Annotated in this window: 224 protein-coding genes, 1 tRNA gene, 1 other RNA gene, 3 pseudogenes and 5 riboswitches (1 of these 234 only partly in view); of the genes and pseudogenes, 152 read left to right on the top strand and 77 right to left on the bottom strand. The window is 42.2% G+C overall.

Annotation, left to right across the window (positions count from 1 at the left end):
- The 3 genes in view from tpiA to eno are tightly spaced (at most 30 nt apart) and all read left to right on the top strand, a layout consistent with a single transcriptional unit that may run on beyond the window.
- A protein-coding gene (gene tpiA, locus NYE65_RS11010; protein ID WP_340860937.1) for a triose-phosphate isomerase crosses the window boundary here: on the top strand, positions 1 to 186 show its end. 576 nt of this gene lie to the left of the window's left edge; the window shows 186 of its 762 coding nt (coding positions 577-762); the start codon falls outside the window, past its left edge; it ends in the stop codon at positions 184 to 186.
- Complete coding sequence (gene gpmI, locus NYE65_RS11005; RefSeq protein WP_034309990.1) at positions 179 to 1,714, top strand: 2,3-bisphosphoglycerate-independent phosphoglycerate mutase; 1,536 nt, start codon at positions 179 to 181, stop codon at positions 1,712 to 1,714. The genes tpiA and gpmI overlap by 8 nt, the downstream gene beginning before the upstream one ends.
- A gap of 30 nt (positions 1,715 to 1,744) precedes the next feature.
- Positions 1,745 to 3,040, top strand: coding sequence for a phosphopyruvate hydratase (gene eno, locus NYE65_RS11000; protein WP_034309992.1), 1,296 nt, complete (start codon positions 1,745 to 1,747; stop codon positions 3,038 to 3,040).
- A gap of 167 nt (positions 3,041 to 3,207) precedes the next feature.
- Here the strand turns inward: eno and NYE65_RS10995 are convergent, their stop codons facing one another.
- Positions 3,208 to 4,044, bottom strand: coding sequence for a M15 family metallopeptidase (locus tag NYE65_RS10995; RefSeq protein WP_340860936.1), 837 nt, complete (start codon positions 4,042 to 4,044; stop codon positions 3,208 to 3,210).
- A gap of 55 nt (positions 4,045 to 4,099) precedes the next feature.
- Positions 4,100 to 4,642 carry a hypothetical protein gene (locus NYE65_RS10990; RefSeq protein ID WP_340860935.1) on the bottom strand — a complete coding sequence of 181 codons (543 nt, stop codon included), beginning with the start codon at positions 4,640 to 4,642 and terminating at the stop codon, positions 4,100 to 4,102.
- A 176-nt stretch (positions 4,643 to 4,818) separates the two neighbouring features.
- Between NYE65_RS10990 and secG the strand changes: the two genes are divergently transcribed.
- From secG to NYE65_RS10955, 7 genes are all read left to right on the top strand, one after another.
- Positions 4,819 to 5,052: a preprotein translocase subunit SecG gene (secG, locus tag NYE65_RS10985; RefSeq protein WP_034309999.1), complete on the top strand. Its 234-nt coding sequence runs from the start codon at positions 4,819 to 4,821 to the stop codon at positions 5,050 to 5,052.
- Between the two features lie 141 nt (positions 5,053 to 5,193).
- On the top strand, positions 5,194 to 5,940 hold the full coding sequence (locus NYE65_RS10980; RefSeq protein ID WP_034310002.1) for an alpha/beta hydrolase: 747 nt from the start codon (positions 5,194 to 5,196) through the stop codon (positions 5,938 to 5,940).
- A 30-nt stretch (positions 5,941 to 5,970) separates the two neighbouring features.
- Positions 5,971 to 8,328 carry a ribonuclease R gene (rnr, locus tag NYE65_RS10975; protein ID WP_340860934.1) on the top strand — a complete coding sequence of 786 codons (2,358 nt, stop codon included), beginning with the start codon at positions 5,971 to 5,973 and terminating at the stop codon, positions 8,326 to 8,328.
- 68 nt (positions 8,329 to 8,396) lie between these two features.
- Positions 8,397 to 8,864, top strand: coding sequence for an SsrA-binding protein SmpB (smpB, locus tag NYE65_RS10970; protein WP_034310006.1), 468 nt, complete (start codon positions 8,397 to 8,399; stop codon positions 8,862 to 8,864).
- A 123-nt stretch (positions 8,865 to 8,987) separates the two neighbouring features.
- Positions 8,988 to 9,349: a transfer-messenger RNA gene (gene ssrA / locus NYE65_RS10965) on the top strand.
- A gap of 201 nt (positions 9,350 to 9,550) precedes the next feature.
- Positions 9,551 to 9,838 carry a nuclease-related domain-containing protein gene (locus NYE65_RS10960; RefSeq protein WP_340860933.1) on the top strand — a complete coding sequence of 96 codons (288 nt, stop codon included), beginning with the start codon at positions 9,551 to 9,553 and terminating at the stop codon, positions 9,836 to 9,838.
- On the top strand, positions 9,835 to 10,527 hold the full coding sequence (locus tag NYE65_RS10955; RefSeq protein WP_340860932.1) for a nuclease-related domain-containing protein: 693 nt from the start codon (positions 9,835 to 9,837) through the stop codon (positions 10,525 to 10,527). The genes NYE65_RS10960 and NYE65_RS10955 overlap by 4 nt, the downstream gene beginning before the upstream one ends.
- Positions 10,528 to 10,743: 216 nt before the next feature.
- On the opposite strand, the gene NYE65_RS10950 is transcribed toward NYE65_RS10955, so the two are convergent.
- The gene (locus NYE65_RS10950) at positions 10,744 to 11,220 is read right to left on the bottom strand and encodes a DUF1641 domain-containing protein (RefSeq protein WP_034310010.1); all 477 of its coding nucleotides are present in this window, start codon (positions 11,218 to 11,220) and stop codon (positions 10,744 to 10,746) included.
- Between the two features lie 18 nt (positions 11,221 to 11,238).
- Positions 11,239 to 14,178, bottom strand: a complete 2,940-nt coding sequence (gene fdhF / locus NYE65_RS10945; RefSeq protein WP_340860931.1) for a formate dehydrogenase subunit alpha — start codon at positions 14,176 to 14,178, stop codon at positions 11,239 to 11,241.
- Between the two features lie 334 nt (positions 14,179 to 14,512).
- Between fdhF and NYE65_RS10940 the strand changes: the two genes are divergently transcribed.
- From NYE65_RS10940 to NYE65_RS10860, 17 genes are all read left to right on the top strand, one after another.
- Positions 14,513 to 14,875: a DUF2294 domain-containing protein gene (locus tag NYE65_RS10940; protein WP_048688083.1), complete on the top strand. Its 363-nt coding sequence runs from the start codon at positions 14,513 to 14,515 to the stop codon at positions 14,873 to 14,875.
- 54 nt (positions 14,876 to 14,929) lie between these two features.
- Positions 14,930 to 15,727: a formate dehydrogenase accessory sulfurtransferase FdhD gene (fdhD, locus tag NYE65_RS10935; RefSeq protein ID WP_340860930.1), complete on the top strand. Its 798-nt coding sequence runs from the start codon at positions 14,930 to 14,932 to the stop codon at positions 15,725 to 15,727.
- A 146-nt stretch (positions 15,728 to 15,873) separates the two neighbouring features.
- Complete coding sequence (locus tag NYE65_RS10930; protein ID WP_328177735.1) at positions 15,874 to 16,746, top strand: LysR family transcriptional regulator; 873 nt, start codon at positions 15,874 to 15,876, stop codon at positions 16,744 to 16,746.
- A 153-nt stretch (positions 16,747 to 16,899) separates the two neighbouring features.
- Complete coding sequence (locus tag NYE65_RS10925) at positions 16,900 to 17,826, top strand: AEC family transporter (RefSeq protein WP_034310023.1); 927 nt, start codon at positions 16,900 to 16,902, stop codon at positions 17,824 to 17,826.
- A gap of 159 nt (positions 17,827 to 17,985) precedes the next feature.
- The gene (locus NYE65_RS10920) at positions 17,986 to 19,008 is read left to right on the top strand and encodes a tripartite tricarboxylate transporter substrate binding protein (RefSeq protein WP_340860929.1); all 1,023 of its coding nucleotides are present in this window, start codon (positions 17,986 to 17,988) and stop codon (positions 19,006 to 19,008) included.
- A 57-nt stretch (positions 19,009 to 19,065) separates the two neighbouring features.
- Positions 19,066 to 19,521 carry a tripartite tricarboxylate transporter TctB family protein gene (locus tag NYE65_RS10915; RefSeq protein WP_054398749.1) on the top strand — a complete coding sequence of 152 codons (456 nt, stop codon included), beginning with the start codon at positions 19,066 to 19,068 and terminating at the stop codon, positions 19,519 to 19,521.
- A gap of 18 nt (positions 19,522 to 19,539) precedes the next feature.
- Positions 19,540 to 21,066, top strand: coding sequence for a tripartite tricarboxylate transporter permease (locus NYE65_RS10910; RefSeq protein ID WP_063574719.1), 1,527 nt, complete (start codon positions 19,540 to 19,542; stop codon positions 21,064 to 21,066).
- A gap of 79 nt (positions 21,067 to 21,145) precedes the next feature.
- Positions 21,146 to 22,738 carry a sensor histidine kinase gene (locus tag NYE65_RS10905; protein WP_340860928.1) on the top strand — a complete coding sequence of 531 codons (1,593 nt, stop codon included), beginning with the start codon at positions 21,146 to 21,148 and terminating at the stop codon, positions 22,736 to 22,738.
- Positions 22,735 to 23,442, top strand: coding sequence for a response regulator (locus NYE65_RS10900; RefSeq protein WP_084737336.1), 708 nt, complete (start codon positions 22,735 to 22,737; stop codon positions 23,440 to 23,442). The genes NYE65_RS10905 and NYE65_RS10900 overlap by 4 nt, the downstream gene beginning before the upstream one ends.
- A 283-nt stretch (positions 23,443 to 23,725) precedes the next feature.
- A complete protein-coding gene (locus tag NYE65_RS10895; RefSeq protein WP_328177740.1) occupies positions 23,726 to 24,778 on the top strand; it encodes a fatty acid desaturase in 1,053 nt (350 codons plus the stop codon).
- Positions 24,779 to 24,872: 94 nt separating this feature from the next.
- Complete coding sequence (locus NYE65_RS10890) at positions 24,873 to 25,994, top strand: sensor histidine kinase (protein WP_340860927.1); 1,122 nt, start codon at positions 24,873 to 24,875, stop codon at positions 25,992 to 25,994.
- Positions 25,995 to 26,006: 12 nt separating this feature from the next.
- Positions 26,007 to 26,615: a response regulator transcription factor gene (locus NYE65_RS10885; protein ID WP_053536795.1), complete on the top strand. Its 609-nt coding sequence runs from the start codon at positions 26,007 to 26,009 to the stop codon at positions 26,613 to 26,615.
- A gap of 102 nt (positions 26,616 to 26,717) precedes the next feature.
- Positions 26,718 to 27,239: a peptide-methionine (S)-S-oxide reductase MsrA gene (msrA, locus tag NYE65_RS10880; protein WP_340860926.1), complete on the top strand. Its 522-nt coding sequence runs from the start codon at positions 26,718 to 26,720 to the stop codon at positions 27,237 to 27,239.
- 158 nt (positions 27,240 to 27,397) lie between these two features.
- Positions 27,398 to 28,093 (top strand): response regulator transcription factor, encoded by a 696-nt coding sequence (locus NYE65_RS10875; RefSeq protein ID WP_098185595.1) that lies wholly within the window; start codon positions 27,398 to 27,400, stop codon positions 28,091 to 28,093.
- Positions 28,090 to 29,445: a sensor histidine kinase gene (locus tag NYE65_RS10870; protein ID WP_328177742.1), complete on the top strand. Its 1,356-nt coding sequence runs from the start codon at positions 28,090 to 28,092 to the stop codon at positions 29,443 to 29,445. Before NYE65_RS10875 ends, NYE65_RS10870 begins: the two co-directional genes overlap by 4 nt.
- A 64-nt stretch (positions 29,446 to 29,509) precedes the next feature.
- Positions 29,510 to 30,058, top strand: coding sequence for a PepSY domain-containing protein (locus NYE65_RS10865; protein WP_328177743.1), 549 nt, complete (start codon positions 29,510 to 29,512; stop codon positions 30,056 to 30,058).
- Positions 30,059 to 30,298: 240 nt separating this feature from the next.
- Positions 30,299 to 30,781 carry a tetratricopeptide repeat protein gene (locus NYE65_RS10860; protein WP_340860925.1) on the top strand — a complete coding sequence of 161 codons (483 nt, stop codon included), beginning with the start codon at positions 30,299 to 30,301 and terminating at the stop codon, positions 30,779 to 30,781.
- Positions 30,782 to 31,007: 226 nt separating this feature from the next.
- Here NYE65_RS10860 and shc read toward each other — a convergent pair whose 3' ends face one another.
- The 7 genes from shc to NYE65_RS10825 form a co-directional block, all read right to left on the bottom strand.
- Positions 31,008 to 32,903 (bottom strand): squalene--hopene cyclase, encoded by a 1,896-nt coding sequence (gene shc / locus NYE65_RS10855; protein WP_340860924.1) that lies wholly within the window; start codon positions 32,901 to 32,903, stop codon positions 31,008 to 31,010.
- 287 nt (positions 32,904 to 33,190) lie between these two features.
- Positions 33,191 to 34,732 carry a helix-turn-helix domain-containing protein gene (locus NYE65_RS10850; RefSeq protein ID WP_340860923.1) on the bottom strand — a complete coding sequence of 514 codons (1,542 nt, stop codon included), beginning with the start codon at positions 34,730 to 34,732 and terminating at the stop codon, positions 33,191 to 33,193.
- A 413-nt stretch (positions 34,733 to 35,145) separates the two neighbouring features.
- Positions 35,146 to 35,829 (bottom strand): response regulator transcription factor, encoded by a 684-nt coding sequence (locus NYE65_RS10845; protein ID WP_328109643.1) that lies wholly within the window; start codon positions 35,827 to 35,829, stop codon positions 35,146 to 35,148.
- Between the two features lie 178 nt (positions 35,830 to 36,007).
- Complete coding sequence (locus NYE65_RS10840) at positions 36,008 to 38,332, bottom strand: L-type lectin-domain containing protein (RefSeq protein ID WP_340860922.1); 2,325 nt, start codon at positions 38,330 to 38,332, stop codon at positions 36,008 to 36,010.
- Positions 38,319 to 39,344, bottom strand: coding sequence for a DUF916 and DUF3324 domain-containing protein (locus NYE65_RS10835; protein WP_328177749.1), 1,026 nt, complete (start codon positions 39,342 to 39,344; stop codon positions 38,319 to 38,321). The genes NYE65_RS10840 and NYE65_RS10835 overlap by 14 nt, the downstream gene beginning before the upstream one ends.
- 95 nt (positions 39,345 to 39,439) lie before the next feature.
- Positions 39,440 to 40,135: a WxL domain-containing protein gene (locus NYE65_RS10830; protein ID WP_098185526.1), complete on the bottom strand. Its 696-nt coding sequence runs from the start codon at positions 40,133 to 40,135 to the stop codon at positions 39,440 to 39,442.
- A 28-nt stretch (positions 40,136 to 40,163) separates the two neighbouring features.
- Entirely contained in the window at positions 40,164 to 40,853 is a 690-nt protein-coding gene (locus tag NYE65_RS10825; RefSeq protein ID WP_328177751.1) for a WxL domain-containing protein, read from the bottom strand.
- 1,293 nt (positions 40,854 to 42,146) lie between these two features.
- Here NYE65_RS10825 and NYE65_RS10820 point away from each other — a divergent pair.
- Entirely contained in the window at positions 42,147 to 42,710 is a 564-nt protein-coding gene (locus tag NYE65_RS10820) for an HD-GYP domain-containing protein (RefSeq protein WP_340860921.1), read from the top strand.
- 894 nt (positions 42,711 to 43,604) lie between these two features.
- Here the strand turns inward: NYE65_RS10820 and NYE65_RS10815 are convergent.
- Positions 43,605 to 43,874 carry a DUF1450 domain-containing protein gene (locus NYE65_RS10815; RefSeq protein WP_048688275.1) on the bottom strand — a complete coding sequence of 90 codons (270 nt, stop codon included), beginning with the start codon at positions 43,872 to 43,874 and terminating at the stop codon, positions 43,605 to 43,607.
- 337 nt (positions 43,875 to 44,211) lie between these two features.
- Between NYE65_RS10815 and NYE65_RS10810 the strand changes: the two genes are divergently transcribed.
- The 5 genes from NYE65_RS10810 to NYE65_RS10790 all read left to right on the top strand — a co-directional run bounded on the left by NYE65_RS10810 (position 44,212) and on the right by NYE65_RS10790 (position 51,057).
- Positions 44,212 to 45,162, top strand: a complete 951-nt coding sequence (locus tag NYE65_RS10810; RefSeq protein WP_340860920.1) for an ABC transporter permease — start codon at positions 44,212 to 44,214, stop codon at positions 45,160 to 45,162.
- Positions 45,155 to 46,102 (top strand): iron chelate uptake ABC transporter family permease subunit, encoded by a 948-nt coding sequence (locus NYE65_RS10805; protein ID WP_340860919.1) that lies wholly within the window; start codon positions 45,155 to 45,157, stop codon positions 46,100 to 46,102. The genes NYE65_RS10810 and NYE65_RS10805 overlap by 8 nt, the downstream gene beginning before the upstream one ends.
- On the top strand, positions 46,096 to 46,854 hold the full coding sequence (locus tag NYE65_RS10800; protein ID WP_034310071.1) for an iron ABC transporter ATP-binding protein: 759 nt from the start codon (positions 46,096 to 46,098) through the stop codon (positions 46,852 to 46,854). Before NYE65_RS10805 ends, NYE65_RS10800 begins: the two co-directional genes overlap by 7 nt.
- A gap of 212 nt (positions 46,855 to 47,066) precedes the next feature.
- Positions 47,067 to 48,011 (top strand): siderophore ABC transporter substrate-binding protein, encoded by a 945-nt coding sequence (locus NYE65_RS10795; RefSeq protein WP_412762734.1) that lies wholly within the window; start codon positions 47,067 to 47,069, stop codon positions 48,009 to 48,011.
- Positions 48,012 to 49,089: 1,078 nt separating this feature from the next.
- Positions 49,090 to 51,057 (top strand): LTA synthase family protein, encoded by a 1,968-nt coding sequence (locus NYE65_RS10790; protein WP_328177757.1) that lies wholly within the window; start codon positions 49,090 to 49,092, stop codon positions 51,055 to 51,057.
- Between the two features lie 54 nt (positions 51,058 to 51,111).
- Here the strand turns inward: NYE65_RS10790 and NYE65_RS10785 are convergent, their stop codons facing one another.
- Together NYE65_RS10785 and NYE65_RS10780 are read right to left on the bottom strand one after the other, a co-directional pair.
- Complete coding sequence (locus NYE65_RS10785; RefSeq protein ID WP_340860918.1) at positions 51,112 to 51,732, bottom strand: RraA family protein; 621 nt, start codon at positions 51,730 to 51,732, stop codon at positions 51,112 to 51,114.
- A gap of 392 nt (positions 51,733 to 52,124) precedes the next feature.
- Positions 52,125 to 52,304 carry a hypothetical protein gene (locus tag NYE65_RS10780; RefSeq protein ID WP_034310080.1) on the bottom strand — a complete coding sequence of 60 codons (180 nt, stop codon included), beginning with the start codon at positions 52,302 to 52,304 and terminating at the stop codon, positions 52,125 to 52,127.
- A gap of 118 nt (positions 52,305 to 52,422) precedes the next feature.
- On the opposite strand from NYE65_RS10780, the gene NYE65_RS10775 reads away from it, so the two are divergent.
- From NYE65_RS10775 to NYE65_RS10745, 7 genes are all read left to right on the top strand, one after another.
- Positions 52,423 to 52,752 (top strand): DUF948 domain-containing protein, encoded by a 330-nt coding sequence (locus NYE65_RS10775; RefSeq protein ID WP_063574734.1) that lies wholly within the window; start codon positions 52,423 to 52,425, stop codon positions 52,750 to 52,752.
- Positions 52,753 to 52,792: 40 nt separating this feature from the next.
- Positions 52,793 to 52,891: riboswitch (guanidine-I (ykkC/yxkD leader) on the top strand.
- 48 nt (positions 52,892 to 52,939) lie between these two features.
- Positions 52,940 to 53,260: a quaternary ammonium compound efflux SMR transporter SugE gene (gene sugE, locus NYE65_RS10770; RefSeq protein WP_034310082.1), complete on the top strand. Its 321-nt coding sequence runs from the start codon at positions 52,940 to 52,942 to the stop codon at positions 53,258 to 53,260.
- A 54-nt stretch (positions 53,261 to 53,314) separates the two neighbouring features.
- Entirely contained in the window at positions 53,315 to 53,848 is a 534-nt protein-coding gene (locus tag NYE65_RS10765) for a YhcN/YlaJ family sporulation lipoprotein (protein WP_340860917.1), read from the top strand.
- Positions 53,849 to 53,993: 145 nt separating this feature from the next.
- Positions 53,994 to 55,502, top strand: a complete 1,509-nt coding sequence (locus tag NYE65_RS10760; RefSeq protein WP_328134506.1) for a spore germination protein — start codon at positions 53,994 to 53,996, stop codon at positions 55,500 to 55,502.
- Positions 55,503 to 55,526: 24 nt separating this feature from the next.
- On the top strand, positions 55,527 to 56,627 hold the full coding sequence (locus NYE65_RS10755; RefSeq protein ID WP_340860916.1) for a GerAB/ArcD/ProY family transporter: 1,101 nt from the start codon (positions 55,527 to 55,529) through the stop codon (positions 56,625 to 56,627).
- Positions 56,624 to 57,706: a Ger(x)C family spore germination protein gene (locus tag NYE65_RS10750; RefSeq protein WP_340860915.1), complete on the top strand. Its 1,083-nt coding sequence runs from the start codon at positions 56,624 to 56,626 to the stop codon at positions 57,704 to 57,706. Before NYE65_RS10755 ends, NYE65_RS10750 begins: the two co-directional genes overlap by 4 nt.
- A gap of 84 nt (positions 57,707 to 57,790) precedes the next feature.
- The gene (locus NYE65_RS10745) at positions 57,791 to 59,470 is read left to right on the top strand and encodes a glycoside hydrolase family 13 protein (protein ID WP_340860914.1); all 1,680 of its coding nucleotides are present in this window, start codon (positions 57,791 to 57,793) and stop codon (positions 59,468 to 59,470) included.
- A 49-nt stretch (positions 59,471 to 59,519) separates the two neighbouring features.
- On the opposite strand, the gene NYE65_RS10740 is transcribed toward NYE65_RS10745, so the two are convergent.
- Positions 59,520 to 60,971 carry an amino acid permease gene (locus NYE65_RS10740; RefSeq protein WP_048688168.1) on the bottom strand — a complete coding sequence of 484 codons (1,452 nt, stop codon included), beginning with the start codon at positions 60,969 to 60,971 and terminating at the stop codon, positions 59,520 to 59,522.
- 97 nt (positions 60,972 to 61,068) lie between these two features.
- A riboswitch (Lysine riboswitch) is annotated at positions 61,069 to 61,254 on the bottom strand.
- 257 nt (positions 61,255 to 61,511) lie between these two features.
- Positions 61,512 to 62,474, bottom strand: coding sequence for a LacI family DNA-binding transcriptional regulator (locus NYE65_RS10735; RefSeq protein ID WP_063574740.1), 963 nt, complete (start codon positions 62,472 to 62,474; stop codon positions 61,512 to 61,514).
- Positions 62,475 to 63,102: 628 nt separating this feature from the next.
- Here NYE65_RS10735 and NYE65_RS10730 point away from each other — a divergent pair.
- The 5 genes from NYE65_RS10730 (at position 63,103) to NYE65_RS10710 (ending at position 67,925) form a co-directional block, all read left to right on the top strand.
- Positions 63,103 to 64,026: a metal ABC transporter solute-binding protein, Zn/Mn family gene (locus tag NYE65_RS10730; RefSeq protein ID WP_253350095.1), complete on the top strand. Its 924-nt coding sequence runs from the start codon at positions 63,103 to 63,105 to the stop codon at positions 64,024 to 64,026.
- 12 nt (positions 64,027 to 64,038) lie between these two features.
- Positions 64,039 to 64,794: a metal ABC transporter ATP-binding protein gene (locus NYE65_RS10725; RefSeq protein WP_034310095.1), complete on the top strand. Its 756-nt coding sequence runs from the start codon at positions 64,039 to 64,041 to the stop codon at positions 64,792 to 64,794.
- 10 nt (positions 64,795 to 64,804) lie between these two features.
- Complete coding sequence (locus NYE65_RS10720) at positions 64,805 to 65,728, top strand: metal ABC transporter permease (RefSeq protein WP_340860913.1); 924 nt, start codon at positions 64,805 to 64,807, stop codon at positions 65,726 to 65,728.
- On the top strand, positions 65,725 to 66,606 hold the full coding sequence (locus tag NYE65_RS10715) for a metal ABC transporter permease (protein ID WP_106027060.1): 882 nt from the start codon (positions 65,725 to 65,727) through the stop codon (positions 66,604 to 66,606). Before NYE65_RS10720 ends, NYE65_RS10715 begins: the two co-directional genes overlap by 4 nt.
- A 146-nt stretch (positions 66,607 to 66,752) precedes the next feature.
- The gene (locus NYE65_RS10710) at positions 66,753 to 67,925 is read left to right on the top strand and encodes an FtsW/RodA/SpoVE family cell cycle protein (protein ID WP_034310104.1); all 1,173 of its coding nucleotides are present in this window, start codon (positions 66,753 to 66,755) and stop codon (positions 67,923 to 67,925) included.
- An 82-nt stretch (positions 67,926 to 68,007) separates the two neighbouring features.
- Here NYE65_RS10710 and NYE65_RS10705 read toward each other — a convergent pair whose 3' ends face one another.
- A complete protein-coding gene (locus tag NYE65_RS10705) occupies positions 68,008 to 68,343 on the bottom strand; it encodes a spore coat protein (RefSeq protein WP_063574745.1) in 336 nt (111 codons plus the stop codon).
- A gap of 13 nt (positions 68,344 to 68,356) precedes the next feature.
- On the bottom strand, positions 68,357 to 68,635 hold the full coding sequence (locus NYE65_RS10700; protein ID WP_034310108.1) for a hypothetical protein: 279 nt from the start codon (positions 68,633 to 68,635) through the stop codon (positions 68,357 to 68,359).
- 148 nt (positions 68,636 to 68,783) lie between these two features.
- On the opposite strand from NYE65_RS10700, the gene NYE65_RS10695 reads away from it, so the two are divergent.
- Positions 68,784 to 69,701, top strand: coding sequence for a proline dehydrogenase (locus NYE65_RS10695; RefSeq protein ID WP_328177766.1), 918 nt, complete (start codon positions 68,784 to 68,786; stop codon positions 69,699 to 69,701).
- 49 nt (positions 69,702 to 69,750) lie between these two features.
- On the opposite strand, the gene NYE65_RS10690 is transcribed toward NYE65_RS10695, so the two are convergent.
- Positions 69,751 to 69,885, bottom strand: a complete 135-nt coding sequence (locus NYE65_RS10690) for a YuzL family protein (RefSeq protein ID WP_072273724.1) — start codon at positions 69,883 to 69,885, stop codon at positions 69,751 to 69,753.
- 206 nt (positions 69,886 to 70,091) lie between these two features.
- Here NYE65_RS10690 and NYE65_RS10685 point away from each other — a divergent pair, with 206 nt between their 5' ends.
- The 21 genes from NYE65_RS10685 (at position 70,092) to NYE65_RS10585 (ending at position 93,530) form a co-directional block, all read left to right on the top strand.
- Positions 70,092 to 72,476 (top strand): 3-hydroxyacyl-CoA dehydrogenase/enoyl-CoA hydratase family protein, encoded by a 2,385-nt coding sequence (locus tag NYE65_RS10685; RefSeq protein WP_340860912.1) that lies wholly within the window; start codon positions 70,092 to 70,094, stop codon positions 72,474 to 72,476.
- A 71-nt stretch (positions 72,477 to 72,547) separates the two neighbouring features.
- Positions 72,548 to 73,726 (top strand): acetyl-CoA C-acetyltransferase, encoded by a 1,179-nt coding sequence (locus NYE65_RS10680; RefSeq protein WP_048688201.1) that lies wholly within the window; start codon positions 72,548 to 72,550, stop codon positions 73,724 to 73,726.
- 69 nt (positions 73,727 to 73,795) lie between these two features.
- Complete coding sequence (locus NYE65_RS10675; protein WP_063589759.1) at positions 73,796 to 75,583, top strand: acyl-CoA dehydrogenase family protein; 1,788 nt, start codon at positions 73,796 to 73,798, stop codon at positions 75,581 to 75,583.
- 141 nt (positions 75,584 to 75,724) lie between these two features.
- The gene (locus NYE65_RS10670; protein WP_034310119.1) at positions 75,725 to 76,081 is read left to right on the top strand and encodes an arsenate reductase family protein; all 357 of its coding nucleotides are present in this window, start codon (positions 75,725 to 75,727) and stop codon (positions 76,079 to 76,081) included.
- A 95-nt stretch (positions 76,082 to 76,176) separates the two neighbouring features.
- Positions 76,177 to 76,560, top strand: coding sequence for a glycine cleavage system protein GcvH (gene gcvH / locus NYE65_RS10665; RefSeq protein WP_034310122.1), 384 nt, complete (start codon positions 76,177 to 76,179; stop codon positions 76,558 to 76,560).
- A gap of 88 nt (positions 76,561 to 76,648) precedes the next feature.
- The gene (locus tag NYE65_RS10660) at positions 76,649 to 77,014 is read left to right on the top strand and encodes a toprim domain-containing protein (RefSeq protein WP_328177768.1); all 366 of its coding nucleotides are present in this window, start codon (positions 76,649 to 76,651) and stop codon (positions 77,012 to 77,014) included.
- A 3-nt stretch (positions 77,015 to 77,017) separates the two neighbouring features.
- The gene (locus tag NYE65_RS10655; RefSeq protein WP_053537408.1) at positions 77,018 to 77,326 is read left to right on the top strand and encodes a thioredoxin family protein; all 309 of its coding nucleotides are present in this window, start codon (positions 77,018 to 77,020) and stop codon (positions 77,324 to 77,326) included.
- Between the two features lie 145 nt (positions 77,327 to 77,471).
- A riboswitch (SAM riboswitch) is annotated at positions 77,472 to 77,579 on the top strand.
- A 100-nt stretch (positions 77,580 to 77,679) separates the two neighbouring features.
- Positions 77,680 to 78,990, top strand: coding sequence for an O-acetylhomoserine aminocarboxypropyltransferase/cysteine synthase family protein (locus tag NYE65_RS10650; RefSeq protein WP_340860911.1), 1,311 nt, complete (start codon positions 77,680 to 77,682; stop codon positions 78,988 to 78,990).
- A 117-nt stretch (positions 78,991 to 79,107) separates the two neighbouring features.
- A riboswitch (SAM riboswitch) is annotated at positions 79,108 to 79,220 on the top strand.
- 153 nt (positions 79,221 to 79,373) lie between these two features.
- Positions 79,374 to 80,408, top strand: coding sequence for a methionine ABC transporter ATP-binding protein (locus NYE65_RS10645; protein WP_048688213.1), 1,035 nt, complete (start codon positions 79,374 to 79,376; stop codon positions 80,406 to 80,408).
- A complete protein-coding gene (locus NYE65_RS10640; protein WP_340860910.1) occupies positions 80,401 to 81,069 on the top strand; it encodes a methionine ABC transporter permease in 669 nt (222 codons plus the stop codon). Before NYE65_RS10645 ends, NYE65_RS10640 begins: the two co-directional genes overlap by 8 nt.
- 15 nt (positions 81,070 to 81,084) lie before the next feature.
- The gene (locus tag NYE65_RS10635; protein WP_034310133.1) at positions 81,085 to 81,921 is read left to right on the top strand and encodes a MetQ/NlpA family ABC transporter substrate-binding protein; all 837 of its coding nucleotides are present in this window, start codon (positions 81,085 to 81,087) and stop codon (positions 81,919 to 81,921) included.
- 1,405 nt (positions 81,922 to 83,326) lie between these two features.
- Entirely contained in the window at positions 83,327 to 84,112 is a 786-nt protein-coding gene (sufC, locus tag NYE65_RS10630) for a Fe-S cluster assembly ATPase SufC (RefSeq protein ID WP_034310141.1), read from the top strand.
- 15 nt (positions 84,113 to 84,127) lie between these two features.
- Positions 84,128 to 85,429, top strand: a complete 1,302-nt coding sequence (gene sufD, locus NYE65_RS10625; RefSeq protein WP_034310144.1) for a Fe-S cluster assembly protein SufD — start codon at positions 84,128 to 84,130, stop codon at positions 85,427 to 85,429.
- Positions 85,429 to 86,658, top strand: a complete 1,230-nt coding sequence (locus NYE65_RS10620) for a cysteine desulfurase (protein ID WP_048688225.1) — start codon at positions 85,429 to 85,431, stop codon at positions 86,656 to 86,658. The genes sufD and NYE65_RS10620 overlap by 1 nt, the downstream gene beginning before the upstream one ends.
- Positions 86,648 to 87,076: a Fe-S cluster assembly sulfur transfer protein SufU gene (gene sufU, locus NYE65_RS10615; RefSeq protein WP_034310148.1), complete on the top strand. Its 429-nt coding sequence runs from the start codon at positions 86,648 to 86,650 to the stop codon at positions 87,074 to 87,076. Before NYE65_RS10620 ends, sufU begins: the two co-directional genes overlap by 11 nt.
- A 55-nt stretch (positions 87,077 to 87,131) precedes the next feature.
- Complete coding sequence (gene sufB / locus NYE65_RS10610) at positions 87,132 to 88,529, top strand: Fe-S cluster assembly protein SufB (RefSeq protein WP_034310152.1); 1,398 nt, start codon at positions 87,132 to 87,134, stop codon at positions 88,527 to 88,529.
- Positions 88,530 to 88,727: 198 nt separating this feature from the next.
- A complete protein-coding gene (locus NYE65_RS10605) occupies positions 88,728 to 89,576 on the top strand; it encodes a DUF72 domain-containing protein (RefSeq protein ID WP_340860909.1) in 849 nt (282 codons plus the stop codon).
- A gap of 84 nt (positions 89,577 to 89,660) precedes the next feature.
- On the top strand, positions 89,661 to 90,488 hold the full coding sequence (locus tag NYE65_RS10600) for a sulfite exporter TauE/SafE family protein (RefSeq protein ID WP_262870122.1): 828 nt from the start codon (positions 89,661 to 89,663) through the stop codon (positions 90,486 to 90,488).
- A 16-nt stretch (positions 90,489 to 90,504) separates the two neighbouring features.
- Positions 90,505 to 91,890, top strand: a complete 1,386-nt coding sequence (locus tag NYE65_RS10595) for a bifunctional metallophosphatase/5'-nucleotidase (RefSeq protein ID WP_340860908.1) — start codon at positions 90,505 to 90,507, stop codon at positions 91,888 to 91,890.
- Positions 91,891 to 91,952: 62 nt separating this feature from the next.
- Positions 91,953 to 92,255: a YunC family protein gene (locus tag NYE65_RS10590; protein ID WP_034310161.1), complete on the top strand. Its 303-nt coding sequence runs from the start codon at positions 91,953 to 91,955 to the stop codon at positions 92,253 to 92,255.
- 177 nt (positions 92,256 to 92,432) lie between these two features.
- Complete coding sequence (locus tag NYE65_RS10585) at positions 92,433 to 93,530, top strand: HD-GYP domain-containing protein (protein WP_340860907.1); 1,098 nt, start codon at positions 92,433 to 92,435, stop codon at positions 93,528 to 93,530.
- Positions 93,531 to 93,552: 22 nt separating this feature from the next.
- Here NYE65_RS10585 and yunB read toward each other — a convergent pair whose 3' ends face one another.
- Both yunB and NYE65_RS10575 read right to left on the bottom strand, forming a co-directional pair.
- Positions 93,553 to 94,302, bottom strand: coding sequence for a sporulation protein YunB (gene yunB / locus NYE65_RS10580; RefSeq protein ID WP_340860906.1), 750 nt, complete (start codon positions 94,300 to 94,302; stop codon positions 93,553 to 93,555).
- An 86-nt stretch (positions 94,303 to 94,388) separates the two neighbouring features.
- On the bottom strand, positions 94,389 to 95,375 hold the full coding sequence (locus tag NYE65_RS10575) for a M23 family metallopeptidase (RefSeq protein WP_412762733.1): 987 nt from the start codon (positions 95,373 to 95,375) through the stop codon (positions 94,389 to 94,391).
- Positions 95,376 to 95,562: 187 nt separating this feature from the next.
- On the opposite strand from NYE65_RS10575, the gene lipA reads away from it, so the two are divergent.
- Positions 95,563 to 96,477 (top strand): lipoyl synthase, encoded by a 915-nt coding sequence (gene lipA, locus NYE65_RS10570; protein ID WP_034310172.1) that lies wholly within the window; start codon positions 95,563 to 95,565, stop codon positions 96,475 to 96,477.
- A gap of 39 nt (positions 96,478 to 96,516) precedes the next feature.
- Here lipA and NYE65_RS10565 read toward each other — a convergent pair whose 3' ends face one another.
- A complete protein-coding gene (locus NYE65_RS10565; protein WP_262870125.1) occupies positions 96,517 to 97,179 on the bottom strand; it encodes a YhcN/YlaJ family sporulation lipoprotein in 663 nt (220 codons plus the stop codon).
- Between the two features lie 113 nt (positions 97,180 to 97,292).
- Here NYE65_RS10565 and NYE65_RS10560 point away from each other — a divergent pair, with 113 nt between their 5' ends.
- Positions 97,293 to 97,568, top strand: a complete 276-nt coding sequence (locus NYE65_RS10560) for a YutD family protein (protein WP_034310177.1) — start codon at positions 97,293 to 97,295, stop codon at positions 97,566 to 97,568.
- A gap of 30 nt (positions 97,569 to 97,598) precedes the next feature.
- Here the strand turns inward: NYE65_RS10560 and NYE65_RS10555 are convergent, their stop codons facing one another.
- Positions 97,599 to 97,886, bottom strand: coding sequence for a cytosolic protein (locus NYE65_RS10555; protein ID WP_170946935.1), 288 nt, complete (start codon positions 97,884 to 97,886; stop codon positions 97,599 to 97,601).
- Between the two features lie 70 nt (positions 97,887 to 97,956).
- Positions 97,957 to 98,223 (bottom strand): DUF3055 domain-containing protein, encoded by a 267-nt coding sequence (locus NYE65_RS10550; RefSeq protein WP_034310182.1) that lies wholly within the window; start codon positions 98,221 to 98,223, stop codon positions 97,957 to 97,959.
- Between the two features lie 345 nt (positions 98,224 to 98,568).
- Between NYE65_RS10550 and NYE65_RS10545 the strand changes: the two genes are divergently transcribed.
- The gene (locus NYE65_RS10545; protein WP_048688255.1) at positions 98,569 to 99,006 is read left to right on the top strand and encodes a DUF86 domain-containing protein; all 438 of its coding nucleotides are present in this window, start codon (positions 98,569 to 98,571) and stop codon (positions 99,004 to 99,006) included.
- A 24-nt stretch (positions 99,007 to 99,030) separates the two neighbouring features.
- Positions 99,031 to 99,798, top strand: a complete 768-nt coding sequence (locus tag NYE65_RS10540) for a TIGR01457 family HAD-type hydrolase (protein ID WP_340860905.1) — start codon at positions 99,031 to 99,033, stop codon at positions 99,796 to 99,798.
- A gap of 61 nt (positions 99,799 to 99,859) precedes the next feature.
- Here NYE65_RS10540 and NYE65_RS10535 read toward each other — a convergent pair whose 3' ends face one another.
- Positions 99,860 to 100,357 (bottom strand): phosphatidylglycerophosphatase A family protein, encoded by a 498-nt coding sequence (locus NYE65_RS10535; protein WP_034311650.1) that lies wholly within the window; start codon positions 100,355 to 100,357, stop codon positions 99,860 to 99,862.
- Positions 100,358 to 100,563: 206 nt separating this feature from the next.
- Between NYE65_RS10535 and yutH the strand changes: the two genes are divergently transcribed.
- From yutH to thrB, 5 genes are all read left to right on the top strand, one after another.
- Positions 100,564 to 101,565, top strand: coding sequence for a spore coat putative kinase YutH (yutH, locus tag NYE65_RS10530; RefSeq protein WP_340860904.1), 1,002 nt, complete (start codon positions 100,564 to 100,566; stop codon positions 101,563 to 101,565).
- A gap of 105 nt (positions 101,566 to 101,670) precedes the next feature.
- Entirely contained in the window at positions 101,671 to 102,585 is a 915-nt protein-coding gene (locus NYE65_RS10525) for a L,D-transpeptidase family protein (RefSeq protein WP_340860903.1), read from the top strand.
- A gap of 192 nt (positions 102,586 to 102,777) precedes the next feature.
- On the top strand, positions 102,778 to 104,076 hold the full coding sequence (locus NYE65_RS10520) for a homoserine dehydrogenase (RefSeq protein ID WP_034310194.1): 1,299 nt from the start codon (positions 102,778 to 102,780) through the stop codon (positions 104,074 to 104,076).
- The gene (gene thrC / locus NYE65_RS10515) at positions 104,073 to 105,134 is read left to right on the top strand and encodes a threonine synthase (RefSeq protein WP_053536744.1); all 1,062 of its coding nucleotides are present in this window, start codon (positions 104,073 to 104,075) and stop codon (positions 105,132 to 105,134) included. The genes NYE65_RS10520 and thrC overlap by 4 nt, the downstream gene beginning before the upstream one ends.
- On the top strand, positions 105,131 to 106,075 hold the full coding sequence (gene thrB, locus NYE65_RS10510; protein ID WP_340860902.1) for a homoserine kinase: 945 nt from the start codon (positions 105,131 to 105,133) through the stop codon (positions 106,073 to 106,075). Before thrC ends, thrB begins: the two co-directional genes overlap by 4 nt.
- Positions 106,076 to 106,266: 191 nt before the next feature.
- Here the strand turns inward: thrB and NYE65_RS10505 are convergent, their stop codons facing one another.
- Positions 106,267 to 106,503, bottom strand: a complete 237-nt coding sequence (locus tag NYE65_RS10505; protein ID WP_034310199.1) for a NifU family protein — start codon at positions 106,501 to 106,503, stop codon at positions 106,267 to 106,269.
- Positions 106,504 to 106,667: 164 nt separating this feature from the next.
- On the opposite strand from NYE65_RS10505, the gene NYE65_RS10500 reads away from it, so the two are divergent.
- On the top strand, positions 106,668 to 106,997 hold the full coding sequence (locus tag NYE65_RS10500) for a YuzD family protein (RefSeq protein ID WP_340860901.1): 330 nt from the start codon (positions 106,668 to 106,670) through the stop codon (positions 106,995 to 106,997).
- Positions 106,998 to 107,068: 71 nt separating this feature from the next.
- On the opposite strand, the gene NYE65_RS10495 is transcribed toward NYE65_RS10500, so the two are convergent.
- Complete coding sequence (locus NYE65_RS10495; protein ID WP_048687320.1) at positions 107,069 to 108,136, bottom strand: NAD(P)/FAD-dependent oxidoreductase; 1,068 nt, start codon at positions 108,134 to 108,136, stop codon at positions 107,069 to 107,071.
- Between the two features lie 288 nt (positions 108,137 to 108,424).
- Here NYE65_RS10495 and NYE65_RS10490 point away from each other — a divergent pair, with 288 nt between their 5' ends.
- Entirely contained in the window at positions 108,425 to 108,661 is a 237-nt protein-coding gene (locus tag NYE65_RS10490; protein WP_034310204.1) for a YuzB family protein, read from the top strand.
- Positions 108,662 to 108,709: 48 nt separating this feature from the next.
- Here the strand turns inward: NYE65_RS10490 and NYE65_RS10485 are convergent, their stop codons facing one another.
- Entirely contained in the window at positions 108,710 to 108,946 is a 237-nt protein-coding gene (locus NYE65_RS10485; RefSeq protein ID WP_340860900.1) for a DUF2225 domain-containing protein, read from the bottom strand.
- 115 nt (positions 108,947 to 109,061) lie between these two features.
- A complete protein-coding gene (locus NYE65_RS10480) occupies positions 109,062 to 109,367 on the bottom strand; it encodes a DUF2225 domain-containing protein (protein WP_340860899.1) in 306 nt (101 codons plus the stop codon).
- Positions 109,368 to 109,617: 250 nt separating this feature from the next.
- Between NYE65_RS10480 and NYE65_RS10475 the strand changes: the two genes are divergently transcribed.
- On the top strand, positions 109,618 to 109,980 hold the full coding sequence (locus NYE65_RS10475) for a HesB/IscA family protein (protein WP_268591429.1): 363 nt from the start codon (positions 109,618 to 109,620) through the stop codon (positions 109,978 to 109,980).
- A gap of 72 nt (positions 109,981 to 110,052) precedes the next feature.
- On the opposite strand, the gene NYE65_RS10470 is transcribed toward NYE65_RS10475, so the two are convergent.
- Positions 110,053 to 110,631, bottom strand: coding sequence for an NAD(P)H-binding protein (locus tag NYE65_RS10470; RefSeq protein WP_340860898.1), 579 nt, complete (start codon positions 110,629 to 110,631; stop codon positions 110,053 to 110,055).
- Between the two features lie 201 nt (positions 110,632 to 110,832).
- The gene (locus NYE65_RS10465) at positions 110,833 to 111,825 is read right to left on the bottom strand and encodes an NAD(P)/FAD-dependent oxidoreductase (RefSeq protein ID WP_328177778.1); all 993 of its coding nucleotides are present in this window, start codon (positions 111,823 to 111,825) and stop codon (positions 110,833 to 110,835) included.
- 474 nt (positions 111,826 to 112,299) lie between these two features.
- Here NYE65_RS10465 and NYE65_RS10460 point away from each other — a divergent pair, with 474 nt between their 5' ends.
- The 4 genes from NYE65_RS10460 to NYE65_RS10445 all read left to right on the top strand — a co-directional run bounded on the left by NYE65_RS10460 (position 112,300) and on the right by NYE65_RS10445 (position 115,667).
- Complete coding sequence (locus NYE65_RS10460) at positions 112,300 to 113,514, top strand: NAD(P)/FAD-dependent oxidoreductase (protein WP_098864800.1); 1,215 nt, start codon at positions 112,300 to 112,302, stop codon at positions 113,512 to 113,514.
- A gap of 200 nt (positions 113,515 to 113,714) precedes the next feature.
- On the top strand, positions 113,715 to 114,194 hold the full coding sequence (locus NYE65_RS10455) for an NUDIX domain-containing protein (protein ID WP_264639761.1): 480 nt from the start codon (positions 113,715 to 113,717) through the stop codon (positions 114,192 to 114,194).
- Between the two features lie 107 nt (positions 114,195 to 114,301).
- On the top strand, positions 114,302 to 114,619 hold the full coding sequence (locus NYE65_RS10450; RefSeq protein ID WP_034310217.1) for a YuiB family protein: 318 nt from the start codon (positions 114,302 to 114,304) through the stop codon (positions 114,617 to 114,619).
- A 355-nt stretch (positions 114,620 to 114,974) separates the two neighbouring features.
- Positions 114,975 to 115,667 (top strand): 3D domain-containing protein, encoded by a 693-nt coding sequence (locus NYE65_RS10445; RefSeq protein WP_340860897.1) that lies wholly within the window; start codon positions 114,975 to 114,977, stop codon positions 115,665 to 115,667.
- Positions 115,668 to 115,727: 60 nt separating this feature from the next.
- Here NYE65_RS10445 and NYE65_RS10440 read toward each other — a convergent pair whose 3' ends face one another.
- Together NYE65_RS10440 and NYE65_RS10435 are read right to left on the bottom strand one after the other, a co-directional pair.
- Positions 115,728 to 116,516: a cobalamin-binding protein gene (locus NYE65_RS10440; protein WP_340860896.1), complete on the bottom strand. Its 789-nt coding sequence runs from the start codon at positions 116,514 to 116,516 to the stop codon at positions 115,728 to 115,730.
- A gap of 9 nt (positions 116,517 to 116,525) precedes the next feature.
- Positions 116,526 to 117,008 (bottom strand): divergent PAP2 family protein, encoded by a 483-nt coding sequence (locus NYE65_RS10435; protein WP_034310222.1) that lies wholly within the window; start codon positions 117,006 to 117,008, stop codon positions 116,526 to 116,528.
- Positions 117,009 to 117,276: 268 nt separating this feature from the next.
- Between NYE65_RS10435 and NYE65_RS10430 the strand changes: the two genes are divergently transcribed.
- Complete coding sequence (locus NYE65_RS10430; protein WP_328177780.1) at positions 117,277 to 118,782, top strand: leucyl aminopeptidase; 1,506 nt, start codon at positions 117,277 to 117,279, stop codon at positions 118,780 to 118,782.
- A 63-nt stretch (positions 118,783 to 118,845) separates the two neighbouring features.
- Here the strand turns inward: NYE65_RS10430 and NYE65_RS10425 are convergent, their stop codons facing one another.
- Positions 118,846 to 119,217 (bottom strand): hypothetical protein, encoded by a 372-nt coding sequence (locus NYE65_RS10425; RefSeq protein WP_063574765.1) that lies wholly within the window; start codon positions 119,215 to 119,217, stop codon positions 118,846 to 118,848.
- A gap of 254 nt (positions 119,218 to 119,471) precedes the next feature.
- On the opposite strand from NYE65_RS10425, the gene NYE65_RS10420 reads away from it, so the two are divergent.
- The 6 genes from NYE65_RS10420 (at position 119,472) to NYE65_RS10395 (ending at position 124,358) form a co-directional block, all read left to right on the top strand.
- Positions 119,472 to 120,221 carry a GTP cyclohydrolase II gene (locus NYE65_RS10420; protein ID WP_057278041.1) on the top strand — a complete coding sequence of 250 codons (750 nt, stop codon included), beginning with the start codon at positions 119,472 to 119,474 and terminating at the stop codon, positions 120,219 to 120,221.
- A 14-nt stretch (positions 120,222 to 120,235) separates the two neighbouring features.
- Complete coding sequence (ribD, locus tag NYE65_RS10415; protein WP_098864796.1) at positions 120,236 to 121,330, top strand: bifunctional diaminohydroxyphosphoribosylaminopyrimidine deaminase/5-amino-6-(5-phosphoribosylamino)uracil reductase RibD; 1,095 nt, start codon at positions 120,236 to 120,238, stop codon at positions 121,328 to 121,330.
- A 23-nt stretch (positions 121,331 to 121,353) separates the two neighbouring features.
- The gene (locus NYE65_RS10410; RefSeq protein ID WP_340860895.1) at positions 121,354 to 122,451 is read left to right on the top strand and encodes an FAD-dependent monooxygenase; all 1,098 of its coding nucleotides are present in this window, start codon (positions 121,354 to 121,356) and stop codon (positions 122,449 to 122,451) included.
- Positions 122,452 to 122,466: 15 nt separating this feature from the next.
- Complete coding sequence (locus NYE65_RS10405; RefSeq protein WP_034310235.1) at positions 122,467 to 123,030, top strand: 5' nucleotidase, NT5C type; 564 nt, start codon at positions 122,467 to 122,469, stop codon at positions 123,028 to 123,030.
- A gap of 115 nt (positions 123,031 to 123,145) precedes the next feature.
- Positions 123,146 to 123,544 (top strand): hotdog fold thioesterase, encoded by a 399-nt coding sequence (locus tag NYE65_RS10400; RefSeq protein WP_034310237.1) that lies wholly within the window; start codon positions 123,146 to 123,148, stop codon positions 123,542 to 123,544.
- Positions 123,545 to 123,638: 94 nt separating this feature from the next.
- Positions 123,639 to 124,358: an MOSC domain-containing protein gene (locus tag NYE65_RS10395; protein ID WP_340860894.1), complete on the top strand. Its 720-nt coding sequence runs from the start codon at positions 123,639 to 123,641 to the stop codon at positions 124,356 to 124,358.
- A 53-nt stretch (positions 124,359 to 124,411) separates the two neighbouring features.
- Here NYE65_RS10395 and mnhG read toward each other — a convergent pair whose 3' ends face one another.
- From mnhG to NYE65_RS10360, 7 genes are read right to left on the bottom strand one after another with little or no spacing between them, the layout of a single operon-like run.
- Positions 124,412 to 124,750, bottom strand: coding sequence for a monovalent cation/H(+) antiporter subunit G (gene mnhG, locus NYE65_RS10390; RefSeq protein WP_340860893.1), 339 nt, complete (start codon positions 124,748 to 124,750; stop codon positions 124,412 to 124,414).
- Positions 124,734 to 125,006 carry a Na(+)/H(+) antiporter subunit F1 gene (locus tag NYE65_RS10385; protein WP_370023645.1) on the bottom strand — a complete coding sequence of 91 codons (273 nt, stop codon included), beginning with the start codon at positions 125,004 to 125,006 and terminating at the stop codon, positions 124,734 to 124,736. Before NYE65_RS10385 ends, mnhG begins: the two co-directional genes overlap by 17 nt.
- Positions 125,007 to 125,017: 11 nt before the next feature.
- The gene (locus NYE65_RS10380; RefSeq protein ID WP_057278036.1) at positions 125,018 to 125,494 is read right to left on the bottom strand and encodes a Na+/H+ antiporter subunit E; all 477 of its coding nucleotides are present in this window, start codon (positions 125,492 to 125,494) and stop codon (positions 125,018 to 125,020) included.
- A gap of 6 nt (positions 125,495 to 125,500) precedes the next feature.
- Positions 125,501 to 126,982 (bottom strand): Na+/H+ antiporter subunit D, encoded by a 1,482-nt coding sequence (locus tag NYE65_RS10375; RefSeq protein WP_340860892.1) that lies wholly within the window; start codon positions 126,980 to 126,982, stop codon positions 125,501 to 125,503.
- Positions 126,975 to 127,316, bottom strand: coding sequence for a Na(+)/H(+) antiporter subunit C (locus tag NYE65_RS10370; protein WP_054398868.1), 342 nt, complete (start codon positions 127,314 to 127,316; stop codon positions 126,975 to 126,977). Before NYE65_RS10370 ends, NYE65_RS10375 begins: the two co-directional genes overlap by 8 nt.
- Positions 127,316 to 127,738, bottom strand: coding sequence for a Na(+)/H(+) antiporter subunit B (locus NYE65_RS10365; protein WP_340860891.1), 423 nt, complete (start codon positions 127,736 to 127,738; stop codon positions 127,316 to 127,318). Before NYE65_RS10365 ends, NYE65_RS10370 begins: the two co-directional genes overlap by 1 nt.
- On the bottom strand, positions 127,735 to 130,140 hold the full coding sequence (locus NYE65_RS10360) for a Na+/H+ antiporter subunit A (RefSeq protein ID WP_340860890.1): 2,406 nt from the start codon (positions 130,138 to 130,140) through the stop codon (positions 127,735 to 127,737). The genes NYE65_RS10365 and NYE65_RS10360 overlap by 4 nt, the downstream gene beginning before the upstream one ends.
- Positions 130,141 to 130,484: 344 nt before the next feature.
- Here NYE65_RS10360 and NYE65_RS27225 point away from each other — a divergent pair.
- Positions 130,485 to 131,041: pseudogene (locus tag NYE65_RS27225) on the top strand (DUF5366 family protein).
- A 483-nt stretch (positions 131,042 to 131,524) separates the two neighbouring features.
- On the opposite strand, the gene NYE65_RS10345 reads toward NYE65_RS27225, so the two are convergent.
- Complete coding sequence (locus NYE65_RS10345) at positions 131,525 to 133,417, bottom strand: transglycosylase domain-containing protein (protein ID WP_340860887.1); 1,893 nt, start codon at positions 133,415 to 133,417, stop codon at positions 131,525 to 131,527.
- 258 nt (positions 133,418 to 133,675) lie between these two features.
- Here NYE65_RS10345 and kapD point away from each other — a divergent pair, with 258 nt between their 5' ends.
- Positions 133,676 to 134,299 carry a 3'-5' exonuclease KapD gene (kapD, locus tag NYE65_RS10340; RefSeq protein ID WP_249598349.1) on the top strand — a complete coding sequence of 208 codons (624 nt, stop codon included), beginning with the start codon at positions 133,676 to 133,678 and terminating at the stop codon, positions 134,297 to 134,299.
- A gap of 37 nt (positions 134,300 to 134,336) precedes the next feature.
- Here kapD and NYE65_RS10335 read toward each other — a convergent pair whose 3' ends face one another.
- A complete protein-coding gene (locus NYE65_RS10335) occupies positions 134,337 to 134,723 on the bottom strand; it encodes a kinase-associated lipoprotein B (RefSeq protein ID WP_340860886.1) in 387 nt (128 codons plus the stop codon).
- 178 nt (positions 134,724 to 134,901) lie between these two features.
- On the opposite strand from NYE65_RS10335, the gene NYE65_RS10330 reads away from it, so the two are divergent.
- The 4 genes from NYE65_RS10330 to NYE65_RS10315 all read left to right on the top strand — a co-directional run bounded on the left by NYE65_RS10330 (position 134,902) and on the right by NYE65_RS10315 (position 137,149).
- A complete protein-coding gene (locus tag NYE65_RS10330) occupies positions 134,902 to 135,492 on the top strand; it encodes a peptidylprolyl isomerase (protein WP_034310270.1) in 591 nt (196 codons plus the stop codon).
- Positions 135,493 to 135,625: 133 nt separating this feature from the next.
- Complete coding sequence (locus tag NYE65_RS10325) at positions 135,626 to 135,850, top strand: hypothetical protein (RefSeq protein WP_034310272.1); 225 nt, start codon at positions 135,626 to 135,628, stop codon at positions 135,848 to 135,850.
- Positions 135,851 to 136,017: 167 nt separating this feature from the next.
- On the top strand, positions 136,018 to 136,494 hold the full coding sequence (locus NYE65_RS10320) for a GNAT family N-acetyltransferase (RefSeq protein WP_328177791.1): 477 nt from the start codon (positions 136,018 to 136,020) through the stop codon (positions 136,492 to 136,494).
- Between the two features lie 40 nt (positions 136,495 to 136,534).
- The gene (locus tag NYE65_RS10315; protein WP_264639752.1) at positions 136,535 to 137,149 is read left to right on the top strand and encodes a PH domain-containing protein; all 615 of its coding nucleotides are present in this window, start codon (positions 136,535 to 136,537) and stop codon (positions 137,147 to 137,149) included.
- Between the two features lie 40 nt (positions 137,150 to 137,189).
- Here the strand turns inward: NYE65_RS10315 and NYE65_RS10310 are convergent, their stop codons facing one another.
- Positions 137,190 to 138,047 carry a manganese catalase family protein gene (locus NYE65_RS10310; RefSeq protein ID WP_340860885.1) on the bottom strand — a complete coding sequence of 286 codons (858 nt, stop codon included), beginning with the start codon at positions 138,045 to 138,047 and terminating at the stop codon, positions 137,190 to 137,192.
- Between the two features lie 143 nt (positions 138,048 to 138,190).
- On the opposite strand from NYE65_RS10310, the gene NYE65_RS10305 reads away from it, so the two are divergent.
- Positions 138,191 to 138,946, top strand: a complete 756-nt coding sequence (locus NYE65_RS10305) for a TraR/DksA C4-type zinc finger protein (protein ID WP_095679249.1) — start codon at positions 138,191 to 138,193, stop codon at positions 138,944 to 138,946.
- A 37-nt stretch (positions 138,947 to 138,983) separates the two neighbouring features.
- On the opposite strand, the gene NYE65_RS10300 is transcribed toward NYE65_RS10305, so the two are convergent.
- Positions 138,984 to 140,168, bottom strand: coding sequence for a MalY/PatB family protein (locus tag NYE65_RS10300; RefSeq protein ID WP_340862122.1), 1,185 nt, complete (start codon positions 140,166 to 140,168; stop codon positions 138,984 to 138,986).
- Between the two features lie 94 nt (positions 140,169 to 140,262).
- Here NYE65_RS10300 and NYE65_RS10295 point away from each other — a divergent pair, with 94 nt between their 5' ends.
- Positions 140,263 to 140,523: a DUF1871 family protein gene (locus tag NYE65_RS10295; RefSeq protein ID WP_048882924.1), complete on the top strand. Its 261-nt coding sequence runs from the start codon at positions 140,263 to 140,265 to the stop codon at positions 140,521 to 140,523.
- Positions 140,524 to 140,781: 258 nt separating this feature from the next.
- On the opposite strand, the gene NYE65_RS10290 is transcribed toward NYE65_RS10295, so the two are convergent.
- Complete coding sequence (locus NYE65_RS10290) at positions 140,782 to 141,624, bottom strand: alpha/beta fold hydrolase (protein WP_106027088.1); 843 nt, start codon at positions 141,622 to 141,624, stop codon at positions 140,782 to 140,784.
- A 304-nt stretch (positions 141,625 to 141,928) separates the two neighbouring features.
- On the opposite strand from NYE65_RS10290, the gene NYE65_RS10285 reads away from it, so the two are divergent.
- Together NYE65_RS10285 and NYE65_RS10280 are read left to right on the top strand one after the other, a co-directional pair.
- Positions 141,929 to 142,429, top strand: coding sequence for an Lrp/AsnC family transcriptional regulator (locus tag NYE65_RS10285; protein ID WP_034310292.1), 501 nt, complete (start codon positions 141,929 to 141,931; stop codon positions 142,427 to 142,429).
- Positions 142,426 to 143,595 carry an aminotransferase gene (locus tag NYE65_RS10280; RefSeq protein WP_034310296.1) on the top strand — a complete coding sequence of 390 codons (1,170 nt, stop codon included), beginning with the start codon at positions 142,426 to 142,428 and terminating at the stop codon, positions 143,593 to 143,595. Before NYE65_RS10285 ends, NYE65_RS10280 begins: the two co-directional genes overlap by 4 nt.
- Before the next feature lie 158 nt (positions 143,596 to 143,753).
- Here NYE65_RS10280 and NYE65_RS10275 read toward each other — a convergent pair whose 3' ends face one another.
- Both NYE65_RS10275 and NYE65_RS10270 read right to left on the bottom strand, forming a co-directional pair.
- Entirely contained in the window at positions 143,754 to 144,107 is a 354-nt protein-coding gene (locus NYE65_RS10275) for a helix-turn-helix domain-containing protein (protein ID WP_057278025.1), read from the bottom strand.
- Positions 144,108 to 144,247: 140 nt separating this feature from the next.
- Positions 144,248 to 145,591, bottom strand: coding sequence for a sodium-dependent transporter (locus NYE65_RS10270; RefSeq protein ID WP_328177795.1), 1,344 nt, complete (start codon positions 145,589 to 145,591; stop codon positions 144,248 to 144,250).
- 340 nt (positions 145,592 to 145,931) lie between these two features.
- Between NYE65_RS10270 and yugI the strand changes: the two genes are divergently transcribed.
- Complete coding sequence (gene yugI, locus NYE65_RS10265) at positions 145,932 to 146,336, top strand: S1 domain-containing post-transcriptional regulator GSP13 (protein WP_034310304.1); 405 nt, start codon at positions 145,932 to 145,934, stop codon at positions 146,334 to 146,336.
- 137 nt (positions 146,337 to 146,473) lie between these two features.
- On the opposite strand, the gene NYE65_RS10260 is transcribed toward yugI, so the two are convergent.
- Positions 146,474 to 146,707, bottom strand: coding sequence for a DUF378 domain-containing protein (locus NYE65_RS10260; RefSeq protein WP_034310308.1), 234 nt, complete (start codon positions 146,705 to 146,707; stop codon positions 146,474 to 146,476).
- A gap of 204 nt (positions 146,708 to 146,911) precedes the next feature.
- Here NYE65_RS10260 and NYE65_RS10255 point away from each other — a divergent pair, with 204 nt between their 5' ends.
- The 3 genes and pseudogenes from NYE65_RS10255 to NYE65_RS10245 all read left to right on the top strand — a co-directional run.
- Positions 146,912 to 148,075 (top strand): iron-containing alcohol dehydrogenase, encoded by a 1,164-nt coding sequence (locus NYE65_RS10255; RefSeq protein ID WP_340860884.1) that lies wholly within the window; start codon positions 146,912 to 146,914, stop codon positions 148,073 to 148,075.
- A gap of 147 nt (positions 148,076 to 148,222) precedes the next feature.
- Positions 148,223 to 149,569, top strand: coding sequence for a glucose-6-phosphate isomerase (locus NYE65_RS10250; protein ID WP_063595867.1), 1,347 nt, complete (start codon positions 148,223 to 148,225; stop codon positions 149,567 to 149,569).
- 238 nt (positions 149,570 to 149,807) lie between these two features.
- Positions 149,808 to 150,200 (top strand): annotated as a pseudogene (locus NYE65_RS10245) (cytochrome c biogenesis CcdA family protein); the annotation flags it as partial.
- Positions 150,201 to 150,550: 350 nt separating this feature from the next.
- Here the strand turns inward: NYE65_RS10245 and NYE65_RS10240 are convergent.
- Positions 150,551 to 151,831 carry a M20 family metallopeptidase gene (locus tag NYE65_RS10240; protein WP_340860883.1) on the bottom strand — a complete coding sequence of 427 codons (1,281 nt, stop codon included), beginning with the start codon at positions 151,829 to 151,831 and terminating at the stop codon, positions 150,551 to 150,553.
- A gap of 415 nt (positions 151,832 to 152,246) precedes the next feature.
- Here NYE65_RS10240 and NYE65_RS10235 point away from each other — a divergent pair, with 415 nt between their 5' ends.
- Positions 152,247 to 152,651 (top strand): YugN-like family protein, encoded by a 405-nt coding sequence (locus tag NYE65_RS10235; RefSeq protein WP_098185576.1) that lies wholly within the window; start codon positions 152,247 to 152,249, stop codon positions 152,649 to 152,651.
- Here NYE65_RS10235 and NYE65_RS10230 read toward each other — a convergent pair.
- Both NYE65_RS10230 and NYE65_RS10225 read right to left on the bottom strand, forming a co-directional pair.
- Positions 152,648 to 153,640 carry a potassium channel family protein gene (locus NYE65_RS10230; protein ID WP_328177798.1) on the bottom strand — a complete coding sequence of 331 codons (993 nt, stop codon included), beginning with the start codon at positions 153,638 to 153,640 and terminating at the stop codon, positions 152,648 to 152,650. The genes NYE65_RS10235 and NYE65_RS10230 overlap by 4 nt on opposite strands.
- A gap of 242 nt (positions 153,641 to 153,882) precedes the next feature.
- On the bottom strand, positions 153,883 to 155,169 hold the full coding sequence (locus NYE65_RS10225; protein WP_230135028.1) for a glycosyl hydrolase family 18 protein: 1,287 nt from the start codon (positions 155,167 to 155,169) through the stop codon (positions 153,883 to 153,885).
- A 166-nt stretch (positions 155,170 to 155,335) separates the two neighbouring features.
- On the opposite strand from NYE65_RS10225, the gene NYE65_RS10220 reads away from it, so the two are divergent.
- A complete protein-coding gene (locus NYE65_RS10220; protein ID WP_034310322.1) occupies positions 155,336 to 155,545 on the top strand; it encodes an alpha/beta-type small acid-soluble spore protein in 210 nt (69 codons plus the stop codon).
- Between the two features lie 60 nt (positions 155,546 to 155,605).
- Here the strand turns inward: NYE65_RS10220 and NYE65_RS10215 are convergent, their stop codons facing one another.
- Positions 155,606 to 156,349, bottom strand: coding sequence for a glycerophosphodiester phosphodiesterase (locus tag NYE65_RS10215; RefSeq protein ID WP_340860882.1), 744 nt, complete (start codon positions 156,347 to 156,349; stop codon positions 155,606 to 155,608).
- Between the two features lie 153 nt (positions 156,350 to 156,502).
- Between NYE65_RS10215 and NYE65_RS10210 the strand changes: the two genes are divergently transcribed.
- The 4 genes from NYE65_RS10210 (at position 156,503) to NYE65_RS10195 (ending at position 160,795) form a co-directional block, all read left to right on the top strand.
- The gene (locus NYE65_RS10210; RefSeq protein WP_057278017.1) at positions 156,503 to 157,330 is read left to right on the top strand and encodes an undecaprenyl-diphosphate phosphatase; all 828 of its coding nucleotides are present in this window, start codon (positions 156,503 to 156,505) and stop codon (positions 157,328 to 157,330) included.
- Positions 157,331 to 157,704: 374 nt separating this feature from the next.
- Complete coding sequence (locus tag NYE65_RS10205; RefSeq protein WP_063574788.1) at positions 157,705 to 159,027, top strand: APC family permease; 1,323 nt, start codon at positions 157,705 to 157,707, stop codon at positions 159,025 to 159,027.
- Between the two features lie 145 nt (positions 159,028 to 159,172).
- Positions 159,173 to 160,366, top strand: coding sequence for an MFS transporter (locus NYE65_RS10200; RefSeq protein WP_340860881.1), 1,194 nt, complete (start codon positions 159,173 to 159,175; stop codon positions 160,364 to 160,366).
- A gap of 99 nt (positions 160,367 to 160,465) precedes the next feature.
- Positions 160,466 to 160,795 carry a hypothetical protein gene (locus tag NYE65_RS10195; protein ID WP_034310337.1) on the top strand — a complete coding sequence of 110 codons (330 nt, stop codon included), beginning with the start codon at positions 160,466 to 160,468 and terminating at the stop codon, positions 160,793 to 160,795.
- A 108-nt stretch (positions 160,796 to 160,903) separates the two neighbouring features.
- Here the strand turns inward: NYE65_RS10195 and NYE65_RS10190 are convergent, their stop codons facing one another.
- Positions 160,904 to 161,047 carry a hypothetical protein gene (locus NYE65_RS10190; protein WP_174878688.1) on the bottom strand — a complete coding sequence of 48 codons (144 nt, stop codon included), beginning with the start codon at positions 161,045 to 161,047 and terminating at the stop codon, positions 160,904 to 160,906.
- A 145-nt stretch (positions 161,048 to 161,192) separates the two neighbouring features.
- On the opposite strand from NYE65_RS10190, the gene NYE65_RS10185 reads away from it, so the two are divergent.
- The 3 genes from NYE65_RS10185 (at position 161,193) to NYE65_RS10175 (ending at position 165,307) form a co-directional block, all read left to right on the top strand.
- The gene (locus NYE65_RS10185; protein WP_340860880.1) at positions 161,193 to 162,056 is read left to right on the top strand and encodes an STAS domain-containing protein; all 864 of its coding nucleotides are present in this window, start codon (positions 161,193 to 161,195) and stop codon (positions 162,054 to 162,056) included.
- Between the two features lie 180 nt (positions 162,057 to 162,236).
- Complete coding sequence (locus NYE65_RS10180; RefSeq protein ID WP_340860879.1) at positions 162,237 to 162,674, top strand: hypothetical protein; 438 nt, start codon at positions 162,237 to 162,239, stop codon at positions 162,672 to 162,674.
- Between the two features lie 263 nt (positions 162,675 to 162,937).
- Entirely contained in the window at positions 162,938 to 165,307 is a 2,370-nt protein-coding gene (locus NYE65_RS10175; RefSeq protein ID WP_340860878.1) for a penicillin acylase family protein, read from the top strand.
- A gap of 51 nt (positions 165,308 to 165,358) precedes the next feature.
- Here NYE65_RS10175 and NYE65_RS10170 read toward each other — a convergent pair whose 3' ends face one another.
- Entirely contained in the window at positions 165,359 to 165,577 is a 219-nt protein-coding gene (locus NYE65_RS10170; RefSeq protein WP_048678007.1) for a hypothetical protein, read from the bottom strand.
- A complete protein-coding gene (locus tag NYE65_RS10165; RefSeq protein ID WP_048678006.1) occupies positions 165,570 to 166,193 on the bottom strand; it encodes a sigma-70 family RNA polymerase sigma factor in 624 nt (207 codons plus the stop codon). The genes NYE65_RS10170 and NYE65_RS10165 overlap by 8 nt, the downstream gene beginning before the upstream one ends.
- Positions 166,194 to 166,349: 156 nt before the next feature.
- Between NYE65_RS10165 and NYE65_RS10160 the strand changes: the two genes are divergently transcribed.
- The 4 genes from NYE65_RS10160 to NYE65_RS10145 all read left to right on the top strand — a co-directional run bounded on the left by NYE65_RS10160 (position 166,350) and on the right by NYE65_RS10145 (position 172,376).
- The gene (locus NYE65_RS10160) at positions 166,350 to 166,514 is read left to right on the top strand and encodes a YvrJ family protein (RefSeq protein ID WP_081088496.1); all 165 of its coding nucleotides are present in this window, start codon (positions 166,350 to 166,352) and stop codon (positions 166,512 to 166,514) included.
- A 401-nt stretch (positions 166,515 to 166,915) separates the two neighbouring features.
- Complete coding sequence (locus NYE65_RS10155; RefSeq protein WP_412102270.1) at positions 166,916 to 167,743, top strand: GNAT family N-acetyltransferase; 828 nt, start codon at positions 166,916 to 166,918, stop codon at positions 167,741 to 167,743.
- 41 nt (positions 167,744 to 167,784) lie between these two features.
- Positions 167,785 to 168,243, top strand: coding sequence for a DinB family protein (locus NYE65_RS10150; protein WP_328177342.1), 459 nt, complete (start codon positions 167,785 to 167,787; stop codon positions 168,241 to 168,243).
- A 314-nt stretch (positions 168,244 to 168,557) separates the two neighbouring features.
- Positions 168,558 to 172,376, top strand: a complete 3,819-nt coding sequence (locus NYE65_RS10145) for a bifunctional 2',3'-cyclic-nucleotide 2'-phosphodiesterase/3'-nucleotidase (RefSeq protein ID WP_340860877.1) — start codon at positions 168,558 to 168,560, stop codon at positions 172,374 to 172,376.
- Positions 172,377 to 172,556: 180 nt separating this feature from the next.
- On the opposite strand, the gene NYE65_RS10140 is transcribed toward NYE65_RS10145, so the two are convergent.
- Positions 172,557 to 172,769 carry a TspO/MBR family protein gene (locus NYE65_RS10140; protein ID WP_340860876.1) on the bottom strand — a complete coding sequence of 71 codons (213 nt, stop codon included), beginning with the start codon at positions 172,767 to 172,769 and terminating at the stop codon, positions 172,557 to 172,559.
- A 190-nt stretch (positions 172,770 to 172,959) separates the two neighbouring features.
- Here NYE65_RS10140 and NYE65_RS10135 point away from each other — a divergent pair, with 190 nt between their 5' ends.
- Positions 172,960 to 173,823, top strand: coding sequence for a DUF4349 domain-containing protein (locus NYE65_RS10135; RefSeq protein ID WP_340860875.1), 864 nt, complete (start codon positions 172,960 to 172,962; stop codon positions 173,821 to 173,823).
- 46 nt (positions 173,824 to 173,869) lie between these two features.
- Here the strand turns inward: NYE65_RS10135 and NYE65_RS10130 are convergent, their stop codons facing one another.
- The 3 genes from NYE65_RS10130 to NYE65_RS10120 all read right to left on the bottom strand — a co-directional run bounded on the left by NYE65_RS10130 (position 173,870) and on the right by NYE65_RS10120 (position 177,492).
- Positions 173,870 to 175,237: an amino acid permease gene (locus NYE65_RS10130; RefSeq protein WP_340860874.1), complete on the bottom strand. Its 1,368-nt coding sequence runs from the start codon at positions 175,235 to 175,237 to the stop codon at positions 173,870 to 173,872.
- Positions 175,238 to 175,861: 624 nt separating this feature from the next.
- The gene (locus tag NYE65_RS10125; RefSeq protein WP_034310369.1) at positions 175,862 to 176,209 is read right to left on the bottom strand and encodes a phage holin family protein; all 348 of its coding nucleotides are present in this window, start codon (positions 176,207 to 176,209) and stop codon (positions 175,862 to 175,864) included.
- Positions 176,210 to 176,601: 392 nt separating this feature from the next.
- On the bottom strand, positions 176,602 to 177,492 hold the full coding sequence (locus tag NYE65_RS10120) for a TetR/AcrR family transcriptional regulator (protein WP_057278002.1): 891 nt from the start codon (positions 177,490 to 177,492) through the stop codon (positions 176,602 to 176,604).
- A gap of 618 nt (positions 177,493 to 178,110) precedes the next feature.
- Between NYE65_RS10120 and katA the strand changes: the two genes are divergently transcribed.
- The 3 genes from katA to NYE65_RS10105 all read left to right on the top strand — a co-directional run bounded on the left by katA (position 178,111) and on the right by NYE65_RS10105 (position 182,550).
- Positions 178,111 to 179,565, top strand: a complete 1,455-nt coding sequence (gene katA / locus NYE65_RS10115; RefSeq protein ID WP_034310374.1) for a catalase KatA — start codon at positions 178,111 to 178,113, stop codon at positions 179,563 to 179,565.
- Between the two features lie 198 nt (positions 179,566 to 179,763).
- Positions 179,764 to 181,266, top strand: coding sequence for a glycosyltransferase (locus NYE65_RS10110; protein WP_340860873.1), 1,503 nt, complete (start codon positions 179,764 to 179,766; stop codon positions 181,264 to 181,266).
- A 90-nt stretch (positions 181,267 to 181,356) separates the two neighbouring features.
- Positions 181,357 to 182,550 (top strand): M14 family metallopeptidase, encoded by a 1,194-nt coding sequence (locus NYE65_RS10105; protein WP_340860872.1) that lies wholly within the window; start codon positions 181,357 to 181,359, stop codon positions 182,548 to 182,550.
- 440 nt (positions 182,551 to 182,990) lie between these two features.
- Here NYE65_RS10105 and NYE65_RS10100 read toward each other — a convergent pair whose 3' ends face one another.
- A complete protein-coding gene (locus NYE65_RS10100) occupies positions 182,991 to 183,317 on the bottom strand; it encodes a hypothetical protein (protein ID WP_340860871.1) in 327 nt (108 codons plus the stop codon).
- Between the two features lie 276 nt (positions 183,318 to 183,593).
- Here NYE65_RS10100 and purT point away from each other — a divergent pair, with 276 nt between their 5' ends.
- The 10 genes from purT to rpsN all read left to right on the top strand — a co-directional run bounded on the left by purT (position 183,594) and on the right by rpsN (position 191,991).
- Positions 183,594 to 184,754 carry a phosphoribosylglycinamide formyltransferase 2 gene (purT, locus tag NYE65_RS10095; RefSeq protein ID WP_340860870.1) on the top strand — a complete coding sequence of 387 codons (1,161 nt, stop codon included), beginning with the start codon at positions 183,594 to 183,596 and terminating at the stop codon, positions 184,752 to 184,754.
- Between the two features lie 731 nt (positions 184,755 to 185,485).
- Entirely contained in the window at positions 185,486 to 186,853 is a 1,368-nt protein-coding gene (locus NYE65_RS10090) for an alkaline phosphatase (protein WP_328177354.1), read from the top strand.
- A gap of 20 nt (positions 186,854 to 186,873) precedes the next feature.
- Positions 186,874 to 187,521 carry a DUF4352 domain-containing protein gene (locus NYE65_RS10085; RefSeq protein WP_328177355.1) on the top strand — a complete coding sequence of 216 codons (648 nt, stop codon included), beginning with the start codon at positions 186,874 to 186,876 and terminating at the stop codon, positions 187,519 to 187,521.
- Between the two features lie 103 nt (positions 187,522 to 187,624).
- Entirely contained in the window at positions 187,625 to 187,777 is a 153-nt protein-coding gene (locus NYE65_RS10080; protein WP_072272311.1) for a YpzG family protein, read from the top strand.
- 194 nt (positions 187,778 to 187,971) lie between these two features.
- Positions 187,972 to 188,352: a nucleotide excision repair endonuclease gene (locus tag NYE65_RS10075; protein WP_170946990.1), complete on the top strand. Its 381-nt coding sequence runs from the start codon at positions 187,972 to 187,974 to the stop codon at positions 188,350 to 188,352.
- A gap of 156 nt (positions 188,353 to 188,508) precedes the next feature.
- Positions 188,509 to 188,679 carry a hypothetical protein gene (locus tag NYE65_RS10070; RefSeq protein WP_156500230.1) on the top strand — a complete coding sequence of 57 codons (171 nt, stop codon included), beginning with the start codon at positions 188,509 to 188,511 and terminating at the stop codon, positions 188,677 to 188,679.
- Between the two features lie 407 nt (positions 188,680 to 189,086).
- Positions 189,087 to 190,274, top strand: a complete 1,188-nt coding sequence (locus NYE65_RS10065; protein ID WP_328177382.1) for a GTP-binding protein — start codon at positions 189,087 to 189,089, stop codon at positions 190,272 to 190,274.
- A 21-nt stretch (positions 190,275 to 190,295) separates the two neighbouring features.
- Positions 190,296 to 190,445 carry a 50S ribosomal protein L33 gene (gene rpmG, locus NYE65_RS10060; protein ID WP_034310390.1) on the top strand — a complete coding sequence of 50 codons (150 nt, stop codon included), beginning with the start codon at positions 190,296 to 190,298 and terminating at the stop codon, positions 190,443 to 190,445.
- 66 nt (positions 190,446 to 190,511) lie between these two features.
- Complete coding sequence (locus NYE65_RS10055) at positions 190,512 to 191,681, top strand: NAD(P)-binding domain-containing protein (protein WP_340860861.1); 1,170 nt, start codon at positions 190,512 to 190,514, stop codon at positions 191,679 to 191,681.
- Positions 191,682 to 191,721: 40 nt separating this feature from the next.
- On the top strand, positions 191,722 to 191,991 hold the full coding sequence (rpsN, locus tag NYE65_RS10050) for a 30S ribosomal protein S14 (RefSeq protein ID WP_034310392.1): 270 nt from the start codon (positions 191,722 to 191,724) through the stop codon (positions 191,989 to 191,991).
- Positions 191,992 to 192,303: 312 nt separating this feature from the next.
- On the opposite strand, the gene NYE65_RS10045 is transcribed toward rpsN, so the two are convergent.
- Together NYE65_RS10045 and NYE65_RS10040 are read right to left on the bottom strand one after the other, a co-directional pair.
- Positions 192,304 to 193,947: an alkaline phosphatase gene (locus tag NYE65_RS10045; RefSeq protein ID WP_340862121.1), complete on the bottom strand. Its 1,644-nt coding sequence runs from the start codon at positions 193,945 to 193,947 to the stop codon at positions 192,304 to 192,306.
- A 177-nt stretch (positions 193,948 to 194,124) separates the two neighbouring features.
- Positions 194,125 to 194,529, bottom strand: coding sequence for a VOC family protein (locus NYE65_RS10040; protein ID WP_054398933.1), 405 nt, complete (start codon positions 194,527 to 194,529; stop codon positions 194,125 to 194,127).
- A 305-nt stretch (positions 194,530 to 194,834) separates the two neighbouring features.
- Here NYE65_RS10040 and NYE65_RS10035 point away from each other — a divergent pair, with 305 nt between their 5' ends.
- The 3 genes from NYE65_RS10035 to NYE65_RS10025 all read left to right on the top strand — a co-directional run bounded on the left by NYE65_RS10035 (position 194,835) and on the right by NYE65_RS10025 (position 197,369).
- Positions 194,835 to 195,104 carry a DUF1292 domain-containing protein gene (locus tag NYE65_RS10035; RefSeq protein ID WP_034310405.1) on the top strand — a complete coding sequence of 90 codons (270 nt, stop codon included), beginning with the start codon at positions 194,835 to 194,837 and terminating at the stop codon, positions 195,102 to 195,104.
- Between the two features lie 223 nt (positions 195,105 to 195,327).
- Positions 195,328 to 195,756 carry a cell wall hydrolase gene (locus NYE65_RS10030; RefSeq protein ID WP_034310408.1) on the top strand — a complete coding sequence of 143 codons (429 nt, stop codon included), beginning with the start codon at positions 195,328 to 195,330 and terminating at the stop codon, positions 195,754 to 195,756.
- Positions 195,757 to 195,902: 146 nt separating this feature from the next.
- Complete coding sequence (locus tag NYE65_RS10025; RefSeq protein ID WP_340860856.1) at positions 195,903 to 197,369, top strand: PAS domain-containing sensor histidine kinase; 1,467 nt, start codon at positions 195,903 to 195,905, stop codon at positions 197,367 to 197,369.
- Between the two features lie 37 nt (positions 197,370 to 197,406).
- On the opposite strand, the gene NYE65_RS10020 is transcribed toward NYE65_RS10025, so the two are convergent.
- Positions 197,407 to 198,399, bottom strand: coding sequence for an NADPH:quinone oxidoreductase family protein (locus NYE65_RS10020; RefSeq protein ID WP_057277991.1), 993 nt, complete (start codon positions 198,397 to 198,399; stop codon positions 197,407 to 197,409).
- A 162-nt stretch (positions 198,400 to 198,561) separates the two neighbouring features.
- On the opposite strand from NYE65_RS10020, the gene NYE65_RS10015 reads away from it, so the two are divergent.
- A complete protein-coding gene (locus NYE65_RS10015; protein ID WP_340860854.1) occupies positions 198,562 to 199,002 on the top strand; it encodes a peptidylprolyl isomerase in 441 nt (146 codons plus the stop codon).
- A gap of 77 nt (positions 199,003 to 199,079) precedes the next feature.
- Here the strand turns inward: NYE65_RS10015 and NYE65_RS10010 are convergent, their stop codons facing one another.
- Together NYE65_RS10010 and NYE65_RS10005 are read right to left on the bottom strand one after the other, a co-directional pair.
- On the bottom strand, positions 199,080 to 200,018 hold the full coding sequence (locus NYE65_RS10010) for an oxidoreductase (protein ID WP_328177359.1): 939 nt from the start codon (positions 200,016 to 200,018) through the stop codon (positions 199,080 to 199,082).
- A 107-nt stretch (positions 200,019 to 200,125) separates the two neighbouring features.
- Positions 200,126 to 200,896 carry a sulfite exporter TauE/SafE family protein gene (locus tag NYE65_RS10005; RefSeq protein WP_328109600.1) on the bottom strand — a complete coding sequence of 257 codons (771 nt, stop codon included), beginning with the start codon at positions 200,894 to 200,896 and terminating at the stop codon, positions 200,126 to 200,128.
- A 214-nt stretch (positions 200,897 to 201,110) separates the two neighbouring features.
- Between NYE65_RS10005 and NYE65_RS10000 the strand changes: the two genes are divergently transcribed.
- Positions 201,111 to 201,893 (top strand): TrmB family transcriptional regulator, encoded by a 783-nt coding sequence (locus NYE65_RS10000; protein ID WP_034310422.1) that lies wholly within the window; start codon positions 201,111 to 201,113, stop codon positions 201,891 to 201,893.
- Between the two features lie 65 nt (positions 201,894 to 201,958).
- On the opposite strand, the gene NYE65_RS09995 is transcribed toward NYE65_RS10000, so the two are convergent.
- A complete protein-coding gene (locus NYE65_RS09995; protein WP_052137361.1) occupies positions 201,959 to 202,312 on the bottom strand; it encodes a hypothetical protein in 354 nt (117 codons plus the stop codon).
- A gap of 164 nt (positions 202,313 to 202,476) precedes the next feature.
- Here NYE65_RS09995 and nagZ point away from each other — a divergent pair, with 164 nt between their 5' ends.
- Positions 202,477 to 203,712, top strand: a complete 1,236-nt coding sequence (gene nagZ / locus NYE65_RS09990) for a beta-N-acetylhexosaminidase (RefSeq protein ID WP_340860850.1) — start codon at positions 202,477 to 202,479, stop codon at positions 203,710 to 203,712.
- A gap of 90 nt (positions 203,713 to 203,802) precedes the next feature.
- Positions 203,803 to 203,991 carry a hypothetical protein gene (locus tag NYE65_RS09985; protein ID WP_034310424.1) on the top strand — a complete coding sequence of 63 codons (189 nt, stop codon included), beginning with the start codon at positions 203,803 to 203,805 and terminating at the stop codon, positions 203,989 to 203,991.
- 148 nt (positions 203,992 to 204,139) lie between these two features.
- Here the strand turns inward: NYE65_RS09985 and NYE65_RS09980 are convergent, their stop codons facing one another.
- Both NYE65_RS09980 and NYE65_RS09975 read right to left on the bottom strand, forming a co-directional pair.
- Entirely contained in the window at positions 204,140 to 204,541 is a 402-nt protein-coding gene (locus NYE65_RS09980) for an SET domain-containing protein (protein WP_034310428.1), read from the bottom strand.
- A 283-nt stretch (positions 204,542 to 204,824) separates the two neighbouring features.
- Positions 204,825 to 206,450 carry a M4 family metallopeptidase gene (locus NYE65_RS09975; RefSeq protein WP_328177361.1) on the bottom strand — a complete coding sequence of 542 codons (1,626 nt, stop codon included), beginning with the start codon at positions 206,448 to 206,450 and terminating at the stop codon, positions 204,825 to 204,827.
- A 442-nt stretch (positions 206,451 to 206,892) separates the two neighbouring features.
- Between NYE65_RS09975 and NYE65_RS09970 the strand changes: the two genes are divergently transcribed.
- From NYE65_RS09970 to NYE65_RS09960, 3 genes are all read left to right on the top strand, one after another.
- Positions 206,893 to 208,374: an amino acid permease gene (locus tag NYE65_RS09970; RefSeq protein WP_230134420.1), complete on the top strand. Its 1,482-nt coding sequence runs from the start codon at positions 206,893 to 206,895 to the stop codon at positions 208,372 to 208,374.
- A 242-nt stretch (positions 208,375 to 208,616) separates the two neighbouring features.
- Positions 208,617 to 209,717 carry a CaiB/BaiF CoA transferase family protein gene (locus NYE65_RS09965; protein WP_340860845.1) on the top strand — a complete coding sequence of 367 codons (1,101 nt, stop codon included), beginning with the start codon at positions 208,617 to 208,619 and terminating at the stop codon, positions 209,715 to 209,717.
- 263 nt (positions 209,718 to 209,980) lie between these two features.
- Positions 209,981 to 210,505, top strand: a complete 525-nt coding sequence (locus tag NYE65_RS09960; RefSeq protein ID WP_034310431.1) for a membrane protein — start codon at positions 209,981 to 209,983, stop codon at positions 210,503 to 210,505.
- Between the two features lie 142 nt (positions 210,506 to 210,647).
- Here NYE65_RS09960 and NYE65_RS09955 read toward each other — a convergent pair whose 3' ends face one another.
- Positions 210,648 to 211,751 carry a 5-methyltetrahydropteroyltriglutamate--homocysteine S-methyltransferase gene (locus NYE65_RS09955; RefSeq protein ID WP_340860843.1) on the bottom strand — a complete coding sequence of 368 codons (1,104 nt, stop codon included), beginning with the start codon at positions 211,749 to 211,751 and terminating at the stop codon, positions 210,648 to 210,650.
- 81 nt (positions 211,752 to 211,832) lie between these two features.
- Positions 211,833 to 211,934, bottom strand: a riboswitch (SAM riboswitch).
- A gap of 156 nt (positions 211,935 to 212,090) precedes the next feature.
- Here NYE65_RS09955 and NYE65_RS09950 point away from each other — a divergent pair.
- From NYE65_RS09950 to NYE65_RS09915, 8 genes are all read left to right on the top strand, one after another.
- A complete protein-coding gene (locus tag NYE65_RS09950) occupies positions 212,091 to 212,510 on the top strand; it encodes a hypothetical protein (protein ID WP_328177364.1) in 420 nt (139 codons plus the stop codon).
- A 172-nt stretch (positions 212,511 to 212,682) separates the two neighbouring features.
- A complete protein-coding gene (locus NYE65_RS09945) occupies positions 212,683 to 213,225 on the top strand; it encodes a glycerol-3-phosphate responsive antiterminator (protein ID WP_048683275.1) in 543 nt (180 codons plus the stop codon).
- A 225-nt stretch (positions 213,226 to 213,450) separates the two neighbouring features.
- Positions 213,451 to 214,275, top strand: a complete 825-nt coding sequence (locus NYE65_RS09940; protein WP_034310441.1) for an MIP/aquaporin family protein — start codon at positions 213,451 to 213,453, stop codon at positions 214,273 to 214,275.
- Positions 214,276 to 214,296: 21 nt separating this feature from the next.
- Complete coding sequence (gene glpK, locus NYE65_RS09935; protein ID WP_268591487.1) at positions 214,297 to 215,787, top strand: glycerol kinase GlpK; 1,491 nt, start codon at positions 214,297 to 214,299, stop codon at positions 215,785 to 215,787.
- Between the two features lie 189 nt (positions 215,788 to 215,976).
- A complete protein-coding gene (locus NYE65_RS09930; RefSeq protein WP_340860836.1) occupies positions 215,977 to 216,189 on the top strand; it encodes a hypothetical protein in 213 nt (70 codons plus the stop codon).
- 28 nt (positions 216,190 to 216,217) lie between these two features.
- Positions 216,218 to 217,870: a glycerol-3-phosphate dehydrogenase/oxidase gene (locus tag NYE65_RS09925; RefSeq protein WP_340860834.1), complete on the top strand. Its 1,653-nt coding sequence runs from the start codon at positions 216,218 to 216,220 to the stop codon at positions 217,868 to 217,870.
- Between the two features lie 204 nt (positions 217,871 to 218,074).
- Entirely contained in the window at positions 218,075 to 219,529 is a 1,455-nt protein-coding gene (locus NYE65_RS09920) for an alanine/glycine:cation symporter family protein (protein WP_340860832.1), read from the top strand.
- Positions 219,530 to 219,635: 106 nt separating this feature from the next.
- Positions 219,636 to 219,806, top strand: coding sequence for a sugar diacid recognition domain-containing protein (locus NYE65_RS09915; protein WP_340860830.1), 171 nt, complete (start codon positions 219,636 to 219,638; stop codon positions 219,804 to 219,806).
- Between the two features lie 179 nt (positions 219,807 to 219,985).
- Here NYE65_RS09915 and NYE65_RS09910 read toward each other — a convergent pair whose 3' ends face one another.
- The 4 genes from NYE65_RS09910 to NYE65_RS09895 all read right to left on the bottom strand — a co-directional run bounded on the left by NYE65_RS09910 (position 219,986) and on the right by NYE65_RS09895 (position 225,489).
- Positions 219,986 to 221,206, bottom strand: a complete 1,221-nt coding sequence (locus NYE65_RS09910) for a PucR family transcriptional regulator (protein WP_278089182.1) — start codon at positions 221,204 to 221,206, stop codon at positions 219,986 to 219,988.
- A gap of 130 nt (positions 221,207 to 221,336) precedes the next feature.
- A complete protein-coding gene (gene putP, locus NYE65_RS09905) occupies positions 221,337 to 222,806 on the bottom strand; it encodes a sodium/proline symporter PutP (RefSeq protein ID WP_096339239.1) in 1,470 nt (489 codons plus the stop codon).
- Positions 222,807 to 222,972: 166 nt separating this feature from the next.
- On the bottom strand, positions 222,973 to 224,514 hold the full coding sequence (gene pruA, locus NYE65_RS09900; RefSeq protein WP_101223545.1) for an L-glutamate gamma-semialdehyde dehydrogenase: 1,542 nt from the start codon (positions 224,512 to 224,514) through the stop codon (positions 222,973 to 222,975).
- A gap of 57 nt (positions 224,515 to 224,571) precedes the next feature.
- On the bottom strand, positions 224,572 to 225,489 hold the full coding sequence (locus tag NYE65_RS09895; RefSeq protein WP_034310470.1) for a proline dehydrogenase family protein: 918 nt from the start codon (positions 225,487 to 225,489) through the stop codon (positions 224,572 to 224,574).
- A gap of 387 nt (positions 225,490 to 225,876) precedes the next feature.
- On the opposite strand from NYE65_RS09895, the gene NYE65_RS09890 reads away from it, so the two are divergent.
- Entirely contained in the window at positions 225,877 to 226,041 is a 165-nt protein-coding gene (locus tag NYE65_RS09890; protein ID WP_340860821.1) for a hypothetical protein, read from the top strand.
- A gap of 320 nt (positions 226,042 to 226,361) precedes the next feature.
- Here the strand turns inward: NYE65_RS09890 and NYE65_RS09885 are convergent, their stop codons facing one another.
- A complete protein-coding gene (locus NYE65_RS09885) occupies positions 226,362 to 226,592 on the bottom strand; it encodes a helix-turn-helix domain-containing protein (protein ID WP_053536661.1) in 231 nt (76 codons plus the stop codon).
- Positions 226,593 to 226,828: 236 nt separating this feature from the next.
- On the opposite strand from NYE65_RS09885, the pseudogene NYE65_RS09880 reads away from it, so the two are divergent.
- Together NYE65_RS09880 and NYE65_RS09875 are read left to right on the top strand one after the other, a co-directional pair.
- A pseudogene (locus NYE65_RS09880) lies at positions 226,829 to 227,224 on the top strand (VOC family protein).
- A gap of 320 nt (positions 227,225 to 227,544) precedes the next feature.
- The gene (locus NYE65_RS09875) at positions 227,545 to 228,738 is read left to right on the top strand and encodes an aminotransferase-like domain-containing protein (RefSeq protein WP_340860818.1); all 1,194 of its coding nucleotides are present in this window, start codon (positions 227,545 to 227,547) and stop codon (positions 228,736 to 228,738) included.
- A gap of 262 nt (positions 228,739 to 229,000) precedes the next feature.
- Here the strand turns inward: NYE65_RS09875 and NYE65_RS09870 are convergent.
- Both NYE65_RS09870 and NYE65_RS09865 read right to left on the bottom strand, forming a co-directional pair.
- Positions 229,001 to 229,073 (bottom strand) — tRNA-Ala (locus tag NYE65_RS09870).
- A 267-nt stretch (positions 229,074 to 229,340) separates the two neighbouring features.
- Positions 229,341 to 230,357: a YncE family protein gene (locus NYE65_RS09865; protein ID WP_340860816.1), complete on the bottom strand. Its 1,017-nt coding sequence runs from the start codon at positions 230,355 to 230,357 to the stop codon at positions 229,341 to 229,343.
- Positions 230,358 to 230,686: the final 329 nt, after the last annotated feature.

Genomic DNA, 230,686 nt, shown 5'->3' with positions numbered 1-230,686 from the left:
GTTATTGCCGACAAATTTTCAAATGAAGCAGCTGCAGCCATCCGCATTCAGTACGGTGGCAGTGTAAAACCTGAGAATATTAAAGAGTACATGGCACAACCTGATATAGACGGTGCATTGGTTGGCGGTGCTAGCTTGAAATCCGATTCATTTTTACAATTGCTGGAGGCTGGTCACTATGAGTAAGTCGCCTGTGGCACTTATCATATTAGACGGTTTTGGCTGCCGTAACGAAGAAAAGGGTAATGCTGTTTTTCATGCGAAAAAACCGAACTTTGACCGATATTGGGAACAGTATCCGCACTCCCATTTAACTGCAAGCGGGGAAGCGGTCGGCTTGCCTGCCGGTCAAATGGGGAACTCGGAAGTGGGCCATTTGAATATCGGGGCAGGACGGATCGTTTATCAAAGCCTGACCCGTGTGAACCTGGCAATACGTGAAGGTGAGTTTGCACAAAACCCAACTTTGGTCGATGCCATGAGCCATACCAAGAAAAAAGGCACGGACCTTCATCTTTTTGGTCTTCTTTCAGATGGCGGCGTGCATAGTCATATCGATCATATGTATGCCCTTTTGAAATTGGCCGCTAAAGAAGGAGTTAAAAATGTATATGTACATGCATTTTTAGATGGCCGTGATGTCGGACCGAAAACGGCACAGGGTTATATTAAGGAAGCGGAAGCGAAAATGAAGGAAATCGGTGTTGGTCAGTTTGCGACCATTTCCGGAAGATATTATTCGATGGACCGTGATAAGCGCTGGGAACGTGTGGAGAAATCCTACCGTTCGATGGTGTATGGTGATGGACCTGCTTACTCTTCTGCGATGGAATGTGTCGAGGATTCGTACGAACATGGAATTTTCGACGAGTTCGTGATACCTTCAGTCATAACGGCGGAAGACGGTAAACCGGTGGCAACGATTAAAGATGATGATGCCGTAATCTTTTATAACTTCCGTCCAGACCGGGCGATCCAGATTTCCAATACGTTCACGAATGAGGATTTCCGCTCATTTGACCGCGGTCCTGGACATCCGAAGCATCTCCATTTTGTCTGCTTGACACATTTTTCAGAAACAGTTGACGGATATGTTGCATTTAATCCGACAAATCTTGATAATACATTAGGGGAAGTACTTTCCCAAAACCAGCTTACCCAGCTTCGTATCGCCGAAACTGAAAAATATCCGCATGTGACGTTTTTCATGAGCGGCGGACGTGAAGAGAAGTTTCCTGGTGAAGAGAGGATTTTAATTAATTCTCCGAAAGTCGCTACATATGATTTACAACCGGAAATGAGTGCTTATGAAGTGACGGATGCATTGGTGGAACAAATTGAGGCTGACCGTTTTGATGCCATTCTCTTGAATTTTGCCAACCCGGATATGGTCGGTCATTCAGGGATGCTTGAGCCTACCATTAAAGCGATTGAAACAGTGGATGAATGCCTAGGCAGGATTGTCGATTTAATCGTCTCAAAAGGCGGTACAGCGATCATCACCGCTGACCATGGGAATGCTGATGAAGTGGTAACGCTTGAAGGCAACCCGATGACAGCCCATACTACGAATCCCGTTCCTGTCATTATCACTAAAAATCAGGTAACATTAAGAACAGGTGGTATCTTAGGCGATTTAGCTCCAACGATGCTTGATTTGCTTGGAGTCGAAAAACCTGTTGAAATGACAGGGGAATCCCTATTATCTAAATAAAATTGTGAATAGGAAAAGGAGAGATTTATAATGCCGTACATCGAACATGTATATGCACGCGAAGTGCTAGATTCACGTGGTAACCCAACAATAGAAGTAGAAATCCAAACAGAGTCCGGATACTTCGGACGTGCAATCGTACCATCAGGTGCTTCAACAGGAGAACACGAAGCGGTTGAGCTTCGTGACGGGGATAAATCTCGCTACCTGGGTAAAGGGGTACAAAAAGCAGTCGATAATGTAAATGATATCATTGCTGAAGCTGTCATCGGTTTGGATGTAACGAACCAAGCAGGCCTTGACCTTACTATGATTGAATTGGATGGCACTGAAAACAAAGGTAACTTGGGAGCAAATGCAATCCTTGGCGTATCAATGGCTGCTGCCCATGCCGCTGCGGAATTTTCTGGATTACCATTGTATCGTTACCTTGGTGGGTTCAATGCGAAACAACTTCCGACTCCAATGATGAACATCATTAACGGCGGATCACATGCCGATAACAATGTTGACTTCCAGGAATTCATGATCCTTCCTGTAGGAGCTCCTAGCTTCAAAGAAGCAGTTCGTATGGGTGCAGAAGTATTCCATGCCTTGAAATCTGTCCTTTCAGCCAAAGGCTTGAATACAGCAGTCGGCGATGAAGGCGGCTTTGCGCCAAACCTTGGTTCAAACCGTGAAGCGCTTCAAGTCATCATCGAGGCAATTGAAAAAGCTGGCTACAAAGCAGGCGAAGATATCTACCTTGGCATGGACGTGGCTTCATCTGAATTCTATAACAAAGAAACAGGCAAATATGATCTTGCAGGCGAAGGCCGCAATGGTGTTACATCCGAAGAAATGGTTGCTTTCTATGAAGAGCTAGTGAATGAATTCCCTATTATCTCCATCGAAGACGGCCTGGATGAAAATGACTGGGATGGCCACAAGCTTCTAACTGAACGCATCGGTTCTAAAGTTCAGCTTGTTGGTGACGATCTTTTCGTAACGAACACGAAAAAATTGGCTGAAGGCATCGAAAAAGGCATCGGTAACTCCATCCTGATCAAAGTGAACCAAATTGGTACACTGACCGAAACGTTTGATGCAATCGAAATGGCTAAACGCGCAGGCTACACTGCAGTCGTTTCCCACCGTTCAGGTGAAACGGAAGATGCAACGATCGCTGACATCGCCGTTGCAACAAACGCAGGACAAATCAAAACCGGTTCCATGTCCCGTACGGACCGTATCGCTAAATACAACCAACTTCTTCGCATCGAAGACCAGCTTGGTGACTTGGCTGTATATGGCGGCTTGAAATCTTTCTATAACTTGAAGAAGTAATCTTTGCTAGAAGATGGATTACAGAAATTTTCCCTCCTATTCAATGTGGCCATCCACATTGAATAGGAGGTTTTTTATGTCCATAAATCAGTGACTGCTTCCAGCTTGAAGGGATTTAATCAAACGTTTGATTAATAAAAAAAGGTGCCGCATCAAGGCACCTTTTTTCATTTATCCGATACAGCTTCCACTGGTACGGCATTATAGTATTCTTCTAATGTAATCTTCGCTTCAAAGATTTCAGTTGCGGCATCGACACCAACATAGCGGATATGCCATGGTTCGTATTTATAACCCGTGATGTTTTCCTTGCCTTCAGGGTAACGGATGATAAATCCGTATTCATGTGCATGTTCAGCAAGCCAGGCCGCTTCATTCGTATCACCGAAGCAGTCTTGGGCAGCGCATGCCCCATCGTGGGTCGTGACATCGATCGCCAGGCCTGTTTCATGCTCGCTTGTCCCGGGCATTGCACTGTAGGTTTTCGCCTTTTCTTCCCCGTCCTTAGCCACATAGTTATTGAAGACCGTGATTTGTGTTTGGTGTGAGCGGTAAGCGGAAACGCCGGCAAAGTGCATATTGTCTTTTTCGGCAGCTTGGAACATTAATTCAAGAGCCTTTCCCGCTTCTTCGCGCATCATTCTTTTTTCGATTTTATCTTCAAAGATGAAATCCACATTTGGGTAGATAAGGTCAGCAGGTTTGTAATCTTCAGGCAGGCTGTATTGTTTATTGACAAGTACAGGTATGCTTTCCGGATGGGCCAACGTCTGAAGGCCAGCCTGTGCGGGTGCAGCCGCTTCATCAATCTCCACCTGGCGCTGGGCCGATTCTTTTGAATCATTATAATTATTCTTGTCGGTCTCAGTCTCCTTCTCAGTCTCCTGGGAGCTCGGTAGTTCTTCTTTTTGCTCTTTTTCATGCTCGCTGGTCAGGTCGGATGAACAGCCAGCCATCAGAATGAAAGATGATAGAGCGGTTGCTGCAAATATAGGTTTTAACATATGAAAGGCCCCTTGCTTTTAATATAAGATTTCCAATAAAAGTAGTTTTGAAAAATTATCGTGATAAGTAATCCCTTGTTAATTCACTTTGATATTTATCAAGAAATAAGCCAATCCAGACGACCATCAGTAAAAATGGATAATCGTTACGGATTGCGGTTTCCACGACGGGATCAGACCAAAAGCTCGAAAGGAAACCGGATGACATCCTGATTGTCTCGAATGTGACAAGGGCGTGAAGCGATAACCAAAGAATCGTAAGGGTATTGGTCCCGAACCCAATGACCGCCGCTATGACGCTCAGCAAGGCGGCTGCTGCCCCGATCAGGAGGACATGGAAGCTTGATTGGAAAAAGTCGATACCGCTATTGGAAAGTCCATTATAAATAATAGCAGTAAAATAAACGGTTGTCGTGATATATGCAGCAAATAATAAGTATCGATTTCCGTGATACTTTGCCAGCAGCAATAGAAGCGGTGATAGAACGATTAATAGGACGCTGATGAAATTGCTTCCGCCTGCCCATAAAGAATAGCCGGCAACCGCCGAGAATAGGATGGTCAGGAGATCAAGAATCCGTAGTATGGACTTAAACATGTTGACACCTCTTTCTCTATTTATGCAAATTATCTCAAACTTTGATTCAAAAAGAAATAAATGACTATGGGTTTTTAGGAATTCTTACCATCATAGTATAACAAAGATTGTGGATATTTATTGGGTGTGGTAAAGTTAAAGTAATTGTTTATTGGTTCTTCAGGAGGTGTAATTGCATGCATGCATTTCTCATAACGCTTTTAGTGATTGTCAGTATCGCCCTCATTGTGACGGTATTACTTCAATCAGGTAAGAGTGCAGGTTTATCAGGTGCGATTGCCGGCGGTGCTGAGCAGTTATTCGGAAAGCAAAAGGCACGCGGTTTGGACCTGGTTTTACATCGTGCGACAATAGTATTGGCGATTCTATTCTTTGCTTTAACTTTACTTGTTGCATACTTTGATGTGTAATGGATCAAAAATGAGTCTAGCTAAATAGCTAGGCTTTTTTCTTTGCACAATAGTTGCATGAATAGATATAGTGATTTTAGTACTTAATTATAGGATAGGGATTTTTTAAAATTCTATTTACTGATAAAGGAGTTTAAGGTCATGAAAATCAAGCTGCAGCAGCCCTTTACTTTTGAAGGCGGAAAAAGGGCTGTCTTACTTTTACATGGGTTCACGGGGAATTCAGCGGATGTACGGATGCTGGGCCGTTACTTGGAGAAACAGGGATACACCTGCCATGCCCCGCACTATGAAGGGCATGGCGTTCCCCCAGAGGAGCTGGTGAAAACAGGTCCGGAAGATTGGTGGAAAGATGTCATGATGGGCTATGATTTCCTGAAAAGCAAAGGCCATGAAGAAATTGCTGTTGCCGGACTCTCATTAGGAGGCGTATTTTCTCTTAAATTAGGTTACACTGTACCTATAAAGGGTATCGTAACAATGTGTGCGCCTATGTATATCAAAAGTGAAGAAATGATGTTTAAAGGAGTATTGGAGTACGCCAGAGAATTTAAGAAGTATGAAGGAAAAACTCAAGAGCAAATAGAGCTTGAAATGGACCTCCTTGCCGATAAACCGATGAATACATTGAAAGCCCTTCAGGAATTGATAACGGATGTACGGGAGCACGTCGATCTTATTTACGCTCCGACATTTGTCGTGCAGGGCCGGCATGATGATGTTATCAATCCAAAAAGTGCCGATATTATTATTGATTCCATAGAATCACCGGTCAAAAAAATCAAGTGGTATGAAGAATCCGGTCATGTCATAACCCTTGATAAAGAAAAAGACGAGCTGCATGAAGATGTATTGGAATTTTTAGAAAGCCTGGATTGGTCCGAATAACAAAAATATACCCTGAATAGGAGGGTTTTCATGGAAGATAACATTCAAGAACATATTAATAAGCTTCTGACATACATGACGGATGAAGCATATAAGCCGCTAACGGTACAAGAACTGGAAGAGGCATTGAAAATCGAAGACTCGGCAGATTTCAAGAATTTCGTTAAGGCTTTAGTAAAAATGGAAGAAAAGGGATTGGTGGTCAGAACGAGGAGCAATCGTTACGGCCTGCCGCAAAAAATGAATTTGTTCCGCGGTAAATTAACGGGGCACGCAAAGGGGTTTGCCTTTGTCACACCTGAAGACAACCCGGGAATGGATGATATTTTCATTCCGCCAAATGAAACGGGCACAGCGATGCATGGAGATGTCGTCATGGTACGGGTATCTTCGGAAACATCGGGCTCAAGGCAAGAAGGCACGGTCATCAGAATACTTGAACGCGGAATTACACAAGTGGTCGGTACATACTCCGAAAGTAAAAGTTTTGGTTTCGTCATCCCTGATGATAAAAAGATCGCAAACGATATCTTCATTCCACAGCATGCTTCACATGGAGCGGTAGAGGGACATAAGGTTGTCGTCAAGCTTACTTCTTATCCTGAGGGACGCATAAGTGCCGAAGGTGAAGTCATTGAGATTCTTGGCCATAAAAATGATCCTGGTGTGGATATTCTTTCCGTGATCCATAAGTATGGTTTGCCGATGGAGTTCCCGGATGACGTCATGGAGCAGGCCAATGCCGTTTCCGATACCATTCAAGAAAGTGAAATTGGCAACCGCAGGGACTTGCGTAATGATGTTTTGGTCACGATTGATGGAGCGGATGCAAAGGATCTGGATGATGCCGTCACTGTTTCCAAGCTTGAGAATGGCAATTACAAGCTGGGCGTTCATATTGCTGATGTCAGTCATTACGTGAAGGAAGGTTCTCCAATCGATAGGGAAGCCCTGGAAAGAGGGACGAGCGTGTATTTGGTGGACAGGGTCATCCCGATGATCCCGCATCGTTTATCGAATGGCATTTGTTCCTTGAACCCACAAGTCGATCGTTTTACACTCTCATGTGAAATGGAAATCACGCCGGATGGCAAAGTCGTCAACCATGATATTTTTGAAAGTGTCATTAAGACGACGGAACGTATGACATATGGCAATGTGAACAAAATCCTTGTCGATAAAGATGAAGAACAGCTTGAACGCTATGAAGCGTTGGTGCCGATGTTCCAGGACATGGAGAAGCTAGCGGCCATCCTTCGCAAGAACCGGATGAACCGCGGTGCGATCGACTTTGATTTCAATGAAGCAAGAGTCATCGTTGATGAAGAGGGCCATCCGACCGATGTGGTTTTACGTGAAAGGTCGGTTGCGGAAAAGCTGATTGAAGAGTTCATGCTTGCAGCTAATGAAACCGTTGCTGAGCATTTCCACCGTCTTGACCTACCGTTCATTTACCGTATTCATGAAGATCCAAAGCCGGAAAAACTGCAGCGTTTCTTCGAATTCATTACGAACTTCGGATACATTGTAAGGGGATCGGCCAATGACGTCCATCCTAAGGCGTTACAGGAAATCATTGAGGCGGTTGCCGGTAAGCCGGAAGAAACGGTCATATCCACCGTCATGCTTCGTTCCATGCAACAGGCGAAATATGATCCGGAGAGCTTAGGCCACTTTGGTTTATCTGCTGAGTTTTATACACATTTCACATCGCCGATTCGCCGTTACCCGGATTTGATCGTGCACAGGTTGATCAGGACCTACTTGGTGGAAGGTAAAATGGATGAAGCTACGAAGGAGAAATGGAATGCCAATTTACCTGAGATTGCCGATCATACATCGAAACGCGAACGTCGCTCAGTCGATGCCGAGCGGGAAACGGATGATCTGAAAAAAGCGGAATATATGCTGGATAAGATCGGCGAGGAATATACCGGGATCATTGGTTCAGTCACCAATTTCGGAATGTTCGTCGAGCTGCCGAACACGATTGAAGGACTTGTCCATGTCAGCTTCATGACGGATGATTATTACCGCTTCGATGAGCGTCAGCTTGCAATGATCGGGGAACGTACCGGTAATGTGTTCCGGATTGGCGATGAGATCGACGTACGTGTTTCCAACGTCAATAAAGAGGAACGCGCCATCGACTTTGAAATTATCGGCATGAAGGTAAGCCGTCCGCGTCCATCCGGCGAGAAGAAAATATTTAAAGCCAATTCAGGTGAACGCAAACGCGGCCGAGGCGGTAATGGGGGACGTAAGGAAGGAAAAGGCGGCGACCGTAATGGAGATTCGACTTCTTCTGGAAGAAAATCGAAAAAGAAGAAAAAATTCTTTGAAAATGCGCCAGCTGCCAAGCGCAAGAGAAAACCTAAAAAGAGATAAAGATTCAGGCGGGGGGATGATCATTACATCCTCTCGCCGCGATTGGATGTAAAAAAGGGGAGAGTTAGATGCCAAAAGGCTCAGGTAAACAACTAGCACAAAATAAAAAAGCGTATCATGATTTCTTTATTGAACAAACGTTTGAAGCAGGAATCGTTTTAAAAGGGACCGAAATCAAAGCAATCCGTGCGGCCCGAGTGAATTTGAAGGATGCCTTCGCTAAAATAGAAAATGGTGAAGTTTATCTTCATAATATGCATGTCAGCCCTTATGAGCAGGGAAACCAGTTTAACCATGATCCGTTACGGACACGGAAGCTTCTTTTGCATAAGAAAGAAATCAGTAAACTGATCGGGGAAACAAAGGTAACAGGTTACACCATCGTCCCGTTGAAAATGTATTTAAAGAATGGCTTTGCCAAAGTTTTAATCGGACTTGGAAAAGGGAAGAAACAATATGACAAGCGTGATGACCTGAAGAAGAAGGAAGCGAAGCGTGATATTGAACGTGCTTTCCGTGATCGACAGAAGATGTAAAACTGCCAAGACCTTACAATTGATTTTTTGAACCAATCTGTTATAATTAATCCTGTACCGATGACAATTGAATATCAGCCAACTTGCTGACTATTCTTCTCTCGTACGCTCCATTTCTATCATGGGGACGTTACGGATTCGACAGGGATAGTTCGAGCTTAAGTTGCGAGTCGAGGGGATCGGCCTCGTTAAAACGTCAACGCCTATAACTGGCAAACAAAACAACAACCTAGCTTTCGCTGCTTAATAACAGTCGATAGCTGTTCCTCCCTCCATGGCCCACGTGGTAGGGTAAGGGACTCACTCTAAGTGGGATACGCCGGAATCCACCGTCTGAGGATGAAGGAAGAGACCAATCAGACTAGCTGCTCTGCCGCCTGTCGATAGGCTAATGAGTTCGCGAAATGCGAATATATCGACTACACTCGTAGAAGCTTAAGTGCCGTTATGTCTGGACGTGGGTTCGACTCCCACCGTCTCCACCAATACATATATTGGTGGTTTTTTATTTGGTTTTTTTTCGTCGTTTTTGTCGAAAAATCGATAAATCGAATAATTCGCAGATATATCAGGATTTTTCGTTGATATATCTCCAATTTCGAAGATATATTCCCGATTTCGCAGATAAACTGTACAATTTCCATCATTTGCTGTAGAATCCTTTTGAAGAAAATAGGATTGGAGCGATGAAATTGATTGTAAAAAAGCGAAAAGTTCCTCTTCCCGTCCGCAAATTACGTGCATTAGCGTGCAGGCTTCCTCCGAATCACCCTAAATTTCCCTTAATCATGAACGATCTCAAAAAAAGGGAAGCGGGCTATAAAGGGGAATGTTCCATTGATTTTCCATTAAGCTTTCTTGAACCGAAAAGCTATTTCATCTTCCACGATTTAAGGCTTCAGGATCAATCCCGATTTTTTCAGCTGGATACCTTATTAATCTCCAAGAAATATATGCGCTTATCATTGAAGTGAAGAACATTGCAGGGTCGATCTATTTTGATCCGCATTTCAATCAGCTCATTCGAACGAAAGAAGGAAAAGAAACGGCCTTTCCAGATCCCGTCATACAAGTCAGCCGCCAGGAATCACAATTGACCAATTGGTTCTTGAAAAACGGTTTTCCCTCACTGCCCATCCTTTCATTGATTGTCATCAGTAATCCCCAAACCATCATCCGTACAGCCCTTGAAAACCATGAACTCCACTATAAAGTTATCCATCGTGATGCACTTCCCGATAAAATTAATCAAATGGAGCATTCCATAACAGAATCCAGTTTTAGTGAGAAAGATTTGAAGAAAGCAATTCGCGTAATGAATAAACACCACATCGATGCGGACTTTTCCATTCTGGAACGATACAATCTTACCGAAAAGGACCTAATTAAAGGAGTGATTTGTGAGAATTGTAAGGGCAATAAATTATTTAGAAGGCATGGTACATGGCTTTGCAATCAATGCCAACTCTCCAGTAAAAAAGCACATATCCCGGCTTTACGAGATTATTTTTATCTATTAGGCTCGACCATAACGAATCGGCAGTTGAGGAACTTTTTAAACATTTCCTCTTCATCCAGTGCAACGAGGATCTTGAAATCATTGAATCTGACAAGCAGTGGTGCGAATAAGGGAAGGGTGTACAGACTGAATTTTGATGAATGACTTTAACTCATTTCTTTATATTCACATCAACATTTTGAAAATTTTTACTGAGCCTAGATGTAATTGTTTTGCCCTTAATTTTTTCTTCTTGGTTCATTACACTTCCACTCCAATGCTAATCTTATCCACCGCTGCACTTTCAGCAGTTACAGCAACTAAGAGCCCTATGATAGAAAAAGACTCAAAAGAAGCTTCTCTTGAGTCTTTGTTCCGTTTCTATTCTTTTAATTCCTTGCCCATTCCCTTGAGGAAGTGGACGCCAAAGCCGATCGCCCTGTTTATGTCTGGATCATTCAATGTTTTCATTAATTCCAGAACGCCGATCTTCTTATCTGCCTGAAGGAATTTGTTTCCTTCATCGATTCCTGCAAGTGCACTGTTCAGCAGTTTCGTGGATTGTGCGGCATCTGCGTTCATCAAGGCTCCTGTTGCACCCATAAGGGTATTGATCAGGTTTGTTACAGGTTGCCTTGTGATTTGTTGAAGTGCGATTTTCGCAATTTGTTCTTTTCCTTGAAGCATGGAGGTCGCGGCTTCGAATACTCCCGAGTCATTCAGTTCATTGACGATTTTAAACATATTGTTCAAGGCATCTTCATTATCGGTGATCAGCGTTTTCAGTTCCTCCAGTTTTTGTAGCTTTATCTCTTCCTCAGTAATGGGATTATGGATTTCCGTTATAGGAGCTGCCATGATCTTCACCCTCCTTGTTTAATTATCCGTTAAGTGAACATACCCTGGACGGGCCCACTTACGTTCAACCTCGACACCATTTTGAGGATGACGTTTTTTGTTCCGTGGATTGGTACCCGGTAATGGAACGTCTCCGCTTACGCTTAATACTTCCATGCGGACCATCGTCTGTTTGTAAGCAGGCGTGCTTGTGCGTCGATCATAGATGGGACCGGTCAGGAAGTTAATGGCAGAGTCTTTATCGACGGAGTTCATCGGTAAAAATAGCTCATTATTTTTAACGCGGTCTGTGATCAATGCTTTTAACTTAACGGCCCCGAATGGAGACACCAAGCGAACGAGTCCGCCATCACTGACTTTACGTTCTTTGGCAAGTTCTGGTGAAACCTCGACGAAAATATCAGGTACTTTCGATTGGATTCCATTGGACTTGTTCGTCATATTGCCTTCATGGAAATGCTCCAGCATGCGTCCATTATTGATATGAAGGTCATATTCTTCCGGGAATTTATGAGGTTCCACCCAGTCAGCCAGTGCAAAGCGCGCTTTTTTATCAGGGAAGTTGAAGCCATCTACATAAAGAAGTGGCGTGCTTGAACCATCATGGCTCCCCCAGAGGAAGCTGTTCCATCCTTCCAGCACTTCGTAATTCGCTTGGCTGAATATCGGTGACAGGCTTGCCATTTCGTCATAGATTTCACTAGGGTGAGAGTAATTCCAATTCGCACCTAAGCGGTTGGCGATTTCTTGGGTGATTTCCCAGTCCGCCTTAGAATCCCCCATAGTGGGAAGGGCTTTATATAATCGCTGTACACGGCGCTCCGTATTGGTGAACGTTCCGTCTTTTTCAAGAGATGGAGCTCCGGGCAATACCACATCGGCATATTGGGCTGTCCTTGAAAGGAAAATATCCTGGACAACAAAGAAGTCCAATCCTGATAATACTTTATCAACATGGTTGGCATCCGCGTCAACAAGTGCCATATCTTCACCTACAAGATACATCGCCTTCATGTCGCCTTTTTCTATCGCTTTAAGCATTTCAATATTGTTCAAGCCTGGTTGGCCAGCGATTTTCACTCCATAAGCTTTTTCGAATTTAGCACGTGCCACGTCATCGGTAACATGCTGATATCCCGGAAGCCATGTTGGAAGGGTACCCATATCGCAAGCGCCCTGTACATTGTTGTGGCCGCGAAGCGGATAGGCTCCCGCTCCTGGACGACGGTAGTTACCCGTAGCCAATAGCAGGTTGGAAATTGCCGCCGAAGTATCGGAGGCACCGGTGTTTTGTGTTACGCCCATACCCCAAAGAATGCATGTACCGTCTGCATCGCGAATGGCCTCAGCTATTTGGATCAATGTTTCTTTAGAAATACCTGTATGTGTTTCAGCATATTCCAGGGTATATTTCTCAAGTACTTCTTTATAATCGTCGAAGAAGTTAACATTTTCATTGATGAATTCTTGATCATGCCAGCCTTGATCGATCATATATTTTGTAACCGCCATCAACCAGACTTGATCCGTTCCTTGTTTTGGGCTGATATGGATGTCGGAACGTTCGGCCATTTCGTTTTTGCGGATGTCAGCTACAATCAGCTTTTGTCCGTGAAGCTTGTGTGCCCGTTTAACGCGTGTCGCCAGTACGGGATGTCCTTCTGCCGGGTTGGCCCCAACGATGATGACAAGTCCTGCTGCGGCGATATCCTTGATCGTACCAGCATCTCCGCCCATGCCGACTGTACGGAACAGTCCGTCTGTTGCCGGGGATTGACAGTAACGCGAGCAGTTGTCGACGTTATTCGTTTCGAACATTTGCCGTGCCAGTTTTTGAATGACATAGTTTTCTTCGTTCGTGATCTTGGATGAGGAAATGAAGCCTACTGAATTTCCGCCGTATTGCTGTTTGATCGAACCCAGTCTGGACGCAACCAAATCAAGTGCTTCATCCCAGCTTGATTCAACGAATCTTCCATTTTTCCGAATCAGGGGCTTTGTCAAACGTTCTTCCGAATTTACGAAGTCCCAACCGAATTTCCCTTTGACACATGTGGATATCGCATTGACGGGTGCTTCATGAGTAGGTTGGACTTTAAGGATTTTACGGCCTTTTGTCCAGACTTCGAATGTGCATCCTACCCCACAGAACGTACAGACCGTTTTTGTTTTCTTCGTCCGTGTCTCTCGCATTGCCGCTTCAATCTCCGAAATGGCAAAAATCCCGCTGTATCCAGGTTCCACTTCTTTGACAAGGTCGATCATCGGTTCCAGCATATCGTTTTTCAAGCCTGACATGAAACCAGCTTCGCCAAGCATCGATTTTTCCATTAATGCATTACATGGACAAATCGTTACACACTGTCCGCAGCCTACACAAGATGAGTTATTGATTTCCGTTCCTTCATCCCATATTACCCGAGGGCGTTCTGCTTCCCAGTCGATGGACAGCGTCTCGTTGACCTGAAGGTTTTGGCACACTTCAACACATTGCCCGCATGCGATGCATTGATTGGCATCATAGCGGTAAAATGGATGGGACATATCGACGGCACCCAATTCCACTTTCGGTGTATAAGGATATTTTTGGTGTTCAATTTCCATTAATTCTGCCGTGTTATGTAGTTTGCAATCTCCGTTATTATTATCACATACAGTACAGTATAAAGAATGGTTTTCCAGTATCCGGTCCATGGCCTCGGTTTGGGCTTCTTTTGCCTTGCTTGAGTCCAAGGCTATATCCATGCCACTCACTGCTTTTGTCGAACATGACCGGACGAGTTTCCCATTAACTTCGACGATGCATGTGTCGCATGTTTGGATCGGGTCCACCTCAGGAACATAACAAATCTGTGGATGGGCCATCTCATTTTGGTTGATGACCTCCAGTATTGTCGCACCTTCATTAGCGGTATAAGCCTTCCCGTTGATTGTGATGGTGATGTTTGAATCGCTCATTATATTTCCCCCTTTTATAGCCAAAAAGACGCAAAAAAACCACCATGATTACACCTCCGTCTCTGAACGGAAATGTAGGTCATGGTGGAATAGTTTAATAGCAAAGCTTGCCAATATACCAATCCATACCATAATGGATAATTTTAAAAAAGATAGGACACAACAGTACACTATTATGCTCCCAACTTTCATCATTGATATTATACCTTTTATCATGAAAAGAAACAATCCTGGAAAGAGGGTATCATTCCCAAATTCCTTTCGTTTTTCTTCGCGTTGATTTATGATAAGAAAATTGAGAACTTAATTTTTCTTGAAATGGAGTGACGCAACGGTGTCAAAAGTTATCCATGAATTCAATGATATGATTCGTAAGCTGCGCAAGGAACTATTCGGTAAAGGACCAGAACGCATACACACGGTTTTCGTGGAAAATATGGCCGTTTCTACGTTATATGGAAATTTGACTCCTACGGAAATGTTCATATCAAGATCTGAGGAAGGAAGGGATATGGTCCATTCTGCACGAACCAAAATGGTTCAGGATGTATATTCGGAGAGTCCTCCTGATGGAATGGAAGATCTGGTTGGAGCTAAACTGCTCCATTTGTTTTCAGACATCAAAATCAAGGAGAACATAGCGATTTCCGTATTCGTATTTGATAAGAATATAGCGGACAAACTCAACGGGCATTGACCATGTTCCTTACATTTGGTCAATTGGCTCCTAGATAGTAAAAGGAGTGGGAACATGAAAGCGATTGAAATCAAGAGGGACATCATCCGGATAACCAAAGGTAACATCGAGCGGACGGAAGATGCGATCGTAACGGAGCATCCCGTTACTGTCAAAATAAATCGCCAGGAATTCGTCACGATGGTTTGTACACCTGAATACATCGAGGATATGGTGATTGGTTATTTGGCTTCGGAAGGAATCATCAAAAAATATGATGAGATAAAAGAAGTCTGGGTTCAGGAAAAAGAAGGCTTTGTTCATGTGAAGACGGATAAAGTGAACCCCTACTTCCAGGACTTTCAAAATAAGCGGTATATTACATCATGCTGCGGAATGAGCAGACAAGGTTTCGTCTTTGTAAATGATGCATTGACTGCCAAGAAAATGGATGATGTTTCGGTGAAACTGACTTCTGATGCCTGCTTCCGCTTGATGAAGGATTTACAAAATTCTGCTGTCACTTTCCAGAATACGGGCGGAGTCCACAATGCTGCTTTATGTGATGCCAATGGGCTCGTATTAAGCAGGATGGACATCGGACGGCATAACGCCTTGGACAAAATATACGGCCATTGCTTGAAAAATGGCATTTCGATGGAAGGGAAGGCTATCGTGTTCAGCGGCCGGATTTCATCGGAAATTCTTTTGAAAGTGGCGAAAATCGGCTGTGAACTGATACTCTCGAAGTCCGCTCCAACTGAATTGGCTTTGGAGTTGGCTGAAGGATTGGGAATCACGACGGTCGGGTTCATTCGCAATGATTCGCTGAATATCTACACATGTCCTGAAAGGATTCTATTGAATGAATGAGCATCCTTCGCTGGAAGGATGCTTATCGGAAAGTCCTGCCGGTTTGGCCTGGGCTTTTTTGTATTTGTAAAAGGATATATCCAACAGGCCTTTTATGGTACAGTTTTTATAAAACATTCAAGGGAATTCGTATCGGGGGAAGGGTTATGAACGAAAGGGATTGGCATATTTTAAAGGTGTTGCATGAACACAGGAATATTACTAAAACGGCGCAAAGTTTATATATCTCGCAACCTTCTTTAACGAAACGGATTCAACAAATAGAGAAGGAATTCAATCTGAAGATTGTGGAGCGGGGAACTAGGGGAGTGCAGTTCACCCCTCAAGGTGAATATTTGGCCATCTGTGCAGAGGAGATGCTGATCAGGCTCCGGCAGATAAAAGAGACAGCATTCAATATGGGTCAGGAGATCAGTGGAACATTACGGCTGGGTGTTTCCAACTATATTACGCTGCATAAGCTGCCAGGCCTGCTGAAAATTTTTCGTGAGCGATTTCCTAAAGTGGATTTCCATGTGACAACCGGCTGGAGTAAAGAAGTGCTGAACCTCATTTATAAGGAAGAAGTGCATGTCGGAATTGTTCGGGGGGATTATCAATGGTCAGGATCAAGGCATCATCTTTTTGAGGAAACGATTTGCATTGCTTCCAAGGAGGAAATTGAAGTCCGGAACCTGCCTTTCCTGCCGAGGATCGATTATGGGACAGATGCCCTTTTGAAAACAATGATCGATAATTGGTGGAGAGACAATTTTTCCGGACCTCCTTTGGTGGGGATGGAAGTGGACAAAGGGGATACATGCAAGGAAATGGTCAAGAATGGCCTGGGATATGGCATCCTCCCCAGTGTTTTATTGGAGAAAGACCAAAACCTCCGTCAAATGGACCTTAAGGACAAGCAAGGTAATCCCCTTATCAGGAATACATGGATGTTATATCATGAAAAGTCGCTGGAATTAAAACTGGTCAAAGAGTTTGTCGAATTTGTCAAAGGCGTCGATTTCATGAGGGATATTTAACTGAAGCGCAGAAACCTCTGTGCTTTTTTATCATTCCTTTTTTGAATGGATAACGATAATTTATTGGTATTTTAATTATGGCCATCCCGGCATTATGATAGATGGGAGATGTAAATCATCAGGAATTTGCCTTAGGAATGGAGAGGAAGTCAAGTGAGTGTCCTGTTTCTGATCGTATTGAATGTGATTGTACCGGTTTTTTTCCTTATAGGGGCGGGGGCCATTCTGCATCGTAAATTCAAGTTGGATATGAATACGCTGTCTAAATTGAATCACTTCCTGCTCATGCCCGCCATTAGCTTTGTCAATATCTATCAAAGCAAATTGGGCGGGGGGATGATCGTCCAGATATTCAGCTTCCTTGCTCTTCAAGCAGTAAGCCTCATCATCGTGAGTACAGTGGTAGCGAAACTAGCCAGGTTTGATCAAAGTCTTTCGGCCACGTTTAAAAATAGTGTAGTCCTGAATAACTCGGCCAATTTCGGGTTACCTGTCAGTCAGATGGTGTTTAATGGAAACCCCCTTGGCCTGTCGATCCAAGTCATCGTGATCATTTTTCAAAACCTGTTGACCTATACCTATGGATTGATGAATTCCGTTTCCGTCCATACAAAAAGTGCAAAGGGTGCCATTCGCGAGTTCTTGAAGAACCCCGTCATTTATGCTTTATTGCTTGGTTTAATATTACATTCAGTTTCTTTTGAAATCCCTCTGTTCTTATGGACCCCGATTGATAATATCGCGAGTGCCTTCATAGCCATTGCATTGATAACATTAGGGGCACAGAGTGCCTATTTGAAAATAACGCATTTCCCGCTTCCGCTTATCCTTAGCTTGGCGGGGCGCTTAATACTCTCACCATCCATCGCCTTCCTGATCATTCTCATGCTGGGCTTGGAAGGGACTGTCGCCCAAGGGTTGTTTATCGCAAGTTCATTTCCCACATCCAGAAACAGCGCATTATTCGCTTTGGAATATGACAACCATCCGGAGTATGCGGCACAGGCGGTTTTGATGTCGACTTTATTCAGCAGCATAACGGTAACGATGGTCGTGTATCTATCAAAAATATTATTCTAGCAGGACTGCTCTTTGTGGGTGGGCCTTTTCCCCATGTCTCCCGATAAAACTTTATGAACAATATAAATGTTTTGGAATTTATGCATTTTAGTTGGGCAATCATTTAAAGCGAAGATATTTTTGTAGAATTAAGAAAACGCTTTCAAAAGGGGGATTACTATGTTTTCTCGTAAAAAGATTTCAGCGGTACTATTGGCAGGTTCGTTAGCTTTAAGTTTAGGTGCATGCAGCAGTTCGGGGACATCAGGAGAAAAGAAAGAAGATACAGGTTATCCGAAAAAAGCGATAACGGTCGTTGCTCCTTCGGGTGCAGGCGGGGGATGGGATTTAACGGCCCGTTCATTTACAAAGGTCTTGGGTGAGACGAAATTGGTGAACCAGCCATTGACCGTCGAAAACAAACCCGGCAGTGGGGGCGCTGTCTTCATGGCGGACTATGCAACACAGCAAGCGGATAATAATGACATGCTGTTCGTTAATTCACCGCCTGTCATCATCAATAACCTTAAAAAAGAAGGCAACAGTCCTTATGGATATAAAAATACGACACCTTTGGCGCAGCTGACAAAGGATTATGGGGCGATAGTGGTAAAGGCGGATTCTGAATTCAAGGATTTGAAATCAGTGCTGGAAGCGGTGAAGAAAGATCCGCGTAAGCTGACCTTTGCAGGGGGATCTGCACCGGGATCCATGGATCATTTGATTTCCATTCTTCCAGCCTATGAATATGGCTTGAATCCAACCGAACTTAAATACGTTTCTTACGACGGTGGCGGGGAAGCGATTACGGCATTGCTTGGCGGAAATGCGGATGTGATCGGAACGGATGCATCCAGTGTCAGGGAATTTTTAAAAGCAGGAAAGATTAGAGTGTTGGCTGTAACCTCGAATGAACGTTTAGGTGGGGATCTTAAAGACATACCGACGGCAAAGGAACAAGGGGTCGATGCTGAATTCACGATTTGGAGAGGCGTTTTTGGACCTCAGAATATGTCTGGTGAAGCGAAAACCTTTTGGGACGGAACCATTGAGAAGCTAGTTGAAACTTCTGAATGGAAAAAAGAAGTGGAAGTGCAGGGATGGGAACAAGAATATAAAAATAGTGAAGAATTCAGCAAGTTTTTAGTAGAACAGGAGAAACAGGTGCAACAATTATTGAAAGCTTTAGGCATGGAAAAATAATCGGGAAGAAGGGGGTGCTTTCACCTTCTTCTTATTTTCTGAAATGGGGGGATTGTGATGGATGTTAAATTTGATCGCTTTGCTTCTGCAGCCTTTCTGGCTGTCGGAGTGCTGTTTATGATAGGAAGCAGGAAACTGGCCAGTTCTTCATATGGAAGTTCGGTAGGACCGGACATTTTCCCTTTTGTATTGGGGCTCGTTCTTTCTCTTTTAAGTATTCGCCTGTTCTATGAGGCATTTCGGGGCAAGGGGCAGGAATCACGTAAAGACAAGCTGCAATATAAGCCTTTTATCATCATTTTGCTCTCCACCTTGATTTATATTTTGACGTTGGAAACGATAGGATATGTCATAACGACCTTTCTGTTTTTGTTTGTTTGCTTTCAAACGATGGAACGGAATAAGTGGGTGACATCGCTCATCATTTCCGCAGGTTTTTCCGGAATCATCTATTATTTATTCGTGAATGTGTTAAAGGGAACGCTTCCGGGTTGGCCAATCTGGTTTTCATAAAAGGAAGGGGGATGTGAAGTGGGCACTTTTGATTATTTAATGCACGGATTTGAAACGGCATTAACTTGGTATAACATACTATTTGCATTTGTCGGAGTATTGATCGGTACGGCGGTCGGCGTTTTGCCGGGGATCGGGCCGATGAGCGGTGTGGCTCTTTTAATTCCGGTAACCGCTTCGATTACAGGTGGACTTCCTCCAGAGCAAGCGGCAACAAGCGCCATCATTTTACTTGCAGGTGTTTATTATGGAGCGATGTATGGAGGATCGACAACTTCAATCCTATTGAATACACCTGGCGAATCTTCTTCTGTCGTCACCACATTGGATGGCTATCAAATGGCCAAGAAGGGAAGAGCCGGGAGTGCTTTATCCATTTCGGCGATCGGTTCCTTCGTCGGAGGGATCGTCACCCTTATCGCCATGATTGCCTTGGCTCAGCCATTATCGACGATTGCCATTAAATTCGGTCCTGCGGAGTATTTTTCACTCATGCTTCTAGGGTTGGCGGCAGTCAGCGGCCTTGCCGGAAAATCCGTAACCAAGGCACTGATCATGACGGTTTGCGGTTTGTTGATCGGGACGATAGGCATTGATAATGTATCCGGGATCGCCCGTTTTACATTCGACTTTCCTTGGCTGTATCAAGGGATCGAATTCCTGACGATCGCTGTTGGTCTATTCGCCCTTGGGGAAGTATTCAAGACAATCTTGGAAAAGGACGAGGATGATGGGGAAATTGCAAAGATCAATAATTTGCTTCCTTCCAAAGAAGAATTCAAGGAATCTGCGGGGCCGATTGCGAGGGGATCGCTCTTAGGTTTCTTTGTAGGAATCTTGCCGGGGGCAGGGGCCACTCTTGCTTCCTTCTTCTCATACCTTATGGAAAAACGGATTTCAAAAAAACCTGGGAGATTCGGTACAGGGGCGATCGCTGGTGTGGCTGGCCCTGAAACGGCCAATAATGCGGCTTCTGGCGGAGCGATGATACCATTATTGACGCTGGGAATTCCGGGTTCCGGTACAACGGCGATTTTAATGGGTGCGCTCATGATGTACAATGTTCAGCCAGGTCCATTATTATTCGAGGACCATCCCCAGGTGGCTTGGGGACTTATTGCAAGCATGTTCATCGGGAATCTGATGCTCCTCATCCTTAATCTCCCGCTCGTTAAGGTTTTTGCGAAAATCATTGAGACGCCAAAGAAATATTTGATTCCGATCATTATCGCAATTTCCATTTTTGGTGTTTATGCGGTACAAGTATCGACTTATGATTTATTGCTATTACTAGGGTGCGGTGTCCTGGGATACTTCTTAAGTAAAAATGATTATCCAATCGCCCCGTTGGTATTAGGCCTGGTTTTAGGGCCGATGATAGAAAACAATATGCGCAGGGCACTGACGATATCCGATGGGGATTACAGTTTGTTTTTCACTCGGCCGCTTTCGCTGACCTTCCTGATCGTAACGGCATTATGGCTGCTCATTCCGGTTTTACTTAAGAAGAGAGGGAAGGATGTTGTCATCAATATTGAAGGTTAATCGATATTTTCTGAATGTTGTGAAATAACCCCTTTTTTAAAGGGGTTATTTTTTATATGATGTAAGTAGAGGTGATTGAATGCGTTTACACACCAAGTTGATGCTGGGCATCTGTACGTTAATCATCTTAATGGGTGGAATCTTTGAAGTTATTTTCATAAATATCCTGGATAATAACCTAAAGCAGGAAACAGGGGAAAAAGCATTGTCGGTTGCCCAGACCATTTCTTTGCTACCTGAAATTAAACAAGCTTTTCGAACGGATCATCCTTCTGTAATCATCCAGCCCATCGCGGAAAGAATTCGCAGGCAGATCGATGCGGAATTCATAGTGATAGGAGATGAAAATGAAACACGGCTGTCCCATCCAAATCCCGACCTGATCGGAAAGAAAATGGTTGGGGGAGATAACGCTGAGGTTTGGGATGGGAAATCCATCATCACGGAGTCCACTGGCACATTGGGACCTTCCATAAGGGGGAAATCCCCGATAATCGCCAATGAAAAGGTCATTGGTGTCGTCTCCGTTGGCTACCTACAGGATGATATTGAAAAAGAAGTGTCCAGTATACAAAGAAAGATCGTCTTGATCATCTCTTTTATATTAGTCGGCGGTTTGTTGGTGGCCTTTTTCATTTCATTCAATATAAAAAAGGCGATATTGGGTCTGGAGCCGAAAGAGATCGCCTGGATGTTTCAAGAGAAGCATGCCATTTTGGAATCGATTCATGAAGGCATCATTGCCATTGATGTTCATGGGAAAATCACCATCGTCAATGAAACGGCGCATAAAATCCTTCATATTCCTAAAGACGTCATGCTTCGCGGAAGAAAAATCGAAGAAGTCATAACGCATACACATTTGCTTGATGTAGTCAGCACGGCACGGGCCGAATATGACCAGGAATTCATGATTGACGGTGAAGTTTTTTTGGCAAGCCGGATCCCCATTTTGAATGGACAGGGGAAAATCATCGGTGCCGTTGCAAGTTTGAGAAATAAATCGGAGCTATCCAATCTCCTACAAGAACTGTCACATGTAAAGGCGTATGCAGAAGGGCTGAGGGCCCAGACACATGAATATTCCAATCGGCTTTATACACTGCTGGGCTTGATTCAACTCGGTTCATATAAAGAAGCAATGGATTTCATATCGAAGGAAGTCGATGTCACCCAGGGCTTCCTTCACTTCCTGATGAAGGAAGTGCCCGATCCGATCATTGCGGGGTTCATCTTAGGGAAGGTAAGTTTATCCAGCGAGCTGAAAATTGATTTTACCATCGATAGAGAAAGCAGTTTTAAAGATATTCCGTCCGAAATGGATCGGGATTTATTAGTGACGATCATCGGCAATCTCATCAATAATGCCTTCGAAGCTGTACGGGAAAACGAAAGGAAGGAAAAAAGGGTATCATTGTTCGTCACGGACTTGGGTAAAGAGTTGATCATAGAGGTTGAAGATAATGGAAAAGGGATGAGCTCAAATGTTACCGAACTGATTTTCCGGAACGGTTTTACGACGAAAAGCCATCAAACCAATGCGGGTATAGGTTTGAGCCTTGTTCAGGAAGCAATTGATGGTTTAGGGGGATATATCACTTTTTCAACGAAAGAAGGGGAATATACGATCTTTACCGTAGCTATACCAAAAAACAGAGGGGGGATTAAATGATGGCCCATCGCGCTATAGAAGTTCTGATCGTCGAAGATGACCTGCGGATTGCCGAGATACAAAAGCTATTCATCGAAAAGCTTGAGGGGTTTCAAACGATCGGGATCGCATCTAGCTATGACGAGGCTAAAAGCTTCATTGAAATCATGCAGCCGGATCTATTGCTGCTCGATATGTATTTTCCGGATATGAATGGGCTCGATATCCTGAAAGAAATCAAGCAGCAAAGCAAACAAATGGATGTCATCATGATAACGGCGGCTAAAGAAATCGAAAAAGTCCAGGAAGCCATCAAGATCGGCATATTTGATTATATAATCAAGCCTGTCGCATTTGAACGTTTCAAGCAGTCCTTACGCCGGTATCAAGAGTATCACATTAAACTGTCTGAATTGGAAAAGGGCAATTTTCCCGTAACGCAGCAACAGGTGGACAAGCTTTTGCGAAAGGAAATGAAAGAAAAAGAGAGGGAACGAACTTCACTGCCAAAAGGAATTGATCGGATGACTTTGGAGAAGGTGATGGTTGTGTTGGGGAAATCCTCCCCGGGGTTAACTGCGGAAATAGTGGCGAAGGAAATCGGGGTGAGCAGGACAACGGCAAGGCGGTATCTGGAGCACTTGATGTCAGAGGAAAAAATTGATGCCGATTTAACATATGGCACGGTAGGACGACCTGAACGGGTTTATGCCATCAAGATATAATGGGTTCGCCAAAGGCGGATCTTTTTTTATTTGATCGAATAAATGCAGGCGATTTCTTGGTATAGAATTGATGGGAAATTTACGTTTTTTTGCAGTTTAAAAATGATGAATGAGGAAAAAATACGTGTAAAAAGTTTTGATGCAGACATGTATATGACAAGTGTCATGGCAAGGATTTGACGTTTATGACTATAGAAAATCGGTTATTAATCCTATACTTAAAGCAGAGATACCGGCGAATTAATACATTCAAACACTCCATATATTTTAAGAGGAGGAAAACATGAGTAACCATAATCAAAAACAATTGAGAAAAGATATTGCCCCTTTTGAAAAATCCAATACTAAATCAAGCGTGAAACAGCTCATAAATACATTTCCGCCATTTTTCCTGTTATGGTTTTTAGCTTATCAAAGCTTAACTATCTCATACTGGCTGACACTTGCATTGGCCGTTCTTGCTTCTGGATTCGTAGTCAGGATTTTCATCATTTTCCATGATTGCTGCCATCAATCGTTTTTCAAAAGCAGGAAAGCGAATAGCGTCCTGGGTACAATCAGTGGGATCGTTACATTATTTCCGTATGAGCAATGGAAGCATAGCCACTCCATACATCATGCAACAAGCAGTAATTTAAACAAACGCGGTACAGGGGATATTTGGATCATGACCGTTGATGAATATATCGCCGCTTCATTCTGGGGGCGTCTTGCTTACCGTTTATATAGAAATCCGATCGTCATGTTTGGATTGGGTCCATTTTATCTATTTCTTGTATCGAACCGTCTGAATAAAAAGGGCGCTAAAAAGAAAGAACGGATGAATACGTATTTGACAAATGCTGCAATCGTGGCAATTTATGGTCTTTTATGCTTGGCTATCGGATGGCAGGCATTCCTGATGATTCAGGTACCGATGCTTTTTGTAACGGGATCACTGGGTATCTGGCTGTTTTATGTACAGCATCAGTTCGAAGATTCTTATTTCGAAGAGGAATCTGAATGGGATTACGTGAAGGCTGCCATTGATGGAAGTTCGTATTATAAACTTCCAAAGGTCTTGCAATGGGTAACCGGTAATATCGGTTTCCACCACGTGCACCACCTTAGTCCAAGAGTGCCAAACTATAACTTGGAAAAAGTCCATGATTCCACCCTGCCATTGCAGCAGGCAACGACAATCACCCTTAGTTCAAGTTTAAAATCGCTTCGCTTCCGCCTTTATGATGGAGAAAACAAGACGTTTGTAAGTTTTAAAGAGATTAAGGAACGTCTAGATGAAACAAAATCCAAGATGGAAATCAATACTAAACGTCCAAGTCTTCAAGAAAAATAAATAGTTCATCAAAAAACCATTCGATTTCCATTGGATGGTTTTTTGATGAAACTCCTTAGTATATACTAGGGTAAAAAGAAATAGAGGCGGCGCCATGCAAAGTTGGTATCATATCTTTCCGAAAAACACAGGGCTGAGCCCTTATGTCTGGATCATTTTTTGTATCCTTCCCTTTTATTTCATCTTCAAATCCTCTTCGATGTTGGAGATAGTCTTTGGAATCGTCATGATCATTTTGTTTTTCATATCATATGGTCTCTCATTCGTTTCGAAGGGATGGCCCGTATACGTATGGACGGCGATACAAATAATCATTTCCATATCGATGACCATATTTTTCAGCTACATTTACTTTTCACTCTTTTTGGCATTCTTTATTGGGAATGTTCAAAATAAGGTTGGCTTTTTCGTATTATATTCAATCCAGCTATTGGCTACCATCGTGTCTGTCAATATTGGCTTCATCATGAAAGACCCTACCTTCTTTTCGCAATTTCCCTTTATGCTCATTTGTGTGGTAGGCGTGATCCTTCTCCCTTTCAACACGTATAATCGGAACAAACGGGGTATGCTGGAAGAACAATTGGAGGACGCCCATAAACGAATATCAGAGCTTGGCAAAATGGAAGAACGTCAGCGGATTGCCCGTGACCTACATGATACACTTGGACAAAAGCTGTCTTTGATTGGCTTGAAAAGTGACCTTGCAGGGAAATTGATCGATTTGAATCCGGAGACGGCCAAGAAGGAAATCAAGGATATCCGGCAAACGGCGAGGACGGCACTCAAGGAAGTTCGTGAAATGGTGTCGGAAATGCGTGGGGCGAAGCTAAGCGATGAAATCATCCGGGTCAAGCAAATATTGAAAGCGGCAGAGATAGAATTCAATTTGGAAGGCACCACGGAATTGCGAGATACCCCATTGCTTGTTGAAACGGTTTTGAGCATGTGCTTGAAGGAAGCTGTGACCAATATCGTCAAGCATAGCGGTGCCGACTGCTGTAATATCGTCATCGAGGAATTACAAACAGGAGTGACGATCACAGTACAGGATAATGGAGTGGGACTTTCACATCGATCAGAGTATATTAAAGGAAATGGACTTCAAGGAATGAAAGAAAGGCTCGAATTCGTTAATGGCAGCCTGGATATTCAATCAACAGAGGGAACGACACTTTATATAAGGGTCCCGAATGCTATAAAAAATAATGGATAGGTGGGATTAACCTTGATTCGAATCGTAATTGCCGAAGATCAGCGGATGCTGCTTGGCGCTTTAGGTTCCATCCTTGATTTGGAAAGTGACATGGAAGTTGTCGGAAAAGCGAGCAATGGGGAAGAAGCAATGAATCTCGTCAATCAATTAAAGCCGGATATCTGCATAACCGATATTGAAATGCCAGTTAAGACCGGGCTCGATGTAGCGGAGGAGATCAAGGATCAGGGCCACCAATGTAAAGTCATCATTTTGACCACCTTTGCACGTCCTGGGTATTTTGAAAGAGCCAGAAAGGCCGAGGTAGGCGGATATCTTCTCAAGGATAGCCCAAGCGAGGAACTGGCGAACTCGATTCGTGTCATCATGGATGGGCGGCGGATTTATGCTCCCGAGCTGGTGGATATGGCTTTCGAAGAAGAAAACCCTTTGACTGAACGAGAGAGCCAAGTGCTCAAATTGATCGCAGATGGTAAGACCACAAAGGAAATCGCAAGCCAGCTTTATCTGACCAATGGAACGGTCCGTAATTATATATCGGTCATCCTTGATAAATTGGATGTGAGCAACCGCGTTGAAGCGATTGTAAAATTCAAGGAAAAGGGCTGGTCAAAAGATTGATCAAAGGTAAATCCCTGGCTGCTTTGCAAATCAAAAAAGCACTGTGTCAGGATTGAATTATGGTATATTAATTTCTATTACATAAGGAAAGGGGTGACCATTATGCAAAAGGCTACATTTGCTGGAGGCTGTTTCTGGTGCATGGTGACACCATTTGAAGAACAACCGGGGATTGGGGGAATCGTATCCGGTTATACGGGAGGACATGTTGAAAACCCGACTTACGAGGAAGTGAAGACGGGAACTACGGGGCATTATGAAGTCGTGGAAATCACTTTCGATCCTCAGTTATTTCCTTATGAAAGATTGCTGGAACTATATTGGCAGCAAATCGATCCAACCGACGATGGCGGTCAATTCCATGACAGAGGAAGCCAGTATCGGACGGCCATCTTCTATCATGATGAAGCTCAAGAAAAAATGGCCCTTGAAGTGAAAGAAAAGGTAGCGGCCAGCGGGAAGTTCCAGAAACCAATCGTAACGGAAATCCTTCCGGCCCAAACCTTTTACCCTGCCGAAGAGTACCATCAGGGCTATCATAAAAAAAACAAAGATGATTATAAAGCGGACCGTGCGAAATCGGGACGCGATGAATTCATTGGCCAGCATTGGAACGGTGAATGAAATGGATCGGGTGTGTTTTCACATCCGGTTCTTTTTATTGTCTTTTTAAAGGTACAAAAATTAAATTCATCATTTCAGCGGATTTTTATGCGGAGGGGTCAATTTCTCATGATATTTTCATATTTCTTCAGTACACTAAGGGGTAGGTGGTGATGATCATGAATAAGAGAATTTTAATAATAGAAGATGAAGAAAAAATAGCAAGGGTCCTTCAGCTGGAACTTAATCATGAGGGTTATCAAACAGAATCGGCTTTTACGGGAAAGGCAGGTCTGGAAAGGGCGGAAGCCGAAGAGTGGGATTTAATCTTATTGGATGTGATGCTCCCCGAGTTGAATGGCATAGAGGTACTTAGACGTTACCGGAAAAAGAATGGATCGACACCGGTCATCCTTTTGACCGCAAGGGATGCTGTGCCAGACAAGGTGAATGGCCTGGACCATGGCGCGAATGATTATGTAACGAAGCCGTTTGAAATTGAAGAGCTGCTGGCACGGATCCGTGCTTGTTTTCGTACCAATGTAAGGGTGAGCCTATCAGAAGGGGAAGTGGATGAACTGAAGATCCACGATCTGAAGCTGAACCTTGGGACTAGGGACATTCACAGGCAAGGCAACAGGATTGAGCTGACATCACGCGAGTTCGATTTGCTGGTTTATCTTTTGCAAAATAAAAATCAAGTACTTTCAAGGGAGCAAATCCTGACACATGTATGGGGATATGACTTCGCAGGGGATACGAATGTGGTTGATGTGTATATCCGTTATTTGCGCAAAAAGATAGATTATCCCTTTGAGCTGCAGCTCATCCATACTTACCGCGGGGTAGGTTACAGCCTGAAGGAGCCAGTATGAAGATTCGGACGAAAATCCAATCGTATTCCAGTCTTTTTTTAAGCGTCATGCTCATATTGTTGAGTATCATCGTTTTAATCGCCTTCCTTTGGATATCGTTAGAGAGGGAACGGGATCTGCTTGAAGATCAAGCTTCATTAATCGAAGAAAATATCCTGACGAAAGATTTGATTTCCGGTGACTCCGATTTAATGGAGCCATATATCCCGGACGATGGAATGGTGCGGATATTCGACACGGATGGAAGGCTGGTTAAATCATTTACGGATGAAGAGGACCTCAAGGGGCTTGCGGTTAAATCCATTAACGAGAAAGGATATGATTTTGCCAAAGCTGACGGTGAATATGTATTGACCTACCGTTATCCTTATCCTGATGAGGGGAAGAGACTGGGGGTGATCGAGGTCACACAGCCGCAGGATACCCTCCTTGATAATTTATCGACGCTTGCCCTCGTTTTGGGCGGTGCATCCCTTTTTGTCATTCTGTTATCGATTCTTGCCGGTAAGTGGCTGGCCAACCTGATCCTCAAACCGATATCGGTCATGAGCGGAACGATGAAGGATATTGAGAAAAGCGGGGAATTCAAACGAATACCGCTATCGGATCAATCGAAGGACGAGCTGCAGGTGATGGGAGCGGCATTCAACAGGATGATGGAAAGACTGGAGCGGAATTATAACCAACAGCAGCAATTCCTTTCAGATGCTTCACATGAATTGAAAACCCCGATTACGGTCATCGAAAGCTACTCTTCTCTATTGAAACGCTGGGGAATGAAGGATCAGGCGATTCAGGAAGAGGCAGTGGAGGCAATCCATCATGAAGCCGTCCGGATGAAAAAACTGACGGAACATCTTCTGCAGTCAGCTTCCCAAACGGAGCCTTCAGAAGATGTGGAAGGGAAAATAGAACTCATTTCGTTTTGTGAAGGGATTGCCCAAACATTCAGAAGGACGGGAAATCGTGAAATAACGATAGAGTCAGAGTTTAAGGAAATCTATGCAATGACCATTTCCAGTAAGCTTGAACAGGTGATAGTCATCCTATTGGACAATGCAATGAAATATAGTGAATCAAGTATACAGATCATGATAAAACGGCAGGATAATGAAATTGTCATCGGTGTGAAAGATCACGGCGGAGGGATATCACCAGAACATCTCCCACATGTATTTGACCGTTTTTATCGCGTTGATTCATCAAGGGCAAGGAAAACGGGAGGAAATGGGCTCGGGCTATCCATCGCCCGGACGCTTGTCGAGTCATTCGACGGTAAATTGGAGATTCAAAGCGAGGTGGGGGAGGGAACGGTGGTGACTCTTACTCTTTCTCATCAAATTCTAATCTAACGCTCATGTTCATTTCATGAAGGGTGCTTATTATAAAGGTAACAACTTAAAGGAGGAATCATTCATGAAAAAACAGTGGAGTACGATTAAAGAAGGTATCATTCAAAGGAAAAAGGTAATCATGACAGTGTCCATAGCGTCCGTATTGCTTTTCGGCGGTGCTGCTGGAACGGCGGTATATGCAGTCAATAAGGGGAACCTTTCCGAGGATGAGGCTATCAAAATGATTTCAGAAAAACTAGGCGGGGAAGTTACTCAATTTGAAAAGGATTGGGACCAGCCGATGACCTATGAAATGACCGTAAAAACGAAAGAAGGCTATCAAGACGTTGACGTTGATGCTGAAAAAGGAGAGATTCTTTCTCAGGAGATGGAAGACGGTGACGATGAGGATATGAGCACACAACAAGCCGTGGAAACTGCAAAGGTCAGCAGAGATCAAGCTGAAAAGATTGCCTTGAAAGCGGTGGATGGTCAAGTAACGGATATGGAGCTGGATTCAGAGAAGGGCACCCTTGTGTACGAGCTGGAAATAAAACAAGGACTAAAGGAATATGATGTAGTGGTGGATGCCACCACGGGAAAAGTATTGAAAAACCAATTGGATGATTAATCATATGTCATGTCGACAGTAATCCATGATATATGGAGATTGAAATGTATGAAAGGATTTGCCGGGAGGCAGATCCTTTTTTATTTGCCAGGGGAAGTGAAGCTTCCAAATCCTTAACAACATATTAGTTCCTGGCTGCAGCATTGTTGGGAGATGGGCTGTTTATACATATAAGAAGGAATTGAAAAGAAGAATCGCGAATAGGGGCATTAAGGAATCATATACAATGGAGGAAAGACAATGGGAAATTTGGAAAGGGCCCTGCACTTAAGGGAAAAGAAAGAATTCGAAAAATCCAATCGTATATTGATGGATCTGGCAAAGCAAAATCCCGGTGATGCAGTCATACAGTATCAGTGTGCCTGGAGTTTGGATATTCTCGGACTTGAGGTAAAGGCGGTGCCCTATTATGAAGCGGCACTCGAATTAGGTTTGCCGGAGGAGGATGCAAAAGGGGCCTACCTCGGGTTGGGGAGCACATATCGCACCATAGGGGAATATGAAAAATCAAGACGGACGTTGGAATCCGGACTGGCGAAGTTTCCTGGGGAGAAGGCTTTATTGGTATTCAGGGCCATGACATTTTATAATTTGGGCCAACATGATCTTGCGATGGAATCTCTTTTGAAGATCATTGCCGAAACCTCGAGGGATCAAGAAATACAATCTTATGCTAAGGCGATAGAATTTTATAGTGATAAACTGGATAAAGTTTTCACATAAAATCGTGCTCATCCCCAAACTATCCACAAACCTGTATAAAACCAGTCATTTTTACATAGCCGAAATGAATGAATCAACAAATTTGAGGGGGAAATTCTTGCTTTTGCCACTTTTACGGATAAATGAATGTGGATAACCTCGGATTGTGGATAACTTTCCGGTGTTATTCACTACTTTTCCACAGGTAATCCACATATTCACCTTTAATATGAAAAAACACTGGCGATTAAGTCTCCAGGAATTTTTTATTGTAATGACTTAAGGCTAAAAGGGGATAAATATAGCGATAGCTATGATAATGGATATACAAAAAATCCGCCATGCCCTGGCCTGCAGGATAGTCATTGGTCCAGCTTTCTTGTTGACCTGCACGGATGAGGTAGGCAATGCCTTTTTCAATCTCGGCTGTCGGCTTTTCTGATGCAGATATCAACGCATCCACAGCCCAGGCTGTATGTGTCAGTGTGCTTGTTCCGAGGGGGATATATCGTTGCTTGATATCACTGTAACAAGATTCACCCCAGCCGCCATCTTCATTTTGAATTTTCTTCAACCAAGTTAAGGCTTTTTGGATGGATGGATGTCCAGTGGCTTGCCCTGCTGCCTTCATGCCGGTCAGTGCAGACCATGTGCCATATAGATAGCAGATGCCCCAGCGCCCATACCAGGAGCCATCACGCTTCTGGTCTTCCAATAGCCAATCCACCGCTCTTTTACTGACTTCTTCCGGCTTTTTCATATTTGTATAGTTCCCCAGGAATTCCAGCGTCCTTCCTGTCAGATCAGCGGTGGAAGGGTCTGTCAGGAGATATTTCGAACCCTCTATAGGAAGAAGCTGCAGCCATTTATGGTCGTTATTCCGTTCGAAGGCTGGAAATCCACCATCATCATTTTGCATGGAAATCGTGAAGGCGACACCGCGCTGCCAGCTGTCCCGATTATCCGGTTTCGCTTGCAATTGCTTTGCCAGCGCCCGGAGTGAGGCGGTCGTATCATCGACATCCGGATTCATGGTATTCAAATCCGAGAACCCCCAGCCGCCAGGAATTGCATCAGGATTATGGATCAGCCAATCTCCATACATATAATGCTGGCGTGACAGTAAGTACTGATTGGCGGCCTTGACCGTTTTGTCTTTGAAAGGCATTCCCGCTTCTTGAAGGGCGTAGCTTATTAAGGAGGTATTCCAAACATGGGGCGTCGTGAACTGGATATGTGTGTGTCCCTCAATGGAGCAGGCCATCCCCTTCAGACCGGCAATGGCCTTTAGAATCACTGGATCTCTTTTCGAATATCCAATTGAAAGGAGGGCAAAGATCATGAAAAAGGTAGAGCCAAAATAATTGTACAGTGTCCCGTCTGGTTCCAGCCTATCAAGCATGAACCTTTTCGTTGAATCCAAGGCCAAGGAATGCAAATAATCCGGATAACCAATCAAGGTTTTGACGCCTGTTTGAAGTTTGGAGAAGAAGGAACGATATTCTTCGGTACGGTATTCTTCCCACACTTGCTCTTCGGAACTGTCCTCCCTTGTTTGGAATAAATCTTTTAAACTTGGCGTATCCGGGGTCGTGATCTGAAACTTTTTATGGCCCAGCAATAGCAATGGAATCATATTGACCCGCCCATAAACGGAAAGGTCATAAATGCTGACGAAAAAGGTCGGAGGCAGTAAGACCACTTCGAGTGGAATGGGGAATAGGCGCGGCCATTGATATTGTCCGGTGACAGTAAGCATCATTTTCGTTAACATTTTGGCCTGTTTGATGCCGCCCTTGGATAGAATGAATTGTTTGGCTTTCCTCATATGTGGATGATTCTTATTGCGGAGTCCGCTAAAAAGAAGGCCATAGTAAGCCTCGATCGTAACCGTAACATTGCCGTCCTTCTCATCTTGGAATAGTTTCCATGACCCGTTTTCCGTTTGCTTGCTTTCGATTCTTTTTACTAAAGCCTCTATAAGAGGAGTATCTTCCATCTCTAGAATTTTCAATAATATGATCATATAGGCATCTGCTGTTATCCCGGTGTCAAACGGATAATTCCACGAACCATCAGCGGATTGGTCTTGTTTCAAGCGATGAACAAGGCGATTGATTTCCGATTGTACATGTTGGTTCAATGACTTTCCTCCTCTAAAAACACATTTCCGTTTATATGTATATTCAAAACTTGTCGTTGCATTCAAGAAATCAGGTCAGGCGCATCGTCCCACAAGAATAAAGGAGGGGGGAACTAAAAACGCTTTGGCAATGAAAGCTGCCAAAGCGTCATTTGGATCCTATCAGTAGTTCGGTTTGATTCAAAGAAGGTATGCTTTTAAATCACCTAACCCGAATTATGCGAGGAATTCGGGTTAGGTATATTGCTACCAGATATACTGATTTTCTTCTACTCGAGTTCTTATGTTCATAAACAAGGACATTCATCAATACCATATGGATAGATCAATTCCGGTTCTATACCTAAATTTCCATAAAAATGCTGTTCTATAAAATGTTTAATATTTATTAATTCTGAAGGGGTGGGAAAGGACGATACTTGAATGGTAGGGATGTGCTCAATTAGCATATGTGTATGATCACCAATATCGGTAGAAATGAGCAGATCAAACTCCTCATATTTGAAGAGCAAATCAATACTGGATGGATCCAATGTTGAGATAGCCACTTTATTACCAAAGTGATATTTTAATACTTCCCTAATATAATCTTTTTCGTTATAAGTTCTGCACATTAATGCAACCTGTATTGTATGTTGATTCCATTTTCTCAAGACAACAGACTGTAGAAGTGAAAATATCTCTAAAACATCAAGTTTCTTAATCGTTAAAGGCACTGAAGAAAAACTTTCAATTGCCAGTTCCTCAATTACCTGGAAAATCGGATTTGTTTCAAAATATGGAAGGAACTGCAACATTGAATTTCCTGAACTTTCCGTTTCAAATTCAGTTTCAACTTGTATCCTTTTTAATGTTTGGGATAAATGAAATAAAAAAATATCATCTTGTGATAGATTAAAACCAACATATTTAGAAAGACATTTTAAAAATTTAACCAAGGGAAAACCTTTTTTACTCCTCATTCTTTTTTTAATATAATTAATGTACTGTGATCTATTTAATGGTCGTTCCTCACTCATGATATAAATAGAAAAGAAGAGAATTTCCTGTAGTTGAATATCTCTTGTCGGGCATTTGGCCATATATTTTACCAATTCTTTCGAGAGCTCAAAATATTTACTACCTTCGTAAGTATTTATTAGATTTTTAGGAAATGAGATATAATGCCCCATGGAGACACGAAAATTTGATATAAATAAAATCATTGTTAATCGCTGTAAGGCACCTGTTCTGCAAGACATTGAATATTTTGAAAACAGCTGTAATAAATCTGTTTGAAATTTTATCGTATCGATTGAATCATCTTTAATGGTATTGGCTTCAACTGACATAAAGTCCAAATATTGCATGATGAATCTTCTAATCTTTTTTTCATCCCCTATGACTTTAAAGGGGCTTGCAGTTAATGTAACACCTGCCTCACTTACAACCTCTTGTAATTTTTCAAGGTGACGGTATGCAGTGGAACGACTAATATAAACCGCTTGGGATATCTGGGGAATATCAACACCATCGTTCAAAAGAATTAACTTTAATGTGTGTAAATAGGAATTCTTTTCTCTTATTTGTGTTAATAAACTTTCTAATGTACCATTTTCAGGTTTAATTAGACGAACTCCAAGGTTTTCATTTTTTTTCAAAATCCATCCGTCAGGGAAAATAGACTCCAGGATTTCTAAATCACGCCAAATAGTACTTCTTGAATACTCTGTTTTCTCGGATAATTCAGCTATACTAATCCATTTGTTACTATTAAGTAAATGAAAGATCAAGTCTGAATAACGTTTATAAAATCGATTCATATTACCACCTATTTCGTAATCGATCATAGTCTATTCCTAAACCTAAGACTACAAAAGGATTCTCATTTTATTTTCCCTGTTTAAGGAATTTACATTATTAACTTAGAATATTTACATCGATCTCTATTGATAGTAACTAAGTCCCGTTTTTTTAATAATACCTTTTCTCCTTGGTGAATATTCAGAAAATTATAAAAAAATGTCCCGCTTTTGGCTCACACCCCGTTATTTAAGGTATTATTCTTTCTGACTAAAAAACTTAGAATAATCCCCAACTTTTAAGAAGATGGTGATCATGACTGAATGTGTAGCAAAAAGCACTTACATAAAGTAAGTGCTCAAATAGTCTTTTCTTTTTTTGTGGCCTGCTAAAGAGTAGGCAGGTGATTGTTACATTATTTCAACCATTAACTTTCGTAGTTAAAAGTCCTGATCTATTATTAAATTTTGACCCAGTTATTTTTAATCGCATGGATAACTGCTTCAGTACGGTCATTTACTTTTACTTTTTGGAGTATTCTGCTGACATGACTTCTTACAGTCTTTTCACTAATGAAAAGTGCTTCACCGATCTGGGAATTGCTTTTTCCATCTGTAAGCAATTGAAGGACTTCACATTCGCGATTCGTTAACAGGTGGAGAGGGCGACAAAGCTTAAGAGATTGCTCAAAAGCTTCATCTTCTCTTAAGTGTTTTTCAGCTAATTTTCGATATTCATTTAGGATATTGTTGATTACCTTTGGATGCAAATAAGAACCGCCCTCCGCAACAAGATGAACAGCATCAATAAGTTCACTTGCGCTCATCTCTTTAAGCAGATAACCTATTGCACCGCTTTGAAGTGCTTCGGTTACATAATGTTCATCTTCACTTATGGATAAGATCATTACTTTTGTATTGGGGTTATTTTCGATTAGCTTGCGTGTTGCTTCGAGTCCATTCATTAGTGGCATACTGATATCGATTATGAAAACGTCTGGCTTATATTCTTTTTCAATAGAAGCTACTTCGATACCATCTACACCTTCGGCAATAACTTGAAAAGATTTTTCAATTTCAAGGATTCGTTTAAACCCTTCTCGGAAAAGTTGATGATCATCTATAATCGCAATTGTGGTAGTCATTTAGGCAGCTCCTCCTACCCTTCTAATTTTCTATATTATTAAAACGTTTATTAAAACTATTCGTAACAATGAAATGAAGCAAGTATACGGATTGTCCTACGTATTAATTGGATGGAACCTATTCAGTTCATATCATTTCTTCAAGTTACGATTTAACCGAATAATTCCCTCTATATTATTATGGGGCATCAATTAGATTCCAATTAATTTTCCCGGTATAATTACCTATATAAACAAAAGGATCAATTTTTAGCAGTATACCCTTATCCGATTCCCAGTTAATCGATATATTTTGTTCATCCTGTGTAATCATTTCATAAACATTCGTCTCAGCTCCAAGCGCCATTGTTGTTTCAATTCCATCCTCATTAACAAACTTTAATGCATCCCTCAAAAAATGCCCTTGACTATCAGAGAATTCCTCCATTAATGTTGCTGTGAGACGCCATGAACTTCCCAATCCACGGGTATCTTTCACAAGAATCTCCCAATCATCATTTCTTTTTGAATAGGTTGGTTGATTTGGTACTTTCATATTTTCAAAACTAACATTTTCAGTTACACTCATGAAACTTAATTTTCCCGTTACATTGACGTTCACTACTTCAATATTTGATTTTCGACCCGTATCATCTACAGCATAAACTGAAACTTGATGCATGCCTAAAGACAATTGATCTGCCGGAATGCTGTATTGATAGTTAATGTCCTCACCTTTGTTAGTAGAATTTGATACATTAGAAGCAAATTTTACAGGGGTATTACTGTCCACTGCATAATATAAATCAACTAGATTACTATCAAGGTCGTTCCAACTGCCACTCATCGTATACTCAGTGCCAAAATCAACAGGAATTTCCCGATTAGCATCCGTTAACGTAATAGCTGGAGGACTTTCAACAATGATTTTCAACTTAGCGGAAACTGAATAAGCGCCTTTACCATCTCTTGCTGTGACTTGAAGATTATTTTCTCCTAATTTTAACTGATCCGATGTTATAAGATAGCTCCAATCTACCGGTTCAGTAGAACCTCCATTGTCTAGCACTTCGGTTTTTAGCAACTCGCCATTTAAGTCATAATACAAGGTATTTGTGGAATCATCAGAATCTTTCCAAGTTCCTTTTGCTTGATAATCTTCACCAACAGCTAAATGAATGGGGCCTTTTTCATTTATGGTCACTTCAGGTACATTGTTAGCTTGTATGACATAATCTACTGGATTCGTATTCGTTATATAGTTACTCCCCTCAAACTTAACTGTCTCAGTAACTGGCGTATTTACCTTTACTTGATTGACTTTCACTTTAAAGGAAATGGTCACATCGTTCCGATTGGTATTCATATTAGGAATACTAGCTGCTAAAGATTGTCCCGTCCAAAAACCATCTTCCAATTCTCCTGAGCCGTCCCCTGATGATATTGCCATTGAGCCAGGAACATAGGAAACATGATCATTTAAAAAAGTCTTTACTATAATATCGGTCCAATCCTGTTTGCCGGAAAGATACTTCGCGTTTATCGTATAGGTTAGTTCCTCACCATTATTGGCCAGGGCACCATTGTCAACAACAGCACCATCTTTTCTCGTAATTGTTTCTTTCACTTCTGCATTTACTAGCCCTGGTACTTCTTCAAATGCAACACGATTGTTCTGATATCTAGATCCTGTTGAACCAGTAAAACCCCAATAGACTTGATCTGCACCAAAAATATCTTGTACATTTATTGGGATACTAACAGACGATAGACCTTCTAATTGATACGTAAGTGTTGAAGTTGTTGCATTCCAATTAATGGTGAATTTACGCCAGGTATCATTCGATAAATTGCCAGGATATTGAGCACCATTATTTGGACCATCAATGTTATTATGTTTCATCGTTCTTCTATACTGAAAACTTGTGTAGTAATCGATATAAGTTTCAGCTTGACCTGGGTAGCTCCAAGCAACATGGGCCCCTTTGGTTGTATTTGTATCAAAATAACCATCGTTCACATTATTGTTTATAAAGGTATCAAACTCAACAGCAAAGCTTTTTTGAATGCCATCCGTTTTGGATGACCCATGTGTCTGTCCAGCATAAACTCCAAGACCCGAACCACTGTGAGGTGATATGGCATTTGTGCCTCTTGAGTCATTATGCATAACAAAGGCCATACCATCTGCTGCGTTAGCTCCGCGATTCCCGAAATAGATATACATTGACGCTTTAAAATCTTTTGTTAAGTCCATTTTATTAGCTTCAGTCGACCAGATACCACCCTTTTGATTAGCGGTATCAGGGGTTACTTGAACGATATTACCTCCTATAACGGAACTATTTGAACCGGTAGCGGGAGTAACGAATATACCAGTCAAATCAATTTTAAATGGAGGATTTCCGTTATTTGCTGCTTTAACATGTGCAGGGGCCAACCAACCGGGACTTGGTAGAATTAACCCCATTACTAACATCACGGAAAGGGCAGCACGAGGAAATTTCCTGTTACTCTTCTTCATTGTCTTCCCCTCTTTTTTTCTTTTTCAGCAAGATAATGATAATGATGATTAATGATAAAATAAACACAGCTAGTCCTATGAAAAGGAACGTATAATCTTTTTCTACTTCAATTGATGTTTTATTTATCGCTTTTGCATCTGCACCTTTAATTTCAAACATTTTATCAAATTTCCATGTTTGATTACCGTCTGTAATTGTTAAATATAGATGGTATTTACCTGGTTCCAGCTTTTGATTATCCCAGGTAATAGGAAAGTCAAAATTAGAATTCGGTGCCATGGATAACTTACTTTTCTTCGTTGAGTGGAGCTTCTCTTTTTTTCCTTCCCTCGTAATACGTGCATTTACATCCAAGTTATTTATTATGACAGCTTCGGTATTTTGTAAATTCGCAGTAACAACCGTACGATAGTTCATCAACCCTGCTTGAACTTCATTTAACTTTAGTTTCGGCTTCACAACTTCATCCGTTCCGGTTAATTTCACGCCAATCACATACGAAAATTCATTTTTGATTTGAACTTTATTATTTTTTTTCTTTTTTTCCTCTTTATTTACTTCGTGAACATAGAATCCACCCAGAATAATTCCATCAAATGACTCTTTGGGCATTTGAATAGTAAAGGGCACTTTCTTTGTTTCTTTTCCTTTTATTACAATTTCTTGCTTTGGAGATATCAAATCAGAAAAAGCATATTTTAATGAGCTGTCTTTTTTGTGTCCATGTTTGCTATAGTCGATCACTCCATTTTGATTGGTAATAGCTGAATTGGGTTCGATCATTATCTTTTTTTCTTCACTAGAAGTGTTTTTAACGGTTAAAGATATTGTTTGTTTTGAACCTGGAGACATCTTCAAGTCAAAATAGGTAAGCTTTTTATTAATTTGGTTTTTGGGGATATTGGCTTTTACTGAATACTCCATAGTACCAGCAAAGGCCACTTCATTAGTGGAAACAAACCCCAATCCAGTCAATAATATTAAAACCATAATGGATAACATATTTTTCATTTTTTCTATCCCTCACATCTCTAATTTCATGATGTTATTTTTCAAAAAAAACTTGGCTAAAATAATTAATTAAGCCAAGTTTCTTTAATTTGAATTTATTTCGGTGCGTCAGATAATTCCCATGTCATAGTAGCCGTATAGTTTTGAGCATCAGCGGATCCCGCCAAAACATTTAATTGTACGTTACTATTATCGCCTTCGGTACCTGAAAAAACATCTAGCCATGTTCCGCGACCTGCATCTACTTCAGCTAACATAAGTACTTTGGAATCTGAATTATCAAAAACAACATCATTAGCAGTTGGTGGTGTGGAAACATTACTGGTTTGTGATTTCACTTGTCCATTTTTGAATGATAAAATAGCTCCTCTTAAGACTTCTCCAGAATCGCTTTTAAATTCTGAAGCCTTTGCCGTCAAAGACCATCCTTCCCCCGTTCCGCGTTTATCTGAAACTTGTACAAAGGGATCCTTATTTTTAGCATGATAAGTCGTGTTTCCGCTCATGATTTTTTGTGTTCCAAATTGGATATTTGAGACATGGTCCAGAGTTAAAGCCCCAGCATTTCCAGTACCACCATTGCCTGGATCTTCCGGATCAATTGGACTTGGTGGATTAGGATTGTCCGGATTTGTAGGATCTACTGGATTAGTCGGTCCCTCATCTGCAATAAAGCCAATATAATTATTAGAAGTTGCATCATTTATGACAGCCGCCTCTGCTGAACTTGTTGAAAGAAGTGTTCCGGCCAAAATAATGCTGCCTACTGCTGATAGACTAAATGCTTTCATTTTTCTAATCTCCTATTTCGTTTATTTATTATTGTGGAGCGTCCACTAGACTCCAAGTTAAAGTCGATACATAATCCCCTGCTAAGTTTCCTGATGGAACAGAAATTTTAATTCTGCTTGGATCAAATTTATCTACCCAAGTCCCTAATCCTGTGTTCATATCAGCTCTCATAAGGATTTGGGGATTAGTTGTTCCACTATCCGTACCTAATTGTACTTCCCTTAGTTCAGGTGGTGGAGAAACATTTCCTGGATTCGTCTCAGCAGCGCCGATTGGTAATGTAACAATTGCACCTTTTAAAATTTTAGTGCCATCTGTTTGATCCATAAATGGTGAAGTTGCAACTTGCAAAGCCCAACCAACACCTGTACCACGCTTATCGGTTACTTGTGCGTTAGGATCTATGGATGTAGTTGTATATTCTACGGCACCACTCGCTAATTGGTGGGTATCAAATTCTAAAGGTGAAACATTATCAATCGTTAATGAACCTTCGTTACCTGTTTCACCACCTGGTTCACTTGGGAAAATTGGATCGGTTGGTCCTGTAGTTTCGTCTCCTGGTGTTATCATAATATGACCATGAGAAGTTGCTCCAAGGCCATCTGTACTTCCTGTCACTGCATTGGGATCGATTGCTGCCAATGTAGGTGTTGCGAATAACAGTAATGCTGCTGAGGACATTAGTCCTTTAATTAAGGCTTTTTTGATACTCATTTTGTATTTCCCCTTTTAAATTTTAATGTATGTTGAACATGACCACGCCTTTGAGTTGGATGAAAAACCCAGTGCTTCGATAAAACACTGTTACCAATTCTACTAATAACTCCTCGTTTTCCCGTTGTTTTTCCCTCCTTGCAGTTATTTATGTTCAATGAGGAAATGAGTAGTCTGTAGGATAAAAGGAATGTCATGTGTTAATTACATTTTATAAAATAAATCGTTAGATCTAATTTCAAAAATGGGTTGTGAGACTTCGTATAAGAAATTAGACCTACTGATATTTACTTTGAATGACTTAGGACTGTTGTGATTTTTCGGGTTATATAAATTTAACGCTAGAAGGCTAAAGAGGGAATAAGAAGTATAATTCACTTATTTAAATGAAATTTAGAATGATCATGATAAGAATGAAATTATTGTTTCAAAAAAGTTATATTTCAAGAGGAGGAAACACTATTAGAAGTTACGAAAAGGGGATTTGACATTAATAAATAGTTTCGAAAAACGGCATATACTCTAGTCTAAATAAATTTATTGGGCTGTTTTTGTAAACGGAAATTTGTTGAAGTTGTTTTTGATGAGTTTTCGCTTGTTTTTGAAAGAGTTAAATGGATGCCTTATGAGAATGTTGAACAGGACTATAAAACGAAGGTTTTGAGATCATACTTGTCTGGTCAGGAGCAACACGAAAGATTTGCAGAAGATACAGCTGAAGGGGGGGAGGGGGAGACACTTTTCCAATTAGCATAAGACTAATCGGAAAAAAGTACATAAGAGGACAATTGCTTTGGGACAAACTATCTTTAAAAATATATCTAATATGAAGTAGTATGCTCCAATAAAGAAATACTATAGGTATTTTCATGTCTTATACTTATTTCCACATACCCTCGACCCCTTATTTTTTTAGGTAAGTTTGACCGATTATTTTCGGCGGAACTTACCTATTTCTTTTAGAGGTTTTTAACTATGTGGGATGATGGGCAAATAGAAACTTAACCAAAACTTCTCTACAGTTAAGATCATATATGTAAATTCTTTTTTGGGGTCTTGCCATAAAAACAGATGGATTTTTGGATTAGGTAATTCAATTATACTTCCTTTACAAAAAAATACGTCCCAATTTTAATTTGTTTGGTTTCAACAAAGATATATTGTCTGAATTTTGAAGGGGTACTCTTTAAGAAGTGATAAATTTAATTGATGTATTATTTACTAACATTTAATAAATAATACTCAATTATTCTATCTACTTCATATTTAGATTATTAATAAGGAGAGTACGGAATGATAGAAACTACACAAGAATTAATATGTAATTTATATAAGCACTGTAAAGTGACAACTTGCCATTCTTTTAGGGTGGGGAATGACTTATGTGGTTTCGGACGTTATTTGGGAATTGAAAATCAAGAATTTCTTTTTATTTTAGGAGCTCTTCATGATATTGGTAAATTAGAAATTCCTCAACAATTATTAAATAAAAAAGAAAGACTAACAGAACTCGAATATGATGAGATTATGCACCATACAGTTTACGGAGCACAAATAGTACAAAGCATCCCCCAATTCCCATCAGAGTTTTCAGATGTAATCTTATTTCATCATGAAAATTTTGATGGTTCTGGATATTACGGAAAGAAAGGAAAAAATATACCTCTTCTTTCTAGGATTATCAGAATTATTGATTCTTACGATACGATGTTATATGGACGTATTTATCAAAATCCAAAAGACCAATACCAAATAATTCAAGAGATTAAATCTCTTAGTGACATTCATTACGATAAAGACTTGGCACTATCCTATACAAATTTCCATGAAACGAAGGCTTGCCAACTCCTACTATGATATTCCAATCAGCATATCAATGGTAAGGGAAGGAAATCTATTAATTAGAAGTAATCTCAATTGAAAGAAGTGTCAGCATGCGTGAAATTCAAAAAATATTAAAGAATCAATAAATCAGAATATATAAGAAAAAATTACTTAAAGACAATGGAGCCCTTCAGATGGAATGGCTTCAATTTAGAGGGGGGGAAGAAGTTAAGGTAAAACATAGGGAGCAAACAAAATTCCGGAATCTTTGGTCCGGGTGTTTCGAACAGGTTGCGAGGTCATTAAGGAAAGTTCCTTCCGTACGAATTGAAATCAGGAACAAGGGAGGAATTACCTTCACGGTCAATTAAAGTGGTGAAGTAGAAGGGGCATACGAACATACCTGATTAAAGAAAGGATTTCCTGATGAATCAGCTTCTCGTGTGTTTATTGATTACACTAGGGAATTTCACTATCTTAGCAAATATAATTTGATACTCATATTAACAAGCGAAATTAATTATTCTTTTCATTCCCTAGAGAGTAACTGAATGAAAAGCGCTTTACCCCTCCAATAGCAATACTTTCCCTTTATATATAGAACTAGTTTAAAAATGGGAAGGCTGATAGCGATGGAGCATACATATACGGTGAAATGGAAGGTATGGATTGTGGATTTTATAAGAATTTCGGGGGAGCATTTCATAGGATTGGTGAGATAGGTTAATTATTAAACAAAAGCAGAAGTATGATTAGAATTGACTTCGCTTTTGCAGCAATTGAAGTAGGTGAACAGGAAGTAACGACTAGATTAATATTCCATGGTAAAATTCGCAATCCTTTTAATAGATGTTCATCACCTGTATTCTATATAATTACAGGTGGAAAGTCATAATGATACAGATTAAGCTATTTGCTTAACCCGTATCATTTCAATTCATCATATAACTTATTTAAAAGATCCTGTGAATCTTCGCCACTCATTATCTGGCCGTTCACTTTCGCATAGGGGGTTTTCTTACAAAGTTTACACTCACTCAAACATTCATATTCCTTATATTGAATCCTTGGATTCTCTAAGAACTTACCATAATCGGCAATTGTTTGTTCATTAAGGAAGCGGTCAAGATTATTTTGGCAAAATTCAATCTGGATTTTCGCCTTTTTTGAGAACACTTTGGATAACAAGTTTTTCATCATATCGCTTCTTTCATTATAAGAGTAAATATTTGTTATTTTGATTTTATCACTTCCTGAAACGAAATGCATGGTTGGTTCATCCGAATTCATTACAATTGGACTATCGTGAGAATATCAAGTAATTCCCTTGTATATATTGACACATGTCCAAGAAATGATAGAATAAGAATGGATGATAATGAATCTCATTATCACAAATGGAAGATCCTTGTAACTATTGCAACTTAATGAGTCCCACTTCGATAGGTGACTTAATGATAGTCTTTATTCAAATATATTTAATTAAAAATATTATCGCTGTATTAAAGTGGGATAGGAAGAGTAGGAAATGTAGATGAAGATAAGATATTTAGTCATGGCGTTAATTGTTCTATCGTTTACGTCATTATTCATTGGTGTAAAGGATATTACCCCCCTGGATTTATTGAATCTAAGTGATGATAAAGTGCAAATCATGCTGCAAAGCCGTTTCCCTAGAATGGTGACCATAGTCATTGCCGGTATTGTGATGAGTATAAGCGGTCTAATCATGCAGCAATTGAGCCGCAATAAATTTGTGTCCCCGACGACTGCCGGTACCATGGACTCTGCAAGGCTGGGACTTCTTCTTTCCATTATCATTTTTCCATCGGCAGCACTTATTGAGAAAATGGCATTCGCTTTCATATTCGCTTTGGCAGGTACATTCTTGTTCATGAAAATTCTTGATCAAGTTAAATATAAGGATACGATCTTCATTCCATTGGTTGGTTTGATGTTTGGTAATATCGTAGGATCGATCTCGACTTTCTTTGCCTATAAATATGATTTGATTCAAAGCCTCAACACATGGATGAATGGTGATTTCTCGATGATCATGTCGGGAAGGTACGAACTTATATATCTGAGTATCCCGCTAGTCATTCTCGCATACTTCTTTGCCAATAAATTCACTGTGGCAGGGATGGGAGAGGAGTTTGCTATCAATCTAGGACTCAATTATAAGTTTATAGTCAATTTTGGATTGATCATCGTGGCATTATCCTCCACTGTCGTTTTGTTAACGGTGGGAACGATTCCTTTCATAGGATTGATCGTACCAAATATTGTATCCCTTTACCTTGGTGACAATTTGAAAAAGAGTCTTTCTCATACAGCCTTGCTAGGGGCAGTCTTCCTATTGGTCTGCGATATTCTGGGCAGGATCCTTATATATCCATTTGAAATCCCGATCGGACTCGTGGTTGGTGTGATAGGAAGCGCCGTATTTATCTATCTGATACTGAGGAGAAAGGCATATGAATAATAAGAGTAGGATCATTGTATTGGCTGTTCTTGCAGCTGCTTTAACGGCAGGTTATATCTTTTGGGACCTTGGCCCGAATTGGGATTATGCACTTCCGAGAAGGGTCATAAAAATCATCGCCATCATCGTGGTAGGTTGTGCAATTGCTTTTTCAACAGTGATTTTCCAGACGGTCACGAATAATAAAATCCTGACGCCAAGCATTTTAGGGTTGGACTCCATGTATATGCTGATTCAAACGGGAGTGATTTTCATCTTCGGTTCAACGCATATCATGATCATGAATAAAAATCTCAATTTCCTGATTACACTTGCGGCCATGCTCATTTTTGCAAGCCTGCTGTTCAAGTTCATGTTCAAGAAAAACCGCAATATTTACTTCCTATTGCTGATCGGTATCATCTTCGGAACCTTATTCGGCAGCATGTCTTCATTCATGCAGGTATTGATTGACCCGAATGAATTCCAAATCATTCAAAATAAAATGTTCGCCAGCTTCAATAATGTCAACACGGACCTGTTAACCTTAGCTATTGTCCTCATGATTGCGGCAATGATATATTTCATGAGATTTTTGAAGTATTTAGATGTCATGTCCCTAGGGAGGGACCAAGCCATAAACTTGGGTGTGGATTATGATTTTGTCACGAAGCGGGTGTTAATCGTCGTTACGGTTTTAATTTCCATTTCGACTGCCTTGATCGGTCCGATCACGTTCCTCGGATTGCTTGTTGCAAATGTGGCTTATCAATTCATTAAGTCCTATCAGCATAAACATATCCTCCCGGGTGCAATGCTGATCAGTGTGATTGCCTTGGTCGGCGGCCAATTCATTGTAGAGAGGATCTTTACGTTTTCCACGACCTTAAGTGTCATCATCAACTTTGTCGGCGGTGTCTATTTCATCTATCTTCTATTAAAGGAGAATAAATCATGGTAGAAGTGAAAAATTTATTCAAAAAATATAATAATAAAACGGTTGTCGAGGATGTTTCCATTGAAATAATGAAAGGGAAAATCACATCCTTCATCGGTCCCAATGGAGCGGGTAAAAGTACCGTCCTTTCGATGATCAGCCGTCTCATTACCCGGGATTCAGGAGAAGTCCTTATCGAGGGTAAGGATATGGGGAAATTCAATAGCAATGAACTTGCGAAAAAGATTGCCATCTTAAAGCAGGCTAACCACATCAATATCCGTTTAACGATTCGTGAACTCGTAGCCTTTGGCCGTTTTCCTTATTCACAAGGAAAGCTGACGAAAGAGGATTGGAAATACGTCGATGAAGCGATTGAATATATGGAACTTGCTGACATGCAGGATAAGTTTCTTGACCAGCTTAGCGGCGGGCAGCAACAGCGGGCCTTCATTGCCATGGTCATTGCTCAGAACACGGAGTATGTGCTTCTTGATGAACCCCTGAACAATCTTGATATGAAGCATTCCGTCCAAATCATGAAGGTATTGAGGAGATTGGCCGATGAATTGGGGAAAACAGTCATCATCGTCATTCATGACATTAATTTTGCATCCTGTTATTCCGACTATATCGTCGCATTGAAGGATGGCAAGGTTGTTCATAATGGACCTACCGAACAGGTCATCAATTCCAACGTATTAAAGGAAATTTATGATATGGATATTGAAATCCAAAGTATCAATGACAATAAGATCTGTGTGTACTTCACATAAGGCAATTCCAAAATTGGTTTAAATTACTTCAGTATTCATAGCCGTCCAGAAGCCACCCCGTACGCTTCTTAGGCAGTTAAGAGTTGGCGGGCGCCCATGACTTTAACCGCCTCCTGTTCATCTGGCAGGAAAAGTGTTGAAGGTGAACTCTGTGATGGTGAGGATTCAATATGTAATTTTAAATAAAAAAATTTTTCGAGGTGACCATAATGATTAAGAAATTATCCTTACTGCTTTTGGTTGCAATGCTGGCTGTAGTGGCTGTAGCTTGTGGATCGGATAAGGAAAAGGAAGAATCAAGCACGAAAAAAGAAAGTGCTAAAAGCGAAGAAATTACGGTTAAGCACCAACTAGGCGAAACGAAAGTGAAAACAAACCCTGAAAAAGTCGTTGTATTCGATATGGGTACTCTTGATACTCTTGATAAATTAGGCGTGGAAGTAGCAGCCGTCCCTCATGATGGACTTCCGGAATACCTTTCTAAATATGAAGGTACAACTGAAAATGCCGGTGGATTAAAAGAGCCTGACTTCGAAAAAATCAACGAAATTGCTCCAGACCTCATCCTTATTTCTGGCCGTCAATCTGAAGCATATAAGGAATTAAGCAAAATTGCCCCTACTGTTTTTGTAGGTGTGGATACAACAAAGTATATGGAATCGTTTGAAGAAAACGTTACACTTTTGGGTAAAATCTTCGATAAAAAAGACGAAGCAGCTAAAGAATTGGCAAGTGTTGAAGAAAACATTAACGCTTTGAAAGAAAAAGCCCCGACTGACAAAACTGGTTTAATCGTTCTTTCCAGCGGCGGAAAAGTAAGTGCTTACGGACCTGATTCAAGATTTGGAATCATCCATGATGTATTCGGAGTACCTGCAGTGGATGATAAATTGGAAGTATCGACACATGGTCAAAGTATTTCTTTCGAATACATTGCTGAAAAAAATCCTGACTACCTATTCGTTGTAGATAGGGATGCGGTTGCAGGTGATGGAGCTGCAGCAAAAGAAACGATTGAAAATGACATTGTAAAAAATACAAAGGCATTTAAAGAAGGTAACATCATTTATCTAGACCCTAACTACTGGTACTTATCAGGCGGCGGTTTAGAATCTGTTGACGCCATGGTTAAAGAAGTTTCAGAAGGCATTAAGTAATTTAAATATGATTAAAGATAATCCTGTCCTCGATCGAGGGGCAGGATTTTTTATTTTTTATAATAAAGCTGGATGAAATAAATATACTAACAAAGAGGAAGAAAGGAATTCCTGTAAAACACAGGTAAGCTTATAATAAGGCGCCTACAACCCAATCAAGGGGGAATGGAAAGGACAAGGTCTATAATCCCGCCTGTTGCCATCGCGATGGCTTATATGGGCTGCAATCGTAAGAATATGACCCTCCAGCCAAAATGGAAAATTCAGTTTCTTCCTATTATATTGTCTTTTGCATCCTTTCCGGTACCAGGAGGGATTTGAAATCGTAATTTATGTAAATTTGGGAAATTTCATCTATTATGGATGATAAAAATAATATGATCTCCACTTCAAATTATCGGGGAGAATTCGGTGGATTAATATTTTTCAGGAAAAATTATTTGAAAAAAGCTGAATAAAAAAGCCGGAGGGGAATGATGTCGATACTTCGTGCAATCCATTTGTTACTTTATGGGATTTAAGGGTGGCAGGACGCAATATTGAACGGGTCAAACTTTTACAGGCTCGGGGTATCAAAAGTGTGGATGAGAAAAGCATCCACGTATCCGGCAATCCATTTCAACTGTCGAATTATCGGGAAAAAAATCCTGGGATATAACCATAGCTTTCAATAATTGAAGGTTTATATCTTTACATATTTTGTAATGTGCTGGTTTTTTTATAAAGAGTCGTTTATAATGGTAAAAGCCTGAAGGACGTTAAAATATTTAGTGACTGCCATCCGCAGTCACACCAAAAAATTACGGTAATATTTATTGGATTAAGACATGTAATTCCTATATATTTGTTATAGGTCCGCTGAACATTCGAGACGGGCGGAACTCTGTTATTTTTTCAAAGGCTTGTTCATAAGCTAAAGAAGTGTTCTGGATAAGAGTTATGGATGTGACAAAAGGTGGTTTTCACAATCTTGACTATCCAAGTGAAAGAATGCTATTATAAGGTTTCCGTTTTTCCGTCTTTTGTAAGTTTGTAAGAATTTATATAAATAAACCACTAGATTAATAGAGGTGAAAGCATGAATAATTTTCTCAAAAAAAGCCGGCATTTATTTGCAGATAACATACTAGGCTTTTTCTTTATTGCAGTAGTTATGTTTCAGATTAAAACTTATATTGGATATCGAGTTGAATTTAACTTAGGTATTGAAAATGGCCTGCAACAGTTTTTGCTATTCATAAACCCGATCAGTTCAGCCATTTTATTCTTTGGCTTGGCACTATTGGCTAGAGGCAAAAAATCGTTTAAATGGATTATCAGGTTGAACCTATTGATGTCCTTATGGTTATTCTTCAATATTGTATACTACCGGTCATTTACCGATTTCATTACATTGCCAACCTTGACGCAAGTGCAAAACGCCGGGGATTTGGGACCGAGTATTTTAGAATTATTCAAAGGCCATGATGTATTGTATTTCCTTGATACGGTTCTTTTGATCGTGTTGTACAGATTCAAAGACTTTAAAGTGGAAGACTTCAAAGTCAAACGCCGTACAGTTGGAATGGTTTACCTAGCGGGACTGGCGATTTTCGCCATCAATTTGGGACTTGCTGAAAAGGATCGCCCGCAATTGTTATCAAGAACATTCGACAGGAACTATATCGTCAAATACTTGGGCATGTTCAACTATACGGTTTATGATGCCGTTCAGAATACTAAAACATACGCCCAGCGTGCGACTGCAAACAGCACGGATATCGCCGAAGTCGTCAACTATACGAAGGCAACAAGCGCTGAACCGAACCCTGAGTACTTTGGTGCAGCCAAAGGCAAGAATGTCATCTACCTGCATTTGGAATCAATGCAGAATTTCCTTATCGATTATAAGTTGAATGGGGAAGAAGTAACTCCATTTTTGAACTCACTTGCACATGATAAATCAGATTTCATGCACTTTGATAATTTCTTCCATCAAGTAGGCCAAGGGAAAACGGCGGATGCCGAATTCATGCTTGAAAATTCCCTGTTCGGCTTACCGCAGGGGGCAGCATTCACAAACCGTTCCCAAAATACGTATCAAGCAGCGCCAGCTATTTTAGGAGAACAAGGATACACATCCGCTGTGTTCCATGGTAATTACAAATCTTTCTGGAACCGGGATAATATGTATAAGTCTCTAGGTTTTAATCAGTTCTTCGATGCAAACCATTATAATATGGAAAATAAAGAGGAAGTACTGAGTTATGGATTAATGGATAAGCCGTTCTTTAAGGAATCGATTCCAATGTTAGAAACGCTTAAACAGCCTTTCTATACAAAATTCATAACGGTATCTCATCATTTCCCATATGCAATGGACCAGGAAAAAGCAACAATCGGTAAGCATACGACAGGCGATGCTTCCGTTGATAGTTACTTCCAAACTGCACGCTATGCCGATGAGGCGCTTAAAGAGTTTTTCGATTATCTGAAGGAATCCGGTCTATATGATAACTCGGTAATCGTTATGTATGGTGATCATTATGGTATTTCCGAAAACCATAAAGAAGCCATGTCAAAAGTGCTTGGCAAGGATGTTGGCGCATTTGAGAATGCCCAATTGCAACGTGTACCATTATTGATTCATGTTCCAGGTGTTGAAGGCGGGGAAATGCACCAATACGGTGGACAGATTGACCTTCTCCCGACTTTATTGCATCTGTTAGGAATTGAATCTAAAGATTATGTACAATTCGGTTCCGATTTATTGTCAAAAGATCATAATGAAGTGGTACCTTTCAGGAATGGTGATTTTGTAACACCGGATGTCACTTCCATTAAAGGGAAATACTACGATACTAAAACGGGAGAATTGGTCGAGGAAAATGATGCCATCCTCAATTATAAAACGAGAGCTGAAACGATGCTCAATTTATCCGACCAAGTAGTGAACGGCGACTTACTCCGTTTCTATACTCCAAACGGCTTTAAACCGATTGATCCAGCTGATTATGATTACACATATGATGAAGAAGGTTCTAAGGAAGAAAAGTCCGATAAATAAGGCTAATGAAAGAACAGGCAGGAAGCCATCGCTTCCTGCCTGTTTTTTTATGCGTCATCCTTTATTGGTCATCATGGCAATATACTTTCTGATTTCATCAGGCTTCCCTGCGTATTTTTCGGCACGCTGTTCGTCTTTCATGATTTTATCCTTTGTTTTGACCAGGATTTCTTCACCCTTATCTTTGGGCACGACCACGACTCCATCTATGTCCCCTATGATGATGTCCCCTGGATATACGGTGACACCTCCACATGATATGGGCACATTGGTTTCGCCTACCCCTGTCTTGCCGCTAGAGGCAACCGTCGTCCCTTTGCTGAATACAGGGAAATTCAATTCTTTAATGGCTTCAAGGTCGCGAATGACCCCATCGACTACGAGGCCGCCTATTTCCATGGTCTGCATCATGCCGACAACAAAGTCTCCTGCTATTGCACGGTATGTATCACCCTTGCTGTCAACGACAATTATATCCCCAGGCTTGGCTTCACCGATCGCTTTTAACACGGCAGAATTATCACCGACGGGAATCTGTACGGTCAAAGCTCGTCCGGCCATACGAAATTCTTCCTTTAAGGGTTTTATTGCCGAATCAAGATTACTTAACCCTTCCATTGCATCTGAAATCGCCGTGGTGGGCAAATTCCTGAACTGTTGAATAAGATTATCCATGACTATGATTCCTCCTTAAGAGTAAATGAATATAGCTTAATTATACACAAATTTCGTAATTTTCTAATAGTTTTCAGCTTGATAAAATGGTAAGTGTAGTGTAATTAACATCTGAAGGGGGAGGGAAGCTCAGCTGTCACAAGGGGGTTAAAGGCAAATTCCGTTTTAATCAATCGATTGATTAAACTTTGAAGAGATTGATATCCAGGATAGGAACAGTCCTAGCGATATTAATGGTCGGGCCTCCATGGCAGTTTGATCCGTACAGAAGAACATTCTTCAGAAGCAAGGGTAGAATGTTGGTGCATATCCTCGGTTTTTTTCTGATCTGGATGGGGGTGTCAGCGAAGAAATCCATAATACAGCCAGTGTGCAGGGGATACTTGTAATCTTCAAAGCAGGAGCAGAATCAAGACAGATGTTGCCAATGTAAGCCAAAGGGGGCTGAAAACTTCTGGATGAATGATTAAAAAAATGATTCCTGCAATCGTGGCAGCCTGCTGTATGGTCATATGTCTAATGAAGTGGATTCCAGCTTTAAAACAGGCTTTAAGAAGAGGCATTTGATTCATTTTCATTCCTCCTTTTACTTTCAATAATATGACCAGGCATAAAAGAAAATACATGGGGATTCGTTTTCTGCTCAATTATTACGGGTATAGTAAAGGTAAAATAAAAGGAGGAATCTAGGTGATCATTGTATATATTAGTCTTGCCCTCTTTATAGGATCGATTATTTATTTAGCGTTTTTTGCTTTTAAAACATTTAAGGATTCCAAACCGACAATTGAAAATGTGACTCAAACCGTTACACGCATCCAGGCCAAAACGGACCAGATTAAATCGGAAACGGACCAACTCGCCATGACACAGCAGGAAATCACTGAAGATGTTGAATATAAAAAAGAGGCTGTCCAATATACGGTTGAGGCGGCTAAAGAAATACCTGAACCCTTTAAGAATATTTGGTTTTCAATAAAGGGTGACAAGTGGAAGCTTAGAAACAGAAGCGATGCATAAGTGTTTGACCGATCTGAAATGTACATGATATAGTATGGAAATACTATGTTTCTAGGGTTCCTCGGTTGAATGTTACCGGAATGGTCCAAGAGAAACGCGCAGGAATCTGCGTACACGGAGGGAAAAAAGCCCGGGAGGTTATGAAAGATGACCTCCCGGGCTTTTTCTGTAATTGGAGGGGAAAAGGATGGCTTGGATTCAATTGGTGATTGCAGGATTATTTGAAGTGGTATGGGCGACAAGTCTAAAGTATACCGAGGGTTTTACGAAATTATTACCTTCTATCATAACGATTGCTGGCATGGTTATTAGTTTTTATTTTTTGTCATCGGCGATAAAAACTCTGCCTATGGGAACAGCGTATGCAATCTGGACGGGAATAGGGGCTCTTGGGGCTGTTCTGGTAGGCATCATCGTTTTTAACGAGCCTAAGGATGCGATGCGATTGGTATTCGCCGGTTTTATTTTGGTTGGAATTATCGGCTTGAAGGTCACCTCTTCTGAATAATCTGCCCACTCCTCGCAAATAGTAATGTTAAATGATATTTGAGGAGTGAAGAATATGAACTATAAAGCGATAGTATCAAGTGCAATGATGGCTCTAGTGATTACAGGTTGTGGAACGAATGATAACGAAGACGCCAGTGAAAACCTTGGCCTGAATCGTACTCATCAGGATAATTTGGATAATCCGATGAATGTAAGCGACACAAGGCAAAATGTCAATAATGACAATAATGAAAATAATGATAATGGCGTAAACGGTATGAGGGTCTCCGAGGATATCTCAAAACGAGTCGAAGCTTTAAAGGAAGTAAGTAACGCAAATGTCATCGTGACTGAAAATAATGCCTATGTAGGTGCAGTATTAAAAGACGGCGGGGAAAAGGATATCTCGAATGACCTTAAAGAAAGGGTTGCTGATACAGTAAGGGGAGCGGATCCATCTGTAGACCAAGTTTATGTGTCGGCAAATCCGGACTTTGTTCAAAGAATGGATAGGTATGCGAATGATATCGAGAATGGAAAACCCGTAGAAGGATTTGCTGAAGAGTTCCGTGAACTTGTAACACGGATCTTTCCAAGTCCAAGATAATTGGGAAATTGAGAAGTAAAGACTTATCCGGTGGATTCCGGATAGGTCTTTTCCTATTTTTAAGATATCTGTGGAACATGACTAACTTTAAATAGGGTGGTTACAATAATCGAATGAACGAAAAACTTGTATGGGGGGTGGGGTGGTGAGGTTATTTAAGGGCAAGAGGGAAATGGATTCAGGATCATTTCAGGTTACTTCCAAGGATTTTCAGGAACTCCTTAAAAAGTTTAAAGCATCTGATGATTTCCTTACCTTCCAATTCCCGAATGATGATGGCTATATCATCTCCTACTTCAATTCACTGGTCAGTGTACAACAGCTCCATGAACAAGTATTGGCGGTCATGTCGAATCAGCCAAAGAAGGTCCTTAAGCAACTAAAAGGCGATATTCCGATGGAAGATATGAAATTGACGGCTGATTTAAAAGACATTCAAAGATTGGTTTTGGCAGGATCGATCATGATTCAATACAAGCAAGATGATGAAATGTGTTTGCTCATTCCGTGTGTTCACAGTGTGAAAAGGCAAATTTCCACACCTGAGTCAGAGTATACGGTCGTTGGATCCAAGGAGGCGTTTGTTGAATCGCTTGATTCGAATTTGAATCTGATCCGTAACCGGTTGCCCACTCCTGAATTGCAGTCCAAGGAATTTAGGGTCGGGAGCATTTCGCAAACAAGGATAGCGGTACTCTACATAGATGGGGTGGTAAATCAACAGATCATCAAGACGGTCATACAGAGAATAGAAGATATAGAATATGATACAATCGTCGATATTTCGTTCGTAAGCCAGATGATCACGGATAATCGGAATTCTATGTTCCCGCAATTGATTGATACGGAGCGGCCTGATCATCTGGCCAGTGTATTATCGGAAGGGAAAATAGGGATCATGCTGGATGGATCTCCTCATGCATTGGTTGGTCCCAATACCATCATTTCATTCTTCTCGTCATTTGAAGATTATTTTCAAATTTGGAATCTCGGCACTTCATTCCGTTTGATTCGGCTTTTCGCCGTTCTGTTTTCCGTTTTGTCATCACCTTTGTATGTGGCCGTTTTAACCTATCATTATCAAGTGATCCCAACGGATTTGCTGCCAATCTTAATATCATCAAGGGGAGTGATCCCTTTTCCGCCGATCTTGGAAGCGATCGTGCTGGAAGGGACGATCGAATTGCTGAGGGAAGCGGCGGTCAGGCTGCCTGCCAAGGTTGGCTCCACCATCGGTATTGTTGGCGGTATAGTCATCGGTACAGCCGCTGTGGAAGCGGGATTTGTCAGTAATGTCTTGTTGATGCTTGTCGCTTTGGCTGCCTTGGCTTCATTTACGGTGCCGATTTACCAAATCAGCAATACGATTCGCCTTATCCGCTTTCCCTTTCTAATTGCTGCCCAGTTATACGGACTGTTTGGAATAGCTTTATGCAGTGCATTCATTTTAAGTCATTTATTGAAATTGACTTCGCTTGGCAGTCCTTATTTAGACCCGCTGTACCCGTTAAGAATTCATGACTTTAAAGATAGTCTGATTCGCCTCCCTTTTTCAAAGCAGAAAAAACGCCCGCAGTTTCTGCGGACGGAAAATCCACTAAGGATAAGGAAAGAGGCGGAAAAACGAAACCCCCGTAATGATATCGATGAATAAGGAAGTAGAAAGCGGTGAGAAGGAATGGAAGTCAAACCAAATGAAACAAAACAAATATCTCCATTTTTTGTTTTTTTCCTCATGCCCGGCATGCAGATTGGAGTAGGGATATTGGGGTTTGAACGGATCATAGCGAAAGAGGCTGGCCAAGACGCATGGATATCGGTCCTGATATCAGGATTGATCATAAATGTTCTGCTTTGGATGTGTTTCAAGCTTTTGGGCAGGGGCCCCCAAACTCTTGATTTGGTTGCCATCCACAAGGATTTGTTTGGTAAATGGGTGGGGAATGCTTTCAATATTTTATTCATCTTCTACTTTATCATGATTTCCATCATTCTTATCAGGACTTATTTAGAAGTCATTCAGGTTTGGATGTTCCCTGGTGTCAATGTCCTAATGCTGATAACCATCATTCTTATTCTCGTGTATAACTTTGTGGAGGGAGGTTTCAGGGTCATTACCGGTTTTTGCATAATCGGCCTTATAATCGCATCGCCATTATTCCTTTTGAATTATTTCCCTTTGAAGTACGCCCACTTTGAAAATTTGGGTCCTTTTCTTGATCATTCCCTTTTGGAAATCATGAAGGCCTGTAAGAAAATGACCCTGAATTACCTTGGTTTTGAATTAATCCTCATTTATTATCCTTTCATTAAAAATCGTGAAAAATCTAAAAAGTGGGCCCACTTAGGGGCGTTGTTCACTATGGTGATATATGTAGTATCCATCCTTGTTTCATTAGCCTACTATCATCAAGATCAGCTGAAAGATGTAATTTGGGCAACTTTGACGTTATGGAAAATTGTAGACCTTCCATTCATTGAAAGGTTCGAATACATAGGGATTTCCGTTTGGCTGTTCATGGTGCTGCCGAATGTTTGCCTAGGGGTTTGGGCAGCAAGCAGGACAGCGAAAAGAGTGTTCGGATTTAGACAAAAAAAGATGATGGTTCTCATCCTGATCATCATCTTGGTTTTCTGCATTTTTTTGGATAACCGCTATAGGATCGATAAGTTTAACACGGTCAGTTCGCAAATTGGTTTTTATATCGTTTATTTGTATCTTCCTCTCTTATTCATATGGCAGTCGATCGTCTATAAAGTCAGGGGGCATAAATCATGACAATCAAACTTCTCTTGATAACATTAGCAAGCTTTTTGATGGCGGCTTGCGGCGTGGAAAAGCAAATATTAGAAGATATATTAATTGCTGAAGTCGTAGGTTATGATGATGCCGGAGACAAGAAAATCAAGGGTACGGTCGTTGTCAGCGTTCCCCAGCCTGGGGAGGAAGCAGATCTGGGAAAAGAAGTATATGAAGCGGACTCCCATGATATAAAGGCGGCCCGCCAGCAGGAAAATGCAAAAACACCATACCCGATTGTCGGCGGGAGACTGACAGTCACTCTATATGGTGAGGAATTGGCAAGTAAGGGATTGAATGATTATGTCGATACATATAGGCGTAACCCAATGGTGGGAAGGGATTTGTATTTAGCGGTCGTTCATGGCAAAGCGGAGGATGTAGTTAAAATGGAGCCGAAGTTGATTAAAACTCCAGGGGTTCAAGTGAAGGAACTGATCGAACAGAATATAAGGACCAATTTGCCTGATGTAGACCTTCACAGGTATTTATATGCGTGTCATGGTAACGGGATCGATCCGGTCTTGCCCTTATTGGAAACTACAGGAGATCAAATACGGGTAAGGGGAATCGCCTTGTTTAAAAAGGATCGTTATATTGGTAAATATATACCTTATGAAGAAGGCTTCTTATATAAGGTCCTTAGTGAAAATTTTAAGCTGGGGAGTTATGAAATTAAATGGAAGGAAAATGACTTTACCGATATCAATAACGTGGAGTCACGTGTCCATTATCATATTTCGAATGCAAATCAAGACCCTAAGGTCAGGATTGAAGTGAAAATGAAAGCGAGTCTGCTAGAGGTCCAAGGCTATGACTTGGGCAAAGAGGTCGACCTGAATAAAATAGAGGCCAGGGCCGAGCGGGTCATTGGTAAAAAATTAAATGAGATGGTAACCATGTTTCAGGAGAACCATATAGATCCGCTTGCACTCGGTGATCATGCTAAAAGTAAAACAAGAAATTTTGATCAAAAGCATTGGGAGGAGACATATCCCGATATTCCAATCGAGGTCGATCTGGATATTGAAATGATTCAAACGGGAATAGCTGAATAAAAGTAGAATATTCTGGAGTTTCCCCCTTTATAATAGGGTATTGGTGTAAGGATTGTGTCAATGCGGCTAAAAAGGGGGAAAAGCATGGACAAAGCATGGTGGAAAGAGGCAGTTGTGTATCAAGTGTATCCAAGGAGTTTTATGGATAGTGATGGCGATGGTATTGGTGATATAAACGGGATTTTGATGAAGCTCGATTATTTACAAGAGCTGGGTGTGAACGTGATATGGCTATCCCCAGTTTATCAATCTCCCAATGATGACAATGGGTACGATATCAGTGATTATAAAGCAATCATGACTGAATTCGGGACCATGGCTGATTTCGATAGGTTGTTGAAGGCCGTTCATGAACGTGGAATGAAGATCATGATGGACCTGGTGGTCAATCATTCTTCAGATGAACATCCGTGGTTCGAGGAATCCCGATCCTCAAAAGATAATCCGAAACGCGATTATTATATTTGGAAACCTGGCAGGAATGGAAATGAGCCAAATAATTGGGAGTCGATTTTTAAAGGTTCAGCATGGGAATATGATGAAAGAACCGATGAATATTATTTACATTTATTCAGCAGGAAACAACCGGATTTAAACTGGGAGAACCCTAAGGTACGTGAAGAAGTCTACAGCATCATGACTTGGTGGCTGGATAAGGGTGTCGATGGCTTCCGGATGGATGTCATCAATTTCCTTTCAAAAGATCAAAGTTACTCAGATGGAGCCGTTCATCATGAGAAACAGTATGGTGATGGAAGCCCCTTTTTCCTGAATGGCCCGCGCATACATGAGTTTTTGCAGGAAATCAATCAACGGGCCCTTTCTGGACATGACGTGATTACGGTTGGGGAGATGCCAGGCGTCACGCCGGAGGAAGCGCAATTGTTCACAGGTAAAGATCGTGGTGAGCTACATATGGTCTTTCAATTCGAACATATGGATTTGGGGAGGGGGCCAGAAGGGAAATGGAGTAACGATAAATGGAAGCTAACCGATTTAAAGCGAATCCTCTCCAAGTGGCAGACTGGTTTGGAGAGGGATGGCTGGAACAGTTTATACTGGAACAACCATGATCAGCCCCGGGTTGTCTCGAGGTTTGGTAATGATGGAAAGTATCGTATTGAAAGCGCAAAGATGCTTGCCGCTTGTCTTCATATGCTGCAAGGTACACCTTATATATATCAAGGGGAAGAGCTGGGCATGACCAATGTTGCATTTGAAAGCATCGATGAATACCGGGATATCGAAACATTGAATTCATATGACGAACTCGTCCATTCACATGGCTGGTCAAAAGAGCGGATGATGTCAGCCATCCACGCCCGCAGCCGGGATAATGCGAGGACACCGATTCAGTGGAATGACTCCCGGAACGCAGGATTCACGAACGGGACCCCTTGGATTAAGGTTAATCCCAATTTTCCCGAGATTAATGCAGAAAAGGCTTATAATGATCCGAATTCCATTTTTCATTTTTATAAAAAGCTTATCCAACTGCGCAAGGAACATGATATCGTCGTTTATGGCCGTTTTGAACTGCTGTTGCCGGATGATGAACGAATATTTGCCTACACGAGATCGTTTGAGGAAGAGAAGTTATTGGTGCTATGCAACTTTAAAGAAGAGCAGGCCTCTTATACTTTGCCTGAAGAGCTGCATGCATATTCTGCCATAAAGCTGATCGGCAATTATGGTCAGGAGGAAGAAGGAATCTCCAGCAAACCCCTGCAACCATATGAATGCCGTGTTTATCATTTGAAATGAAAAAAGGACCTGTCCTTCTCCGGTTAGGGAAGAACAGGTCCTTTGCGTATTATTTTGATTTAAGGTCACATTCCTCTAGCGGAATGATTTTCGTTTTATGCTTAATTTTATAGCCGAACCATAGGACGAAAAATAGAATCAAGCCAATGTAGGAAACGAACATTGAATTCCAGTCGATCCCATCACTGCTGAAAGCCTGATAGCCTTGTCCGATGATAATGATAATACAAAGGACAAGCGCGAATATAGGTCCGAATGGGAAGCCTTTTGCCCGGAATGGTAAAGCATTCATATCAAGGCCTTGAGCTGCATAAGCTTTGCGGAATCGATAATGGGCAATTGCAATCCCTACCCAGGTGACGAATCCTGCCATGCCTGAAGCATTCAATAACCAGATATAAACGACGCCGTCCCCGAAAAATGAAGCTAAGAATGCAACACAGCCAACTAAGGAAGTCACGATAAGTGCATTCACGGGCACTCCTCTTTTATCTAACTTACCTAGGAATTTCGGTGCTTTCCCATCACGTGCCAAGTCCCATAACATACGGGTTGAAGCATACATGCCAGAGTTACCGGCAGAGAGTACGGATGATAAAATGATCGCGTTCATGATGGATGCAGCAAATGCAAGGCCGGCCCGTTCAAATACAAGCGTGAATGGACTTACGGCAACATCTTGACTCAATAAACGTGAATCCGTAAACGGAATGATCATTCCAATAACGAAAATTGCAAGGATATAGAACAAGAGGATGCGCCAGAAAACGGATCTGATCGCTTTAGGGATATTTTTTTCTGGATCTTCACTTTCACCAGCAGTCACTCCAAGCAATTCCGTTCCTTGGAATGAAAAGCCGGCAGCCATGAATACGCCTAGAATCGTGAAGAACCCTCCATTAAAGGGACCTTCGCCCATTGTGAAATTGGAAAAACCGATTGGGTCATTCCCACCCATGATTCCGAGAATGATCAGAACACCCGTGATCAAGAAAATGACGACTGTCACGACCTTGATCATGGCAAACCAGAATTCTGTTTCCCCGAAACCTTTAACGGACATGTAATTGATAAGAAACATAGTGATTAACGCAATGGCACTCCAGATAAATGAAGGGCTATCCGGGAACCAGAACTTCATAATTAAGACAACGGCTGCCAATTCGGCGGCAATGGTGATTGCCCAGTTATACCAGTAGTTCCAACCAATCGCAAAACCGAAAGACGGATCGACGAATTTGGATGCATAGACCCGGAATGAACCGGCCACTGGCATGAACGCCGCCATTTCTGCAAGACTTGTCATTAAGTAATAAACCATGATGCCGATGACCGCGTATGCCACCAAGGCACCGCCTGGACCGGCTGAATGAATGGCCCCGCCACTAGCTAAAAATAAACCTGTTCCAATCGTTCCACCTAATGAAATCATCATTAAATGACGCGCTTTCAGGCTCCTTTTCAGTTCAGTAGGGCTTGATGGTGATTGTGAATTTGACAATTGATGTTACACTCCTTTTTATTGGAAGGGAACGAAAAATAAAAAAAACAGCAGTCGAAAAAGATCGACGGCTGTTTATAATAAACCCGTTTATCCTTCCGAAGATAGCTCCCCACGCTTTTTTGAAAAAACGTGACAGTGGTGTTCCTGTTCGGTAACACCGCCAGCGAGAATATACATGGAATATACCCTAACTTCGGCAACTTATCCTTTCAAACGGAGTCTTTAATTTTCCAGAATCTCGTCCGTTTTACTTTTATAAGCTGCAGCCTCTAACTCATCGGTAAATGAGGAAGTATTCAATTTTCTAAAATCGTTGGCGTCAGCTTGTAGGTGACGTCGTACGACTGTACTCATGAAATTCATGCAATCGCTAATAGATTGCTAGTAATTGAGTAAACTTTACTATATCAAAATTATAAAATAACTTCTGGGATATCGCAATGATTATTTTATGTGGTTATTTTTTCCTAGTTAATGAATGATGGCAGTAAGGAAGAATCAAGTGACGATGTACCAAAATATAGCACATCCTGATAACTAAACGGTTTTCCTTTTTATTAGGGCGTAGTCCAGTTTTACATGTTTGACCTCTTCAGGATTCTCAAAGAGATCCACTGCCATTTTCCCGATCCATTCCAGCGGTAAGGAAATGGTCGTGATGTCGAGCATTTCGCCAAGGCTATCATTATTGAAGCCGAGAATGGCCACATCTTCCGGTACCCTTATACCCAATTTCTTAGCGGTAAGAATGAAGCCCGCCGCCGTGTCATCATTCGTGATGATGATGGCTTCAGGTTTATCCATCATCGAATTCCATTCCTGAAACAATTGTTCACCGTCCTTAATGTGATAACTGCCTTCAAACAGCCATTCTTTATTGTTAATCAGTTGATGTTTACTCATGATATCGTTAAAGGCCTTTGTACGATGGGAACTGTTTCTGCTCTTTTTACGGCCGAGGCTGTATCCGATTTTCTTATATCCTTTAGCAATCACGTACTCAAGGGCACAGGAGAAAGCTGCATAATGATCAATGCTGATGGATGAGAATTCAGCCTGGGCGGTATCTTCACATAAAATAATCGGTCCGTATTTTTGATAATCCAAGAGGATTTTCATTTCCGAAATCCTTGAACAAACGATAATGCCATCGAGCTGCTTCATTTGCAGCATATTAAAAGCCTGGATCTCTTTCTCCCTGTCATAATTTGTTTGAAAGATGACGATATGACAGCCAATTGCATTTGCCTGTTTTGTGATTCCGTTAACGATTGCCCCGTAATATGGGTGATTGTTGAAGGGGATGATGACGCCGATAAGGTTGGTTTTCCCTTTTGAAAGATGGATGGCGTTGATGTTTCTCGTATAATTCAAACGATTGATCGCTTCTAGGACGCTCTTTCTTTTATCGGGGCTTACATAAGGATGATCATTCAATACACGAGACACTGTAGAGACAGATACACCAGCACATTGAGCTATTTCTTTAATATTTGTCATGGTATCACCGTTTTTCTTTTTTTATATTGTACAGTATGAAACCCATTTCAGGGCAAGGGAACAGTGGGGACTGCTGAAGATTTCTTCAAATAGGGTCTTGTTATGGTATTGGTTTCATCCTTTAAGATTGGTCTAAGTCTTAGAGGAGGAGGAAATCATGATGTTCCAAACTTTAATCACCCTGTTTTTGCTTTGCGGAATCGAATTGGGATTTGCGTACTTGGCCATTTCCTTGAAACAGGAGAAATGAGTGGCAATGCCCGTCAAGAAGTCCGCGGCTTTATGCGTGGAAACTGCGTTTACTCGTGAATTTCACGTCGTCCAGAAATAGCTCCCCCTAGTTATGTTCACCAGTAAAACTCCACAATATAAATATAATTTCATCATACGGAATGACTGACTGTCAGAGCTGCCTAGTGGAGCCTCCTGACAGTTTTTGCTGTGTGTAAAAGTCATTCGCCTTTTTGAAATGTTTAAAAATAGTTGCACTTTTTTTGTATATTTGTGTATAGTATAAAATAAGTTGTGTAGAGGAAACTTTTTAGCGTTTACGACAATGAAAAAAATTTACACTTAATTTTGCTCATGGCAAACTATTTTAGAAAGATGAAAAAGGGAGGGAATATGGATGGGTTTTCTTAAATCTATTGGAGGCGTGCTTGCTGCATTGCTGGTTTTAACGGGGTGCGGCAATGATACGGCCGAAAGCGATAATGGCAATGGCAAGCTGGATGTCGTTACAACAACGGGAATGATTGGGGATTTGGTTGAGAATATCGGCGGTAAACATGTCGAGGTCACAAGTTTAATGGGACCGGGAGTCGACCCCCATCTATATAAAGCGACGCAGGGTGATGTGAAGACATTGGATTCGGCTGATATGATTTTTTATAACGGATTGCATCTTGAAGGGAAAATGACGGATATATTTGAAATGATGAGCAAGGATAAACCGACGATTGCCGTAACGGAAGACTTCAAGGAGAACCAACTTCGCAAAGTGGGTGCAACGGAGCATGATCCCCACGTATGGTTTGATGTAAAGCTTTGGATCGTTGCGGCGGAGGCAGTTAAGAAAGAATTGATTGCCAAGGACCCGGACCATGAAGCGGAGTATCGTGAAAATTATGAGGAGTACGTTCTGCAATTGGAGGAACTTGATAAATATGTCCATGAGGAAATCAATAAAGTGCCAGAAGACCAACGGGTGCTCGTTACGGCACATGATGCTTTTGGGTACTACGGGCAGTCATATGGCCTGGACGTAAGAGGGCTCCAAGGGATCAATACATTATCGGAATATGGATCGAAAGATGTGACGGATATGCGGAACTATCTTGTGGAGAACAAAATAAAAGCGATTTTCATAGAGTCAAGCGTACCGAGGAAGGCCATCGAGGCTGTCATTCAAGGAGCAGGTAAGCAGGGCCACAAAGTGGAAATCGGCGGTGAATTGTTCTCGGATGCCATGGGTGAAAGAGGGACGGAAGAAGGAACGTATATCGGAATGGTCCGTCATAACACGGACACCATCGTCCGTGCTTTGAAATAGGGGGGAGAAACTATGAATCAAGCAGCTTTGAAGGTCGAGAATTTAACGATTGCTTATCATAAGAAGCCGGTTGTCGAAGATGTCTCATTTGAGGTGCCGGAGGGGAATTTAATCGGAATCATAGGCCCAAATGGAGCAGGGAAGTCCACTTTGATAAAGGGGATACTCGAATTGATCCCGAAAATATCGGGGCACATCACGATCAAGGGCTCTACTTATAAATCGATGAGGAAGAGTATCGGCTATGTACCACAGCGGGAGTCAGTGGATTGGGATTTTCCGACCAACGCACTTGATGTCGTGATGATGGGCAGATATGGTCATCTCGGATGGCTGAGGCGACCAGGGAAGTCCGAAAGGCAGAAGGGGATGGAGTGCCTGGAGAAGGTGGGGATGGCTGAATACGCAAACCGCCAGATCAGCCAGCTATCAGGCGGACAGCAGCAACGGATATTCCTGGCCCGTGCATTGGCACAGGAAGCGGATATTTATTTTATGGATGAACCGTTCGTAGGGGTGGATGCCGCAACAGAGAAAGCGATCATACAATTGTTGATGGAATTGAAGGAAAAAGGCAAAACCGTTCTGGTTGTGCACCATGACCTATCCACCGTGAAGGAATATTTCGACTGGACGATGTTATTGAATAAGAAGGTGATGAAAATAGGTCCGACAGAAGAAGTGTTCATTCCCGAATACCTACAGGCAACATATGGAGGCCGCCTAGCGATACTATCAGACACAAAGTCCGGCCTTTTATTAAAATGAGGTGTACACGATGAATATAATGGACATTATCACCGATCCAAATACAAGGTGGATATTGCTTGGCACGATGTTCCTCGGATTAAGCAGCGGGGTCATCGGCAGCTTTGCCTACCTCAGAAAGCAGTCTTTGCTTGGCGACACGCTCGCACATGCAGCGTTACCCGGTATCTGTGTCGCCTTCATGTTAACTGGAGTGAAATCCACTTCCTACTTTTTGATAGGTGCCGCCCTGGCTGGCTTAGTCGCTGTCTTCTTGATCAGTGTGCTTACGAGATACAGTAAGATCAAGCAGGATGCGGCCTTGGGAATCGTCTTATCTTCTTTCTTTGGTTTCGGAATTGTGATGCTTACGCAAATCCAGCAGAGCGAGTATGGAAACCAGAGTGGATTGGATACCTTTTTATTCGGACAGACGGCGTCAATGGTCATGTCCGATGTATATATGATGATGACGGTTTCCTTCATTCTCATTTTCACTTGTACCGTATTTTTTAAAGAATTCAAATTACTGTCCTTTGATTCCGGGTTTGCTAAGGGGATGGGATTGCCGGTGGTTTTTCTGGATTATTTCATCATGATGCTGATCGTGGCGGCTGTAGTGATCGGTATCCAGGCTGTAGGCGTCGTATTGATGGCATCTTTACTGATAACGCCTGCGGTATCCGCAAGATATTGGACGGAGCGCCTGCATATCATGGTCATCCTGTCTGGTATATTCGGAATGTTGAGCGGTGTGTCTGGAACGTTGATCAGTACATCTGTCAATGATTTGCCGACAGGACCGTTAATTGTCTTATCCGCGACGGTATGGTTTTTCTTTTCCATGCTTTTTGCACCTAAACGCGGAGTGCTTTCATCTATATGGAGAAGGGTTTCGACGAAAAAGAAATATTCTCTCGAACAGGATAGAAGGAAAGGGAGCCACTCATCATGAATGATTTTTGGATTATCTTAGTCGGAGCATTAGTGGCGGGTTCTTGCAGTGTATTAGGGTGTTTTTTGATAGTCAGGAAAATGACGTTGATTGGGGATGCAATCAGTCATTCCGTTTTGCCGGGAATCGTATTGGCATTTTTAATAACCGGAACCCGTGATTCGGTTCCAATGCTGATCGGGGCTGCTGCGCTAGGCTTGCTTACCGTGTTCTTGATCCAGCTTTTCCAATCGTCGGGCGTTCAATCCGACGCTGCTATCGGGATTGTATTTACTTCCCTTTTTGCAACGGGGATCGTACTTGTGAGCTTGTACACGCAACAAATAGATTTTGACCTGGAACATGTCCTTTATGGGGAAATAGCCTATACTCCGTGGAACACGATGACAATCGGGGGAATCGAGGCTGGACCAAAAGCTGTTTGGATAGTCGGCAGTTGTTTTATCCTGAACCTCATACTGATTTTCCTTTTCTTCAAACAGTTTAAACTCGTTTCATTTGATCCAGCACTTGCTGCCGCGATGGGAATTCCTGTACTGTTCTTTCATTACTTATTGATGAGCCTCATTTCACTGACAACTGTTGCTTCTTTTGATAGTGTAGGTTCCATTTTAGTAGTTGGAATGCTCATCATACCTGCGGCAACGGCCTATCTGCTGTCAGACCGTTTAAGCCGCATGATATTGGTCAGTATCGGGGTCGGGGGGCTAAGTTCCGTCATCGGCTACTATTCAGCCACCATTTTGGATGCCTCGATATCAGGTTGCATGGTGGGGTCGGCCGCCATATTATTCGGATTGGCCTTTCTCTTCTCCCCAGGCAATGGATTGGTCAGCCTATTGCTGAAACGGAGAAAATCAAAGGAATCACACGCATAGCTCCCATGCCTGCAGGCTTCATGGAAATAACTCCATGAAGCCTGTAAACTATTCTTCTATATAGTTGTGATTTTATTTGTTTAAAGTATAATGAATAAGTGTATTTATAGATGTATCGCAGGAGCCTTTTTAAGGGAGAGTTTAGTATGGAAGAACAAAATAAATTTTCATCTCGAATAGATTTTTCTTTGGTCACAATATTGCTGTTATTATGCGTTGGAAGCTGCCTGGCAATCTATAGTGCCCAAACGACTGGACAGTACGCTGAAAACTTCTTAATAAAACAAATTTTTTGGTATATAGTGGGGATAGGAATCGTATTAGGGTTCATCACACTGGATTCAGACCAGTTGAAGAAAATCTCTTGGTACGCTTATGGCTTCGGATTATTTTTACTTTTTTTGCTGATCATTATGCCGGAAAGCATCGTTCCTGTCCGGAATGGTGCGAAAAGTTGGTTCATCATTCCGGGAATCGGTTCGATTCAGCCATCGGAATTCATGAAGGTTTTCCTGATCCTGGCTTTAGCGAATGTCATATCGAACCATCATCTCAAAAACACGCTGAAAACGATTCAAACGGATATCTGGCTGCTTATTAAAATCGGTCTTGTGACCGGTGCCCCTTTATTGTTAATCATGCAACAGCCTGATTTGGGCACCTCGCTTGTCATCATGTCAATCATGCTCGGAATGATTTTCATATCAGGGGTATCATGGAAGATCCTGCTGCCGATCGTTTCGGGAGGAGTTGTCGTCGCTTCCACGGTCCTGTACTTTGTACTTTGGAAGCCGGAAATCCTGGAAAAATACCTAGGGGTAAAATCTTATCAATTCGGCCGTATCTATTCTTGGCTGGATCCATATAATTATGCCAGCTCCGAAGGGTATCACTTAACCAAATCCTTACTGGCCATAGGCTCCGGCCAGACCACAGGAAAGGGAATCGGTTCAAGGGAAGTGTATTTGCCCGAGAGTCATTCGGATTTCATTTTCAGCATCATCGGAGAAGAATTCGGCTTCATCGGATCAAGCATCATCATTTCCTTGTTTTTCCTATTGATTTACCACATAACAAAAACTGGAATGGACACGAAAAATAACTTCTATACATATATCTGTGTTGGCGTTATAAGCATGTTGACGTTCCACGTGTTTCAAAATATCGGCATGACTGTAGGCCTTTTGCCGATTACGGGGATTCCGCTTCCATTTGTCAGTTATGGAGGAAGCTCGCTCATGGGGAACATGATGGCGATGGGCTTAATATTCAGTATTCGGTATCACTATAAGAAGTATATGTTTTCCACGGATATCTAATAATAAAGCTGGCCCCCGATGGGCCGGCTTTATTTGTAGCAAAAAAACAAAAGGAGCAGAATCACCCCCCCTGAATGTTTGTTTATTGAATGTTCGTTCCAGATGGAAATTGATTTTTATAACCGGAAAATTGTTGATGCGATTGGCTTAAGCTGGAAGCTTGCGCCTTTTCTAAACTATACCAGCCTTTTTCGAACATAAGGTTATAGAGTTCACGCTGCATCTCCTGATTTTCTTTGGAAATGGAGAAAATGTCTTGGAATAATGCTTGATTGCTCATTTCATGCAGGGCAACGGAAAGGGAGTTACAAAAGTACTTTTCAGTTGTGAGCATATCATTTATAAAATCCCTGTCATTCATTTGCGGTGTTTTTGCCACGGGAGATTCAGGGTTTTGGACTTTGTTTTCATTGGGCATCAAGAACCCTCCTTTATTGATATTGTTGTTGACTCTGATTTTGGTCCGGGTTCAAATGTTTCAAAATGGTATCGTAATGGCGTTGATGCATGAGTCCGCACCGATTTAACGCATCAATGATTTGCGGGTCCTTACATTGTGTGGCAAAAAAATGTGCTTTTTTAACCGCATTCAGATTCCATGCAAGCATATCGGTTAAGTATAAGCTATCTTTCACCGAAACCATCTCCGGCGGCTGTTTCATAAAGCCGGTCGACTGCTGTTGGCTATTAAACGAATTTTGCTGTTCCATCATTCTACCTCCTTATGTGTTCTTTAATCGGGCTTAATTTTCCCTTCATGAAATTTTTTATTCTTGATTCTAAATATCTGAAAAATGAATTAAATGGTAAAATAATCTTGTGCATCTATTTTCCAAAATGATTTGGAGGGGAATGCAGATGGAAAGGATTTTGAAAAATCTATTCCTTTTTTTATCAAAGAATAAAGCTATGACACAGGCAGCGAAAAAATACGGGCTGCGGTTTGGTGCATCTCGCTTTGTGGCAGGAGAATCCTTGGATATGGCATGTGATGTGATTGCTGAACTTAACCGGAAGGGGCTTGCTGTCACCATTGATTATTTGGGTGAATTCATTGAAGATGAACAAGAAGCAGGGAAGATGGCAGAAGAGTGCATCGAAGCCATCCGGATGATTGGCACAAATGAACTGGATTCACAGTTATCCCTGAAGCTGACATCGATGGGCTTAGATGTGTCCGAACAAGTTGTAATGAATAACATGCGGAGAATCTTGGATGAAGCTAGAGCCCATCGAGTTTTCGTGACGCTTGATATGGAAGATTTTCCGCGCTGTCAGCCGACTTTGGATGTATTCAAAACCCTTAAGTCTGAATATAATGAATTGGGGACTGTCATTCAAGCTTATCTGTATCGTACTGAGAGGGATATTGAAGAGCTGGATGCATACCATCCGAATTTAAGACTTGTTAAAGGGGCTTATAAAGAACCAAGGGACGTGGCTTTTCCTGAAAAAAAAGATGTCGATGAGAATTTCAAGAAAATCATCAAGAAGCATATGCAAAATGGAAATTACACAGCCGTTGCCACACATGATGATAGTATCATTGATTATACGAGGGACCTAGTCAAAGATCAGGGAATACCCCGGGATTCATTTGAATTTCAAATGTTATATGGCATCCGCACTGAAAAGCAGCTTGAACTTGCTAAAGAAGGATATAAGGTAAGGGTGTATGTTCCTTATGGTACGGATTGGTATGGATATTTCATGCGCCGCCTTGCGGAGAGGCCGGCCAATATTGCTTTCGTTTTAAAAGGCCTATTCAAGAAATAGGAAGCGAGAGCCGCCCTGGAAAAGGGACGGCTGCTCAAATCAAGAAGGATTATCTTTTGAACTGATTGTTCTGGCTGTTCACTTTATTGATTCCATGTTGACGTTCAGCGCCAGGGCCGGCATTGCCTTTAACACTTGCTGCACTCACGGCTGCTTTAGAAGGATTATCTTTACGCTTCATTATATAAGTCACCTCCTGCCCGGTTATTTTTTACTGAACGGAGGAGAAATAACCGAAAGAATGCGGAGAAAAAAATATTTTTTCCTGTTTAATCATTGCGGAATTTCCAAATATATTCTATATTAGTAATAAGAAAAAATATTCAAAATTTTTTTGAATTAAAAATGAATGAGCATTCATTCAATAAATTGTGTAAGGGGGATATAAACTTGGTTCGACAAATACGAAAGGCTGCTGTTCTAGGGTCAGGAGTTATGGGATCAGGGATTGCTGCACACCTTGCTAACATCGGCATTCCGACTTTATTATTGGATATTGTACCTCGTGAACTCACTGAGGATGAAAAGAAAAAGGGACTGACATTAGATAATAAACAAGTGCGTAATCGCATCAGCCAAACGGCGATTACGAAACTTTTAAAACAGAAACCAGCTCCGCTTTCGGCTAAGAGAAACATCGCGTTGATCGAGGCTGGAAATCTGGAAGATGATATAAGTCGTTTAAAGGATGTCGATTGGATCATCGAAGTGGTCGTTGAGAAGCTTGAGGTTAAGCAAAGCGTATTCGCCCAGGTTGATCAGCATCGTAAACCAGGAAGCATCGTTTCATCGAATACATCCGGAATTTCAATCGAAGCGATGGCAGAAGGACGTTCGGAGGACTTTCAAAAGCACTTCCTGGGAACTCACTTCTTCAATCCGCCGCGTTATCTTAAATTGTTGGAAATCATTCCTACTAAGGAAACTTCTCCAGAAGTGCTCGAATATATGAAACGATTTGGCGAAGATGTTCTTGGAAAAGGTGTTGTCGAAGCCAAGGATACCCCCAACTTCATCGCAAACCGCATTGGAACTTATGGTTTATTGGTCACTTTGCGGGAAATGCAAAAAGGCGGATACAGTGTCGGTGAGGTCGATTCGGTTACAGGTCCGTTGATTGGAAGGGCAACTAGCGCCACTTTCCGGACACTTGACGTCGTTGGATTGGATACCTTTGCACATGTTGCCAGAAACGTTTATGACCAGGTGGACGGAGAAGAAAAAGAAGTTTTCAAGATACCTGATTTCATGAATGAAATGCTTAAGAATGGGTGGCTTGGAAGCAAGTCAGGACAAGGATTCTTCTTGAAAAAAGGCAAGGAAATCCTTGAACTGAATCCCGAAACCCTTGAATATGCTGCACGAAAAAGATTAAAAACGCCTTCCATCGAAATGGCTAAACAGGCCAAGGGCTTGGAAAATAAAATGAAAGCGCTTATTTATAGTGAAGACCGTGCCGGCCAATTGCTATGGAATGTCCTGAATCCGGCGCTTGTGTATTCTGCCCAGCTGCTTGGGGATATCGCGGATGACATCGTGGCGATCGATCAAGCGATGAAATGGGGATTTGGATGGTCCACAGGCCCATTTGAAACCTGGGATGCGATAGGTGTAGAAAAATCGGCAGCCAGAATGGAAGCGGAAGGCATCGCCGTTCCGCAATGGGTGAAGGATATGCTCGCTAAAGGCATCACGTCATTCTATAAAGAAGAAAATGGCATAGTTCACTATTATGATAATGGTGAATATAAAGAGCTTGTCGAAAATCCTAAAGTGATCAATCTTAAAGCGATCAAGAAGCAAAAAGGCGTAATTAAGAAAAACAGTGGCGCAAGCTTGATCGATATCGGCGATGGAGTGGCTCTGCTTGAATTCACTTCGCCGAATAATGCAATCGGTCTGGATATCATACAAATGATCAATGCCGCGGTTGACGAAGCGGAAGCGAATTTTAAAGGCCTGGTCATCGGAAACCAAGGAAAGAATTTCTGTGTCGGTGCTAATATTGCAATGATGCTGATGGAAGCGCAGGATGACAATATTTTTGAACTCGATATGGTCATCAGCCAATTCCAACAGGCGATGCTTAAAATTAAGTACAGTGCAGTTCCTGTAGTGGTTGCCCCGTTTAATATGACACTTGGCGGGGGTGCTGAAGTGTCCCTTCCGGCAGCGCGCATCCAGGCAACGACTGAAACGTATATGGGACTGGTGGAACCTGGTGTCGGCTTGATCCCAGGCGGCGGCGGGACTAAAGAACTTTATGTGAAGACGTTGAGGAATATGCCGAAGGGCGTTGACTTCGACTTACAGAAAGTGGCCAACCAAGTATTTGAAACGGTCGCCATGGCAAAAGTTTCGACCTCCGCCGAGGAAGCGAGAGGGAATAATTTCCTTAATTCAGCTGATGGAATAAGCGTGAATGCAGATCATCAGCTATATGATGCGAAACAGGCGGTACTTTCTATGCATGAACAAGGCTATACCGCTCCAGCCCGCACAAAGATCCCTGTCGTAGGTGAAACTGGATATGCCGCACTGCTATTAGGGGCGGAATCCATGCGCCTTTCAGGATTTTTATCTGAACATGACCTTGTCATAGCCAAAGAGCTGGCATACGTCCTGGCAGGGGGGAAACTCCCATTTGGCACGGAAGTAGAGGAACAGTATATCTTGAATCTGGAAAAACAGGCATTCCTAAAACTGATTTCGACTCCGAAATCCCAGGCAAGGATGCAGCACATGCTCGTTAAAGGTAAACCACTCCGTAATTGATGAATAGATGAAGATATGGCCAAAACGAGATCAATAGATCGATAGCTTAAAAATGAGTAAGGGGGATCCTCATGAAAGAAGCGGTAATAGTAGCTGGAGCAAGGACTCCGGTAGGAAGAGCGAAAAAAGGTTCTCTTGCTAGTGTACGCCCTGATGATTTAGGGGCTCTTGTCGTAAAGGAAACGTTAAAGCGTGCAGGGAATTATGAAGGAACGATAGATGACCTGATTATCGGTTGTGCAATGCCTGAAGCGGAACAAGGCTTGAACATGGCGCGTAACATTGGAGCATTGGCAGGATTGCCTTATACAGTACCGGCCATAACGATTAATCGTTACTGTTCAAGCGGGCTGCAAAGTATCGCATATGGAGCGGAAAGGATCATGCTCGGCCAAAGTGATACAGTCATTGCGGGCGGAGCGGAATCCATGAGCCTTTTGCCAATGATGGGCCATGTAACACGTCCGAACGCGAGACTAGCGGAAACGGCACCGGAATATTATATGGGGATGGGTCACACTGCTGAAGCCGTTGCCAAAAAATACGGCATTTCCCGTGACGATCAAGATGCATTTTCTGTTAGAAGTCATCAGAAGGCGGCTAAGGCCATTGCAGAAGGAAAGTTTTCCGATGAAATCGTACCGGTTGACGTTACCCTTCGTTCAGTGGGGCCAGATCTTAAGTTAAAGGAAAAATCATTTACTTTTACACAGGATGAGGGCGTTCGTCCAGGAACGACTGCTGAAGTGCTGAAAAAATTAAGACCTGCATTCTCCGTTACGGGATCCGTAACAGCAGGGAATTCATCACAGACGAGTGATGGTGCAGCCGCGGTCATGGTCATGGACGGGGAAAAGGCTTCTTCCTTGGGGATGAAACCGATGGGTAAGTTCCGTTCCTTTGCTGTAGCAGGAGTACCGCCTGAAATTATGGGCATCGGACCGATTGCAGCCATACCTAAAGCTTTGAAGCTAGCCGGTCTTGAATTATCGGATATTGGTTTATTTGAATTGAATGAAGCCTTTGCTTCCCAATCCATTCAAATCATTCGTGAGCTTGGATTGAATGAAGAGATTGTCAATGTAAATGGCGGAGCCATCGCCTTAGGCCATCCACTAGGATGTTCGGGAGCAAAATTGACATTAAGCCTGCTTCATGAAATGAAGCGCAGAAACCAACAGTTCGGAGTCGTGACAATGTGTATCGGCGGCGGGATGGGTGCTGCCGGAGTGTTTGAATTAATGGCGTAATCCGACCCCTTCCGGAAGCTGTCATGCTTCCGGCGGGTTTACTATCTTAAACACATAGGAGGAAATAACATGTCCAATCAAACTACAGATAACCTCATTAAAGGCGGGGCCTTTTTAATAGAAGATATTACGTATGATCAAGTGTTTACACCGGAAGATTATTCTGATGAGCATAAAATGATTGCCAAAACTTCCGAGGAATTCGTAGTGAATGAAATTCTGCCGCAGGTTGAACATTTAGAAAACCATGAGTTTGACCGTTCCGTTAAATTATTGAAGCATGCAGGTGAAATCGGTTTACTTGGTGCTGATGTTCCTGAGGAATACAGCGGATTGGGTCTCGATAAAATCAGTTCGGCATTGATTACGGAAAAAATGGCACTTGCAGGCGGTTTCGGAATTACGCATGGTGCACATGTAGGTATCGGCTCTTTGCCAATCGTATTATTCGGGAATGAAGACCAAAAGAAAAAATACCTTCCTTTACTAGCAACGGGTGAGAAGATTGCTGCGTATGCCTTAACGGAACCAAGCTCAGGTTCAGATGCCTTGGGAGCAAAAACGACAGCGAAATTGAATGCAGAAGGAACACACTATATTTTAAATGGTGAAAAACAATGGATTACAAATGCAGGTTTTGCAGATGTCTTCTGTGTATACGCCAAAATCGACGGCGAACAATTCTCCGCTTTCATTGTTGAGCGTGATTATAAAGGCGTATCAACTGGGGCTGAGGAGAAGAAAATGGGCATTAAAAGCTCATCTACACGTACTTTAATCCTCGAAGATGTTCATGTACCAGTCGAAAACCTTTTGGGTGTAGCCGGAAAAGGTCATGTCATAGCTTTCAATATCCTGAATATCGGCCGCTATAAATTAGGTGTCGGTGCTGTCGGCGGATCCAAACGTGCCCTTGAGATTACAGCTGCTTATACGAATCAACGTCAACAGTTCAAAACGAAAATTTCCGATTTTAACTTGACGAAAGAAAAACTTGCAACAATGGCAGCTAAAATTTATGCAGCAGAAAGTTCTGTATATCGTACGGTTGGCCTTTATGATCAAAGACAAAGCAAATTGACGGATGAGCAAGTGAAAGATGGGAAATCAATGGCGGCTGCAATCGCTGAGTATGCCATTGAATGTTCATTGAATAAATTCTTTGCTTCCGAAGTTTTGGATTACGTTACGGACGAAGGCGTACAGCTTCATGGCGGTTATGGTTTCATGCAGGAGTATGAAATTGAAAAAGCATATCGCGATTCCCGTATTAACCGAATCTTTGAAGGTACAAATGAAATCAATAGATTGCTTGTCCCGGGAACATTCCTGAAGAAAGCACTTAAAGGGGAATTGCCGCTACTTCAAAAAGCTCAAGGCCTGCAAGAGGAATTAATGATGATGATGCCGGAAGAACCTGGCGATGAGCCACTGGCACAAGAAAAAATGCTTGTTAGGAACGCTAAGAAAATCGGTATTCTGGCAGCTGGGCTTGCGGCACAGAAATATGGCAAAAATCTTGATCAAGAACAAGAAATCCTCTCCAACATTGCTGATATCGCATCCCTTGCCTATGCAGCTGAATCCGTGGTATTGCGTACGGAAAAAGCAATTGCAGCTACAGGTCTTGAGAAGAACAAACAAAAAGTGCTTTACACTGAAATCTTCGTTCAGGAAGCTTTCAATGAAATAGAACAGCATGCAAAGGAAACGTTAATTGCAGTGGAAACAGGCGATACTCTTCGCATCATGCTTTCGTCGCTCCGTAAGCTGACAAGACACACTCCGATCAATGTCATTGCGAAAAAACGCGAAGCATCCGTCAAAGTAATCGAAACGGAAAAATATGCTCTTTAAGCAATGAATCAGAATCCGTAAAGGGAATGCCCGTAAAGGCATTCCCTTTATTTCCTTTGATGAAATCGCATTGGAAATTCAAAAGACATTTCGTTGTATTGCGTGGTAAAAACGGGTATTCTATTGATAGGTGGTGAAATGATGGGCTTAACATTATATTGGTACCCAAAATGCGGTACATGCCGTAATGCGAAGAAGTGGCTGGATAATCATGAACTGCAATATGAAGCGATCCATATAGCGGATAATCCCCCTTCGCGAACTGAAATAGAACAACTATATAAAAACAGCAATTTGGAGTTGAAGAAGTTTTTCAATACTAGCGGTCAAAAATATCGGGAGCTGGGCTTAAAGGATAAGCTGAAAGAAGCTTCTGAAGCAGAGATGCTTGATATATTGTCCACAGATGGCATGCTTCTGAAAAGGCCGATTGTTACGGATGGCACCAAAGTGACGGTAGGATTCAAAGAAGAGCAATTCGAACAGGTTTGGAACTGAAATTTCACAAAATATTTGGTTAATTCCTTACTTAAACAAACAATCTACCTTATAATGGAATAGATAAAATAAGATGTACATATGGAGGGTTAATTATGACAACAACACCAAAAGAACTTCGTTACACTAAAGAACATGAATGGGTCAAAACGGAAGATGGAACAGTGCGCATTGGAATTACGGCATTCGCACAGTCCGAGCTAGGGGACATCGTATTCGTTGAGCTTCCGGAAATCGGCGATGAATTGAAAGCGAACGAACCATTTGGAAGCGTTGAATCCGTTAAGACCGTTTCTGAACTTTATGCACCTATCAGTGGCAAGGTTGTTGAAGTGAACGAAGATTTAAGTGACAACCCTGAATATGTAAATGAGTCTCCTTATGAAAAGGCATGGATGGTCGTGCTTGAACCATCTAATAGCAGTGATATTGAAAACTTGATGAGCGCTGAAGAGTATGAGAGTTTAATCAACGGTTAAAAAAGAAAGGAGAGGGGGGACTGAAAAGGCCTGCTCTCTTTTTCATTTGGGTGAGTTGCGCACATAATTCGTGAGATGGAGTGATGGCATGGAGTGGGGCGAATTCGATAAAGTGATCATTGTAGAAGGCAGTTCCGATAAAAGAAAAGTTGCCTCCGTTTTAAATGAAGATGTGGAAATAAGATGTACGAATGGGACCATATCATTAACTAAGCTGGATGAATTAGTGGATGAATTGTTGGGCCGTGATGTTTATCTCCTTTTTGACGCAGATGAATCAGGAGAAAAGCTGCGGAAGCAGTTCCGAAGGGAAATGCCGGAAGCGAACCACCTGTATATTAATAAAATGTACAAAGAAGTGGAGAGCTCACCCGAACATCATATCGCAACTGTGCTCCTATCTGCCAATATGAATGTGAAAATGAAATTTTTAAGTCAAAGGGTGAACGACTAATTGATGCAGGAATGGAAAGAAGAAGAGTGTAAGCTTGCTGTTGAAAATGGGGAAACCTTTTGCTTATATTTATATACACCTTTATGCGGAACCTGCCAGGTGGCCTCCAAGATGCTGACGATATCCTTGGAGCTTTTTCCCGAATTGAAGGCAGGCAAAATGAATATGAACTATATCCAAGCAATTGCCGAATCATATGAAATCGAAAGTGTTCCTTGCTTATTGCTTTTCAAAGAAGGGCAGCTGCACAAGAAAATATATGCCTTTCAATCCGTTCCTTATTTGTACGGATTGCTTAAGGAAATCAGTTAGGAAACCAATCAGAACCGCGGTTGGTTTTCTTTGTTGCTGACATTTGAATGAGAGTAGGAAATAAACAAAGAATATTCTAACAATTCATTGACTGATTTAATCTAAAATGGTATATTTTGAATTAAGTAATGGCAGAATTTAATAGTTCTTATCAAGAGTGGCGGAGGGACTGGCCCGACGAAGCCCGGCAACCGGTATAAATTTTTATATACGGTGCTAATTCCAGCAGAGTGTTGGCTCTGGTAGATGAGGTGTGTTCTTGAAACCTCTTCTTATAGAAGTGGTTTTTTTGTTTATAAAAAGCCAGATTTCATATAAATCCAACTAAATCCATAGAAAAAAGGTGAAATTATATGTCAGAGAAAAAGTTGCGTTTCGAAACATTGAGTGTTCATGGCGGTCTGCAAGCTGATGAAACAGGTGCCCGTGCCGTTCCTATCTACCAAAGCAATGCATACTTGTTCAAGGACACCGACCATGCAGCGAATTTATTTGGCCTAAAGGAAAATGGCTATATATATACACGGCTTCATAATCCCACGGTCAGTGTTTTTGAGGAAAGAATGGCCTTATTGGAAGGCGGTATCGGCGGATTGGCAACGGCAAGCGGAATGGCCGCCATCTCACTTTCAATCCTGAATATCGCTGCTGCAGGGGATGAGATTGTTTCAGCCTCAACATTATATGGCGGTACGTATAACCTTTTCGAAAACACTCTTCCTAAATATGGGATCAAAGTGAAGTTTGTTTCTCCCGATGACCCTGAGAATTTTAAAAGGGCGATTACACCAAGAACTAAAGCCATTTTTGCTGAAACGATAGGAAATCCAAGTTTGAGGGTGCTCGATATTGAAGCGGTAGCGGAAATCGCCCACGAAGCCGGCATACCTTTAATCATTGATAATACCTTCGCGACACCGTATCTTTGCAGACCAATTGATTTTGGAGCGGATATTGTCATCCATTCCGCTACAAAATGGCTTCTTGGAAATGGAACGACGCTAGGCGGTGTCATCGTGGATGGAGGGAAATTCGATTGGAACTCGCCGAACTATCCTGGCTTCACGGAGCCTGACCCAAGTTACGACGGTCTGGTATACGCCGAGGCAGTTGGCCCTGCCGCATTCATAACGAAAGCCCGGGTCCAGTTACTCCGTGATTTGGGCCCTGCGCTAAGTGCCCAAAGTGCATTCCAGTTTACGCTTGGACTTGAAACGCTGCATGTAAGGATGAAAGAGCATCTATCAAACACCAAGTCTGTCATTCAATATTTAAAAAACCATCCTGCCGTGACCTGGGTTTCACATCCTGGTGATGAGGATCATCCCGATAAAGCCCTTGCGGATAAATATTTGCCAAAGGGAGCTGGATCTGTCGTCACATTTGGGATTCAAGGTAATCGCGAAGCTGGGGCAAAACTTATCAATTCGGTGGAATTATGGTCCCATGTGGCGAATGTAGGGGATGCGAAGAGCTTGATCATCCACCCAGCAAGTACGACCCATCAACAATTGAATGAGGCGGGTCTTGCGAAAGCGGGTGTAAGTGCCGATCAAGTCCGTTTATCGATTGGGATTGAAAATGTAGACGACTTAATAGAAGATTTGGAGCAGGCAATTGAAAAGGCGACGAAAATCGTCTCCTTGACTTCCAAAACGCTTTAAGCAAAGTTCCTGTTCATTCTTGTACTAGAAATAATATACATTGCGCTCCTTTTTTATCTATGATAAAATTTCTCCATACTAAAGAACTTAATGATGTACAAATATTCTATATATTAGCTCTTATCAAGAGAGGTGGAGGGATGTGCCCGATGAAACCCGGCAACCGACAAGGAGATTTCCTTGGAAAGGTGCCAATTCACACAAAGTTTAATCACTTTGGAAGATGAGAGGAAGGCCTGTTTCTTCACCTGCCTTTCTGCTCATGCAGAAAGGTTTTTTCTATTTTAATTGGGAAAACTTTTACATGATAGGAGAAACAGACTAATAATGTAGAGAAATCAACTAAGTTCATAGGTTTTATTGGATAAAAGAGGTGAGGGTTAATGATTACATTGACGAAAGTCAGTAAGCTGTTCCGAACAGGAAAAGGAAACAGTGAGACGATCAAGGCTGTAAATAATGTGAATGTTGAAATAAATAAAGGCGAGATTTTCGGGATCATCGGTTACAGTGGAGCGGGGAAAAGTACTTTGATCAGAATGCTCAATGGATTGGAAACACCGACAGAGGGATCCGTTGTGGTGGCTGAAAAGGAAATTTCAAAAATTAAAGGGGCTCAGCTCCGTAAGGCCCGTCAAGAAATCAGCATGATTTTCCAGCATTTCAATCTATTATGGTCAAGGACCGTTCAGGAGAATATATCTTTCCCGTTGGAAATTGCAGGAGTTTCTAAACCTGAACGCACCAAGCGTGTGAACGAATTGATCAAGTTAGTCGGACTTGAAGGCAGGGAAAAGGCTTATCCTTCGCAATTAAGCGGAGGGCAAAAGCAAAGGGTGGGAATAGCCAGGGCTCTGGCAAATGACCCTAAAGTGCTGCTGTGTGATGAAGCGACTTCTGCATTGGATCCGCAGACTACCGACTCCATACTCGAATTGCTTGTTGACATCAATCAGCGTTTGGGATTGACGATCGTCTTGATTACGCATGAAATGCATGTAATACGTAAAATCTGCCATCGCGTCGCCGTGATGGAAAGCGGGCAGGTTGTTGAACAAGGTCCTGTCCTGGATGTCTTCAAGAATCCTAAAGAACAAATGACGAAGCGTTTCGTGCAACAGGTAACGGAACCGGAAGAAACAAAAGAAACGATGGACCATTTGCTCGAACGCTATCCAGCAGGCAAAGTGATTCAATTGACCTTTGTAGGTGATCATGCAGAAAGCCCATTGATTACCAAGCTTGTACGTAACTTCGAGTTGGATGTCAATATCGTTCAAGGTAAGATATCCCAAACAAGAAGCGGTTCATATGGAACATTGTTTATCCATCTAGATGGTAAAGAGGATGAAATGCTCCGCGCAATCGAATTCATTAAAGCACAGCAGGTAGGCGTGGAGGTGATTACTCATGCTTGAAGAATTATTGCCGAATGTTGATTGGGAAGACATCGTTGAAGCTACGAAAGAAACGCTTTACATGACAAGCGTCTCTGTAGTGGCAACCTTTTTTATAGGCATAATACTAGGATTGATCCTTTTCCTGACAGGGAAGGGTAATATGTGGCAAAACCGGGCTGTTAACGGGGTCATGAGTGCTGTCGTCAATATATTCCGTTCCATTCCATTTCTTATTTTGATCGTGCTGCTCATTCCTTTCACTAAAGCGCTTGTCGGTTCCATGATCGGTGAGAACGCTGCACTGCCGGCACTTATTATCGGTGCTGCCCCATTTTATGCGCGTATGGTTGAAATCGGCCTTCGTGAAATCGATAAAGGTGTAATTGAAGCCGCTAAATCGATGGGGGCAAAAACGAGCACGATCATTTGGAAGGTCCTTCTTCCAGAGTCGATGCCTGCCCTTATTTCCGGGATTACGGTAACATCGATTGCATTGGTTGGATATACCGCAATGGCCGGTGTCATCGGCGCTGGCGGGCTTGGTAATCTAGCCTATTTGGACGGCTATCAAAGAAATCAAAATGACGTTACGTTTGTAGCGACAATCGTTATTCTAATTATCGTCTTCATAATTCAAATTATTGGAGATGTGATTACATCTAAATTGGACAAAAGATAAAGGGAGATGAATAGGATGAAAAAGTTTTTAGGATTTGCATTAATCTTAGTGTTATCTATCGCTTTGGCTGCTTGCGGAAGTGAAAAGGATAAAAGCGGCAGTGATACGGATAAAGAATCGAAGAAAATAGTTGTAGGGGCATCCAATGTTCCTCATGCAGAAATCCTTGAGGAAGCTAAACCGCTTCTTAAAGAAAAAGGAATCGATTTGGAAATTGAAACGTTCCAGGACTATGTTTTACCGAATAAGGCGTTGAATGATAAGGAATTGGATGCTAACTACTTTCAACACATTCCATATTTAGAGGGGCAAATTAAAGAAAATGGATATGACTTCGTCAATGCTGGCGGAATCCATATCGAGCCGATTGCTCTATATTCACAAAAATATAAAAGCATTGATAAACTTCCGGAAGGCGCAACAATTATTATGAGCAGCTCTGTTGCTGATCATGGACGCGCTTTATCCCTTTTGGAAAAGAATGGCCTGATCACTTTGAAAGAAGGCATCGATAAAACGACAGCTACAACGAAAGACATCGTTGAAAATAAGAAAAACCTTAAATTCGATGCAGATTATGAAGCGGCCCTGCTTCCTAAAATTTATGAGAGCGGCGAAGGCGATGCAGTCTTGATCAACTCCAACTATGCAATTGACGCCGGTTTGAATCCGCTTGAAGATTCAATTGCGATTGAAGATTCTGAATCACCTTATGTGAACGTCATTGCCGTAAACAAAGGTGACGAAAATAAAGAAGCAATCAAAGCGCTTGTAGAAGTATTGCATTCTAAAGAAATTCAAGATTTCATTCTTAAAGAATACAAAGGTGCAGTTGTACCGGCGGATAAATAATTCGAGAATGGCGGCCTGGTTTAATTCAGGTCGCAGTTTAAAAAGGTTTCGGAATGGTCTCATTCCGAAACCTTTTTTTTATTGGATTTGAATCATAATAGCCCTCTATATTTGTTATTGAGTGCCGATGGGCAGGGATAACAACCAAAACGCTCATATTACACATAGCCATGGTTGCGGAATCTGTGTCAACAGCTTAGGTTTTATTCATGTATGCTTCAGCAGTCAGTAACGGATTTGTGTTGGGACGATAATAACACCCGGAAATAATCGATTAAGAGCCTCTGATTGAACAAATGATTCATAAAGCTGCCGAACTTAGAGAAGTGAAGCACTTTATCACGGAAATCCTAACCGGCATTGAACGGAATATAGAATGTAGGTGAAAGTGATTCTATCTGATTGTGTAGTCTTAGTGGATTGGAACGGAAGGTACGAGACTCCTGCGGGAAAAGCGAGTCAAGGGGAGGCACCGCAGGCGCAAAAGCGCCGAGGAGGCTTCCGGACCGCCCGCGGAAAGCGAGTGCCTGAAGTGGAAAGTAACGTTCAAATTTTGAAAACGTAAAAATCTAAAAAACTGTAGACAAACTAAAAATTATGAGCGACGCATTATGTAAAAGCTGAACGGACAAACCAGCTCGCTATAATGATGATCCAGGTTGTTTCAGTCTGCGTCTTAATTTATTTCCTTTCATGTTTAATCAGGAAAGGAAAGGGTATAGAGATAATGAAGGTGAAAAAATGATACACAAATTTGAAAGGATGGTTCACTATCAATACTCTGGATTTAAATGTAACAAGCGAAATGGAAAAGGCGATGCAGTCTTCACATGGGATTGGCTACAGTGAGTACAGTAGAGACTTAGACCTCCGTATCGAGGTTGAGAAAGAACGGGATAGGGAACATGTAAAGTGCAACAAAATGGTCCAGGACCTACAACGCAAAATTCACGGCTAAGCATATAAAAGAATTCTTTAAAAGATCGGTCTGTAGAGGTAAAATGGAAAGTGGTCCATAAAATAAGGGTTTCCTTATTGGATAAACTTACATAATACCTGACAGTCCGATTTTTTTTTTAAGCGGAACGTTCATACCTTGCAATCGAATCCTTTGAACATATAGTAATAAGGACGAAGATTTGCCGAATAATAAGATAATTTTAACAAAAGCTAAAATAAGTATGAATATGCAGTAAACAGGCCATATCTGTTAGTATTGTAAGAATCGGACAGGTTTTTAACATGGCCGAAGTAGAAACCCTTATCTATTTAGTTGATTCCAAATTGGATTTGTTATAAAATTGGAATGAGAATAAAGTGAGAATGCTTTTACGGAAATTATAGTAATGAAAGTAATCTTTACTTTCTGGTAATAAAATTGGAATTAGTTCACGGAGGTATTATTATGTCAGCTTCTACATTAACGGTTAAAGATCTGCACGTATCAATTGAAGGCAAAGAGATTTTAAAAGGGGTAAACCTTGAAGTTAAAGGTGGGGAAATCCATGCGATCATGGGACCAAATGGAACTGGTAAATCAACTTTATCATCAGCAATCATGGGTCACCCTAAATATGAGGTAACTAGCGGAAGCATCACATTCGATGGTGAAGATGTATTGGAGATGGAAGTAGACGAGCGCGCTCGTGTCGGTCTATTCCTAGCTATGCAATATCCAAGTGAAATCAGCGGTGTTACAAATGCAGACTTCTTACGTTCTTCCATTAACGCACGCCGTGAAGAAGGCGATGAAATTTCATTGATGAAATTCATCCGTCAAATGGACCAAAAAATGGAATTCCTTGAAATGGATGAAGATATGGCGCAACGCTATTTAAATGAAGGTTTCTCAGGCGGAGAGAAAAAACGCAACGAGATTCTTCAATTAATGATGATCCAACCTAAAATTGCAATCTTGGATGAGATTGATTCAGGTCTAGATATCGATGCACTTAAAGTCGTTTCAAAAGGAATCAACGAAATGCGCGGAGAAGACTTTGGATGCTTGATCATCACTCACTACCAACGTCTATTAAATTACATCACTCCTGATTTTGTACATGTAATGATGCAAGGACGTGTCGTAAAATCAGGCGGTCCTGAACTTGCTGCCCGCTTGGAAGCGGAAGGTTATGACTGGATTAAACAAGAATTGGGCATTGAAGACGAAACTGTTGGCGAAGAAGCGTAAGTAGGAGGATTTGCAATGACTACAGAAACGAAATTACCGTTTGAACAAGAGGATATAAGCTCCTATTCAACTAAAAATAATGATCCAGCTTGGCTATCCGAGCTTCGGATTCAAGCGTTTTCTGAATTAGAAAAGCTCCCGATGCCAAAGCCGGATAAAACGAAAATCGATAAATGGAATTTCACTTCTTTCCAAACTCATACGGTTGAGAGTGAAGCTTTTGCCTCTTTAGAGGAGCTTCCGGAAGAAATTAAGTCCATCATTGAAGAAAATGAAAACTTATACATCCAACGCAATAATACGCCGGCACATATCAATCTGTCAGCAAATGTGAAAGAACAAGGCGTCATTTTTACGGATATTTTATCAGCGGCTCGTGATCATGCTGAGCTCGTGCAAAAATATTTCATGAAAGACGGCGTTAAAATAGATGAGCATCGTTTAACAGCGCTTCATGCTGCATTGGTTAATGGGGGAGCATTCCTTTATGTTCCGAAAAATGTAGAAATCAAAGAGCCGATTCAATCGGTATTCCTTTTGGATAATCCGGATACTACACTTTTCAATCATGTCTTGATCGTAGCTGAAGATAATAGCTCTGTCACATATGTAGAGAACTATTTCTCAACCGTTGAGTCTAACGAAGGTGTTGCCAACATCGTAACTGAAGTATTTGCAAATGCGAATGCCAAAGTCCAATATGGTGCGGTCGATACCCTTTCAAAAGGCTTCACGACATATGTTAACCGCCGTGGAGTGGCAGGACGTGACGCACGTATTGAGTGGGCGCTTGGCCTGATGAACGACGGAAATACGATTTCAGATAATACAACATATCTAATGGGCGATGGCTCTCACGGTGATACAAAAACCGTTGTAGTCGGACGCGGGGAACAAAAGCAGAACTTCACGACAGCCATCATTCATTATGGCAAACGCTCTGAGGGTTATATCCTTAAGCACGGTGTCATGAAAGAATCCGCATCCTCCATTTTTAATGGAATTGGGAAAATAGAGTATGGTGCTACAAAGGCCAATGCTGAACAAGAGTCACGTGTATTGATGTTAAGTGAAAAAGCACGCGGAGACGCCAATCCGATCCTCTTGATCGATGAAGATGATGTAACGGCTGGTCATGCTGCTTCAGTCGGCCGTGTCGACCCGCTACAACTGTATTATTTAATGAGCCGTGGTATTACGAAGAAAGAAGCAGAAAGACTTGTCATTCACGGATTCTTGGCCCCTGTTGTTAACGAGCTTCCAATTGAGGGAGTCAAAAAACAATTAGTAGCGGTCATTGAAAGGAAAGTACAGTAATGAACCCATACGAAATTCGTAAGCTTTTTCCAATATTAGATCAAGAAGTCAATGGTCAGCCATTAGTTTATTTAGATAGTGCTGCAACCTCTCAAAAACCGGCTGCAGTGATTGAAGCGATTGAGCAATATTACCGCGGCTATAACTCGAATGTTCACCGCGGGGTGCATACACTAGGAACAAAAGCTACGGATGCGTATGAAGGTGCTCGTGAAAAGGTACGTAAATTCATTAATGCTTCTTCTACAGAAGAAATCATCTTTACCAGAGGCACAACGACTGCTTTAAATACTGTAGCAAGAAGTTACGGTGGTGCAAATATTAAAGAGGGTGACGAAATCGTCATCTCTTACATGGAGCATCACAGTAATATCATTCCGTGGCAGCAGCTTGCCAAAGAAAAAGGCGCTGTATTGAAGTATATTCCGCTTCAGGAGGATGGCACTATTTCCGTTGACGATGCAAGGGCTACAATTACGGAAGCAACGAAAATCGTGTCCATCATGCAGGTTTCGAATGTGCTTGGCGTTATCAATCCTGTGAAAGAAATCGCCCAAATTGCCCATGATCACAATGCTGTAATGGTAGTCGACGGGGCACAAAGCACGCCGCATCTAAAAGTGGATGTCCGTGATTTGGATTGTGATTTCTTTGCCTTCTCAGGTCATAAAATGGTCGGTCCAACGGGCATCGGCGCATTATATGGCAAGAAAGATCTTCTGGAAAAAATGGAACCGATCGAATTCGGCGGAGAGATGATTGATTTTGTAGGTTTGTATGAGTCTACATGGAAAGAACTCCCGTGGAAATTCGAAGGCGGTACCCCAATCATCGCCGGCGCCATCGGCATGGGGGCTGCCATTGATTTCTTGGAGGAAATCGGTTTGGATAATATTGAACGGCATGAACATAAGCTCGCCGCTTATGCAATGGAGAAAATGTCAGCAGTTGAAGGGCTGACCATTTACGGTCCTAAAGATGCAGAAAAGCGTGCTGGTGTAATAACCTTTAATATTGATGACGTACATCCACATGATGTCGCTACCGTTCTTGATGCAGATGGAATTGCTGTCCGTGCCGGTCACCACTGCGCACAGCCATTAATGAAATGGCTTGACGTTTCAGCGACAGCAAGAGCAAGTTTCTATCTATATAACACGGAAGAAGATATTGATAAGCTTGTGTCCGGGCTTGTTAAAACGAAGGAGTATTTCAGTAATGTCTTTTGATAACCTTGATACACTTTACCGTCAAGTCATTATGGATCACTATAAGAAACCTCGTAATAAGGGCATGCTAGAAGATGGAAGCATGACAATCGATATGAATAATCCAACTTGCGGCGATCGGATTCGTTTAACGATGAAGATTGAAGACGGCAAGGTCAGCGATGTTAAATTCGATGGTGATGGTTGTTCGATATCGATGAGTTCGGCTTCCATGATGACGCAAGCCATTAAGGGCAAAGACGTTGATACTGCCCTAGCGATGTCCGAGACTTTTTCCTTAATGATTCAGGGAAAAGAATACGACGATGAGATGGACCTTGGGGATATTGAAGCCCTTCAGGGTGTTTCTAAATTTCCCGCCCGAATCAAGTGTGCTACCCTAGCTTGGAAAGCCATGGAAAAGGGATTGAAGGAATAATTAAATTAAAATGAGCTGTTGTAATTCAGCCATTTGAAATGGAGGAATACGAGCTATGGCAAAGAAAATGCCTGATATCGGCGATTATAAATATGGCTTTGCGGATAAAGATGTTTCCATCTTCCGTTCAAAGCGTGGTCTGACAAAAGAAATCGTGGAAGAAATTTCTCGAATGAAGGATGAACCGCAATGGATGCTTGATTTCCGTTTGAAATCATTGGAGCATTTTTACAACATGCCAATGCCTCAATGGGGCGGCGACATGCAGAGCCTGAACTTCGATGAAATCACATACTATGTTAAGCCATCAGAGAAATCAGAGAAGTCTTGGGATGAAGTTCCTGATGAAATCAAACAGACTTTTGATAAATTGGGAATTCCTGAAGCCGAACAAAAATACCTTGCCGGTGTATCTGCCCAATATGAATCTGAAGTGGTTTACCATAGCATGAAAGAAGAATTGGAAGACTTGGGTATCGTGTTTAAAGATACGGACTCAGCACTTCGTGAAAATGAAGATATCTTCCGTGAGCATTTCGGGAAAACGATCCCGCCTACTGACAATAAATTCTCTGCATTGAACTCGGCAGTTTGGTCAGGTGGATCATTCATCTATGTACCAAAAGGCGTTAAAGTGGATACTCCGCTTCAAGCTTATTTCCGGATCAATTCTGAAAACATGGGGCAATTCGAACGTACGCTAATCATTGTTGATGAAGGCGCATCCGTTCACTATGTAGAAGGTTGTACAGCTCCTGTTTATACAACTAACTCCCTTCATAGTGCGGTTGTTGAGATTGTCATCAAGAAAGATGCTTACTGCCGTTACACGACGATCCAAAACTGGGCAAACAACGTGTTTAACCTGGTTACGAAACGTGCGGTTTGTGACGCTAATGCAACAATGGAATGGATTGATGGTAACATCGGTTCGAAATTGACAATGAAATATCCTGCTGTCATCTTAAAAGGTGAAGGCGCTCGCGGTATGACATTATCGATTGCCATTGCAGGTAAAGGCCAACACCAAGACGCAGGAGCGAAAATGATTCACCTAGCGCCAAATACATCTTCAACGATTGTATCTAAATCAATTTCTAAACAGGGCGGTAAAGTAACATATCGTGGTATCGTTCATTTTGGACGTAAAGCGGATGGAGCTCGTTCCAACATTGAATGTGATACATTAATCATGGATAATCAGTCTACATCTGATACGATCCCTTACAATGAAATCTTGAATGATAATATTTCCCTTGAACACGAAGCGAAGGTTTCCAAAGTATCTGAAGAACAATTGTTCTACTTGATGAGCCGTGGAATTTCTGAGCAAGAAGCAACGGAAATGATCGTAATGGGCTTCATCGAACCATTTACAAAAGAACTTCCAATGGAATATGCGGTTGAAATGAACCGTCTGATCAAGTTCGAAATGGAAGGCTCCATCGGATAATAACCGACTGGCCTGCCTGTAAGGCGATTTAGAATAATCATTCATACAAAAGCCTGCCGGGTTTGACTGGCAGGCTTTTTGTTTTGATATTTTGATATTCCACACCCTTATACGAAAGATTAGATATGGCACAATGAGGGTAAAAAAATAAAAGAAGAAGTCAGGAAATGGTCCTGTCCCAAAGGAGTGATGATGCAGATGATTTATGTTGGTGTGACCGGTTGGGGTGATCATGATAGTTTATATCATGGAGGTGTTTCCCAACGTGATAAACTCAAAGAGTACGGCGCTCATTTTCCCATTGTGGAGGTGGATGCTTCATTCTATGCAGTCCAGCCAAAGAGGAACAGTGAAAAGTGGGTATCCGAGACGCCAGCATCATTCCGGTTTGTCGTTAAAGCCTACCAAGGGATGACAGGACATCAACGTGGGGAAATCCCATTTGAAAGTAAGAAGGAGATGTTCAAGGCGTTTTGCGACTCACTGGAAGCATATCGAAAGTCCGGCAAGCTCGCGATGGTCTTATTTCAGTTTCCGCCATGGTTTGATTGTAAACGTGAAAATGTGAATTACCTGCGATGGTGCAAAGCTGAAATGGGCGATATCCCAGTTGCCATAGAGTTCCGGAATCAAAGCTGGTACAGGCCCAACGTAGTCCAGCAAACTTTGGATTTTATCGAAACGGAAGGCTGGATCCATACTGTATGCGATGAGCCGCAGGCTGGTGAGGGATCCATTCCTGTCGTTCTGCATGCCACCGATAAAGATAAAACCCTGGTACGCTTTCATGGCCGAAACCTGCATGGTTGGCAAAGGCCTGCTTCGGGGGATAATTGGCGTGAGGTCAGGTACCTATATCGATATAATCATCAGGAATTGACTGAATGGGTGGAGAAAATCAGGATATTGGAAAAGGAATCCAAGGAGTTATATGTCCTGTTCAATAATAACTCAGGCGGGGATGCAGCTGATAATGCCAAACAAATGATTGAGCTGCTTGGTATAGAATATGAAGGACTGGCTCCTAAGCAGCTTGGTTTGTTTTAAGAGGGATTATATAATGAATAATGAGATGATGTGACAAGCTAGTAGAGGTAATATCCTCACAAACAGGTAAAGGCGGATTTTTTCATGGTATGGTTAGTATTAGTGGGTATTGGATTATTAGCGGGGTCAATCGGCTCTCTTGTCGGTCTGGGAGGCGGCATCATCATTGTGCCTTCCCTTTTATATTTAGGAACATCTACAAATATTATCGATGAGCTGACTCCACAGGTCGCCGTTGGTGTTTCAACCGTAATCATGATTTTTACCGGCTTATCTTCCACTTTATCTTATTTAAAACATAAGGTGGTGGATTATAAGGCCGGCTTAATCTTTTTTATTGGCGGTGCACCTGGTGGAATAATGGGGGCCCATGTGAATAAAAACCTTAACGCCGAAGCTTTTTCATTGTACTTTGGAATTTTCATGGTTTTCATGGCCATCGTGTTATTAGTGAAAAATCGTTTGAAGCCCATGCTTTTCAAGCCTGGAAAAGGGAAAATAGTGAAAACGTATAAAACCGAAAATGGACATTCATTTTCCTATGGTTACCACCCCCTGTTAGCTGTATTTATTTCTTTTGTCGTGGGATTCAGCTCCGGGTTATTTGGAATTGGCGGCGGAGCCTTAATGGTACCCGTCATGATGCTTCTTTTCTTCTTTCCTCCGCATATGGCTGTAGCGACTTCGATGTTCATGGTATTTCTATCTTCCATCACTAATTCGATTACGCATATTTCCCTTGGAAATGTAAATTGGCCATATGCTTTTGCCCTGATTCCGGGTGCGTGGTTCGGTGCTAAATTGGGCGCATTCATAAATACGCGCCTAAAGAGTGCGTCGCTGGAAAATATGTTGAAAATAGTGCTGATAATCATTGGTTTACGTCTTATATACCAAGGCATTACAGGATAAACGAGGAGGAAAAATGATGTCAGAAATCATTCATTTATATCATACCAATGATCTCCATAGTCATTTTGAGAATTGGCCTCGTATTGATAAGTTTCTTAAAGAAAGAAGACAACTTCATCAAGAAACGGGAGAAGAAGCGATCATACTGGATATAGGCGATCATGTGGACCGCTGGCATCCATATACAGAAGGTACGTTGGGTAAAGGAAATATTGAACTGCTTAATGAAGCGGGCTACCAATATGTGACCATCGGCAATAATGAAGGGATCACTTTACCTCATGATGCATTGGACTCCTTATATGATCATGCAAGGTTCAAGGTCTTGGCAGCCAATATTTATTACGGTGATAATGAAAGGCCGGAATGGGCGCTTCCATTTTGGATACATACAACGGCAAAAGGCACCAAAATCGCGATGATAGGTTTGACAGCCTTTTTTCAAAAGTTTTATTCTGCGATGGGCTGGGAAATAACGGAACCATTCATGGAGTTAAAGGCGCAGCTCGAAAGGGTCAAAACAGAGGCGGATGTAATCATCATCCTTTCCCACCTGGGCATCCACGATGATGAGAGGATGGCAAGGGACTTTCCGGAGATTGACATTATACTTGGCGCGCATACCCACCACATCCTCCACCAAGGTAAATTGATCAATGACACACTCCTTTGCGGGGCAGGGAAATATGGTTTTTTTGTTGGACAGGTGGAAATGACCGTCAATCAGGAAAAGAAAATTAGCCAGAAGAGAGCCATTCTTTATGATACCAATGACTTTTTGGAATTGGAGAATGAACGGTCATGGATTGAAGAAATATACCGGGCCGGAGGAAAAACGCTAAAACAGGTTGCTGTGGATTTACCGGTGGCACTGGAGAATGATTGGTTCAAACGAAGTCCTTTGACGGAAATCCTTGTGGAGGCCCTAAGGGAGTGGAGTCAGGCGGATTGTTCCTTTTTGAATGCAGGTCTTCTGCTCGAGGGGCTTCCGAAGGGACCTGTCACAAAAGGGGATATTCACAGAATCTGCCCACATCCCATCAATCCTTGCGTCATTGAAGTAGATGGGAATGAGTTAAAGGAAATCTTGATGCAATCGAGAAATGAAGAGTGGCCTCATATTCAGGTGAAAGGTTTCGGTTTCCGCGGAAAAATCATGGGAGTCATGCAATATGATCAAATTGAATTTAGCGAAATGGAGAATGGAATCATAAAAGGGATCCTTATAAAAGGAGAGAAACTGCAGGCGGATAAGTCCTATAAATTGGCAATACCTGATATGTTCACGTTCGGGCACTTCTTTCCAAGTATCCATCGCTCCAATCGCAAGGAATACTTACTGCCGGAATTCTTACGGGATATCCTTTTATGGAAGCTGAAAAAAATATACACTAACCCCTGATTCAAAAATCACGGTTTTGCCCTTTTTTTCATAAAGTATGGGGAAGGAAGGGGCGAAACCAATTGATTAACATGATCCCAATAATTCTTGATAATCATACATTCCTAGCCATTTCTGTCCGACTGCCGAAAACGAATTTACTTGCTGTCGCGTCCGAAAAAGGGTATATAATGTGCGGTGCGTTAGATGTTGGACTGCTGAACGATAAATTGAGAGACCGTAAAATCCTAGCAGGGAGGGCCACAGGAGTTAAATCGATTGAAGAGTTATTGGAAGCGCCGCTTGAATCAGTCACCTGGGAGGCTGTGGAAAAGGGCATACATCCAGGAATGATTGGTAAAGAGGCATTAATCAAAATGATTTGAAAAGGTGGGCTTTCTTTCTTCAGAAGGGGGCCTTATTTTTTTATCAAAGTAAATGCTAATATTTTTTCAATAAATATGTTCTAACAGATTCATTTATAAAAATATGCTCCGATAAAACTTATAAAAGAAAGAATCGGTTTTAATTACAAATATTGAATGGGGAAACGGAGTACATGTATGAGGCTAGCTATTACAAAGTCCCTAAGACCTGGAGCAAGGCTCGGTAAAAGCATTTATAATGATCGGGGCCATATCCTATTGTGCGAGGGTCTTAGATTAACGCAGAAGATGATCAATCGACTGGTTTCCCTTAATATTCCCTATGTTTACATTCAAGATTCCAGGACGGATGACATTATTCCGAAGCCCCCAGTTTCCGGGAAACTTAGAAGAGAAGCCATTAATATGATTGAAACCACTTTCCTGGACATGAAAAATAAAATGAACCTGGATGGATCATTCACGATAGAGCAGGCTAACGTCAAATTAACTCAAATAGTCCGGAACATCATGGGCGAGCTGAAAAGGAATAAAGAGCTAATGACTTTATTGGCCGACGTTTATACATACGATGACTATATCTTCACACATTCCTTCAATGTGACCTTATATACCTTGGCAATCGGGGTTGAATTGAATATCAATGATAAGAATCTCGAAATTCTTGGGCTTGGAGCGATTTTACATGATGTCGGCAAAATGCTCGTGCCTTTGGAAGTCCTCCGTAAACCCGGTAAGCTGACGGAAAAGGAGTTTGAACAAATCCAAAAACATGCCGATTACGGATTTCATCTAATTAAAAATGTTCATACCGTTTCACTTTTAGTTGCGAATTGTGCCTATCAGCATCATGAAAGGTTAGATGGATCTGGATATCCCCGTGGGATAAAAGGGGATGAAATCCATTATTTCTGCAAGATCATTGCCGTTGCCGATGTGTTTGATGCCGTTACTTCCAATCGGGTTTACCGTAAGGCCATGCTGCCGCATCAAGGATTGGAAGTCCTTTATGCCGGAGTCGGGAAAAAGTTCGACAATACGATCATCGAGGCTTTCCGCAGGGCGGTTGCCATTTATCCCAATGGTCTATCTGTTGAATTGAATGATGGGAGGAAAGGGGTAGTATCCTCTCAAAATGAAGGGATAGGAGACCGCCCCATGATAAGGATACTTGAAGAAGATGGAGAGCAGATAAAAGAGCCCTACGAAGTGGACTTGAATAAAAACCTGCATTTGCTCATCATGAAATGTCTCGATATACAAGAACCAGCCTAACCTCAAGGATAAGCTGGTTTTTTCATTCCTTGTTTTCCTTCATGATGGCAGGTGCAACCGAGCCGTTTCCGTTACTGAAATAACTTGGAACATCACCTTCGATCAGCAGGCTTCCGACTGTCACTTCCTGGCTTACCTTGGTCTCCTTCGTGAAAGAGGGGATGACGATTTGAATATTGACATCAAAGTCCACAATCAATTCATAATAAACATTATTGATGCCTGCGTTTGTCAGTTTTGTCCTCAAATCCGATTCAACATTCCCGATGACTGACATTTTCACTGGGATTTCAGGTCCGTAATTGGATAGGAGGTTATTCCCGGTTACGACACCAAATGGTATATAATACACCACACTTTTATATTGTTCATCATTTATTTTGGATGATCCTGTTTTAAAAGGGTTTCCCTGTTTGATGCCAAGCTTCTTTTGAATATCCTTCGTGATGTTAGCCCGCAATTCACTATATATGACTGGATTGAAGCTATAGGAAGAACTGGATTCCTCACCACCCTTGTTGTTCGTGATGATTTTGTTCATGTCAATCTTGGCTATATTCTCATCAACCGATTCATGAATCGTTTCGGTTGCAATCCTTTTGATTTCATATTCGGCTACACTCATGATCACGGGTTCGATCGATTTGTCCACGTACCAAAGAGTCATGATGCTTGATATGATGAACAGGATAAATGAATAGAGAAATACTTTTCGGGTGGGAAGAGGCCCCTTTTTTCGGAATTTCTTCGTTCGAAATCTTTTTCGGAACACGCTTTAGCCCCCTTTACTAATAACTATGCATCAAGTTCAAGGGTTTATGTTCGAATCAAAAAAAAGCAGCGTAAAATTCACGCCGCTCACCATTTCTTTTTGGCCAGATCTTTCCTTTCCCACAATTTTAAATAGGGGTAAGGGTCAAAGCTCCATTCTGTGATTCCGTTGTCTTTGTACATTCCGTAATGAAGATGAGGAGGGAATTTTCCGGAAGTTCCTGGAGGACCGTAGCCCGTACTGCCGACACCCCCGATGACTTGTCCGGGCTCAACGATTTGACCGACTTTCAACCCTTTGGCGAAGCCGCTTAAATGGGCAAAGTAATGATAGGTATTATTTAAATCCCGTATCCCGATCCTCCAACCGCCGAATTTATTCCAGCCTTTCATTTCAATGATTCCATAGCTCGTGGAACGAACGGGAAGGCTATAATCCGCAAAAATATCAGTGCCCTCATGGATTCTCCTTCCGCCCCATCCGCGAGCGCTTCCCCATGTATTCAAGTACGTATAATGAGTCCGTACTGGAACCGGGAAGGCTTTTTCATGTAGATCCAACCGGTCGTATTTCTTATAAATCTCGGCATTGCCCATAATGATGCTGACGGCTTTATCGCGTTTATAATAATCCCACAAGCCGATCCGGATATTATCTTCATCTGCACCATATGCTTGGAGATGCTTAGAAAAAGCATACAATCGATCGGTATCATTAGTGATATCCGCTTTGCCATCACCATTGCCATCCTGGCCCAACCCATCAAAAAATGTGATCGTGAGCGGGTTCACATCGTTTAAGTCAGGATTGAGAGCCCCGCTCCACTTTGAAGGCTCGATGTGGATGCCTATAAAACCCTTTGCCGGCTCTAAATCCCTTCTTGCGGCCCTTAGGCTATGCTCATATTGATCTGCTCCAGCAAGGTAATACCACGGGATTTGGAGGGCAGCCTCCATATTTTTATATAGCGCCATTCTCCCGGCATAAACATCAGGGGTATCGGCGGCATTTGCGACTTGGCCTGATGCCAAGATAAACAAACAAGTTATCGTTAGAAGGAATAATTTTTTCAACGGGGCAGGCTCCTTTCATGATATTCTCCGTTATTAAAAGACATCAGTCCATCCATCTTTTATAGTTTTGCTGATTTGGCAATAAACATGAAAAATAAATAATGGGAAACCAACTATAACTTGTATAAATGCTTTTTTATTGTTAAAGTAGGGTGTGTTAATTTCTATAGAATGGAGTGGCATTTTCATGTCTTCTAGAAATAAAGAAATTCTTCGAAAACCAGATTGGTTGAAAATAAAGCTTAATACTAACGAAAATTACCTCGGTTTAAAAAATATGATGCGCGAGAAAAATCTTCATACTGTCTGTGAAGAGGCAAAATGTCCGAATATTCACGAATGCTGGGCAGTGAGAAGGACGGCTACTTTCATGATTCTAGGTGAAATCTGTACAAGGGCTTGCCGTTTTTGTGCAGTAACAACCGGACGTCCGAATGAATTGGACTGGGCTGAACCGGAGCGTGTTGCCGATTCCGTTGTTTTGATGAATTTAAAGCATGTCGTCATTACAGCTGTTGCCCGTGATGATTTAAAGGATGGAGGCGCTGAAGTTTTCGCTGAAACGGTCCGTGCCATCCGTCGCAAAAATCCATTTACATCAATTGAAGTATTGCCGTCAGATATGGGCGGGGTGTTTGAAAATATTAAGACTTTGATGGATGCTAAACCGGATATCCTGAACCATAATATAGAGACTGTCAGAAGTTTATCCGACCGTGTACGGGCTCAGGCCAAGTATGATCGTTCATTGGAGCTTTTAAGAAGAGCCAAGGAACTGTATCCGGAAATACCGACAAAGTCCAGTTTAATGGTGGGGCTGGGTGAAACGCGTGAGGAAATCCTTGAGACAATGGATGACCTTAGGGCCAATAATGTGGATATCATGACGATCGGCCAGTATTTGCAGCCGACTAAAAAGCATTTAAAAGTGCTGAAATACTACACGCCTGAAGAATTTGCCGAACTGAAAGAACGTGCATTGGAAAAAGGATTCAGCCATTGTGAATCAGGTCCGCTTGTCCGTTCGTCCTACCATGCGGATGAACAGGTTAATGCTGCGGCAAAACATAAGCAGAGCAAAGGTGAAGAATTATTGAAATAGAGTGAAATAAAGGACCGAAAAAATTCGGTCCTTTTGTATTCAACGGTTATCCATTTTTTGATGGATGTTATCGTGATGATCTCTTTTATCGTTAACCATTTCGCCGTTTTCATTTTCACCGTCACTCATTTTGTATCCTTGAGGCGACTTCAGCATTCTTTTGATGGTCTGTTCAATCGTATAGTCAATCCCTCTGCTGCCGGATTTCACTGTAGCGAAGTTCTCGACATCTTGGGCAAGGGTTTGATAATCATCACTGACATAGACATGATAGTAGCGAGGCACGACGGACATGGCAGTACGTTTAACCTGGTCTGCGGTTTCCGTCCGATCCTTTGCATTGGTGTCATATACGACAAGCACTTCCTCATCAGTAACGAGGGTAGCGGCATCATTGACATTTGGAATCTGAACACTCAGTTTAGAGATGACATCAGAAAGTTGTTCACGGTCAATGGAAGCAGCTTTGTTGGAAATGTTACGGCCGTCAATGGTTGCACTATTTGTGCGGGTAAAACCGAAATCATCACTTTTATTGTCATTATTACGATAATCCTCGTCATAATATTGAGTTGGATTATTTACGTTTGTTGGGTTACCGGCATTGTTTTTTGCACCTAGCCCCTGGTCTTCTTCTTTATCAGCACATCCGGTTAGTGCAATAATCGAGCTTAAACCTATCGTTATTATCGTTTTTTTCATCAATAACACCCCCATAACTTTAGGATGAACATATTTCTCTATTTTTCGCTTAGTAATTGATGGGGAATCAGTTATAATTTAAAGAAGGAATGTATATATGAGAGGTGAAAACAATGATTAACATCAATAACATGACCTATGAAATAATTGAGGATGAAAGGGAAGGCTATAACGAAGAAGCGTTTAAAGCCAGATACAGTGAGATTTTAACGAAGTATGATTATATAGTGGGCGATTGGGGTTACGGGCAATTGAGGCTGCGTGGATTTTTTGATGATTCCAATCAGAAAGCCACCTTTGATACGAAAATAAGTACGCTTAGTGAATATTTATATGAATACTGCAATTTTGGCTGTCCTTATTTCGTCGTGAAGAAAATAAAGAAATAAAAAGGCCAGAATTCACTCTGGCCTTCCATGTTAAGAGTTACCATATCCTTTATATGGAGGCTGTTCGTCTTTTTCTGAATCATCATGTGTCGGATGTGCCCCAGGATATTGTCGAGGCATACCCTCATGTAACGATTTATTTTCATAATTAAAGGCACTTTGATATCGTTGCCCTTCCTGCCACGGGGTATTTTTATTCTGAACTGGTTCATCTTTTGCTATGGCTGATCCAAAAGGTCCTTCGGGAAATTCTTCAGGAATTAAATAATCCCTCTGTTTTTCGACATTGGAAAAATCGTGGTATTCTTCTTTGTCCAAGATAATCCCCCCTCATGTAATCGGTCTTACACTCAGTAGGTTTCCCGTTTAAGCTAAAAAACTTCAGCACTCAGACGATTTCCATTAAAAAGTGACGAAGTTCTTCGGCTTCCGCTTCCGACAATTGAAAGGCATGCTCAAGATAGCCTTCCTCTTCCAAATCATCAGGCCCAATAATCGCGAAACGGTTACTCTGCATATTTAAAACAAGCTTCTTTCCATAGAAACGATCGGTTGCCGTAATGGCCAGATCGAATCTTGATTCCTCTCCCATGAAGCTTATGAACCGGGTTTTTGAATCAACGACGTCATTGTATAAATAAAAGCGATCTTCCATAGTATCATTCCCTTCGTATCTTCACATTTGTAGTTCCATCATAACAAAGTGACTTCAATAGGGGAACAGACATTTTTCGGGGCTTCCGGCTGAAGAACTTCGCTCCAGCAATAATGGCATTCATCGATTAAATGAAAATGGCAAGAATATAAATGGAATCGGGGAGTGTACGTCTGGAAATGCACCCCCGTAGAAAAGGCAATGTGTGGTTGAAGGAATTGAGAGTAAGGGAGAAGCTATGGTATTATCAAGGAATAAGGTTGGTTCGGTACAGCGTTTTTAACTATGCCGCTCATTCAACCAATGATTCCCTATATCATCTTAGATCAGAAAGGATCTGGAAAAATGTACTTTGTAGACCGCCAAAAGATTGAACAAATATTAGGTTTTCTTGAAAAGCAGCTTGGACTTTTTGAGGGGCAGGATAATTGGGATGGAGACCATTCGGAACTTATCGCTGAAAGGCTTATACAAACTTCCATCGATTCCGTGTTGGATGTAGGAAATGCGGTAATTGATGGTTTCATTATGCGTGATCCAGGAAGTTATGAGGATATTATCGATATCCTTCAAGATGAAAAAGTGATTTCAGAAGAAAAAGCGATGCAATTCAAAAAGGTTTTGCCATTAAGGAAAATGCTGGTTCAAGACTTCATTGAAGTGGATCACAAAGAATTGCATGCCGTATTTTCGGAAAATATCGAGGCATTCAAGCAATTCCCTGATTTGGTGAGGAACTATTTAACGAATGAATTGGGACCTGTTTCAGCTTTTAAAAACTAGCAGCGTTAGGAAGGCGAATTTCAAATGAAGTCGTATAAAGGATATTTAATTGACTTAGATGGCACCATGTATCGCGGAACGGAACAAATTGCGGAAGCGGCAGGGTTTATTAATGACTTAAGGAAAAGGGATATCCCTTATTTATTCGTCACCAATAATTCATCCCGTACTCCGGCACAGGTAGCGGATAAATTGAGAAGCATCGGCATATCGACGGAGGATGACCAGGTTTTCACGACAAGCATGGCCACTGCCAATTACATAGCTGAACAAAATAAAGGTGCATCGGTCTATGTGGTGGGTGAAGAAGGCATAATCGAGGCTCTTAAGGAAAAAGGAATGAAGCTTGTGGAAGAGCATCCCGATTATCTGGTCATGGGCATCGACCGCGGCATCAATTATGAAAAGCTGTCAAAAGCCTGTCTTGCTGTAAGAAATGGTGCTGTTTTCATTTCGACCAATGGTGATATTGCCATTCCTACCGAGCAAGGCCTTTTGCCTGGGAATGGTTCCTTGACCTCCGTTGTTTCCGTTTCGACCCAGATACAGCCGATTTTCATTGGAAAGCCAGAATCCGTCATAGTGGAGCAAGCCCTAAGAGTATTGGGGGTTCCTAAAGAAGAGACAATCATGGTTGGAGATAACTATGATACGGATATCCTTGCCGGCATTAATGCTGGGATCGATACATTGCTTGTACATACTGGCGTAACGACAAAAGAACGTTTAAAGCAATATAAGGAGCAGCCTACGCATGTGGTGGACACCCTTGACTTATGGCGCTTTGAATGAAGAAAACCAGGTCTGCGAAATGCAGCCCTGGTTTTTTCATGTCGTCAATATCATTCGTTTACTATTCCGCATTTTCGGTTCTATGGGCAAGCCGGCTTGAAGCGGCAGCAGCAATTGCCCCAACGATATCATCTAAAAAGGTGTTCACCTTACCTGTGCTTTTATCGTTTAAATATTTTAAGATACCCGGCTTTTGTTTATCGATGAAACCATAATTGGTAAAGCCGATGGATCCATAAACATTCACAATTGAAAAAGCCAATATTTCATCGACCCCATATAGGCCTTCATCTATTTCAATGATGCTCAGCAAAGGCTCCTCGAGCAGTTTTTTCTCAGCCAGAATATCCAACTGTATGCCGGTAAGGATGGCATTTTGGACCTCGCGTTTTGAAAGGACCCGTTCGACATTGTGAAGGCAATCGGACATTTGGAGATTTTCATGGTAGCCGGATTGTAAATACATGACAAGCTCAGCGATATCCTCCAATTTCACTCCTCGTTCAATTAGCCATTTCCGAGCTGTTTTTTCAGACATTGATTGTTCAATATTAGCCATTTCATCACCCATTTCTCTATATTTTAAAGGGATAGTTCTAATGCAGGTAGTTTGATTTGATTAAACTGAAAAACTATGGAGGATGTTTTGATTGGAATTTCTAATAAGGTTTCGATAATCATTCAGAAAACGGGTTATTCCACATATATATAAGTATATGATGTCCAATATTTCTATTATATCCATTTGATGAAGGAGGCCATTCCATGATAGAAGAAATCATTTTTAATAATTATGGCATACAGGTGGAGCTTGAAGAAGCCAATGTCAGGTTTCCAAGCTTCCGCTCAGGAAATATGGTGTACAGTATTGTTCCCGTTGAAAATATGGAGCAGGAGGAATTAGTGGAACGGTATAAAATGTCTCAACATCTGATTTCACAAGGTGATCGTCACGTATCCGCCTTTGTCCTTGCCAATCATGGAAGTTATGTTTCGGAAGCGGATGAACAATTATTCATCCTTCTCGCCAATCAGGCATTGGAAGGTCCGAGAAATTTCAATCCGGGAAGACGTCTGGCAAGATTCCATCAGCGTGGGAGAACGATTAATGAAACGATTCGAACTTGTTCAAGGATCGGTAAATGGAAAGAACTCTGGGAACAAAGGATCGATCAGTTAGAAAAGATTTGGCGGGATAAGCTCAACGCCCATCCTGATAACCAGTTTGAAAAATTATTTATAGAAACCTTTCCCTATTATATGGTCCTAGGTGAAAATGCGATTCAATATTTAGTCGACACGGAAATTGATGATACCCCGCAAATTGTCGATAGCGGAACGGTATGTTATGAACGTTTTTTACATGATACCTGGAAAAGCAATAAGTGGATGAAAAATCCATTCGATTGGGTATTCGACCACGGAACCAGGGATGTCGCTGAATGGGTGAGGGAACATTATTTTCAGAATGTGCATACCCATCAGCGGGGCATTGGCCATTTCTTTCACGAATATCAGTCCATAGAACCCTTATCCAGTTTTTCAGCCCGGTTGTTATATTCGAGGATGCTGTTTCCCATTCATTATTTTGAAACCGTGGAAGAGTATTTTTCAAAAACGACGGAATCAAGGTCGAATGAATTAGAGGATAAAATAGCTTCGATCACGAAATCCTCCCAACAATATGAGTCCTTCCTCAAACATTTTTATGAATTGGCAGAGGTCCCTGCCAAGCATTATGATTTGCCTAAAATTGACTGGATTTAGATAAAAACGGGAAAGAAATATGATTCATTCTTACTTACTATGTTATGATAATAACAAGATTTTTTGGAATAATTAGATATTTAATCACTGCGGAAGGATGGGATCATGAAAAGATTGATGATGGCCGCCGTTATAGCCTTTTTAATCATCCAAACGGCGAATCTTGCGAAAGCTGAATCGAAAACAAGTTGCGAATCGACTCAATTCAAGATTGTCATGAAGTCTGAAGCGGATGTGAAAGAAAAGGCGTCGGCTGCAAGTAAAACGTTAAAAACGTATAAGAAAAATAAAGAATTATCGGCAAGCGGGAGAACTGGAAACTGGTATGAAATCTGTCACGCAAATAAGGCCGCATATATCAATGTGGCAGATGTAAAAGAGGTTTTCAGTACTGATGAAAAAGCTCTTCTGAAGAAATTCGATAGGAGGAAAGGCGTTAACCAAGTTGTATCGGCGACAGGTAAATCGATGAGTGATACGAAGGTAACGATCCAAACTTATGAGAAGAAACAAGGGGAATGGCGCCGGGCATTGAAGAAGATGGAGGGTGTCATTGGGAAGAACGGCTTCACGAAGAGCAAAAAAGAGGGGGATGGGAAATCCCCGGTTGGAATTTATTCCTTTGGTACGGCCTTTGGAAGCGAAACGAAGCCGTCCGGAATGAAAATGGGTTATAAGAAAACGACCAAATATGACTACTGGATTGATGATCAGACATCCAAGGATTATAACAAGTGGAAAACCTATAAAGGAAATCCTGCAGTTATATGGAAGTCTTTTGAAAGGATGAATGATGAATTGTATAGGTATGGAGCGGTCATCAATTATAATACGGATCCCATCATAAAAGGAAAAGGCAGTGCAATCTTTCTCCATATATGGAGAGGGGGGACAAAACCGACGGCGGGATGTACAGCCACGGCCGAAAGGAATGTCCTCAGTTTACTGAAATGGATGGATCCCGTGCAAAAGCCACATATTGTAATGGGTACAAATGATTCATTGAAGAGCGTTAAGTAATAATCATCAAAATGGTTTTCCCATAAAAAAAATAAACGTTACCCGTTCTTACTCGTTCAAGGGATGGACGAAAAAAGTTCGTGCATCCATCTTTTCTAACTATTGATAATTATGTGAATTAAACTTATAATGTCTACTATACAAATACAAATGTTTTTTACAGGCAAACAGTTTTTAAGGGGGAACCAAAATATGAAAGCCATCTCGATCGGTTTATTGGGGTTAGGTACAGTCGGATCAGGAGTCGTACAAATCATTGAAAGCCACCAGGACAAGCTCATGCATCAAGTGGGCTGTTCCATATCCATTAAGAAGATACTAGTGAAAGACACGACGAAGGAGCGGCTTGTCGCGGTCGAAAAAGGAATGTTAACGGACAATCCTGAGGATATCCTTTCGAATCCCGAGATTGATGTTGTAATAGAAGTGATGGGCGGAATCGAAGAAACACGCGGCTATCTAATAGAAGCGATAAAAAATAAAAAGCATATCGTTACGGCCAACAAAGACCTAATGGCTTTACATGGACCGGAACTGTTGGAATTGGCCACCGATAATCAATGTGACTTGTTCTATGAAGCAAGTGTTGCAGGGGGAATTCCGATTTTACGAGGTCTTGTCGATGGGTTATCTTCTGACCGCATCACGAAAATGATGGGAATCGTCAATGGAACGACAAACTTCATTTTAACGAAAATGAGCAAGGAAGGCAGAGCTTATGATGACGTATTGAAGGAAGCCCAGGAGCTGGGATTTGCTGAAGCCGATCCGACAGCCGATGTAGGCGGATTGGATGCGGCCCGTAAAATGGCGATCCTATCAACACTCGGGTTCTCAATGAACATTGGCTTGAATGATGTTGAGGTACAGGGCATTACCGAGATATCCGAAGAGGATTTGAGATATAGCAAGAAGCTTGGTTATACAATGAAATTGATCGGGGTCGCTTCCAGGGCAGGGGATAGGGTCGACGTAAGTGTCCAGCCTGCACTTCTTCCGGAAGCACATCCGTTGGCATCGGTAAATAATGAGTATAATGCTGTATACGTTTATGGGGAAGCCGTAGGGGAAACGATGTTTTACGGACCGGGGGCTGGCAGTCTTCCTACTGCGACTGCAGTCGTTTCGGATATGGTGACGGTCATCAAGAATATGAGGCTGGGCGTAAATGGCCGCAGTGCCGTTGCACCTCAATACCCGAAACAATTAAAAGATGCCACTGAAATTTTCGCTAAATTCTTCATTCGGTTACATGTTCAGGATGAAGTTGGCGTTTTAGCCAAAATCACGAATTTATTTGCCGAGCACGGGGTAGGATTCGATAAAATCCTTCAATTGCCGCTGGATGAAAAGGAATCTTCCGAAATCGTATTAGTTACGCATACTGCCACAAAGGCTGCATTTGAGCAAATAATACAGAAATTACATGATTACAATATGGTAAGAGAAGTGAAAAGCACATACAGAGTTGAAGGAGAGGACATCAAATGAGCTGGCAAGGACTTATAAGCACGTATAAAGATTTTTTACCCGTCAATGAAAACACACCTGCACTAACCCTTTTGGAGGGCAATACACCTTTAATCAGACTGAATCGTTTATCCGAAGAGTGGGGAATCGACTTACATGTAAAATATGAAGGGGCAAATCCAACTGGGTCATTTAAAGACCGCGGAATGGTCATGGCCGTCGCCAAAGCGATAGAAGAGGGCAGCGACACGATCATCTGTGCATCCACAGGGAATACATCAGCAGCTGCAGCAGCTTATGCGGCCCGTGCCAACCTGCGCTGTATCGTCGTCATCCCGGAAGGTAAAATTGCCATGGGCAAGCTTGCCCAAGCCGTTATGTATGGAGCGGAAATCATCTCGATCGAAGGGAACTTCGACCAAGCTTTAAAGATCGTCCGTTCGCTTAGTGAGAGTTCACCGATAACTCTTGTGAATTCGGTCAACCCATACCGGATTGAAGGGCAGAAGACAGCCGCTTTCGAAATTTGTGATGCTCTCGGCTCCGCACCGGATATTTTGGCGCTGCCAGTCGGGAATGCAGGGAATATAACAGCTTACTGGAAAGGCTTTAAGGAATATAACGAATCGAAACAAACGGGCCTTCCTGAAATGAGAGGGTTCGAAGCTGAAGGAGCGGCTGCAATTGTCCGGGATAGCATTATTGAAAATCCAGAAACGATCGCAACGGCCATCCGGATTGGAAATCCTGCAAGTTGGAAGTTTGCAGTGGAAGCGGCAAATGAATCCAAAGGTAAAATTGATGAGGTGACAGACGAAGAAATTCTGGAAGCCTACCATTTCCTTGCTAAAAAAGAAGGGGTATTTGCAGAGCCGGCATCATGTGCTTCCATTGCAGGTATCTATAAACAATTAAAAAGCGGTGAAATCAAAAAAGGAAGTAAGATTGTTGCTGTATTGACTGGGAATGGATTGAAGGATCCGAATGTGGCAGTCAATACAAGTACGATTCAACCGACATTGCTGCCAATGGATGAAGAAGTCATTTTAGAACATCTGCAAGGTGTGAAACAGGCATGAGTGCGGAATCAGAGATGTTCTTGATCCGTGTACCAGCAAGTACTGCCAACTTAGGGCCAGGTTTCGATTCCATCGGCTTGGCGCTGGGACTGTACTTGGAAATACACGGATCTTCATCAGATCATTGGGAAGTCGTCCCGCTTTCAGAGGAAATGTCTGTTTTTCCAAGGGATGATCGTAATTATATCGTCCAAATTGCCAAGGAAACGGCGGCCTCCTATGGAAAGGAACTATCCCCATGCCGGCTTTTCGTCTCTAGCGAAATTCCACTGGCGCGCGGGCTTGGAAGCAGTGCTTCTGCCATTGTGGCGGGAATTGAATTGGCGAATATCGTTTGTGAGCTTCATTTATCAAATGAGGAGAAGAATAGGCATGCTTCCCTCTTTGAAGGGCATCCCGATAATGCGGGGGCATCTGTCTATGGTGGATTGGTTGTAGGCCTTCATACGGAGGAAAGGACGGATGTCGTGTCATTTCCGATCGAGGGAGTTAAGGTGATCGCTGTCATTCCCCATTTTGAATTGCTTACTGAGGATTCAAGAAATGTCCTTCCGAATTCGCTTTCCTATAAAGATGCGATAAGCGGGAGCGCAGCCGCAAATGTAATGCTTGCAGGAGTTCTATCGAAAGATTGGAAACTTGTTGGTGAAATGATGCAAAGTGATCGTTTCCATCAGCCATATCGAGCGGAGTTGGTCCCTCATTTAGCGCTTATAGAAGAAGTCGTCCACAATGAAGGCGGATTTGGTGCGGCACTAAGCGGAGCAGGACCAACTGTTTTATGCTTGGCATCTCCAGAAAAAAGTGAAGGTTTGCTCACTGGATTGAAGGATAGATTTCCAGAATTCCATGTGAAGGAATTGGAAATCGATAATGCTGGAAGTTATACGGCAATCCTTTCTGAACAGGAAAAAAAGGAATTGAAGTTTTTGAAATCGTGAGCCGTGTTCATTTGCCATATAAAAAAGCTGACCCGTGTCAAGCCGTATCAATTCATTTGATAGGGCAAAAGCCGAGTCAGCTTTATTTTTATTACAGTCCGCAAAAAGATTCCGGCCTGCATGAAAAAAGGTTGAACGTGTATAGATGAAGTGATCCTTCATCCATACGCTGCATGATATTTAAAGGGCTATTAGAAAACTTGTTCAACTTCCACTACACCAGGAACTTCTTCAAGAAGGGCACGCTCAATCCCAGCTTTTAGCGTAATGGTCGAACTAGGACAGCTTCCGCAAGCTCCTAGTAATCGTAATTTTACAATTCCATCTTCTACGTCAACTAGTTCACAGTCACCGCCATCACGAAGAAGAAACGGACGAAGCTTATCTAGGACTTCTTGAACTTGAACTTCCATTGTTTGTTCAGACATTGCAATCGACTCCTTTCCTAATCATATTATAATGCGAAGGTAATAAAAAATCCAACTGTAACTTTGCGGAAATATAATCTATATTATTTTGGTATGATGGAAACAGGTGAAGTTTTAAACATTATTCAAATGAAGCAACTATAATAAACTGAAGGAGGAAGAGTATGGGAAGGAAAGATATTGAGATAGAAGTGTATGGAGCGGAGCAGATTTGCGCCAGTTGTGTGAATCTCCCCTCTTCGAAAGATACCTGCGAGTGGCTTGAAGCCGCTTTAACGAGAAAATTTCCTGAGCAGCCTTTCAAAATATCCTATATAGATATGTATAACCCACCAGAAACATTGAAGCAAAAGAGCTTTGCCGAGAAAATGATCGAGGAAGATTTATTTTATCCACTGGTCCTCATCGAGGGTGAAATCATTGCGGAAGGAAATGTCCGTCTCAAAAAAGTGGTGGAAACGATGGAGAAATATGGATACTCAGTGCGAGTGTGATATATAATGGAAGAAATAAGAAAAACTGACCCATGAATGGGCTGCATGCAGCTCATTGGGCCAGTTTATAATCAACCGTTATGGTATTTATACATCCACAGAATGCCTGATTTCATTAGGCGTGCCACTCTGCCGGTGATTGGGCGATTTGCAACAAGACCAAAACCTTGTTTCTTCCCAAGGGAACCTAATGTTCCTTTTAATTTCATGGTAGGGAAGCTTTCAGGAAGTGGTTCATTTGCCCATTTCTTCACAAGGACTTGGACGATTTGCTCAGCTTGGGACTCCGCTAATTGAGCACTAGGTGCATGAGGCAGGCTCGCGCAGTCGCCGACTACAAAGATGCTGTCATCATTAGGAAGGAAATGCTGAGGAGTCAGAACGGCTCTTCCTTGACGGTCTTTTTCAATATCCATATCGCGGATGATCTTGCTTGGCTGAATTCCAGCTGTCCATACGATGACGTCGCTTTGAACGGCTTCGTCGCCATTGTAAAGAAGGTTTGGTTCAACTTTCGTAATATTTGAATGATGGACGATTTCGATGGTATGTTTATCGAACCATGATTCGACAAAAGTACTTAATCTTTCTGGGAAAGCAGATAGAATATGCGGTCCACGGTCAAATAGCTTAACGTTTAAATCTGAACGGCTTTCAATCAATTCACTTGCAAGCTCAACACCGCTCAGTCCGCCACCAACGATAGAAACGGTTGCACCGGCACCTAAATTATTCAAAGCTGAATATGTGCGGCGTGATTTATCGATTGTTTGGATACTGTAAGTGTGTATGTCTGCACCAGGAATATCGTGGTATTTGTCTTCGCAGCCAAGGCCAATGACTAAATCATCATAAACGACAGGATCTTGATTTTCTATAATGACCTGTTTATTTTCCATGTCGATGGAAAGTACTTCTCCGTATACGTTCTTCAAGCGAGGATGTTCAGGAAATGCAACACGGATGTGCTGATCTGGAATGGTACCTGCTGCTAAAGCATAATATTCCGTTTTTAAGCAGTGATAAGGATTACGGTCGATAAGCGTGATGCTCACATTTTCAGGAAGCTGATTAGGCAGCAATCTTTGCAACATGCGCATACCACCATACCCGCCACCAAGTATGACTAGATTCTTCATATGATTTTTTCCCCTTTATTTGATCTCTTGAAAAATTTGATTAGCACTTAACTATAGGATTCCCCCAAATGGTCCCCTTAAAAGTTTAATTAAATATATATACCCCAATTTGTAGTAAGAATAAAAAATTAGATAATTTTCTTTTTTTACGTACCCCGACAAAAGTATAACGAATATAAAAGGAAATCACAACCGATATCTTGAAATAGGCTTATTTTTTATGCGTAAATGTTGACTGTTAATGGGAAAAGTAATAAGATGGGTTGTTAGTAACTGTGAGGTGAAACAATGTACCCGATTATTGAATTTTGCGTAAGCAATCTAGCCAGCGGGGCTCAGGAGGCTCTCGAAAGATTGGAGCGGGATCCCAATTTGGATATCATAGAATATGGTTGCCTGGGATATTGCGGCAGATGCTCCAGTAACTTATATGCACTTGTAAACGGTGAAGTGGTTTTTGGTGACACAACGGATGAATTGGTAGATAAAATATATAAGTACATTGATGAATTTGAAATGTCTTAATCATCAACGGCGAATAAAAGGCTGTTCCTGAAAGGGACAGCCCTTTTTTTATCTGTGCTGCAGCAAAGGGTGGGTTGTTTCCTGGGGCAGTTGGAGTTCCTGAAAATGGTCCCTGGCCATCTGGATGAGGGAGGCTTCCCGGGCATTTTTTTGGGACACGAATGGAAAATACTTGATGGCTGCCTTTTCATTGCCTATCTTCCTTGAGATTTCTCCAGCGAGATAGGATCCTGGCTTCGGATACCTGGGTGCCGCTGAAGTCCCCTGTTGAATACGATGCTTCATATTCCTCTAGGGCGAACTAAAAAAATCTTTCTTCTTGTTCCTTGTTTTGGTTTTATCCTATATAACCAGGCTATCCGTAAACAGAGTCCAGCAAGGATTATATGTTTTTCCTTTTTTAAAGCTCCGCTGCCAGCTTGTATGTATTGATCGCGTCTTTAATGGATCTTTCCTTGCTAAAATGATGGGGAACCCAATGGGAGCTGACTTTTTCCAAAATGATTTCCATTGTAGTGGGGGGGAAGTACCGGGAAAAATCCTCGGAATAAGAAAAGCCGCAGTGAGGGCATACAAAAATATTATAGTAAAGTGAGTTTACGGCTGAATCAGCATGAATGGGACAAAAGTCCGTGACATATTTAGCAACTTTTACAAAACGTGACCGTACCTTTTTAATGCACGATTTTTGTTTGATAAAAGGCATTCCATGATGTTGTCATATAGAGGATATATACTTTCGATGGTGATTACCCCCTTATTGTATTTTAGGATTGGATTCAATAGGTTGGTCCATTATACCTATACCTATTGTTGTAGACTAATTTTAGTTGGTAAAATAGGTGGGGGAATATGAATTTTTCCAAGCTGGAAAATTGAGCGCGGGAATTTCTTTGGTATATACTATAAAGAGAAATGGTTCTATCTCACATATTCAGAAGAAGGAGGGATTTATTGTGAGTGAAGTTGTTCAAATAACGGAAGCTGCCGCTTTTCAGATAAAAGAAATGATGAAACATAATGGTGAAGAGGGTTCCTTTTTAAGAGTGGCCGTTAAAGGCGGAGGCTGCAGTGGATTATCCTACGGAATGGGCTTTGAACAAGAGCCCGGAGAAAAAGATAGCCAGTTGGAACAGTTTGAAATTAAGATCCTTGTTAATGGCGAGGATGCAGATATATTGAATGGAACGGTAATTGATTATAAGCAAACGATGATGGGCGGAGGCTTTACGATCGAAAACCCAAATGCCATCGCTTCATGCGGTTGCGGGTCTTCCTTCAAAACGGCTAAAAATGCCGGTACGCCGGAGAACTGCTAAGTAAACTCCAATACTTCGGAAAAAGGGGGCACTTTAACAAGTGCCCTTTTTTCATGCTGCCTTACATATTGTTCAGGGCCACCTTGATTGGGAGGGTGCCGGTGAATATTTCGAATGTTTTATGGAACGTTTTATCCTCTGTGACAGATTGGGCAAGAACGGTGAGACATCGGCTCTTGGAATGGACTTATCAGTATGATCCACTTTCTCGTCCGCAAAGATTTTTCCGATCGCTTGTTCATTTGTCAACGTAACCGGCCGGACAATCGTGTATGTCAGCCCGCTTGCTTTTAAATGTTCATCGGCATCATGTTTTTCTTCAAGATAATGGCGCATTTCTTCTTGGGCTTGTTCCGGATTATCAGAACCAACCGAGCTTAACATGACAAAACGTTCGAACCCTTTCTTTTTGGAGGCATCAACCAGTTTAATGGCTCCATTTTTATCCACAGCTGTCGTTTTATCCGGCCCTGTTTTGGGTCCGGATCCGGCGGCAAAAATGATGGCTTCCATGTTATCCACTGCTTTATCCACATTTCCCTCTAAATCTGCAAGATTGGATGCCCGCCGAGTTCTTTTATCGTTTGAGCCTGTTCCTCTTTCGTGGTCATCCCGTATATGGTCATTTGCAATTTTTTGATAATTCCCCAATGATCTGCTTTCCGGTCGTTCCGTTGGCCCCTGCAATTAAAATATTCATGGATGCATTCCCCTTTCATGGCTTCTACTACTCTTTACCCATAGAATGAAAAGGGTAAGCACTGTGGATAACTAATTGAAAAAACTTATCCACAGTCATCGAATTGGGGACAAAAAAAACCGGCCATGAAAGCCGGTTTTTGCGTACTATAATTAAAACATGGAAGAACTGTGCATCGGCTGAACTTTTGCTTTTGGGTCAATATATTGTTTGGCGTGATTGACGGCAGTGGGTGCCTCACCAAAACCACTGGCAATCAATTTTACTTTGCCATCATAGGTTGCAATATCGCCTGCTGCATAAATCCCCGGGATATTCGTTTCCATTCTGGAATTCACCAAAATGCTGTTCTTCTGGATATCAAGTCCCCATTCCTTAATGGGACCAAGAGAAGAAACGAAGCCGTAATTGACGATGACTGCATCTACATCCATGGTCTCTGTATCGTCACCATTTGTATCCTTGATGACAATTGTATGGATACGTCCGTCTGTACCAATAAACTCTGCAGGTATGTATGGAGTCTTTATTTCCACTTTTGAATTTTTAAGTGTTTCTACACTATGTTCGTGGGCACGGAACTTATCTCTTCTGTGAATGATGCTCACTTTCTCGGCAATCGGCTCCAGCATTAAGGCCCAGTCCACTGCTGAATCCCCACCGCCGAAGACGACCACTTTTTTGCCGGCAAAGTGATTGAGGTCATCGATGAAATAGTGAAGGTTGCCGTTTTCATATTTTTTTGCATCTTCAATTTCGATGCGGCGGGGTTGGAAAGCCCCATTTCCAGCTGTGATGATAATCGTTTTGGAGTAATGGATTTCTTTATCAGTCGTTAACTTGAACACTCCATCGGCTTGCTTTTCCACTTCTTGAACGGCTTGCTCCAGGACGACATCCTGTTCGAACTTTGCCATTTGTTCTTTCAAATTATTCACTAGCTCCTGAGCGCGCACTTTGGGGAAACCAGCGATGTCATAGATGTATTTCTCTGGATAAAGGGCCGACAATTGTCCGCCTAATTGTGGCAGGCTCTCGATGATTTTTACGGATGCCTGTCTCATTCCTCCATAAAATGCAGTGAATAATCCAACCGGGCCTCCGCCAATGATTGTAATATCATAAACTTTTTCATTAACTTCCAACGTTATCCCTCCGATATACTAGGTTTGCTGAAATTTATTCTCTTATTTTAACATAGATGATCTTTTAAAAAACGGAGAAAGTTAGAAAAGTGAGAAAGTTTTGACTATATTTGCGCAGTTTCCTGATGAATGATTTGTATCCGCTTTCAAATCCGGGTGAAATTACCCTTTGCCAATGTTGAGCATATCGTATAAATATGGTCGCAACTGGGTGAAAAGTAATGTTTTTCGGCTATATTTTAACCTGAAAAAGTTCGGTTTGTTACTTGAAAAAGGTAAGGAAAAAGACTAATATTTACTTAGATATCATTTGGTAAATTTTTTATAAATTTTTTATGACATTTATGAAGTGTTACGTGAAATACGTCACAAATGTATAAGAGTGCTTTTTATAATGGAAATTATAAAGATAGACAATATATTTTAGTTATGGAAAGCATCACAAGAAAATATCGTAAAGGTGGAAGAATACTTTTGAAAAAGCCAACAATCGTTGTTTTAGGAGCAGGTTATGGTGGATTGATGACTGTTACTCGCTTACAGAAGGCGTTAGGTCAAAATGAAGCAGAAATCGTATTAGTTAACAAAAATGATTACCACTATGAAACAACATGGCTGCATGAAGCATCTGCTGGAACGCTTCATCATGATCGTGTGCGCTATCCAATCAAAAGTGTGATTAACAGCAAAGTTAAATTCATCCAGGATTCCGTTTTGGAAGTGAAAACGGAGAACAAAAAAGTCATCCTTCAAAACGGCGAAATTTCTTATGATTACTTAGTGATTGGTCTTGGACCTGAATCGGAAACATTCGGAATCCAGGGGCTAAAAGAATATGCTTTCTCTATCTCTAACGTGAACACGGCACGTAAAATCCGTGACCATATCCAATTGCAATTCGCTACGTACAGTACTGAGGCTGAAAAGAATGAAGACCGCTTGACGATCGTTGTTGGAGGAGCAGGATTTACGGGTATCGAATTCCTTGGCGAATTGGCTAACCGTGTCCCTGAACTTTGTAAAGAATACGACATCGATTTCCAAAAGGTCCGCATGTACTGTGTGGAGGCAGCCCCAGCCGTCCTTCCTGGCTTCGATCCGGAATTGGTGGATTATGCAGTATCTTACCTTGAGAAAAAAGGTGTGGAATTCAAAATCGGCACACCGATCAAGGGGGCGACTCCTGAAGGCATCATCGTGGCAAAAGGCGAAGATGAAGTGGAAGAAATCAAAGCGGGCACCGTTGTATGGGCAGCTGGCGTACGTGGAAACTCTGTGATAGAGGCTTCCGGTTTTGAAGCTATGCGCGGACGTATTAAGGTGAATCTTGACATGCGGGCACCGGGGCATGACGATATCTTCATCGTAGGGGATTGCGCTTTGATCATCAACGAGGAAATTAATCGTCCATATCCACCTACTGCACAAATAGCGATGCAGCAAGGTGAGGTCATTGCGAAGAACCTGACTAAATTGGTTCGTAACGAAAGCGACCTGGAAACGTTCACTTTCGAAAACAAAGGAACGGTATGTTCCCTCGGTGAAGATAATGCGATTGGTGTTGTCTTCGGCAAGAAAGTTACAGGTAAGACTGCATCATTCATGAAGAAAATGGTTGATAACAGGGCATTGTTAATGATTGGCGGAGCCTCACTTGTTGCTAAAAAAGGTAAATTCAACGTCCTTTAATTTTTTTGATAGATCAATAATGGCCATTTGGGGATTGTCCCTGAATGGCTTTTTCATTGGCAGCCCATTCATCGATGAGTGTGTCATAGCGGAGTATGCAACTTTTTTGTGTGGAATATAATGGGGATGACGAAGTTTGATCAAGGAAATTATCTTTGGCATCATCTTTACTATAATGAATGTAGGGGAAGTGGGTTTTGGTGGAACGTTGCAAAAATGTTTGGCTGGCAGTGTCCGGCCTTGTGATATCGGATAAAGGTGAGTGGCTTGTCGTGAACAAAAGGTATGGCGGATTGAAAGGGCAATGGTCGCTTCCGGCAGGTTTTGTCAAAAATGATGAAACCGTCGATGAAGCTGTCGTAAGGGAAGTGCTGGAGGAGACGGGCATTCATACAGAAATCGAAGGCATCGTAGGAGTGAGAAGCGGAGTCATCAAAGGGGATATAAGTGATAATATGTTGATATTTTTACTTAAACCGCTCAGCTTTGACGTAAATGCTCAATTGGATGAATTATATGAAGCTAAATTTTATCACCCTGATTTACTCATGAAGGAGGGGAAGCAATCGTTACTATTGGAACAGCTTTTAGCTTTTAAAAAGGAAAGAATGCAGACGATGCTTGACGGGTTGAATCCGGGAGATCAATTTGGATATACATCATATAAACTATTCTTGTAATTTGGGTAATTATCTTTTCTTCGGTATTATTTGGTATAAGTCGTTGACGCAGCAATTATTTTTTCAGTAAACTAAAGGTGTCGCTTTTAAGGAGGGTCAAGAATAACATGCCATTGCCTGTTTTAATTATCTCAATACTCTTATTTTTCATATTGTTTTTCGGAATTGGCTTTTTGCTGAATATGCTCTTTCGTTCTTCGTGGATCATGGTCTTCTTATTTCCAATCGTCTTCATCATCATTGTCAATGAAACAAAGCTAATAGAATATTTTAGGAATCCGGGAATATCTTTTTCCAATCTTGGTACGAACCTTACATCCCTGCATACGGCAGACATCATTATTTTATCAAGCGGGCTGCTTGGTGCGGTTTTAGCTGGTGTGGTCATCAGGATTCTAAGGAATAAAGGATATCAAATGTTTTAATAAGGGAAGGGCCGTCATTTATGGACGGTCCTTTTTTTTGTAGGCTGTTTTCGCATACTTTGTTGCTATTTACCAAGTAGTGCGGTGTGGTTGATTTCCCCTCCAGATGCTCGCTTTCCGCGGGGCGGTGAGCATCCTCGGCGTAAACCCTGTGGGGTCTTCACCTGTCCCGCTGCTCCCGCGAGCAGTCTGGCACTTCCGCTCCAATCAACCTTAAATAGTTTCGTTTTAAAAACAACGATCTTTACGAAAAGAGCCTTTTTTGTATGAAAAATTGGTTCTTTCCATGCTTTATGAATATTTTCACTCCGTAAAGGGAACAAATATCCTTGTGAGAGGAGTGGAATTGATACATATGAAGATTGTAAAGGCATTATTTTTGAGGGTTGCTATTATCATATTATTTATCTTGGCCATCGAATCGACCTTGAATCATGTTTTTGGGGCAGTTCCTGAAGATCATCCTTTTGAAGAAGCAATGAGACAACATCGAATGCTTGGTCTCGAATATAAAGCGATTCATAGTGGGGGGCAAGTGGCAACGCTAATGGCATCGGCATCTGCGAGCAATGGTCCCACGACGATAGCGGAGGCAATCGAGCTTTCGAAATACCCGAAGCAAGAAGTTTTGGCTACAGGATATACAGCAGGGTATGAATCAACCGGAAAGTACCCGGAAAGCCCATCTTATGGAATCACATATTCAGGGGTGAAGGTGAAACGGGATTTGTTTTCCACCATTGCCGCCGATCTTGCCATATTCCCTCTCGGAACCATCCTTTGGATTCCGGGCTATGGATATGGGGTTGTAGCGGACAAGGGCGGTGCGATCAAAGGGAATCACCTGGATCTATACTACGAAACGGTACAGGATGTGTACGAGAACTGGGGAAAGAAAACCCTTGAAGTATATGTTGTCCAAAAAGGGAACGGCGAGTTATCCGAACAACAGTTAAGCAGGTTGAATGAAACCAAGATCAAGCAGGTATTCAAGCCGAAAATCGCTGAGAAAGCATTGAATGAGAATGTAGCTTCCTTTGCTTTTTAAAGAGGAAAGTGAAAGGCTGCCTCAATTGAGGCAGCCTTTTCTGTTTCATTTGGGACGCCCTTAGGGCATGCCTTTGTAGGCTTCAGGGTGCAGAGTCTTTGCCAATATGGACAGCCCATCCAGCAAACGCGGGGATGGCCGGCAGAATAAAGGTTCTTCCATGATGTGAATATGGTTATTACGGACGGCCTTCATATCAGTCCACCCTTGCCGTTTCCTGACAAGCGCAGGGTTTACTTTACGTAAAGGGACACCGACCCAAGCTAAGCAAATATGGTCGGGATCCTTTTTTTGGACCTCTTCGGAAGTGACTTGAATGCTTGCCATGTCGACATCCTCGAAAAGGTTATATCCTCCCGCAAGCGTACTGATCTCGGATAACCAATTAACTCCCCCGGGGCTGAATAAGGGATTAGGCCACCATTCCCAATACAGGGACGGCTTTGTTTCGATTTTATCGGCGATGTTTTTATATTGAAGGATGGCATCACGGAATTTGGCAGCCTGTTCCTCTGCTTTTTCCTTAAGATCCATCGCCTCGCCCAAGGTCAGTAAATCTTTTGCGATATCTTCAAGCGATTGCGGGTTGAAGATGATATGGGGGATGTTCCGTTCTTTTAGCCCCTCAATGTTTTTTTCCATGCCCGGTACACTCAGTGAAGCCAGCACCAAATCAGGTTTTAGTGATTCCACATGATCGATATCGATCGATAAGTCGGGCCCCACTTTAGGAAGATGCTGTAGGGTTTCAGGCCAATCAGAGTAGTCATCGATGGCTATCAGCTGATCTTCGATTCCTAGATATGTGCATAGTTCCGTATTGCTGGGGCAAAGAGAGATTATTTTCAAATTGAACACCTACCCTTGAAAGATGAAAAAGTGAAGTGCCAATGCAATGAATACTCCGGTCAAGGCTCCGAAAAATACCTCGATTGGCTTATGGCCCAACAGTTCCTTTAATTGCTGCTGTTTCTGTTTATCTGCTTTTTTCTGCCAGTTCTTTGCTTGCTCGACAAAGGTATTGAAGTCGGTCACGAGCTGGTTCAAGACGGCTGCCTGTTCTCCTGCCTGCCGTCTCACTCCTGTCGCGTCGAACATCGTGATGATTGCAAAGATCGCGGCAACGGCAAATACAGGGGAATCCATTCCGGTTTCGATCCCTACCGCCACGGTCAGGGCTGACACGGCCGCAGAGTGGGAGCTTGGCATACCGCCTGTGGAGTTAATGAGTGACCAGTTCACTTTGCGAAATGCTATGAAGTGGATGGGCACTTTGATGAATTGAGCAAAGAAAATGGCAATCAATGCTGCGATTAAAGGGAAGTTGAGTAATAATTCCAAGAGTATCAGCCTTCTTTCTAGTTATAAGTAAAGATGAAATCCATATATGGGTAAATGCATCCTGTTCGGAATAAGGCCCTTATTATTAGTTCCATTCAGTCCTGTCGATTCCCTGCCGGCATAAGTATAAATATGATCTTTCTTATACTATTACTCTAAAGTCACCCATTCTAAACAATATCCCTTGTTATTATTATTTTCGCGGCTTATTCGAAAATTTTTGAAGATTTCGTTATAATGAATGTAATAGAATGGAGGAGGTATCAGAATGTTCACAGTAAAAAATTCCTTAAATATAGATTTGATTGACGAATGCCTGATTCTAGGCGTATTTGACAGACCCGTGAAGTTCACAGGGATAGGGAAAGAAGCGGATGAACGATTGGATGGCCAGCTGACAGAGTTGGTGAAAGCCGGAGAAATCTCTTCCAAGAAAAAATCAGTGGTCAAAATACATACATTAGGTAAATTAAGCGTAAAAAGATTGATTTTTGTAGGGTTGGGCAAGGAAAAGGAGCTATCTTTTGAAACGCTCCGCGAAGCGTTGGGAAAAGCGCGTAAGACGATTAAAGAATCCAAGATTACGACACTTTCGATCGCGTTGGATACATTCACGACTGAAAATCTGGATGCATTGGATGCAGCGCATGCTTGTTCCGAAGCTTTTGAACTTGCATCCTATAAATTTGACGGATACAAGCAAAAATCGAACCAGGTCGAAAAAAGCCTTGAATCGATTACGGTTTACAGTGAATTTGATCAAGAAGAGGTCGGTGCCGCGCTGCATGTAGGGAGGATCTTCGGAAGGGCGACGAACTCAGCCAGAACATTGGTCAATACACCGGGCAATTTGCTGACTTCCACGGATTTGGCGGATTATTCATCTGCCTTGGGCGAACGTTATGGGTTTGAAGTGGAGATCCTCGAGAAGGAGGACATGCTCAAGTTGGGAATGGGCGCACTCCTTGCTGTCAATAAAGGTTCGGTCGAGCCTCCGAAAATGATTGTCCTGAAGTATCAAGGTAAGGATGAATGGAAGGATGTTATCGGGTTGGTCGGTAAAGGAATCACATTCGATACGGGTGGATACTCATTGAAAACGAAGGCTGGTATCGTTGGAATGAAGACGGATATGGGCGGTGCGGCAGCCGTTTTAGGTGCGATGGAAATCATTGGCGAATTGGGACCGGACCAAAATGTCGTGGCGGTCATTCCTTCCACTGATAACATGATCAGCGGTGATGCATTCAAGCCTGATGACGTGATCACTGCCATGAGCGGCAAGACGATAGAGGTATTGAACACGGATGCGGAAGGCCGTCTGGTTTTGGCGGATGCCATGACTTACGCTAAACATCATGGTGCCGACTATCTTATTGACGTTGCCACTTTAACGGGTGGTGTCATAACGGCGCTGGGCATGGATATGACGGGTGCAATGACAAATGACACGGAATTCTATGAACAAGTGGTCAAAGCCTCAGAGGAGGCCGGGGAGCCCATTTGGAGATTGCCGATTACGGAAAAGGATAAAGAGCGGGTACGCAATAGTAAAATAGCGGATTTGAATAATTCACCTGGAGGGGCGGGACATGCGATCATGGGCGGCGCCTTCATCGGTGAATTTGCCGAAGAAACTCCGTGGGTCCATCTGGATATTGCCGGAACTTCCACAACCTCGAGCAACTCCGAATTGTGCACATCGGGGGCTACCGGTGTCATGGCACGCACGCTTGCACTATTGGTTGAAACCTTTGAAACGAAAACAAGATGACCCCAAATATCCGAAGCCGAAAATAGGCTTCGGTTTTTTTACCAAAAAGGTGTTAGACGGACGTTATGTCTCCCTCCATTTCAAGCTGACGATGATATGGCAATTTTCTTCTCCTGCTTTAGGATAGAAATCAAAACGGATCCCATCGGGGTTATACGTGATATCAGGTTCGTTCTTAATTCCTATCTTTCGGATCATATCGATCACGACATTTTTTTGCGATGCTTGGGCAGCAGTCATCAACCGGTTCGAGAAAGGCTTGGATGTGGCTATGGTATCCATGACCTTTTTTACATCAAGCATCAAAGATTGCGAGGTATTTGCCGATTTGACTAGCAGATCTGGATTGGTTGCCAAGTAGGGACGCAATGTCCGATTCCTGGCGTGAGGCGGAAATAGGATGGGATCATATAAAAAATAAGGGAAATCCTCCAAAAGGTTTCCTTCCTTTCATTAGGTCTGTCTATAGACACGTTTTCGTTATACGTTAAAATATGTATAAAGGCCAGCCGATATGATAGAGGTTTGTGAATGACCCTTTTCTGCAAAAAAACTTCTTGAAAATTATGATCAAAGACACACTATTATTTGTAAACTGCTTCATTGACAGGTATAGTGTATAGTAATATACTTACTTACCTAAAGTAAGGAGAAGGCACACTATAAATTATAAAATAGGTGATGTTAACATGAAAATAACCCAGGAAACAAAAGACCTTTTAATAGATAAAATGAATATCATCCAAACCCCCGGTAAAGCTGATATATGCCTTGTGGGACCTGTGAACCTGCCGGTTGAACAAGGAGATTTCTCAACGGTTTTCCAATGGTATACATGGCTTCAGCTTGACGGTGCGGATAATGACAAGGATACGGTGCTTGATTCGCTTTCGGAAGCGAACCTCGCTTTTGGACAGCAATCCTCCGTATTGGTTTATGGTGATTTTGAAAAGTCGGAAGATGCACTTGTCCGGATGCATAGCATCTGCCACACAGGTGATATCTTCGGCAGTAAACGCTGTGATTGCGGCTACCAGCTCCACCAATCGATGAAGATGATAGCCGAGCATGGGTGCGGGGCCATTTTTTACCTTGCGGACCATGAAGGAAGAGGGATTGGCCTGTTTTCCAAATCTCTTGCCTATTTGCTACAGCAGGAAGGTTATGACACGGTCGAGGCGAATGAGGCTTTAGGATTCGAAGACGATACGCGATCTTACGAGGGAGCCATTCGCGTGTTGAGGGAACTGCGTAAGGATCCGGTTACTTTAATCACGAACAACCCCAAAAAGCTGGATGCCCTCATGAAGCATGGACTTGCGGCAAAGGACCATATTCCGCTATGGGGCGGTTTGACGGAAGATAATAGTTTCTATCTCGATACAAAGGTCAAGAAGTCTGGACATATACCCACAAAGAAGCCAACTTTGATTGTATAAAGGAGAGCTATAGAATGAATGATGATCAATATTACATGAAGCTGGCACTGGATTTGGCAGCCAGTGCTAAAGGAAAGACGAATCCAAATCCAGTGGTCGGGGCAGTCATAGTGAAAGACGGTGTGATAGCCGGGACAGGGATCCACCGTAAAGCGGGTGAACCGCATGCGGAAGTACATGCTTTTAAAATGGCGGGTGAGTATGCAGAAGGTGCAACGCTTTATGTGACTCTTGAGCCTTGTTCCCATTATGGAAAGACGCCTCCTTGTGCAAATTTGGTGAAAGAATCAGGTGTCCGGCGAGTCGTGGTTGCGACTCAAGATCCGAATCCGGAAGTGGCCGGCAGAGGAATATCGATCATAAAGGATGCAGGCATTGAAGTTGAAGTCGGCGTCCTGGAAAAGGAAGCTCAAAGGCTGAATGAGCGTTTTATTCACAATATGCTGACGGATCGTCCATTTGTCATATCGAAGTATGCGATGACACTCGATGGAAAACTTGCAACCCACACAGGCCATTCAAAGTGGATAACAGGAGAAGAGTCACGTCATTCCGTTCATTTGCTTCGTGATGAGGTGGATGCCATCCTAGTTGGTATCGGGACTGTGTTGGCCGATGATCCATCACTGACGACCAGACTTCCGGAGGGCGGAGGGAAAAATCCGATCCGGATCATTTTAGACAGTGAATTACGGGTTCCATTGGATGCCAAAGTTGTAGAAGTATCAGATGCGAAGACCTTGATCGTAACGCAGGAAAATGCACCTGCGGATAAAATGGACCTTTTACGTGAAAAAGGGATCGAATTCATTTTCGTCCCCAAAAACGAGACGGGACTGAATCTAACGGCATTAATGGAAGAGCTGTATAAAAAGGGGATTACGGATGTCTTGCTGGAAGGCGGAAGCGAAGTGAATGCCTCATTCCTTAGGGAAGGGCTCATCGATAAATACTTGATTTATATAGCCCCTAAACTATTGGGTGGCAGAAACTCACTGACACCGTATACTGGCATGAATGTGGATACGATGGATGAAGCGATGGATGTTTCCTTTTCTGGCGTGGAAACGTTTGGTGAGGACATACGCATCACGGCTTATCCTAAATAAAAATAGACAACAGGTGAAGAGGCATGATGGTTAAATCAGATGTATGCATAGTCGGTTCAGGTCCTGGAGGTGCCCTGCTGGCTTACCTATTGGCCAAGCAGGACATTTCAGTCGTATTGCTTGAAAGGCATTCTGAAGTTTCAAGGGAGTTCAGGGGCGAGTTCTTGAACGATGAAGGAGAGGGCATTCTTAAAAAGCACGGTTTATTCAATAGTGTGGAAAAACTTGGCTTGCTTAGGATGGAACAAATTGAATATTGGCATGACGGCCAAATATTCAAAAGCATTATCCCGGAAGGGCCTGTCGATCATGTTGGGATACATGTCCCTCAAAACCATCTGCTTAAAGCCATATTGAATGAAGCCGAAAAGCTGGACTCCTTTCAATTGATGATGAATACTAGGGTTACCGACTTGATGCAGAATGAAATGGGCCGTTTTACGGGTGTCAAGGCCCGTAATGACGGAAATGACCTTGAAGTGCAAAGTCCATTGATAATCGGAGCGGACGGCAGGTTTTCCATCGTTCGAAAAAAAGCGGGAATACCAGTCGAGATTAAAGGTCATGGCTATGATTTACTGTGGGCAAAAATTCCTTCTCCGGAGGGGTGGAAGCCTTCGATCAAGATGGCATTGGTCAATGGCTCCCAGGTTGCCCTCTTCACCCAGGCCGGAGGTTTCATCCAAATTGGATGGAATATAGAGCATGGTTCATTTCCCCATTTGCGAAAACAGCATTTTGAACCATTCATTGAAGATTTGCTTCATGCCTTTCCTGAATTAAAAAAGGTTGTGTGTGAAAATATCCGCTCTTGGCAGGACTTCATTTTATTGGATGTTTACAGCAGCTATTGTGAGACGTGGACAAAGGATGGCGTTGCTTTATTAGGTGATGCAGCCCATACGATGACGCCTACGGGTGCGTTCGGACTCAATTGTGCCATGAAGGATGCCGATATATTGGCCGAGCTTATTTCTGGATGCATCCTGCAGGGGGATACTGGCTTCCTTGGACTTAAAATGGCTGAGCCAAAAAGAAAAGCCGAGATTGAAAGATTACAGGCCATTCAGGTGGACAAGGAGATGTCCTTCGCATCACAGTTTGCTGCCGCTTATGTTTGAATAGGAGTGAAGGATATGAAATTCGGTTTTGATATTGACGATACCCTTATTAACTTGAGGGAGTTCGCGTTTCATCTTTATAATGAAAAGCTTAATACGAACATAGAGTTAACGAAATTCAGGGCTTTAAAGACGTTGGAGATCCATGAAGCTTTCGGGCTTGATAAAGAGGCTGGGGGCAAGATGTGGAACAGCCTGGCCGATGAAGTGTATTATTCATCCTGTCCAGCCTTCGAGGGCGCAGTGGAAACGCTGCAGGAGCTTGAACGCGATGGCCACGAAATCTATTACATCACCGCCAGAAAAGCGGAGCATGGTGAACGGACGAAAAAATGGCTGATCGAAAACGGCTTTCCGGTTAAGGATGACCATTTTTACTGCGGGATGAAGGATCATGAAAAAATTGATACGATCCGCAAATTGGAATTGGATTATTATTTTGATGATAAACCGGCAGTGCTGGAAACGTTATTGGATATTCCAACGAAAGTGTATGCAATGGATAACTCCTATAACAGGGAATTGGATATTCCAAGACTGACAAGCTGGTTTGAATTAAAAGAAATCCTCTCCAAATAATACATTTACATTATTGACGGATGACTTGATAGACTTGAGTCATCCTTTTTTTGTATACTAATATGAATAACGGTTCATTTTTTGCTAAAAAAACAAGAGAGTCGGAGGTAATGGGATGGAGAGAAATATTGAAAATTCATTGATAGGCACGCTTGGGATTGAAATGAAAGAAGTGGGCGAGGGGAAAGTCATTGCGACGATGCCTGTGGATGAACGCACTAGGCAGCCGTATGGTTTATTGCATGGGGGAGCGTCCGTTGCGCTTGCGGAATCCGTTGCAAGCTTTGGAGGGATGATGCTGGTAGATAGTACAAAACAAGCTGTCGTCGGCCTTGAAATCAATGCCAATCATGTTAGGGGCGTCCGTTCAGGTGTTGTTACCGCAGAGGGGAACATCATCCATCGCGGGAAGACGACGATGGTGTGGGACGTGAAGATCCGTGATGAAGAGGATCATCTTATCTGCATTTCACGCTGTACATTGGCCGTTATCGACTTACCGAAGTCAAAGTGAATCAAAAGAACAACGGAAATTGGCGCAATGATTCTACATTATCCGGTTTACGTATAATATGGCAGTAGACTATTGTATGAAAAGAGGTTTTTCTATGCTGGTAGGTCATATACAAGAAATCACCCGTCATCCTGTAAAATCATTCACTGGTGAACAGGTACAAAAAACGAAGGTAATGGACTATGGACTATATGGTGATCGCAGCCATGCCTTTAAAGGAAAAAATGGGAAGTTCCTGACGATAACCCAAGTCCCGGAAATGGTCCGTTATCAAGCTGTTTTTTCTGGTGAGGAAGCACTTGACCAATATCCGGAAATCCAAGTGAAGACCCCTTCAGGAAACGTTTTGACATGGGGAGAGGGAGCCTTTCAGGAGGAAATGGAACGGTTGTTGAAACAGGAGGCAGAACCAGCTGTTTATCATCCTGCACATATTCCGTTAGGTGCGATTGAAGAAGAAAACATCCTGCTTGTCAGTGATGCCTCGATTGGCGAATTGACCAAGCTTTGGGGAAAAGAACTGGATGGCAGGAGATTCAGGCAAAATTTGATTATATCCTTAGTGAATAAAACCCCCTTTTTAGAAGAGCAATGGTTCGGAAAAAGGATTCTAATCGGAAATGAAGTGGAATTGGAGATCAAAAGGCATTGTGAGCGCTGTATGATCATAACTGTCGATCCAAGCGATTCACATAGAGATCCATCACTGCTGAAAACTGTCGTCAAGGAAAGGGAAAATCATTTTGGCGTATATGCCTCGGTCATGCAAACAGGTGAAATCAGAGTGGGCGATGAGGTATTTTTAAAAGATTGAAACAGAAAAGAGCTGCTCCTGTAATCAGGGCAGCTCTTTTTCAATAGCAGGGATCACCGGGTTTTCCTTAAATCATCCTGGACACTCCGATCCCACATTTTTACACCCGTATGATAAGCCGAGCGCATGATTAAATGTCCGGCAACAGGACTGGTCATGAAGATGAAGATGATCGCGAGCACGACCCGGAAATCGAAATGGCTATGTTTATAATAAAAATATAACAAGGTGCCGATCAGGATGAACATGATTCCAAGTGTCGAGCTTTTTGAGGCAGCGTGATTTCTTGTATAGACGTCGGGCAGCCGGATGATGCCGAAAGCCGAGACTAAAAAGAGAAAGACTCCCATTAATAGGAATAGGGCCGATAGGGTTTCAACGATTGCGGTCATCTTCGATTATCTCCCCTTTCTCAAGGAATTTGGCGAAAGCGACCGTTCCGATGAAAGATAGGATTCCGAGCAGAAGAATGGCTTCCAGATATGCGCTTGTATCCATGACGATGGAGGCAAGTGCAACGATTGCAATAAGATTGATTCCCATTGCATCGAGTGCGATGACCCGATCCGGTACGGAAGGCCCTTTGATTAAACGGTATAAGAATCCAATCATGGAAAGCGAAACACCGAGCAACGCGATTTTAAGCATTAGATCGAACATTATTTGCCCACCTCCATAATCGCTTTTTCAAATGTATTTTTAATGCTGTCCACAGCCTCTTCCTTGTCGGCAATATCCATCGCGTGGATATAAAGAATCCGATTATCTTCCGATACTTCAACGACAAGTGTTCCTGGTGTAAGTGTAATTAAATTCGATAGTATCGTAATTTCCCAATCCTTTGTCAGCACGGTTTCAAATGCGAATATGCCAGGCTTCATATCCAGGCTCGGTTTAAGCACGGCCTTAAGGACGCTAATGTTGGAAAGTATGAGTTCCCTTGCGAATATGAGCAGCAATAGAACGACGGCATTCACCCTTTTCAAGTAAAAACGATCATTGAAAAAATGACGGAAGACGAACATGATGCCGAGCCCCAATATATATCCGATGATAAAAGTGCTCCCGTTAAACTCATTTTTCAAAAACATCCAGATAAACGCAAGGAACACATTCAGTAAAATTTGGAATGACATCAGGCACTACTCCTTTAAAACGGCTTTGTTATAGATTTCGGGATTCATTAATGAATCTACAGCTTGTGTAATGTATGGGTAAACCGATTCTGTCCCTATTCCGAATAAAATGGAAATGATGACGAGGAGGACTGCCGGAACCAGCATTTTATTGACCTTTCCATTAGTTAAGGCATAATCAGCTTTTGGAGTTCCCCAAAAGCCATTCATGAATATTTTCATGACGGAATAGAGGACCATCAAGCTTGAAATTAAGACAACGGCCATTCCCAAGTAGGCCCCTTTTTCTGCAGCTCCCTTAAGAATAAGGAGCTTGCCGGCAAAACCGCTGAACGGCGGGATTCCCGCCAATGATATGGCCGCTATGAAGAAGGTCCATGCAACGGTCGGGTATTGCTTGATCAAGCCGCCCATGTCCCGTAAATCATCCGATCCGCTGATTTTGATCATGATGCCTACCAGCAGGAAGAGTGCAGCCTTGATCAGCATGTCATGAATGATATATAGAATGGAACCCGATAAGGCCTGTTCATTCATGACGGAGATGCCGAATAGAATAACCCCGACGGCGATGATGATATTGTAAATGATGATTTTTTTTACATCCCAATAAGCTATCGCACCAATGACACCGATGATGATGGTCAAGATTGCAAGTATCGCCAGGAATGTATGGGTGAAATCCTGGTCATGATAAAACATCAGTGTATAGGTCCGGAAAATGGAATAGATCCCGACCTTTGTCAGCAATGCCCCGAATAGAGCCATCACTGGAATGGGCGGAGCATAATAAGACCCAGGCAGCCATTGGAAAAGCGGGAAAATGGCTCCCTTCAAACCGAAGACGATCAGAAAGCCAATCGCTATCACCGAGATGATTCCAGGCTGGTTGACTTCCGTAATCCTTTGACTGATGTCCGCCATGTTCAATGTTCCTAGAACTGAATAAAGATAAGCCACCATGATGACGAAAAAGGAAGAGGATAGTACATTGACGATGATATACTTCAATGATTCCCTCAGCTGGATTTTCGTCCCTCCGAGTACAAGCAGCACGTAGGAAGCCATCAGCATGACTTCGAAGAATACGAATAGATTGAAAAGATCTCCCGTAAGGAAGGCACCGTTCACCCCGATCAGCAAAAATTGGAATACAGGATAGTAATAATGTCTTTCCCGTTCTTCCCCTATGGAATAAAACGAGTAAAGCAGTATGGCCAATCCAATGATATTCGTGGTCAGTACGAGCAGCGAAGATAGCATATCTGCGACGATCACGATCCCGAATGGCGCCTCCCAGCTTCCGACGCCTAAAGTCAAGATGCCTTGATTATGGACCGTAAACACTAGATAAAGGGAAATTACAATTCCGATAAGAGAGGAAAAAAGCGATATCCCTCTTTGTAGCTTGATTTTTTTTGCAAAGAATATTAGTAGGATGCCTGTGAAAAGCGGCCATAAAACAGGCATGAAAGTAAGATTATTCATTCGTTTCCGTACCTCTCATTTCTTCCATGTCATCCGTACCGAGTTCCTGGTAGGTCCGATAAGCAAGTACCAGCAGAAATGATGTGACTCCGAAACTGATGACGATTGCCGTCAAGATAAGCGCTTGCGGAAGCGGATCGACATAGGATGCAGCTTCATCACTCAGCAATGGAACGGAACCGCCTTTCAAACCGCCCATCGTCAAAATCAAAAGGTGGGCGCCGTGACTGAGCAGCCCGGTACCGATTATGATTCTTAAAATGCTTTTGGAAAGCATTAAATAGGTCGCACACATAAATAGTATTCCAATGACAATGGCCATTAAAAGTTCCATTATTCACTCTCCCCTATCGTTTGAATAATGGTCATCGTTACACCAACAACCACAAGATAAACACCCAGATCAAAAAGTACCGCAGTATGAAGCGAAATGTGCCCAAAAAGCGGTAAATCAACATATTGATATACATGTGTCATGAGGGGCACCCCGAACACCAGCCCACCGGCCACGGTCAGGCTTGATATGAACAGGCCTGAACCGATCATTAACTTATAGTCAATCGGCAAAATGCCGGTGACGGTTTTAATGTCGAAAGCGAGCAACAGCAGGACTATGGCGGCTGAAGTCATTAAACCGCCGACAAACCCGCCGCCTGGCGAATAATGCCCGCCTAAAAAGATGGCTACCGCAAACAGCAAGATAACAAAGGCGGCGACTTTCGTAACCGTTTGGAGAATCAGGTCATTTTGCTTCATGATTTATCTTTCCCCCCTGTCAAACGCAATTTGATCATCGCGAATATTCCGAGCGCAGCGATGGAAAGGACAGTGATTTCAAACATCGTATCAAGTCCGCGGAAGTCAACGAGAATGACATTTACGACGTTTTTCCCGCCTGCCTCCTTATAAGCATTTTCAAGATAGTAACTGGATATGGAATCAAACAGTTTATTGCTATGTGCCGATAAGGCGATCAATGTGACGATGACTCCTACACCAATGGATATCATGGCATTATTCAACTTGAACGTCATCCGTTCTTCCTTTCTGCTTGCCATTAACGGGAGATGGAAGAAACAGAGCAAAAACAGCGATACCGAAATCGTTTCGATGACTAGTTGAGTCAAGGCTAAATCCGGTGCCCGCAGCAAAACGAAAAATAGGGAAATCGTATAACCGACGGCTCCTAAGATGATAATGGAAGTTAAACGGGATCTTGCAAACAGAATGGCGACCGAGCCAATCACGATGATTCCAGCTAATACCAATTCATATATGCCGATCGGGGCAAAATTCCCTGCATCCAATTTAAATGCATCCTTCCAATAGAGCGTAAAGCCCAAGGAAAATATGAAGAAAAGGAAGATTGAAAGCAGATACGTCCGAATCGAACCTGTCATTAATACTTTCATGACGAAGGAAGCTGAACGTTCGAGCCCTCTTACTCCGTTATCATACAAAGCATTCAGGGAGATGCGTTCAGGAATCCACTGAGTGACTTTCTGCCACTTCGGAAGCGTTTTGTATAATAGAATTCCAAATGCTATGATGCCGATGGTCATCCATACTTCAGGTTGGAATCCATGCCAGAAGGCGATATGGACTTGGAAATCCGGTCCCGCCAAGCTTGGCTGTATGCCGGCAACAGCAGGTTTAATGATGGATGAAGACAGCAAGTTTGGAAAAATACCGAAAATGATGACCAACGAAGCAAGGATGATCGGGGATATTAGCATCCCGACCGGTGCCTCGTGGGGCTTCCTTTCCAAAAGTTGTAACTGAAGTTTGCCAGTAAAGGGTTTGAGCACGACAATCATGCTATAAATAAAAGTGAATACACTGGCTACCCATGCAACCGCAGGGAACAGGACCCCCCATGTCTCCATATTGAAGATATTCAATTGCAATACATTCACCATGCTGGCCAGGAACATTTCCTTGCTCAAAAAACCATTGAAGGGCGGAAGTCCAGCCATTGAAAAAGCACCTATCACAGCGACGGTGAAAGTGATCGGCATCAACTGCATCAATCCGCCAAGCTTTCTGATATCACGCGTACCGGTTTCATGATCAATGATGCCTGCAACCATGAATAGGCTCCCTTTAAAGGTCGCATGATTAATCAAGTGGAATACTGCTGCAACCGTGGCTGCCAAGTATATATTTTCCCCCAACGTTTCATAGTGGAGTGCCGCAGCTCCAAGTCCCAAAAGCGACATGATCAATCCGAGCTGACTGATGGTGGAAAAAGCGAGAATCCCCTTCAAATCGGTCTGCTTGATTGCAGAGAATGAGCCCCAGAACAGGGTGATCAATCCGGCGATCGAAACGAGCCAGAACCATAATCCGGATTCTGCAAAAACAGGGCTTAATCGGGCAACCAAATAAATGCCAGCCTTGACCATTGTGGCGGAATGAAGGTAAGCACTGACCGGAGTAGGCGCTTCCATCGCGTCAGGAAGCCAAATATGGAACGGGAACTGTGCAGATTTAGTGAACGCGCCAAGCAGCACAAGCAAAAGTGCAGGAACGAAGAGCGAGTGGTCCATAAGTTCCCCGCTTTGGGCAATCAATTCACGTATGCTGAATGTGTTCCCCATAATGGAAAGGAGAATGATGCCTCCAAGCATGCTTAAGCCTCCAAGCACAGTGATCAGCAGCGATTTCTGCGCCCCGTAACGTGAACGCTCCCTCTCATTCCAATATCCTATCAATAGAAAAGATGATAAACTCGTGAATTCCCAAAACGAATAAAGGACTATTAGATTATCGGAAAGGACGACACCAAGCATCGCCCCGATGAAAAGCAAAAGGAAGACGTAAAATTGGTTCAGCTTTTCTTTCTCCTTCGATAAATAGAAAATTGAATAAAGTACGACGAGTGAACCAATACCTGTAATGAGCAAGGCAAACAAAAGCCCTAGTCCATCGACATAGAAATCAACATCTATTCCGAGAGAAGGAATCCATGTTGCGCTTTCCATAACGATATCCCCTTGTTTGGTCAAGGAAATGAACCTTGAAAAATAGGTGAAAAGGAGAATCGGTAAAATCAATACAAACCAACCTGTATGTATTTGTCGAAATAGTTTGTATAATATTGGTACAATAAGTGCTAATAGAAACGGCGATAATACCGCCCAATGAAGTAAAGACATAAACTCCCCCCTTTTTTTAAAAACGAAGTCAGTCGTCTTATTATGCTTTTTTCACGCAATCCTAGACGTTAGGAAATCTTCGTTGAATATGTATTTTTTTATCGAATGCTTGCCTCGCTTAAAAGTATAACGCAATTTATGTGGGTTTGCATGGCTTTAAAAACGGTGAAGGCCAACTAGAATGATGTTTTATATATAGGTAGAAAAGGAGGGGGAACCGTCCTGAAAAATTTATTAAAAAAAGTTTTTCAACGGTGAATGAGCAGAGTATCCATTGTTAAATAATGGATTATCTTGCATAATATTGCATAATATAGGGTAAAAGATACACTGATAGAGAAATCATGAAAAACACCTATTTATTTAGCTATTTACCAATAATTTCAATCTTGTTATTCAGCCTCTCCTTTGCCATTTATGGGGAAATGCAAATGCTCAAATTATTTGGAAATTTTGGAATCTATCAAGGGATGCTGGAATTCTTTTCTGAAGCCGGCATCAAGCTGGCGCTGCTGATCGTATTGCTCCTTTTATTCTTCATGGTTTTTGCTGCATTGAAGCTGATCTCCGATACGATATTGGAGCTGTCTTTATTATTCTTTTCCAAGGATTCGGAAGGTAAAGCTCTGAACAGTGTAAGAATGGGGTCTGTCATTTATGTGATTGCGGTGCCTGTTCATTGTTCAGCGTTCAATTCATCTTCGGGCTTGGGTCGAACTTTATCGCGACGAATGTCGTGGCTTTAATTTATTTTGTCAATAAGTTGAGCCCGAGCCTGAATTTGTCGAGGCTAGTGGGATTGGTCTTCTTTCCAATCTTCGTTTGGACGGCACTGATTTCAATAGTCGCTTATGCGGGATTGAAGCTCTATAACAGCGTCATTGCAAGTCTTCCCATATAGCAAAAAAGAAGGTGCCATTGCGGCACATTACAGAATGTAGACAATAATGAGTTGCCTACAGTTTTTTTGAGGAAATGTAAGAAGGTTGATTTCCACTCCAGGCACTCGCTTTCCGCGGGCGGTCCGGGAGCCTCCTCGGCGCCAGCGCCTGCGGGGTCTCCCTTTGACGCGCTTTTCCCGCAGGAGTCTCGTACCTTCCGCTCCAATCAACTTTGTTTTAACATTTAGATGGAACTTCTTTTGTCGACAACAGGAAGGTGCCATCAGACTGTAGACAAACTCGATAATATCAAAGCAAGCTGCTAGCATTGTCTTGGCTAGCTGGTTATTCGCCAGGAGTGTCGCGAATTTTTTCAATCCATTGAGGTTTCATCCCCTGTAAAACAAATCATAGAGTAGACCATGTCTTGTTTCATGGTAATAATTCCATGATCAAATCGTGTCAGGGATTGAGACCATTCCGAACCTCATTTTATTGACAAACTAAGAAGGTGCCATTGCGGCACCTTCTTTTTTCACTCGGCAGTCTGGCTGATATCTTTCCAAATCAATAGATGGGGTGAATGTGAATAAATGGATTGTAGATTGGATGGCTTGTCCCTTCCAATCCAAAACCCCTGTTGTATAGTTTGCTGTCAGACCGACAAACCACATGTCTTTGACATCATTGGTCGTACCGGTTTTACCGCCGACATAATCTGTAGGAAAGTAGGCTTTTCGTGCTGTCCCGGAAAGCGTTGTTTCTTGGAGCAGCTGCCGCATCTTGGCTACGGTGCGTTTGTTCCATATCTCCTTGGAGCGGTCTTTCCTTTTATAAAGGACTTTACCTTCTTGGTCGGTGACTTTTGTAATGGCTCGTGCTGGCTGATAGTTTCCGTCATGGAAGGAAGTATAGGCATTTGTGAGTTCAAGGGGACTCATGCCATATTCGAATCCGCCTATGGCCGAACTCGTATGGTGGTCTTTTTTGCTGACTTTTCTAAAGCCAAAAGCATCCAGGTACTTGAAACTCGTTTCCACCCCCGTCTTTTCAAAGAGTCTTATGGCGGGTGTGTTATACGACTGAGCAAAGGCAGTTCTTAGTGTGACCATCCCATAGCTGTCGCCGCTATGATTTTTTGGACAATAGCTATTGCTGCGATAGCTTGCTCCGCTAACGAGCTGATTGATGTCAGCATCCGTTTCTTCTAAATAGGGAGCATAATCAAGAAGCGGCTTAATCGCAGACCCTGGCTGCCTATAGCTTTGGTATGCCCGATTGAAAGAATTTATTTTATAATCTTTTCCCCCAATCAAAGAGACAAGCTCGTGCGTATGATGCTGTATAACCACTAAAGCTCCCTCGATATCATTGACACCGATTTTTGATTGTACAGCAGTCTTTGATGATGTTTGCAGTTTAGTATCGAGTGCGGTATGGATGGTTACACCGGAATTCAAAAGCTCTTTGACCTTTTTATCCAGCTCGGCTTCCGCGTTCTTACGTATAGCGACATCAGTGCTTTGCAGAGATTTGTCGAGACCCTCGGAGGATGCCACCAGGTTTTTCAATTCCTGATGTACAGATGTCACGTAATCGGGATACAAGTCGACCGGGGTGGACAAGTCTAATTTAATCGTACTTTTGATAAGCTTTTCGTACTTGGCCTGTTCTAAAGCACCATTGGCAACCATTTGTTCCAGCATTCTCTCCTGACGCTTTTTCGTCGGATCGAAATGTTTAAGGGGATTATAGTATTCCGGATTATTAGGGATTGCGGCAAGGAAGGCAAGTTCCGCCTTGGTTAATTCTCCAGTCGGTATACTGAAATAATATTGGGAAGCAGCTTCGATTCCATAAGCTCCATTACTGAAATAGATGGCATTCAAATACAGCTCCATGATTTCCGGTTTTGATTTTTTTCGCTCTATCTGATAGGCATAATTGAGTTCGCTGAGTTTTCGGTTATATGTCCTATCATGTGATAGATAAACATTCCTGGCCAGTTGCTGGGTAATGGTACTGCCGCCTTGTTCGATTGTTTTATTTTGTGAATTGATAAGAAGCGCCCTGCTTATGCCGGATAGGTCGACTCCTGCATGATCATAAAATTTCTGGTCCTCTGTAACGATGAACAGATTTTCCAGGAATAGGGGGATGTCTTCAAGTTTTAAGTAAGTCCGTTTCTCACCAGTGGAAATTTCACTGATGACCTTTCCATTTGCGGCCTTCATGTAACTATTCTGAGCCAGTTCTATCGATTCAACAGGAATCCGCTCGTCGAGTACATGATAGGGAGATTGCGCTAAGGACCACTCCTGATGGGAAAAGAAAATGAAAAGGATCAATACGGGAACTAAGAGGGAAATCGTGATATAGCCAAGATACGTGCGCATAGTTCAACTTCCTAACTAATATATTTTTAGTATGTCCTTGGAATGAAGGAATGAAAAAATGGTACTTTTGGTCCGTTTATCCATCATGTTTCAAAAAAGGTAGACAATAAAGGGTTTTGGGTAAATTAGGTATGACGGCGAGCGCGGTATCCGAATGGCAAAGAAATAACTTTCTAAATCTTCTGTTATAATAATCTCGTGAGAAAAAACCATGTTTGTTTATATGTTGATGTCAGGAATATGAAGGGGGTCATAAAAATGGAGGAACAACAGCAATATGTATTCATAGATTTTGAATTTACGATGCCGGAAGGAAAAGCCAATCCAACGGGGTTTTATCCGGAAATCATTGAGGTTGGTTTAGTCACCGTCATTAATGAGACCATTGAGGAACAATTCTCATCTTTTGTTAACCCATTGAAATTTCCAGTTTTAACGGGAAGATGCAAGAAGTTCTTGAACATTACCCAGGATCAGGTGGACCAGGGGATATCATTTGAAGAGCTGGTTGCGTTATTGAAGAAAATAGATGAACAGCACCCGACGACGATTGTTACTTGGGGAAATATGGACATGAAGGTGCTTCGCCAGAATTGTCAGAAGGCAGGATTGGATTTCCCTTTTTCAGGGAAGGAAAATGATCTTTGCCTGGAGTATAAACGCTTTTTCGGGGATCAAAATCAAACCGGACTTTGGAAAGCTGTACAGGCCTATGGCAAAGAAGGGACAGGCAAGCATCACAGGGCGCTGGATGATGCGATTACGACATATAATATCTTTAAGTTAGTGGAGAAAGATAAAAGTTATATGAAAAATCATGAACCGACGACAATTGGCGACCGCATTGATTTATCAAAGGTATTGAATCATTTAGCGTTATAAAAGCCAAATCATATACTACTGATTTGGCTTTTAAGCTTTATTTGAAATAATCCGCCGCTAGATCTTTAAGCAACTGTAAGCTTTTATCATTCCACTCTGTTTGGGCTTCGTTTAAAGTGCCTTTCATTTTATCAACAGCTTCTCTTAAGGATTCCTTATACTCCGGAATCTCCTCATCGAAAGTCCTTACCATATTCTTTGGTACATTGGTTTGTTCCCGGAATGCAAGAGCACGCCGCTGATGGAACATGGACACTTCCGTTTGCTTCGGGTTATGAAGATCTCCCTGCATGGGATGCTTCAAAACAGCCAACACTCTAACAAGATATGCAGCAGGTCTGATATCGGTGACTTCCCCGATGTATTTTCCAGTTTTATATATGGCGGTAACCTTATCGCCGATTTTAAAATCCTGTTCTGACATTTCCCTACCACCTTTCTTTTAACTTCCTTCATGATACATAAGAACAACGATTTTTCACAGCGAATTTGTTCAATTTCGTAAAGATGCTTTTTTAATGAAAATCGTGTAAAGTGTACAAATGAAGATGAAAAATGGTGTTTCATGCCATTTTATTTTAAAAAGAAAGAGGTTATGTACAATGACAAACTTTCCGCAATTAACAAGTGAAGTTTTGGAAAATGAAAAAGCGGTCATCATGCAAACGACGATGGGCGATATTAAAATTAAACTATTCCCTGAACTGGCTCCAAAGACAGTGGAGAATTTCTTGACACATGCTGAAAACGGTTATTACGAAGGAATCATCTTCCACCGTGTCATCAAGGATTTCATGCTTCAAGGCGGAGATCCGACAGGGACTGGAATGGGTGGAGAAAGTATTTGGGGAGCTCCATTTGAGGACGAGTTTTCCATGCAATTATTCAATTTGCGCGGAGCTCTTTCCATGGCTAATGCAGGCCCGGGAACAAACGGCAGCCAATTCTTCGTCGTACAAGCCCAGCACGTGGACAGCAGGATGGGTGAGCAAATGAAGCAAGCCGGTTATCCGGAAGAAATCATCAGTGCTTATATGGAACAAGGAGGCACACCTTGGCTGGATCATAAACACTCTGTTTTTGGACAAGTGGTCGAAGGCATGGACGTTGTTGATACGATTGCTAACGTAGAGACAGTTGCGGGAGACAAGCCAGCAGTTGACGTTGTCATTAAAGGGATCACCATTTTATAAATAAAAGATAAGCGAGGGGCTCAGTGCCTCTCGTTTTTTATGTTTTAGTGGATTGGTCCCACTAGTGGATTGTTCTGGTAATTGATATAATGAGAGAATGCAGTTTAATTCCCTATCAGGAAGGATGTAACGGATGGACTTTCTCAATCATGCTTTACTAGGTTTGTTTCTTTACTTTCCGGAAGACAAGACTGAATATATCTCGGCTGGTATAACTTGCTTCATTTTTTTAGTGGCGGCCGTTTTTACGATGAGGGCAATTATAAGATATTCAAAGAAGGAAGAATTGAAAACGAAGCAATTCGAAGATGAGGTCACCAGAAGGAACCAGCGTATAAAGGATGATACCATTTCCTGATCCAGGAAGATGCCTGCATCTCGAGCCCCTTTTTTTGATATTGATTATCTGAATATGAATGGTATTATGTTTTGTTAGAAGGTCGTAAAGAATTAAATGTTCCCTTCTTGGCATAAGCATTTTATACTATAAGCATAGAGATAGAAATTTTGGGGGCGTAATTGGTTATGCAAATCGTAGCTAAAAGAATGATTGCGGCAGATACGGTCAAGGATTTTTTCATTCAGCACTGGGAGACGACTCAAGTCGTTTTTTCAAGAGGCTTGTATCATTATGCGGAACTTGAGGGTGTTGGGGTGATGGACGAGAATGGAAAAATCACGGGGTTGGGAACATACAAATTATCCGACCATGTATGTCAGATCATCTCTTTGAACAGTGAGCATGAAAATCAAGGTGTGGGCTCATCATTGCTTTATGTGATGGAAAATATCGCGAAGGAAAAAAATTGCCATACTATTAAAGCGATTACAACGAACGATAATCTACAGGCGTTGAAGTTTTTTCAAAAGCGTGGTTATGTCATTTCGGAAATCGTTAAAAATGCCGTGGAAGAATCACGGAAAATCAAGCCGGAAATACCATTTTACAGTTTTGATGGAATTCCGATCCGAGACGAGATCATACTGGAGAAATGCTTATAATAAGGTGGAATTCACCTGGATATTGATAGGGGGAATGGTTATGTTTAAGAAAATGGCGGCTGATGCCCTTGGTCTTAGTGATATTGGAAGTGTGATTAGTCCTGCAGATTATGACAAGGTGGATGCAGATGATTATATCATGCATGAAGATGGGGAAAAAATTTATTTCCTGATTAAATCGAAAACCGATGAGTACTGTTTCACGAATCAAGCGTTCATACATTTGGACGGCACAAGTGCAATCAGCAAAAAGAGAACACTTACGAGATATAGCTACAGCCAGTATATGATTTCCAACGCCACGCTTGAAACCGCAGGGACAGTGGATTTGGATGCGGAAATTAAATTTTCGATCGGTGCAAAGACTTTCTCCATTGATGTCCATAAGAAATTCATTGAAGAATTAAAGGACTTGTTCAAATCACTCGTGAAAATATCGGAAATTAGCCATGAGAATGAGTTTGCCCTTCAATATGCCCAGCAAAGCGTAAACCTTGCTTCTTCCACTTTGAACCAGGTTCGAACTGATGGAAGCCAAATGGCAGCAAGTTTCAAGGAAATTAATTCGGCCGCTTTCGAATGGTTGATGGACAGCCGGAAAAAGTACCATGTGAAAGATTTTGGCTTTGTTTTTGAGAAATATATCAATAATTAAAAAAGAAGGCGAACACAGAACGATGTGTCCGCCTTCTTTTTTAATTATTCAAATCACTCAATCCCGGGCTATGCTCATTTGGCATATCCGGCATTTCAGGGACCGGGAATCCTTTTGGCGGCTCGGTAACAGCAAGGTTTCCGCCATTTCGGCTAGGTGTCTCCCCTTGGAAAATCTGGCTGATCCGTGTTTGATCCATCCTGAAATTGAATTGGGCATTATGGTAGCCTAAATCCACATATTTGCGGCATTCAGGATATTTGTTCAAATCATAATTAGGCACAGGGAAGATTTTTCCCCAGTCGACCCCAAGCGTTTCCAATGCCTTGGCAAATGCATTTTGGTGGGCATTGTCGCGAACCATTAAAAATGCCAGTGTTTCGCGCATTGTTTTATTGGAACTCATTTCATAAATCCTGGACTTTTGCAGGACTCCCGTAGATTCAAGCATGACATTATTCAAAAGGTTGGCCACAAGATTACCATGATCATAAACCCATGACCCGTTCCATGGATTGCCGCCAGCATCGACGGGCAGGGATGCTTTCGCACCGATGATGAAATGGTGAGGGTTCGCGCCGCCTTTGATGACTTCATCCAATGGGGCGCCATCGGTACCGGAATCTCCAGGCATTTCCCCGCCAGCATCATTCAGCAGCTGATTGATGGTTGATTGGACAAGTTCGACGTGGCTCAGTTCCTCCAAGAAAACCCCGCGAATTAAATCACGATATTGTTTAGCCTTGCCGCGAAAGTTGGCGCTTTGGAATGAATATTGCATCATTGTCCGCATTTCACCGAATTGCCCTCCAAGCGTTTCCTGGAGCACTTTTGCTGCATTTGGATCAGGCTTATCGGGAATGATCATATTGATTAAGTCTTCTTTATAGAAGTACAAATGGAAGCCCTCCTTAAAGTAAATATTTCTAAGTTAGCTTCTGTTATCTGAATTAAATTATTCCTAAGGTAAAAAGTACCTTTATGGAATGACGGGAAGAGAGAAATACTAGAGGGAAGAACGATTTTGAAAGGATGTTGCACATGCTATCCAATCAGCAGCTAAAAGAATTTCAACAGCAATTGCAGCAAACGAAGCAAGAGTTGGAAGAGCGATTAAATGATTCAGGCAACTACGATTTAAGAAGAAGCATGGAGGATTCGACTGGTGAGTTATCGAGTTACGATAATCATCCCGGAGATGAAGGAACCGAGTTATATGAACGGGAAAAGGATTTAGCCCTTTCCGAGCATGATCGGGATGAAATAAGGGATATTGAACGAGCGCTTTCTGCCATCGAGGCAGGTGGGTATGGAAAATGCGAGGTTTGTTCAAAGGAAATACCTCTTGAACGTTTGAAAGCGATCCCTACTACGACTTATTGTGTCGAGCATACCCCCTCACAGGAAACTTCGGACAATCGGCCGGTGGAAGAGGAAGTGCTCGGACCCCCATTTGGGAGGTTTGATTATGATGACCGGCATGAATCGGTTGCGTACGATGCGGAAGATTCTTGGCAGGATGTTGCCAGTTATGGAACATCTGAATCGCCTTCCGATTTCGTAAATCCGCCAAATGATTACGAAGATATGTATGTCGAGTCCGAAGAAAATGTCGGCTATGTCGAAAATTATGAAAATTTCGTTGGTGTGGATATATACGGTAAAGAGGTAACGGTTTATCCGAACTCCCAATATGAAGAATTGAAGGAAGAACTTTTTGAAGAAAATATTCAAACCCCATTTGGGGATTTGCCCCGATATGAGCATGATCCTTATGTGGATGAAGAAAAAGATTGAAAAAAAAGAACCAGGATGCTAAGCCTGGTTCTTTTTTTTAAGAAAAAGCCAATTTCAACCGGTTTAGCCCATCCATCAGGACGCTGCGTGAACAACCAAGATTCATGCGGACGAAACCTTCTCCGCCAGGTCCGTATTTAGAACCAGGCTCTAATGCGAGCTTCCCTTGATGGATCAGTCGATCCTTTATTTCCTTGTCGGTCAATCCAAGGTCACGGCAGTCAATCCATAAAAGGTAAGAGGCTTCCGGATGCATGACATGCAGTGAAGGAATTTCGGCTGCAATGAATTCCTCTGCCACTTTTATATTCTCCTCAATGTAGCCAATCATGTCTTCAAGCCATTCCAAGCCCTCCCGATACGCGGCTTCCATTGCTGTTAAGGCAAAGATGTTAAGGCCATGGAAGGCTAGTTTCGTTTGCGCCATTTGCAGTTTCTTCTGCAATCTTTCATTACTGGTGATCAGGAATGAAGCCTGAAGGCCGGCAATATTGAATGTTTTGCTTGGCGCCATCAATGTAACGGTCCTATCCGCTAATTTTCGTGAAAGGGAGCCGATCGGATAATGCTTGGATGTTGTATGGAATAAGTCAGCATGTATCTCATCACTGATGATGACTACATCATATTTTTCACATAGCTCCCCGATCCGTAGGAGTTCATCCTTTGTCCAAACGCGTCCGCCAGGGTTATGGGGACTGCAAAAAAGGAATAGTTTCACTCCGCTTTTCAGCTTGTCCTCAAAATCGTTGAAATCAATCTCGAAGCGGTCCTTTTCTATGATAAGCGGACTATTGACCACTTCCCGGTCATTATTTTTGATCATATCAAAAAATGGGGTATAGACGGGAGATTGTAACAGTATTTTATCGCCCGGGTTCGTGAATGCCTGGATTGTTGTACCGATTGCGGAAACGACGCCGGAGCTGAATGAAATCCACTTCTTATCGATTTGCCAGGAGTGCCGGTCTTTAAGCCAGCTTTGAATTTCAGTGAAAACCGTTTCAGAAGGGACGGTATAGCCGAAAATTGGATGATTCAAGCGTTCCATCAATGCCTTTTGAATGCCCTCAGGAGATGGGAAGTCCATATCGGCAACCCACATTGGCAGAACATCCTCGCGCCCATATAAGGATGTGAGGGAGTTTTTATCCCATTTTGCAGACCCTGAATTTTCCCTGTTGATTTGTTCTTCAAATATTGATTTGTTCAAAATATCCACCACCGAATAAAAATTTGTCGTCTTCGCGAAAAGCCTGTTGTTATGTTACTATGATATCATGTTCTTTGAAAATATTGAGCAGGTGATAAATTAGATGGATACACAGCAAATGAATTTAGCGTTGGTTGCCGTTTTACAAGAATGGGACCCTTTCAAGATAGGTTGGGATCTATATGAGCCGGAAATTGCAGATACGGTCGTAGCAATCCGGGATATAGATGACCCGAAGGAACTGGCGGAAAAAATAAAATCCATTTACGAGTTCGCATTCGATGAATCCATTCAGATGGAAAAGTGCCTGGACGTTGCACGAAAGCTGCTCATCATAAAAAATGATGCCAGCTGTTCGATATAAAGGTGAAAAAGGTGTACCCGGAAATCAGGGGCACCTTTTTTACGTTGTTTTTTTGCTCTATACCCATAGTTTGTTCAGTTAACTGATGGTTTGTGCAGTATACTCGTGAGTTTCAGTGATTTACCCGTGAGATTCGGCGATTTATTGGTGAATTGTGCTTTTAATCGTAAGTTTGTGCAGTATACTCGTGAGTTTTGGCTAATTTACTCGTGAATTACAGCCATTTACTCGTGAGATTACAGCCATTTACTCATGAGTTTACGTTGGGGTGGCTACTCCAATAAACCCCTTAATTAGTTGATACACTTCTTCAGGTCTCTCCTCTGGAAGAAGGTGCCCGGAATCCTCAATGACAACAAGCTCGGAATTAGGCAGGTCTTCATGGAGCCTTTCGCCGATACTCAATGGCACCACTCGATCATGTCTTCCCCAAATAAGCAGGCATGGTGTATGAATATCACTAAGGTCCTCCTTCAGCAAATCGATTTCTTTATCTCGAAGCATCCTTCCCAATGCCCGGAAAATATCATGCTTCTTTATGAATGGCCCTAGATATCCCTGCCGCATTTCATCGTCAATCATCGCCGGGTCATGAACGACATTTTTCAAGTTCTTTTCGATACCTGATTTTTGCAGATACCGTTTTATCCCGTATGAAAAGAAAGGCAGGTAACTGACCATCTTCATTTTTTCCGAATAGCCGGGCTGATAGCCTGAGCCGGCAAGTAGAATGGCATGGTCGACAAGATCAGGATATGACTTGATGAGCTGCAGGGAAATCTGCCCGCCCATGGAATGGCCGATGATACTGAATTTCCTGATTCCTTTTCCCTCCAGGAACATAACGACGGATTTAGCGATGTTTCGGAATGAATATGTATATCGATAATCTTTTCCGCTTTGCCCGAATGGCGGTAGGTCTATGGAGATCACATTGTATTCCTTGATTAAATGGGGGACTAATTTACGGAAACTGAAGCTCGATGACAAAAATCCGTGAAGCAGGACAAGGGTGGGGAGAGAATCATCGATTCGGTCATATTCAAAATAGATTTCGATATTCCCTACCCGTTCGAGACCTTTGATTGTATGACTTTCCATATAAGCTCCTCCTCCGTTATTGTTCCATGATAAAAACCTATGTTACCCTGAATATTCCAAAAAAGGTCCTATAATACTGTTGCATAACAGTAATTGTAATAATAACGATTAAAAAAGACAATTACTATAACAGGTCACCAGCCAATTTTGATATAATAGTGTAAGTTTATCCTGACAGCATAGGACTTATTAAATTATATTGTCATATAGGTTTTTTAAAAAGTCTAATAAGGTAATTCGTGAGACTATCTGCCAGCCAAACCATCACAGCTAAATTAGTGAATTCCAAAAGGGGGGTTTTCCAATGCACTTGAATGAAGAGGAATTGGAAGTCTTGAGAATCATTGAAAATAACAGCCGGATTGATCTGAAGGATTTGGCTAAAATGACCGATCAATCAGATTCGGACATTGAAATAACATTGAAGAAATTGGAAGATATGCGGGTCATTGTACGTTACTTAACAGTCATTAACTGGGCTAAAGTGGATGAATACCATGGTGTCACAGCGATGATCGATGTAAAGGTCACTCCAAAACGGGGCGTGGGTTTCGATGATGTTGCAAAAAGGATTTACAAGTTCAAAGAAGTCGAGTCCGTTTATTTAATGTCTGGGGCATATGATCTTTCAGTCATTGTCGAAGGGCGTTCGATGAACGAAGTGGCAAGCTTCGTCTCGGAAAAACTTTCGACACTGGATTCCGTCATTTCTACGACGACTCACTTCATAATGAAAAAATACAAGCATGATGGCACCATTTTTGATCAAACTGAAGAAGATAAGCGGATAGTGGTGTCACCATGATTAAAACGAGTTATGTTTCAAAAACGATTGCAGAGCTTAAGCCATCAGGCATCCGCCGCTTTTTCGACTTGGCAGCCAATTTGGAAGGGGTCGTTTCGCTTGGTGTAGGTGAACCGGATTTCGTTACATCTTGGGCGGTAAGGGAAGCGGCGATCAACTCCCTGGAGGAAGGATATACCTCATATACGGCCAATGCCGGATTATTTGAATTAAGGTCGGAAATCAGCCGGTATATGGAGAAGCAGTTCCATGTTTCGTATAGACCGGATGATCAAATCATTGTCACGGTCGGAGCAAGCCAGGCCCTCGATATTGCCCTGAGGACCATCTTGAATCCAGGTGAAGAAGTCATTGTCGTCGAACCTTGTTTCGTCGCCTATGCACCGCTTGTGACCATGGCAGGGGGAATACCGGTCACGGTCCAAACATCCAAGGAAGAAGACTTTAAGTTGACTCCCCAACAACTCGAAGCGGCGATCACGCCTAAAACGAAAGCCGTTTTAATCTGTTCACCGAATAACCCGACGGGAACCCAGCTTGGGCAGGAAGAATTAGTGATGCTTGCTGACATCGTTAAAAAGCATGACTTGCTGGTGATTTCCGATGAAATCTATGCCGAACTTGCTTATGATGAGGAATTCACATCTTTTGCTGCCGTTGACGGCATGCTTGAGCGGACGATTGTCATCAATGGGTTTTCGAAAGGGTTTGCGATGACAGGGTGGCGTCTTGGGTTCGTTTGTGCACCTAAGGAAATTTCCGAAGCGATGCTTAAGCTTCACCAATATGCGATGATGTGCGCGCCGACCGTTGCGCAGCATGCTGCATTGGAAGCTTTAAAGAACGGTATGCAGGATGTGGAAGAAATGCGTCGGAGTTATCGGAGAAGACGAAATTATATCGTGAAATCATTTAACGATATGGGGCTGGATTGCCATAATCCCGGCGGGGCTTTTTATGCTTTTCCATCAATCGAGAGAACGGGGATGACTTCGATGGAATTTGCTGAAAAACTTCTGACGGAAGAACTTGTTGCCGTTGTACCGGGAGATGTGTTCGGGGAAAGCGGTGAAGGTCATATCCGCTGTTCTTATGCATCCTCCATGGAACAGCTTCAGGAGGCGCTCAGAAGAATGGAACGTTTCATGAAGAATCATTGCCAATAAAAGCAAAAAAATAGGGATCCGGCCATTAGCAGCCGGATCCCTTTCCATAGGGGGAATTAGAAAAAAGAGTTAATCTAATGGATTAACATAGAAAGTGTTAATCATAGTATATCCATTACCCAGAAAAAAAATACACATACTACGACCCATTTTTTGAATTAAGCTTGTGTTTTATATAAAGTATGCATAACTTTCAGAATTTTTTCTTCGCTAAAGTCCTTGGCTGTCCTTAGAATGAGCTCAGCTTTTTTGGTTCCGATTTCTTCAATCAATTTTTTTAAGTCCTCGTCGATACCAGCAGCGTTACCGGTCTGGGCATCCTTCAGGAATTCTGAAGCCGGAATGTCAAGAACGGTGGAAAGACGTAAAATGGTTTGTGTATCAGGAACTGATTCACCCGATTCATACTTTTCGATTTTCTTCGTGCCGATTCGTAATTTCAAAGCCAGTTCCTGTTGAGTTAGGTTGTGATCTTCTCTGTATTGACGGATATTCTTCGCGATATTTGACATGGTCAGACACTCCTTTTTCAGGAAATATATTTTTATTATGTAATTATTTTACCATATTATTACTTAAGTGAAGGAACGGAATATGTAGGTTTTGTGAAAAAAATGCCGCATCGAGAAATATCGAAACGGCATGTTGAATGTTAAATGAGATTAGTTGACTTAAGGAATACGAGTATGATCATGATCGGCACGATGTAGCGAATCAGGAAGTACCAAAGTTTAAAAAGTGATCGGCCGGGATCAGCGCCAGTTTCGAACTCCTTTTGTACCTCAATCCTTTTCATTTGAAAACCGATGAAAAGGGATATGAACAAGGCGCCGACTGGCAGCGCGATATTGCTTGTCAGATAATCAGCGAAATCGAATATGGATAAATTGAAAATCTTCACTTCCGAAAGCACCCCAAAGGACAATGCGCTAGGAATCCCAATCAGGAAAACGGTGATACCAGCTATCCAAGAGGCCTTCTTCCGTTTTGCGGAATCCCCCTTAATCATGGCTGCAACGACGATTTCGAGAATGGAGAATGCCGTCGTAAGGGTGGCAAATAATAATAATACGAAGAAAATGAACATGAAGATCCCGCCAAGCGCCATTTCATTGAAGACGGCAGGCAACACGACAAATACCAGTCCAGGCCCGCTTGAAGGGCTGAAACCAAGTGCGAAAACAGCCGGGAAGATGACCAAACCTGCCAGCAAGGAAATGAAGATATTCAGTCCAACTACCGAAAAGGCCGATTTTGTAATATCTTCTTTTTTACTTAAATAGGATGCGTAGGTTACCATCACGGAAACACCGACACTTAGTGCAAAGAAGGATTGGCCGAGTGCCAATAGGATCGTTTCCCCTGTTAATGCGGAAAAGTCCGGTTTCAAGAAGAATTTAACACCTTCCATTGCTCCATCCAGAGTCAAGGATCGGATAAGAAGGATGATAAAAAGAATGAACAATGAAGGCATCATATATTTATTAGCCTTTTCAATTCCCTTGGAAACGCCGCCTTGCACGACCCAAATGGTAAAGACCATGAATAATAACTGAGCGATGACCGTTTCATAAGGATTACTGATTATCGTATTGAAGAAGTTCCCATATTCCTCTTGCGTCAAGTTTGAGAGGGATCCTGTAAAGCTCCTTGCTAAATAGGAGATGATCCAGCCTCCAACAACACTGAAGAAGGAAAGAAGGATGATTGAAGCGACGACACCGCCATATCCAATCAATGCCCAAGGCTTTCCAGGGGCGATATGTTTATATGCGCTAATGGCATCTTTCTGTGCATTGCGGCCAATCGTGAATTCCGCTATTAATATCGGTGCCCCGATAAGCAGGGTGAATATAATGAAGAGCAGGAAAAAGACCCCACCGCCATTTTCCCCAGTCATATACGGGAGCTTCCAGATGGCGCCCAATCCAATAGCGGATCCCGCGGCTGCCAGGATGAACCCAAGTTTTGAAGTCCATTGATCTTGTTTTGACATGATGGAAAAACTCCTTTAGATGTAAAGAATATCTAGCTGTATATTTTTTTAAAACATTTTCTCATCTTACTATGATTAGGGGCAATTGGATAGGTTTAATATTACAATCTTTAGAAAAATGAGTAAATATCTTAAGGGAAATAGAGGTTATTTGCAAATTTTTAGGTTAAGTTATATACAAAGATCTTATAATATTTATTATTTCCAAAAAACAAACATTTTTAATGAGTAAAATCCCAAAAAGTATGGTATACTTAACTTTGATTATTTTCCAATTATGTGATATAATTTTTTATTGCGTGAAAAGACGAAAAAATATATATAAAATAGGAGTGTTACCATGTCTGAAAAATTCGAAATTGGTGCGGTAGTTGCTGGTAAAGTTACTGGTATTCAACCATACGGTGCATTTGTTGCTTTAGATGAATCAACTCAAGGTTTAGTTCATATTTCTGAAATCACTCACGGCTTCGTTAAAGATATTAACGAACATTTAAAAGTGGGCGATGAAGTGAAAGTGAAAGTTCTTTCCATCGATTCAGCTGCTGGAAAAATCGGCTTATCGATCCGCGCTACAGAAGAAGCTCCTGAGCGTACTGAAGCTCCGAAAAAAGCTCCGAAAAAACGCCAAGCATCTGTTAAAGCGACATCTCACATCGAATCTACTGAAGGTTTCAACACATTGAAAGACAAACTTCAAGAGTGGATTGAACAATCTCAACGCGAAGACTTAATCAAAAAATAATTTTTTAGAACCGGCAGATCCTCGATCAGCCGGTTTTTTTTGTCCTGGGGCACATGAATGAAATAAAGCCGGGTCATGTGTTTATCCATGGTCCGGCTTTATTTTATAGAACATAACATTGTCGAAGGATCAAGATCTTAGCGAGTCGGTTTGGTTTCAGGCTCCCTGGAAATTTCAGGACTTGGTTTAAAGAGAAGACCAAGATTAATAAGACCGGCAATTCCAACCAATCCATAAACGATACGGGCCATTCCAGCATCTTGCCCCCCGAAAATCGAAGCGACCAAGTCAAATTGGAAAAACCCTATTAATCCCCAGTTGATTGCCCCAATTATTGTAAGAACAAGTGCAATTCTTTGTATTCCACTCATTGTACAGCCCTCCTTTTTTTGAAAAAATCAGTTCTTTACTTATCATGCATTTTCAGCATGTAAATATACATCCACTCAAAAGTTACGGGCGGATATTTTGTATTTAAATGGAACATTGGTCATAATGAATAAAAGAAAAACTAGCACTTGGCCCTGTCGCTCATTCGAAAACGGAGTCAATGTGGCATTAAAGGAGAGATACCATTGGAGAATTTCACATATAAAAATCCTACAAAAGTAATTTTCGGGAAAGGTCAGCTTGAAAGCTTAAAAACTGAAATTCCCGCCTATGGCGATAGAGTTTTACTTGTATATGGCGGGGGAAGCATAAAGAAAAATGGCTTATATGAAAAAGTGATCAATACCTTGAAAGAGATCGATGCAGAGGTGCACGAACTTTCCGGAGTTGAACCGAATCCACGCATCTCAACTGTCCGGAAGGGTGTTGACCTTTGTAAAGAACATGGGATTGACTTTGTCCTTGCGGTTGGAGGGGGAAGCGTTATAGACGCTACAAAGGCCATCGTTGCAGGTGCTAAATATGAGGGGGATCCATGGGATCTTGTCATTAAGAAGGCACCAGTCGAAGAGGCCCTTCCATTCGGAACGGTGCTGACTTTAGCTGCAACAGGCTCTGAGGCGAATTCCGGATCTGTCATAACAAACTGGGAAACGAAAGAGAAATATGGATGGGGAAGTCCATTGGTATTTCCGCAATTCTCCATTTTGGACCCTGAAAATACTTTTTCAGTACCAAAAGACCAGACGGTATACGGAATGGTCGATATGATGTCACATGTATTCGAAACGTACTTCCACCCGGAAACGCATGCACCGCTGCAAGACCGTTTTTGTGAATCGCTGTTAACGACGGTGATTGAAACGGCACCTAAACTATTGGAAGACCTGGAGGATTATGAGCATCGGGCCACTATCCTGTATGCCGGAAACCTAGCCTTGAATGGGTCGCTTGGGGTTGGTTACAGCGGTGATTGGGCAACGCATAACATTGAACATGCCGTTTCAGCTGTTTATGACATCCCGCATGCAGGAGGATTGGCCATCTTATTCCCGAATTGGATGAAGCATGTGCTCCATGAAAATGTCGCACGCTTTAAACAAGTTGCAGTCCGTGTATTCCATGTAGATCCGGAAGGTAAAACGGATGAGGAAGCGGCCCTTGAAGGCATTGAAAGACTTAGGTCATTTTGGAGCAGCTTAGGGGCGCCGACCAATCTTTCGGATTATGGCATCGATGACTCACAATTGGAAGTCATGGCTGATAAAGCGATGAGCAGAGGTGAATTTGGACGATTCAAAGTCCTGAACCGTGAAGATGTCCTCGCCATTTTACGGGCTTCCTTATAAACAAGTGATATGATCCGATCTCCCTCCTTGCCAGGTGGGAGATTGCTTTATATGCATAATTCGTTATTTACTTGATCGATTTCTTGATTATGAGAATTACATCAGATAAAGTGAAAGGGAAACTAAAGAATTCAAGGAGGAATTTGAATGGCCCATATTCGTTTCGATTATTCAAAAGCCCTGCCGTTTTTCGGGGAGCATGAAATTACCTATCTACAGGATGCTGTAAAAGTGGCACACCATTCCCTGCATGAGCAGACAGGGGCAGGCAATGAATACCTTGGCTGGCTTGATTTACCCGCCAATTATGATAAAGAAGAATTCTCAAGAATCAAAAAAGCGGCCGCGAAAATAAAAGAAGATTCAGAAGTGCTGCTGGTTATCGGAATCGGTGGATCATATCTGGGAGCACGGGCAGCAGTTGAGATGCTTCAACATAGTTTTTATAACATTCTACCTTCGGATAAAAGGAAAGCACCGCAAATTTTATTTGTCGGTAATAATATAAGCTCTACATATATGCAGGACGTGATGGACCTATTGGAAAATAGGGATTTCTCGATCAACGTCATCTCTAAATCCGGTACGACCACGGAGCCTGCACTGGCCTTCAGGATTTTCAGGAAACTGCTTGAACAAAAATACGGCGTTGAAGAAGCTAAGAGCCGCATTTATGCTACGACTGATAAAGAGAAGGGCGCATTAAAAACGGTAGCAACGGAGGAAGGTTTCCAAACATTCGTCATTCCTGATGATGTTGGCGGACGTTACTCGGTCTTAACGGCTGTAGGGCTGCTTCCGATTGCTGTCAGCGGGGCGGATATCGATCAAATCATGGAGGGAGCCGAGCGTGCCAGGGCCGACTTCAGTTCTTCCGAGCTAGGGGAGAATCAGGCATACCAATATGCGGCGGTTCGGAATATCCTTTACAATAAAGGGAAAACGATTGAAATGCTGATAAACTATGAGCCTGGACTTCAATACTTCTCTGAGTGGTGGAAACAGTTATTTGGAGAAAGTGAAGGAAAGGATCAAAAAGGGATATTTCCTTCATCGGCTAACTTCTCGACCGACCTGCATTCATTAGGGCAGTATGTCCAGGAAGGACGGCGTGATCTTTTTGAAACGGTCATCAAAGTCGATAAGGCCCGTCACGAAATCTTGATTGAAGAAGCGGCCAATGACTTGGACGGCCTGAATTACCTAGCAGGTGAAACGGTGCAATTCGTGAATAATAAAGCATTTGAAGGTACGCTGTTAGCCCATACGGACGGTGGCGTTCCCAACCTGATCGTAACGGTTCCTCAGCTCGATGCTTATACTTTTGGCTACCTTGTATATTTCTTCGAGAAAGCTTGTGCAATGAGCGGTTACTTACTGGGTGTAAATCCATTTGATCAGCCTGGAGTGGAAGCCTATAAGGTGAACATGTTTGCTCTTTTAGGCAAGCCGGGTTATGAAAAGAAAAAAGCGGAGCTTGAACAGCGCTTATAATATAAAAGGCAACAAGCCGGAATAACATCCGGCTTGTTGCCTTTTTTTGGTTGAACGCAAAGGGTAAGAATAAACATATTCGATACTGGTATCGAAAATGAAAGTGGGGGGTGATTGTATTAAGGAAATAGAGAAACTGAGAACGGTTCCCTGGTCCGCAAGAAGCCTGCCTGCCGGATGGAAAGAAGAAGATGTAAGATGCTAAAACAAGAGAAAATCAAAACTGGAGAAAATCATATTGGGAGACTTAAATATTTTTATATCTTTTGGTGCTGGGGTTTTATCCTTTATCTCTCCTTGCTGTTTGCCCGTATATCCTGCCTTTTTATCTTATATTACAGGATTATCAGTTACAGAATTAAAAGAAGATAATCACAAATTAAATAGCAGGCCAATTTTATTTACGATTTCTTTTATGAATACATTGATTTAATTAGACAAGTAGGTGCTATTTTGATAATTGTTTTTGGTTTAATGATTATTGGGGTTTTTCAACCAAAATTCTTAATGATGGATAAAAATCGCCCATCCGTTAGATAGGTTCTATTTAAATTGGGATAGGATATGCTGCTGGTTGAATCCTTGCATAGGACCCATATTAGGGGCCGTTGTAACCCTTGGTTTGTCTACAGGTCAGATGTTAATAATACAAAAAGTGAACCTGACTAAAATTATTAAAAAAAATCCTAGTTCATTCAGAGAAAAAAGGAATTCCCACTTTTCCCAAAAAGAAAAAAGCCTGAAGCGGTTCTTCTGCTCCAAGCTCTTTTTTTAGCTTTTGGTCTTCATGTAAATTTGAAAAAATGTTTGATCAAAACACGCAATAAATATATATAGTTTAGCATTGAACTAAAGAATTAATACCAACGAGTATATAAATATTCCCACCAATGACCACCACCATATACACCTTGAAAGAGAACATTAGCAGTAGCGCGTGCAGTATACCCTGCACCTGCATAAAGTTTAGTGAAAATAGATTTAAAATGACCTAAGATACTTGACTGCAGTCTCAGCATATATCTCGGCAGATTCTACTAAGTTCTCCACTGAAACCCGCTCATCGTACCCATGGATAGTGTGTTCCAGCCCAGGACCGTAAAGGACGGTTTCAATGCCATGGCGCCGGAAGTGACTGGCATCACTTGAACCAAGCAAAAGTACGCTGAAGACGGGTTCCTCCATTCCAAGGACACGCTGGATTCCCAGTTCTATGGCCCTCACAATTGGACGATCCTCTAAGGTCCAGTTCGGGTTAGTACAGGGTACCATTGGCTCTACAACCGCACCTGGCGCTACAGCACTAACAAGATTTCTAGCGATATCAAGTACAAACTCGGGCTTCATACCGAATGGAACCCGGGTATCCACTTTAATGATACACTTGTCTGCGACGACGTTCACATTTGTTCCGCCCTGGATTACACCTGGATTGTAAGAGGGACGATAAAGTAACTGTGACAGTAAGGGATTTCCTAGACCCTGAGATAGGAGCCACTCAGTATTGTACAAAAGTTGACAAGGCTCTGGCGGAGGCGTTGCCTTGAGCTCCCATAGCTTGGTTAGTGCTTCAACCGCGGCTGCCCCTCTTCGTACGGCGGAGATTCCATAAAGCGGTTGTAGGCTGCCATGATCTGTCTGACCTGGTATGATCACCTGCATCCATGCCTTGCCCTTTTCACCGGCATTCGGATGGTAGCGGTCCGTTGGTTCACCAATCAGACAAGCATCACCCTTAATCAATCCTTGATCCAGGAGCGAGGCCACCTCAATGCCGCCAGTCTCTTCATCCGGAGAGGCAATAACTCCTAGGCTACCTTTCAAATTAAGAGTGGGGGCGAACTCCTGAAGTAGTCCAGCCACAAAAATCAGTGATGCCAAGCCTCCTTTCATATCGGAGGCTCCCCTACCCAAAAGCATACCTGCTCTGACTTCTCCTGAGAAAGGATCAAAGGTCCAATGTGAACAATCGCCTGCAGGTACGACATCTGTATGTCCACAAAATAGGAGCCGGGGACCAGGTACCCTGGTTAAGGGAGCATCACAGACCACGGTAACCAGCGCATTTTCGCTACGGCGGTGCTCGGTAATCAAGAACCCTTTTGCTGCTAGGTACCGGCTAATATGGCGTCCCATTTCTGCTGACCGCTTCTTAAACTCGGGCGATGGATTTTCAGATGGAATTCGAATAAATGAAGCAGCAAGTTCGACTAATTCCTGTTGCCTTGACCTTATCAGTTGCCGGATTATTCTGGTACTCATATAAATACATCCCCTCCATGTCCAGCATTAGCCGCAATATTTCTATACCTATTCTATGTGCTGTTCCTAGTTCATATTTCTGAGGTTAAAAGTGGGGAATTTAAAATCTCGTTCAATGCTATAGTTAAACTTAATGAGCCAAAGAGCCAAAGTTATATATGGGTAGCGTCAGGAAAATGTGCTTAACGTTGTAAATTTGCATTTTCCTGACGCTACCAGCAGAAGATCCAGTAATTACGAATGGAGGAGGGGGAGGGAGCGACGAAGCTGAAATAAAAGCGTAAGGAAAGCTTGGAAATCAGTGAGGAAGCCAATCTTCCTTTATGCCTGATCAAGGGGACAATAGAGTCATTCAGGTTTTTTTTTAGGCGCTTTGGTTAAGCTAATAGAAAATTAGCGAAAGAGGTTTTATACAATGATTAAAATTTCTTCTCAGTTGGAAGGGAAAACATTCGGGTTGTTCGATTTGGAGACAAAGTTAAAACCGGAAGGATATGCGATAGGCGGAGGATGGGATTATGACCACGGGTCTTTTGATTATAAGATTGATGACAGTGATGGCTACCAATTCTTGCGGGTCCCTTTCAAGGCTGTTGATGGTTCACTCGATCAGGACGGGGTAATGGTCGAACTCTTACAACCGTTTTTGTTATCTCATAAGTACGAGGACGGGATTGACGATGAAGGAAATATCGGAAACCTCTCCGCCTCCTTCAATCAGTTTGCCGAGCCTGAAAATCCGGATGCCGAATTTCCGGAAAACTATATCTCTTTAGGAAAAGCGCTTGTCCGTAATTTGGAAAAGCTTTTATTACATTAATCATCAATGATGATGAGAGTGTCATCACGATGGATGATTACATCTCCGGGGGGCTTGATTAAGGTCTTGCCTCCTGAAATGATGCCGACCAATAAAATGTTTTGATCGAATAGCTTAACGTTCAGCTGTTTGAACGTCAATTCCGCCCAGTCATCCTGGATGGGCAGCTGTTTGAGGCTCAATCCATCCAGCTCATTTTGTTCTCTGGCTTCCGTTATGATCCCCTTTGATAAGCAATCCTGCATATATTCACTCGCGAATTTATTCGTTTCGACTATACCGTCCGCCCCAGCCCGTAAAGCATTTTCCTTTTGTTCATGCGTCAATATTTCCACAAGACAATACACATGCGGATTCAGCCCCTTGACGGCCAGTAACGTTAAAATCGAGAACATATCCGTTTGCAGCTCGTCCTGCTTAAGGTCAGCCGTAATAAGGACGCGAATGGCTTGTTTAATATTGGCTTTCTGCAAAACGGAATCCAATGTAGCCTTTCCTTGGATAAAGTGGATATTCGTTCGTGGAAGTGGGTGCTTTTGCAGTGTATCATCGATAAGGACAATGGATTGATGGTGCTTGCGATCATGGATGTTTTGGATGATTCTCTTGGAACGGCCATTCCAGCCCACAATGATAATATGTCCGCCGCCGCCGAATACTTTCTTTCCTGTTAGAAATTGCTGTTCATTGGATATGGAAATTTTAGCGATGTACGCAAAATAAGAAGTAATCAGGCCGGCTCCTGACAAAATGAGGACCATCCCAATGATTTTGCCAAGATTGGTCACGGGAGTGAAATCTCCATAGCCGACCGTTGACATCGTCACGATTGCCCACCAGATGCCATCAAGCAAGGTGGGGAATCTCTTCGGCTCCACAATGTGGATCAAGACCCCGAATGAAAGTAAAAATAATGCGATGATGGAAAGCAATCTGATGAAACGCGGAAATCTGGGAACGATACTCATGTATGGACCGATTCGAATCATTATTTTCACACCCTTTGAGCTTTTCTATAGTATGGTCAAAAAAGGCATGGCTCATAAGGGTCCGGACAGACAAACTTTGAATGATGAATATCGGCATATTGCCTGATCGAATTACGGTAAATGATAAAAGCCTTCCGGAAGATGTCGGAAGGCTTTTAGTGCTGAGTCACGTATCCTGAATGGACTTCATGCTCGATGGTTGATTATATGCCCATTTCAGCTTCAGTATTCTATATCTTTTGTTAAACCCTTCTCCGTACGTTGAAGTTATCACTGATGAGCAGCCAGTTTTGGGGGAAGGCTAAGCCGAGCTTCCAATAACTCATTCCCCTTAAGTTCAATTCTTTGAGTAAATCGAATTTTGCCTGAATCGATCTGGCATCTTCAAACCACACCTCATGCTGCCTATCCTCGATATCGGTATAATTGAAGTGAGGGGCCTGTGCGGTTTCATCATACTCGATTGAAACATCATTGTCCGCCGCAATTTGGATGGCCTGCTGCGGACTCACGGCCTTGGCAATGGATCCCTGTACAAAAGGCAGGGTCCAATCATAGCCATATAGGTTTTGCCCCATCAGGATCTTGTTGGAAGGAATATCGGTGACGGCATATTCGAGGACATCCCGAACAGGTCCGATAGGTGACACTGCCATTGGCGGTCCGCCGCTATACCCCCATTCATATGTCATGATGATGACGAAGTCGACGATTTCACCATGTGCTTTATAGTCATGCGCCTCATACCATCGGCCTTTTTGCTCAGCACTTGTTTTAGGGGCCAGTGCCGTGGAAATGAACCATCCTTCCTTCTTGAAGCGATCCCTGGCTTTTCGGAGAAATTGATTATAGGCTTCTCTGTCGGCCGGCCGTAAATACTCAAAGTCAAAGTGGATATCCCGGAAACCATATTTCTTTGCCGTTGTAACGATATTGTTCAGGAACTTATTCTGAACGGAAGTATTCGTTAAGATGATCCGCCCGAGCTCATCGCTGAACTGGTCATTCTCCTGATTTGTGATTACCATCATCAGGACATTTTTATTTTCCCTGGCGATGGCAGGGAAGTCATCGAGTAATGGCTCTTTTAAGGAGCCGTCTCGCAGCGCCTGGAAGCTGAAAGGGGCTAAGTAGGTTAAATATGGCGCAGCTTCCCTGGCGGCCGTCACAAGGGCCGGTGCAACCGTCGTGCCCCTTGGCTCGACATAGCCGTTGAATTCGGCGGTCCTTTTCCTCCGTGCCGGAATATAAAGCCGGTATCCAACGGATAGGATTTGATTTTCGGAAATGCCATTTATATTTGCCAATTCTTGAACAGGAACATCAACCCTTTGGGAAATGGAATAAAGACTATCACCCGGTTGAACGAAATAATAACTGCCGACAATTGGAATGACAAGGGCCTGCCCCGAAACAAGATTATTTGGGTTAGGGATCTTATTTGATTCAACGAGCCTGTCAACGGTTACGCTGTACGTCTGGGCGATGCCATATAACGTCTGGCCTGGCCTAACCACATGTATTTGCAATTCTTTTCCCTCCTACTGAAAGTTTCCTAACAGTTTATGAGCATAAAAAGAAATTCATGATAAAGAGCTCAGGATTGGGAGAAACGTAAACAAAAAAATTCAATAAATTGGCAATAATAATTTAAGCTTAAAATGCTAATTAATATTAGTAGGAGGTGAAAAACACATGGCAAACAACAATAACAGCAATCAACTTTTAGTATCTGGTGCAGAACAAGCTCTACAACAAATGAAGAATGAAATCGCTAGTGAATTTGGTGTAAACCTAGGTGCTGACACTACTTCTCGCGCTAACGGATCTGTTGGTGGGGAAATCACAAAACGTTTGGTTCAAATGGCTGAACAACAACTAGGCGGTTCAAACTTCTCTCGTTAATTAATTGAATAAATATGGATTTGAAAGAGAAGGAGCATCGCTCCTTCTCTTTCGCATGGTTCAGCCATGTGACTGCCAAGCTTTTAAAATCTTGATTGCCCTTTCAGGGAAATCGGTCATGATGACGTCGACTCCCAACTCTGCCAGCCTGACGATGTCGGCTTCATCATTGGCGACCCAAGGCCGGATTTTATAACCGAGTTTTTTCGCTTTTTCTTTAACCGCTGGAGTCAGGCTGTTTTTATCTGGATGAAAACCCGATTCCTTTTTATCACGTAAGATTTCTTCGAAGTTTTCAGGAAGTCCCTCGAACAATAATGCCCGTTCAAGATCTGGGGCAAGCATCTTCACTTTTTCAATGGATTGATGGTTGAAGGAAGAGAGAATCACACGGTTTTCCATTCCATATTGACGAATTAAATCAATGATCTTCTGTTCGATTCCTTCATAAGCGAGTTTATCCGTCTTGATTTCTAAATTCATCAATAAAGCATTTCCCTTAGCCCAGTCGAAAACATCCACTAAAAAAGGAATCCGCTCTCCAAGGAATACATTGGAAAATTTGCTCCCGGCATCAGCCGTTTTCAGTTTTTGTGCCGAATGATCTTTTACATAACCAGTAAGGGTGGTCGTTCGATCAAGTGTTTCGTCATGGATGATGACCAATTCCCCGTCAGAACTGAGGTGGACATCGAACTCGATCCCCTCGGCCCCGATTTCTGCCGCCTTTTGAAAGGCTGCCATGGTATTTTCAGGATGCGTCCCCTTGGACCCTCTATGGGCGAAAATCAGTATGTTTTGCAAAATCATCACTTCCCCTTTAAACTTTATCTTGAACCCTATCATACATGTACGCTTGAATTGTTTCAGCAATGTTTAATAGACAATATTTTAAACAACGAGTAAAATACATATGATATTTCCATAAATAGGTGTTCGAAACATGAGGTGAATAAAATGAATATGTGGGAAATTTTTGTTGCAGTTATCCTTGGTCTTGTAGAAGGATTAACTGAATTTGCTCCTGTATCGTCAACAGGGCATATGATTATCGTCGATGATTTATGGCTGAATTCGAAAGAGCTTTTCGGGAGTGAAGTGGCTAATGCCTTTAAGGTGGTCATCCAGCTTGGTTCGATACTCGCCGTTGTGGTGCTCTTCTGGGGGCGATTCATGGACTTGCTTGGTTTAAGGAAGCTGAAAGGCACATCAGCTGGGAACGGCCAAAAGCTTAACCTATTGCAGATCATTGTCGGATTGTTGCCGGCGGGCGTTTTAGGTCTATTATTCGAAGATTATATTGATGATCATTTATTTACGATGAAGACGGTTATCGTCGGATTGTTCCTTGGCGCGTTTTTGATGATTGCTGCGGATAAATTCCGTCCAAAGCTGACTGCAGAGACGGTTGACCAAATCACTTATAAACAAGCCTTTGGTGTAGGGTTAATTCAATGTTTGTCACTATGGCCGGGATTTTCCCGTTCAGGTTCAACGATATCAGGCGGTGTACTATTAGGGATGAGCTATCGGGCTGCTTCCGATTTCACGTTCATCATGGCAGTGCCGATCATGGCTGGTGCCAGTCTCTTGAAAATCGTGAAATACTGGGATAGCTTCACGCCTGAAGTCCTGCCATTCTTTATTGCAGGTTTCATCAGTGCATTTATCTTTGCATTATTTTGTATCCGCTTTTTCTTGATTTTAATCAATAAAGTTAAATTGACTCCTTTTGCCATTTACCGGATAGTCTTGGCGGTTGTGCTTCTATTCATTATTTGGTAATACGAAATGAAGCTTGAAAGAGGAGAGGAACCACCCCGTTGATTCGGGGTGGTTTTTTGTGCGTCCGAAAATGAGTAGGATTCCCATGAAATTAATAACGAATGATAATTTAGTTTTTAAGTTTTTAATTCGTCATTATTGAGTGAAAACTCAATAAATCTTTTAATAATAAAAAAATATTCGGTTTTCAGTGCAGTTTCAGTCATAATTAGTAAAAAAAATATAAATAAAATAAAACTGCCTGAGCGTAATGATACCAACGTGTTTGAGTATTTTCCGGAATATTCAAATGATTACATAAACTATTTCCATATAATTTATATGATATAATTTTAGTATAAATAAAGTACATGTGTACACCTGGGGAGGACAACATGAGAAATGACCAATTGAAGAAAACGATTGGCTTTTGGGTTGGAACATCTATTGTAGTTGGTACAGTTATCGGTTCTGGTATTTTCATGAGACCTGGTGACGTGCTTGAATTGAGCGGTAATTCAACCATGGCCTTGTTAGCTTGGCTGATAGGCGGTCTGATTACCCTTGCAAGTGGGTTGACGATTGCGGAAGTGAGTACACGGATTCCTAAAACGGGCGGCTTATATGTCTATATGGAAGAAGTGTACGGTAAAGCATGGGGATTCCTGTGCGGCTGGGTTCAGACATTGGTATACGGACCTGCAGTCATGGGCGCACTCAGTTTATACTTCGGGTTATTAGTTGCAGGAATATTTAAGATCGCTTCAAGCTACTCTTTGGCGATAGGGATTCTTACGATTGTATTCATAGCAGGCATGAACTTGCTGGGGACAAAATACGGCGGTATCATCCAAACCTTATCGACAGTTGCTAAATTGATCCCTATCATTTTCATAGCGGTATTCGGTATCGCACAAGGTGATATGCCTGTATTCAATATCGATAGCGAAAGTTCAATGAAAATCAGTATGGCCGGTGCGATTTTGGCAACGCTCTGGGCGTATGATGGCTGGATGAATGTCGGCTTCATGGCAGGGGAAATGAAAAATCCGCAGAAAACGTTGCCGCGGGCTATCATAACGGGATTGGTCGTCGTCATGGTCGCTTACTTGGGTGTGAATCTTGCCATGCTTCATGTATTGGGGGCGGAGGGAGTCATAGCCCATGGTACGAATGCAGCGAATGTTGCAGCAACGCTTCTATTCGGTGAATTGGGCGGGAAATTGATATCGATCGGAATTGCGATTTCAATCTTCGGTTGTTTGAACGGAAAGCTTTTGACCTTTCCGCGCATTACCTTGGCGATGGCGACTGATAAAATGATGCCAGGCCATAAACAAATCGGAAAAATATCGCCCAAGTTCAAAACGCCTATAAATGCCACGGTATTGCAAGTGTTCATTGCAATCATCATGATGGTTGCAACAGACCCTGACAAACTTACCAATATGGCTGTTTTCTCTGTCTTCTGTTTTTATGGATTAGCCTTCTTTGCGGTCTTCATCTTACGCAGAAAAGATCCGGATGCAAAAACGTATAAAGTGCCGTTTTACCCATTCATCCCCATCGTGGCGATTGCTGGTGCAATATACATCGTTTTAAGCACGTTAATCCAAACACCTTTAAATGCCCTGTACTCAGTGATCATCCTCATTATCGGTATGCCAGTGTACTGGCTCCTTAAGAAAAGCGAGCGGGATGGTAAACGTTCAAATTAATGAAAAAACCTTCACTGCAAGCAGTGAAGGTTTTTTTAGTTGCTGGAATGAAATTTTCCCGTTAGATAGAAGTGGTGAAATAGACAACTCGGGAAGTTCGTATTAACATAGGGGGAAAGTTAAATAGTGAAAGGTCTGAACAAAAGTGAATTATATCGAGCCTGCTGGTAAATCATTCAGGAAAACGATCTTGGCTTTATTTCTCGGTAGCTTTGTAACGTTTGCGGATCTGTATAGTACCCAACCGGTCATCCCGGTTTTCGCAAAGCAATTTGGAGTCTCTCCTGCAATGGCAAGCCTTACATTATCTTTCGCGACTGGAACGCTTGCACTCTGTTTATTGCTTGTTTCTTTTTTCTCAGAAAATATCGATAGGAAAAAAATAATGGGGACGGCGCTCACTCTGTCTGCATTGTTATCCATATGTGTCAGCTTCATCCAGGATGATCTATACATCCTGATCGCAATTCGGGCGATTCAAGGAGCGGTGCTTGCAGGTTTCCCGGCCATTGCGATGGCCTATATCAATGAAGAGTTTCATCCGAAAAGCCTTGGCTATGTGATGGGGATCTATGTGAGTGGCTCGAGTATCGGCGGATTGGCTGGCAGGCTGATTGTCGGGGTGCTGACCGACCATTTCTCATGGAACATAGCGATTGGAAGCCTTGGAGCTTTAAGTTTGATCATCAGTCTGGCTTTTTGGTGGATGCTACCGCCTTCGCAGCATGCTGTCCGCTTACGGGTCTCATTATCGAGAATCAAAATCTCCCTTATCAATAACTTAAGGAATAACAGACTAGTACTCTTATTCGGCATGGCCTTCCTATTAATGGGCTCGTTCGTTACCGTTTATAACTTTGTGGGTATACCTTTAATGGGACCGCCATATCATTTATCACAGACATTGATTGGCTTCATATTCATAATCTATCTTGTGGGGACGTTTAGTTCAACATGGATGGGGAAGCTTGCCGATCAATATGGTCGGAGTGTTGTACTTCTTATCGGAATCGCAATCATGCTGATGGGCGCCCTGTTAACTTTATTGGACCCGCTTCTGCTGAAAATAATGGGGCTTGCCCTGTTTACATTTGGCTTTTTTGGAGCTCATTCCATTGCGAGCAGCTGGGTCGGCAGTTTGGCAGATAAGAGTGAAAAGGCACAAGCATCCGCATTATATCTCCTGTTTTACTATGCAGGATCAAGTATAGTTGGGGCATCAGGCGGTTTATTCCTGATGAAGTTCGGCTGGGGAGGGGTCATCTCGGCTGTATCCATTCTGATCCTCCTTGCTGCCGCTTGTGCGATGATGGTGGAAAAAGTGAAAATCGTTAAATAAAATGATCTTTTCTATCATGTTTTTCCGGAATCCTGAATATAATCTAGTGAAAATGGATATTGAATAATAGATTGATAAGAGAAGAGGGTATTAGATAGAGTGAAACGAAAAGCAGTAATTCTCATTGGGTTAATAGCCGTTTTAATTATATTATTCGTTGTATACTTAACAAGTCCGGGCAGATTGCATAAGGTGCAGATTGTTGAAAAATACTATCCGCATTTCTCCGATGGCAAGGCAGTCGGTTTTAAGACGAACGAAGTCATTGATGTGACGGAAACCGAAGAGGGATCCAATTGCGCAATGAAATTCGACAATGGGAAAACGTTTGAAATTGATTGTGACCGTTATTTAACATACAAAATTGATGAAACAGTCTATATTACTACTGAAGGGAACCATGTGGAAGAGATCCGGAGAAAAAGGTAGTGGCTTATCGATTTTTAATGACGAAAGAGCTGGGTTTGCTTAATGAACAACTCAGCTCTTTTATTTTTATCCCATTCAAAAAACCCAGGCCAATTTGGACTGGGTTTTTCATTTTTTATCTTTGTCTTTACTTTTATCCTTTTTATTACGCCGAAGTACATCCAAGATTCTGCGGCTGTTATTTTTACTGTTTATGAGTTCGACTAAATCGCTCATGTTTTCAGATTCGAAGTCTTGTTGATCTTTTTTCATGTTTATCCCTCCAAGTCATATATCATAATACCCTTATCATGAAAAGGGTAAACGTCTACTAGCATATTGGTAATAGAAGGATTTTATATCCTTAACCCTCGATTATTTGCTAAAATATGATAAAAGCCCTGTATGGGAGGTCCATATGGAAGAATTAAGAATGATTGGTGAAAAAATTGAAAAATTTAAATATATCTTAGTGGAGCATATCGAGTTGTTTGAAGAAGAGGAACCGCTCTATGATTTTGAAACGAGTAAAGAGGTACGGTCTAAACTTATTCAAATTCATGCAGATGCCTTGATTCATGGAAAGGCACAAGCGATGGAAAGCATGAAAATAACGGGTATGGAAATAGGGAAGCGCATCGTGGATATGGGCATTCCTTTAGATAAGAATATTGAGGAAGCTCAAGCGATGCGTAACCTTTTCTGGAGTTTCATTGAAGAAGAGGTAAGCAACCGATATTACTCCATTGAAATTCTGTTGAAGGCAAGCTCGATAATTGATGCAATCCTGGACCAGTTCATACACTGTGTGAGTATCAGTTACGTGAATCATTATAAAGAAATGGCGAAAATGGCAAACGATTCATTGCAGAAGATAAAGGAAAACCAAGAAGTCATGGAAGAATTGTCCACCCCGATTGTTCAGACCGTATTAAAGGATGTGCTGCTCTTACCGTTGATCGGACGCATTGACGATTGGAGAATGGAGTCGATGCAATCGACGGTTCTGCAAAAATGTGCAGATCTGCATGCGGAAGTATTGATCATGGATTTCTCGGGAATTACCTTTACGAAGGAAAGCGATATGCTCTCCCTGCTGGATCAATTAGTGGGGGCATTGGCCTTGATGGGAACGGAAACGATGTTTGTCGGTTTTACCCCTGATGCCGTGAAAGAAATCGTCAAACTTGATTTTGTAAATCAGGTAAAAGCCTTTCTATCGTTCAGGCAGGCCCTGGAATATCTGTTTAACCAAAGAGGGCTGGCTCTTCAGCCAGTATGATGGAGGTATCCTTTTTTAGGGTATCTTTTTTTCTATGTCAGGCTAACATTCCTGCTGCCCCCATATTTAATCGCCCATCGATATTTCTCCATGTTATAGTGAAGTGACGTGGACGGACATGTTGTTTTTTGATTTAAATTAAATGGGACATGTAAAGCGTGTAAGGAAGGTGGTTGAATAGTGTTTTTCAAGAAAAATGAAGAACCTGAACATTACGAAAAATGGTATTGTGTAGGAATCATGACGGATAATGGGCTGGAGGATGAAGAATATGATGTTTTGTCCAAACGCATCCTCGACTCGGTTCAAAATGTCTCGGTCATATCGGACTTGGTAAGGGTGGAATGGGATCGGGACAAATTGCAAGCCTTGAATGAACGTTTTGGGGACCCCTCACTTTCCGACCCATGTTTTATCGTTAATGAATTCATACCAGAGGATATAAAAAAGGAAAGAAAACTTCTGGAGAAAACTAATAAATGGAAGAGGATCTTTGGTCTCCTTTCCCCGATTGATTATATGGAAGCCGAGACGAAGGCGGCCCATGACTTTGATAAAGCCCTCTTTTATACAGACGATGCAGATAAAGTGATTGAATACATTATTGCAAATAGCTAGCATTCCCTGCCACATCGATACATTGTATCGGTGTTTTTGCATTTGATTTACTGTTTATCGGAGCAATTTCACGGTAATAATTCGACCTTGAGCGAGTTGATTCGACCTTGTGTGTAATAATTCGACGTTGCTCGGAATAATCCGTACTTGCACCTTGAAATAAAAAGAGAGAATGTGGGGAGGGTGGTAGGAAAGATGGAGTTAAACGCGGAATATCTTAAATAGAAAGAAAGAGAGTTTTAAGGGGAGAGGAAGATGAATCGATGGAAGTTGCCGTACCTCAGCAAAAGCCAAAACGGAAGTGGAGAAAGCGGGCGCTATGGAGTTTTGGAATCCTGATCATACTTTTGCTGTCTGTCTTGATTGCCGCAAATGTATTCCTTTCAAGAGCCTTGCCGGAAACGAAGGGGGAAATATCACTTCCAGGTCTTTTGAAACCGGTTACGGTGGTGAGGGATTCAAGAGGGGTCCCGCATATCAACGCAGCGAGTGAACATGATTTGTATTTAGCACAAGGATATATCCAAGCCCAGGACCGTTTATTTCAAATGGATTTAAGCAGGCGTCAGGCGTCAGGTAGATTAAGTGAAGTGATTGGTGAGAAAACCGTCAAAAATGATAAGTATTTCCGCACACTTGGTTTGAGGCGGGCGGCCGAAGCTTCTTATGCTGTATATTCAAGTGACGGAAAAGAAGCCTTGGATATGTTTGCCGAGGGGGTAAATCTTTATATCGATGAATTGAGGGAGAATGGGAAATGGCCGGCGGAGTTCACTCTGCTTGGATACGAACCGGAGCCTTGGACACCCGTCGATTCGCTGACCATAGGTAAATATATGGCCTTTGATTTAGGCGGGAACTGGGAAGATCAGGCGTTTAGGCAGTATTTGCTGCAAACGTTCCCAAAGGAAAAGGCATATGATTTATTTCCTGATTATCCAAAGAACGCCCCATATATCATCAGCAAGGATGAACTGGATATTGAAAAAAGTTTTGCAGGGGCCGTTATTCCTTATGAATTCAACGGCAGCAATAACTGGGTCGTTTCAGGCAAGAAAACGAAATCCGGTCAGCCGTTATTGGCGGATGATCCCCACCTGGGATTGGCTACACCGTCGGTTTGGTATCAAATGCATTTGGAGGCCCCGTCAGTCAATGTGAGCGGTGTCATTTTTGCCGGGATTCCGGGAATCATATTAGGCCATAACGAAGAGGTCGCTTGGGGTGTGACCAATACCGGTCCGGATGTTCAGGATCTGTATATTGAGAGGAGAAACCCGGAAAACGAGAAAGAATTCTCCTACAAAGGTAAATGGGAAAAAGCTGAAATCTTGGACGAACCCATCAAGGTGAAGGATGGGGAAACACTTGACTATCAAGTTACGGTTACCCGCCACGGACCCGTTGTCTCCGAGTTTGCCGGGAAAAGCGGAAAAGATACCGTGCTTGCCTTAAGGTGGACGGCACTTGAGCCATCTGCCGAGCTTGAAGCGGTACTGAATATGAATAAGGCGGGAAGCTGGAAAGAATTCGAAAAAGCCCTTTTGAAATTCGAAACGCCGGCACAGAATTTCGTCTTTGCCTCAGCCGATGGGACCATTGCCTATAAGGCGAATGGGAAAATCCCAATCCGGAAAAAAGGTGATAGTATGCTGCCTGTACCCGGCTGGACGGATGAATTTGAGTGGAAAGGCTATATTCCCTTTGATCAACTTCCAAAAACGGTGAATCCAAAAGAGGGATTCATTTCGACAGCGAATAATAAAGTCATCTCGGATGATTACCCTTACCATATCAGCAATAACTGGGCACAGCCATACCGCCAGATGAGGATACAGGAGTTTTTAAAGGCGAATAAAAAGCTTACGGCCGAGGATATGCAAAGCCTGCAGATGGATAAAGTGAATTTGCAAGCTAAGGAGTTTGTTCCTCGATTCGTTGAGGTATTGAAGGGTCCATCTGGGAAACAGGAAGCCCAGGCACTGACGATTCTGAAGAAATGGAATCATATCGATTCCGCTGATGAAGCGGCACCTATGATTTTTAATGTCTGGATGCGAAATATAGGGGATGTCCTGCTTAAAGAAGAAATACCGGAAGAAACCCTCAACCTTTTTAATGGAAGGCGTTCGGCCATTGATGAACTGCTAAGGCGGGCACTGGACGGTAAGCCGGGCCCTTGGATTGAAGATGCAGGCGGACTTGAGCAGGTGCTTGCCAAGTCGTTACAGGTGACGTTAACGGAACTGGCAGAATCACAAGGTGACGATATAGCTGATTGGGAATGGGGAGACTATCATCAGGTCAGGTTTAACCACCCGCTATCAAGTGTCGCCCCGTTACATTATTTATTTAACGGCGGCGGCGGCATTCCGGTAGGCGGCAGCAGTGTCACCGTACAGGCGGCGGCATTTTTAGATGATGGAACCGTTAATCACGGTGGCTCCTGGCGATTCGTCATCGACCTAGCCGACATGAAACAAGGATATCACCTTGTTGGACCGGGTCAATCAGGTAACGTTAAAAGTGAGTGGTATCACGATCAGCTTGATGATTGGGCAGAGGGTACTTATCACAAAACCACGATGGACGATCCAAAAGGGGATAAGCTGATATTGAAACCATCAAACTGAGATTCAAAAAAAGTACCAAGTCCAGCAGCTTTCTCTGGACTTGGTACTTTTTCATTGTTTTTGCTTAGTCAGGAATTCTGCAAGGAACTCCTCAAAATTAGGGGCTTCGATTGCTGCGATTTTTTCATATGATTCAATGATCTTGAGTTTAATTTCTTGCTCCAGATCATTCCGGTCTTGATAGTTCGTATTTTTTAATGATTTTTTTATTTTAGGATTCAAAGAGTCGATCAGGTCCAACAATTCTTCTTTTGACAGTTTTTTATCCACAATGGCTTTTCTCCTTTCTAACATATACCTCATCCATATAGTGCTTTCGAAGTTTTTTAAGAGCTTGTTTACGGATGCTTGAGATATTCTGTGGCGACTCCTGGAAATAGGCAGCGATTTCCTTGTTGGATAGGCCGTAGGAAAAGATCATGGTCAGCACCAGGCTTTGTTTGGCTGTTAACTTCTTCAAGGCTTTTATCATCTCTTCATCACTTATGTGTGAAGCGAGTTCATTCGATTCCCCCATCTTTTCAAGTTGAACATCCAAGGTGCCGATTCGATCGATCAATCCGCCAGTATCCCTTGGTGTCGCATCAAGTACCATTCGATAGCGTTCCCGTTGCTTCCGTGCCCTTTTATCAAAATCAACAGAGAAAAAGTAAATTAAGGAGCACATGTATTTGTATACTTTAGCCCGGTAGTAGAAAATTTTGAAAGTCTCGTTGAGATGATCAATGTTGTGGGAAGAAGGGGAATCAAGAGTTTCAGTGAAAATCTTTAAATGCTCTGGGTTCTGTAAGAATAATTGAATGATCGGTTGTGCAAAGAAAGATGAGTACTGTTGCTGCAGAAACTCCAATGAATGAGAAAAAAAATGAGAAGTTAATTGGTTCATTGTTATCCCTCCTTTTATTAATAAAGTGATAGACAAGGGGAATAAATCAATTATATAGGAACATTCGTTCTTTTTTCCATAAATCAATAGTGCTAGATTGATTTTTTTTGACAAGTTTCACTTTAGATATCAGATACAAGAAAAGGGGTGAAGAGGATGATGATTGAGGATGCTACTATGTGGGTTTCATTAGTTAGCGAATTTGGCTATCCATTCGTCGTTTCTATGTTTTTGCTCTTCCGCTTCGGTAAACAATTAAAAGAACTGACAACGGACGTAGAGAACTTAAAAAAGTCCGCTCATAAAACGAAAAAACGATAACCTCAGGACGTAAGTGCCGGATGGTAAACACCGAATTTCGGATTCTATACTAAAAAGGGTCCGGAATTCGGGTATAAAGAAATGGGTACTAACTGATTCAAGCTTTTGTTAAATCCCTCCCTTAACCTAAAATAAAATAATAATAAACCATTATTTGGAATATAGCACAAAATAGGTAAAAAATAATCGTCATTTGGAATCATTTTACTGCTATAATTCATCCGTCAATGGAATTAGATAGGAAATCCTCCCCTCGTAGGATTTTAGTTTTATGGATTAAAGTGAAAATACTTTTAAAAAAACAACATTCATCAATAAACTTCTGAATAGTTTGCGGCACCCAAGTAAAAGGGTGCTGCTTTTCTTATTTTTTGGTAATAAACTGATAATATGGAAAAGGGGTGGCAAATTTGAAAAATGAACAGCTGGAAGATATTCGGATCCTGCAGCAAGAATGTGAACGGGAAGGTTTTACGTTAAAACTGAATTGGGAAACGCTTCGCAGTCGAAATGGTGTTCATAAGAATGATTTTCTCCACTATGATGGATTGAAGCTTGTTGGTTTTCTTGGTCTTTACGATTTTGGAAACAAAGCGGAGATATGCGGGATGGTGCACCCCGACTACCGGAGGCAAGGCATTTTTACTAAGCTGCTGGAAGAGGCGATAAGGAGTGCCGTGGAGCGCAACTATAAGGTGATTCTCTTGAACTCACCTGCTCAATCACATTCTGGGACAGAATTTTTGAAACAGCTCCCATGTGAGTTTGCTTTTTCAGAGTTTCAAATGAAGTGGTCCGAAACGGAGCTTGATGATTATGATGATGCAGTCGTTCGCCCTTCACGGAGAGATGATGAGGAAACGGAAATTCAGCTGGATATTCAATGTTTCCGATTTACGAAACGAGAGGCGAAGGATTATTATCAGCGCATCCTTTATGAGGATACTCTGAAAACCATGATGATTGAAAAGGGCGGCCGCGCAGTCGGTAAGATCCGTGTTGATCACTCAGGCCGGGAAGCGTGGATTTATGGATTTTCCATTTTGCCAAAATACCAGGGAAAAGGACTTGGAAGAAAGGCATTGAAAAAGGTTGTAGCCGAACAATGCCAGCTGGGATATGATATTTTTCTCGAGGTCGAGGCGACTAATGAGCATGCGTTAAGACTCTATGAATCTTGTGGCTTCAAAACGATTCAAAGACAGGATTATTATCAATACAAAGGCTGAAGGGAATTTGACGACAAAGAGTGTTAGGGGGGCTGGGAAGGATGTTGACATTATTCAATTATAACTGGCAGGTGAGAAGGGAATGGATCAAGTGGTGCCGATCCTTACCGAATGAGGAGCTGAAACGGCAGCGTACGGGAGGGATGGGCAATATATTGCGGACACTTGCCCATATTATCGATGTCGAATGCAGCTGGATCAGGGCCATACAAGGGAGGCCTGATGTCGCGATCGATTTGGACGCTTATGATACGATCGGAAAAGTGGAGGATTTATCTAACCAATATCACTCAGAGATCATGGACTATTTGAACTCGGATGCAATTGAAGAAGGGCATGGAATGGTTCAGCCATCCTGGATGGAGGGGACATATGAAAAAGGCAGGATATTGCGCCATCTCATAGCGCACGAAATTCACCATATAGGCCAGCTGTCCATCTGGTCGAGGGAGATGGGCATCGAACCGGTATCCGCCAGTTTAATAGATCGGGATTTATAAGTTTGCCGTTTCAAAGGGTTTCCCTGAAAAAAGAGCGTAAGGAACATATTTGAATCCATACGATGTTAGCAGGCTGGTTCATTTTCATGGGCCAGCTTTCTCTATCAGGGGAGATTCTCCCTAAGGATACAAAGGGATTCTATGATGATTTATATACATGATTGAAGGTATATCGAGCTAGGCGCTCTGGATGGAAATGAGTAAAAAGTACCATTTATTCAAAATTCATAATATTACGGTAAAATTTGGCGATAATTCGACAAAATCATGATATATTATTCTAGCATTTTACAAAACTAGAAGGGTTGTGAAGTATGTCGTACAAGTTGCATGTTAAGAAGATGCTCGCACCGATTCTTGCTGTGAGTTTGATTACAGCGCCATTTACCGTACCGGGGGAGGCATCCGCCAAAGAGTCTAAAAAGAAACCGGCCACGACTGAACCATTTATCATTTCAGCTCCTACTGTTCATTACTCAAAAGGCACCAAAGCGACTGTAACGGTCACACCGAAAAAGGGGAACAAAGGAAATGAAACCGTTGTCTTTCAATTAATGAATGGGACGAAGGTCATTTCACAATCAGCCGTTGAGGCGGATATTAAATCGGCCCAAAAGTTCTCGGCGTACTTCAACTCGTACAAATCGGGTTATTGGGTTAACGTATCGGTTGTCTCCAATTATAACGGCCATACGAGTGACTTCGGCAAAAGCCTGGCAGCCTCCGTTTCGGATGCACCCTTTGAACTAAGGGTCATGGAAACGACTGATATACACACCAATCTGGTGAGCTATGATTATTATAAGGATGCCGTATCGGACTCCGTCGGCTTTTCCCGCACCGCATCTTTAATCAAACAGGCTCGAAAAGAAGTGAAAAATAGCGTTTTAGTGGATAACGGCGACCTTATTCAAGGGACTCCCCTTGGTACGTACAAAGCGAAAATAGCGCCATTGAAGAAGGGGGAAGTCCATCCTGTTTATAAAGCGATGAACTTGCTTGATTATGATGTGGCCACATTCGGCAATCATGAATTCAATTATGGTTTATCTTATTTGGACGAGGCCATCAACGATGCGAACTTCCCTTACGTCAATGCCAATGTTTATAAAAAGGATAAAGACAATAATCCAAAGAATGATAAAAATAAATATGCTCCTTATAAAATCGTCACGAAGAAAGTGAAGGACATCAATGGAAAGGAAAAAACAGTAAAAATAGGATACATTGGATTTGCCCCTCCGCAAATCATGGATTGGGATAAAGCGAATCTAGACGGGAAGGTCATGACAAAGGAAATCGTCACGACCGCAAAAAAATATGTACCTGAAATGAAGAAAAAAGGCGCGGATGTCATCGTGGCCCTCACACATTCCGGGTTTAATGGCGATACCAAGAATACTGAGGATGTCATCTATTCATTAAGCAAGGTATCCGGCATCGATGCCATCACGTTCTCCCATACGCATAAAGTCTTCCCGGCACAAGATGAGGCTTCTTTAGACAGCCTATTCAAAGATAGCCAAGGAAAGGTCCTTGAAGGCGTGGATAATAAAAAGGGTACCATCAATGGTGTACCAGCCGTTCAAGCAGGATATGGCGGCAGTCATCTCGGGATCATCGATCTTGATATCCAAAATATCAAGGGAAAATGGAAAGTCGTCAATTCCGAGTCATCAACACGGGCAATCAACGACAAAATAACAGGAAAAAAAGCGGCTGAAGATGCAGCTGTCGTAAAAGCCGTGAAGAAGGAACATGAAGGAACGATCAAGTATGTTAACACGCCAATCGGAACGACTACAGCTCCAATTCATAGTTATTTCGCACTTGTGCAAGACGATCCTTCCGTACAGGTCGTGACGAGCGCACAGAAATGGTATGTAGAAAAATACATTCAAAGCAACCGCCCTGAATACAAAGACCTGCCCATACTCTCTGTAGGAGCACCATTCAAAGCGGGGCGCAATGGCGTCGAGGAATTCACGGAAATCAAGGAAGGCGGACTGACCATCCGCAGTGCCGGTGATTTATATTTATACGATAATACCTTGAAGGCAATCAAGATCAAAGGGTCCGTGGTTAAAGAGTGGCTTGAGATGTCTGCCGGGAAATATAATACGATTGATCCTGCCAAGTCTGAGGAACAGGAGCTGCTTAATGGAAAGTTTGCCGTCTATAATTTTGATGTGATTGACGGTGTCACTTACCAAATCGATGTCACCAAGGCTCCGCGCTATGATGAAAAAGGGATAAAAGTGTCGGATTCAAGCAGGATTGCAGATTTGAAATATAATGGTGAAGCAGTGGACCCGAATCAAGATTTCATCGTTGTGACGAATAATTACCGTGCTTCGGGCGGGGGGAACTTCCCGGGAGTCAAGGGCAGCGAATATGTGGTTGACTCTGCGGATGAAAATCGCCAGATCCTGATGGATTACATCACACAAGAGGAGAAGATCAATCCAACCGCTGATAATAACTGGTCGATAGCACCGATTTCAGGCAAGGTGAACGTTACTTTCACCTCATCGCCAAAAGGTGCGGAATATTTAAAGGAAGACAGCCCGATTTCCTATACAGGCAAAAAGGATGATAAAGGCTTTGGCATTTACAAATACAATTTGGGAAAAGAAAACGTTAAGGTGCAACTGCTCGGGATCAATGATCTTCACGGCCAGCTTGATACCACCTCCGATTTCGGCGGCATCAAACAAGGGCGTGCCGATTATTTAGCCGCGCACTTGAAGCAGCGTAAAGCTGAAAACCCTGAAAATACACTTTTACTTTCGGCAGGGGATGCCGTTGGGGCAAGTGCACCCGTTTCTTCTTTAATCCAGGATAAACCCACGCTTCAGTTTTTGAATCATATGAAATTCGATGTCGGAACTGTCGGGAACCATGAGTTCGACAAAGGGGTAGAAACCTTGATGGCTCAGATCAATGGCGGAAAGTCGCCAACATCCGAAGTGGTATTCGATAAATTGAACTTTCCATATGTAGTGGCCAATGTCGTATATAAAGACACGAAAAAACCAATTTTGGACCCTTACGTCATAAAAAAGGTCAGCGGGGTTGATATTGGGTTCATAGGTGTAGTCACGAATGCAACACCTCAAAAAGTAAGTCCGGATGGCATTAAGAATGTGGAATTCATAGAACAGGCACCTGCCGTAAATAAGGCGGTTAGTGAGTTGAAAGGTAAAGGCGTCAAATCGATCGTGATCATCTCACATGACCCAGGCACGGAAAAGGAAGGGGTCATCACAGGCGAAGTGGCTGATCTTGCCAATGCCGTGGATGATGAAGTGGATGTGATCTTAGCCGGAGATAATCATGCAAAGGTCAATAACTATGTCGATAATAAATTGATCGTACAAGCTTACTCTTATGGAACGGCTTTTGAGGATGTGGATTTGGAAATCGATCCAAGCACAAAGGATATTGTCAAAAAGTCAGCTGAGATTGTTACGGTTACACAAGATGGCATCACACCGGATGCCGGGACGACGAAATTCATCAACGACTACCTGGACATGTTCCCCGAGCTGAAAGCTCCGCTTGGGACAACGGACGAGAAAATTTTAAGAACCAATGCCTATACGCAGGAAACGGGCCTTGGAAATTTAATTGCCGATTCAATGAAGGCCGATTTGAACTCCGATTTTGCCTTCATGAATCCAGGCGGAATCCGTGCAGATATTCCAAAGGGGGAAGTCACTTTTTCCGATTTAGCGAAAATCCAGCCGTTCGGAAACGTATTGGTTAAGCTGGAACTGACTGGAGCGGAAGTGAAAACGCTGCTTCAACAGCAATGGATCGTGGAAGGATCTCCGAAAACTTTGCAAATTTCTGGACTGAGCTATACAGCCGACTTCAGTAAACCTGTCACGGAGCGTGTCACCTTATTGAAGAAAGCGGACGGAACACCGATCAAGGATACCGAAACATACACGGTGGCCGTCAATGATTTCATGGCAAGCGGCGGTGATAACTATACCGTCCTGAAAGGAAAAGAGCGTGTATTTGGACATGCAGACCTGGAAGCATTCGTTAACTATGTGAAAGAGACCTTTAAAGGCGGGAAAATCACGGCAGGAATTGAAGGCAGAATTACGAATATCAATAATTAGTTGAGGTTTACTCGTGAAAATTGAGCAATTACTCGTGAGTTTTCAACGTTTACTCGTGAAAATTGAGCAATTACTCGTGAGTTTTCAACGTTTACTCGTGAAACTCTAAAGGGAGCGCTCCTTAATATAAGGGGCGCTCTTTTTTGTGATTAATAGTTTCTGAAAATGGAAAAGTTCAATCTAAATAGCAAGGTGATAGGGAATCATTGCTAAACCTGATGTACGGTCTATTTTATAAAACTCGAATGCCGTCAATGTTATCAAGGTCAGCAGTCCCATAATCGTATAAAGGCTGGTCCAAGCAACGGGGAAAGTCCAGGAAGGAGGAGCAAAAGCAGGTTTCTTGAGTTTGTCATAAATTTCTTTTGAATTCCTTGTGGCGAATATCCCCACAAATGAACCTCGACGACAGGTACCAATACACACTTAGCCAATTTTCCGTAGTTCATAATGCAATCCTCTTCTTTCTTCATTTCTTATATCATTACTTTCGCACCTGAAAATAAAACATCCCCTTTAATCAAGAAGTGTAACTTTCTTCCAAACTTTACGTCGGTACTATTAAGATAAGGGGGGAATACCGATGAACCGTAAAACAATGATGCTAATGTTCAGTTTGTTCCTTTTACTTGCTGGATGCAGCAGTAACGAAAAAGATGATTCAGCATCGGAATCACAGGATGGAAAGGCGGAAAGTAAAATGGACGCTTCCATTTCCGGGAATAAGGTGAAGGAAGAAGCAGCGGAAAAGGAAGGGATGACGGATGAAAGAAGGGTCATCCATCAGGCCCAGCTTGAGTTGAAGGTGAAGAACCTTGAAAAGGCACAAATGAAGATTGAGAATAAGGCGGCTGGATATGGCGGATATGTTGTTGAGTCCAATGTATACAGGGAAGATGAAGAACTGGTGGAAGGAACGATCACTGTTCGGGTCCCTGAAGCCCATTTTCAGGATTTTCTAACCGATAGCGAGGGCGAGGCTTCAGAAGTGGTCGGAAGGAATGTGACAGGACAGGATGTAACGGAGCAATATGTGGATTTAAAAGCAAGGTTGAAGTCAAAGAGGGCAGTGGAGGAAAGGTTACTTGCATTCATGAAGGATGCTGAGAAGACGGAAGATTTGCTGAAAATATCATCCGATCTTGCCGTGGTGCAAGAAGAAATAGAGCAGCTGACCGGGCAAATGAAGTATCTTGAAAACCAGACCTCATATTCGACGGTCACCATCACGTTATTACAGGACAGGATAGTTGTGCCGGGCATTGATAATAAGGAATTGAATACGTGGGAGAGGACAAAGAAACAACTTGCAACGAGTGCGAATCTATTACTTAAAGCGGGTTCAGGAATCATTGTTTTTATAATCGGAAACTTGCCGATACTTATTATTTTAGGCGGAGCTGGTGCGGTGGTCCATTGGGTGATCAAAAGAAGGGGTAAAAGGTGAAGGCAAGAAATAAAGGGTGCCAATTAGATTGGGCACCCTTTGGCATTTATCTTTTCCGTTTATGCAAGCCGGTCACATAATACAGGACTACCAACAGTAAGATCCAAATCGGACCAACGATTAGAGCGATTCTTGTATCTGCTGAAAAACCGAGTACGATCATTACGAATACTAAAAAGGCTAAAGTGAAATAAGAAGTCAATGGGAAAAGAGGCATCTTGTAAGATAAGCCTTGTTTTTCTCCCTGACTCATTTTTCGTCTAGACATAATCTGTGTGACAAGTATCGTTCCCCATGTCCAGAGGGCGCCGAATGTAGCGACACTTGTGACGTATGTGAAAACTTTATCGGCTTCCATGTAGTTAAGGTAAACGCCGAAAAGAAGTACGATAGCCGAAACGATAATGGCAACGCCAGGAACGCCTGACTTTGTTGTACGTTCGAAACTTTTTGGTGATTCACCTTGCTGTGCCAGGTTGAATAACATTCTTCCTGTACTGAAGATCCCGCTGTTACAAGATGAAAGGGCTGCTGTCAGTACGACAAACTGAATGATTCCTGCTGCGCCTGGTATACCGATTTTATCAAACATCATAACGAATGGGCTGTTTTCTCCATTCATTTCATCCCATGGAGTGATTGATAAAATGACCGTCAGAGCTAAAACGTAAAAAAGTAAAATCCGATAAAAAACGGTATCGATGGCTCTTTTTAAAGATTTTTCAGGGTTTTTAACTTCACCTGCGGTTACACCGAGCATTTCAATTCCCAAATAGGCGAACATGACCATTTGGAACGAGAGGATGACTCCAGAAATCCCATTAGGGAAAAATCCGCCATTTTCAACAAGGTTGCCGAAACCGACCGCGATTCCGCCGTTCCCTAAACCAAAGATGATCATTCCGAAGCCAAGGACAATCATCAGGATGATCGTTACGATTTTAATAAGGGCGAACCAAAACTCCAATTCACCGTAAGCTTTTACAGCAAGAAAGTTAATCGTTGTCATGATGGCAAGTGCGGCTAACGCCCAAGCCCATTGCGGAGTATTAGGGAACCAAAATTGCATGTAAATTCCGACTGCCGTAATTTCAGCCATACAGGTGGCGATCCAAACGAACCAGTAATTCCATCCGGTAATATATCCGGCAAGAGGACCGACAAATTCGCTTGCATAGCGGCTGAAGGAGCCTGCGACTGGATTTTTTATTGCCATTTCACCTAGTGCACGCATGATAAGATAGATCATAAGTCCGCCAATGGCATAAGAAATGATGATTGCTGGACCGGCTAATTTAATCGCAGATGCCGAGCCGAGAAATAAACCGACTCCAATGGCTGCGCCAAGAGACATTAATGCGATATGTCTTTCTTCCAAACCTCTATGTAGTTGAGATTCTTTGGAGTTTTGCATAATTTTCCCCTTTTCTATGTTGGAGTTTAATTTTCTCTATCTAGCATTTTATCACTAGTAGAGGAGAATACATATTATTTATTGATTTTTCACATAATATTACAACTAAATAATATATTTTAATAGGATGAATGTAAAGCAAAAAATGAAAACGCTTACCATAGGAGTGATCCCATGTTTTTTCTCGTATAATAATTTTTCGAAACTATTTATAATGCTATACAAACAAAATATAATTATGTGATTTTTCAAAAAATTTAGACATGTAAAAGTGGAAAAGCTGTCCCAAAGATAAGGAACAGCTTGGTTTAGTTTCATCATTGCCAGCTGTTGCTAGTGATGGAGTAATGAAAAGAGAGGGAATAAAGAAAGCGAGCGCGAGTAAAATGGACTGGGCAAATATTGATTCATGTTTTGTGAACATGTGATTCCTCCATAATTCTATACATACCCATTTCCAGAGAAATCGGCATGTATATGTAAAGTTATGGATATTAGCCGCTTTTTCCTTCTGGATTGTCAAAAATGAGAGAAAACAGCTAGGGATGCTTAGCGGAATTTAGTGAAATAGCCCGGGAAATATCGAAGGCTGTCATGGAAATGACACGAAAAACCGTCAGCATGCTACTGACGGTTTTTTTTACTCTGTTTTATAAGAAGACTTTGAATGAAACTCAATAACAATGATCCGATTAAAGCCCCCCAAAAAGAATCTATTACAAAGCCACTGACAATATAGGAAGTGATTTGGAATGTGAAGGCATTGATAATGAAAGAAAACAACCCGAACGTCAGGATGGTGATCGGCAATGTGATAAGTTGGAGGATAGGTCTAACCAGCAAGTTCATGATCGATAATATAAAAACCGCCAGCAAGGCAGTTCCGTAAGATTTGATCGTGATGGAGTCGAGAAGCCAGTCAATAACGAGCAATACCAGCCCGTTGATAAGAAAACGCATGATTATGTTCATGAAAAACTCCTCCTGAAGACACTTTCTACAAGTCATTATACTAAAATTTAATGAATTTCAGTTATATGTTTGCAGAATTGTCACAAAAAAAAGAGGATACGATATGCATTCCCAGAATGGAATAGACGCTTTTTAAAATGTCCGTCGATTTCAGAAATCCGCTCGCTTTCCGCCGACCGCCCGCGGAAAGCGAGTTGCCTGTAGCGGAAATCAACGTTTCTTTTTACAACCCCTCAAAAAGGACGTTTCAGCTAGTTTTCTTCAATCCGTTGCGGATTTTATAAAACAGTAAAAAACCATGAAGCATAACTTGGTTTTTTGTAAAATTAGGGTTGGTGATAAGGCCATTCCGAACCCCATTTGTCTACAAAATGGGATTCATTAGGTTCTCTTTAGTTGTTGGCAATGATCTTTTCGAATTCACTTAATTCCAAAGTGTTTTTTAATTTGGGATTGGTGTTTAAGGAAAGAAGGGCACTTTCAATAAGAAATGTTCGCGGTTCAACGTTTTGTAATAATTCCTCTTGGATAAAGTGAATCAATTTTAAGTTTTTAACCCGTTCCGCTTCATCATCTTGGCAAAGCCTCAAGATCATCTTTTTTAGGTCATTTGCAGAGTGCAGGAGTGCTGTATGAAAATCCTGCTGGTTATGGAAGCACTCAGGCAGCCATTGCTTGATGAGATCGGGTTCCAAAAGCTGTGCATTTGACTTGCTGACATCTTCGAAAATCGATTTAATCCTATCGACACAATAACGGATAATTTCAGTAGGGTTGAACTCGGGCTCTTTAGCCAAGGCATTAAAATGAATCGTTTGATGCATCATTCCCGAGTAAAGAATGGCACAGTCCAAAATATAAGGTTTTTTATCAGCACCGAAAATATCCAGAAACCGTTTTGATAACCAATGGATATGCTGGAATTTAGCATGTGTTATGAAGTTCTTAAGTTCGTTATCATTTGAAATCATTACTTCTTCATATAAGAAAAAGATTTTGTTGTTTTTGTTTGAGTGCATTTGTAATTCTGATTGTTTGATGAATATTTCAATATCTGCAAGGTTTTGCCCAATCAGCAATTCATTCCGCTCTTTTTCGAATTTTTCTTGCGAAGTTAGGAAGACTGCCTTAAGCAATTCGCTTTTAGAAGAAAAATAGTTGTAAAATGTTCCTTTTGAAATGCCGCTATAATCTAAAATATCCTGAATGGAAGTTGCTTGGTAACCCTTTTCAATAAATAATTGGTGCGCATATTTAACTACCATTTGTTTGCGCTCATTCATATATATCACCCTTACTCTTATTGGACGGTCATTTTAACGTAATAGTATCTTATTTTCTATATGAACACAAACCAGTATGTTTACAAATTCCCTAGCAAAATAAGAGGGATGGCCTTTTGTTTCAGCTGATTCAGGAAGGGCTCTGTTGAAAGATAGGATTCACAAAACAATGAAAAATTCAGTTTCTATGCATCCTGCTATTCGTCATTCTGTAAATAAAGTCTGACGAAGTGAACAAAGTCACAGGAGAACAATTCGGTTTGTTATAAGATGAATAGAAGGAAAGAGGTAAAGTAGTTCAAAGTATCTATGATTATTCGTTAACCATTCTCGATTGCTATCCCATTGGTAGGGTAAATGATAAAATCACTCGTCATGAAGGAAAATCGCCTATAAGGGTCGTATACCATTATTAGGAATGGAATTATGTGAATAGGCTGTTCCTTCACCATTTATACCTTTTGTACTATCCATATTATGGAGGTGTTTGGAGTTATATCATCAACGAATGAATAATGAATTGATTATTATATTAAAATTATTATAAATAAGTATTGATTTTTTTCTGAGAAGCTTTATCATTATATACATAAATAATAATGAAAAGGTGGTTCAATTATGTCGAATAAGAAAAACCTTACTACAAGCTGGGGAGCACCAGTTGGAGACAATCAAAACTCTATCACTGCCGGCGAACGCGGCCCTGTGCTCATTCAAGATGTACACTTATTGGAAAAGCTAGCCCACTTCAACCGTGAACGTGTCCCTGAACGTGTGGTTCATGCGAAGGGTGCCGGTGCATACGGCACTTTCGAAGTAACGAACGACCTTTCTCAGTACACGAAAGCTAAACTTTTCAATGGTGTGGGCAAGAAGACAGATCTTTTTATCCGTTTCTCCACAGTTGCAGGTGAATTGGGTTCTGCAGATACAGTCCGTGATCCGCGTGGATTTGCCGTTAAATTCTACACCGAAGAAGGAAACTACGATATTGTCGGAAATAATACGCCAGTATTCTTTATTCGCGATGCGATTAAATTCCCCGACTTCATTCATACACAAAAGAGAGATCCTAAAACACATTTGAAAAATCCTACGGCTGTTTGGGATTTCTGGTCACATTCACCGGAATCTCTGCACCAAGTGACGATCCTGATGTCCGATCGGGGCATTCCTGCTACACTTCGCCATACACATGGTTTCGGTAGCCACACATTTAAATGGGTGAATGCAGAAGGAAAAGGCGTTTGGGTGAAATACCACTTCAAAACAGAACAGGGCATCAAAAACCTAGATGTGGATCTTGCTGCAAAACTAGCAGGGGAAAACCCTGATTACCATACGGAAGATCTTTTCAATGCCATTGAAAAAGGGGACTTCCCTGCCTGGAAATTATATGTTCAAATCATGCCTCTGGAAGATGCGGATACATACCGTTTCGATCCATTCGATGTGACGAAGGTATGGTCTCAAAAGGATTATCCGCTGATTGAGCTTGGCCGTATGGAATTGAACAGAAATCCTGAAAACTACTTTGCTGAAGTAGAGCAAGCCACATTCTCACCGGGAACATTCGTACCGGGAATTGAGGCTTCCCCGGACAAGATGCTTCAAGGGCGTCTATTTGCATACGGAGATGCACACCGGTACCGTGTGGGCTCGAACCATAACCAGCTTCCGGTTAACCGTCCGAAAGTAGAAGCGAACAACTATCAGCGTGATGGCTTCATGCGTGCAGATGACAATGGCAAGGGCTCTGTTTATTATGAGCCGAATAGTTTTGGCGGCCCTGCCGAATCAACGGAAAATAAAGTCACTCCTTTTGAGGTGACCGGGAAAGCTGCACAAGTTGGTCATAATAGTGATGATCACTACACTCAAGCAGGTGACTTATACCGTCTATTGAGTGCCGAAGAGAAAACGCGCCTTGTTGACACGATCGTGGGCGCAATGAAACCTGTGGAATTAGAGGAAATCAAGCTTCGTCAAATCGGTCATTTTTATAAAGCCGATCCGGAATACGGTACGCGCATAGCCGAAGGTTTAGGTTTATCAGTACCGCAGGAAGTGTAATATATGGTACTCCCAATCTAGTAAATGCAGAAAGGCATCCATTCATGAATGGATGCCTTTTTTGTTTACGCAGGGCGCCGTTTTTAAATGACATCCGACAAGTTCGTTAAGAATATATAGTTATAAATGTCTTCAGGGGAATTTTTGCAGTCAGATTAATTGGGGGCCAGTTAAGATCAACAGTAAAGGGTGGTATTAATGACCAGTAAAAAGGTTCGGGTGTTAGTGGGCAGTCCAATTTACCAAAAACCACATATTTTACAAAAGTTCCTGCTTTCACTCAAACGGTTGGATGCGGAGGGGAAGGAACTTGCCTATTTCTTCATTGACGACAATGAAGATGAGCGATCAAGCAAGATGCTCGAAGATTTCAGTCAGGAGCAGAACAATGTCAAATTACTGGCTTCCAATCAAAGCGATGTTTATGTGTGTAATGGCACTACCCATTACTGGAATGAAAATTTGGTATGGAAGGTCGCGGATTTCAAAAATATGATAATCGAACATGCGATTAAAGAACAATATGATTATTTATTTCTAATCGATTCAGACCTCCTGCTATATCCTCAGACCATCAACCAGCTTATTTCTGCAAATAAGGACATCACCTCTAATATCTTCTGGACAAAATGGCAGCCTGATGCCGAAGAGCGGCCTCAAGTATGGTTATATGATGAATATACCCAATGGGAGATATCACGCGGTCAGGCGTTGACGGACTCGGAGATCAACACACGTTATCAATCGTTCATCCGACAGATGCGAACACCTGGTGTTCATAAAGTTGGGGGACTGGGTGCCTGTACACTCATCAGCCAAAAAGCTTTGAAAGCTGGGGTGAATTTTAATAGAATCGAGAATCTGTCATTTTGGGGTGAAGACCGGCATTTTTGCATCCGTGCAGCAGCTTTAGGGATTTCGATGTATGTTGATACCCACTTACCCGCTTATCATATATACAGGGATTCGGATTTGGAAGGTGCGATGGAATTCCTTGATCGAACGGATATGGGGGAAGGTTCAAAGGTAGCATCACATCCTAAATTAACGCTGAGCATGGTCATGAAAAATGAAAGCGAGCGCTATCTAAGGAAGGTTTTAGAGGAAATTCGTGATTATATTGATGAAGCCGTGATTATTGATGACGGCAGCACGGACAATTCCGCAGAGGTTTGTTTAGAGGTATTGAAAGGGATACCGGTGCGTATCGTCAGGAATGACATCTCCAAGTTCTCCAATGAAATTGAACTTCGTAAAATGCAATGGACAGAGACAGTGAAGTCAAATCCCGACTGGATTTTAAATCTTGACGCCGATGAAGTGTTTGAAAATAGGTTCAAAGAGGAAGTCAGGCAGCTGATAAGCGATCAAGAAGTGGATGTATATTGCTTCCGGTTATATGACTTTTGGAATAAAACCCATTACAGGGAGGATGAACACTGGTGCGCTCACCAGTATTACCGGCCGTTCCTGGTCAGATATCGGGAGGGGTTTGAATGCAAATGGAACGATAGGCCGCAGCATTGCGGTAGATTTGCCGAAAATGTCTTTGAATTGCCTCACAAGTTATCCGACATACGATTGAAGCATCTGGGCTGGGTCAAAAAAGAAGATCGGATGGCGAAATTCAAAAGATATCGGGAATTAGACCCTGATGGTACGTATGGAAGTACTGAGCAATACCAAAGCATTCTGGATTAAAATACCAATTTGATTCGTTTTGAGGAGTGACCTTTGCTTTGGCAATAATTGAATCGAATCTGCATACATTTGGTTAAGAGGAGGTGCAGTATGGACGTTTTTGTGCGGCAAAATGATTCCTTGTGGTATTATAGCCAATTATTCAAGGTGAATTACCAACTTATCATTGATTCCAATAGTGGGATTGATCCACTTGCACTTATGATTGGCCAACAAATCAAAATACCTGGCTTTACGACGACCGGCTATACCATAAAGCAAGGTGATTCGTTATGGGCAATTGCCAGGTCACGCAATCTTTCATTGGATGCCCTATTTTTAGTTAATCCCAAACTCAACCCGAATGCCTTGCAGGTCGGTCAGACAATTTCTGTGCCATTAAGGGTTACGTGGAGGCTCATTCAAGGTAATCGGGAATATGCTTATGAGACGATGATGACCGATGTTAGACGTTTGAAAACAATCTATCCATTTATAAAAACCTCCCCCATCGGGGACTCCGTGCTTGAAAGGGAAATCCCCGAAGTTCTGATTGGAAATGGCAACAATCGAGTTCACTATAATGGTTCCTTTCATGCGAATGAGTGGATAACGACGCCTGTGATCATGACCTTTTTAAATGATTATTTACTTGCAATCACGAATCAGGCTGACATCCGCGGTCTAGATATGTTTCCCTTTTATCAACAGACGATGCTGTCGATCGTCCCAATGGTGAATCCGGACGGAGTGGAGTTGGTTTTGAAAGGACCGCCTGCAGATGAGTCTTTGAGAGGACGGCTCATCGAATGGAATAATGGCAGCGAAGACTTCTCTGGCTGGAAAGCCAATATTAATGGTGTGGATCTGAATGATCAATTTCCCGCCAAATGGGAACTGGAGCAAGCTCGCAATAATGTAACGGAGCCGGGTCCGGCAAATTATCCAGGGGAAGGGCCGCTTACACAGCCAGAGGCTATTGCTATGTCAGAGTTGACAAAAAAACGTGATTTTGGCAAAGTCCTTGCTTTCCACACCCAAGGAGAGGTCATTTATTGGGGGTTTGAAGGTTTGGAACCACCCGAGTCGGAAACGATAGTCAATGAGTTTGCGAGGGTCAGTGGATATGAGCCTGTCAAATCCGCCGGTAGTTACGCAGGGTATAAGGATTGGTACATTCAGGATTGGCGCAGGCCCGGGTTTACCGTGGAGCTGGGCAAAGGTACGAATCCCCTTCCCATATCACAGTTCGATGAGATTTATCAGAAGTCGCTTGGGATTTTCTTGGCAGGGTTATATATGTGAAATTTGACCAAATGAAAAAGCTCAACTCCTTTTCCATGGGGTAGAGCTTCTTAGTCTTATAAACTATTAGACTTGAAACGATGAGGGCTGCTGCAAAAAATAAGTAAAGTTATGCTTTACTTATCGATTGCATGAATAAATTGCTTTTTAGCTTGAAATGAACGGACATTTTCCATGCCTCGGTTATATTACAGCCCCTACCAAAAGGAAATCTAATAGTTTTACGGTAAAGAAGTTAACCTTCCTTAGCGCTAGTATTGGCCCCACCTACGCCAGATACTTTGACGGCCACGCATGCCATCCAACCTAATTTCATTATAATAGAAAGCGCTTACATTTTCAAAAATAATCGTATTGCAAATTTCGACATTCGTATAATTGTCCCTTACCAGTAGGTGGAGAATGGGCATATTACTGATAAGGGCCCTAAAAGATTCAGGTTAATCTGCAATGAATTCCTGTCGCTTTTGCCTTAGGCCACCATTGCCGAATTTAATGAACTTTGTCTTTCCGGCTTCCTGTTCCGAGGTAGAAGCGAAATCCAAAAAGGCTAAAAGGTTGATCCGGCGGTGAAGAATATGGACAATGCCGTATTCATAGAACCAATGATCGATCGTGTTGTAAACCCCTTTATTCAGTCGATATTTCTGCTGGCACCAGTGGAAAAATAGTCTGTCAGGAAGATTAAGGTACTCCATATCTTCTAAGCCCCCATTTTTCTTCTCATTCATGACAGGGGAAATGGTCCTTAGCAATTCCTTTTGCATAGTAAACTCCTCCCTCATTGATAAAAACAAAAAAACCCCCTATTCCTGTTGAATAGAGAGCCTCCAGTAGACTAGTCAGCTTATATATATTCCTTATATAAAAGCAGTATAAAGTGTATTAATCCTATTTCTTAAGTTGGTATTTGATAACGGGAAATAAATATATTCATTTCCTGTTTTCAGTGTGATTTTAAATGAAAATACGAATAAATATTTATGTTTATTCGTTTATAGTTCGTATATAATGTTTTTGAGGAATTAAGGAGGAGAGACTGAATGTATAAATCGAAAAAGATTTTATTATTGGGCTCAGGTGAATTGGGGAAAGAGGTCATACTTGAAGCTCAGCGACTTGGTGTTGAGACCGTTGCTGTAGACCGCTATGAGCATGCCCCTGCCATGCAAGTCGCTCATCGCAGTTATGTGATCGATATGCTGGATGCGGAACAACTAAGGGGAGTTGTAGAGAAAGAACAACCCGATTTGATTGTACCGGAAATAGAAGCCATCGCCACATCCGAATTAGTCAAGTTGGAAGAAGAAGGCTTTCAAGTCATTCCGACAGCAAGAGCCGCTAAATTGACGATGGATCGTGAAGGGATCAGGAGGCTGGCTTCTGAAACTCTGGAGATTCCGACAGCAGCCTACAAATTCGCAAACACTTATGAAGAATTTGTCCAAGCTGCCAAGGAAGTTGGGTTTCCCAATGTCGTCAAACCGCTGATGAGTTCTTCAGGTAAAGGGCAAAGTGTGTGCCGCACGGAAGGTGACCTGGAGGATTGCTGGAAAATCGCGATGGAAGGCGGCCGGGTTCAAAATGGACGGGTGATCATTGAAGAATTTATCCGTTTTGATTCGGAAATCACGCTGCTTACTATCCGGGCCGTAAATGGTACCATGTTTTGTGCTCCAATCGGTCACATTCAGCAGGGCGGGGATTATATTGAATCCTGGCAGCCGCATAATATGACAGAAGCACAAATAATGGAAGCGAAAAGAATTGCCCATGCCATTACGGATGAACTTGGCGGGTACGGATTATTCGGGGTAGAGCTGTTCCTCTCAGGGGATAAAGTTTATTTCAGTGAAGTTTCCCCACGTCCGCACGATACGGGGCTAGTGACATTGGTGACTCAGAATTTGTCCGAGTTTGCCCTTCATATTCGGGCGATTCTAGGATTCCCCATCCCGGAAATCAAGCTGGTCAGTCCAGGTGCCAGCCGTCCATTAAAAGCGCAAGATGAGTTATCGGAATATTCAATAGTCGGTGTTGAACAGGCTTTGGCTTTACCTAATACACAAGTGCGTCTTTTCGGAAAACCTGTTACAAAGGCAGGTAGAAGGGTTGCGGTCGCCCTGTCGTCTGCCGATTCCATCGAGGTGGCGAGAGTGAATGCGGCCCGCGCTTTGGAATGTTTAGTTGTAGAGAAAGAATAGTGAAAAAAGCGCTCTTTGAATGGAGCGCTTCAGCTTGTCGACAAGAGGGAGCAGATCTCTTAAATCAAATGGAACATGATCTTCACTCCAGGTACTCGCTTTCCGCGGGCGGTCCGGAAGCCTCCTCGGCGCCATTTGCGCCTGTGGGGTCTCCCTTGGACACGTTTTCCCCATAGGAGTCTCGTACCTTCCATTCCAATCAACTGGAATGGTTTTTAAAGTAAAACGTAGGCTGGTCTCATCCCGAACGGTTTAAGAATAGTTTGTACTTCATGATTTGCCTGCCGAATAACTGGCTAGCCGAGACTCAGCTAGATGCTTGCGACAGGAGGTTTGACAGTCAGTCGGCGAAAAAAAGCAGATTTTCAAAAAAATGTAACGTTTCTCAAAGATGACTTTGTCTGCTGTCTTACTCTAAAGCATCCTTATTCGGATGCTTTATTTCTTTTCTCCATTAATAGTACTTTAAACTCCTGACAATCACCCAGCTTGAAGACGTTGAATGAAAAAAACTTTGTTCAAGTTCACTTACCCACACTGGTATTAACCAAATCTTTTTCATTGTAATATGCCCCCTTTTCTGATGATTTCCCTGAATAACCAATTCCACATGCTGTCTTTACTTTGTCTTAACAATTATCCTGTCACTTTTTTACATAGCCTTGACATTGAGTTCATTTTCTTCACCTATAGTTAAATTAAATAGAAAACATTAACGGGAGGTCATTCATTTGAATCGCACTTGGAGTAAAAAGGTTTTACCTATCACGCTCATTTCTGCATTGGCATTTGGAAGTTTATCATGGTCCGGTGCGGATCGTGTTTCGGCAAAGGGGAACCCAAATAAAGAACCGGAAATCAAGAACGTTATTTTCCTTATCGGTGACGGCATGGGTGTTTCCTATACCTCCGCTTACCGGTATTTAAAAGATAATCCTGGTACGAAGGTGGCAGAACGGACAGAGTTTGATAAATACTTGGTTGGCCAGCAGATGACTTACCCAGAAGACTCTGCACAAAATATAACGGATTCAGCTTCAGCCGCTACGGCAATGTCTGCAGGAGTGAAGACTTATAACGCTGCAATTGCAGTGGATAATGATAAATCCGAAGTCAAAACCGTATTGGAAGCAGCAAAGGAAAAAGGAAAAGCGACGGGATTGGTTGCCACTTCGGAAATCACTCATGCTACGCCTGCATCTTTTGGCGCCCATGATGAAAATCGGAAAAACATGAATTCAATCGCAGACGATTATTATAACGAATTAATCAAAGGCAAACATAAAATTGACGTCCTATTGGGCGGAGGGAAGTCCAATTTTGTCCGGCCTGATGTCAATTTGGCGAAAGCCTTCGAAAAAGACGGTTACAGTTATGTGACGGATAAAAATCAAATGCTAAAGGACAAGAATGAGCAGGTTCTTGGTTTATTCGCTTCTGAAGGACTTCCGAAAATGATTGACCGCCCAAGTGAAACGCCTTCTTTGGCAGACATGACAAGTTCGGCGATCCAGCGCTTGAATAAAGATAAAGATGGATTCTTCCTTATGGTCGAGGGAAGCCAGGTCGATTGGGCAGGACATGATAATGATATCGTAGGTGCAATGAGTGAAATGGAAGACTTTGAAAAAGCATACAAAGCGGCCATGGAATTTGCGAAGAAAGACAAACATACCTTAGTGGTGGCTACGGCGGATCACTCTACAGGAGGATTCTCGATCGGGGCAAAAGGAATATATAACTGGTACGGTGAGCCAATCAAGGCAGCAAAACGCACTCCTGACTTCATGGCGGATGCCATCGTCAAAGGCGCTGATGTCGAAAAGACGCTAAAGCAATATATTAACCAAAATGTAGTGAAGTTAACTGACGGTGAAATCAAAACGGTAACTGAAGCTGCCAAATCAAAAAATGTGACGAATGTCGATAATGCCATCGAAGCCATATTCGATAACCGGACCAATACTGCCTGGACTACTGGGGGACATACGGGTGAAGATGTTCCAGTCTACGCATACGGGCCATATAAAGATCGTTTTGCCGGGCAGGTCGATAACACGGATCAAGCCAAAATCATTTTTGAGCTATTAAAGAAATAATGACTTCAGGGAGGGATTCAATGAACAGACTGATGATCGGTGCCCTGTTATTAACGGCATTTGGTGCTCTTAATACCCAACCAGCTTACGAAGAAGAAACGACAGCTAAAGAAAAAACAGAGGAAATTGCACGACCACTGGAAAAAAAGGATGTCTATGTTCCGAACCCGCAGCTTCCTGATGATAGAAACTTGAACCAGATCGGACAGAACGTTTCCGATGCCAAAGGCGAATTAACCTTGAAGGCCTATAAAAAATTGAATGAAACGTTGAATGTTGGCCCGATCGAGGTTAACATCAAAGAAATGAAAGTGATGCATGCCACTCCGGATTACAGCATGATCGATTTCTTCCACGGCTATACGCATGATGAAGATTTCGATATCGTAAAAGTGAACGTGGAAATCAAAAACAATTCGGATAAAAAAATTAAGTTTTCGCCAGTTGCTTTCCTTGAAACGGACAGAGGAGAACATCTGACATGGGAAGATGAGATCTATTTGGAAGAACTTACTGGTGAAATAGAAGGAAACGGTTCAAAAAGCGGAAACATTGGTTTCATCCTAAATGATGGAAACATAAAAGGCATATCCGTCATGTCAAGTGATGCGGTGGATGACGAAGGGAAAGTCCTTGCAAAAGGCAAGTCAGCTGAATTCGCTTTTTAAAGAATATGTATAAATGGCTTGGGAAAATAAAATACTAGAACAAGTGATGGGGATTACTATCACTGAACGGAATATCCAAATCCTAATGATGAGGTGACACAGAATGAGCTATAAAGATCAATTAGATCCACATTCTCAAAAGTTTCACCATAATTGGACAAGACCTAAGCGTTCAAAATCTCAAGTTAATGGCCACACGCAAGAATCACAAACAAACATTATACTAAGAAGCAATGCAAAGGCTCACAGGTGGTAACGGATATTTCCGACAAAGAAGGAGGCTCCCAGCGAGTCTTCTTCTTTATATTTAGAATCATCATAATCCTAGCAAGGCATTCATGGCTTTTCACTCATAATTATGATACCATTTACCTTTGAGATTGAAGTGATGAGCTTGGCGTGAAACTGGAGTCGATTGAAAGTTTCACCTTATACAAATAGAGGACGTGAATTGTAATGATTAAAATTGAAATCCCTGCAGCGGATATAAGCATCAAACAAAGAAAGCAAGTTATAGAAGGAGACGAAGCTGTCATTCCTGAAATTTACGGGTTTATCGATTTTCATTTGATTCCCCGTGATAAAGGCGGAATCATCTTGTTTTACAATGAGAATGATGAACTGATTTTTGTCGGTAAAGCCCGTAAATTAAGACCAAGGGTCAAGAAGCATTTCGAGGATAACGTATCTCCGATTAAAGAGCATCGTAATGAAGTTAAGAAAATTGACATTCTTTTAGTAGAAGACGCTATGGAACGTGAAATCTATGAAACGTACATGATCAATAAGCTTCATGCTAAATACAACGTCGATAAAGTGTTTTATAAATAAGAAACACCTATGAAAAGCTGACTGCATATGCACTCAGCTTTTTTCTGTTTAGGGATATGTACAGAAATAATTTCGTACATTTACAGCAGCTACATGTTAGGTTAACAATGTTGGTTTATATTTAGAGTATTCCAATACATTCTCAGGAGGAAGCTATTGAAGAAAATACTTTGTAAAAAGGTGTTGGTTATCTCGATCGGGACAGTGATTGCCTTTGGGAATTTAACGTGGTCCATGTCACAAGCTTCTAAGCTGGCGAAACAGAGAGAGATTGAAACTTTTGAACAAAAGACAGTAACATCTTCAGGGTGGGAAATGGCGGAATAAGCACAATGGCCAATAACTTTTTTCTCGATTTGCAACAAAGAAAAAGAAAAATGTATTGGATAATGAAACGTTGTTAATGATCAGCTGTTTGTAAATATCGAAGTACATTAATATGATTAAACTGCAATGGAGGTTCCTTACACATGATGTAATGTGTGATTGGGCTTCCATTTAATTTTATTGTTTAATGTCAGCCCCTTTCATTTATCCGTGTGTCGGAGCAAGCGTGATTACATGGGTTCAAGAGAAGTATTCGGAGACAATTTTAAAAAAACTTGCAAATAGTAATGATTACGTTTTATTATTAGAGAGTGTTTTTATATGAAGATTGCTTTGGTGTTTAAATCGTAATGATTTTGATTTACTTGAAGCAAAGAAATTAGGTAAAGGAGTGGTAAGGGTTGGAGATGAAGAAAATTCCGGTTACAGTATTGAGTGGATACCTTGGTGCAGGAAAGACGACGCTTTTGAATCATATTCTTGAGAATAGGGATGATCTAAAGGTTGCCGTCATCGTTAATGATATGAGTGAAATCAATATTGATGCTTCGCTGGTCAAACAGGGAGGGTTTACCCGGACGGATGAAAAACTGGTGGAAATGCAGAATGGCTGCATTTGCTGTACGCTTCGTGAGGATTTGATGATTGAAGTGGAGAGATTGGCGAAACAAGGGGACATTGATTACATCGTGATTGAATCGACGGGGATAAGCGAACCGGTCCCTGTAGCCCAAACCTTCTGTTATGTTGATGAAAGCATGGGAATTGATTTATCGAAATCTTGCCGGCTTGATACGATGGTTACCGTTGTTGATGGGTATAATTTCTGGCAAGACTTCACTTCCGGAGAAACGCTTATTGACAGGATGCAGGCAACTGATGCTGAGGATGCCAGGGAAGTGGTCGATCTATTAATAGATCAGATAGAGTTCGCCAATGTCATCCTGTTAAATAAGGTCGATCTGATGGATGCTGATGCCGTTGCGGAATTGAAGGCGGTTCTTCATAAAATGAATGCCGATGCGAGAATTATCGAAACAAACCATTCCAAGGTGCCGCTAAAGGATGTATTGAATACACATTTATTTGATTTTGAAGAGGCAAGCCAAGGAGCCGGCTGGATAAAGGAATTGAATGAAGAGCATATCCCGGAGACCTTGGAGTATGGGATTTCTTCCTTCGTTTACAGGAGGGGAATACCCTTTCATCCCGAACGGCTGATGGAGTGGTTGGAAAACTGGCCCGTACAAGTGGTGAGGTCGAAGGGATTCCTTTGGCTGGCATCGAGAAATGATGCGGCAGGCTTGCTTTCGCAGGCAGGACCGTCATTGACTTTACAAGCAGCCGGTAAATGGATTGCAGCTTACCCTGAGGAAGAACAGCGCCAAATTTTAAAGGAAGCACCTGAATTATTGGAACGGTGGAATGCAGTATACGGTGACAGGATGACGGAGCTTGTGATGATTGGCATTCAAATGAATCAACAGGAAATCGAAAATGAATTAGATCAATGCTTATTGACGGAAATGGAAATGCAGCAGGATTGGTCTCTTTATGAAGATCGATTGCCTGCATTTACGGAAAACGTTCATTAAAAAACTTAGGAGGAAATAGAAATGAGAGTAAACATTACGTTAGCATGCACAGAATCAGGGGACAGAAATTATATTACGACGAAAAACAAGCGGAATAATCCGGACAGGATCGAATTGAAAAAGTACTGCCCGCGATTGAAGAAACACACGCTTCACCGTGAAACGAAGTAATTTTAAGGTTTAAATCGTAATGATTATGTTTTATCGAGGAGAATGGATGTAAAAGGAGGGAAGTTCATGTTGGAATGGATCATTATTGGCGGAGGCATTCAAGGTATGACGATGGCTGCATTTTTACTTAAGTCAGGAAAAACGACGGTGGACCAGCTGGCGATTGTCGATAGAAATGAAGAACCATTGGCAAGATGGAAGCAGTGTACGGAAGTCATTTCAATGCCATATTTACGTTCTCCATCCGTACACCATCTGGATGTGAATCCCTTCAGCCTGCAGAAATATGTGGAGAAGGCAGAATGGAAAAATAACTTTTACGGCCAATATAAGCGGCCATCCCTAAAATCCTTCAATGAACATTGTGTTCACTTGGCTGATGATTTATCCATTAAGCAGGCATGGGTGCAAGGGGAAGTCATCTCTGCCTGCAAAACGGGACAGGGCTGGGAAATCCAATTGCAAAACAAGCGACGGCTTGAGGGGCAAAAACTTGTGATTTCAATTGGCATTGGCGAACAGCCTTATTGGCCTGAATGGGCACGGCAATTCAAACAAGAGCATGGAGGTCCCGTTTACCACATATTCGATGAAAATATTCCGGAGCTGACACAATTACAAGGACCCATCACGATCATTGGTGGCGGCATATCTTCTGTCCATCTCGCTTTAAAGCTGAGTAAAATCTATCCACATGATGTAACGGTTCTGAAGCGGCATCCTTTTAGAATTCATGATTTCGACAGTGATCCTGGTTGGTTGGGTCCGAAAAAACAGCGACCTTTCCGTGCTATATCCAGCTTTCAAAAAAGACGCGAGACCATTATCCAGGCCCGTAATAAAGGATCGATCCCACCTGACTTACATAATGCGCTGATGAATCAGGTTAAACAGGGATTATTGAGTGTCATGGATGTTGAGGTGAAAAGCGCTGTGTGGAAGGATGGGCATATCAGCCTCAGGGATAAAAACGAAAAGGTCATTCAACAAACAGGGATGATCCTTTTAGCGACGGGCTTTAAGTCAGCAATGTCAGGGAAGGATTGGCTGACGCCAGTCATCCGGTCGCATGATTTACGCTGCGCGGAATGTGGTTATCCAATTGTATCGCAGTCGTTGCAGTGGGGACCTGGTTTATATGTCACGGGTGCATTGGCTGAACTTGAAATGGGACCGATATCCAGGAATATATCGGGAGCAAGACAGGCAGCGGAACGAATCGTGAATAGTTTATAGATTTTTCATACATTCAAGATTTAAAAAAAGGAGAATATAAATGGCGAAAAAATCCAAGGTAATAAAAGCGCAAAAACAGTTGGCAATGGTCGAAAAGTATGCAGAACTTAGAAAGGAATTGAAAGAGAAAGGGGATTATGCCGCATTGGCCAAACTCCCTCGTGATTCCTCGCCGACAAGGGTCCACAATCGTTGTGGAGTAACGGGGAGGCCCCGTGGTTATATGCGCAAATTCAACATGTCGCGTATCGTTTTTAGGGAACTTGCTCATAAAGGGCAACTGCCGGGTGTCAAAAAGTCAAGCTGGTGAGCGGGGAGTTCTAAATCATTCATAAGAAAAGGGCCCCTCAGTTTGGCGACAAAAGGGGGATGGAGTCCGATTAAAGGGCAGTGTAGTGCTTGTTTATACGGACGAAACCTCATAAGATTGAAGAAAATTTGCGGCACTCCTGCCGAAAAACTGGCTAACCGAGACCCCACAGGCGCTTGCGCCGAGGAGGCTTGGCAGACAGTCGGCGGAAAGGGAGCGGAATCTGAAATCAACTGGGGCTTTAATTGATTTGTTTACAGTCTGAGGAGCCCTTGTTAAAAACAAGGGCTCCTTCCCATTCAAAAGTGTTGCTTACTTGACTGCCTTTAATGCTTGTTCGGATATATAGAAGTCTTTTCCGTTGTAAACGGTGATCGCATTAATTTCTTTTTGTTTAGTGGATTTAGGAGTCTTGCTGATAACGATATTCTTATTTGCAGGCAACTCCACTCTTTGTTGCCCCTTTTTCGCTACGAAAACCGGGTTATTCGGGTCTGTAACATCAATGCGGGTTGAATATCCTTTTTGCTCAAAGGAATCTTTAGCATCCATGTATAGTTTGTTCGATAATTTTTGTAAATCAAAGCCCATGAATTCGGCCATTTTTTTAGCGAGGTCTGTATTCTCCACTAATCCAGTCGGTTTTGATGGGCCATAAGAATACAGGAATACGTCTTCCCCTGTATGACCGCCAGTTGTAAAGCCTATGTTGGCACGGTTAGCAAGCAGCTTTGTCATTTCAGCACCTACGTTTTTAGAAGCGGTAAGTTTTGCTGTTTCCTCAGAAGTCAGATTATCCAGTCCATACAGTGCTGCAACTTCTTTCAGATTGGAATGATCTGGTTTTAGCTTACTTAAGGCCCCTTCAACAGTCATTTTCGCTTTCTTTAATGGATCGATATAAGCTGATACGGGTGTTTCCGGGTAGGAGGAGTTCGTGTTTACGTTACCCATTGTAATTCCGCTGTTCCCATGGTCCGTTACAGCAATGACCATCGTGTTTCCGTCATTTTTTGCAAACGTAAGGGCTTCGTTCACGGCATCATCAAAAGCTAAAGTATCACTAATCATTCCGATCGTGTCGTTTCCGTGAGCAGCCCAGTCAATCTTGCTTCCTTCAACAAATAAGAAGAAGCCATCTTTATCTTTTTTCAAGGTTTTAAGGGCTTTATTGGTCATCTCAGCTAAAGTGGGTTCACTTGGCTTTGTTGTTTTACGATCTAAATCATATGCCAGGGCGCTTGGTGCAAAGCTTCCCCAAATTTTATTCGATTTGGATTTTAACAGCTCGCCTCGGGTTTCAACAAAATCATATTTGTCTTCATCGAGCACTTCCAAAAGGTTTTCTCCATCCATTCTTGCATTTTTTGTTTTACCTGGTAAAAGGGTTTCTTTGCCGCCTCCCAAAACGACGTCAATCCCCTGATAAACCTGCTGTTCCGCAATATCACCATAATTGCTTCGATGTGTCACGTGAGCGGAGAAGCCTGCGGGTGTAGCATGCTGGATTTCAGATGTAGAAATGATGCCCGTAGCCTTTCCGGCTTGTTTCGCACCCTCCAAAACGTTAGCGACTGGTTTATGGGCATTTTTCGGATTAACTGGATCGAGCCCTGGAGAATTAACGATGGTTGGCAGGACACCGACAAATTTATCATTTGATTTATTTCCTGTCGCAAGCGCTGTTGCTGCAGGAGCTGAGTCGGTAATCGCCGATTCAGCCGAGTATGTACGCATGCCGCCAGACAGCATTTCGTCCATGGCTAGATTATCGCCTTTATACCACCTTGAAAGGGTTGTTGCTCCTGTGCTTGTTCCATCCATCACCATCATGATGACGTTGGTTGGTTCTTTTTTCTTGTCTTTAGCCTGAACATCTTCCTTCATTGTTGAAATACCAAGTGATGATATGGCCACCGCGCCCGCTAAAGTAATTCCTGCTACCTTTTTGCTCATTTTCCCCAAAATGCATACCTCCAAAAATATGATTACATTTAGGATAAATGCAGTATATTAAGAAATTACTTCATATAAGTAAAGAAAGGATTTTTATCCTGTAAATTTTGTTTGGAGAATAGAGTGAACGTTAAAAAAAGCAGAAGTCTATAAGACTCTGCCTTTTTAGGATGGTTTTTACCTTTGGAAAAATTCAATCCACTCTTTTTCCGGTCCATATACGTAGAAATAGCGATAACCATTCGGAAGGGTGACAATCTCTTCATCAATCAGTTCGGTGTTATCCAAGCTTTTGATCCGGGCATATTCTTCTTCGATATCATCCACGGTAATGGCAAAATGGTGGATCGTTGCTTCGGAGGGAAGTGTGTCGCTATATCCCTGAATCAATTCTATTTCTGTTTCGTCCGACTCTTCGTAACCGAGGAATGCCAGTTCGATCACTCCATTAGTATGAGTCATGCGTTCCTTTAATTTCAAATCCAGCACATCTTGATAAAAGGCGATGGATTTTTCAAGATCTTTTACAACAACGCCAATGTGATCGACCCTTTTTACAGCCAAGAAATCTTCCTCCTTCATTAAAACCGTATGCAACTTGCTAATAGTAGTATATATAAGATTATTCGGAATTAAATTACTTTTTTATAGCCGTTTTTAGATAATTTTTAAAATGATGTTAATAAAGGGAAAGTATTGGTGAATAATGAAAAAATAACAAATGGCTTATGGGATAATACTTTTCTTCCATAGTATCTCTTGATAGATTCTTTTATTGGAAAGAAATGTATTCATCATTTTCCAGGGCAAAAATTTGTTTCTAAATGGAATAGTCGATATACTATGGAAACAACTCCATTATTAATGGATAGGAGAGGAGAGGTAGTATGGGAAAAATTCGTGAAGGTGAAGTTTTCACTCTTACTGATGACAGTGATGAAGGCCATGAAGTTGAGGTTTTAGGTTCATTGGATGTAGAAGGAACGGAATATGTTGCAGTAGGCTTGCTTGAAGATATTGAAGAGGATACGGATGAAGATATCGATATTTTCTTTTTCAGGGTCGAAGGCGAAGGTGAACTGCTCGATATCGAATCGGATGAAGAATTCGAAAAGGTATCATTGGCGTTTGAAGCGGCATTTGAAGCGAAAGAATGACAAGATAAAAGACGGCACAATGTGTGCCGCCTTTTTTATATGTATAAGGAAAGTATCGGCCCCGCCTTCGCCAAATACCATGATAGCCACGCGTGCTATCCAGCCTTACTTAAGTATAGGGTTGTATTATTGATAGGACGTGTACTACATATGAAGATTTTGTTAATAAACGGAGTATTTTTCCATATCAAAGGCATAGGATAAAAAAAGTGGAGGTGATGGGATGGCCGTTGTAAAGCACACTGATGCCGATATTGCCTTATTGGCAAGATTGCTTAGGGCGGAAGGCGAGGGTGAAGGTGATCAAGGTATGCTGATGATCGGTAATGTAGGGGTCAATCGAATTAGGTCGAATTGTTCCGATTTCAAGGGGTTGAGGACGATTCCAGACATGATTTATCAGGAGCATGCCTTTGAGGCTGTACAGAAGGGGTATTTTTATCAGCGGGCAAGAGACAGGGAAAAGAGGCTTGCACGCCGTAGCGTAAGCGGCGAAAGGCTATGGCCTTCGAAATTTAGCCTATGGTACTTCAGGCCACCGGGAGATTGCCCGGCAACCTGGTATAATCAGCCCCTGGTTGGGCGTTTCAAGCTCCATTGCTTTTATGAACCAACAGGTACAGAATGTCCCAATATTTATAATACATTTTAAGGAAATGGCTGAACCTTATGGGGGTTTGGCCTCTTTGTGCATCAATCCTTAACTTGGAAAAGACATATGATAAAACTGGCAAATGATTTACTGATACTGTAAAATTGAGACTGTAAATTTCCGGATAAGAAAGGAATAAAAAATTGATGAGTAAAAGGCTTATTGATTATGGACAAAGGCAAATGGGAGAACAGCCGGAGGATAGTACCGAGAAATTCAAGTCTTTCATGGAGAACAACCCGGACGCCATTTCCATTGTTGATCTGGAAGGAAAGACCCTTCAGGTGAATGCAGCTTTTGAAGAGTTTTTCGGATGGACGAATGAGGAGCTCATTGGCATGCCGTTTCCAATTATTCCTGATTTCTTGAAGGAGTCAGTCAATGAATTGCATGACCAAATTAAGGCTGGGGTACAAAAGAAAGGCTTTGAAACGGTCAGGTTAAGGAAGGATGGCCAGTTAATCGATGTAAGCATCTCCCTGTTTAATATCCGCGATAATGAAAATGAGCCGTGCGCATTGGTTTTCGTTTATCGGGATATTACGAATCAAAAACTTGCTGAAGCTGCCTTGAAGGAAAGTGAACAAAGGTATCGCAGTTTAGTGGAGGTGTCACCTGAAGCGATTTTTGTACATCGCAATGGAATCATCGAGTATATGAATCCCATGGGGGCAAAAATGCTTGGGATGGATAGTGTGGAAGATATTATCGGTAAATCGGTTTTTCAGTTCGTCCACCTGGAGTCCCGGGAAAGTGTACAAAAAAGAATCGAAATCATGAGGGACGATCATCAGGCGGTTGGTTTACTGGAACAAAAGTTCATTCGGCTTGACGGACAAGAATTTTATGGAGAAACACTCGGTCTTCCGATTATTTATAGAGGGCAACCAGCCATTCAGGTATTCTGTAGGGATATTACGGAGCGTAAAAAGACCGAAGAGCTGATCTGTAAATCCAATATGTTATCGGCAGTGGGACAGATGGCTGCAGGCATCGCACATGAAATAAGAAATCCATTAACTACGGTCAAAGGGTTTTTGCAATTATTAAGGGAAGACCCTGAGCAAAAGGACTATCTTGAAATGACGGTCAGTGAAGTTGAAAAAATCGAAATCCTGGCCAATGAGTTTTTAAGTTTAGCAGAGCCTGAAGCGAAGGTTTGTGAACTCATTCAGCTTAACGAGATATTGGACAGTATGATTAAGTTAGCCGAATTTCAAGCGATATTGAATGATGTCGAAATCATCAAGGAATATACTACGGATACGGCATCAGTCTTTGGCGAACCGAATCAGTTAAAACAAGTATTCACGAATGTTGCCAATAATGCGATAGAAGCCATGCCGAATGGCGGTAAACTTCATATACAGTTAAACCATGAAGGTGACTCTGCGATGATCCGGTTCATTGATCAAGGCTGCGGAATCTCAAATGAACGCATGAAGCATATAGGGCAGCCTTTTTATAGTACATCTGAAAAAGGAACAGGGTTTGGGCTCATGGTCAGCACCAAAATCATCCATGAACATAATGGGGAAATTCATTTCACTAGCGAAGTGGGAGAAGGGACGATTGTGGATATCAGTCTCCCTATCTATGAAAGTTCACAATGAAAAGTGACGAGAAGCCATGCTCTCGTCACTTTTTGGTTCATAGTTTAACGATCGTCCTGCCTCTTGCTTCCCCTTTTAATAGGGTAGGAAGGACGTCAGGCAATTCTTTAAGTGTAATTTCCTGTTGAACGAGCTGTTCCAAATCCTCCAGTTTAAAGTCGGTGGCAAGGCGGTGCCAAACTTTCAATCTTGTATCCATCGGGCAATTGACCGAATCGATCCCAAGTAGATTAACACCTCTTAGGATGAATGGAAAGACGGTGGCAGGAAGGCTTGTCCCAGCTGTCAATCCGCTGACCGCCACAGCTCCGCCATACTTGATTTGGCTAAGGACCGAAGCTAACGGTTCACCGCCGACGGGATCTACCGCCCCGCTCCACTTCTGTTTGCCCAGAGCCCGAAGCTTGCCATCATATACATCCTCACGCGATACAATGGTCGACGCACCGATTGCCTTCAAATATCCATGTTCCGATTCCTTTCCTGTACTAGCCTCAACGGAATAGCCAAGTTTGGAAAGGATCGAGACGGCAAAACTGCCGACCCCGCCAGTTGCACCAGTGACAAGAACGCTCCCTTGCTCAGGTGTGAGGTTATTTTCTTCCAGCCGCAGAACCGATAGTGCTGCAGTGAAACCGGCCGTTCCGATGATCATCGCCTCTTTCATTGTTAGGCCATCAGGAAGCGGGACGATCCACTCTGCAGGAACACGGGCAAATTGACTATAGCCCCCTGATTGGGAAACGCCAATTCCGTAGGAGGTCGCAATGACTTCGTCTCCTTCTTTAAAGCGGGAATCCTCAGATGAAACGACAACACCAGCCATATCAATTCCCGGAACGATCGGATAGCTGCTGACAATGTTTCCATTTGGAATGGCTGCAAGGCTATCTTTATAGTTCACACCGGAATAATGAACACGGATGAGCACTTCGCCTTGAGGTAGATCATCAAGTGATAGCTCCTGAATGTTAACGGTGAATTGATCATCTTGCTTATTCACGACTAATGCATCAAATTGCTGTATCATGGTTCGTTCCCCCTTATAATAATGAATCTACCCCATTATAAAAGAAAAAATAGAGGAATGTATAATGATACAATTCGAAATAAGTAGCGCTTCCTTTTCTTTCTGCTTCTAAAAATGGTACTATTAGATTTGATTCAGTTCATATTAAAGGAGATGTTTAACATGGCTAAAAAAGGATACATACTTATGGAAAACGGAGAAAAAATCGAATTCGATCTTTTCCCGAACGAAGCACCTAACACAGTGGCTAACTTCGAAAACTTGGCAAACACAGGATTTTATAATGGCGTAGTCTTTCACCGTGTAATCCCTGGTTTCGTAAGCCAAGGCGGAGATCCAACAGGTACAGGCGCAGGCGGAAGCGGCACAAAAATCAAATGTGAAACAGAAGGAAACCCTCATAAACATGAGGCAGGAAGCCTATCTATGGCACATGCTGGAAAAGACACAGGCTCAAGCCAATTCTTTATCGTGCATGAACCACAACCGCATCTTAACGGTGTTCACACAGTATTCGGTAAAGTGACTTCTGGACTTGAAACAGCCAAAGCTATGAAAAATGGCGACAAAATGGAAAAAGTCGAAGTTTTTGACGCTGAATGATGGAAGCGAAAAGAGGGGGCATTATGCTCCCTCTTTCTTTTTGCTCTGTTCATGAGCGAAGACAGGGAAATATAAAGTCATTTTGGCGTCATGCTTTCAGTGAAACGATATTTGACCTCTGTCAAGGTTTCTGAAATATCCCATAATCTTTTCGAAGTTTCTTCATTATATAAGGTATCGATGACCTTGTCTTTTCTGGGAAAGCCTTTTCTGCCCTTCTTTCCATCGGGTCCGATATACTCCCCGCCTGTCAATGAAGGTTCCGTTGCGGCATAAAGGGTAGGCAATGCTCCCATACTTGCCGGCTGGGTGATGGTTTTGGAAAGAAAGTGCACGAATTTATTTATGGGTTTGCCGGAACCGCGGGACATGAGATTAGTATGGGAAAGGCCCGGATGACAGGCAACACTGATCGGGGTTGCGCCATGCTGGTTGAATTTATTTTGTAATTCGCGGGCGAAGAGTAGATTGGCCAGCTTGCTTTGCCCATAGTATTTCATTGGTTTATAACCGTTTTCACCATTTAGATTTTCGAAGTCTATATATCCATTGATGGCGGCCAAGCTGCTCAATGTGACCACACGTGATTTTGGCGTAGAAAGGATACACGGAAGAAGGAGGCCTGTCAAAGCAAAATGACCGAGGTGATTGCTGCCGAATTGCAGCTCGAAGCCATCCTTCGTCCTACTGTAGGGCGGAATCATCACACCTGCGTTATTGATGAGGACGGAGAGAGATTCATAGTTTTCCTGAAAGGAAGCGGCAAATTGCCGAATGCTGCTCAAATCACTTAAATCCAGCTCCATCACACGTACATTTGCCTTTGGATGGACCGATAAGATTCCATCGACCGCCTTTTCACCCTTTGAAGCGTTCCGGACCGCAAGGATGATCTCTGCCCCCTTACCGGCCAATGCAAAAGCCGTTTCGAAGCCAAGCCCGCTATTTGCACCAGTAATCACAATGGTTTGCCCCGATACATCTGCCATTTCTTCGCCATTCCACTTTTCAATCATCCAATCACACCTTTCCACACAGTCTTTACCTATCATATACCCAAATAATCCCTATATGTCACATTCTGTGCGGGGAACAGTGTGCTGTCGTCTATTTTTTAAAAAGATTAGCCGCCCAGTAAGTAATCCATTATATTTTTCACGATCAAAATGACGGTCACGATGATAAATAATACTCTGACATATGCCACTCCTTTCTTAATGGCAAATTTAGAACCGGCCAACGCTCCTGCTATCATGGAGATCCCCATTGGAATTCCGTAGGAAAAGTTGACGGTATCAAGGAATATGAACATGATCAGTGCCGCCAAATTACTTCCAAAGTTCAAAAATTTGGCATTTCCTGCAGAGTGCAAAAAATCAAAGCCAATCATTAAAAAGGCAAACAAAATGAAGGATCCCGTTCCAGCGCCTAAAAAGCCATCATAAAAACCAATGGCAAATATAGCGAACGCAAATAGTGCAGCCTTTTGCCATGTGAGTGTATGGTAAGTCGATTTCTGGCCCCAGTCCTTTTTAAAAAAGGTATAAATGGCAATAGCTATTAATAGAACCAAGATCATAGGCTTTAATAATTCAGGCGAGACGAAATTGACAACCCAAGCTCCTAGCAGGGAACCTATGAAAATCAATGGGAAAAGTTTTGAAACCAATTTGAAATCAACCTTACCTGAGCGAATGAAAGCAATGGTGCTTGTTAAAGACCCCATGGAACTTGCTAACTTATTCGTAGCGATCGCTGCTGACGGGGAAAGTCCTGAAAATAATAAAGCGGGTATCGAAATCAGGCCGCCGCCGCCGACCACGGAATCAATGAATGCTGCCAAAAATCCGAAAAACATCAGCAGCAAAAGTGTCGAAATTTGTATATCTTCCATCCAAGAAGCCTCCGTATCGATGGCATTATGGCTGAAATGCTTGTTTTGCTGGAGCCATAATCCACGTGTTCATATTAGTCACTATTTAGATAGTAACTAATAAGAACCATTCTGTAAATAAGAATATTTGAGCCATACTGTTTGAAATCGAATAGATTTCGATAAGAGATTTGGTATGATAGGCATATAACTTACCAAAGCACTAGGAGGTACTATGCAAGATATCATTCAAAAACTACAGTCTCTCGGGTTTAGTCAATATGAAGCAAAGGCTTATGTTTCTTTGGTTCGCCAAGGCCCAACCAGTGCCTATCAAGTAAGCAAGGAGTCAGGAATTCCAAGGGCCCGCATCTATGAAATATTAAATGGACTGCAAGAAGAAGGAATCGTCTTAAAAGAGGAAATCAATGACTCGATAAAATATTCACCGCTGCCAGTCGATGTTTTTTTGGAATCGGTTCAATCAAAATGGAACAATACCTATCAATCCATCAGCCATACATTAAAGCAATTCGAGAAAAACGAACCGATGTCCGACAATCGTGTAATGACGCTTAAAGGTGAAGGGCACATCCTATCCTTCTGCCGTACCTTGATTCAAAAAGCCGAGAAAAGGGTGGTGGTTTCCCTATGGGACGAGATGTATGGAAAACTTGAACAAGAGCTAATAGGGGCCGCTGCGCATTGCACGCTGAAGGGGATTGCATTTCAGGTTGAAAACCCATTATCAGGTATAGATATACATCGCCAAACAAGCTATGTGGAAAATATTGGGGAAAACAAATGGTTCATCTTATCCATTGATGGCAAGGAGACGATTTACGGCCCTTCGCCCGAAACGAGAGAAACGGCGTTCTACACAGATGATCCCATTCATATCAATTTTCTCGAAAATTACATTTGGCATGATATCCTCGTTAACCGCTTGGTTAAAAAGGATGAAGAAGATGCCGAGAAATGGATTTCAAGTGAAAGAGACCGTTTTTTCTCCCTATAAGATTTGAAAAAAAGCTGATAACCCCATATGCAGGGGATATCAGCTTTTTTATTTTTGTACCAAAGTCATTCGGATAAAAGGGTTTTAGGAAATTTAATGGCCGTGGGCAAGCTGGATTTATCTCGATAAGACCTGTAAGACACAATCGTATGATTATGCGCTTGAACGTCCAACTGGAGAACCTGTGAGCTTTTCAATTCCAAATAGTACGTAACGTCTTCTTTTTGTAAATGATAAAAAGAAAAAGGTATCCCTAAAAGGTTTTTCCTGATTAGTTTTGTTTCGGGCTGATTGATGATGTGCTCACTCAATTCCGCTATCGTAACAGAAGTTTTTCCTGTAATGGCTGTTATTTTTTCTTTTGCATAATCGACTGCATGACTGAAAGTGCCGGCAATGTTCTTCAAGATTCCGTTCATGGGTGCATCTCCTTTGAATTAGGCTATGTATGTAGTATTATACGCGGCTAATGGTTTATGCAAAAAATCGGTAATGATGATATAGAATCGTCACTTTATGAACATGATTAAGAAGTGCGCAACAAATATAAAAGGGCAATCAAGAAAGGACAGAAGGTAAAAGCATGAGGAATAAAAAAATATTTATGGGCCTGCTTTTCATCGCAATCCTCGCTTTTTCAGCCGTGTTCATTCAGTTGAATATGGATGTCAATTCCAGAGCGGAAAAAGGGGAGGACGACGATGCGGATAATCATGAGAGAATAGAGAAATTGCTGAATAAAATGACGCTTGAAGAAAAAATCGGACAGCTTATGATGGTCGGTTTCAGGGGGACTGAAAAGAGCGATGAAATTACGGAGCTCATCGAACAAAAACATATAGGAGGTGTCATCTATTTTGACCGCAATATGAAATCACCTAAACAAGTGGCCCAGTTATCCAACTCGCTTCAGCAAACGGCCAATCAAAGTGCACATTCGCTTCCGTTGATGGTGGCCATCGATCAAGAAGGCGGGGACATCATCAGGATGAAGGAAAGGGTATCGCCCCTCCCTGCGCAACAGGATCTTGGGAAAAATGCCTCTATTGAAGACATGTACAAGGTGGCCAGGTTGAATGGGACAGAACTGGGCTCCATGGGGATTAACATTAATTTTGCCCCTGTACTTGATCTATCAAAAACGGATAAACGTTCATTGGGGCAAGATCCGGAAAAGGTCTATCAATACGGAAAGAAAGCCATTCAAGGCTTGAATGATGTATCGATAACGGGTGCATTGAAGCACTTTCCCGGCAACGGACGCAGCGAAATCGATCCGCATGTCGAAACTTCATCCGTGGAGGCCAACCAACTGGATCTGGAAAATTCGGATATCTATCCCTTCAAGCAAATCATAAGTGAAATGGATAACCAAAAGTTTTTTGTGATGGTGACCCACATTAAATATCCAGCCTATGATAAAGAAAAACCAGCAAGCCTTTCTAAAATTATCATAGAAGACCTGCTTCGGGGGAAACTCAAATATGAAGGACTTGTCGTGACCGACGATTTGGAAATGGGAGCCGTGAACAAGTACTTCTCCTACGATGAGATGGGGAAGCAGGCAATCCTTGCAGGAGCTGACTTATTACTTGTCTGTCATGAATATTCCCATGAGCTTGAGGTATATAACGGTTTACTGCAATCAGTAAAAGCAGGGGAAGTTCCAATGGATAGAATTAACGAGTCAGTGAAAAGAGTGTTGACATATAAACTTAACAACATGAAGCAAACGAAAGCTGACCCTGATCAAGCTGAAAAAGTCGTGAAAAATCCCGAAAGCATAAAGTTCATCGAAAGCCTGAGCGAGGATGAATAAAGCGATACCGCTCTCTCAAAAAGGTGCTTTTGTTTAAATCAGCTGATAGAGGGAATACTATATAGGACTAACTTGAAGGAGGAAACGAACATGCCATCAAACAAAATGCTTGGAACCGTCCTGATAGGAGCAGCCGCATTTTTAATGCGCAATAAGAAAACCCGTGAAAAAACCATGAGTCAAATAAGATCCCTAGCCACACCAGAAACCATTGATAAGGTGAAGAGCCAATTCCAATCAATAACCAAAACAAAATCAAGTAACCCATCCGTACGTTAAGGTGAATTGACCCCATTAGTTATTCTTAATGGGGCTTTTTTTATGGTTTAGTGAATTCATCATGCCGGTAAAAGGAAAAGCACTCGTTTCTTTCGAAGACCATGGACAGGCATTCAAAAGTACAAGTGCTTTCATGAGGAATCAATGATCATTCAGCTTCATCTTCGCCGTCATTTTCTTTATTGAACCAAAGCGGATCCTCATTATCGACTTCACCATTATAATTAATCAGGATTTCTTCTCCTGCTTTTATGTCGGTATAAGCAAAGAAATCAAACGTATGATTCTTGAAGTTTATGTCATACGTAGCGTTGGGTGTATAAGAATGATTAAATAGCATGCCATAGCCTAAAAGCATGGCAGTATGGTTAATTCCATATTCAAACGCATAATCAGCCAGCAATGTCTTCTCAATGAAAACATGCTCCTCGTTCGGATATGCAATGACTGGTGCCTCATGCAAAAGCTCACCTTTTTTAATATCTCGTGTTGCGAATACGCCTCTATTGAACTCGCCATCACTGAGTGTGGAAGTTTTAACTTCAATCATGTTCGTCACCTACTTGTTCTATTCAATATAGTCCAGATCATCTAAGCTTGACAGTTAATAAGAAGAAAAGCAACTATTTTACGGAATTAATCATTTTTAGTAAAAGAATCAGTTTGTTTTTATTGAGGCCCCGCCTGTACCGTAGGACGGAATTCTTCACATGAAGGACGAAAAAAGGGAATGAATGGCCGAAATGATCCTCGGAAGGTAGACCAATACATAAGATAAAAACACCTCCGCCAGCAGGGAAGCTAGGGAGGTGGTTGATATATAGGTAAATCTGTTAATTCACACCGACAGCAGTAAAGGCATTTTTGACAGCCGTGACTTCTGCACTGCTTGAACCGTATAAATCAGAGGCCGATTGTATGACGGCCGCTCTGGCTTGTGAAAAAGTAGACGACGAAGTTAAATATGTTGTGTTTGCCCGATAAAAGATGGTTCCTAGTTTATCGATGCCGATTCCGGATACACTCACGCCATGGTGGGTTCCGCCTGCAGAGATTAAATAAGCTGCCTTATTAATGATTCCGCTGTTCGTGTGGACTCCGCCATTATCACCCGTTCCTGTATAACGGTTCGAATAATGGTCAGGGTCCCCATTCAATGTTGGATTAGCCATCGAGCGGAGTGCATCACCGGAAATATTAGGTGTGTAAATATCTTCCCCGACCAAATAATCGGCTTTGGCACTTTGATTCTTAAATTCTACGACAGTGCCAAAAATATCAGATATCGCTTCATTCAGAGCACCGGATTCATATTGATAGGTAAGGTTCGATTCCGAGGAAGTGACGGCATGCGTCAATTCATGCGCAACGACATCGAGCCCGCCGGACAATGGGATGAACGTCGTGCCATCTCCATCACCGTAAACCATTTGGGTGCCATCCCAAAAAGCATTATTGTATCTTGAGCCATAATGGACGGTTGATTTCAGGATGGTTCCATTACCATCATAGGAGTTCCGGCCAAATGTGGATTTGTAATAATCATAGGTTTTACCCGCATAATAATGGGCATCCACCGCAGCTTTATCGGCAGAAGCAGTAAAAGTATTTGTTGTGTTGGAAAAGAGTGTACCAGGCAATCTTGAACGGTTATTGGCGTTATACGTGTAGATGCCTTTACCGCGTGTATTGTCTTGTAAGTAGTATTGACCGTTGGATAAGGTAGTGTTCAGCGACACCGTATTGTTTAAGACGCCAGTGCCCGTTCCGACGGAGTTGGTCCCCGTCACTTCATCCAATGTATTATATTTATTCAGGATTTTACCCGTTTTGACTGAAATGAAATAATTATGATTTCCTGGTTCCGGACTTAAGAATTTCAAATTGACTTTATATACATAATCGGCCTTGCCTTCATTTGCGTATACATACAGGTCAGATTCAGGTGATTGCTCGTAGGCAGGTGTGAACCCCAGATCCGCTTCAGCTATTTTGATAGCTTCGGATTCACTGATGCCTTTTTTAGCCTTTTTCCCTAATTTCGTGTTTAGATTGGCTTCAACCGTACCGGACACGACTGTCAATACACCTTTAGCGTCAATCAATACGGCTTGTGTGGAATTCCATACTGGTACGCCTTTATAGGTTTGTTGCAATTTAAGGACGGTATTGCCCAGTTCATCCTTGCTTTCTTTCTCGATCGTGAAGGAGTCCTTCGCCTTTTGCTTTTCTAGCTTGTAAGACTTTTTGTTCTCATCAAAAAAGGTAAGAATGATATCTTCTGCCGTTTGCTTTGAGGGGTCCGTAAGCTTCCCAGACTTGTATTCTAGCGAATCCCTATGCTTATTGTACTTTTCAACACTCAACACATTTTTTGCCGCTAAAGCTTCTTGATGGGGAATAGCAGAAAATAATAGACCGATTGATAGTGCAGTTCCTAAAAATACCTTACCTTTCATAACACTCAACTCCTTCATGAGAATACCTCATTTTTACATCGTTTCATAATTATTATCAAATGGAGAAAACTCGCGAAAAATATGACATTTAAAGGAATAAAATGGAGAAAAATGGATTTTAATAGAAATATTCTTTGAATATATTCTTTTAGTAATATTTGGAATGTATTTAAATTAAACCAAATGAATAAATGTGCAAAAAACCATGGCATAATGTGCAAAAAAGCATGGCGTATAGTGCAAAGAAATTTGTCTATTGAAGGCATTTTTTTGGATAATCTGTTGAAAATTGCGCTTTGCAAACTTGGCATGAAAATTGCATATATTCAGAAAAGGAATTCGAATTGTAAATTAGGTCTATTTGAGAGTCTATGAAATAGGAAAATTTATTAAATGATTTCCCCATATATGAAAGCGCTTATATAGAAAGGGATGAAAAATTATGATACCAAAACAAGAAAATGACATCTTGCATCCTCCAAAGCAAGAAGAACAAGGGTTAAAGCGCGGTTTGAAATCCCGCCATTTAACGATGATTTCCATTGGAGGGGCTATTGGTACCGGGCTGTTCCTCAGCAGCGGTGCAGCCATTCATACAGCTGGGCCAGGCGGGGCATTACTTGCTTATGCCTTAGTTGGGGCAATGGTGTACTTCGTGATGACGAGCTTAGGGGAATTGGCGGCCTTTATGCCGACAAGCGGCTCTTTCAGTACCTATGGATCGAAATTCGTCGATCCGGCATTTGGTTTTGCCTTAGGATGGACGTATTGGTTCAATTGGTCGATGACGATAGCCGCAGAGTTGGCAGCCTCGACAATGATCATGAAATTCTGGTTTCCGAATAGTCCATCATTGTTATGGAGTTCATCATTCTTGGTGCTCATTTTCCTATTGAACTATTTATCCGTAAAAGGATATGGTGAAGGGGAATACTGGTTTTCCTTCATAAAAGTAACCGCCATCGTTATTTTTATTATCGTCGGGCTGCTAATGATCGTCGGCATTATGGGCGGCGAAGCGGTAGGCTTTAAAAACTTCACCGTCGATGACGCTCCTTTCCCGGGCGGGTTCATGGGTGTCTTCATCGTTTTCATAGCGGCTGGCTTTTCTTTTCAAGGTACCGAAATTGTCGGTGTGGCTGCCGGGGAAAGTGAAGATCCTGCACGGAATATACCGAAGGCCATTAAAAGTGTCTTCTGGAGGATCTTGCTCTTTTACGTATTGGCAATCTTCGTAATTGGACTGCTTATCCCTTATACGAACTCGAGTTTGCAAGGTGATAACGTCATGGTAAGTCCATTCACGCTCATTTTTGAAAAAGCTGGAGTGGCCTTTGCCGCTTCGCTTATGAATGCCGTCATTTTAACAGCGGTATTATCTGCAGGTAACTCTAGTCTATATGCATCTACCCGTATGCTATATTCAATGGCAAAAGATGGGCAAGCACCGCGTATTTTTGCAAAACTTAATAAACGCGGCGTACCGGTTGCAGGCATGATTTTGACATGCTCCATCGGCATGCTGGCCTTTTTAGCCTCCATATTCGGCGATGGTAAAGTGTATATTTGGTTAATGAATGCCATCGGAATTACAGGATTCATCTTTTGGCTCGGCATTTCCATCAGCCATTACCGTTTCCGGAAAGCGTTCATCGCTCAAGGCCATTCATTGGAGAAGCTGCCATATAAGGCATTATGGTTCCCGATCGGACCGATTTTTGCCATTTTAATCGGCATGATCGTCATCCTGTCCCAAAATATCCAAGCCTTTTTCTCAGACCATATCGATTGGGGCAGTGTTGTAGCTGCATACTTAGGGATTCCGCTTTTCCTTGGTCTATGGCTTGGCTATAAATTTATAAGAAAAACTAAATTCGTTAAACTTGATGAAGTCGAATTTGACTTTGACAAAAAATATGAATGAACAAGCTTAAAGTAAAAGCAGCCGGACAATATGTTTTAAATTGTCCGGCTTTTACTTGTTTTCTATAGGCTCATTATCAAAAGCCGGGAAGCTGATTCCTGGTTTTTTATTTTTATTAATTGGGAATTTATACAAATGTTATGGAGGGTGTTATATGATAATCGTAAACTCAGCTAAATTGCATGTACGGAACGACTGGAAGGCTTTTACTATTTTCAAGGGAAAGGGAAGGTGCACGGCTGATGACCTTATTGACTCATTTAAAAGTATTGGACTTTTCAACGTTACTGCCAGGTCCATTTGCCACTTTGATGCTAGCGGATTTAGGAGCGGATGTTTTGAAGGTGGAGAGGCCGGGGACAAAGGATTCATGGGGTGTGAACCAATATCTTAACAGATCGAAGAAGTCGATTACACTGGATTTAAAACAATCCGAGTCTATCGAATCCATAAGAAACCTAGTGACGGAATACGATATCATCATTGAACAATTCCGTCCAGGTGTCATGGAACGTCTGGGTCTGGGGTATGAGGCATTAAAATCGATCAACCCGAAGCTGATTTACTGTTCCATCACGGGCTACGGCCAGACTGGTCCCTATAAAGACCGACCGGGACATGATATCAATTATATTTCGATAGCAGGCTTATCAGGCTATTCTGGTACGAAAAAGGACGGCCCGGCAAAAAACGGAACCCAAATAGCAGATCTTGCCGGAGGCTCATTGCATGCTGTCATCGGAATATTATCTGCAGTCATACACAGGGAAAGAACAGGATTCGGCCAAGCCATCGACATCAGCATGACCGACTGCAGTTTTGCCTTGAATGCCATATCCGCACATCTGAATTTACAAGGTGGCCTTGAACTTGAACCAGAAAAACTGATGCTGAACGGAGGGTCTTTTTATGACTTTTACGAAACGAAAGATGGACGCTATTTTTCAGTAGGCAGCCTTGAGCCCCCTTTCCGAAAAGCATTATGTGAAGCGATTGGTGCACCCGGATTATATGAGCTGAGCATGAAAAGCGATGAAGAAAGCGGAATCAGGTTTAAAACGGCCGTCCGGCTGGCTTTCCTTGAAAGAGATTTTCATGAATGGCAGGAGATATTCGCTGAATTCGAGGCCTGCGCAGAACCAGTGCTGACTTTCACCGAAGCGGCTGAGCATCCCCAATTGAAGGAGAGGGGAATGATCGTCGAGGTACCTGACGGAAAAGGGAATGTCCAGAGGCAAATCGCCTGCCCGATCAAAACATCGGTTTTCACCCCTGGATATAAACATGCAGGCTTGGAGCCAGGACAAAACAACGCAGAAATCCTTCGCACCCCCAATCGCTAAATAAAGATGTAAAGGCTATCGCTTTTCCGAGGTTTTTGGAAGGTGATAGCCTGTTTTTTTTGAATGCCGGAAAAAGCAGGGGGAGGGTCGATATGATCGTTCGAAGGTCGAAGTAAAGCGGAAGGAGAACAATTATCCTCTTATCATTTGTGGAAAGCAACATATTACCACTGTGAAAATTTACTAGTTATAACCAGTGTGGGCAGGGTATCAGAGTAGCATCCTGGTAAGAAAATCGCTGGTAAGGAGGGGGTTAGTTAAATATGTTTGGTCTCTCTGATATCATTAAATTTCTATTTTCCTTTTTTTTGATCATGCCGATCGTTACACTGATACATTTGAGCGGGCATATTTTCTTTGTTACGATCTTTGGGGGATCAGAAAAGAAAATCTTGATCGGGTGTGGTAATAAGCTTTTCGCCTTTCGGAACATAGAGGTGAGGAAATATTATTTTTGGAATGGGACTTGCGAGTTCAAGGGTTTGAAACATGATAATCGATTGACGAATACCCTGATCTATTTAGGGGGGGCTATCTTTAATTTAATCAGCATGCTGATCATATATAGCTTAGTGTATCAGAATATCCTGGACAGCTCGGTAATCTGGTATCAATTTATCTATTTTTCTTTTTATATTATGTTTTTCTCCCTGTTTCCGATGTATTTCTCGGACGGATCGCCTAGTGATGGGAAGGCTGCTGAATTGGCCTTGAGGAACAAGCTGGAAGATAGGGTGACGGATGATATATTCGTGAAGAAAATGGAGGATGATGATAGCTGCAAGTAAAAAGGGAACGTCCAGATGGCCGTTCTTTTTTGTTTGCTTTCAGTTTTAGGGTTTTAAGTATAAACCTAATCGGCACGCTTATATTGAAGCCGATTAGGTTGTTCGAATCCTGTAAATAAGTTTTAAAGTCTCCGTAAAATAATCATTCCCATACTTCTTTCGCAACATCAACGACGAATTTCAGCTTTTCCCATTGCTGTGCCTCGGTTAGCTTGGTGCCGTGATGTGTAGAGGCGAAGCCGCATTGAGGGCTTAAGCATAATTGTTCGAGCGGAACGAATTGCGATGCTTCTTTAATGCGTGCCTTAACAGCTTCCTTGTCCTCGATTTCTCCATTTTTTGAAGTGACGACACCCAGTACGACCCGTGCACCGCCATTTGGAATGTATTCCAATGGTTTGAAATCCCCTGAGCGTTGATCATCATATTCCAAGAAGAATCCATCCACTTTTTCTTTTGCCAATAAAGTTGGGGCGATACGGGCATAGCTTCCTTCAAACGCCCATGTCGACTGGTAGTTTCCGCGACATAGATGGGTAGTGACGATAAGGTCTTCTGGTTTGCCTTCCAATGCGCCATTAATGACTCGAAGTGCAAGATCAATTAATTGTTCCCTCGTATATTTTCCATCTTTGAACTGGAAATCCGGAGCTGAAAGTCTGGCAATATATACATCATCCAATTGAAGATAACGCACACCTGCTTCATAAAAGGCTTTCAAAGCATGCTGATAGGCGTTGATGATATCATTTGCATAGTCTTCAATATCAGGGTAGACGTCTTCATTATGAATGCCTGCAGCAAATAATTGATTCGGACTGGGGATTGTTTGCTTGGCAACGGCACGTCCGTTCACGATTTTGTTCAATTCAATGAAATCACGAATGAAGGGATGTTCAGGGTTGAATGAAACCTTCCCGGTATTGCGAACATTATATCTCTCTGTTTCGACACCATCGAATGTGAGGCCTTTTTCAGTTACATATCCCTCGATGCCATTTAAATGTTCGAGGAAGTCAAAGTGCCACCATGTTCGTCTGAATTCACCGTCCGTAACGGCCTCTAAACCAACTTCGATTTGTTTATCGACGATCCGATTGATTTCTTCAGTTTCAATTTCACGAAGCCGCTCAGCTGAAATGGTACCTTCCTTAAAGTCCTTCCTGGCAATATGTAAACGTTCCGGTCTTAATAAACTTCCGACGTGGTCCGCCCTGAATGGTGCTTTCGTTAATGTGATTGACATGTTGATTCCTTCTTTCCTTTTAAAAATAAAAAACCTCTTCTTAAAAATAAGAAGAGGTGTTGGCAACAAAGCTATATACTCTTCTTATCTTCAAGTTTTTACACTTCTGGAATTAGCACAGTACAAGATCAGTCTGTTGCTGAGGCATCAAAGGGCCAGTCCCTCCACCTCTCTGGATAAGAGTTGTCTATTAAATTAACTATGACTATACAGGTAGTTTTTATGAAGGTCAAGGGGTGGAGCTGGAATATTTTGAATATACCGTTTATTAATCCGGGCTGGAATGTTAACGGCATCAGGGAATCCGGCATATGCTTTGAGTGGGGAGGGAATGCAAGGATGAGTCCATTCAAAAATGGCATACCGATTACGGTAACTGAAGCCATGATAGAGAGAATCATAAAAATGAAATCATCTGGTCAGGAGATTAAAGTCGAAATTACGCCAAGTCATATTGTGCTTTCCGGAACGATGGAAGTGAAAAAAATGATGTTTAAGAAAAACGTGGCTTTCCGGATTACATTAAAACCGATTCATGTGGAAAAAAGAACGATTTCATTTGAATTAGTCGAAATGGAACCCATTGACAGGAATTTCATCAACCAAAGGATATTTAACAGACCGCCATTTTTTGAATATGAAAAAAGAGCGATCAAAATGAATGTTAATGCTTGGAGCATCGTGAGAAAAATTCCCATTGGCACAATTAAATCGTATGAACTCGTCGAAGGTGCATTGAAAATGAAACTCTCTTTATGATTCAAGGGGATATTTTACATATATCCTTTGCCGCAATCTATAAAGGGTGTGAAAGGTATGATAGTGTTAAGGTTACATGGTTCATGAAAAAATGTGTTTGATAAATCAAGTTCTTTAAAATATACTAAATGACTTGAAGTTTTGAGTTTTTCTGGTAATGAGGAGGATAATGATGGATCAGAAGATTTTGCCTGCTTCAGCAAGTATGAAGGATTTTGAAAGATTTCTAGAAAGTTCCTATGAAATAGGTGTGTTTCTTGATTTGCATATCTCACAATTGAAAAATGTAAGTATGATGGCCAAGCAGCATAATAAGAAAATGATTTATCATGTCGATTTGATCCATGGCATAAGAAGTGATGAGTACGCGACAGAATTCATTTGTCAGGAATATAACCCCTATGGGCTGATTTCGACTAAATCAAGCGTTATATTGAAGGCGAAGCAAAAGGGGGTCATTGCCATCCAGCGAATCTTTTTAATAGACTCACATGCGCTTGAGAAAAGTTATAAGCTGGTGCAGAAAACCAAGCCGGATTATATCGAAGTATTGCCGGGCGCCATGCCATGGATGATAAAAGAAGTGAAGGAACGATTGCAAACACCGATTTTTGCAGGCGGCCTCATACGTACTTCGGATGAAGTCCTGAATGCCCTTGATGCCGGCGCCTCGTCAATCACCACTTCAAAAACTGAATTATGGGATATCGTCTAATAGGGAAAAATTGAAAAAAATTACAGTATAATAGATTAATTTTTCATAAAATATTGACAGCGTTTTCATAACCTAGTATATTTTACAGTACAAGTTAATATATGTGACGGAGACTAGGAGATTCACAACAGATCTATTCATAATTCCTTTATGAATATAGTTCTGCTGTGGATCTCCTTTTATTTGTTGGCAAGGTTTAAAAAATTATCAGGGGAGGGTTTTATCATGACTCCATTTTGGGGAGAAGTGTTAGGCACGATGATTTTAGTTTTATTCGGAGCAGGTATTGGGGCAGGTTCATCCTTAAAGGGTTCCTATGCAAAAGATGCCGGCTGGATCGTTATCACGATTGCGTGGGGATTGGCGGTTACCATGGGTGTTTTTGCAGTGGGTTCCATAAGCGGGGCGCATTTAAACCCGGCGGTCACAGTAGGTTTTGCCATTATTGGAGAATTTCCATGGAGTGATGTGCCCGGTTACATCGTTGCCCAGATGATTGGCGCGATACTCGGCGCAACTCTAGTATTCCTGCACTATTTGCCACACTGGAAAGCTACGGATGATCCAGGGGCGAAGCTTGGTGTATTCGCGACTTCACCTGCAATCCCGCACACATTTTCAAATCTATTAAGTGAGATGATTGGAACTTTCATCCTTATTCTTGGTCTATTATTTATAGGGGCCAATAATTTTACAGAGGGTCTAAACCCATTCGCAGTCGGGTTATTGATTGTCGTGATCGGGATGTCACTTGGGGGAACGACAGGATACGCCATTAACCCGGCCCGCGACCTGGGGCCGCGCATCGCTCACTTTTTGCTGCCTATACCTGGTAAAGGAAATTCCAACTGGGGCTATTCATGGATTCCGGTCGTTGGACCGATTGTAGGGGGTTCACTTGGTGCCGTTTGTTATAAAGCATTTTTTATGGGGGAAATAACGGCAGGATTTTGGTCTGTTATGGGTGCAAGCCTGGTACTATTGATAGTAGCCTATGCTTTTGGTAAAAAACAGTCACATGAATTGGATAGCAGAAATATCGCTAGTTAATTAAAAGGAGGGACATACACAATGGAAAAATACATTTTATCATTAGATCAAGGAACAACAAGTTCGAGGGCGATTTTATTTAATGAAAAGGGGGAAATCGTCCATTCCTCCCAAAAGGAATTCACACAGCATTTCCCTAAACCAGGCTGGGTCGAACATAACGCCAATGAGATTTGGGGGTCGATCCTGGCGGTGATCGCCGGTGTACTATCTGAATCCAGTGTAAAGCCAGAGCAAATTGCCGGTATCGGGATTACCAACCAGCGTGAAACGGCAGTCGTTTGGGATAAGGAAACAGGTACGCCTGTCTATAATGCGATTGTATGGCAGTCCAGGCAAACAAGTGGAATCTGTGATGAGTTGAAGGAAAAGGGACTTAATGATTTATTCCGGGATAAAACGGGATTGTTGATAGATGCCTATTTTTCCGGAACGAAAGTGAAATGGATCCTCGATAATGTGGAAGGGGCGCGGCAAAAGGCGGATGAAGGCAAGCTGTTATTCGGTACCATCGATACTTGGCTGATCTGGAAGCTATCAGGAGGCAAGGCTCATGTAACGGACTATTCCAATGCATCCCGGACATTGATGTACAATATCCATGAACTGAAATGGGATGAAGAACTGCTTGAGATATTGACTGTACCAAAGTCGATGCTGCCGGAAGTGAGGCCTTCCTCTGAGGAATATGCACGTACGATCGAATATCATTTCTTCGGCCAATCGATTCCGATCGCCGGGGCAGCCGGTGATCAGCAGGCAGCATTATTCGGCCAAGCCTGCTTTAAGGAAGGAATGGCTAAAAATACGTATGGAACAGGCTGTTTCATGCTCATGAATACAGGAACCAAGGCTGTCAGCTCCGAACACGGACTATTGACGACCCTTGCTTGGGGCTTGAATGGGAAGGTCGAATATGCACTGGAAGGCAGTATATTCGTAGCTGGCTCCGCCATCCAATGGCTCCGCGATGGCCTGCGGATGCTGCATGATGCCAAGGACAGCGAGGACTATGCAAAACGGGTGGAAAGTACGGATGGAGTATATGTGGTACCAGCTTTCGTAGGACTTGGAACTCCATATTGGGACAGCGAAGTGCGGGGAGCCGTTTTTGGTTTGACACGCGGAACATCAAAAGAACATTTCATTCGCGCCACACTTGAATCACTTGCGTATCAAACGAAGGATGTCCTTGATGCAATGGAGGCGGATTCAGGAATCGAGCTGCAAACATTAAGAGTGGATGGCGGGGCAGTCAAGAATGACTTCTTGATGCAATTCCAGAGCGACTTATTACGTGTGCCCGTCGAGAGGCCGACCATAAACGAAACTACAGCATTAGGTGCTGCATACCTAGCCGGCCTTGCTGTCGGGTATTGGAAGGATCAAGAAGAAATCTCCCGGCAATGGGCGGTGGACAAAACCTTTGAACCATCCATGGAAGAGCAAGAAAGTGAAAAATTATATGAAGGCTGGAAAAAAGCCGTACATGCCGCTATGGCGTTTAAATAAAAAACAACATGAATTCTTTCTCAAATGAGCTGGAGTATGCTATAATGAAATCAAGTTAATAACTCGGCCGGAGAACAGGAGAGACCATGAATGCGTTATCGTTAATTCGATAATGTGCATTTATGGTCTCTTTTTTTGTTTTTAATGGCAGATTAGGGATATTAATATCTATATAACTTATGCGAACAAATGAACCAATTGAATATAATGACTGAATTCACGAGTAAACCGCGCGAATTCACGAGTAAACCGTGTGAATTCACGAGTAAATGGCGCGAATTCACGAGTAAACCGCGCGAATTCACGAGTAAATCGTGTGAATTCACGAGTAAATGGCGCGAATTCACGAGTAAAAGTGCAGAATTCACGAGTGAACAGCACCATCCATACAAAAAACAATAGAATGCAATACTTAAAGGAGGAATCAGGCATGAGGTTTTCAAATATATATCGGGAAGAAACGGTCGAAACTCTGAAAAAAGAAAAATTTGATGTGGTTGTCATTGGTGGGGGAATTACCGGTGCAGGGATCGCTCTGGATGCAACGACCCGTGGGATGAAAGTGGCTTTGGTTGAAATGCAGGATTTTGCTGCTGGTACTTCAAGCCGCTCGACAAAGCTTGTTCATGGCGGATTGCGGTATTTGAAGCAATTTGAAATAAAAATGGTTGCCGAGGTTGGTAAAGAGCGAGAAATCGTTTATGAGAATGGACCGCATGTGACCACGCCGGAATGGATGCTGTTACCGATGCATAAAGGAGGCACGTTCGGGAAATTCAGTACTTCGATTGGGCTTCGGGTCTATGATTTCCTTGCAGGGGTTAAAAAATCTGAACGCAGGAAAATGCTTTCGGCGGATGAAACACTAAAACGGGAGCCTCTCGTTAAGAAAGAGGGACTGAAGGGCGGAGGCTACTATGTTGAATATCGGACAGATGATGCACGTCTTACGATTGAAGTCATGAAGGCGGCTGTCGATAAAGGTGCAACACCGATAAATTATACAAAAGTAGATAAATTGTTATATGAAAACGGTAAGGTGAACGGAATCCATGTGGCCGATTTGCTTTCAGGTGATGCTTATGAAATATACGCAGACAAAGTTATTAATGCAGCAGGTCCATGGGTGGATTCCATTCGTGAGAAGGACCAATCGAAACAAGGGAAGACGCTGAAGTTATCCAAGGGTGTTCACGTGGTCATCGACCAATCGAAATTCCCGTTGAAGCAGGCGCTTTATTTTGATACGCCTGATGGCCGGATGATTTTTGCCATCCCGAGAGCAGGTAAAGCTTATGTAGGGACTACGGATACTTTTTATGATGGTGATCCTGCTGTGCCGACCGTTACTTCCGAAGACCGTGCCTATCTATTAAAGTCCATACATTATATGTTTCCAGAAGTGAACATTACGGATGATGATATCGAATCCAGCTGGGCTGGGGTAAGGCCGTTGATTCTTGAAGAAGGGAAAGATCCTTCTGAGATATCAAGGAAAGATGAAATCTGGGAGTCCGATTCTGGCCTTATCACGATTGCTGGTGGGAAATTGACCGGTTATCGTAAAATGGCCAAAACGACGGTCGACCTTTTGGCAGGGAAGCTAGCCCAGCAATCCAATAAAATTTATCCAGCCAGCAGCACGAAAGGCATGCCGATTTCCGGAGGGGATGTTGGGGGATCAAGCAACTTCTCCTATTATATCAAGCAACATGTTCAAATGGGAGTTGACTCAGGGCTCGCTGCAAAGGACGCCAAAGAGATATTGGCCATGTACGGGTCCAACGCACCTATACTATTCGATATCGCCAAAAACGAAGGAGACGGAGGAGCGAACAGCGGTCTTCCAAAGAAATTGTTCGTACAGCTGAAATACGCAGTTGATCATGAAATGGCCGCAACCCCAGTGGATTTCTTTTTCCGCAGGACGGGGACACTGTTATTTGATATCGATTTAGTCCAAACGCATAAACATGCAGTGATCGATTATATGGCTGGATATTTTGGATGGACGGAATCAACAAAAATGGAGAGAACCAATCAATTGGAACAGGAAATATTGGGTGCGATTAAAGTATCTTGATCAATATGCAAAAAACATGACGCCGGCGGAATCGCTGGCGTTTTTTTGTATTCGGAATGTGATTATCGGGATATTTGCAAGTGGAAAAATAAAAATGTTAATGTGAGGTTTCCTTACGCAGAAACTATTGTTTAATCCATCAAGATGAAATATAATCATTAAAAGATAAATTAGAATTTTCAAACTATAAAAGGGGGAGCTTGATTGTCTGAATTTATTACGGCTTTAAATGGAGTTTTATGGAGTTCACCAGTCATTTATATTTTATTGGGAGTAGGTTTAGTATTCTCGATTTTGACCCGTTTTCTGCAAGTGAGGCATATTAAGGAAATGGTCCTCTTGATGTTCCAAGGGAAAAGTTCGGAAGCGGGGGTTTCCTCATTCCAGGCTTTATCCATAGCCCTTTCAGGTCGGGTCGGTACAGGTAACATCGCAGGAGTGGCCACGGCTATCGCCTTTGGCGGTCCCGGTGCCGTTTTCTGGATGTGGGCCATCGCCTTCATAGGGGCTTCCAGTGCATTTGTGGAATCCACTTTAGCTCAAATTTATAAAGTCAAACAAGATGGACAATATCGGGGAGGCCCTGCTTATTATATTGAAAAAGGGATAGGGTGGAAGTGGTTTGCAGTCCTTTTTGCATTTGCAGCCCTTATAGCCATGGCCATCCTTATGCCAGGTGTTCAATCCAATTCGATTGCTGCCGGGATGGAAAATGCATTCGGCATCAAACCGGTATTCACTGGTTTGGCCATCGTCCTTTTACTTGGCTTCATTATATTCGGCGGTGTAAAACGGATAGCTAATGCTGCAACCTTAATCGTGCCTTTCATGGCCCTTGGTTATATATTGCTATCTGTCGTCATCGTCCTAATGAATATCACAGAATTACCAAGAGTCATCTCTTTGATATTCAGAAGTGCCTTCGGGTTAGATTCCGCATTTGGGGGAATCATTGGCATGGCGATAGCTTGGGGAGTGAAACGCGGCGTTTATTCGAATGAGGCCGGCCAAGGGACAGGCGCTCATCCGGCGGCTGCGGCTGAAGTATCACATCCGGCAAAGCAAGGTCTTGTTCAAGCATTCTCGGTTTATATCGACACATTATTCGTTTGTTCCGCTACAGCATTCATGATTTTATTTACAGGCATGTATAATACACAAGCGGAAAATGGTTCATATATCGTCAATAATTTGGGGGATGTAACACCTGGTCCAGGGTATACACAAGCGGCAATCGATAGTGTAATTCCAGGTTTTGGTGCTGGCTTTGTTGCAATCGCCCTTTTCTTCTTCGCCTTTACGACGATCATGGCCTACTATTATATCGCTGAAACCAATATCGCCTATTTAATGCGCAACCGGAATGGTAAATCTGCCATGTTTGCCTTGAAGCTCATCATCCTGGCGGCCAGTTTTTACGGATCCGTGCGTACGGCAGAGCTTGCTTGGGCATTAGGTGATGCGGGTTTAGGCATTATGGTATGGCTCAATGTCATTGCCATTTTAATTCTTGCTAAACCGGCGCTCATTACGTTAAAGGATTACGAAAAGCAAAAGAAAGCAGGGATCGATCCGGTTTTCAATCCAAAAGCTTTAGGCATAAAAAACGCCGATTTTTGGGAGCGTGAGTACACCGGCGACAAGGAAAATGTTTCTTGAGGGAAAATGCTATTAAATTAATTTAATAGAAGAAGATACATGAAAACCAGCTCAAGTTATTTACGAGCTGGTTTTTCATGATTTTACGATAACCAGGGGGGATGATATGTTAGCCAAATTAGCCCAAGAAATTGTGAACATAACCAGTGAAGTAAATGGCCATGATGTGCTTATCACGGATAGAGAAGGAATGGTTCTTGGTTCAAGCAATAAGCCGGGAAATTCTTGTTGGGGGCACTCCGCAAAGTGGAAGAACCATTTAAACTCTGGGTCTTAGCAAACCATCGAAAGAGGAAATCGTGGATTTTGTTCGTACTGGGAGGCCTAAGTTTCCGCATAAGGTGAGTCCAGTAAATAGGTAAAGCATGAATAAGGAGAGAAGAAACCGGCAGTCCTCGCCGCGTTTCTTCTCTCCTTCGCTTATTGAATCACCCGAACTCAAAAACGGGACGTTCTTTAAGATCTCTGCTTTATAAGCTGTAAGTCGATGTATAGTTGCATTCTCGAATGAAAGTCATCAAAATCGATTGAGGTGAGATCGGTTATTTGATTCAATCTATATTTCAATGTGTTGGTATGAATGTATAGCTGTTCCGATGTCGGTTTGATCCGGCAATTGTTCAAGAGATATATTTCCAGTGTTTGAAGGAGTTTGGTTTGGCTTTCCAGGTCCTTCTTTTGAAGAATTTCTAAATCCGTATTGATATAATTCGTTTTAGTATGATGGTTGGAGATCATTTCGAGGTAACGGAAAATCCCAAGCTTGCCATATTGGAAGGGAAGCTGTTCAGGTTCACCGATGAATTTGGCTGCGTTGATCACTTCCAGGGCTTCGAGATAGGATTTTCTTAATTGAAGAATCGAAGAGTACTCATTTCCGATTCCCGGGAATACCTTTTTGTCAGTGAATTGGGAAAGAACGGTGTTCGTTAAATCATTGGCGCTATCGGTAAGCAGGTCTTTCCCTTTTCCGTTGCTGCCAATCAGGACGATGATCTTCAATTGGTTTGTGAATACATGGGTAAAATGATTCAGCGCATTGGCGAACAGACTGACTGTATCCGCTAATTCATCGAAATGTTCCGCATCTGATTGAGCGATGGTAAAGACATTGACAAGGAAGGTTTCCGGAATGAGAAGACTCATATTGGCGGCTTCCCATTTTATTTGGTTTTCCGTTTGATAGACTTCGTCAATGACCTTTTGATAAAACTCATTTTTTTCTTCATCTTTTTTCATGTTTATCTGTTTTTTCTGATAAAGAAGCTTGCCGATATGATGGGAAACTTCGTGTAAAAATTCAAGATCGGAATCAGTCATCATTTCCGTTTCTTGGACCCAAATGAACCCGAAGACCTGTCCTTTATGAACGGCGCTCACAACGACCCTTTGATTTAACCCGATTTCCTCGATTTGTTTCACCCTAAAGGGATGCTCCACTGTTTTAAGCTGTTCGACAATGCCCTCATCCATGAATTTTTCCAGGATTGGAATCGGCCAATGCTTTGTGAAGATGGTTTGCCGATTGGCTTGGTCGAAGTGTTCGATATAATATGAACTATATGCCAGCAATAAAAATTGGTCATTTTCGATGACGACTGGTTTTTTTAAATAAGTGCTGACCATATCCGTTATATCGTTGATGTTTGTGAGTGTCAGGATTTTTTCTAATGACATATATGGCCCCCTGCAATTTTTTGAAGTATATGACAACTTAGTTTAATAATACTTTTAAACTAATGATGTGTATAGGGGCAAGAACAAAGAAGGAACGGTATATGAAAAAATACCGTTCCTTTTAGGGGTTTTATTTTTGTTTTAAAGTTTTTTCGAATTCTTCGAATTTCGCTTCTACTTCTTTTGATGGTTTTGCTGTTAGAAGACTGACCAGGATGATGGCAATCAAGCTTGCGCCAAAACCAGGAATCATTTCATAAAGCGTATCGGATAATCCTGCCATCGACCAGAAAATTACAGTAGCGGCACCAACGATCATCCCGGCTAAAGCGCCCCATCTTGTCATTCGCTTCCAGCAGAGGCTCAGTATGACCAATGGACCGAATGAAGATCCGAATCCAGCCCATGCATAGCCGACAAGTCCAAGGATCGTGTCATTCTGTTCCCAAGAGAGAATGAGCGCTATGACGGATATGGCCAGTACGGAAAGTCTGCCCAGGAAAACAAGCTCTTTATCTGAAGCGGAACGACGGAAGAAAGTTTTGTACATATCCTCCGTTAAAGAGCTGGCCGTAACCAAAAGCTGCGAAGAAATCGTGCTCATGATGGCTGCCAGTATCGCTGAAATCAAGAAACCAGTGATTAGCGGGTGGAATAGTATTTCCCCTAACTCTATGAAAATCGTTTCAGGATCAGCTAACTTCAGGTTGTTCTGATGAAAATACGTGATACCGATGAATCCAGTCAGCATGGCACCGATACTGGAGAAAATCATCCAGCCCATTCCGATAGTACGGGCTTTCTTGATTTCTTTAATAGAACTGATTGCCATAAAGCGGACAATGATATGCGGCTGTCCGAAGTAACCCAGTCCCCAAGCAAATAATGAGATGATTCCTAAAAAGCTGGTCCCCGTGAAAATATTCAACAGAGCAGGATCAATGGAACGTGGCGTGTCAATCGCAGGACCGAAACCGCCAACATGGAAAAGGGTGACGATCGGTACAAGAACCAAGGCGACAACCATGATGATCCCTTGAACAAAGTCTGTCCAGCTTACTGCCAGGAATCCACCGAATAAAGTATAGGCAACGGTGACGCCTGTTAAGATCCATAGGCCTGTATGGTAATCAAGGCCAAATGTACTTTGGAATAAGACTCCGCCGGATACCATTCCGGAAGAAACGTAAAAGGTAAAGAATACGAGGATAACCAAAGCCGAAATGAGCCTTAAGATCTGTGAGCCCTCGCCAAAACGATTTTCCAGGAAAGCGGGGATCGTAATCGAGTTATTGGCGACTTCCGTATAGGTCCTCAATCTTGGTGCAACATATAGCCAGTTCATATAGGCTCCTAATGTGAGACCGATTACAATCCAGATTGAACTTAGTCCTGTTGCGAACATGGCACCAGGCATACCCATTAAAAGCCAACCGCTCATATCCGCGGCACCGGCGCTCAATGCAGTGACGGCAGGTCCAAGACCACGGTCGCCCAGCATATAATCATTTAAATTGGAAGTTCTTTTGTATGCGAAGTAACCGATGAGAAGCATGCCAGCCATGTAAATGCTGATCGAAATTATTAATGCGTAATCCATAAAAGACTCCCTTCTTGATGAAATATATAATTTTTTGTTTTAAAAGAGGAAGCAACCTATTTGTCACTTCCTCCATTTACCTTCATTTTGGCTTCCGTATCCAGAATGGAGGATACGGAAACCATAAGGGTTTCAAATCATCTTCAAATTGCTTAATGGAACATTATCAGAATGTTTCAGATGTTGTTTTTGCTTGCATATGAAGCTGCAAGTAGTCCGGTCCGCCTGCCTTGGAATCAGTTCCTGACATGTTGAACCCGCCGAATGGCTGATAACCTACGATTGCACCAGTACAGCCGCGGTTGAAATACAAGTTCCCCACATGGAATTCTTCGCGTGCTTTTTCCATGTTAAGGCGATTTGTCGTAATGACAGCCCCAGTCAAACCATATTCAGTGTTATTGGCAATCTCAAGTGCTTCGTTAAAGTCCTTGGCTTTTGTGAAGGCAACGACTGGTCCGAAGATCTCTTCTTGCATCAAGCGGGCTTGCGGATCGACATCGGCAACGATTGTCGGTTGAACGAAGTAGCCTTTAGAGCTATCTCCTTCTCCGCCTGTCAGAATGCGTCCTTCTTGGTTCCCGATTTCAATGTAGCTCATGATTTTGTCAAAAGCCGCTTGGTCGATAACCGGTCCCATGAAGTGATTTTCTACAGGATTACCAACTGTAAGTTGTTTTGTTAATTCAACAGCACGAGCTAATACTTGATCATATACATCTTCAACGATGACAGCACGGGAACAAGCAGAACATTTTTGTCCAGAGAAACCAAATGCAGATTTAACGATCGATTGAGCAGCCAATTCAAGATCTGCCTCTTTGTCGACGACGATTGTATCTTTTCCGCCCATTTCAGCGATGACACGCTTCAGCCAAATTTGGCCTTCGTTCACTTCTGAAGCACGTTTGTAAATGCGCAGACCTACATCACGTGAACCTGTGAAGGAGATGAAACGTGTTTTAGGATGATCGACCAGGTAGTCGCCGACCTCTGCTCCGCTTCCTGGAACGAAATTCAACACACCTGCTGGAAGGCCTGCTTCAAGCATCACTTCAACGAATTTCGCAGCAACGATAGGAGTAGTAGAAGCTGGTTTCAACAGGATTGTGTTACCGGTAACGATAGCGGCAACAGCTGTACCTGCCATGATCGCAAATGGGAAGTTCCAAGGAGAAATGATGATGCCAACCCCTAATGGAATGTAATCATAGCGGTTGAATTCTCCCGGACGGCTTTGAACAGGCACACCATCTTTTAGAGTCAGCATTTGGCGAGCATAGAATTCAAGGAAATCGATTGCTTCCGCTGTATCAGCATCAGCCTCATTCCAAGGTTTTCCCGCTTCTTTCGTCAATAATGCAGAGAATTCATGCTTGCGTCTGCGAATGATGGCAGCCGCTTTGAATAAAACGTCAGCGCGGATTTCCGGCTTCACTTTTTTCCAGCTTTCAAAAGCGGTAACAGCTTCCTGCATGGCTTTTTCAGCAAGATCCCTATTCGCTTTCGATACGCGGCCGATGACCTCTTGCTTATCTGCAGGGTTATATGAAACGATTTTCTCGTCAGTCGTCACTTGCTCTGCCCCGATATAAAGAGGGTAGTCTTGCCCTAAGTAGCCCTCGACAGTTTGAAGCGCTTCCTGATATGCTTTTTTGTTTTCCTCGTTTGTAAAATCAACAAATGGTTCGTGTTTATATGAAATCATTGATAATCACACCTTTTAATAGATTTTTTGTAGCAATTAATAATGTTGAAAGTATATTTAGCTTCTGACCATCCCTTTGAAGGCAAAGGCAATATTGGATGGCCTTTCTGCAAGCCTTCTCATGAAGTATCCATACCAATCCAGACCGTATGGTACATAAACGCGCATTTTGTAACCTTGCTTGACCAATTCGTATTGAGTCTTGTTCCTCATGCCATAAAGCATTTGGAATTCGAATTGTGTATTTGGGATGTCATATTTCTTGGCCAGCTCTTTTGTATATTCGATGATTTTGTCATCATGTGAGGCAATGGCCGTATAATTTCCGTTAAGAAGACTTTGCTTAATCAACTTTTTATAGTTTTCGTCCACATCATTCTTCTCGGGAAAAGCCACCTCTGGAGATTCCTTGTAGGCACCCTTTACGAGACGCAGGAATGGCTTATATTGGCCAAGGTCCTCCAAATCTTTCTCTGTGCGGAATAAATATGCTTGTAGAACAGTGCTTATGCAGCTGTATTTTTCTTTGAACTGTCTAAAGATATCGATTGTTGCCTGACAGCGAACTTCATCTTCCATATCGATCGTGACCATGACTTTATGTTTTTCGGCTGTATCAAGAATTTTCGTCATATTCTCAATCACTAGTTTATGATCGATATCAAGTCCTAAAGAAGTCATTTTCAGAGAAACCTGTGAATCAAGTTTTTCCCTGCTGATCATTTCGATGGTTTCGATGCATTCTGCCGTCCGTTCCAGAGTCACTTCCTTGGAATCAACGAATTCCCCAAGATGGTCGACTGTAACCGACAAGCCGCTATTATTAAGTTGTTTAATGAATTTAATGGAACTTTGGAAATCAGTTCCCCCAATGATCTTTCCAGCAGCAAAATTTCCTCCGCTTTTTTTAGCAATATTATTAAGCAGGTTATTCTTAGATAAAAATAAGAAAAAGTCCCTTGTAATGGCTTCCATATAAAGCGCACCCCCTAAGAAGATGTATTTCTTAAATTAAGCTTAAGGTTTTTCGACAATATTCTCAATGTTCTCAAAAAACAATAATTCTGTCATTTCTTTGTCGGTTTTGGACAAATGAAAAGGTTTACATTTCTGCTGATGAACGAAGGTTTATCTTTTGACTTAAAGAGAAACGCTAGAGGTAAAGCCTTTATTATTGATTAGGACTTCTATGAATGCGTTTAAAAGTGGCAGCTCGACCATAATCATCCAATGCGTTATAATGGACCATATTTAACAGAATTGGTCAATGTTCGAAGAAAATACGATAAATGGAGCGTTCAGACGTAAAATCGGTGAAAAACCGTAAAAATAAGTACATCGGCAAGCCGGGGAGGATAATGAATGGATGCTGTTCTTGAAGAACTTAGAGAAACATCGGGATTGATAGTAGGATTAATAATGGCCCTGGTAATTATGGGTCTGATCGGTTATGCCCTTACGAATGTACATGAATCCATCGTTTCACCTGTGGTTCAGTTCATAAAGAAAATGTTCGGCCGGAAATAGCTCAAGCGGAATACATAACCTTTTGTCCCTAATCAATAACTAGCCCTTGTTAAAGAAATCCCTGCAGGGTTTGTCTAAAAGGGACAAAGAACCCCAATATAAACATATCAGCCGAGAATGAAGAAAATCCCCCGCTCTTAATGGAAGTGGGGGATTTTAATTCAAGGTCGTTGAATCTTATCTGAATATTGAAAAGCTGGGGCCGTTGGAATGAAGGTTATTTCCGAAAGGAAAGCTTGGATTTGGGAGCATGGATAGGAGAGTATGAACAAGAATTGAATAATACATTTAGGCCCGGCCATAAGCCAGGGCCTTTTTGTTTACAAATCAAAGTAGTCATCTGCCTTTGCGCCTGTATCTAAACTTCGAACCGCCTTCATGATTTTCTTTAAAACCCCGGCAGACGGCACATACTTGGGATCGCTGCAAACTCTGCTTATCGTATTGCGTGAGATTCCTGACGCACTTACGAACTCCTCTTGGGTATATCCGTGCTTATCGATTAATTTACCGACCTTGCTTCGCGGCTTTCTCTTCCCGAATCTAAACATTTGATAACCTCCTAGAATGATTTACTAGCAGTCTCGTCCAGCTTTCACAAAAATATACACATAGTTTCGCAAATGTTTGGGATACAAAATTGAAAAGTGTTCCCGGGTTGGTTGTATGATGAAGCTTCTATTTCTTTGAATTTATTTCCATTTAAATTATAATAATAGATAGGCAGCGAACACAGACTGGATAATGCAAGTGAATGGTTAATTCATATGTACCTTAGGGGGAAACCATGGGAAGAATAGTTCATTTCGAAATTCATGTGAATGACATGTAACGGGCAAAGGCGTTTTATGGAGAGGTGTTCGGGTGGTCATTTCAAGACTGGAGTGATTATGCAGGGATGCCATACTTTGGAGCGGTAACTGGCAATGAGAATGAACATGGTATCGATGGTGCTTTGATGCAGCGTCAAAGTGCTCCGCCGGAAACACACCAAGCGTTAAATGCATTTGCGTGTACCATTGGCGTGGAAAATTACGATTTAACGGAAGCTAAAATTATTGAGAATGGCGGCAAGCTCGCAATGCCCAAATTTGCCCTGCCCGGAATGGCTTGGCAAGGATACTATATCGATCCCGAAGGCAATACTTTTGGAATTCATCAACCCGATGTGAATGCAAAATAGGGTGGATAATGGGTGAATTAAAACATGGAATCACGAGATACGGAAGCCATGCTTGATTAAGAAGGCTATTTACGTGCGGCACCGAAACGTATGGTAAAGAAATGGAATGAGTTGAAAACAAAGTGAAGAAAGGCGGACGATCTGCCTTTCTTTAATTTTTTACGTGTAAGACGGACTCGGGATTATTATAAAGAGAGGGATTGTAGTCTCTCATCCGAAGAGCGTTTAAAAGTAATAATTTGTATCTTGAAATAAGCAGCTAACTTTAAAGATTGCGAGAATCAATCAAGATTTAATTGAAGGAAAGGTGTTTGGTTGAGGTGAATGTTGAATCTTTTTTTTCCGAGAACATTAAAGAGGCACTTAAGAATGATCCGCCCGGTGCATGGATGCCAGATCTGCCAAATGGTTGTATTCGCTTGAGTTCAGGCTATCCTGATCCTGCTCTCGTTCCTGCTGAGGAGCTCAAGGAAGCTGTAGCCAGACTTCTTGATGAGGAGCAGGATTTGCCGCTCCATTATCTCGGAAGTCCACGAATTCCAAGACTAAAGCAGCAAATCCAGAAAAGGTTGGCAGAGCGTGGAATTTGCGTTTTGGAAGAACAGCTTTTGATTACATCAGGAGCTTGCCAGGGGATTGATCTTATTGCCCGCGTTCTTCTTGATGATGAAGCGGTTGTAGCGGTAGAGTCGCCCACCTACATGGAGGCTTTGGAGATTTTTCAAAACTATACGAAACGGATCATTAGTATACCTATAGATGAACAGGGACTCCAAACATACCGTTTAAAGGAAATGCTGGATGAAAGAAAACGCACAGGTCAAACCCTCCCGCGTTTTTTATATACAATCCCAACTTTTCAAAATCCAACTGGAACGACTATGACGATTGAGCGCCGGAAGCATTTAGTGGAGCTTTCCATCGAGTATGATTTCCTCATTCTGGAGGATGATGCATACGGGGAATTATCCTTCGATGAAAATCCGGTCCCGATAAAATCTATTGATAAATGCGGGCGAGTCCTGCAAGTCGGGTCATTATCCAAGGTTGTTGCGCCAGGAATGCGGATTGGATGGATAGCGGGAGAAAGTGAATTCATCAAGGCTTTTGAGTGGTTTAAAAAAGATTTAGACCATCCGTTTGCTCAAAGTTCAATGGCTGTATACTTAGAAAACACCGATTTTGAGAAACGGCTCGACCTTCTAAAAGATACGTATCGTTCTAAATGCACTGCGTTAATCCGTTCGATGGAACAATTCCTTCCAGAATCCGTTTCCTGGTATGTACCAGATGGCGGTTACTTTGTATGGGTGAGAATTCCAGGGGTGGACACATCGCAGTTATTATCACAGGCTCTGGCTGAGGGTGTTTCATATGTTCCAGGGAAATATTTTTTCTTGGATCAAAACGATGGAACCGAGTTTCTCCGGCTCTCGTTCAGTTATGCCAATGAGAAAGAAATGATCGAGGGTATACGAAGACTAGGACAGCTTATCGCATCTAGTTTGTCCTGAAGGATTGTTAGTTTTGTAATCTATAAGTTATTTTGCTGTATTTGTACGCCTACTTCCTTAAAGGGGTAGGTTTTTTTATTCTTTATATCTGAATTAAGAAGCGAAAATAAGTTCTTCCGACCATGAGAGAGGAAATGGTCCATACATTACATTAAAAAAAGCATGAAAATTTTATCGCAATGCTTGAAGGAGATATTAGGGGGGAGTGGTGGACAAATTGACAAAAAGAAAAAACCCTTGATATATCAAGGGTTTTCGGAAATGGAGCATAGCGGGATCGAACCGCTGACCTCTACGCTGCCAGCGTAGCGCTCTCCCAGCTGAGCTAATGCCCCGAATTGAGGTACAATAATTATTTTATCGGATTTTGGTGAAAAGTCAATATAAAATATGAGGTTTTTACAAAAATGATAAAAAATCCGTTTGAGGATAGTCAAACGGATCAGACTAGAGACGCGATGAATCACGTAGCTACAGATTTTTTGTTTATACGATTGGATGTAAAAGACCTGCCGCAAAAGATTTCATGTTAATCCATCTCTGGGTTCATTTTCATTTATCACGTGCTTCATCAGATTCTAGTATTTAAAGCTTATATTTTTTTACTTATCCTGAATTATATCCGTGATGGTGTATGTTTTAACATCAACACGTGCAATGGAGAGATCCCGGTTTAATACATAAGCCTGATCCCCATCCTGGCTAAAGACGATTGCTTGCCTTGGTTCTTTGAACCCCCCGATTGTCTTAACTACGCGGTGATCAGCGACATTGATAACGTCAATCGTATGATCAGCTTTGTTGCTTGCGAAAAGGAGTTTATCATCAGGAGATAGAGCGGCGCCATATGGCTCGCGTCCCACTTTGATTTCACCCTTTATATTACCATCTAGCGTATCCACTGCGGAAATGCTGTTGCGTCCGCTGTTGGCTGCATATAATGTTCCTCCATCAGCGGTAATCGAGATTCCGCGAATATTGGAGAACCCTGTTATTTCACGAATGATTTTTTTGGTGGCGGCATTAACGATAGACACTTTATCTCCTTGAAAGTTCGTGACAAAGATATATTTTCCGTCCGAAGAGACTTTAATGCCTTGCCTTGGTTGGGCGAAACCGGTAATGACGTCAATCGGTTTTCGTTTTTCCAGATCCACAATCGTGACGGAATTGTGTGCTTGATTGTTCACATACAATGTCTTGCCATCCGGACTGACAGCGGTACCGAATGCACCTGGACCAACGACAACTTCATCTTTCAAGGTGAAGTTTTTTAAGCTGTAAAAACGAATCGTACCGAGAGTACTGTCAGAGACGATGAACTCTGAGCCGCCATCAATAAACACGATGTTTCTCGGTGAAGCGAAGCCGTCGATCTTTTTACGCAACTTGCCTTTGGTAAGATCATAGACCAGGATGGATTGTTCACGGCTATCCGAGACAATCGCTATTTGTTCATCCGGACTTACGGCAAGGGAATTGTTGGTGATGTGGGTGTCAAAGCCTGTTGCCAACTCTGGGCTTTTACTTTTAATAGAAGAAGCACCTATTACATTTGGTATGAAAAACACAAATAGTAAGGGTATCCATATACTTTTTACCTTCATTTTTTTAAACATCACTCACCTCGGGAAATTATTTTCTTGATAATGGTTTATATCCCTGTCAATATCCTGCTGGTTGTCCTGACCACCTTCCTTTAAAATGTATAAGTCAAGCCGGATTTCGTCCTTTCACTATATATAAACGAATAGAGCAGGATATCGGTTTGGTCATTTTGTAATTATAATAAATGTATAGAGTGGACCCTTAGATGAATAATGGATTAGGCCACAGTGAAGTCACGTAACACTAGACTTCCTCTCTGACCGATGGATGATAGTAAATGTCCATATATAGGTGTTAGATTCTGATGCTGGAGATAAAAATTGAGGATTGTGGAAGTTTT

Source organism: Peribacillus sp. FSL R5-0717 (assembly GCF_038002945.1).
Lineage (GTDB): Bacteria > Bacillota > Bacilli > Bacillales > DSM-1321 > Peribacillus > Peribacillus frigoritolerans.
The sequence above is the reverse complement of the archived record's forward strand: the minus strand, read 5'-3'. Positions and strand labels throughout refer to the sequence as shown.

Bases quoted from the DNA above. Each gene is read 5' to 3' on its own strand.
- gpmI (WP_034309990.1), top strand. From the start codon at position 179: ATGAGTAAGTCGCCTGTGGCACTTATCATATTAGACGGTTTTGGCTGC.
- eno (WP_034309992.1), top strand. From the start codon at position 1,745: ATGCCGTACATCGAACATGTATATGCACGCGAAGTGCTAGATTCACGT.
- NYE65_RS10995 (WP_340860936.1), bottom strand. From the start codon at position 4,044: ATGTTAAAACCTATATTTGCAGCAACCGCTCTATCATCTTTCATTCTG.
- NYE65_RS10990 (WP_340860935.1), bottom strand. From the start codon at position 4,642: ATGTTTAAGTCCATACTACGGATTCTTGATCTCCTGACCATCCTATTC.
- secG (WP_034309999.1), top strand. From the start codon at position 4,819: ATGCATGCATTTCTCATAACGCTTTTAGTGATTGTCAGTATCGCCCTC.
- NYE65_RS10980 (WP_034310002.1), top strand. From the start codon at position 5,194: ATGAAAATCAAGCTGCAGCAGCCCTTTACTTTTGAAGGCGGAAAAAGG.
- rnr (WP_340860934.1), top strand. From the start codon at position 5,971: ATGGAAGATAACATTCAAGAACATATTAATAAGCTTCTGACATACATG.
- smpB (WP_034310006.1), top strand. From the start codon at position 8,397: ATGCCAAAAGGCTCAGGTAAACAACTAGCACAAAATAAAAAAGCGTAT.
- NYE65_RS10960 (WP_340860933.1), top strand. From the start codon at position 9,551: ATGAAATTGATTGTAAAAAAGCGAAAAGTTCCTCTTCCCGTCCGCAAA.
- NYE65_RS10950 (WP_034310010.1), bottom strand. From the start codon at position 11,220: ATGGCAGCTCCTATAACGGAAATCCATAATCCCATTACTGAGGAAGAG.
- fdhF (WP_340860931.1), bottom strand. From the start codon at position 14,178: ATGAGCGATTCAAACATCACCATCACAATCAACGGGAAGGCTTATACC.
- fdhD (WP_340860930.1), top strand. From the start codon at position 14,930: ATGAAAGCGATTGAAATCAAGAGGGACATCATCCGGATAACCAAAGGT.
- NYE65_RS10930 (WP_328177735.1), top strand. From the start codon at position 15,874: ATGAACGAAAGGGATTGGCATATTTTAAAGGTGTTGCATGAACACAGG.
- NYE65_RS10920 (WP_340860929.1), top strand. From the start codon at position 17,986: ATGTTTTCTCGTAAAAAGATTTCAGCGGTACTATTGGCAGGTTCGTTA.
- NYE65_RS10915 (WP_054398749.1), top strand. From the start codon at position 19,066: ATGGATGTTAAATTTGATCGCTTTGCTTCTGCAGCCTTTCTGGCTGTC.
- NYE65_RS10905 (WP_340860928.1), top strand. From the start codon at position 21,146: ATGCGTTTACACACCAAGTTGATGCTGGGCATCTGTACGTTAATCATC.
- NYE65_RS10900 (WP_084737336.1), top strand. From the start codon at position 22,735: ATGATGGCCCATCGCGCTATAGAAGTTCTGATCGTCGAAGATGACCTG.
- NYE65_RS10895 (WP_328177740.1), top strand. From the start codon at position 23,726: ATGAGTAACCATAATCAAAAACAATTGAGAAAAGATATTGCCCCTTTT.
- NYE65_RS10890 (WP_340860927.1), top strand. From the start codon at position 24,873: ATGCAAAGTTGGTATCATATCTTTCCGAAAAACACAGGGCTGAGCCCT.
- msrA (WP_340860926.1), top strand. From the start codon at position 26,718: ATGCAAAAGGCTACATTTGCTGGAGGCTGTTTCTGGTGCATGGTGACA.
- NYE65_RS10875 (WP_098185595.1), top strand. From the start codon at position 27,398: ATGAATAAGAGAATTTTAATAATAGAAGATGAAGAAAAAATAGCAAGG.
- NYE65_RS10870 (WP_328177742.1), top strand. From the start codon at position 28,090: ATGAAGATTCGGACGAAAATCCAATCGTATTCCAGTCTTTTTTTAAGC.
- NYE65_RS10865 (WP_328177743.1), top strand. From the start codon at position 29,510: ATGAAAAAACAGTGGAGTACGATTAAAGAAGGTATCATTCAAAGGAAA.
- NYE65_RS10860 (WP_340860925.1), top strand. From the start codon at position 30,299: ATGGGAAATTTGGAAAGGGCCCTGCACTTAAGGGAAAAGAAAGAATTC.
- NYE65_RS10850 (WP_340860923.1), bottom strand. From the start codon at position 34,732: ATGATCGATTACGAAATAGGTGGTAATATGAATCGATTTTATAAACGT.
- NYE65_RS10845 (WP_328109643.1), bottom strand. From the start codon at position 35,829: ATGACTACCACAATTGCGATTATAGATGATCATCAACTTTTCCGAGAA.
- NYE65_RS10840 (WP_340860922.1), bottom strand. From the start codon at position 38,332: ATGAAGAAGAGTAACAGGAAATTTCCTCGTGCTGCCCTTTCCGTGATG.
- NYE65_RS10835 (WP_328177749.1), bottom strand. From the start codon at position 39,344: ATGAAAAATATGTTATCCATTATGGTTTTAATATTATTGACTGGATTG.
- NYE65_RS10830 (WP_098185526.1), bottom strand. From the start codon at position 40,135: ATGAAAGCATTTAGTCTATCAGCAGTAGGCAGCATTATTTTGGCCGGA.
- NYE65_RS10825 (WP_328177751.1), bottom strand. From the start codon at position 40,853: ATGAGTATCAAAAAAGCCTTAATTAAAGGACTAATGTCCTCAGCAGCA.
- NYE65_RS10820 (WP_340860921.1), top strand. From the start codon at position 42,147: ATGATAGAAACTACACAAGAATTAATATGTAATTTATATAAGCACTGT.
- NYE65_RS10815 (WP_048688275.1), bottom strand. From the start codon at position 43,874: ATGAAAAACTTGTTATCCAAAGTGTTCTCAAAAAAGGCGAAAATCCAG.
- NYE65_RS10810 (WP_340860920.1), top strand. From the start codon at position 44,212: ATGAAGATAAGATATTTAGTCATGGCGTTAATTGTTCTATCGTTTACG.
- NYE65_RS10805 (WP_340860919.1), top strand. From the start codon at position 45,155: ATGAATAATAAGAGTAGGATCATTGTATTGGCTGTTCTTGCAGCTGCT.
- NYE65_RS10800 (WP_034310071.1), top strand. From the start codon at position 46,096: ATGGTAGAAGTGAAAAATTTATTCAAAAAATATAATAATAAAACGGTT.
- NYE65_RS10790 (WP_328177757.1), top strand. From the start codon at position 49,090: ATGAATAATTTTCTCAAAAAAAGCCGGCATTTATTTGCAGATAACATA.
- NYE65_RS10785 (WP_340860918.1), bottom strand. From the start codon at position 51,732: ATGGATAATCTTATTCAACAGTTCAGGAATTTGCCCACCACGGCGATT.
- NYE65_RS10780 (WP_034310080.1), bottom strand. From the start codon at position 52,304: ATGAATCAAATGCCTCTTCTTAAAGCCTGTTTTAAAGCTGGAATCCAC.
- sugE (WP_034310082.1), top strand. From the start codon at position 52,940: ATGGCTTGGATTCAATTGGTGATTGCAGGATTATTTGAAGTGGTATGG.
- NYE65_RS10765 (WP_340860917.1), top strand. From the start codon at position 53,315: ATGAACTATAAAGCGATAGTATCAAGTGCAATGATGGCTCTAGTGATT.
- NYE65_RS10755 (WP_340860916.1), top strand. From the start codon at position 55,527: ATGGAAGTCAAACCAAATGAAACAAAACAAATATCTCCATTTTTTGTT.
- NYE65_RS10750 (WP_340860915.1), top strand. From the start codon at position 56,624: ATGACAATCAAACTTCTCTTGATAACATTAGCAAGCTTTTTGATGGCG.
- NYE65_RS10745 (WP_340860914.1), top strand. From the start codon at position 57,791: ATGGACAAAGCATGGTGGAAAGAGGCAGTTGTGTATCAAGTGTATCCA.
- NYE65_RS10735 (WP_063574740.1), bottom strand. From the start codon at position 62,474: ATGACAAATATTAAAGAAATAGCTCAATGTGCTGGTGTATCTGTCTCT.
- NYE65_RS10730 (WP_253350095.1), top strand. From the start codon at position 63,103: ATGGGTTTTCTTAAATCTATTGGAGGCGTGCTTGCTGCATTGCTGGTT.
- NYE65_RS10725 (WP_034310095.1), top strand. From the start codon at position 64,039: ATGAATCAAGCAGCTTTGAAGGTCGAGAATTTAACGATTGCTTATCAT.
- NYE65_RS10720 (WP_340860913.1), top strand. From the start codon at position 64,805: ATGAATATAATGGACATTATCACCGATCCAAATACAAGGTGGATATTG.
- NYE65_RS10715 (WP_106027060.1), top strand. From the start codon at position 65,725: ATGAATGATTTTTGGATTATCTTAGTCGGAGCATTAGTGGCGGGTTCT.
- NYE65_RS10710 (WP_034310104.1), top strand. From the start codon at position 66,753: ATGGAAGAACAAAATAAATTTTCATCTCGAATAGATTTTTCTTTGGTC.
- NYE65_RS10705 (WP_063574745.1), bottom strand. From the start codon at position 68,343: ATGCCCAATGAAAACAAAGTCCAAAACCCTGAATCTCCCGTGGCAAAA.
- NYE65_RS10700 (WP_034310108.1), bottom strand. From the start codon at position 68,635: ATGGAACAGCAAAATTCGTTTAATAGCCAACAGCAGTCGACCGGCTTT.
- NYE65_RS10695 (WP_328177766.1), top strand. From the start codon at position 68,784: ATGGAAAGGATTTTGAAAAATCTATTCCTTTTTTTATCAAAGAATAAA.
- NYE65_RS10680 (WP_048688201.1), top strand. From the start codon at position 72,548: ATGAAAGAAGCGGTAATAGTAGCTGGAGCAAGGACTCCGGTAGGAAGA.
- NYE65_RS10675 (WP_063589759.1), top strand. From the start codon at position 73,796: ATGTCCAATCAAACTACAGATAACCTCATTAAAGGCGGGGCCTTTTTA.
- NYE65_RS10670 (WP_034310119.1), top strand. From the start codon at position 75,725: ATGGGCTTAACATTATATTGGTACCCAAAATGCGGTACATGCCGTAAT.
- gcvH (WP_034310122.1), top strand. From the start codon at position 76,177: ATGACAACAACACCAAAAGAACTTCGTTACACTAAAGAACATGAATGG.
- NYE65_RS10660 (WP_328177768.1), top strand. From the start codon at position 76,649: ATGGAGTGGGGCGAATTCGATAAAGTGATCATTGTAGAAGGCAGTTCC.
- NYE65_RS10655 (WP_053537408.1), top strand. From the start codon at position 77,018: ATGCAGGAATGGAAAGAAGAAGAGTGTAAGCTTGCTGTTGAAAATGGG.
- NYE65_RS10650 (WP_340860911.1), top strand. From the start codon at position 77,680: ATGTCAGAGAAAAAGTTGCGTTTCGAAACATTGAGTGTTCATGGCGGT.
- NYE65_RS10645 (WP_048688213.1), top strand. From the start codon at position 79,374: ATGATTACATTGACGAAAGTCAGTAAGCTGTTCCGAACAGGAAAAGGA.
- NYE65_RS10640 (WP_340860910.1), top strand. From the start codon at position 80,401: ATGCTTGAAGAATTATTGCCGAATGTTGATTGGGAAGACATCGTTGAA.
- NYE65_RS10635 (WP_034310133.1), top strand. From the start codon at position 81,085: ATGAAAAAGTTTTTAGGATTTGCATTAATCTTAGTGTTATCTATCGCT.
- sufC (WP_034310141.1), top strand. From the start codon at position 83,327: ATGTCAGCTTCTACATTAACGGTTAAAGATCTGCACGTATCAATTGAA.
- sufD (WP_034310144.1), top strand. From the start codon at position 84,128: ATGACTACAGAAACGAAATTACCGTTTGAACAAGAGGATATAAGCTCC.
- NYE65_RS10620 (WP_048688225.1), top strand. From the start codon at position 85,429: ATGAACCCATACGAAATTCGTAAGCTTTTTCCAATATTAGATCAAGAA.
- sufU (WP_034310148.1), top strand. From the start codon at position 86,648: ATGTCTTTTGATAACCTTGATACACTTTACCGTCAAGTCATTATGGAT.
- sufB (WP_034310152.1), top strand. From the start codon at position 87,132: ATGGCAAAGAAAATGCCTGATATCGGCGATTATAAATATGGCTTTGCG.
- NYE65_RS10605 (WP_340860909.1), top strand. From the start codon at position 88,728: ATGATTTATGTTGGTGTGACCGGTTGGGGTGATCATGATAGTTTATAT.
- NYE65_RS10600 (WP_262870122.1), top strand. From the start codon at position 89,661: ATGGTATGGTTAGTATTAGTGGGTATTGGATTATTAGCGGGGTCAATC.
- NYE65_RS10595 (WP_340860908.1), top strand. From the start codon at position 90,505: ATGTCAGAAATCATTCATTTATATCATACCAATGATCTCCATAGTCAT.
- NYE65_RS10585 (WP_340860907.1), top strand. From the start codon at position 92,433: ATGAGGCTAGCTATTACAAAGTCCCTAAGACCTGGAGCAAGGCTCGGT.
- lipA (WP_034310172.1), top strand. From the start codon at position 95,563: ATGTCTTCTAGAAATAAAGAAATTCTTCGAAAACCAGATTGGTTGAAA.
- NYE65_RS10565 (WP_262870125.1), bottom strand. From the start codon at position 97,179: ATGAAAAAAACGATAATAACGATAGGTTTAAGCTCGATTATTGCACTA.
- NYE65_RS10560 (WP_034310177.1), top strand. From the start codon at position 97,293: ATGATTAACATCAATAACATGACCTATGAAATAATTGAGGATGAAAGG.
- NYE65_RS10550 (WP_034310182.1), bottom strand. From the start codon at position 98,223: ATGGAAGATCGCTTTTATTTATACAATGACGTCGTTGATTCAAAAACC.
- NYE65_RS10545 (WP_048688255.1), top strand. From the start codon at position 98,569: ATGTACTTTGTAGACCGCCAAAAGATTGAACAAATATTAGGTTTTCTT.
- NYE65_RS10540 (WP_340860905.1), top strand. From the start codon at position 99,031: ATGAAGTCGTATAAAGGATATTTAATTGACTTAGATGGCACCATGTAT.
- NYE65_RS10535 (WP_034311650.1), bottom strand. From the start codon at position 100,357: ATGGCTAATATTGAACAATCAATGTCTGAAAAAACAGCTCGGAAATGG.
- yutH (WP_340860904.1), top strand. From the start codon at position 100,564: ATGATAGAAGAAATCATTTTTAATAATTATGGCATACAGGTGGAGCTT.
- NYE65_RS10525 (WP_340860903.1), top strand. From the start codon at position 101,671: ATGAAAAGATTGATGATGGCCGCCGTTATAGCCTTTTTAATCATCCAA.
- NYE65_RS10520 (WP_034310194.1), top strand. From the start codon at position 102,778: ATGAAAGCCATCTCGATCGGTTTATTGGGGTTAGGTACAGTCGGATCA.
- thrC (WP_053536744.1), top strand. From the start codon at position 104,073: ATGAGCTGGCAAGGACTTATAAGCACGTATAAAGATTTTTTACCCGTC.
- thrB (WP_340860902.1), top strand. From the start codon at position 105,131: ATGAGTGCGGAATCAGAGATGTTCTTGATCCGTGTACCAGCAAGTACT.
- NYE65_RS10505 (WP_034310199.1), bottom strand. From the start codon at position 106,503: ATGTCTGAACAAACAATGGAAGTTCAAGTTCAAGAAGTCCTAGATAAG.
- NYE65_RS10500 (WP_340860901.1), top strand. From the start codon at position 106,668: ATGGGAAGGAAAGATATTGAGATAGAAGTGTATGGAGCGGAGCAGATT.
- NYE65_RS10495 (WP_048687320.1), bottom strand. From the start codon at position 108,136: ATGAAGAATCTAGTCATACTTGGTGGCGGGTATGGTGGTATGCGCATG.
- NYE65_RS10490 (WP_034310204.1), top strand. From the start codon at position 108,425: ATGTACCCGATTATTGAATTTTGCGTAAGCAATCTAGCCAGCGGGGCT.
- NYE65_RS10485 (WP_340860900.1), bottom strand. From the start codon at position 108,946: ATGAAGCATCGTATTCAACAGGGGACTTCAGCGGCACCCAGGTATCCG.
- NYE65_RS10480 (WP_340860899.1), bottom strand. From the start codon at position 109,367: ATGCCTTTTATCAAACAAAAATCGTGCATTAAAAAGGTACGGTCACGT.
- NYE65_RS10450 (WP_034310217.1), top strand. From the start codon at position 114,302: ATGCCATTGCCTGTTTTAATTATCTCAATACTCTTATTTTTCATATTG.
- NYE65_RS10445 (WP_340860897.1), top strand. From the start codon at position 114,975: ATGAAGATTGTAAAGGCATTATTTTTGAGGGTTGCTATTATCATATTA.
- NYE65_RS10430 (WP_328177780.1), top strand. From the start codon at position 117,277: ATGTTCACAGTAAAAAATTCCTTAAATATAGATTTGATTGACGAATGC.
- NYE65_RS10420 (WP_057278041.1), top strand. From the start codon at position 119,472: ATGAAAATAACCCAGGAAACAAAAGACCTTTTAATAGATAAAATGAAT.
- ribD (WP_098864796.1), top strand. From the start codon at position 120,236: ATGAATGATGATCAATATTACATGAAGCTGGCACTGGATTTGGCAGCC.
- NYE65_RS10410 (WP_340860895.1), top strand. From the start codon at position 121,354: ATGATGGTTAAATCAGATGTATGCATAGTCGGTTCAGGTCCTGGAGGT.
- NYE65_RS10405 (WP_034310235.1), top strand. From the start codon at position 122,467: ATGAAATTCGGTTTTGATATTGACGATACCCTTATTAACTTGAGGGAG.
- NYE65_RS10400 (WP_034310237.1), top strand. From the start codon at position 123,146: ATGGAGAGAAATATTGAAAATTCATTGATAGGCACGCTTGGGATTGAA.
- NYE65_RS10395 (WP_340860894.1), top strand. From the start codon at position 123,639: ATGCTGGTAGGTCATATACAAGAAATCACCCGTCATCCTGTAAAATCA.
- mnhG (WP_340860893.1), bottom strand. From the start codon at position 124,750: ATGACCGCAATCGTTGAAACCCTATCGGCCCTATTCCTATTAATGGGA.
- NYE65_RS10385 (WP_370023645.1), bottom strand. From the start codon at position 125,006: ATGCTTAAAATCGCGTTGCTCGGTGTTTCGCTTTCCATGATTGGATTC.
- NYE65_RS10380 (WP_057278036.1), bottom strand. From the start codon at position 125,494: ATGTCATTCCAAATTTTACTGAATGTGTTCCTTGCGTTTATCTGGATG.
- NYE65_RS10375 (WP_340860892.1), bottom strand. From the start codon at position 126,982: ATGAATAATCTTACTTTCATGCCTGTTTTATGGCCGCTTTTCACAGGC.
- NYE65_RS10370 (WP_054398868.1), bottom strand. From the start codon at position 127,316: ATGGAACTTTTAATGGCCATTGTCATTGGAATACTATTTATGTGTGCG.
- NYE65_RS10365 (WP_340860891.1), bottom strand. From the start codon at position 127,738: ATGAAGCAAAATGACCTGATTCTCCAAACGGTTACGAAAGTCGCCGCC.
- NYE65_RS10360 (WP_340860890.1), bottom strand. From the start codon at position 130,140: ATGTCTTTACTTCATTGGGCGGTATTATCGCCGTTTCTATTAGCACTT.
- NYE65_RS10345 (WP_340860887.1), bottom strand. From the start codon at position 133,417: ATGCGCACGTATCTTGGCTATATCACGATTTCCCTCTTAGTTCCCGTA.
- kapD (WP_249598349.1), top strand. From the start codon at position 133,676: ATGGAGGAACAACAGCAATATGTATTCATAGATTTTGAATTTACGATG.
- NYE65_RS10335 (WP_340860886.1), bottom strand. From the start codon at position 134,723: ATGTCAGAACAGGATTTTAAAATCGGCGATAAGGTTACCGCCATATAT.
- NYE65_RS10330 (WP_034310270.1), top strand. From the start codon at position 134,902: ATGACAAACTTTCCGCAATTAACAAGTGAAGTTTTGGAAAATGAAAAA.
- NYE65_RS10325 (WP_034310272.1), top strand. From the start codon at position 135,626: ATGGACTTTCTCAATCATGCTTTACTAGGTTTGTTTCTTTACTTTCCG.
- NYE65_RS10320 (WP_328177791.1), top strand. From the start codon at position 136,018: ATGCAAATCGTAGCTAAAAGAATGATTGCGGCAGATACGGTCAAGGAT.
- NYE65_RS10315 (WP_264639752.1), top strand. From the start codon at position 136,535: ATGTTTAAGAAAATGGCGGCTGATGCCCTTGGTCTTAGTGATATTGGA.
- NYE65_RS10305 (WP_095679249.1), top strand. From the start codon at position 138,191: ATGCTATCCAATCAGCAGCTAAAAGAATTTCAACAGCAATTGCAGCAA.
- NYE65_RS10295 (WP_048882924.1), top strand. From the start codon at position 140,263: ATGGATACACAGCAAATGAATTTAGCGTTGGTTGCCGTTTTACAAGAA.
- NYE65_RS10290 (WP_106027088.1), bottom strand. From the start codon at position 141,624: ATGGAAAGTCATACAATCAAAGGTCTCGAACGGGTAGGGAATATCGAA.
- NYE65_RS10285 (WP_034310292.1), top strand. From the start codon at position 141,929: ATGCACTTGAATGAAGAGGAATTGGAAGTCTTGAGAATCATTGAAAAT.
- NYE65_RS10280 (WP_034310296.1), top strand. From the start codon at position 142,426: ATGATTAAAACGAGTTATGTTTCAAAAACGATTGCAGAGCTTAAGCCA.
- NYE65_RS10275 (WP_057278025.1), bottom strand. From the start codon at position 144,107: ATGTCAAATATCGCGAAGAATATCCGTCAATACAGAGAAGATCACAAC.
- NYE65_RS10270 (WP_328177795.1), bottom strand. From the start codon at position 145,591: ATGTCAAAACAAGATCAATGGACTTCAAAACTTGGGTTCATCCTGGCA.
- yugI (WP_034310304.1), top strand. From the start codon at position 145,932: ATGTCTGAAAAATTCGAAATTGGTGCGGTAGTTGCTGGTAAAGTTACT.
- NYE65_RS10260 (WP_034310308.1), bottom strand. From the start codon at position 146,707: ATGAGTGGAATACAAAGAATTGCACTTGTTCTTACAATAATTGGGGCA.
- NYE65_RS10250 (WP_063595867.1), top strand. From the start codon at position 148,223: ATGGCCCATATTCGTTTCGATTATTCAAAAGCCCTGCCGTTTTTCGGG.
- NYE65_RS10240 (WP_340860883.1), bottom strand. From the start codon at position 151,831: ATGAGTACCAGAATAATCCGGCAACTGATAAGGTCAAGGCAACAGGAA.
- NYE65_RS10235 (WP_098185576.1), top strand. From the start codon at position 152,247: ATGATTAAAATTTCTTCTCAGTTGGAAGGGAAAACATTCGGGTTGTTC.
- NYE65_RS10230 (WP_328177798.1), bottom strand. From the start codon at position 153,640: ATGATTCGAATCGGTCCATACATGAGTATCGTTCCCAGATTTCCGCGT.
- NYE65_RS10220 (WP_034310322.1), top strand. From the start codon at position 155,336: ATGGCAAACAACAATAACAGCAATCAACTTTTAGTATCTGGTGCAGAA.
- NYE65_RS10210 (WP_057278017.1), top strand. From the start codon at position 156,503: ATGAATATGTGGGAAATTTTTGTTGCAGTTATCCTTGGTCTTGTAGAA.
- NYE65_RS10205 (WP_063574788.1), top strand. From the start codon at position 157,705: ATGAGAAATGACCAATTGAAGAAAACGATTGGCTTTTGGGTTGGAACA.
- NYE65_RS10190 (WP_174878688.1), bottom strand. From the start codon at position 161,047: ATGAAAAAAGATCAACAAGACTTCGAATCTGAAAACATGAGCGATTTA.
- NYE65_RS10185 (WP_340860880.1), top strand. From the start codon at position 161,193: ATGGAAGAATTAAGAATGATTGGTGAAAAAATTGAAAAATTTAAATAT.
- NYE65_RS10175 (WP_340860878.1), top strand. From the start codon at position 162,938: ATGGAAGTTGCCGTACCTCAGCAAAAGCCAAAACGGAAGTGGAGAAAG.
- NYE65_RS10165 (WP_048678006.1), bottom strand. From the start codon at position 166,193: ATGAACCAATTAACTTCTCATTTTTTTTCTCATTCATTGGAGTTTCTG.
- NYE65_RS10160 (WP_081088496.1), top strand. From the start codon at position 166,350: ATGATGATTGAGGATGCTACTATGTGGGTTTCATTAGTTAGCGAATTT.
- NYE65_RS10150 (WP_328177342.1), top strand. From the start codon at position 167,785: ATGTTGACATTATTCAATTATAACTGGCAGGTGAGAAGGGAATGGATC.
- NYE65_RS10145 (WP_340860877.1), top strand. From the start codon at position 168,558: ATGTCGTACAAGTTGCATGTTAAGAAGATGCTCGCACCGATTCTTGCT.
- NYE65_RS10135 (WP_340860875.1), top strand. From the start codon at position 172,960: ATGAACCGTAAAACAATGATGCTAATGTTCAGTTTGTTCCTTTTACTT.
- NYE65_RS10130 (WP_340860874.1), bottom strand. From the start codon at position 175,237: ATGCAAAACTCCAAAGAATCTCAACTACATAGAGGTTTGGAAGAAAGA.
- NYE65_RS10125 (WP_034310369.1), bottom strand. From the start codon at position 176,209: ATGAACATAATCATGCGTTTTCTTATCAACGGGCTGGTATTGCTCGTT.
- NYE65_RS10120 (WP_057278002.1), bottom strand. From the start codon at position 177,492: ATGAATGAGCGCAAACAAATGGTAGTTAAATATGCGCACCAATTATTT.
- katA (WP_034310374.1), top strand. From the start codon at position 178,111: ATGTCGAATAAGAAAAACCTTACTACAAGCTGGGGAGCACCAGTTGGA.
- NYE65_RS10110 (WP_340860873.1), top strand. From the start codon at position 179,764: ATGACCAGTAAAAAGGTTCGGGTGTTAGTGGGCAGTCCAATTTACCAA.
- NYE65_RS10105 (WP_340860872.1), top strand. From the start codon at position 181,357: ATGGACGTTTTTGTGCGGCAAAATGATTCCTTGTGGTATTATAGCCAA.
- NYE65_RS10100 (WP_340860871.1), bottom strand. From the start codon at position 183,317: ATGCAAAAGGAATTGCTAAGGACCATTTCCCCTGTCATGAATGAGAAG.
- purT (WP_340860870.1), top strand. From the start codon at position 183,594: ATGTATAAATCGAAAAAGATTTTATTATTGGGCTCAGGTGAATTGGGG.
- NYE65_RS10085 (WP_328177355.1), top strand. From the start codon at position 186,874: ATGAACAGACTGATGATCGGTGCCCTGTTATTAACGGCATTTGGTGCT.
- NYE65_RS10080 (WP_072272311.1), top strand. From the start codon at position 187,625: ATGAGCTATAAAGATCAATTAGATCCACATTCTCAAAAGTTTCACCAT.
- NYE65_RS10065 (WP_328177382.1), top strand. From the start codon at position 189,087: ATGAAGAAAATTCCGGTTACAGTATTGAGTGGATACCTTGGTGCAGGA.
- rpmG (WP_034310390.1), top strand. From the start codon at position 190,296: ATGAGAGTAAACATTACGTTAGCATGCACAGAATCAGGGGACAGAAAT.
- NYE65_RS10055 (WP_340860861.1), top strand. From the start codon at position 190,512: ATGTTGGAATGGATCATTATTGGCGGAGGCATTCAAGGTATGACGATG.
- rpsN (WP_034310392.1), top strand. From the start codon at position 191,722: ATGGCGAAAAAATCCAAGGTAATAAAAGCGCAAAAACAGTTGGCAATG.
- NYE65_RS10045 (WP_340862121.1), bottom strand. From the start codon at position 193,947: ATGAGCAAAAAGGTAGCAGGAATTACTTTAGCGGGCGCGGTGGCCATA.
- NYE65_RS10040 (WP_054398933.1), bottom strand. From the start codon at position 194,529: ATGAAGGAGGAAGATTTCTTGGCTGTAAAAAGGGTCGATCACATTGGC.
- NYE65_RS10035 (WP_034310405.1), top strand. From the start codon at position 194,835: ATGGGAAAAATTCGTGAAGGTGAAGTTTTCACTCTTACTGATGACAGT.
- NYE65_RS10030 (WP_034310408.1), top strand. From the start codon at position 195,328: ATGGCCGTTGTAAAGCACACTGATGCCGATATTGCCTTATTGGCAAGA.
- NYE65_RS10025 (WP_340860856.1), top strand. From the start codon at position 195,903: ATGAGTAAAAGGCTTATTGATTATGGACAAAGGCAAATGGGAGAACAG.
- NYE65_RS10020 (WP_057277991.1), bottom strand. From the start codon at position 198,399: ATGATACAGCAATTTGATGCATTAGTCGTGAATAAGCAAGATGATCAA.
- NYE65_RS10015 (WP_340860854.1), top strand. From the start codon at position 198,562: ATGGCTAAAAAAGGATACATACTTATGGAAAACGGAGAAAAAATCGAA.
- NYE65_RS10010 (WP_328177359.1), bottom strand. From the start codon at position 200,018: ATGATTGAAAAGTGGAATGGCGAAGAAATGGCAGATGTATCGGGGCAA.
- NYE65_RS10005 (WP_328109600.1), bottom strand. From the start codon at position 200,896: ATGGAAGATATACAAATTTCGACACTTTTGCTGCTGATGTTTTTCGGA.
- NYE65_RS10000 (WP_034310422.1), top strand. From the start codon at position 201,111: ATGCAAGATATCATTCAAAAACTACAGTCTCTCGGGTTTAGTCAATAT.
- NYE65_RS09995 (WP_052137361.1), bottom strand. From the start codon at position 202,312: ATGAACGGAATCTTGAAGAACATTGCCGGCACTTTCAGTCATGCAGTC.
- nagZ (WP_340860850.1), top strand. From the start codon at position 202,477: ATGAGGAATAAAAAAATATTTATGGGCCTGCTTTTCATCGCAATCCTC.
- NYE65_RS09985 (WP_034310424.1), top strand. From the start codon at position 203,803: ATGCCATCAAACAAAATGCTTGGAACCGTCCTGATAGGAGCAGCCGCA.
- NYE65_RS09980 (WP_034310428.1), bottom strand. From the start codon at position 204,541: ATGATTGAAGTTAAAACTTCCACACTCAGTGATGGCGAGTTCAATAGA.
- NYE65_RS09975 (WP_328177361.1), bottom strand. From the start codon at position 206,450: ATGAAAGGTAAGGTATTTTTAGGAACTGCACTATCAATCGGTCTATTA.
- NYE65_RS09970 (WP_230134420.1), top strand. From the start codon at position 206,893: ATGATACCAAAACAAGAAAATGACATCTTGCATCCTCCAAAGCAAGAA.
- NYE65_RS09965 (WP_340860845.1), top strand. From the start codon at position 208,617: ATGACCTTATTGACTCATTTAAAAGTATTGGACTTTTCAACGTTACTG.
- NYE65_RS09960 (WP_034310431.1), top strand. From the start codon at position 209,981: ATGTTTGGTCTCTCTGATATCATTAAATTTCTATTTTCCTTTTTTTTG.
- NYE65_RS09955 (WP_340860843.1), bottom strand. From the start codon at position 211,751: ATGTCAATCACATTAACGAAAGCACCATTCAGGGCGGACCACGTCGGA.
- NYE65_RS09950 (WP_328177364.1), top strand. From the start codon at position 212,091: ATGAGTCCATTCAAAAATGGCATACCGATTACGGTAACTGAAGCCATG.
- NYE65_RS09945 (WP_048683275.1), top strand. From the start codon at position 212,683: ATGGATCAGAAGATTTTGCCTGCTTCAGCAAGTATGAAGGATTTTGAA.
- NYE65_RS09940 (WP_034310441.1), top strand. From the start codon at position 213,451: ATGACTCCATTTTGGGGAGAAGTGTTAGGCACGATGATTTTAGTTTTA.
- glpK (WP_268591487.1), top strand. From the start codon at position 214,297: ATGGAAAAATACATTTTATCATTAGATCAAGGAACAACAAGTTCGAGG.
- NYE65_RS09930 (WP_340860836.1), top strand. From the start codon at position 215,977: ATGAACCAATTGAATATAATGACTGAATTCACGAGTAAACCGCGCGAA.
- NYE65_RS09925 (WP_340860834.1), top strand. From the start codon at position 216,218: ATGAGGTTTTCAAATATATATCGGGAAGAAACGGTCGAAACTCTGAAA.
- NYE65_RS09915 (WP_340860830.1), top strand. From the start codon at position 219,636: ATGTTAGCCAAATTAGCCCAAGAAATTGTGAACATAACCAGTGAAGTA.
- NYE65_RS09910 (WP_278089182.1), bottom strand. From the start codon at position 221,206: ATGTCATTAGAAAAAATCCTGACACTCACAAACATCAACGATATAACG.
- putP (WP_096339239.1), bottom strand. From the start codon at position 222,806: ATGGATTACGCATTAATAATTTCGATCAGCATTTACATGGCTGGCATG.
- pruA (WP_101223545.1), bottom strand. From the start codon at position 224,514: ATGATTTCATATAAACACGAACCATTTGTTGATTTTACAAACGAGGAA.
- NYE65_RS09895 (WP_034310470.1), bottom strand. From the start codon at position 225,489: ATGGAAGCCATTACAAGGGACTTTTTCTTATTTTTATCTAAGAATAAC.
- NYE65_RS09890 (WP_340860821.1), top strand. From the start codon at position 225,877: ATGGATGCTGTTCTTGAAGAACTTAGAGAAACATCGGGATTGATAGTA.
- NYE65_RS09885 (WP_053536661.1), bottom strand. From the start codon at position 226,592: ATGTTTAGATTCGGGAAGAGAAAGCCGCGAAGCAAGGTCGGTAAATTA.
- NYE65_RS09865 (WP_340860816.1), bottom strand. From the start codon at position 230,357: ATGTTTAAAAAAATGAAGGTAAAAAGTATATGGATACCCTTACTATTT.